General features: G+C 66.0%; 202 protein-coding genes, 3 tRNA genes and 5 pseudogenes (2 of these 210 only partly in view). 132 read left to right on the top strand and 78 right to left on the bottom strand.

Features of this window, described 5'->3' with window-relative positions; translation table 11 throughout:
- The 5 genes from HEQ16_04465 to HEQ16_04445 all read left to right on the top strand — a co-directional run.
- Positions 1 to 393, top strand: the end of a protein-coding gene (locus HEQ16_04465; protein ID MCO4053309.1) for an ISAs1 family transposase. 750 nt of this gene lie to the left of the window's left edge; 393 of the gene's 1143 nt are visible here — the last part of the coding sequence; the start codon falls outside the window, past its left edge; it ends in the stop codon at positions 391 to 393.
- 180 nt (positions 394 to 573) lie between these two features.
- The gene (locus HEQ16_04460; GenBank protein MCO4053308.1) at positions 574 to 1323 is read left to right on the top strand and encodes an ABC transporter permease; all 750 of its coding nucleotides are present in this window, start codon (positions 574 to 576) and stop codon (positions 1321 to 1323) included.
- Complete coding sequence (locus HEQ16_04455; GenBank protein ID MCO4053307.1) at positions 1313 to 2770, top strand: ABC transporter ATP-binding protein; 1458 nt, start codon at positions 1313 to 1315, stop codon at positions 2768 to 2770. Before HEQ16_04460 ends, HEQ16_04455 begins: the two co-directional genes overlap by 11 nt.
- Positions 2771 to 2998: 228 nt before the next feature.
- A complete protein-coding gene (locus HEQ16_04450) occupies positions 2999 to 4513 on the top strand; it encodes a glycosyltransferase (GenBank protein ID MCO4053306.1) in 1515 nt (504 codons plus the stop codon).
- Positions 4514 to 5458: 945 nt separating this feature from the next.
- Complete coding sequence (locus HEQ16_04445; protein ID MCO4053305.1) at positions 5459 to 6286, top strand: macrocin O-methyltransferase; 828 nt, start codon at positions 5459 to 5461, stop codon at positions 6284 to 6286.
- A 4-nt stretch (positions 6287 to 6290) separates the two neighbouring features.
- Here HEQ16_04445 and HEQ16_04440 read toward each other — a convergent pair whose 3' ends face one another.
- Genes HEQ16_04440 through HEQ16_04430 form a run of 3 tightly spaced genes read right to left on the bottom strand, consistent with a single transcriptional unit; the run spans position 6291 to position 8829 of the window.
- The gene (locus HEQ16_04440) at positions 6291 to 7178 is read right to left on the bottom strand and encodes a glycosyltransferase family 2 protein (protein MCO4053304.1); all 888 of its coding nucleotides are present in this window, start codon (positions 7176 to 7178) and stop codon (positions 6291 to 6293) included.
- Positions 7178 to 8593, bottom strand: coding sequence for a glycosyltransferase (locus tag HEQ16_04435; GenBank protein ID MCO4053303.1), 1416 nt, complete (start codon positions 8591 to 8593; stop codon positions 7178 to 7180). The genes HEQ16_04440 and HEQ16_04435 overlap by 1 nt, the downstream gene beginning before the upstream one ends.
- A complete protein-coding gene (locus HEQ16_04430; GenBank protein ID MCO4053302.1) occupies positions 8590 to 8829 on the bottom strand; it encodes a hypothetical protein in 240 nt (79 codons plus the stop codon). Before HEQ16_04430 ends, HEQ16_04435 begins: the two co-directional genes overlap by 4 nt.
- A 195-nt stretch (positions 8830 to 9024) precedes the next feature.
- On the opposite strand from HEQ16_04430, the gene HEQ16_04425 reads away from it, so the two are divergent.
- Both HEQ16_04425 and HEQ16_04420 read left to right on the top strand, forming a co-directional pair.
- A protein-coding gene (locus HEQ16_04425; protein ID MCO4053301.1) for an IS5 family transposase occupies positions 9025 to 9860 on the top strand; the annotation gives its coding sequence in 2 pieces (ribosomal slippage) (positions 9025 to 9595 and positions 9595 to 9860; 837 coding nt in all).
- Positions 9861 to 9944: 84 nt separating this feature from the next.
- Positions 9945 to 10769 (top strand): IS5 family transposase, encoded by an 825-nt coding sequence (locus tag HEQ16_04420; protein ID MCO4053300.1) that lies wholly within the window; start codon positions 9945 to 9947, stop codon positions 10767 to 10769.
- Positions 10770 to 10788: 19 nt separating this feature from the next.
- Here the strand turns inward: HEQ16_04420 and HEQ16_04415 are convergent, their stop codons facing one another.
- Positions 10789 to 11406 (bottom strand): hypothetical protein, encoded by a 618-nt coding sequence (locus HEQ16_04415; protein ID MCO4053299.1) that lies wholly within the window; start codon positions 11404 to 11406, stop codon positions 10789 to 10791.
- 171 nt (positions 11407 to 11577) lie between these two features.
- Here HEQ16_04415 and HEQ16_04410 point away from each other — a divergent pair, with 171 nt between their 5' ends.
- Positions 11578 to 12414 (top strand): IS5 family transposase, encoded by an 837-nt coding sequence (locus HEQ16_04410; protein ID MCO4053298.1) that lies wholly within the window; start codon positions 11578 to 11580, stop codon positions 12412 to 12414.
- A 24-nt stretch (positions 12415 to 12438) separates the two neighbouring features.
- Here HEQ16_04410 and HEQ16_04405 read toward each other — a convergent pair.
- Positions 12439 to 12528, bottom strand: a tRNA-Ser gene (locus tag HEQ16_04405).
- A gap of 92 nt (positions 12529 to 12620) precedes the next feature.
- On the opposite strand from HEQ16_04405, the gene HEQ16_04400 reads away from it, so the two are divergent.
- Together HEQ16_04400 and msrA are read left to right on the top strand one after the other, a co-directional pair.
- Positions 12621 to 13073 (top strand): hypothetical protein, encoded by a 453-nt coding sequence (locus HEQ16_04400; GenBank protein ID MCO4053297.1) that lies wholly within the window; start codon positions 12621 to 12623, stop codon positions 13071 to 13073.
- Positions 13074 to 13155: 82 nt separating this feature from the next.
- A complete protein-coding gene (gene msrA / locus HEQ16_04395; protein MCO4053296.1) occupies positions 13156 to 13812 on the top strand; it encodes a peptide-methionine (S)-S-oxide reductase MsrA in 657 nt (218 codons plus the stop codon).
- 23 nt (positions 13813 to 13835) lie between these two features.
- Here the strand turns inward: msrA and HEQ16_04390 are convergent, their stop codons facing one another.
- Complete coding sequence (locus tag HEQ16_04390; GenBank protein ID MCO4053295.1) at positions 13836 to 14762, bottom strand: LysR family transcriptional regulator; 927 nt, start codon at positions 14760 to 14762, stop codon at positions 13836 to 13838.
- 110 nt (positions 14763 to 14872) lie between these two features.
- Between HEQ16_04390 and HEQ16_04385 the strand changes: the two genes are divergently transcribed.
- Entirely contained in the window at positions 14873 to 15097 is a 225-nt protein-coding gene (locus HEQ16_04385; GenBank protein ID MCO4053294.1) for a DoxX family membrane protein, read from the top strand.
- A gap of 9 nt (positions 15098 to 15106) precedes the next feature.
- Here HEQ16_04385 and HEQ16_04380 read toward each other — a convergent pair whose 3' ends face one another.
- Positions 15107 to 16102, bottom strand: a complete 996-nt coding sequence (locus HEQ16_04380; GenBank protein MCO4053293.1) for a threonylcarbamoyl-AMP synthase — start codon at positions 16100 to 16102, stop codon at positions 15107 to 15109.
- Between the two features lie 166 nt (positions 16103 to 16268).
- Between HEQ16_04380 and HEQ16_04375 the strand changes: the two genes are divergently transcribed.
- From HEQ16_04375 to HEQ16_04355, 5 genes are all read left to right on the top strand, one after another.
- Positions 16269 to 18065: an acyl-CoA dehydrogenase gene (locus HEQ16_04375; GenBank protein MCO4053292.1), complete on the top strand. Its 1797-nt coding sequence runs from the start codon at positions 16269 to 16271 to the stop codon at positions 18063 to 18065.
- Positions 18066 to 18075: 10 nt separating this feature from the next.
- Positions 18076 to 18930 (top strand): SDR family NAD(P)-dependent oxidoreductase, encoded by an 855-nt coding sequence (locus HEQ16_04370; protein ID MCO4053291.1) that lies wholly within the window; start codon positions 18076 to 18078, stop codon positions 18928 to 18930.
- Positions 18927 to 19793 carry an NAD(P)-dependent oxidoreductase gene (locus HEQ16_04365; protein ID MCO4053290.1) on the top strand — a complete coding sequence of 289 codons (867 nt, stop codon included), beginning with the start codon at positions 18927 to 18929 and terminating at the stop codon, positions 19791 to 19793. The genes HEQ16_04370 and HEQ16_04365 overlap by 4 nt, the downstream gene beginning before the upstream one ends.
- Before the next feature lie 128 nt (positions 19794 to 19921).
- The gene (locus HEQ16_04360) at positions 19922 to 20833 is read left to right on the top strand and encodes a glycine--tRNA ligase subunit alpha (GenBank protein ID MCO4053289.1); all 912 of its coding nucleotides are present in this window, start codon (positions 19922 to 19924) and stop codon (positions 20831 to 20833) included.
- Positions 20830 to 21312, top strand: coding sequence for a DUF3828 domain-containing protein (locus HEQ16_04355; protein MCO4053288.1), 483 nt, complete (start codon positions 20830 to 20832; stop codon positions 21310 to 21312). The genes HEQ16_04360 and HEQ16_04355 overlap by 4 nt, the downstream gene beginning before the upstream one ends.
- A gap of 25 nt (positions 21313 to 21337) precedes the next feature.
- Here HEQ16_04355 and mutY read toward each other — a convergent pair whose 3' ends face one another.
- Complete coding sequence (gene mutY, locus HEQ16_04350; GenBank protein MCO4053287.1) at positions 21338 to 22414, bottom strand: A/G-specific adenine glycosylase; 1077 nt, start codon at positions 22412 to 22414, stop codon at positions 21338 to 21340.
- 79 nt (positions 22415 to 22493) lie between these two features.
- Between mutY and HEQ16_04345 the strand changes: the two genes are divergently transcribed.
- The 8 genes from HEQ16_04345 to HEQ16_04310 all read left to right on the top strand — a co-directional run bounded on the left by HEQ16_04345 (position 22494) and on the right by HEQ16_04310 (position 30052).
- Positions 22494 to 23030 carry a DUF721 domain-containing protein gene (locus HEQ16_04345; GenBank protein MCO4053286.1) on the top strand — a complete coding sequence of 179 codons (537 nt, stop codon included), beginning with the start codon at positions 22494 to 22496 and terminating at the stop codon, positions 23028 to 23030.
- A gap of 94 nt (positions 23031 to 23124) precedes the next feature.
- Positions 23125 to 23748, top strand: a complete 624-nt coding sequence (locus tag HEQ16_04340; GenBank protein ID MCO4053285.1) for a DsbA family protein — start codon at positions 23125 to 23127, stop codon at positions 23746 to 23748.
- 30 nt (positions 23749 to 23778) lie between these two features.
- Complete coding sequence (smc, locus tag HEQ16_04335; protein ID MCO4053284.1) at positions 23779 to 27237, top strand: chromosome segregation protein SMC; 3459 nt, start codon at positions 23779 to 23781, stop codon at positions 27235 to 27237.
- A gap of 198 nt (positions 27238 to 27435) precedes the next feature.
- On the top strand, positions 27436 to 27822 hold the full coding sequence (locus HEQ16_04330; GenBank protein ID MCO4053283.1) for an AtpZ/AtpI family protein: 387 nt from the start codon (positions 27436 to 27438) through the stop codon (positions 27820 to 27822).
- A 67-nt stretch (positions 27823 to 27889) separates the two neighbouring features.
- A complete protein-coding gene (locus tag HEQ16_04325) occupies positions 27890 to 28639 on the top strand; it encodes a F0F1 ATP synthase subunit A (GenBank protein ID MCO4053282.1) in 750 nt (249 codons plus the stop codon).
- 57 nt (positions 28640 to 28696) lie between these two features.
- Positions 28697 to 28921, top strand: coding sequence for a F0F1 ATP synthase subunit C (locus tag HEQ16_04320; protein MCO4053281.1), 225 nt, complete (start codon positions 28697 to 28699; stop codon positions 28919 to 28921).
- 89 nt (positions 28922 to 29010) lie between these two features.
- Positions 29011 to 29556, top strand: coding sequence for a F0F1 ATP synthase subunit B' (locus HEQ16_04315; GenBank protein MCO4053280.1), 546 nt, complete (start codon positions 29011 to 29013; stop codon positions 29554 to 29556).
- Positions 29557 to 29566: 10 nt separating this feature from the next.
- On the top strand, positions 29567 to 30052 hold the full coding sequence (locus tag HEQ16_04310) for an ATP F0F1 synthase subunit B (GenBank protein MCO4053279.1): 486 nt from the start codon (positions 29567 to 29569) through the stop codon (positions 30050 to 30052).
- Between the two features lie 108 nt (positions 30053 to 30160).
- On the opposite strand, the gene HEQ16_04305 is transcribed toward HEQ16_04310, so the two are convergent.
- Together HEQ16_04305 and tal are read right to left on the bottom strand one after the other, a co-directional pair.
- Complete coding sequence (locus HEQ16_04305; GenBank protein ID MCO4053278.1) at positions 30161 to 31129, bottom strand: tripartite tricarboxylate transporter substrate binding protein; 969 nt, start codon at positions 31127 to 31129, stop codon at positions 30161 to 30163.
- A 113-nt stretch (positions 31130 to 31242) separates the two neighbouring features.
- The gene (gene tal, locus HEQ16_04300; protein MCO4053277.1) at positions 31243 to 32202 is read right to left on the bottom strand and encodes a transaldolase; all 960 of its coding nucleotides are present in this window, start codon (positions 32200 to 32202) and stop codon (positions 31243 to 31245) included.
- A gap of 197 nt (positions 32203 to 32399) precedes the next feature.
- On the opposite strand from tal, the gene HEQ16_04295 reads away from it, so the two are divergent.
- Positions 32400 to 33386, top strand: coding sequence for an ABC transporter substrate-binding protein (locus HEQ16_04295; protein MCO4053276.1), 987 nt, complete (start codon positions 32400 to 32402; stop codon positions 33384 to 33386).
- Positions 33387 to 33449: 63 nt separating this feature from the next.
- Positions 33450 to 35117, top strand: a complete 1668-nt coding sequence (locus tag HEQ16_04290; GenBank protein MCO4053275.1) for an iron ABC transporter permease — start codon at positions 33450 to 33452, stop codon at positions 35115 to 35117.
- Positions 35118 to 35123: 6 nt separating this feature from the next.
- Here HEQ16_04290 and HEQ16_04285 read toward each other — a convergent pair whose 3' ends face one another.
- Positions 35124 to 36053: a LysR family transcriptional regulator gene (locus tag HEQ16_04285; GenBank protein ID MCO4053274.1), complete on the bottom strand. Its 930-nt coding sequence runs from the start codon at positions 36051 to 36053 to the stop codon at positions 35124 to 35126.
- A 119-nt stretch (positions 36054 to 36172) separates the two neighbouring features.
- On the opposite strand from HEQ16_04285, the gene HEQ16_04280 reads away from it, so the two are divergent.
- The 6 genes from HEQ16_04280 (at position 36173) to HEQ16_04255 (ending at position 43114) form a co-directional block, all read left to right on the top strand.
- The gene (locus HEQ16_04280) at positions 36173 to 37669 is read left to right on the top strand and encodes a CoA-acylating methylmalonate-semialdehyde dehydrogenase (GenBank protein MCO4053273.1); all 1497 of its coding nucleotides are present in this window, start codon (positions 36173 to 36175) and stop codon (positions 37667 to 37669) included.
- Between the two features lie 125 nt (positions 37670 to 37794).
- Positions 37795 to 40053, top strand: a complete 2259-nt coding sequence (locus tag HEQ16_04275) for a copper-translocating P-type ATPase (protein ID MCO4053272.1) — start codon at positions 37795 to 37797, stop codon at positions 40051 to 40053.
- A 35-nt stretch (positions 40054 to 40088) separates the two neighbouring features.
- Entirely contained in the window at positions 40089 to 40292 is a 204-nt protein-coding gene (locus tag HEQ16_04270) for a heavy-metal-associated domain-containing protein (protein ID MCO4053271.1), read from the top strand.
- A gap of 39 nt (positions 40293 to 40331) precedes the next feature.
- The gene (locus HEQ16_04265) at positions 40332 to 41384 is read left to right on the top strand and encodes a histone deacetylase family protein (GenBank protein MCO4053270.1); all 1053 of its coding nucleotides are present in this window, start codon (positions 40332 to 40334) and stop codon (positions 41382 to 41384) included.
- Between the two features lie 38 nt (positions 41385 to 41422).
- Positions 41423 to 42292: a bifunctional methylenetetrahydrofolate dehydrogenase/methenyltetrahydrofolate cyclohydrolase FolD gene (folD, locus tag HEQ16_04260; protein ID MCO4053269.1), complete on the top strand. Its 870-nt coding sequence runs from the start codon at positions 41423 to 41425 to the stop codon at positions 42290 to 42292.
- A gap of 270 nt (positions 42293 to 42562) precedes the next feature.
- Entirely contained in the window at positions 42563 to 43114 is a 552-nt protein-coding gene (locus HEQ16_04255; protein MCO4053268.1) for a GcrA cell cycle regulator, read from the top strand.
- Positions 43115 to 43182: 68 nt separating this feature from the next.
- Here HEQ16_04255 and phoB read toward each other — a convergent pair whose 3' ends face one another.
- From phoB to HEQ16_04220, 7 genes are all read right to left on the bottom strand, one after another.
- Positions 43183 to 43881, bottom strand: a complete 699-nt coding sequence (gene phoB, locus HEQ16_04250) for a phosphate regulon transcriptional regulatory protein PhoB (GenBank protein ID MCO4053267.1) — start codon at positions 43879 to 43881, stop codon at positions 43183 to 43185.
- Between the two features lie 10 nt (positions 43882 to 43891).
- Positions 43892 to 44593, bottom strand: coding sequence for a phosphate signaling complex protein PhoU (gene phoU, locus HEQ16_04245; protein ID MCO4053266.1), 702 nt, complete (start codon positions 44591 to 44593; stop codon positions 43892 to 43894).
- Positions 44594 to 44649: 56 nt separating this feature from the next.
- The gene (gene pstB / locus HEQ16_04240; GenBank protein ID MCO4053265.1) at positions 44650 to 45450 is read right to left on the bottom strand and encodes a phosphate ABC transporter ATP-binding protein PstB; all 801 of its coding nucleotides are present in this window, start codon (positions 45448 to 45450) and stop codon (positions 44650 to 44652) included.
- Between the two features lie 55 nt (positions 45451 to 45505).
- Complete coding sequence (gene pstA / locus HEQ16_04235) at positions 45506 to 46393, bottom strand: phosphate ABC transporter permease PstA (GenBank protein MCO4053264.1); 888 nt, start codon at positions 46391 to 46393, stop codon at positions 45506 to 45508.
- A 10-nt stretch (positions 46394 to 46403) separates the two neighbouring features.
- A complete protein-coding gene (pstC, locus tag HEQ16_04230) occupies positions 46404 to 47378 on the bottom strand; it encodes a phosphate ABC transporter permease subunit PstC (GenBank protein ID MCO4053263.1) in 975 nt (324 codons plus the stop codon).
- A gap of 82 nt (positions 47379 to 47460) precedes the next feature.
- Positions 47461 to 48489: a phosphate ABC transporter substrate-binding protein PstS gene (gene pstS / locus HEQ16_04225; GenBank protein ID MCO4053262.1), complete on the bottom strand. Its 1029-nt coding sequence runs from the start codon at positions 48487 to 48489 to the stop codon at positions 47461 to 47463.
- An 86-nt stretch (positions 48490 to 48575) separates the two neighbouring features.
- Entirely contained in the window at positions 48576 to 49772 is a 1197-nt protein-coding gene (locus tag HEQ16_04220) for a hypothetical protein (GenBank protein MCO4053261.1), read from the bottom strand.
- 246 nt (positions 49773 to 50018) lie between these two features.
- On the opposite strand from HEQ16_04220, the gene ppk2 reads away from it, so the two are divergent.
- Positions 50019 to 50993, top strand: a complete 975-nt coding sequence (gene ppk2 / locus HEQ16_04215) for a polyphosphate kinase 2 (protein ID MCO4053260.1) — start codon at positions 50019 to 50021, stop codon at positions 50991 to 50993.
- Here ppk2 and HEQ16_04210 read toward each other — a convergent pair.
- From HEQ16_04210 to HEQ16_04200, 3 genes are all read right to left on the bottom strand, one after another.
- Complete coding sequence (locus tag HEQ16_04210) at positions 50974 to 51924, bottom strand: UPF0104 family protein (GenBank protein MCO4053259.1); 951 nt, start codon at positions 51922 to 51924, stop codon at positions 50974 to 50976. The genes ppk2 and HEQ16_04210 overlap by 20 nt on opposite strands.
- Before the next feature lie 63 nt (positions 51925 to 51987).
- Entirely contained in the window at positions 51988 to 52554 is a 567-nt protein-coding gene (locus HEQ16_04205; protein MCO4053258.1) for a hypothetical protein, read from the bottom strand.
- A gap of 30 nt (positions 52555 to 52584) precedes the next feature.
- Complete coding sequence (locus tag HEQ16_04200; protein MCO4053257.1) at positions 52585 to 54468, bottom strand: ABC transporter ATP-binding protein/permease; 1884 nt, start codon at positions 54466 to 54468, stop codon at positions 52585 to 52587.
- A 298-nt stretch (positions 54469 to 54766) separates the two neighbouring features.
- Between HEQ16_04200 and HEQ16_04195 the strand changes: the two genes are divergently transcribed.
- The 3 genes from HEQ16_04195 to HEQ16_04185 all read left to right on the top strand — a co-directional run bounded on the left by HEQ16_04195 (position 54767) and on the right by HEQ16_04185 (position 57005).
- On the top strand, positions 54767 to 56296 hold the full coding sequence (locus tag HEQ16_04195; protein ID MCO4053256.1) for a YifB family Mg chelatase-like AAA ATPase: 1530 nt from the start codon (positions 54767 to 54769) through the stop codon (positions 56294 to 56296).
- A gap of 76 nt (positions 56297 to 56372) precedes the next feature.
- Positions 56373 to 56447, top strand: a tRNA-Gly gene (locus HEQ16_04190).
- A gap of 75 nt (positions 56448 to 56522) precedes the next feature.
- The gene (locus HEQ16_04185) at positions 56523 to 57005 is read left to right on the top strand and encodes a YaiI/YqxD family protein (protein ID MCO4053255.1); all 483 of its coding nucleotides are present in this window, start codon (positions 56523 to 56525) and stop codon (positions 57003 to 57005) included.
- 11 nt (positions 57006 to 57016) lie between these two features.
- Here HEQ16_04185 and HEQ16_04180 read toward each other — a convergent pair whose 3' ends face one another.
- On the bottom strand, positions 57017 to 57442 hold the full coding sequence (locus tag HEQ16_04180) for a transcriptional repressor (GenBank protein ID MCO4053254.1): 426 nt from the start codon (positions 57440 to 57442) through the stop codon (positions 57017 to 57019).
- 211 nt (positions 57443 to 57653) lie between these two features.
- Here HEQ16_04180 and HEQ16_04175 point away from each other — a divergent pair, with 211 nt between their 5' ends.
- The 4 genes from HEQ16_04175 to HEQ16_04160 are packed head-to-tail and all read left to right on the top strand — an operon-like array spanning position 57654 to position 61205.
- Complete coding sequence (locus HEQ16_04175; protein ID MCO4053253.1) at positions 57654 to 58592, top strand: metal ABC transporter substrate-binding protein; 939 nt, start codon at positions 57654 to 57656, stop codon at positions 58590 to 58592.
- An 8-nt stretch (positions 58593 to 58600) separates the two neighbouring features.
- Complete coding sequence (locus HEQ16_04170; protein ID MCO4053252.1) at positions 58601 to 59497, top strand: manganese/iron ABC transporter ATP-binding protein; 897 nt, start codon at positions 58601 to 58603, stop codon at positions 59495 to 59497.
- The gene (locus HEQ16_04165) at positions 59494 to 60363 is read left to right on the top strand and encodes a metal ABC transporter permease (protein MCO4053251.1); all 870 of its coding nucleotides are present in this window, start codon (positions 59494 to 59496) and stop codon (positions 60361 to 60363) included. The genes HEQ16_04170 and HEQ16_04165 overlap by 4 nt, the downstream gene beginning before the upstream one ends.
- On the top strand, positions 60360 to 61205 hold the full coding sequence (locus HEQ16_04160; GenBank protein MCO4053250.1) for a metal ABC transporter permease: 846 nt from the start codon (positions 60360 to 60362) through the stop codon (positions 61203 to 61205). Before HEQ16_04165 ends, HEQ16_04160 begins: the two co-directional genes overlap by 4 nt.
- Here HEQ16_04160 and HEQ16_04155 read toward each other — a convergent pair.
- From HEQ16_04155 to HEQ16_04120, 8 genes are all read right to left on the bottom strand, one after another.
- Entirely contained in the window at positions 61186 to 62088 is a 903-nt protein-coding gene (locus HEQ16_04155; GenBank protein MCO4053249.1) for an SMP-30/gluconolactonase/LRE family protein, read from the bottom strand. The genes HEQ16_04160 and HEQ16_04155 overlap by 20 nt on opposite strands.
- An 80-nt stretch (positions 62089 to 62168) precedes the next feature.
- The gene (locus HEQ16_04150; protein ID MCO4053248.1) at positions 62169 to 62966 is read right to left on the bottom strand and encodes a hypothetical protein; all 798 of its coding nucleotides are present in this window, start codon (positions 62964 to 62966) and stop codon (positions 62169 to 62171) included.
- A gap of 93 nt (positions 62967 to 63059) precedes the next feature.
- Positions 63060 to 63503, bottom strand: coding sequence for a RidA family protein (locus HEQ16_04145; GenBank protein MCO4053247.1), 444 nt, complete (start codon positions 63501 to 63503; stop codon positions 63060 to 63062).
- The gene (locus tag HEQ16_04140) at positions 63503 to 65140 is read right to left on the bottom strand and encodes an AMP-binding protein (protein MCO4053246.1); all 1638 of its coding nucleotides are present in this window, start codon (positions 65138 to 65140) and stop codon (positions 63503 to 63505) included. The genes HEQ16_04145 and HEQ16_04140 overlap by 1 nt, the downstream gene beginning before the upstream one ends.
- Positions 65141 to 65159: 19 nt before the next feature.
- On the bottom strand, positions 65160 to 66347 hold the full coding sequence (locus tag HEQ16_04135) for an acyl-CoA dehydrogenase (GenBank protein ID MCO4053245.1): 1188 nt from the start codon (positions 66345 to 66347) through the stop codon (positions 65160 to 65162).
- Between the two features lie 5 nt (positions 66348 to 66352).
- Positions 66353 to 67189, bottom strand: coding sequence for an enoyl-CoA hydratase family protein (locus HEQ16_04130; protein MCO4053244.1), 837 nt, complete (start codon positions 67187 to 67189; stop codon positions 66353 to 66355).
- Entirely contained in the window at positions 67186 to 67698 is a 513-nt protein-coding gene (locus tag HEQ16_04125) for a MarR family transcriptional regulator (GenBank protein MCO4053243.1), read from the bottom strand. The genes HEQ16_04130 and HEQ16_04125 overlap by 4 nt, the downstream gene beginning before the upstream one ends.
- Positions 67698 to 68459, bottom strand: a complete 762-nt coding sequence (locus tag HEQ16_04120) for an SDR family oxidoreductase (GenBank protein ID MCO4053242.1) — start codon at positions 68457 to 68459, stop codon at positions 67698 to 67700. Before HEQ16_04120 ends, HEQ16_04125 begins: the two co-directional genes overlap by 1 nt.
- Positions 68460 to 68720: 261 nt before the next feature.
- On the opposite strand from HEQ16_04120, the gene HEQ16_04115 reads away from it, so the two are divergent.
- Positions 68721 to 70313 carry a globin-coupled sensor protein gene (locus HEQ16_04115; GenBank protein ID MCO4053241.1) on the top strand — a complete coding sequence of 531 codons (1593 nt, stop codon included), beginning with the start codon at positions 68721 to 68723 and terminating at the stop codon, positions 70311 to 70313.
- A 74-nt stretch (positions 70314 to 70387) separates the two neighbouring features.
- On the opposite strand, the gene HEQ16_04110 is transcribed toward HEQ16_04115, so the two are convergent.
- The 3 genes and pseudogenes from HEQ16_04110 to HEQ16_04100 form a co-directional block, all read right to left on the bottom strand.
- Positions 70388 to 72184, bottom strand: a complete 1797-nt coding sequence (locus HEQ16_04110; GenBank protein ID MCO4053240.1) for an exopolysaccharide biosynthesis protein — start codon at positions 72182 to 72184, stop codon at positions 70388 to 70390.
- A 2-nt stretch (positions 72185 to 72186) separates the two neighbouring features.
- Positions 72187 to 74241, bottom strand: a complete 2055-nt coding sequence (locus HEQ16_04105; GenBank protein ID MCO4053239.1) for a glycosyltransferase family 4 protein — start codon at positions 74239 to 74241, stop codon at positions 72187 to 72189.
- Between the two features lie 97 nt (positions 74242 to 74338).
- A pseudogene (locus HEQ16_04100) lies at positions 74339 to 75709 on the bottom strand (hypothetical protein).
- Positions 75710 to 76499: 790 nt separating this feature from the next.
- Between HEQ16_04100 and HEQ16_04095 the strand changes: the two are divergent.
- Together HEQ16_04095 and HEQ16_04090 are read left to right on the top strand one after the other, a co-directional pair.
- Complete coding sequence (locus tag HEQ16_04095; GenBank protein ID MCO4053238.1) at positions 76500 to 77393, top strand: hypothetical protein; 894 nt, start codon at positions 76500 to 76502, stop codon at positions 77391 to 77393.
- A 187-nt stretch (positions 77394 to 77580) separates the two neighbouring features.
- Positions 77581 to 78798, top strand: a complete 1218-nt coding sequence (locus HEQ16_04090) for a glycosyltransferase family 4 protein (protein MCO4053237.1) — start codon at positions 77581 to 77583, stop codon at positions 78796 to 78798.
- A gap of 64 nt (positions 78799 to 78862) precedes the next feature.
- Here HEQ16_04090 and HEQ16_04085 read toward each other — a convergent pair whose 3' ends face one another.
- Positions 78863 to 79240: a hypothetical protein gene (locus HEQ16_04085; protein ID MCO4053236.1), complete on the bottom strand. Its 378-nt coding sequence runs from the start codon at positions 79238 to 79240 to the stop codon at positions 78863 to 78865.
- Between the two features lie 682 nt (positions 79241 to 79922).
- On the opposite strand from HEQ16_04085, the gene HEQ16_04080 reads away from it, so the two are divergent.
- Entirely contained in the window at positions 79923 to 80663 is a 741-nt protein-coding gene (locus HEQ16_04080; protein MCO4053235.1) for a sugar transferase, read from the top strand.
- 172 nt (positions 80664 to 80835) lie between these two features.
- Complete coding sequence (locus tag HEQ16_04075; protein ID MCO4053234.1) at positions 80836 to 81801, top strand: family 16 glycosylhydrolase; 966 nt, start codon at positions 80836 to 80838, stop codon at positions 81799 to 81801.
- A 47-nt stretch (positions 81802 to 81848) separates the two neighbouring features.
- Here the strand turns inward: HEQ16_04075 and HEQ16_04070 are convergent, their stop codons facing one another.
- On the bottom strand, positions 81849 to 82904 hold the full coding sequence (locus HEQ16_04070; protein MCO4053233.1) for a glycosyltransferase family 4 protein: 1056 nt from the start codon (positions 82902 to 82904) through the stop codon (positions 81849 to 81851).
- 416 nt (positions 82905 to 83320) lie between these two features.
- On the opposite strand from HEQ16_04070, the gene HEQ16_04065 reads away from it, so the two are divergent.
- Positions 83321 to 84760 carry a lipopolysaccharide biosynthesis protein gene (locus HEQ16_04065; protein ID MCO4053232.1) on the top strand — a complete coding sequence of 480 codons (1440 nt, stop codon included), beginning with the start codon at positions 83321 to 83323 and terminating at the stop codon, positions 84758 to 84760.
- A 22-nt stretch (positions 84761 to 84782) separates the two neighbouring features.
- Here the strand turns inward: HEQ16_04065 and HEQ16_04060 are convergent, their stop codons facing one another.
- The 4 genes from HEQ16_04060 to HEQ16_04045 form a co-directional block, all read right to left on the bottom strand.
- The gene (locus HEQ16_04060; GenBank protein ID MCO4053231.1) at positions 84783 to 86105 is read right to left on the bottom strand and encodes a sugar transporter; all 1323 of its coding nucleotides are present in this window, start codon (positions 86103 to 86105) and stop codon (positions 84783 to 84785) included.
- 113 nt (positions 86106 to 86218) lie between these two features.
- A complete protein-coding gene (locus HEQ16_04055; GenBank protein MCO4053230.1) occupies positions 86219 to 87283 on the bottom strand; it encodes a glycosyltransferase family 2 protein in 1065 nt (354 codons plus the stop codon).
- Between the two features lie 471 nt (positions 87284 to 87754).
- Complete coding sequence (locus tag HEQ16_04050) at positions 87755 to 88927, bottom strand: mandelate racemase/muconate lactonizing enzyme family protein (GenBank protein ID MCO4053229.1); 1173 nt, start codon at positions 88925 to 88927, stop codon at positions 87755 to 87757.
- Between the two features lie 11 nt (positions 88928 to 88938).
- Positions 88939 to 89682 (bottom strand): GntR family transcriptional regulator, encoded by a 744-nt coding sequence (locus HEQ16_04045; GenBank protein ID MCO4053228.1) that lies wholly within the window; start codon positions 89680 to 89682, stop codon positions 88939 to 88941.
- Between the two features lie 93 nt (positions 89683 to 89775).
- Between HEQ16_04045 and HEQ16_04040 the strand changes: the two genes are divergently transcribed.
- The 13 genes from HEQ16_04040 (at position 89776) to HEQ16_03980 (ending at position 102691) form a co-directional block, all read left to right on the top strand.
- Entirely contained in the window at positions 89776 to 90816 is a 1041-nt protein-coding gene (locus HEQ16_04040) for a peptidase M14 (protein ID MCO4053227.1), read from the top strand.
- Between the two features lie 12 nt (positions 90817 to 90828).
- Positions 90829 to 92328, top strand: coding sequence for a M81 family metallopeptidase (locus HEQ16_04035; protein MCO4053226.1), 1500 nt, complete (start codon positions 90829 to 90831; stop codon positions 92326 to 92328).
- Positions 92325 to 93500, top strand: coding sequence for a mandelate racemase/muconate lactonizing enzyme family protein (locus HEQ16_04030; GenBank protein MCO4053225.1), 1176 nt, complete (start codon positions 92325 to 92327; stop codon positions 93498 to 93500). Before HEQ16_04035 ends, HEQ16_04030 begins: the two co-directional genes overlap by 4 nt.
- Positions 93501 to 93526: 26 nt before the next feature.
- Positions 93527 to 94276, top strand: coding sequence for an aldolase (locus HEQ16_04025; GenBank protein ID MCO4053224.1), 750 nt, complete (start codon positions 93527 to 93529; stop codon positions 94274 to 94276).
- Between the two features lie 35 nt (positions 94277 to 94311).
- Positions 94312 to 95862, top strand: coding sequence for an ABC transporter substrate-binding protein (locus HEQ16_04020; protein MCO4053223.1), 1551 nt, complete (start codon positions 94312 to 94314; stop codon positions 95860 to 95862).
- 24 nt (positions 95863 to 95886) lie between these two features.
- Complete coding sequence (locus tag HEQ16_04015; protein ID MCO4053222.1) at positions 95887 to 96831, top strand: ABC transporter permease; 945 nt, start codon at positions 95887 to 95889, stop codon at positions 96829 to 96831.
- The gene (locus HEQ16_04010; GenBank protein ID MCO4053221.1) at positions 96824 to 97705 is read left to right on the top strand and encodes an ABC transporter permease; all 882 of its coding nucleotides are present in this window, start codon (positions 96824 to 96826) and stop codon (positions 97703 to 97705) included. Before HEQ16_04015 ends, HEQ16_04010 begins: the two co-directional genes overlap by 8 nt.
- Complete coding sequence (locus HEQ16_04005; protein ID MCO4053220.1) at positions 97705 to 98688, top strand: ABC transporter ATP-binding protein; 984 nt, start codon at positions 97705 to 97707, stop codon at positions 98686 to 98688. Before HEQ16_04010 ends, HEQ16_04005 begins: the two co-directional genes overlap by 1 nt.
- Positions 98685 to 99650, top strand: a complete 966-nt coding sequence (locus HEQ16_04000) for a dipeptide ABC transporter ATP-binding protein (protein ID MCO4053219.1) — start codon at positions 98685 to 98687, stop codon at positions 99648 to 99650. Before HEQ16_04005 ends, HEQ16_04000 begins: the two co-directional genes overlap by 4 nt.
- Positions 99651 to 99814: 164 nt before the next feature.
- On the top strand, positions 99815 to 100162 hold the full coding sequence (locus tag HEQ16_03995; GenBank protein ID MCO4053218.1) for a hypothetical protein: 348 nt from the start codon (positions 99815 to 99817) through the stop codon (positions 100160 to 100162).
- A 36-nt stretch (positions 100163 to 100198) separates the two neighbouring features.
- Complete coding sequence (locus HEQ16_03990; GenBank protein MCO4053217.1) at positions 100199 to 100582, top strand: transposase; 384 nt, start codon at positions 100199 to 100201, stop codon at positions 100580 to 100582.
- A complete protein-coding gene (gene tnpB / locus HEQ16_03985; protein ID MCO4053216.1) occupies positions 100579 to 100923 on the top strand; it encodes an IS66 family insertion sequence element accessory protein TnpB in 345 nt (114 codons plus the stop codon). Before HEQ16_03990 ends, tnpB (HEQ16_03985) begins: the two co-directional genes overlap by 4 nt.
- 76 nt (positions 100924 to 100999) lie before the next feature.
- Positions 101000 to 102691: an IS66 family transposase gene (locus HEQ16_03980; protein MCO4053215.1), complete on the top strand. Its 1692-nt coding sequence runs from the start codon at positions 101000 to 101002 to the stop codon at positions 102689 to 102691.
- A gap of 316 nt (positions 102692 to 103007) precedes the next feature.
- Here HEQ16_03980 and HEQ16_03975 read toward each other — a convergent pair.
- Positions 103008 to 104074 (bottom strand): IS630 family transposase gene (locus tag HEQ16_03975; GenBank protein ID MCO4053214.1). Its coding sequence is split into 2 segments (ribosomal slippage): positions 103008 to 103588 and positions 103588 to 104074, totalling 1068 coding nucleotides; the frame shifts between segments, so codons are not numbered across the junction.
- Between the two features lie 927 nt (positions 104075 to 105001).
- On the opposite strand from HEQ16_03975, the gene HEQ16_03970 reads away from it, so the two are divergent.
- Positions 105002 to 106342: an integrase arm-type DNA-binding domain-containing protein gene (locus HEQ16_03970; GenBank protein MCO4053213.1), complete on the top strand. Its 1341-nt coding sequence runs from the start codon at positions 105002 to 105004 to the stop codon at positions 106340 to 106342.
- Here the strand turns inward: HEQ16_03970 and HEQ16_03965 are convergent.
- From HEQ16_03965 to HEQ16_03950, 4 genes are all read right to left on the bottom strand, one after another.
- Positions 106333 to 107157 carry an IS5 family transposase gene (locus HEQ16_03965; protein ID MCO4053212.1) on the bottom strand — a complete coding sequence of 275 codons (825 nt, stop codon included), beginning with the start codon at positions 107155 to 107157 and terminating at the stop codon, positions 106333 to 106335. The two genes, HEQ16_03970 and HEQ16_03965, sit on opposite strands and share 10 nt — an antisense overlap.
- Positions 107144 to 107326 (bottom strand): hypothetical protein, encoded by a 183-nt coding sequence (locus HEQ16_03960; GenBank protein MCO4053211.1) that lies wholly within the window; start codon positions 107324 to 107326, stop codon positions 107144 to 107146. The genes HEQ16_03965 and HEQ16_03960 overlap by 14 nt, the downstream gene beginning before the upstream one ends.
- An 87-nt stretch (positions 107327 to 107413) precedes the next feature.
- The gene (locus HEQ16_03955; GenBank protein MCO4053210.1) at positions 107414 to 109279 is read right to left on the bottom strand and encodes a DUF1998 domain-containing protein; all 1866 of its coding nucleotides are present in this window, start codon (positions 109277 to 109279) and stop codon (positions 107414 to 107416) included.
- Positions 109276 to 110451, bottom strand: a complete 1176-nt coding sequence (locus HEQ16_03950; protein MCO4053209.1) for a hypothetical protein — start codon at positions 110449 to 110451, stop codon at positions 109276 to 109278. The genes HEQ16_03955 and HEQ16_03950 overlap by 4 nt, the downstream gene beginning before the upstream one ends.
- A gap of 58 nt (positions 110452 to 110509) precedes the next feature.
- On the opposite strand from HEQ16_03950, the gene HEQ16_03945 reads away from it, so the two are divergent.
- From HEQ16_03945 to HEQ16_03935, 3 genes are all read left to right on the top strand, one after another.
- Complete coding sequence (locus tag HEQ16_03945) at positions 110510 to 110923, top strand: transposase (GenBank protein ID MCO4053208.1); 414 nt, start codon at positions 110510 to 110512, stop codon at positions 110921 to 110923.
- Complete coding sequence (gene tnpB / locus HEQ16_03940) at positions 110920 to 111282, top strand: IS66 family insertion sequence element accessory protein TnpB (GenBank protein ID MCO4053207.1); 363 nt, start codon at positions 110920 to 110922, stop codon at positions 111280 to 111282. The genes HEQ16_03945 and tnpB (HEQ16_03940) overlap by 4 nt, the downstream gene beginning before the upstream one ends.
- Before the next feature lie 74 nt (positions 111283 to 111356).
- The gene (locus HEQ16_03935; GenBank protein MCO4053206.1) at positions 111357 to 112961 is read left to right on the top strand and encodes an IS66 family transposase; all 1605 of its coding nucleotides are present in this window, start codon (positions 111357 to 111359) and stop codon (positions 112959 to 112961) included.
- A 21-nt stretch (positions 112962 to 112982) separates the two neighbouring features.
- Here HEQ16_03935 and HEQ16_03930 read toward each other — a convergent pair.
- The 8 genes and pseudogenes from HEQ16_03930 to HEQ16_03895 form a co-directional block, all read right to left on the bottom strand.
- A pseudogene (locus HEQ16_03930) lies at positions 112983 to 115403 on the bottom strand (hypothetical protein).
- Positions 115400 to 115915, bottom strand: coding sequence for a hypothetical protein (locus tag HEQ16_03925; GenBank protein ID MCO4053205.1), 516 nt, complete (start codon positions 115913 to 115915; stop codon positions 115400 to 115402). Before HEQ16_03925 ends, HEQ16_03930 begins: the two are co-directional and overlap by 4 nt.
- Positions 115916 to 115921: 6 nt before the next feature.
- Complete coding sequence (locus tag HEQ16_03920) at positions 115922 to 117028, bottom strand: ImmA/IrrE family metallo-endopeptidase (GenBank protein MCO4053204.1); 1107 nt, start codon at positions 117026 to 117028, stop codon at positions 115922 to 115924.
- Between the two features lie 65 nt (positions 117029 to 117093).
- Positions 117094 to 117750 (bottom strand): hypothetical protein, encoded by a 657-nt coding sequence (locus HEQ16_03915; GenBank protein ID MCO4053203.1) that lies wholly within the window; start codon positions 117748 to 117750, stop codon positions 117094 to 117096.
- An 18-nt stretch (positions 117751 to 117768) separates the two neighbouring features.
- On the bottom strand, positions 117769 to 118182 hold the full coding sequence (locus HEQ16_03910; protein ID MCO4053202.1) for a hypothetical protein: 414 nt from the start codon (positions 118180 to 118182) through the stop codon (positions 117769 to 117771).
- Complete coding sequence (locus HEQ16_03905; protein ID MCO4053201.1) at positions 118179 to 122216, bottom strand: N-6 DNA methylase; 4038 nt, start codon at positions 122214 to 122216, stop codon at positions 118179 to 118181. The genes HEQ16_03910 and HEQ16_03905 overlap by 4 nt, the downstream gene beginning before the upstream one ends.
- A gap of 5 nt (positions 122217 to 122221) precedes the next feature.
- Complete coding sequence (locus HEQ16_03900; GenBank protein ID MCO4053200.1) at positions 122222 to 125452, bottom strand: DEAD/DEAH box helicase; 3231 nt, start codon at positions 125450 to 125452, stop codon at positions 122222 to 122224.
- 4 nt (positions 125453 to 125456) lie between these two features.
- Positions 125457 to 126677 carry an ATP-binding protein gene (locus HEQ16_03895; GenBank protein ID MCO4053199.1) on the bottom strand — a complete coding sequence of 407 codons (1221 nt, stop codon included), beginning with the start codon at positions 126675 to 126677 and terminating at the stop codon, positions 125457 to 125459.
- Between the two features lie 258 nt (positions 126678 to 126935).
- On the opposite strand from HEQ16_03895, the gene HEQ16_03890 reads away from it, so the two are divergent.
- The 7 genes from HEQ16_03890 (at position 126936) to HEQ16_03860 (ending at position 135078) form a co-directional block, all read left to right on the top strand.
- Entirely contained in the window at positions 126936 to 128132 is a 1197-nt protein-coding gene (locus tag HEQ16_03890; protein MCO4053198.1) for a DUF932 domain-containing protein, read from the top strand.
- Between the two features lie 69 nt (positions 128133 to 128201).
- Positions 128202 to 130382 carry a ParB N-terminal domain-containing protein gene (locus HEQ16_03885; GenBank protein ID MCO4053197.1) on the top strand — a complete coding sequence of 727 codons (2181 nt, stop codon included), beginning with the start codon at positions 128202 to 128204 and terminating at the stop codon, positions 130380 to 130382.
- 63 nt (positions 130383 to 130445) lie between these two features.
- Complete coding sequence (locus tag HEQ16_03880; GenBank protein ID MCO4053196.1) at positions 130446 to 130763, top strand: hypothetical protein; 318 nt, start codon at positions 130446 to 130448, stop codon at positions 130761 to 130763.
- Positions 130763 to 131815: a DNA primase gene (locus HEQ16_03875; protein MCO4053195.1), complete on the top strand. Its 1053-nt coding sequence runs from the start codon at positions 130763 to 130765 to the stop codon at positions 131813 to 131815. Before HEQ16_03880 ends, HEQ16_03875 begins: the two co-directional genes overlap by 1 nt.
- A gap of 80 nt (positions 131816 to 131895) precedes the next feature.
- On the top strand, positions 131896 to 133146 hold the full coding sequence (locus HEQ16_03870; protein MCO4053194.1) for a tyrosine-type recombinase/integrase: 1251 nt from the start codon (positions 131896 to 131898) through the stop codon (positions 133144 to 133146).
- A complete protein-coding gene (locus tag HEQ16_03865; GenBank protein MCO4053193.1) occupies positions 133143 to 134090 on the top strand; it encodes a tyrosine-type recombinase/integrase in 948 nt (315 codons plus the stop codon). Before HEQ16_03870 ends, HEQ16_03865 begins: the two co-directional genes overlap by 4 nt.
- Positions 134083 to 135078 carry a tyrosine-type recombinase/integrase gene (locus tag HEQ16_03860; protein ID MCO4053192.1) on the top strand — a complete coding sequence of 332 codons (996 nt, stop codon included), beginning with the start codon at positions 134083 to 134085 and terminating at the stop codon, positions 135076 to 135078. The genes HEQ16_03865 and HEQ16_03860 overlap by 8 nt, the downstream gene beginning before the upstream one ends.
- A gap of 37 nt (positions 135079 to 135115) precedes the next feature.
- On the opposite strand, the gene HEQ16_03855 is transcribed toward HEQ16_03860, so the two are convergent.
- Complete coding sequence (locus HEQ16_03855; protein MCO4053191.1) at positions 135116 to 136171, bottom strand: DNA primase; 1056 nt, start codon at positions 136169 to 136171, stop codon at positions 135116 to 135118.
- A gap of 171 nt (positions 136172 to 136342) precedes the next feature.
- Between HEQ16_03855 and HEQ16_03850 the strand changes: the two genes are divergently transcribed.
- The 5 genes and pseudogenes from HEQ16_03850 to HEQ16_03830 all read left to right on the top strand — a co-directional run bounded on the left by HEQ16_03850 (position 136343) and on the right by HEQ16_03830 (position 141658).
- Positions 136343 to 137131 (top strand): DNA primase, encoded by a 789-nt coding sequence (locus HEQ16_03850; GenBank protein ID MCO4053190.1) that lies wholly within the window; start codon positions 136343 to 136345, stop codon positions 137129 to 137131.
- A 132-nt stretch (positions 137132 to 137263) separates the two neighbouring features.
- Positions 137264 to 138205: a tyrosine-type recombinase/integrase gene (locus HEQ16_03845; protein MCO4053189.1), complete on the top strand. Its 942-nt coding sequence runs from the start codon at positions 137264 to 137266 to the stop codon at positions 138203 to 138205.
- Between the two features lie 4 nt (positions 138206 to 138209).
- A pseudogene (locus tag HEQ16_03840) lies at positions 138210 to 139142 on the top strand (IS91 family transposase).
- 192 nt (positions 139143 to 139334) lie between these two features.
- Positions 139335 to 140885, top strand: coding sequence for an IS21 family transposase (locus HEQ16_03835; GenBank protein MCO4053188.1), 1551 nt, complete (start codon positions 139335 to 139337; stop codon positions 140883 to 140885).
- Positions 140882 to 141658, top strand: coding sequence for an ATP-binding protein (locus tag HEQ16_03830; protein ID MCO4053187.1), 777 nt, complete (start codon positions 140882 to 140884; stop codon positions 141656 to 141658). The genes HEQ16_03835 and HEQ16_03830 overlap by 4 nt, the downstream gene beginning before the upstream one ends.
- A 1097-nt stretch (positions 141659 to 142755) precedes the next feature.
- On the opposite strand, the gene HEQ16_03825 is transcribed toward HEQ16_03830, so the two are convergent.
- Positions 142756 to 146766, bottom strand: coding sequence for an ATP-binding protein (locus HEQ16_03825; GenBank protein ID MCO4053186.1), 4011 nt, complete (start codon positions 146764 to 146766; stop codon positions 142756 to 142758).
- A 1373-nt stretch (positions 146767 to 148139) separates the two neighbouring features.
- Here HEQ16_03825 and HEQ16_03820 point away from each other — a divergent pair.
- The 3 genes from HEQ16_03820 (at position 148140) to HEQ16_03810 (ending at position 150613) form a co-directional block, all read left to right on the top strand.
- The gene (locus HEQ16_03820; protein MCO4053185.1) at positions 148140 to 149105 is read left to right on the top strand and encodes a DUF2493 domain-containing protein; all 966 of its coding nucleotides are present in this window, start codon (positions 148140 to 148142) and stop codon (positions 149103 to 149105) included.
- Between the two features lie 133 nt (positions 149106 to 149238).
- The gene (locus tag HEQ16_03815; GenBank protein ID MCO4053184.1) at positions 149239 to 149691 is read left to right on the top strand and encodes a hypothetical protein; all 453 of its coding nucleotides are present in this window, start codon (positions 149239 to 149241) and stop codon (positions 149689 to 149691) included.
- A 604-nt stretch (positions 149692 to 150295) separates the two neighbouring features.
- Positions 150296 to 150613 (top strand): DUF736 domain-containing protein, encoded by a 318-nt coding sequence (locus tag HEQ16_03810; protein ID MCO4053183.1) that lies wholly within the window; start codon positions 150296 to 150298, stop codon positions 150611 to 150613.
- A 79-nt stretch (positions 150614 to 150692) separates the two neighbouring features.
- On the opposite strand, the gene HEQ16_03805 is transcribed toward HEQ16_03810, so the two are convergent.
- A complete protein-coding gene (locus HEQ16_03805; protein MCO4053182.1) occupies positions 150693 to 150959 on the bottom strand; it encodes a helix-turn-helix transcriptional regulator in 267 nt (88 codons plus the stop codon).
- A 186-nt stretch (positions 150960 to 151145) separates the two neighbouring features.
- Here HEQ16_03805 and HEQ16_03800 point away from each other — a divergent pair, with 186 nt between their 5' ends.
- The 12 genes and pseudogenes from HEQ16_03800 (at position 151146) to HEQ16_03745 (ending at position 160128) form a co-directional block, all read left to right on the top strand.
- Positions 151146 to 151412: a DUF2285 domain-containing protein gene (locus tag HEQ16_03800; protein MCO4053181.1), complete on the top strand. Its 267-nt coding sequence runs from the start codon at positions 151146 to 151148 to the stop codon at positions 151410 to 151412.
- Between the two features lie 124 nt (positions 151413 to 151536).
- A pseudogene (locus HEQ16_03795) lies at positions 151537 to 151731 on the top strand (hypothetical protein).
- A 58-nt stretch (positions 151732 to 151789) separates the two neighbouring features.
- On the top strand, positions 151790 to 152296 hold the full coding sequence (locus HEQ16_03790) for a DUF2285 domain-containing protein (GenBank protein ID MCO4053180.1): 507 nt from the start codon (positions 151790 to 151792) through the stop codon (positions 152294 to 152296).
- A gap of 117 nt (positions 152297 to 152413) precedes the next feature.
- On the top strand, positions 152414 to 152698 hold the full coding sequence (locus tag HEQ16_03785; protein ID MCO4053179.1) for a helix-turn-helix domain-containing protein: 285 nt from the start codon (positions 152414 to 152416) through the stop codon (positions 152696 to 152698).
- Positions 152699 to 152708: 10 nt separating this feature from the next.
- On the top strand, positions 152709 to 153764 hold the full coding sequence (locus HEQ16_03780; GenBank protein ID MCO4053178.1) for a replication initiator protein A: 1056 nt from the start codon (positions 152709 to 152711) through the stop codon (positions 153762 to 153764).
- A complete protein-coding gene (locus HEQ16_03775) occupies positions 153761 to 154225 on the top strand; it encodes a DUF2840 domain-containing protein (protein MCO4053177.1) in 465 nt (154 codons plus the stop codon). The genes HEQ16_03780 and HEQ16_03775 overlap by 4 nt, the downstream gene beginning before the upstream one ends.
- Entirely contained in the window at positions 154222 to 154740 is a 519-nt protein-coding gene (locus HEQ16_03770; protein ID MCO4053176.1) for a S26 family signal peptidase, read from the top strand. The genes HEQ16_03775 and HEQ16_03770 overlap by 4 nt, the downstream gene beginning before the upstream one ends.
- Complete coding sequence (locus HEQ16_03765; protein ID MCO4053175.1) at positions 154737 to 155564, top strand: lytic transglycosylase domain-containing protein; 828 nt, start codon at positions 154737 to 154739, stop codon at positions 155562 to 155564. The genes HEQ16_03770 and HEQ16_03765 overlap by 4 nt, the downstream gene beginning before the upstream one ends.
- On the top strand, positions 155561 to 155860 hold the full coding sequence (locus HEQ16_03760) for a hypothetical protein (protein ID MCO4053174.1): 300 nt from the start codon (positions 155561 to 155563) through the stop codon (positions 155858 to 155860). The genes HEQ16_03765 and HEQ16_03760 overlap by 4 nt, the downstream gene beginning before the upstream one ends.
- Positions 155857 to 157626, top strand: a complete 1770-nt coding sequence (locus tag HEQ16_03755) for a DUF3363 domain-containing protein (GenBank protein ID MCO4053173.1) — start codon at positions 155857 to 155859, stop codon at positions 157624 to 157626. The genes HEQ16_03760 and HEQ16_03755 overlap by 4 nt, the downstream gene beginning before the upstream one ends.
- A 103-nt stretch (positions 157627 to 157729) precedes the next feature.
- Positions 157730 to 159706, top strand: coding sequence for a conjugal transfer protein TraG (locus HEQ16_03750; protein ID MCO4053172.1), 1977 nt, complete (start codon positions 157730 to 157732; stop codon positions 159704 to 159706).
- 20 nt (positions 159707 to 159726) lie between these two features.
- Positions 159727 to 160128 (top strand): ribbon-helix-helix domain-containing protein, encoded by a 402-nt coding sequence (locus HEQ16_03745; GenBank protein ID MCO4053171.1) that lies wholly within the window; start codon positions 159727 to 159729, stop codon positions 160126 to 160128.
- A gap of 217 nt (positions 160129 to 160345) precedes the next feature.
- Here HEQ16_03745 and HEQ16_03740 read toward each other — a convergent pair whose 3' ends face one another.
- A complete protein-coding gene (locus HEQ16_03740; protein ID MCO4053170.1) occupies positions 160346 to 161404 on the bottom strand; it encodes a LacI family transcriptional regulator in 1059 nt (352 codons plus the stop codon).
- Between the two features lie 78 nt (positions 161405 to 161482).
- Between HEQ16_03740 and HEQ16_03735 the strand changes: the two genes are divergently transcribed.
- The 5 genes from HEQ16_03735 to HEQ16_03715 are packed head-to-tail and all read left to right on the top strand — an operon-like array spanning position 161483 to position 167497.
- Positions 161483 to 162763, top strand: coding sequence for an extracellular solute-binding protein (locus HEQ16_03735; protein MCO4053169.1), 1281 nt, complete (start codon positions 161483 to 161485; stop codon positions 162761 to 162763).
- Positions 162764 to 162821: 58 nt separating this feature from the next.
- Entirely contained in the window at positions 162822 to 163718 is an 897-nt protein-coding gene (locus tag HEQ16_03730) for a sugar ABC transporter permease (GenBank protein MCO4053168.1), read from the top strand.
- The gene (locus HEQ16_03725) at positions 163715 to 164560 is read left to right on the top strand and encodes a carbohydrate ABC transporter permease (protein ID MCO4053167.1); all 846 of its coding nucleotides are present in this window, start codon (positions 163715 to 163717) and stop codon (positions 164558 to 164560) included. Before HEQ16_03730 ends, HEQ16_03725 begins: the two co-directional genes overlap by 4 nt.
- Positions 164561 to 164564: 4 nt before the next feature.
- Positions 164565 to 165731: a hypothetical protein gene (locus HEQ16_03720; protein ID MCO4053166.1), complete on the top strand. Its 1167-nt coding sequence runs from the start codon at positions 164565 to 164567 to the stop codon at positions 165729 to 165731.
- Positions 165728 to 167497 (top strand): glycoside hydrolase family 2, encoded by a 1770-nt coding sequence (locus HEQ16_03715; protein MCO4053165.1) that lies wholly within the window; start codon positions 165728 to 165730, stop codon positions 167495 to 167497. The genes HEQ16_03720 and HEQ16_03715 overlap by 4 nt, the downstream gene beginning before the upstream one ends.
- Positions 167498 to 168102: 605 nt before the next feature.
- Here the strand turns inward: HEQ16_03715 and HEQ16_03710 are convergent.
- Positions 168103 to 169311 carry an IS91 family transposase gene (locus HEQ16_03710; GenBank protein ID MCO4053164.1) on the bottom strand — a complete coding sequence of 403 codons (1209 nt, stop codon included), beginning with the start codon at positions 169309 to 169311 and terminating at the stop codon, positions 168103 to 168105.
- A 4-nt stretch (positions 169312 to 169315) separates the two neighbouring features.
- Positions 169316 to 170257, bottom strand: coding sequence for a tyrosine-type recombinase/integrase (locus HEQ16_03705; GenBank protein ID MCO4053163.1), 942 nt, complete (start codon positions 170255 to 170257; stop codon positions 169316 to 169318).
- 275 nt (positions 170258 to 170532) lie between these two features.
- Between HEQ16_03705 and trbB the strand changes: the two genes are divergently transcribed.
- The 13 genes from trbB (at position 170533) to HEQ16_03640 (ending at position 180828) form a co-directional block, all read left to right on the top strand.
- Entirely contained in the window at positions 170533 to 171516 is a 984-nt protein-coding gene (gene trbB, locus HEQ16_03700; GenBank protein ID MCO4053162.1) for a P-type conjugative transfer ATPase TrbB, read from the top strand.
- Positions 171513 to 171833: a conjugal transfer protein TrbC gene (locus tag HEQ16_03695; GenBank protein ID MCO4053161.1), complete on the top strand. Its 321-nt coding sequence runs from the start codon at positions 171513 to 171515 to the stop codon at positions 171831 to 171833. Before trbB ends, HEQ16_03695 begins: the two co-directional genes overlap by 4 nt.
- Positions 171834 to 171835: 2 nt before the next feature.
- Positions 171836 to 172105 (top strand): conjugal transfer protein, encoded by a 270-nt coding sequence (locus HEQ16_03690; protein ID MCO4053160.1) that lies wholly within the window; start codon positions 171836 to 171838, stop codon positions 172103 to 172105.
- Between the two features lie 13 nt (positions 172106 to 172118).
- Complete coding sequence (locus HEQ16_03685) at positions 172119 to 174572, top strand: conjugal transfer protein TrbE (GenBank protein ID MCO4053159.1); 2454 nt, start codon at positions 172119 to 172121, stop codon at positions 174570 to 174572.
- A complete protein-coding gene (gene trbJ / locus HEQ16_03680; GenBank protein MCO4053158.1) occupies positions 174569 to 175336 on the top strand; it encodes a P-type conjugative transfer protein TrbJ in 768 nt (255 codons plus the stop codon). Before HEQ16_03685 ends, trbJ begins: the two co-directional genes overlap by 4 nt.
- A 10-nt stretch (positions 175337 to 175346) precedes the next feature.
- Positions 175347 to 175628: a putative entry exclusion protein TrbK-alt gene (gene trbK-alt, locus HEQ16_03675; GenBank protein ID MCO4053157.1), complete on the top strand. Its 282-nt coding sequence runs from the start codon at positions 175347 to 175349 to the stop codon at positions 175626 to 175628.
- Positions 175625 to 176866, top strand: coding sequence for a P-type conjugative transfer protein TrbL (gene trbL / locus HEQ16_03670; protein MCO4053156.1), 1242 nt, complete (start codon positions 175625 to 175627; stop codon positions 176864 to 176866). Before trbK-alt ends, trbL begins: the two co-directional genes overlap by 4 nt.
- Positions 176866 to 177549: a conjugal transfer protein TrbF gene (locus HEQ16_03665; protein MCO4053155.1), complete on the top strand. Its 684-nt coding sequence runs from the start codon at positions 176866 to 176868 to the stop codon at positions 177547 to 177549. The genes trbL and HEQ16_03665 overlap by 1 nt, the downstream gene beginning before the upstream one ends.
- Positions 177546 to 178604: a P-type conjugative transfer protein TrbG gene (trbG, locus tag HEQ16_03660; protein MCO4053154.1), complete on the top strand. Its 1059-nt coding sequence runs from the start codon at positions 177546 to 177548 to the stop codon at positions 178602 to 178604. Before HEQ16_03665 ends, trbG begins: the two co-directional genes overlap by 4 nt.
- Positions 178604 to 179833 (top strand): TrbI/VirB10 family protein, encoded by a 1230-nt coding sequence (locus tag HEQ16_03655; GenBank protein MCO4053153.1) that lies wholly within the window; start codon positions 178604 to 178606, stop codon positions 179831 to 179833. Before trbG ends, HEQ16_03655 begins: the two co-directional genes overlap by 1 nt.
- A 3-nt stretch (positions 179834 to 179836) precedes the next feature.
- On the top strand, positions 179837 to 180064 hold the full coding sequence (locus HEQ16_03650; protein ID MCO4053152.1) for a DUF2274 domain-containing protein: 228 nt from the start codon (positions 179837 to 179839) through the stop codon (positions 180062 to 180064).
- A 92-nt stretch (positions 180065 to 180156) separates the two neighbouring features.
- Positions 180157 to 180396, top strand: coding sequence for a type II toxin-antitoxin system VapB family antitoxin (locus HEQ16_03645; GenBank protein MCO4053151.1), 240 nt, complete (start codon positions 180157 to 180159; stop codon positions 180394 to 180396).
- 6 nt (positions 180397 to 180402) lie between these two features.
- Positions 180403 to 180828, top strand: a complete 426-nt coding sequence (locus tag HEQ16_03640) for a type II toxin-antitoxin system VapC family toxin (GenBank protein MCO4053150.1) — start codon at positions 180403 to 180405, stop codon at positions 180826 to 180828.
- A gap of 6 nt (positions 180829 to 180834) precedes the next feature.
- On the opposite strand, the gene HEQ16_03635 is transcribed toward HEQ16_03640, so the two are convergent.
- From HEQ16_03635 to HEQ16_03600, 8 genes are all read right to left on the bottom strand, one after another.
- Positions 180835 to 181776 carry a LysR family transcriptional regulator gene (locus tag HEQ16_03635; GenBank protein MCO4053149.1) on the bottom strand — a complete coding sequence of 314 codons (942 nt, stop codon included), beginning with the start codon at positions 181774 to 181776 and terminating at the stop codon, positions 180835 to 180837.
- 239 nt (positions 181777 to 182015) lie between these two features.
- A tRNA-Arg gene (locus tag HEQ16_03630) sits at positions 182016 to 182092 on the bottom strand.
- Positions 182093 to 182593: 501 nt separating this feature from the next.
- Positions 182594 to 185746 (bottom strand): multidrug efflux RND transporter permease subunit, encoded by a 3153-nt coding sequence (locus HEQ16_03625; GenBank protein ID MCO4053148.1) that lies wholly within the window; start codon positions 185744 to 185746, stop codon positions 182594 to 182596.
- A 13-nt stretch (positions 185747 to 185759) separates the two neighbouring features.
- A complete protein-coding gene (locus tag HEQ16_03620; GenBank protein ID MCO4053147.1) occupies positions 185760 to 186929 on the bottom strand; it encodes an efflux RND transporter periplasmic adaptor subunit in 1170 nt (389 codons plus the stop codon).
- 257 nt (positions 186930 to 187186) lie between these two features.
- On the bottom strand, positions 187187 to 188728 hold the full coding sequence (locus HEQ16_03615) for a hypothetical protein (protein MCO4053146.1): 1542 nt from the start codon (positions 188726 to 188728) through the stop codon (positions 187187 to 187189).
- 2 nt (positions 188729 to 188730) lie between these two features.
- Complete coding sequence (locus tag HEQ16_03610) at positions 188731 to 189480, bottom strand: ABC transporter ATP-binding protein (GenBank protein MCO4053145.1); 750 nt, start codon at positions 189478 to 189480, stop codon at positions 188731 to 188733.
- 73 nt (positions 189481 to 189553) lie between these two features.
- Positions 189554 to 189871: a bacterioferritin gene (locus HEQ16_03605; GenBank protein ID MCO4053144.1), complete on the bottom strand. Its 318-nt coding sequence runs from the start codon at positions 189869 to 189871 to the stop codon at positions 189554 to 189556.
- Entirely contained in the window at positions 189871 to 190371 is a 501-nt protein-coding gene (locus HEQ16_03600; protein ID MCO4053143.1) for a transcriptional repressor, read from the bottom strand. Before HEQ16_03600 ends, HEQ16_03605 begins: the two co-directional genes overlap by 1 nt.
- 261 nt (positions 190372 to 190632) lie before the next feature.
- Here HEQ16_03600 and HEQ16_03595 point away from each other — a divergent pair, with 261 nt between their 5' ends.
- The 9 genes from HEQ16_03595 to HEQ16_03555 all read left to right on the top strand — a co-directional run bounded on the left by HEQ16_03595 (position 190633) and on the right by HEQ16_03555 (position 198453).
- On the top strand, positions 190633 to 191382 hold the full coding sequence (locus tag HEQ16_03595) for an SDR family oxidoreductase (protein MCO4053142.1): 750 nt from the start codon (positions 190633 to 190635) through the stop codon (positions 191380 to 191382).
- A gap of 9 nt (positions 191383 to 191391) precedes the next feature.
- Positions 191392 to 192606: an acyl-CoA dehydrogenase gene (locus HEQ16_03590; protein MCO4053141.1), complete on the top strand. Its 1215-nt coding sequence runs from the start codon at positions 191392 to 191394 to the stop codon at positions 192604 to 192606.
- A gap of 152 nt (positions 192607 to 192758) precedes the next feature.
- Positions 192759 to 193931, top strand: a complete 1173-nt coding sequence (locus tag HEQ16_03585) for an ABC transporter substrate-binding protein (GenBank protein ID MCO4053140.1) — start codon at positions 192759 to 192761, stop codon at positions 193929 to 193931.
- A 167-nt stretch (positions 193932 to 194098) separates the two neighbouring features.
- The gene (locus HEQ16_03580) at positions 194099 to 195019 is read left to right on the top strand and encodes a branched-chain amino acid ABC transporter permease (protein MCO4053139.1); all 921 of its coding nucleotides are present in this window, start codon (positions 194099 to 194101) and stop codon (positions 195017 to 195019) included.
- A complete protein-coding gene (locus HEQ16_03575) occupies positions 195016 to 196014 on the top strand; it encodes a branched-chain amino acid ABC transporter permease (protein ID MCO4053138.1) in 999 nt (332 codons plus the stop codon). Before HEQ16_03580 ends, HEQ16_03575 begins: the two co-directional genes overlap by 4 nt.
- Positions 196007 to 196783, top strand: a complete 777-nt coding sequence (locus HEQ16_03570; protein ID MCO4053137.1) for an ABC transporter ATP-binding protein — start codon at positions 196007 to 196009, stop codon at positions 196781 to 196783. Before HEQ16_03575 ends, HEQ16_03570 begins: the two co-directional genes overlap by 8 nt.
- The gene (locus HEQ16_03565) at positions 196777 to 197475 is read left to right on the top strand and encodes an ABC transporter ATP-binding protein (protein ID MCO4053136.1); all 699 of its coding nucleotides are present in this window, start codon (positions 196777 to 196779) and stop codon (positions 197473 to 197475) included. Before HEQ16_03570 ends, HEQ16_03565 begins: the two co-directional genes overlap by 7 nt.
- A gap of 48 nt (positions 197476 to 197523) precedes the next feature.
- The gene (locus HEQ16_03560) at positions 197524 to 197973 is read left to right on the top strand and encodes a cupin domain-containing protein (protein ID MCO4053135.1); all 450 of its coding nucleotides are present in this window, start codon (positions 197524 to 197526) and stop codon (positions 197971 to 197973) included.
- A 78-nt stretch (positions 197974 to 198051) separates the two neighbouring features.
- Positions 198052 to 198453, top strand: coding sequence for a hypothetical protein (locus HEQ16_03555; protein MCO4053134.1), 402 nt, complete (start codon positions 198052 to 198054; stop codon positions 198451 to 198453).
- A 7-nt stretch (positions 198454 to 198460) separates the two neighbouring features.
- On the opposite strand, the gene HEQ16_03550 is transcribed toward HEQ16_03555, so the two are convergent.
- Positions 198461 to 199744 (bottom strand): flavin-dependent oxidoreductase, encoded by a 1284-nt coding sequence (locus tag HEQ16_03550; GenBank protein MCO4053133.1) that lies wholly within the window; start codon positions 199742 to 199744, stop codon positions 198461 to 198463.
- A gap of 211 nt (positions 199745 to 199955) precedes the next feature.
- Between HEQ16_03550 and HEQ16_03545 the strand changes: the two genes are divergently transcribed.
- The 3 genes from HEQ16_03545 to HEQ16_03535 all read left to right on the top strand — a co-directional run bounded on the left by HEQ16_03545 (position 199956) and on the right by HEQ16_03535 (position 201922).
- On the top strand, positions 199956 to 200210 hold the full coding sequence (locus tag HEQ16_03545; GenBank protein ID MCO4053132.1) for a hypothetical protein: 255 nt from the start codon (positions 199956 to 199958) through the stop codon (positions 200208 to 200210).
- Between the two features lie 76 nt (positions 200211 to 200286).
- Positions 200287 to 200847 carry a LemA family protein gene (locus HEQ16_03540; GenBank protein ID MCO4053131.1) on the top strand — a complete coding sequence of 187 codons (561 nt, stop codon included), beginning with the start codon at positions 200287 to 200289 and terminating at the stop codon, positions 200845 to 200847.
- Positions 200848 to 200875: 28 nt separating this feature from the next.
- Positions 200876 to 201922, top strand: coding sequence for a M48 family metallopeptidase (locus tag HEQ16_03535; protein MCO4053130.1), 1047 nt, complete (start codon positions 200876 to 200878; stop codon positions 201920 to 201922).
- A gap of 19 nt (positions 201923 to 201941) precedes the next feature.
- Here the strand turns inward: HEQ16_03535 and HEQ16_03530 are convergent, their stop codons facing one another.
- Positions 201942 to 202715 (bottom strand): SOS response-associated peptidase, encoded by a 774-nt coding sequence (locus HEQ16_03530; protein MCO4053129.1) that lies wholly within the window; start codon positions 202713 to 202715, stop codon positions 201942 to 201944.
- 75 nt (positions 202716 to 202790) lie between these two features.
- Between HEQ16_03530 and HEQ16_03525 the strand changes: the two genes are divergently transcribed.
- Positions 202791 to 203315 (top strand): hypothetical protein, encoded by a 525-nt coding sequence (locus HEQ16_03525; protein MCO4053128.1) that lies wholly within the window; start codon positions 202791 to 202793, stop codon positions 203313 to 203315.
- On the opposite strand, the gene HEQ16_03520 is transcribed toward HEQ16_03525, so the two are convergent.
- The 3 genes from HEQ16_03520 to HEQ16_03510 all read right to left on the bottom strand — a co-directional run bounded on the left by HEQ16_03520 (position 203293) and on the right by HEQ16_03510 (position 206219).
- Complete coding sequence (locus HEQ16_03520; protein MCO4053127.1) at positions 203293 to 204276, bottom strand: magnesium transporter CorA family protein; 984 nt, start codon at positions 204274 to 204276, stop codon at positions 203293 to 203295. The two genes, HEQ16_03525 and HEQ16_03520, sit on opposite strands and share 23 nt — an antisense overlap.
- Before the next feature lie 97 nt (positions 204277 to 204373).
- Positions 204374 to 205288, bottom strand: coding sequence for a S49 family peptidase (locus tag HEQ16_03515; GenBank protein MCO4053126.1), 915 nt, complete (start codon positions 205286 to 205288; stop codon positions 204374 to 204376).
- Positions 205289 to 205343: 55 nt separating this feature from the next.
- Positions 205344 to 206219 (bottom strand): uracil-DNA glycosylase, encoded by an 876-nt coding sequence (locus tag HEQ16_03510; GenBank protein MCO4053125.1) that lies wholly within the window; start codon positions 206217 to 206219, stop codon positions 205344 to 205346.
- Positions 206220 to 206431: 212 nt separating this feature from the next.
- Here HEQ16_03510 and HEQ16_03505 point away from each other — a divergent pair, with 212 nt between their 5' ends.
- The gene (locus HEQ16_03505; protein MCO4053124.1) at positions 206432 to 208072 is read left to right on the top strand and encodes an electron transfer flavoprotein-ubiquinone oxidoreductase; all 1641 of its coding nucleotides are present in this window, start codon (positions 206432 to 206434) and stop codon (positions 208070 to 208072) included.
- 6 nt (positions 208073 to 208078) lie between these two features.
- Here the strand turns inward: HEQ16_03505 and HEQ16_03500 are convergent, their stop codons facing one another.
- The gene (locus tag HEQ16_03500) at positions 208079 to 210064 is read right to left on the bottom strand and encodes a HAMP domain-containing protein (GenBank protein MCO4053123.1); all 1986 of its coding nucleotides are present in this window, start codon (positions 210062 to 210064) and stop codon (positions 208079 to 208081) included.
- Between the two features lie 489 nt (positions 210065 to 210553).
- Between HEQ16_03500 and HEQ16_03495 the strand changes: the two genes are divergently transcribed.
- Positions 210554 to 212368, top strand: a complete 1815-nt coding sequence (locus HEQ16_03495; GenBank protein ID MCO4053122.1) for a tetratricopeptide repeat protein — start codon at positions 210554 to 210556, stop codon at positions 212366 to 212368.
- A gap of 39 nt (positions 212369 to 212407) precedes the next feature.
- Positions 212408 to 213286 (top strand): 4-(cytidine 5'-diphospho)-2-C-methyl-D-erythritol kinase, encoded by an 879-nt coding sequence (locus HEQ16_03490; protein MCO4053121.1) that lies wholly within the window; start codon positions 212408 to 212410, stop codon positions 213284 to 213286.
- Between the two features lie 18 nt (positions 213287 to 213304).
- On the opposite strand, the gene HEQ16_03485 is transcribed toward HEQ16_03490, so the two are convergent.
- Positions 213305 to 214408, bottom strand: a complete 1104-nt coding sequence (locus tag HEQ16_03485) for a polyprenyl synthetase family protein (GenBank protein ID MCO4053120.1) — start codon at positions 214406 to 214408, stop codon at positions 213305 to 213307.
- A 100-nt stretch (positions 214409 to 214508) separates the two neighbouring features.
- Between HEQ16_03485 and HEQ16_03480 the strand changes: the two genes are divergently transcribed.
- Both HEQ16_03480 and HEQ16_03475 read left to right on the top strand, forming a co-directional pair.
- Positions 214509 to 214742: a DUF2007 domain-containing protein gene (locus tag HEQ16_03480; GenBank protein ID MCO4053119.1), complete on the top strand. Its 234-nt coding sequence runs from the start codon at positions 214509 to 214511 to the stop codon at positions 214740 to 214742.
- An 82-nt stretch (positions 214743 to 214824) separates the two neighbouring features.
- Positions 214825 to 215541, top strand: a complete 717-nt coding sequence (locus tag HEQ16_03475; protein ID MCO4053118.1) for a methyltransferase — start codon at positions 214825 to 214827, stop codon at positions 215539 to 215541.
- Between the two features lie 40 nt (positions 215542 to 215581).
- Here the strand turns inward: HEQ16_03475 and HEQ16_03470 are convergent, their stop codons facing one another.
- Positions 215582 to 215959: a hypothetical protein gene (locus tag HEQ16_03470; GenBank protein MCO4053117.1), complete on the bottom strand. Its 378-nt coding sequence runs from the start codon at positions 215957 to 215959 to the stop codon at positions 215582 to 215584.
- 362 nt (positions 215960 to 216321) lie between these two features.
- Positions 216322 to 216612 (bottom strand): annotated as a pseudogene (locus HEQ16_03465) (hypothetical protein).
- A 212-nt stretch (positions 216613 to 216824) separates the two neighbouring features.
- On the opposite strand from HEQ16_03465, the gene HEQ16_03460 reads away from it, so the two are divergent.
- Positions 216825 to 217700, top strand: a complete 876-nt coding sequence (locus HEQ16_03460; GenBank protein ID MCO4053116.1) for a hypothetical protein — start codon at positions 216825 to 216827, stop codon at positions 217698 to 217700.
- A gap of 8 nt (positions 217701 to 217708) precedes the next feature.
- Positions 217709 to 218263 (top strand): molybdenum cofactor biosynthesis protein B, encoded by a 555-nt coding sequence (gene moaB / locus HEQ16_03455; protein ID MCO4053115.1) that lies wholly within the window; start codon positions 217709 to 217711, stop codon positions 218261 to 218263.
- Between the two features lie 6 nt (positions 218264 to 218269).
- On the opposite strand, the gene HEQ16_03450 is transcribed toward moaB, so the two are convergent.
- Entirely contained in the window at positions 218270 to 218761 is a 492-nt protein-coding gene (locus HEQ16_03450) for a hypothetical protein (protein ID MCO4053114.1), read from the bottom strand.
- A 145-nt stretch (positions 218762 to 218906) separates the two neighbouring features.
- On the opposite strand from HEQ16_03450, the gene HEQ16_03445 reads away from it, so the two are divergent.
- From HEQ16_03445 to HEQ16_03430, 4 genes are all read left to right on the top strand, one after another.
- Complete coding sequence (locus tag HEQ16_03445) at positions 218907 to 220079, top strand: PA0069 family radical SAM protein (protein MCO4053113.1); 1173 nt, start codon at positions 218907 to 218909, stop codon at positions 220077 to 220079.
- 93 nt (positions 220080 to 220172) lie between these two features.
- Positions 220173 to 220793, top strand: a complete 621-nt coding sequence (locus HEQ16_03440) for a ribonuclease HII (protein ID MCO4053112.1) — start codon at positions 220173 to 220175, stop codon at positions 220791 to 220793.
- Between the two features lie 158 nt (positions 220794 to 220951).
- Positions 220952 to 222136 carry a site-specific DNA-methyltransferase gene (locus tag HEQ16_03435; protein MCO4053111.1) on the top strand — a complete coding sequence of 395 codons (1185 nt, stop codon included), beginning with the start codon at positions 220952 to 220954 and terminating at the stop codon, positions 222134 to 222136.
- Positions 222137 to 222226: 90 nt separating this feature from the next.
- On the top strand, positions 222227 to 224854 hold the full coding sequence (locus HEQ16_03430; GenBank protein MCO4053110.1) for a glycine--tRNA ligase subunit beta: 2628 nt from the start codon (positions 222227 to 222229) through the stop codon (positions 224852 to 224854).
- 4 nt (positions 224855 to 224858) lie between these two features.
- Here the strand turns inward: HEQ16_03430 and HEQ16_03425 are convergent, their stop codons facing one another.
- On the bottom strand, positions 224859 to 226547 hold the full coding sequence (locus HEQ16_03425) for a thiamine pyrophosphate-binding protein (GenBank protein ID MCO4053109.1): 1689 nt from the start codon (positions 226545 to 226547) through the stop codon (positions 224859 to 224861).
- Positions 226544 to 227486: the 3' portion of a CoA transferase gene (locus HEQ16_03420; GenBank protein MCO4053108.1), read on the bottom strand. 230 nt of this gene lie beyond the right edge of the window; 943 of the gene's 1173 nt are visible here — the last part of the coding sequence; its start codon lies beyond the right edge, outside the window — the gene reads right to left on this strand; it ends in the stop codon at positions 226544 to 226546. The genes HEQ16_03425 and HEQ16_03420 overlap by 4 nt, the downstream gene beginning before the upstream one ends.

The raw sequence follows: 227486 nt of genomic DNA, 5'->3' as shown, positions 1-227486 counted from the left end.
CTGGAAGGCGGGCGACGCCATCCCGGCGAGCATCGCTTCCACCGTCTCAGAAGCATCGTGCGAGCCACCACACAAGTCGAACGGCAGGGCAAGACCTCCCGGGAGACGCGGTTCTTCATCTCCTCCGCCCTTCTCACACCCGAACGCGCTGCAACCGCCATTCGCAGCCATTGGGGCATCGAAAGCCTCCACTGGGTGCTCGATGTCGTCTTCAAGGAGGATCAATCACGCCTCAGGCGCGGTCATGGAGCGCAGAACATGGCCCTCGTGCGAAGGCTCGCCTTCAACCTCGTCCGCGCAGGAAAGGGAAACCGCTCCATCAAAACAGCCCGAAAAGCCGCTGGATGGAACACAAACACCCTCGCCCAGATCATCCATGCCTCACCGCGTTAACCTGGACTCGTTGCCCTGCCCGAGAGACAACGGCATTTACATCGCGCAATACAAGGTTATAAGCCGTTCGGCCGATGCGCTGAGGTGCGTTGGGCAGGGATCGGAGACTGGACTTTGCTCAATACGATGTTGGCTGGCATGCAGATGCGACAGACAGCTGAGCTAGCGTGGCGGCTCACCATGCGCGATTTTGCCGCCCGCTATCGCGGTGCGACATTGGGCATTGCCTGGGCGTTCTTGACCCCGCTCCTGACTGCGCTGATCTTCACCTTCGTGTTCTCCGCCGTGTTCCGGTTGCGTTGGGGTGCGGGCACCGATGGGGATCCGCCGAACACCAGCTTCACGCTCATCCTTCTGGTGGGCATTCTGCTGCATGCGATGTTGGCAGAGACGATGAACCGTGCGGCCAGTGCGATCGTCGCCAACGCCAGCTACGTTAAGAAGGTGGTCTTTCCCCTCGGCGTGCTACCGGTCGTGATCGTGGTCGGCGCGCTGATCAATACGCTGATCGGCTTTCTGATCGTTATCGCCGGCCATCTCATCCTCGATGGCAGGATCGCGCCGACGGCCCCGCTTGTCGTGCTTATCCTCACCCCTTACATTTGCCTGACGCTCGGCATCGCCTTTCTGCTGGCGGCCTTCGGGGTCTATCTGCGCGACATCGGCCAGATGACGAGCTTTCTGTCGACGGCGCTGATGTTTTTGAGTCCGATCATCTATCCGATATCGGCCGTGCCGGAACCGTTCCGGCCGATCATGTGGCTCAATCCGCTGACGATCGTCGTCGAGGAGTCACGCAACGTGCTGTTATTCGACCGAACGCCGGACTGGGGCACGCTTGGCCTGCTCTGGGTCGGTTCTATTGCCATGCTGGCGGTCGGCTGGTGGGTATTCAAGCGCCTGCGCGTCGGGTTTGCCGATGTCCTCTGATATCGCTATCGAAGCCTCGGACCTGTCGAAGGCATACAAGATCTATCGCCGCCCCTCTGACCGGCTGGCACAGGCCGTCATGCCGCGCCTGCGCCGTCTGGCCGCGCCGCTGGTGCGGCTGGGCGGGGGCACGCTGGCCGAGCGCAACCACTACACCAACCACTGGGCATTGCATGGGTTGAGCTTCCAGGTGCCGCGCGGCGACAGTATGGCGATCATCGGCCGCAACGGCTCGGGCAAATCGACGCTGCTGCAATTGATCTGCGGCACGCTGATGCCTACCAGCGGCACAGCGTGCGTCAATGGGAAAGTGGCGGCGCTGCTCGAACTCGGCTCGGGCTTCAACCCCGAATTCACCGGCCGCGAGAACGTCTTTCTCAACGCCTCGATTCTGGGTATGACCCGCGAGGAGACCGAGGCGCGCCTGCCGGATATCCTGACCTTCGCCGATATCGGCGACTTCGTTGAACAGCCGGTCAAGACCTACTCGACCGGCATGGCGATGCGTCTCGCCTTTGCGGTGATTGCGCATGTCGATGCCGAGATCCTGATCATCGACGAAGCGCTGGCGGTGGGCGATGCCTATTTCCAACAGAAATGCATGCGCTGGCTGCGCCAGTTCCGTGAGCGCGGCACTGTGCTGTTCTGCGGCCACGATATCGGCGCAGTGATGAGCCTGTGTGATACCGCCCTTTGGCTCGACAAGGGCCATATGGTCATGCAGGGCCCCGCCAAGGATGTGTGCGAAGCTTATTCCGCGTCCATCATGGCGCAGACACAGGGGCTAGTCGATGGCAGCATGCCAGCGCCGGCCCCCAAGGGCAGGGGTGACGGAGGAAAGGGCACTGCGGACAAGACCTCGGAAAACAAAATCGCGGAAGACAAGACTTCCGAAGACAAGACCGCCGCGGCCAGGCCGGCGGCGGTCCGGCTGGAAGATGTGCCCCCGCCCGAGCCCGGCCGCCCCGTCATCTTCGACGTCATGGCCGACAGCAAAGCCTTCGGTAGCGGCAAGGCGATTATCCGCAACGTGGCGCTGACGGCCGCGGACGGATCACCCTTCAGCTGGATCCGGGGCGGTGAGGAGGTCAGGGTTAGCATTGAGGTCGATGTCTTGCATGACATCGAGGCGCCGATCGTGGGCTTTCACTGCAAGGACCGTCTCGGCCAACCTATCCTGGGCGACAACACATTCCTGACGACTCTGCATGACCCGCTTTCGGTTGAAGCTGGGAAAAAGCTGCGTGCCACCTTCGTCTTCCAGCTGCCAGCGCTCGCTTCTGGCCGCTATTCCATCACGGCAGCGTGCGCATCGGGCACGCTGGATACCCATGTCCAGCATCACTGGCTGCACGATGCGCTGATATTCGACGTGCATTCCCAGTTCAAGAACGGCGTAATGATCGCGGTCGAGATGCAGCACATCCAACTGCAGACGCGAAGCTGATCCGGCTGGAAAGGGGATGGCAGATGACTGGCGCCCGTCAAGTCCAAGTGTTGGCATCGCAGTTACAGCCTGGGTGCGAGCGTCTGGCTGATGGTTTCGGCCGACTGGTGGCTGCATCGCACGACGTTACCGATACGCTTGCGCTGTTTTTAAGGTTGGATAGATAGACCCATGCCTTCCTCCCCCCGCATTTCGATCATCATTCCGGTCTACAATGGAACGAACTACATGCGGGATGCCATCGACTCGGCATTGGCGCAAACTTGGTCCAACAGCGAGGTCGTTGTTGTCAACGACGGCTCGCGCGACGACGGTGCCACGCTGGCGCTGGCCCAGTCCTACGGCGACCGCATTGTGCTGATCGACAAGCCCAACGGGGGCGTTGCGAGTGCGCTGAACGCAGGCATCGCGGCGATGACGGGTGATGTGTTTTGCTGGCTGAGCCATGATGACCGCCACCATCCGGATAAGGCGGCCGTGCAGGTGGAGGACTGGCTGGCCCACGGGCACCATAACGAGGTGCTCTACAGCAACTACCGGCTCATCGATGCCGGAGGCGAGACCTTGGCCGATGTCGAACTCGACCATGCCATGCTGACGGCCAAGCCGTTATATGCGCTGCTCCGCGGCTCGATCCACGGCTGCTCGGTCTTCGTGCCGAGAGCCATTCTCGATGATATCGGCGGGTTCGACGAGACATTGCCGACGACTCAGGATTACGATCTGTGGCGGCGCGTCATCGCCCGCTATCGCTTCCGCCACATGCCTCGCGTGCTGATCGACAGCCGCTGGCACGACGAGCAGGGCTCCAAGAAGATCGACCACGTCGTGGAGGCCACCCACTTCTGGACGACGACGATCGAGGCAGTGTCGGCGGCCGACAAGATCGCCTGCGAGGGAAGCCAGTTGCGTTTCGACCAGGAGATGGCCAGATTCCTGCGCAAGAACAACCTCGCCGATGCGGCGGCTCAGATCGAGGACCGGGCGCGGGAGGGCCTAAACCGCACGTTAATCTCGGTGATCATGCCGGTCTTCAACCGGGTCGACCTCGCCCTCGGGGCGCTCGACAGCCTGAAGCGCCAGACGCACCTGGAATGGGAACTGATCGTCGTCGATGACGGATCGACCCAGGACATGGGGCTGCTGATCAGGGCCGTCGATGCGCTGGGGCCGCGAGCCCGCTACATCCGGCAGGAGAACGGCGGGCCCGGCGCGGCGCGCAACCACGGCTGGCAGCTGGCCCGCGGCGCCTATGTCGCGTTTCTCGACAGCGACGATCTGTTTCTGCCGACCAAGCTTGCGGACCAACTGCGGGTCATGGAGGAGACGGGCACCGCATTCTCGCATACCAGCTATTACCGCCACTGGCAGGGCAGCCGGGACCTTACGCTGTTTTCCTCGGGCGCCGGCAACAAGTTCCCCGACATCATTCGGTCGTGCGGCATCGCTACGCCGACCGTCATGCTTCGGCGCACCCTGATCGACGAAGGCCTAAGCTTTCCGACTCATTTTCATCTTGGCGAGGATGTCAGCCTTTGGCTGTCGATCGCAGCCCGTCACGGCATCATCGGTTTGCCGTCTGCGCTCAGCATTGTACGCACCGGTGAGAATGCTGCAGCCTATGACCCTGTCAAGGCACGACAAGGTATCGACAACATCCTGTGTTTCATTGCATCCCACGCTGACCTTTCTGCGCATGAACTGGAGATCCATCGCTTGCAGAACATGCGCAACAGCATCTGAAGACAGAAGGATCATTTAGTGACGAGAATCGGCCTGAAAACTAGACTTCTGCAGCGCATCCCGGGAATCCGCAACTATTATGCCACGATCGCCCGGCTGGATGGCGACCGCATTACGTTTGCCCGTCAATTGGAGGCCGATGGCAACGCCCTCCGCGCAGAGGTGGCGGAGACGCAAGGCCGCCTCAGCGCCGCGCTGGAAATGGCGCAGGCACATGAAACTGAATGCAACGCCCTCCGCGCGGAGATGGCGGAGACGCAAGGCCGCCTCAGCGCCGCGCTGGAAATGGCGCAGGCACATGAAACTGAACGCAACGCCCTCCGCGCGGAGATGGCGGAGACGCAAGGCCGCCTCAGCGCCGCGCTGGAAATGGCGCAGGCACATGAAACTGAACGCAACGCCCTCCGCGCGGAGATGGCGGAGACGCAGGGCCGCCTCAGCGCCGCGCTGGCGCTGGCGCAGGCACATGAAACTGAACGCAACGCTCTCCGCGCGGAGATGGCGGAGACGCAGGGCCGCCTCAGCGCCGCGCTGGCGCTGGCGCAGGCACATGAAACTGAACGCAACGCTCTCCGCGCGGAGATGGCGGAGACGCAGGGCCGCCTCAGCGCCGCGCTGGCGCTGGCGCAGGCACATGAAACTGAACGCAACGCTCTCCGCGCGGAGATGGCGGAGACGCAGGGCCGCCTCAGCGCCGCGCTGGCGCTGGCGCAGGCACATGAAACTGAACGCAACGCTCTCCGCGCGGAGATGGCGGAGACGCAGGGCCGCCTCAGCGCCGCGCTGGCGCAGGCGCAGGCACATGAAACTGAACGCAACGCCCTCCGTGCCGAAGTGATGACTGGGCTCAACGTGCTTCGGTCGGATTTCACGGCGCATGCCGATTTGATTCTAAAGCGCCTGGCTGAAACTCAATCGGCCGCTGGCGTTTCCGCCTCGCACATCATGGCTAATGCTATCGGCGTTGGAGCCCGGCAGGAGGAGTTGATTGCTCGGCTGGTTCGTAGCCAGCGCGGCGAATCCTCGGCGAATGAGGCAGGCATTGAGCTTTACCTCGATCTTCTGGAAGCCTCATTAACCGGTGTGCTGATCGAGGATGATGCGCACTCGCCTTGGACGACAGGGGCCTATGATCCGACGCTGCGGGCGATCGGACGGGACTGGCCCCGCCAGGCCCTGACAATGATCGGGACATCGCGCATGCGCAACCTGCGCATGCTGACAATGCGCGTGGTGGCCGAGGGGATTGCGGGCGATTTCATCGAGACTGGGGTGTGGCGCGGCGGTGCATGCATCTACGCCAAGGGCATCTTCCAGGCGACGGGCGCCAGCGAACGCCGCGTGTTTGTGGCAGACAGCTTCTGCGGCCTGCCCAAGCCTGATGTCGCGGCAAACCCGGCCGATGCCGGAGATATGCACCACACCTATGGCGAGCTTGCCATTCCGCTGAGCGAGGTTGAGGCCGGCTTCCGCCGCTATGGCCTGCTGGACGACAACGTCATTTTCCTCGAAGGTTGGTTCAAGGATACGCTGCCGCGGGCGCCGATCGACCGTCTGGCCGTTCTCCGACTCGACGGCGACATGTATGAAAGCACGATGGACGCCTTGCAGGCGCTCTATCACAAGGTATCGCCCGGCGGCTTTGTCATCGTCGACGATTACATCCTCAAGCCCTGTGCTGCAGCGATCGAGGATTTCCGCCGTCAGAACCGCATCTCCGCCCCCATGATCCCGGTCGATGGCGCGGCTGTGTGGTGGCAGGTTCCGGTCTGAGCTCTCACGTTGAAGGCGGCAGAGTGCGGGCGAGATCGGCGAGCGCGGTAAGCGGATCGGCGGGCTCTTCGACCAATGCCGCCCGAAGAAGTCGACCGGCCGCGGCATCTCCACGGAGCATGGCGACCTCGGCATAGATCGTCAACAGCTCCGTCCTCAGCTCGGTCCAGAATGCAGGCGGCAGCCCGGGATCGCGGGCACGGGCTCGCGTCAGCAAGTCGTGTCGGCCCATCAGCCCTGAGGCATAAGCGAACTTCGCCTCTCGCCGGACATGGACTCCAACGAGCGGCACATTCACCGATCCGGCTGGCCCCTGCATCGCCAGCCGCGTCCATAGATCGATGTCCTCACAAAGGTGCATTGAAGGATTGAAGCCGCCTAACGCCTCCACCCGGTGCCGGGCCGCGACCACCGAGGGGCATGTGATGACGTTGGAGCGAACACGTAGCAGTTCGGGATAAATCTTGCTTTCGACAAGCTGATGCGATACATGGCGATCGCTAAGGTAGCCGGCATCTGAGAACTCGAAGAAATCAGTGAAGCAGAAGACATCTTCAGGATGGGCCGCAAGCCTGTTCATCTGCAGCCCCAGCTTTTCGGGCATCCAAACATCATCGCTGTCTTGAAAGGCGATCCACTTCCCGCGCGCCATCTCAATGCCGCGGTTGCGAGCCTGCGACACGCCAGCCTTCTCAAGCCGGGCGGAGTGAAAGCGCCCCGTGAGCTGCTGGGCAAAGTTCTCGACCAGCGCGGGCGTCTCATCGGTCGAACCGTCATCAATCAGGATCAGCTCCCAATCGGTGAATGTCTGGGCCAAAATCGAGCCCACGGCCCGCTTTAGGCAATAGGCGCGGTTGTGCGTTGGCAGCACGATTGAGACTGCGATTGACATCACATCGCCCCGCCGATGGCAAGATCCGCCCCGACGAAGGACAGGATGGCCATCGTCTCATTCAGATGGACGGCGGCCGGATCGAGCTGCCGGCCCTCATCGATCAGCAGCCGATGAATTGCCAAATCCTCAATCTGAACTTGCGCCGCGGGCTGGCCTATCAAGGCGTCCCGCATCCGAACACTCCCGCGCCTAGGCCCGGCAGCCATGGCGAGGGCGCCTTCATCCTGCAGCCAGCGCACCCGTGCGGGCCAATCCGCCGCAGCTGTCCGCTCTGCTGTCGCCCACCCGGCCCGCAGCGGAATGACATAAGGCCTTGTGGTGCGCATCAGCGCGGAGTTCAGCAACCCAATCGCATCGCAATCATCTGTTGCGCAAGAAACTGTAACCTTCCCGGAGACACGCAGCTGCGCCGCCTCAGTCGCGCTCCCGCAGGCAGCGCAGATCTCGACGTCCCCACCAAACCGCTCGCTGATGGTTGCGATCAACGATCCCGCAGCCGCACTGGCGCCCGGAGGAACCGCCAGCGCCACGCTGAACTTGCAGCCCGCGCGCGCCGCATCACGCTGCGCCTCTGCGAAGGCCTGCGCCTGCCGGTAGGGCGATGTCGCCAGATGGTCAGCCATCCACGCAAAGAACCGAAGCGTGCTGCCGGCCATGCCGACACGCTCAGCCTCTGACCGGTCGGACAACATGCGGGTCCATAGCGCATCGCCCTCGCGCGCGGCCTCGGGGTGGTTCGAGCCCTGCTCCGGATGCACGCGGTATTGGACAAGGATTTCCGGCTGGTGAAAAAAATCGTATCTTCCGATCATGCGGTTCCAGTAGTGATAATCCTGCGTGTAGCGGAATTCCGGCTGGAACGTCCCAACCTCAGCCATGACATGGGCAGGCGCAAATATGGTGCAGCCATTGACCGCCCCACGCAGCAGCGTGGAAAGCGGACTATGCACCAGCGCTTCATGATCGGCGCGCACGTGATCGACCACTGCGCCCGCCGGATCGATCAACGCATAATCACTGATCAAGACAGCGTCCTTGTGGCCTAGCCGCCGGAAGAAATCCGCCTGTCGCGCCGTCTTGAAGGGCAGAAACAAATCATCGTGGCTGAGCCAGCAGAAGACATCGCCACGCATCAGCCGAAGCCCAGCGTTCAGCGCCGCGGCGACGCCCTGATTTTCCTGCCAGTGAAAGCGCACCGAAGCCCCAGCAGCGGCCGCAACCCGTTCAGCATGCCCGCGATCGGCCGAGCCGTCGTCCACCACCACGATCTCGAACCGGTCGTAGACTTGCGCTCGAGCGCTCTCTAGCGCGCGCACGAAGTATTCGCCGCCGTTATAGACCGGCATGATAATGCTGACGAACGGATCACGCGAGTGGACGGGCGGTGCAGCCAGCGCCGGGGCTGTCATCAATCACCCGTTCCGTTTGCGACATCCCGCGCCGCCGCTGCCCGGGCTTGCAAGCGGTGTAACGTCGCTTTGAGACGATAGTTCTCCAGTTCGAGCTGTTCGATCCGCTCACGCTCGATACTCGTCATCCGCCGCTCGCCTGCAAGGCGTGCAGCCACCAGAGCAGCCATGTTGCGGAAGCGGCTGATCGCTCGACGCGTACTCCGAAACGACAGCAAGAATTTCTTGACTCTCGACATCATGGCATCCTTTGGCCGAAGGCTGAACCTCGGTATCGTCCGAGTATTCTGTGGCGACGCATCTGACAAGGGCCTAAGGCTGGGCAATCACTTCAGGTTGACTGTGCTGCGCAGTTAAGAGCCCGATTTAAAAGGAGTTGAGCGATATCAGTAGGTTGTGATTCCCTTTTGGTGCTGAACCAAATGGGGTTTCCGATGACCTGGACCGCTATCGCTCGTGCTGAGCATAACCGTGATCGTTTGCGGTTTCCAAGTGATTTGACCGACCGGGAATGGGCACTGATCGCGCCGATGGTTCCCGCCGCCAAGCGCGGCGGTCGGCCCAGAACCACGGACATGCGCGATGTGGTGGAAGCGATCCTGTTTATTGCTTCGAGCGGATGCCAATGGCGCATGCTGCCGGGTGATTTCCCACCTGTCTCGACCGTGCGCGGCTATTTCTATCGTTGGCGGGACAGTGGCCTTCTGGAAACCATGAACCAGCTTCTGGTGATGGCCGCACGCGAGATCGAGGGTAAGCAGGCTCAGCCCACCGCCGGCATCATCGACAGCCAGAGCGTCAAAACCACCGAAAGTGGCGGGATTTCGGGGTATGATGCAGGAAAGAAAATCAAAGGCCGCAAGCGCCACATCATCACCGACACGCTCGGCTTCCTGATCTTCGTGCTGGTCCACGGTGCCAACATTCAGGATCGTGATGGTGCTCCTGACCTGCTCAAGGCGATCCGCTTCCGCTGTCCCTGGCTGCGTCATATCTTCGCTGACGCGGCTATGCTGGGGGCAAACTGAAGGATGCCATGCGAGGCCATGGCCGCTGGACAATCGAAATCGTCAAGCGATCCGATGCCGCAAGGGGCTTCGTGGTCCTGCCCCGCCGATGGGTGGTCGAGCGAACATTCGCATGGCTCAATCGATGCCGCCGTCTTGCCAAGGATTGGGAGAAATCCATCGCAAGCTCCACAGCCTTCGCCCATATCGCCAGCATCCGCATGCTCACCAGACGCATCGCAAGACACTCAATCTGCACGTGAAATTTTGAATCGGGCTCTAAGAGACTGTTTGGAAAGTCGGCGATTGGTGTTTCGGTGGGCTGGCGAATGTGATTCACATTACGGATGTGGACACATGAGAACCGGGGCCGGATGGCCAAGATCGCCAAGAAGACGAAGCGCTATCCCTGCGACCTGACGGACGAGGAGTGGGCCCGGATCGCGCCCTTGATGCCCAAACCCGGACGGACGGGACGGCCTCGGGAGACGGACTTCCGCGAGGTGATCAACGCCGTGCGCTATCTGGTGCGCTCGGGCTGCGGCTGGCGGATGCTGCCTCATCATTTCGGCCATTGGCGAACGGTTTACGGCTGGTTCCGCGAACTGGCGCGGCGCTTCCTGTTCCAGACCATCCACGATGTCGAGCTGATGCTCGACCGGGAGCGGGTTGGTCGCGAGGCAAGCCCCACGGCGGCGGTGATCGACAGCCAGTCGGTCAAGGCTCCGCAAGCCAAAACAAGGGGTTACGACGCCAACAAGAAGATACGCGGCCGCAAGCGACATATCGCGGTCGATACCGACGGACGGCTCTTGATGGTCAATCTGACGACCGCCGACATCTCCGACAGCGCCGGTGCGCAAGCCATCCTCGATGCCATCCGCAAGCGCTGGCCCTGGGTGAAGCATCTCTTCGCCGACGCCGCCTACGACCGCCTGACCTTGATGGACAAGGCCGCCTATCTCAACTTCGTCATCGAGATCATCCGGCGCTCCGAGCAGCAGAAGGGCTTCCATGTTCTGCCCCGGCGCTGGGTCGTCGAGCGGACCTTCGGATGGATGATGCGCTGGCGCCGCCTCGTCCGCGACTATGAAAAACGCATCGACGTCTCAACCGCCATGATCCACGTCGCCATGGGCGGCCTTCTTATCCGAAGAAACGCTCATCCCTGACTTTCCAAACGGACTCTAACTACTTCAACGCTTCGGCAAAAACTTGAGATGCGCGTGCAGTAAGAATGTACAAATAGACAAACGCCTCCCTACAAATTTCGTCGCATTTGGTAGTATCACTGAGGGACTTCGATGCTGAATAGCCCCTGCGTCCTGCAGTAGTGTTGCCCATGTGCCTCTTGGACCCACTCGGATCAGCGTGTATCAATGCGTTGTAGTAGCGAGTAGCATCCTGCGCCATTTCTTTGCTATCGAAACCTACTTCAGATGGGCCCATTGCCGCTAGCATCTTCGAAAGTGATGGCCGCGATTTGTGAGGCCAACCAGCCTCCCACAAGGCCAAAGCACTCGGCGTCTCACACAGATAGCTGAGCACGGCTACCCGTTCTATAAGGGGGCGCAGTAGTATTTCGGCTGACAACAAATAACCCTGCCGAATTAATTCTCGAATACTGAGTGCGATCGAAAACCCATGCGGGACTATTTCCGTTGCAGCTAGTTGAAGTAAAGTCAAATCTCGATCATGCGTCCATGGTGCGATGAGGAAGTTCTTTTCCATTGCAACTTGGATCGTTTGGTCAAATTGAAAAACCATCTGACGGCCGCGATACGGTTCGTTATCCGGAGTATAAATCATGCCGGTCTCCATCACGCAGATATGACGCAATTCTACCTATAAATACTGAGCCTCGTGCGCAAGCACAAACGATCGCAAATGTGCGAAAACCTGAGAGCCCGATTTAAAAGGAGTTGAGCGATATCAGTAGTTTGTGATTCCCGTTTGGTGCTGAATCAAATGGGGTTTCCGATGACCTGGACTGCTATCGCTCGTGCTGAGCATAACCGTGATCGTTTGCGGTTTCCAAGTGATTTGACCGACCGGGAATGGGCACTGATCGCGCCGATGGTTCCCGCCGCCAAGCGCGGCGGTCGGCCCAGAACCACTGACATGCGCGATGTGGTGGAAGCGATCCTGTTTATTGCTTCGAGCGGATGCCAATGGCGCATGCTGCCGGATGATTTCCCACCTGTCTCGACCGTGCGCGGCTATTTCTATCGTTGGCGGGACAGTGGCCTTCTGGAAACCATGAACCAGCTTCTGGTGATGGCCGCACGCGAGATCGAGGGTAAGCAGGCTCAGCCCACCGCCGGCATCATCGACAGCCAGAGCGTCAAAACCACCGAAAGTGGCGGGATTTCGGGGTATGATGCAGGAAAGAAAATCAAAGGCCGCAAGCGCCATATCATCACCGACACGCTCGGCTTCCTGATCTTCGTGCTGGTCCACGGTGCCAACATTCAGGATCGTGATGGTGCTCCTGACCTGCTCAAGGCGATCCGCTTCCGCTGTCCCTGGCTGCGTCATATCTTTGCTGATGGCGGCTATGCTGGGGGCAAACTGAAGGATGCCATGCGAGGCCATGGCCGCTGGACAATCGAAATCGTCAAACGGTCCGATGCCGCAAAGGGCTTCGTCGTCCTGCCCCGCCGATGGGTGGTCGAGCGAACATTCGCATGGCTCAATCGATGCCGCCGTCTTGCCAAGGATTGGGAGAAATCCATCGCAAGCTCCACAGCCTTCGCCCATATCGCCAGCATCCGCATGCTCACCAGACGCATCGCAAGACACTCAATCTGCACGTGAACTTTTGAATCGGGCTCTGAGTAATGGCGGACAGGGCGGGATTCGAACCCGCGATAGAGTTGCCCCTATACACACTTTCCAGGCGTGCGCCTTCAACCACTCGGCCACCTGTCCGCGCGCATGGCCCGAGGGCGCATGACGGTTGATCGCGGATGGCTGAGCCATGCGATGCGATCGCATGGCGCTATGACCGGAGCGGGGCCAGAATGCAAGCGCCGTTCAGCCCCCGTCCCGGAAAATCGCCCATCGCGGCCGGCGAAGGCCTGACGCAGGGCCGGGGCGGCGTTGCCCTTGCGCGGCGGGCTGCGCCGGGGCACATCGGTGCAGGGAGTTTCGGTGTGATCAAGGCTATGTTCCGCATCTTCGCCTTCCTGACGCTGGCGGCCGGCTTCGTGGCGGCAGTGATGGATGGCGCGCGAACGCTGGCGAATGGCGTCCTCGCCTATGCCTCGCTCGCGGATGCCGGCTCACGCCTGCTGGGGGCGCGCTTTTCGGCGCTGCAGGCCTCGACCGAGGAGATCCATCCGCTGCTGTGGGATCCGCTGCTGGCGAGCCTCTTGATGACGCCCGCATCACTGGCGCTTTTGGCGGCAGGGCTGCTGTTCCATTTCATGGGCCGCAAGCAGGGCGGCGGCGTGGGCTACCTCACGCCGGGCTGAGCGATCACGCACAACTGACGTCGCTGCCCCTCGCAGCGCAGGGCACGGCGCATTACGTCCAAGCCTCAACGGGAGCCAAATCATGTTCTTCGCGCGCAAGAAGGCCGAAATGCCGGGTCCGGCCGACGCCCTGCCCGGGCGTCCCCACCCGATCGCGACCGCCCAGACTCATTTCGTCAATGGCAGGCCGCTGAAGGGGCCCTACCCCGAAGGCATTGAGACAGCCCTGTTCGGGCTCGGATGCTTCTGGGGAGCGGAGCGCAAGTTCTGGCAGATGGGCGAGGGCATCTGGGTGACAGCCGTGGGCTATGCTGGCGGGCACACGCCGAACCCGACCTATGAGGAGGCCTGCTCGGGCCTGACCGGCCACAATGAGGTGGTGCTTGTCGCGTTCGACCCCGCGCGTCTGCCCTATCGCGCACTGCTGCAGACGTTCTGGGAGAGCCATGACCCCACGCAAGGCATGCGGCAGGGCAATGATGTCGGCACGCAGTATCGCTCCGGCATCTACGGCGCGACGCCGGCGCAGATGGCGTTGGCGGAGACATCGCGCCGGGATTATGGCGCAGCGCTGGCGCGAAAGGGCTTCGGGCCCATCACGACAGAGACTGTGGAGGCGCCGCCCTTCTACTTCGCCGAAGCCTATCACCAGCAATACCTGGCCAGGAATCCGGGCGGCTACTGCGGGCTTGGCGGCACGGGCGTGGCCTGCCAGATCGGCGCCGGCGTTGATGCCTGAGGGGCCGTCGGGCGGGCGGCTGGTCAGACAGCGCCGGCCTTCCAGAGCGGCGATTCGCCCTCGATCAGCTTGCGGTGGCGGCCCAGTTCGGCAGCCAGCATGTCGAGCGCGGTGCGGATGCGCGGGCTCTGGCGGATGTCGGGGTGCGTGAGCAGCCAGAGAGCCGTGCCGAAATCCGGGTTCGGGGCCATGAGGCGCTTCAGGGCAGGCTTCTGGTCGCCGATGAAGCAGGGAAGCGGGCCGATGCCGATGCCGGCCTCGATGGATTCCGCGATGCCGAGCACCGCGGAGGTCTTCAGCACGATGCGCTCTGGCGCCACCCGGTCCCGGACATAGCGCGCCGCCTTCACATGGCCGAGCTGGTCGCCAAGGCAGATCCAGTCGCGATCGAACAGGGAGGCCGAATCGAAGGCCTCGGGCGTGACCAGCGCATCGTCGGCGCGACCGTAGACAGCCCAGGCCAGCGTGGCGAGGCGGCGGCCCACCAGCGTTTCGGGCGGTGAATCGCTCGCCCTGATCGCGATGTCGGCATCGCGCCTGGATAGGTTCAGCGCCTGGTTGCCGATGACGATGTCGATGCGGATGCCGGGATGCGCCTTCCGGAACGCCTCGATGATCGGGATCAGCAGATGCAGGAAGAGCGTGTCCGTCGTGGTGATCCTGACCTCGCCCGACGGCTCGATCTCGCGGCCGGCGATGCGCCGGGCGAAGGCGCTCACGTCGTCATCCATGCGCGAGGCCAGGGCGGCCATCTCCTCGCCGGCTGGGGTGGCGACATACCCGGTCTTGCGTCGCTCGAAGAGCGGCAGGCCGACCGCATCCTCGATCTGGCCCAGGCGGCGAAACACGGTGGAATGATTCACTTTGAGTGTGGCGGCGGCGCCGGTGAGCCCGCTCGAATCCGCAATGGCCTTGATCAGGCGGAAATCATCCCAGGACAGCGAGACCATCTTTATCCTTGCGAAAAAACAAGATTATATCTGGCATAACTGATATTTTCTTGCAAAAATGAAAATGTCAATGCTCCTGTCATCGCAGTTCCCTTCATAAGTCTCCCATCATGAGCGATATTCGCACGGCGGGCTATGGCCTTGCCGCCATCCGCATCGCCCTTGGCGTGATGTTCGCGGCCCATGCCGGGCGCAAGCTGTTTGCCTTCACCGTGCCGGGCTTTGCCGGCTTCCCCGGCCAGATCGGCCTGCCCGCAGCGCTGGCCTTGCCATTGCCATTGCCATTGCCATTGCCGTTGCCCGGCGCGCCGGCCGGTCCCGCCAGCGCCGGCTGAGCAGTCCGATCAGCGCGGCGCCGCGGCGCGGTCGAGGCGGTCACGGATCGCCTCGCCCAGCCCTTGCCGGGGAATGGGCGCGACGGCGATCACCGCCGCGCCGCTTGCATCGAGCTGGCGCAGGAGCGCAAAAAGGCGCGATGCCGCCTCGACGAGATCGCCCGAGGGGCTGAGGTTGGCACGCGAGCCGCCGCCATCCGCCACGGGATCAGGCCCGAATCCGAGCCAGGCCTCATCCTCGCGCGGGGCGGTGGCATTGAGCCTCAGCCGCGCGCGGGGCGCATAATGCGAGGCCAGTTGCCCCGGCGCCACGGGCGCTGAGGCATCATCCAGCCCCTCGGCCAGGCTGCAGCCCAGCACGCGCTCGGCCTCGGCGCGCGTCACGGCGCCGGGCCGCAGGAGACGCGGCGCACCGCCAAGGCAGGCAATGATGGTCGATTCCACGCCTACATCGCACGGGCCGGCATCGAGCACCGCATCGATGAGGCCATCGAGATCCGCCAGCACATGCGCGGCGCTGGTGGGGCTGACATGGCCCGAGCGGTTGGCCGAGGGCGCGGCCAGCGGCCTGCCAAGGGCGCGCAGCACCTGCAAGGTGACGGCATGGTCCGGCACGCGCAGGCCCACACTCGACAGTCCGGCCCGCGCCAGCTCGCACACCGTGCCGCCGGAGCTTGCCGGCACCACGAGCGTCAGGGGCCCCGGCCAGAAGACGCGGGCCAGGGCGAGGGCAGGCGCATCGAACACGCCTTCGCGCCGGGCCGCTGCGACATCGGGCAGATGCGCGATAAGCGGGTTGAAGGCGGGGCGGCCCTTGGCCGCATAGATCCGCGCCACGGCGGATGGGTCTGTCGCGTCCGCCGCGAGCCCGTAGACCGTTTCCGTCGGGACAGCCACGAGCCCGCCCTCGGCCAGGATCGCTGCCGCGCTCCCCACGCCCGCGGCGTCGGCCCCCAGACGGATGGTCGCCCGGCCGGGCGCGGCAGTTGACGACAATTCGTTCATATGTGAACTATCTGCGCTCGATCGGTGGCGGCGCGCTGCCGCCGGGCTGGACGCTTGGGTAGGCTTTAGCCCATCATGACGTCAATCGTCGTGATGGGCCGCGAAGGCCATCACCGCGTCCGCTCAACGAATGAGGATGCATGAGCATCCCGCAGGAGGTCATGCCATGCGCTATCGCCCGCCCGTCGACGAGATGCTGTTCACGCTGCGCCATGTGGCCGGTCTCGACCGGTCGATTGCCGAAGGCGTCTACCCCGATCTGTCGGTGGAGCTGGTCGGCTCCATCCTTGAAGAAGCAGGCAGGTTCGCCGCTGGCAGGATCGCGCCGCTCAACCGCGTGGGCGACCGTTTCGGCACGCCGCTCAAGGACGGGACCGTGACCATGCCGCCCGGATGGCGTGAGGTCTACGCCGCCTGGGCCGAGGGTGGCTGGAACGCGCTGCCCGCGAGGGAAGAGCATGGCGGCCAGGGCCTGCCGGCACTGGTCAACGCGCCATGCCTCGAAATGTGGAACGCCGCCAGCCTCGCCTTCGCACTGGGGCCGCTGCTGACTTGCGGCGCCATAGAGGCGCTCACCGTGCATGGCTCCGATGAGCTGAAGCAGCGCTATCTCGGCAAGCTCGTCTCCGGCGAATGGATGGGCACGATGAACCTCACCGAACCGCAGGCGGGCTCGGACCTCAGCGCGCTGCGCACGCGCGCCGAACGGCAGGCCGATGGCAGCTACCGCATCACGGGCCAGAAGATCTACATCACCTATGGCGAGCATGACCTGACCGACAACATCGTGCATCTGGTGCTGGCGCGCCTGCCGGATGCGCCGGCCGGCACGCGCGGCATATCGCTCTTCCTCGTTCCGAAGTTCATGGTCGGCGCGGGTGGTTCGCCCGGCGGGGCCAATGACGTGCGCTGCGCCGGCGTCGAGCACAAGCTTGGCATCCATGGCTCGCCCACCTGCACCATGGTGTTCGGCGACAAGGGCGGCGCTGTCGGCTACCTCATCGGCGAGGAGAATCGCGGCCTCGCCTGCATGTTCACGATGATGAACAACGCCCGGCTCGGGGTCGGCATCCAGGGCGTCGCCATCGCGGACCGTGCCTACCAGCAGGCGCTGGACTATGCGCAGGAGCGGCGCCAGGGACGCGCCGCAGGCCATGTCGGCGAAGGCATGAGCCCGATCATCGAGCATGCCGACGTGCGCCGCAACCTGATGACCATGCTCGCGCTCACCAATGCGTCGCGGGCGATCTGCTATCTCACCGCGGCGGAGCTCGACAGGGCGCACCATGTCGAGGACGCCGCCGCGCGCAAGGCCGCGGCCGAGATGGGCGCGCTTCTGACGCCGGTGGCCAAGGCGTTCTCGACCGACATCGGCGTCGAGGTGGCCTCGATCGGGGTGCAGGTCCATGGCGGCATGGGCTTCGTCGAGGAGACGGGCGCGGCCCAGCACATGCGCGATGCCCGCATCCTGACGATCTATGAAGGCACAAACGGCATCCAGGCCATCGACCTTGTCCAGCGCAAGCTGCCGCTTTCTGGGGGCGCCACGGTCCGCGCCGCGATCGCCCGCATGCGGAAGGTGCAGGGCGCCGTCGCCGCCAGCCGCAATCCGGCCTATGGGCAGGCTGCGGCCCGGCTGCGCGAGGGCATCGAGTGCCTCGATCGCGCCACGAGCTGGATCGAGGCCGCCGCGCGCGGCAACCGGCCCGAGGATGCGCTGGCGGGCGCCACGCCCTACCTGCGCCTCTTCGGCCTTGCCCAGGGCGCGGCCGGGCTTTGCCAGATCGCGCTGGCGGCGGAGGCGGCTTCTGCCTCCGGCGACACGAGCCCGGCCCATGCAGGGCGCATCGCCATCGCGCGCTTCTTCGCCGACAATATCCTGACCGGGGCGCAGGGCCTCGAGATCAGCGTGACCAGCGGCGCTGCGTCGGTGCACGACGCGCCGCTCGCGCTTGCCAGCTGACGCCGGGCTCGTGCCGGACCTCTCCAACCGCATCTGCCTGGTTGCCGGCGCCTCGCGCGGCGTCGGGCGCGGCGTGGCGCGGGCGCTGGGCGAGGCGGGCGCGACCGTGATCGTGACGGGGCGCTCGACCGAGACAGGCCAGCGCACTGAAGGACGCTCCGAAGTCATCGAGGACACAGCCCGCGAGATCGAGGCGGCAGGCGGGCGCGGGCACCATTACGTCTGCGACCACACCAGGGAACGCGAGGTGGACACGCTGGTGTCCTGGTGCCTGCGACGCTTCGGCCGCATCGATGTCCTGGTGAACGCCGTGTGGGGCGGCAATGAGGGCTTCGACGGGGAGCGCCATGCCGACGGCTCGCGCTTCGGCACGCCCTTCTGGCGGCGCGGGGCGGGCACGCTCGGCCATGCGCTTGAAACCGGCCTCTACGCCCAGTTCCTCACCTCCCGCGCGGTGGCGCCGGCCATGGTCTCGGCCCGCCAGGGGCTGATCGTGACGATCAGCTTCGACACGGGCGACGGCTATCTCGGCGATGTCGTCTATGACGGCGCGAAGGCCGCCATGAACCGGCTGTCGCTGGCCATGGGCCATGAGCTCAAGCCCTTCGGCGTGACGGCGCTGACGCTGTCTCCCGGCTTCGTGCGCACCGAGCGCGTGATCGAGGCGGGACAGGGTGCCGAAGCGACAGAGACGCCGCGCTATGCCGGACGCGCCATCGCGGCGCTCGCCGGCGACGAGGGCGTCATCCGCCATGCCGGGCAGGTTCTGCACGCCGCCGACCTCGCCCGGCGCTACCATTTCACAGATGATGACGGCTCCCAGCCCGAAAGGTTCCGCATCGACACCGAGGAGAGAACCCCATGACCGCCAAACCGCTTGCAGGCAAGACCGTCTTCATAACCGGGGGCTCGCGCGGGATCGGCCTCGCCATCGCGCTGCGCTGCGCGCGCGACGGAGCCAATGTCGCGATCGCGGCCAAGACCTCCGAGCCCCATGCCAAGCTGCCGGGCACGATCCACGAATCGGCCCGCCAGATCGAGGCGGCCGGGGGCCGGGCGCTCGCCATCCAGATGGATGTGCGCGAGGAGGACCAGGTGGCCGCAGCCATCGCCCGCACCGTGGAGACGTTCGGCGGCCTCGACATCCTCGTCAACAACGCCTCCGCCATCCAGCTCACCGACACGGCGAGCACCGACATGAAGCGCTATGATCTCATGCACGGGGTCAACACGCGCGGCGCCTTCGTGACGACCAAGCACGCGATGCCGCATCTGGCGAGGGGCTCCAACCCGCATGTGCTGATGCTCTCGCCGCCGCTCGACATGAAGGAGAAATGGTTCTCTCCCCATGTCGCCTACACCATGGCGAAATACGGGATGAGCATGTGCGTGCTCGGCTTTGCGGGCGAGTTCCGCCGCCATGGCATCGCTGTCAACGCGCTGTGGCCGCGCACCACCATCGCCACCAGCGCCATCAAGTATGTGGTGGGCGACCAGCTGATGCAGATGAGCCGCACGCCCGACATCATGGCGGATGCGGCCCATGCCATCTTCTGCAAGGATTCGCGCGCCTTCTCGGGCCATTTCCTGATCGACGACAGCTTCCTGGCCTCCGAAGGCGTCACCGACTTCCTGCCCTACCGCGTCGACCCCACCAGGCCGCTGGCGCCGGACTTCTTCGTGCCGGACGAGATGGCGCCGCCGCAGGGCGTGAAGGGCGGGATCTGAGGCGCACGCCCGGCGCCGTTCCGCAGCGGCGCGCCCCGAACGCGGCTTGCGGCATGAGCTTGACCAGGGCAGCCTGTGAAGCCAAAGAGATGGCCGCCACACAGGACATCGCCATGACCAACCCCGCCATGGACCCGACCCGGTCCTTCCAGGGCCTGCTGCTCACGCTTCAGCGCTTCTGGGCCGAACGCGGTTGCGTGATCCTGCAGCCCTATGACATGGAGGTCGGCGCCGGCACCTTCCATCCGGCCACGACGCTGCGCGCGCTGGGGCCGAAGCCGTGGAAGGCTGCCTATGTGCAGCCCTCGCGCCGGCCCAAGGATGGGCGCTATGGCGAGAACCCCAACCGGCTCCAGCACTATTACCAGTTCCAGGTGATCCTGAAGCCGAGCCCGCCTGATCTGCAGCAGCTCTATCTCGACAGCCTCGCCGCCATCGGCGTCGACCTCGCTCTGCACGATGTGCGCTTCGTCGAGGATGACTGGGAGAGCCCCACGCTGGGCGCATGGGGGCTGGGCTGGGAGTGCTGGTGCGACGGCATGGAGGTGTCGCAGTTCACCTACTTCCAGCAGGTGGCCGGCTTCGAATGCGCGCCGGTCGCGGGCGAGCTGACCTACGGGCTCGAGCGCCTCGCCATGTATGTGCAGGGCGTCGAGAACGTCTACGACCTTAACTTCAACGGGCTCGAAGGCGCGGCCAGGGTCACCTATGGCGATGTCTTCCTGCAGGCAGAGCAGGAGTATTCGCGGCATAACTTCGAGCATGCCGACACCGCCATGCTGTTCGAGCAGTTCCGCATGGTGGAGGCCGCCTGCCAGAAATACCTGGCCGCCGGCGAGCCCGAGGCCGGCTCCAACGACAATCACAGGCTTGCCCTGCCGGCCTATGACCAGTGCATCAAGGCATCGCACGTCTTCAACCTGCTCGACGCGCGCGGCGTGATTTCGGTCACCGAGCGCCAGGGCTACATATTGAGGGTGCGCGAGCTGGCCAAGGCCTGCGGCGCGGCCTACCTCAAGACAGAAGGCGGCGGCGCATGACGATCACAAGGCGCGCTGCGCTTCTGGCCCTTTCCGCCACGGCGGCGGCCCCTGCCCTCGCGCAGACCGCGCCGAAATCCGATCCGGCCGCGCCCATCCGCGCGCTCTATGCCAGGCCCGGCGCCGCCCGCAGCCGCGAGCCCTTCACGAAGCGTCTGCAGGCGCTGCGGGCTGCGGCGATCAAGCGTTCGCGCGAGCTCGAAGAACCCGTCTCGGGGCTGGATTTCGACTATTCCGTCAATGGACAGGACCATGAGGACGGCATGGCCCGCTCGGTCCGCATAGCGGTGCTGACGCAATCGGACTCAAGGGCCGAGGTGAAGGTCACCTTCCGCAATGGCGCGCCCCAGGAGCTGCGCTACGACATGGCGCTGGAGGGCGGCCGCTGGCTGGTGGACGATGTGCGCAGCCTGACCAACGACACGGCATGGGTGCTGTCCGAACTCTACCGCGAGGGCGCGGCGACGCCCAACTCCTGATCCGGCCTGTCCTGATCCGGCCTGTTCACGGCCGCGCCAGCCCCAGCGTGGCGAGGCCGGCCTCCACCACCTTCAGCATGAGCGAGGGCATGGGCTCGGCCTCTAGCGCCGCTAGCGGCGTGAAGCGCGCGCCGGGCGGGGCCGCGACATCGGCCGGCACCTCAGCCGCATACACCGCCAGCTCCAGCGGAAAATGGGTGAAGACATGGCGGACCGCGGCATTGCCCAGCCGCCACGAGGCCTCGAGCGGCGCGGCGCCAAGGGCCTGAGCAAGCTGGAACTCCGCGCTCCATGCTGATGTGGGCACCTCCGCCATCGAGCCCAGCAGGCCCCGGGGCGGCCTTGTCCTCAGCAGCAGGGCGCCATCGGCCCGGACGGCGACGAAGGCCGCGCCGCGCCGGAGCTTGCCCTCCTTCTTCGCCAGCTTGCGCGGGTGATTCTCGGGCTGGCCCGCCTGCCGCGCACGGCATGGCTCGCGCCAGGGGCACAGCGCGCAGGCAGGTTTTCGCGGCGTGCAGATGGTGGAGCCCAGGTCCATCAGAGCCTGCGCGAAATCGCCGGGGCGGTCCTGCGGCGCGAGCGCCAGCGTCGCTGCGTGAACCGCCCTGCGGCCGGCCGGCATCGGCGCCTCCAGCGCAAGCAGCCGCGAGATCACCCGCTCGACATTGCCATCCACGGCCGCGGCATGGCGGCTGAACGCGATCGCCGCCACGGCAGCAGCCGTGTAGGCGCCGATGCCCGGCAGCGCGCGCAGGCCTGCCTCGGTATCGGGGAAACGCCCGCCATGTTCGGCCACCACCGCCCTGGCGCAGGCATGCAGGTTGCGCGCGCGGCTGTAGTAGCCGAGCCCGGCCCAAGCGCTCATCACCGCTTCAGACGGCGCCTCGGACAGCGCGGTCACGGTCGGGAAGCGTTCCAGAAAGGCAGCGAAATAGGGCTTCACCGCCGTCACCGTGGTCTGTTGCAGCATGATTTCGGACAGCCACACCCGGTAGGGGTCTGGCCGCTCGCCGGGCAGGGCGCGCCAGGGCAGCGCGCGGCGGTGGCGGTCATACCAGGCCATGAGGCTGGCCGAAGCTTCGTGCGGAGCGATCTCACCCATGGGGCTGCTATAGCCGGCGGCGGTCCCGGGGCAAGCGGCGCGGTTGGACCTGCGCGCCGCGCCATGGCATCATGACCGCATGAACCCGCCATCCACAAGACGCCGCAGCGCGGCGAAGCCGCTGGCCGACATGATCGGGCAGGCCATGGCGCCGGCGCTCGCAGCCAAGGGCTTCGCGGGCCGCGAGATCATCGCAGGATGGGCCGGAATCGTTGGCGAGCGGCTGGCCGCGCGCTCGCGCCCGCTCAAGATCGACTGGCCCCGCATCCGCCCCGGCGCCGATGGCGACAGGGGCGAGCCGGCGACGCTGGTGGTGCTGGTGGAGAGCGCCTTCGCGCCCGAGCTTCAGCATGCGGCCCCGCTCCTGATGGCGCGGATCAACGCGCATCTGGGCTGGCCTGCGCTGGGCAAGGTCGCGCTCAGGCAGGGACCGGTCGCGCAAGGGGCGAGCCGGCGCCCCGCGCCGCCGGCGCTGGAGCCTGAGGCCGTGGCGCGGGTCGAACATGCGGCGCAGCCGATCGCCGGGCCGGAGCTGCGCGATGCCGTGACGCGGCTGGGGCTGGCGATCAGCCGCCGGGCAGCAGCCGGAACCCGCGGGACTGGCGAAAACGTGTAGGAACGGAATGCTTGCCTTGACGATCAGGCCGTTTATGGTCCGGCGTCACTGGCAGTGCTTGAGAGGATTGATGATGACGACTCGTCGCGAGGTGATGCTGGGTGGCGCTGCCATCGGCGCGATGCTGGCTTCGGGCACGACCCGGAGCCTTGCCCAGTCGAGCCTGAACATGGGCGAGGTGCTCGCCGCAACCAACCCGCTTCTGCCCGATCTCGTCTATGGCCCGGCTGATGCCAGGGTCACGATCATCGAGTATGCCTCGACGACCTGCTCGCACTGCGCACGCTTCCACAATGACGTGTTCCCCGATCTCAAGGCGAAATATGTCGACACCGGCAAGGTGCGGTTCATCTTCCGCAACTTCGTGCTGAACCCGCTCGACATGGCAGCGTCCATGCTGTCGTATTGCGGCCCGGCCGAGCGCCGCGGCGCCTTCGTGGAGTTTCTTTTCAAGCAGCAGGAGCGCTGGGCCTTCACCAGCACCCCGCTCGATGCCCTGCTCACGGCCGCGCGGCAGGCCGGTTTCACACAGGAAAGTTTCAACGCCTGCTTGCAACGCCAGGATTTGTATGACGCCCTGACCGCCGTCAAGGACAAGGCGGCGGACGGCTTCAAGGTCAGTTCGACGCCGACCCTGATCATCAACGGGCAGGTCCATCGCGGTGCTCTCACCATGCCTGAACTCGACAAGATCCTGCAACCCCTCATCGGGGCCTGATCTGGCACGCTCCCAGCAGGCGCGCGCGGCATGAAGCTGACGCGCCTCAAGCTGACAGGCTTCAAATCCTTCGTCGAGGCCACCGAGTTCCATATGGAGCCGGGCCTGTCGGGCATTGTCGGGCCCAATGGCTGCGGCAAGTCCAATCTCGTCGAGGCCCTGCGCTGGGTCATGGGCGAAAGCTCGTTCAAGAACATGCGCGCCTCGGGCATGGATGACGTGATCTTCGCCGGGTCCGGCGCGCGCCCGGCGCGCAATGTCGCGGAAGTCGGCCTCACCCTCGACAATGCCGACCGCAAGGCGCCGGCGCAGTTCAACGATGCCGATGTGCTCGAGATCACCCGCAGGATCGAGCGCGAGGAAGGCTCGACCTACCGCGTCAACGGCAAGGAGGTGCGCGCGCGCGACGTGCAGCTGCTCTTCGCCGACGCAGCCACAGGTTCGCGCTCCCCGGCGCTGGTCCGCCAGGGCCAGATCAGCGAGATCATCTCGGCGAAGCCCCAGTCGCGCCGCCGCATTCTCGAGGATGCCGCCGGAATCGCGGGCCTGCATTCGCGCCGGCACGAGGCCGAGCTGCGCCTGCGCGCAGCGGAGGACAATCTCGTCAGGCTCGAGGATGTGCTGCGCGAGATCGAGAGCCAGATCGAGGCCCTCAGGCGGCAGGCGCGGCAGGCCGGGCGCTACAAGTCGCTGGCGGCGGACATCCGCGCGGCGGAGGCCCTGCTGGCCGCGATCAGCTACCGGGAGGCGCGCGATCAGGCTGCGGCGGCGGAGCGCGCCGCGGAGGCAGCGCTGCGCGATGTCGCGGAGGCCACCCGCATCCAGGCGGAGACGGCCCGGCATCAGGCCGTGGCCGCCCATGCCCTTCCAGCACTGCGCGAGGCGGAAGCCGCAGCCGCGGCCGCGCAGACGCGGCTGAAGCGCGCGCTCGATGAGCTCGAGGCAGAGGACAGGCGCGCCCGGCAGCGCAGCGAGGAGCTGAAGCGCCGCATCGCCGAGCTCGAGGCGGATCTGGCGCGCGAGGCGGCGGTGGCGGCCGACGCCCAGGCCAGCCTTGGCCACCTCGGCGAGGAGGAGGCGAGACTCGAGCGCGAGCGCGAGGGCAGCGTGGACGCCCGCCTCGACGCGGTGGAGAGTCAGGGACAGGCCGACGCCGCGCTGGCGGAGGCCGAGGCCGCGCAGGGGCGGGCGCAGGCCGCGCTCTCGGACCTGACGGCCCGGCGCGGCGCGCTCGAACGCGGCCTGCGCGAGGCCGCAGACCGAGCGGGGCGGCACCGCATGGAGCGCGAGGGGCTCGAGCGCGCACTCCAGGCGCTCGATGCCCAGAGCGGGGCAGGCGCCGCCATGGAGACCTTGCAGGCCGCGCTCGCGGAGGCCGAGGCGCAGGCCGCTGCCGCCGAGACTGCGGCGCTGGCCGCACGAAGCGCGCTGTCGGCCGTGCGCGAAGCCGAAGCGCGGGCCCGCATGCCGCAGCTGGAGGCCGAGCGCACGGCGCAGCGGCTCGAAACGGAGGTGCGCACGCTGCAGAAACTGCTGTCGCGTTCCGCCGGGGATTTGTGGCCTCCTGTCGTGGAACAGATGGCGGCGCAAAAGGGCTTCGAGACGGCGCTGGGTGCCGCGCTCGGCGATGATCTCGACGCCTCTTCGAACCCGTCCGCGCCCGCTCACTGGCGCGAGGTTGAAGGAAGCGAAGCCGATCCGGCACTGCCGGGAGGCGCCGAGCCGCTTGCGGGCAAGGTCCGCGCGCCGGCCGCGCTCGCGCGGCGGCTTCATCAGATCGGGGTCGTGTCCCGCGCCGACGGGCCGCGGCTGATGCGTGAGCTCAGGGTCGGGCAGCGGCTGGTGTCAAAGGAAGGGGACCTCTGGCGCTGGGACGGGTTCGTCGCCGCCGCGGAAGCTCCGACGCCCGCAGCGCGGCGCCTCGCCGAGAAGAACCGCCTCGGCGACCTCGAACGGGAGGCGCAAGCCGCCCGCGAAGCCGCCGAGGCCGCGCGCGAGACGCTTGACGCTGCGCAGGGTGCCGTCAAGCGCGCCGCCAGCTCGGAAGCTGCCGCAGTCGAGGCGGCCCGCGAACAGCGCCGTCGCTTCGATGCAGCCCGCGACCAGATCAGCGCGGCCGAGCGCAGGATGTCCGAGACGGCATCGCGGCGCGCCAGCCTTGTCGAAGGCGTCGGGCGGCTGAGCGCCGCCGAGGCCGAAGCGGGTCTGGCACGTACGCAGGCGGAAAGCGAGCTGGGCGCGCTGAGGCCGCCGCCGGAAATGGAGGCGGCGCTTTCCGCCGCGCGCACGCTGGTGGCCGAGCGCCGAGGCCTCGCCGCCGAGGCGCGGGCGCTGAGCGACTCGCTGGTCCGCGAGGATGCAGGCCGCCGCGACAGAATCGCGGCCGTGAGGGTGGAGACCGGGCGCTGGAACGAGCGTCTGCAGCGCTCGGAAGCGGCTCGCGCCGAGGCTGCGCGCCGTCGGGACGCGGCCGCCAGCGAAGCCGCAGCCCTGGCCGACGCGCCCGATACGTTCCTGGTGCGCCGCCGCGAGCTTGTGGCGGCCATCGAGCAGGCGCAGGCGGCCCATCGCAGCGCCGCCGATGATCTCGCCCGCGGCGAAACGCTGCAGGCGCAGGCCGACCGCGCAGCGCGCCTGGCGCTCGACGCGATGGCCGGCACGCGGGAGGCGCGCGCCGCCGCCGATGCGCGCGTGGAGGCGGCGGCCGCCCGTCTCGATGGCGTGACGCGGCTCGTCACCGAAACGCTCGAGACGACGCCGGCAGGGCTTTTCGCGCTGGCGGGGCTCAAGCCGGGCGACACGCTGCCAGCCGCCGCCGAGACGGAGCGCCGGCTCGCCACGCTCAAGGGCGATCGCGAGAGGCTGGGCGCGGTCAACCTGCGGGCCGACGACGAACTCGCCGGGGTCGAGGCCAAGCACGCCGTGCTGACGCGGGAACGCGACGACCTCTCCGAAGCCATCCGCAGGCTGCGGCAGGCCATCGGCTCGCTCAACCGCGAAGGCCGCGAGCGGCTGCTGGCAGCGTTCGAGGTCGTCAACGGGCATTTCAAGCGCCTGTTCGGCGTCCTGTTCGGCGGCGGCGAAGCGGAGCTGACGCTGATCGATTCGGATGATCCGCTCGAAGCGGGGCTGGAGATCCTCGCAAGGCCGCCGGGCAAAAAGACGCAGGTGATGTCGCTGCTGTCAGGCGGCGAGCAGGCGCTGACAGCCACGGCGCTGATCTTCGCGGTGTTCCTGACGAACCCGTCCCCGATCTGCGTGCTCGACGAGGTGGACGCGCCGCTCGACGACGCCAATGTCGAGCGCTTCTGCGACCTGCTGCGCGACATGACCGCGCAGACCGAGACGCGCTTCATCGTCATCACCCACAATCCCATCACCATGGCGCGGATGGACCGGCTCTATGGGGTGACCATGGCGGAACGCGGCGTCTCGCAGCTTGTCTCGGTCGATCTCGAGACGGCGGAGCGCATACGCGAGGCCGTGTGAGGGCGTGGGGCGGCGCAGACTTGCGCAGAAAGCGCAGCCACCTACATTTCGCCATTTATTTTCAAAGACTTGGATGCAGCCTCGCGGTCCTTGACAGTGTCAGGTGGCGAAAATATGTTGCGCCCGGTTTCGGAAGGCGGGTTCCTGCCCTTCCCCTGAAGGATGCGGCGCAGCCGCTCCGGTTGTGAAGGTCTGACGATGTCGGAACAGAACAAGCAGGGGGATCGTGCTTCGGCAGGGTCTGACCCTTCGCCCGAGACCGAGCTTTCGGCGAAACTCCGCCAACTTGACGCCCGCCTGGCAGATCTGCGCAGCGGGCACATGGCCGATCAGGAGCCGAAGGGCCGCCTTGCGGGCGACCACTCGGCGCTGGCGCGTGGCCTCAGGCTTGTGTCGGAATTTGTCGCGGGCATAGCGGCAGGCGGCATTCTGGGGTGGCTGATCGATCGCTACGGGGGCGCTCAGCCGTTCGGACTGTTGATTGGACTTATGTTTGGGTTTGCAGCGGGCCTCAGAAACCTGTATCGCGCCACTCAAAGCAAATCTGGTCCGCCTCCGGGACCCTCAAAGGGGCCGCCGCGCTGACGAGATTTGTTTGGCGGTCTGCAAGACCGACGCCCGATTGTGATGCGAAGCAGAGACGAAGAGCGCCATGGCAAGCCCGCTTGACCAATTCGAAATCAAGCCGATCGTGTCTCTGGGCCGGATCGGGAACTCCGAGATCGCCTTCACCAATTCATCGCTGTTCATGATGCTGGTGGTCGGCGCCATCGGCCTGTTCTTCATGGCCGCCACCGCGCAGCGCGCCGTGGTGCCGGGCCGCATGCAGGCCCTCGCCGAAATGCTCTACGAGTTCGTGGCCAGCACGCTGAGAAGCGCCGCCGGCAAGGAAGGCATGCAGTTCTTCCCGCTTGTCTTCTCCCTTTTCCTGTTCGTGCTCACGGCCAACTTCGTCGGCATGATACCGGGCGCCTTCACCGTCACCAGCCACATCATCGTGACCTTCGCGCTGGCGATGGTGGTGATCTGCACGGTGATCGTGGTGGGCTTCATCAAGCATGGCACCCATTTCCTGGATCTTTTCGTGCCGAAGGGCGCGCCCGCGCTGCTGGTGCCTTTCCTGGTCGTGATCGAGGTGATCTCCTTCCTCTCCCGACCGATCTCGCTCGGCATGCGCCTTTTCGCGAACATGCTGGCCGGCCACATCGCGCTCAAGGTGTTCGCCGGCTTCGTCGTGTCGCTCGGCGCGATCGGCATCGGCGGCGTGCTCGGCGCCACCTTGCCGCTCGGCATGATCGTCGCGCTCACCGCCTTCGAATTCCTCGTTGCTTTCCTGCAGGCCTATGTCTTCACGATCCTGACCTGCGTGTATCTCAACGACGCCCTCCACCCCGGACACTGAGCGATCGGCGCCGGATCCTTCCCGCAGTCCAAACTTACGACGTCAAGGAGTCACCACATGGACGCTTCTGCTGCTGCGCTGATCGGCGCAGGTCTCGCCTGCCTCGGAATGGGCCTCGCCGCCATCGGCGTCGGCAACATCTTCGGCAACTTCCTCTCGGGCGCCCTGCGCAATCCGTCGGCTGCTGACAGCCAGTTCGGCCGCGCCTTCGTCGGCGCCGCGCTTGCGGAAGGGCTGGGCATCTTCGCGCTCGTCGTCGCGCTGCTTCTGCTGTTCCGCTGAGGCGCGGAACGGGTCCGGGCGGGTCGTGGCCGCGCCACATCCGCGCCGGACTCCGGAATTTTCCTTGCGACGTTTCGAGGTAGCTGACGATGGCGACACCGCAGACCGCGGGCACACAGGTTCCGGGCGGCGCTCCTGCCGGACCGGGCTTTCCCCCGTTCAAGACCGAAACCTTCGCCTCGCAGCTGCTGTGGCTGGCGATCTTCTTCGGCCTGCTCTACTGGCTGGTGTCGAAGGTGTTCGCTCCCCGGCTGAGCGAGGTCATCGAAGGCCGGGCCTCGCGCATCGCCCGTGACCTGGACGAGGCAGCGGCCGCGCGCACCCGCGCGCAAGAGGCTGGCGTCGCCTATGAAAAGGCGCTGGCCGAGGCCCGAAATCGTGCGCAGGCGATCGCACAGGACAAGCGCGCAGAGGTCAACGCGGCCGTCGAGGCCCGCCGCGCCGCGCTCGAACACGATCTGAGCGCCAAGCTCGGCGCCGCCGAAGCGCAGATCACAGCGAGCAAGGACAAGGCCATGGCCAGCGTCGCAGGCATCGCCGCGGAAGCGGCGGCCGCCATCGTGCAGCGGCTCGGCGGCTCGGCTCCTTCCTCCGGTGAAGTCGACGCGGCCCTCAAGTCCGTCATGAAGGCCTGAGGAGCGGCAGATGCTGAGCAACACCTATCTCTGGAGCGCCGTCGGCCTCGTCATCTTCTTCGCGCTGATGGTGCGCTTCGGCGTGCACCGCATGGTGCTGAAGGCGCTGGATTCGCGCGGGGAGGCCATTGCGGCCGAACTGGCCGAGGCCAAGAAGCTGCGTGATGACGCCCAGGCGCTGCTGGCCGAATACAAGGCCAAGCGCAACGCGGCCGAGGCGGAAGCCGCGGCCATCGTCGCGGCTGCTCAGGAAGATGCCGAGCGGCTGGCGAAGGAAGCGGAGGCCAAGCTGGCCGACTTCATCACGCGCCGCACCAGGAATGCGGAGCTCAAGATTGCCCAGGTCGAGGCGCAGGCGTCGGCAGATGTGCGCGCCGCAGCGGCGGATGCCGCCACGCGAGCCGCCGAGCAGGTGCTGCGGGGCCAGATGGCGGGGCCCGCAGGCGCCACCATGCTCAGCCGCAGCCTTGGCGACATCAAGGGCAAGCTGAACTGATTTCGGCGAAGCGTCCGTTCAATCAGGACCGAAGGCCGGCGCAGCGGTGCGCCGGCCTTCTTCATTTGCAGCATCCCATCCTGCGTGCTGCGGACCGGAGTCACGCGCTCAGCTGGCCTTGATCCCGGCTTCGGTGATGAGCTTGCCCCATTTGTCCATCTCGGCCTTGAGGAAGGCTGACAGCTGGTCCGGGCTGGAGGCGACCACCTCGGCCCCGAGCGTCGCCATGCGCTGCTGGACCTGAGGGTCGGCCATCACGGTGGATGTATCGGCGCTGAGCTTCGCCAGCACGCTGTCGGGCGTTCCCTTCGGCGCGAAGATGGCGAACCAGGACGAGACATCGAAGCCGGGCACGGTCTCGGCGATGGGTGCGAACTCCGGCGTGGTGGGAGAGCGCTTCGCCGTGGTGATGCCGAGTGCCCGGATGGAGCCGGCGCGGACATGGGTCACTGCCTGGGTGATGTTGTCGAAGATGAGATCGATGCGGCCGCCGATCAGATCCTGCGTGGCCTGGGCCGTGCCGCGATAGGGCAGATGCACCATGTCGGTGCCGGTCAGCTTGCGGAACAGCTCGCCCGAGAGATGAACCGAGGTGCCGACGCCCGACGAGCCATAGGTCAGCTTGCCGGGATTGGCCCTGGCGAAGGCGATCAGCTCGGGGACCGTGCGCGCGGCCACATGATTGCCCACCACGAGCAGGTTGGGCACCAGCGCCAGCAGGCTGACGGGGCGGAAATCAGCGACCGGATCATAGTTCAGCTTCGGATAGAGGAACTGGTTGGTCGCCATGCCGACGGAGACGATCAGCAGCTGGCTGCCATCCTGCTCGCCCCTGGCCACCTGCTCCGTGCCGATGTTGCCGCCCGCGCCCGGCTTGTTCTCGACGACGAGGTTCGTGCCCCAGAGCTGGCCGATGCGCTCGGCCCAGATGCGGGCGATGATGTCGGTGGCCCCGGCGGGCGGAAACGGCACGACGAGCTTGACAGTGCGCGAGCCGGGAAAGGCTCCCTGCGCGCGGACGATTGCGGGGCTGGCGAGCGGGCCGGCCAGCGCGCCGGCGCCGAGCGCGCAGAGCATCGCACGGCGGTCGATCATCTTGGTCATTGAACCTCCCTGTGCGCCTCGTGGCGGGCGCTGCGGGGGCATGATGCAAGGGCTGGCGGCCGGCGTCCAGTGGGGCGGCGCGCCGCTCAGGCGGCCAGCCGCGCGCCCACCAGCCTGCGCAGTTCGCGCATGTCCTTGACGAAGCCGCGAATGCCCTCGGACAGCTTCTCGGTCGCCATGGCGTCCTCGTTGAGCGCATGGCGAAACGCCTTTTCGTCGAGCTGCGCCATGGGCGCGGCGCGCTGGCCGGCCGGAGGCGCAAGCGCGCGCGGCAGATCGCCTTGCGCGGCGGCCAGCTCATCGAGCAGGGCAGGAGAGATGGTGAGCCTGTCGCAACCGGCCAGGGCCTCGATCTCGCCGATGTTGCGGAAGGACGCGCCCATCACCACCGTCGGCACGCCATGGGCCTTGTAATGGTCATAGATGGCGCGGACCGAGACGACGCCCGGATCGGTGTGCGCGGTGTAGGGCCCGCCGCCGGCCTTCACGTGCCAATCGAGGATGCGGCCCACGAAGGGCGATATCAGGAAAACCCCGGCATCGGCGCAGGCCTGCGCCTGGGCCATCGAGAACAGCAAGGTGAGATTGCAGTCGATGCCATCGCGCTGCAGCACGCGCGCTGCCTGGATGCCCTCCCAGGTGGCCGCGACCTTGATGAGGATGCGCGAGCGATCGACCCCGCGCGCCGCATAGTCGGCGATCAGCGCGCGGCCCTTGGCGATGCTGCCATCGGTGTCGAAGGAGAGATCGGCATCGACCTCGGTGGAGACGCGGCCCGGAACGAGCTTGCACAGCTCCGCGCCGAAGGTGACGGCCAGCCGATCGCAGACAGCCCCGGTGCGCGCCTCGATCGTGCCGCCCGCACCGTGCCCCCAGCGCACAGCCTCATCCACCAGCACGGCATAGGCCGGCATCGCGGCGGCCTTCAGGATCAGGGTCGGGTTGGTGGTGCAATCCACGGGCTTGAGCCGGCGCACGGCTTCGATGTCGCCGGTATCGGCGACGATCGTGGTCATGGCGGCGAGCTGGTCGAGCTTTGAGGTCATGAGGCGTTCCGAATGATCAGGGATGTGATCCGAGGCATAAAGCGCGACGAGCGGGCTGTCACGCCCGTTCAGCCCTGCTGCGCGCGTGAGCGGCCGCGCAGGCGGGACGGCCAAAGCGATCTCGAGTTTCATGCAACTGTCACAGCCTTTGCCTAGGCGGCTTCACAGGATATGAAGACAGCCGGGGAGAGACAGACATGAGACGTTATCCAATGCGCCTGCTGGCCGCGACACTTGCGGGATCGATTCTGGCAGGCGCCGCCTGCGCGCAGGAAGGCAAGCTGCTGCTCTACACCAGCCAGCCCAACACCGACGCGCAACAGACCATCGACGCCTTCCGGGCCAGGTTTCCCAAGGTCGAGGTCTCGTTCGTGCGCGATGGCACGCCGCGCATCATGGCCAAGCTGCAGGCAGAGTTCGCCGCCGGGCAGGCGCAGCCGGACGTGCTGCTGATCGCGGATTCCGTGACCATGGAAGCGCTCAAGCGCGACAATCGCCTGCTTGCCCACCCAGGCGCAGCCGTGGCGGCCTATGACGCCGCGCTCCACGACAAGGACCGCACCTGGTTCTCCACCAAGCTGATCACCACCGGCATCGTCTACAACGCCCGCGCCCCTATGGTCCCGACCTCCTGGGCGGACCTCGCGAAGCCTGAAGCCAGGGGCCAGCTCGCCATGCCCTCGCCGCTGGCCTCGGGCGCGGCCCTCATCCACACCGTGACGCTGGCGCGCAACCTGCCCAATGGCTGGGGCTATTACGAGGCGCTGCAGAAGAACGGCGCCCTCGCGGCCGGGGGCAATGGCGACATCCTGCGCCAGGTCGCGACCGGCGAGAAGCTTTACGGGATGATCGTCGATTTCATGCCGATCCGCGAGAAGGCCAAGGGCGCGCCCGTGAACTTCGTCGTGCCCTCCGAAGGACTTTCGGCCGTGACGGAGCCGGTGGCCATCCTGCGCACCGCCAGAAATCCCGAAGCCGCCAGAGCCTTCGTGGACTTCCTGCTTTCAAGGGAGGGCCAGGAACTCGCCCGCAAGCAGGGCTACATTCCGGCCCATCCGGAGGTGTCGCCTCCGGAGGGCTTCCCTGCCCGCTCCAGCATGAAGCTCATGGCCTTCGACCCCGCCGCCGCGCTGGCGGAGGAAGCGGCCAGCCGCAAGCGCTTCGCCGACATCTTCGGACAGTGACCCCAGGTCGTGACGCTGGCGTTCGGCAGGTCTGAAGCGCCGTCGAGGCTGGCGCGCGATGGCATGGCCGTGATGGCGCTGCTGGCGCTGGCGGTCGTGCTGTTCGGGCTGATGCCGCTCGGGCGCCTGCTGTTCACAGCGCTGGCGCCAGCGGGGGCGCTGTCCTTCGAGACCGTGGCGGCCCAGATCGGCAGCCGCGCCACGGGCCTCGCCACCTGGCGCACCATCGAGACGGCCGGCATTTCGGCCTTCGGCGCGGTGGCGCTGGGTTCGAGCTTCGCCCTGACGCTGGCGCTCACCGACATCCGGGCCAAGCGGGTCCTCGCCTTCCTGTTCGTGTTCTCGCTTATGGTGTCGCCGCAGGTCATCGCGCTCGCCTTCCTCAGCCTGGCCGGTCCTGCCTCGCCGCTGCTCGGCGTCATCGGCCTTGCGCCAGCCCCGGGCACGCCCAACCCGCTCCTTGGACGGGAGGGCGTGATCCTCGTGATGGCGCTGCATCATGCGCCGCTCGTGGCGATCACGGTCTGGGCCGGGCTGCGCTATGTGCCGCGTTCGGTGATCGAGGCAGCGCGTGTGGAGGGCGCGTCGGGCTGGCAGATCCTGCGCCATATCGTCGCCCCGCTCCTGCGCGGCAATTTCATCGCCGCCGGCCTGCTGGCCTTCGTCGCGGGAGTCGGGAACTTCGGCATACCGGCGCTGATGGGGATGCCGGTGAACTATCTTACCTTGCCGACCCTGATCTACCGCAGGCTGACAAGCTTCGGCCCGTCGGTCCTGTCGGACATGGCAGCGTTGGCGCTGATCGTCGCCCTCATGGCCGCGCTCGGCACGGTCATCGGCGCGATGCTGATGCGCCGCAGCGTCGGCAAGGTCGATGTCGAGGCGCGCATGGCGCCCTTCGTGGCGCTTGGCCGCATCCGGCTGCCAGTCGAGGCGCTGCTGTGGTGCCTTCTCGCCGTGAAGGTGGGGCTGCCCTTCCTGTCGCTGGCGCTCGATGCGCTGCGCCCTGCCCTCGGCGTGCCCCTGAGCCTTGCCACGGTCACTGTCGACAAGTTCGCCGAGGTTCTGGTGCGGCAGGACGTGACCACGCGGGCCTTCCGCAACTCCTTCCTGATGGCGGGCACGGCGGCGGCCCTGCTGTGCATCCTGTCGATCCTGTTCGCCTATGCGCTCGAGCGCCGGCTCAAGCGCGCGCGCCCCTTCATCGAGGCGGCGATCGAAGCGCCCTATGCGCTGCCTGGCGTGGTGCTGGCGATCGCCTGCATCCTGCTCTTCCTCAAGCCGCTGCCCTTGCTGGGCATCAGCATCTACGGCACGGTCTTCATCATCCTGTTCGCCTATCTGGCCCGTTTCCTCGCCCCTGCGCTCAAGCCTGCGCTGGCGGCGATGGGGCAGATCGAGGCCCATCACGAGGATGCGGCGCGGCTCGACGGCGCGACCTACTGGCAGCTGATGCGCTTCATCGTGGCGCCGATCCTGCTGCCCGCGGCAAGCGCCGGGGCGCTGCTGGTGTTCCTCGTCGCCTTCAACGAACTCACCGTTTCGGCGCTGCTATGGTCAGCCGGCACCGAGACGCTTGGTGTGGTGCTGTTCAGCCTGAAGGAAACCGGACTTGCCGGCGAGGCCGCAGCCGTCGCCATCAGCGCCAGCGCCGTGATCCTGGGCGTGATGCTGCTGCTCGACCGGCTGGCGGGCCGCCTCCCGGAAGGCGTCCTGCCCTGGCGGTTGTGATCGGCCTCAAGCTGCCGCCATCGCCGGAGCCATGGCGGCCTCGCCCTGGAAAAGCGCCCTCGCCGCCCTGGCCTCGCGCACGATGAAATCCACCGTGTTGCGCACCCGCGCCACGTCCTTCAGATCGGCATGGACCACGAGCCAGAAGGAGCGCTGGATCGACACCTTGTCGGCCAGGACCTGCACGAGGCCGGCATGGTGCTGGGCCATGAAGCTTGGCAGCACGCAAACGCCCCCGCCTGCCGCCGTCAGCGCCATCTGGGCGTTGAGGTTGGAGCTCTGGGTGCGGGCCCTGAGCCCCCTGGAGACCTCGTCGAGATAGTCGAGCTCTGGCGTGAAGATGAGATCGTCGATGTAGCCGATGACGGAATGGGCATGCAGGTCGTCAGGCTCCGCGATGGCGGGGGCGCTGGCCAGATAGGCCGGCGCCGCGTAGAGCCCGAGCCGGTAATCGACCAGCTTGCGCGCCACGATCTTGCCCTCCTTGGGCGGCGCGAGCGTGATCGCCACATCCGCCTCGCGCTTGGAGAGCGAGAGCAGGCGCGGCATGGCGACGAGTTGCAGCTCCAGCGCCGGCGAGGCGGCCATGAATTTTGCAAGGCGCGGAGCCAGGAAGCTGGTGCCGAAGCCATCGGGCGCGCCGACGCGCACCACGCCGGACAACGCCATGTCCGCGCCGCCGATCTCGCTCTGGATCGAGAGCGCGTCCGTCTCCATGCTTTCCGCCTTGGCAAGAAGCCGCTCGCCATGCGCGGTCAGGGCATAGCCTTGCGGGCGCCGTTCGAACAGCTTGGCCTTGAGGGATGTCTCCAGCGAGGAAATGCGCCGCGAGACCGTGGCGTGGTCGGCGCCCAGCCGCCGCGCCGCCGAGGTCAGGCGGCCCGAACGGGCCACGGCGAGGAAGAATCTGAGGTCGTCCCAGTCGAAGCGTTCCATCCCCCAGCTCCCGCTTTTTTGCACAGGTCAGCGTCACCAATACGTGTAGCCGTGCGGTAATGGCAATGCTAGAGCGCTCGCCAACAAGAATGATCCGCGGCGTTCGGGGAGGACCCAGCATGATCACCTATGGCCATTTCATCGGCGGCAAACACGTCGCAGGCACGTCAGGCCGCTTCGCGGATGTCTTCCAGCCCATGGATGGGAGCGTGCGCGGGCGCGTCGCGCTCGCCTCGACGGCCGAACTGACGGCGGCGGTGGCCGACGCCAAGGCGGCGCAGCCGGCCTGGGCGGCCACCAACCCGCAGCGCCGCGCGCGTGTGCTGATGAAGTTCGTCGATCTCGTGGCGCAGCACCATGACGAGCTGGCCGACATCCTCGCCCGCGAGCACGGCAAGACCATTCCCGACGCCAAGGGCGACATCCAGCGCGGCGTAGAGGTGATCGAGATGTGCATCGGCGCACCGCACCTGCTCAAGGGCGAGTACACCGACGGCGCCGGCCCCGGCATCGACATCTACTCCATGCGCCAGCCCCTCGGCGTGGTGGCGGGCATCACGCCGTTCAACTTCCCGGCGATGATCCCGATGTGGAAGCTCGGCCCTGCCATCGCCTGCGGCAACGCCTTCATCCTCAAGCCGTCGGAGCGTGATCCGGGCGTGCCGATGCGCCTTGCCGAACTGATGATCGAGGCCGGCCTGCCGCCGGGCATCCTGAACGTCGTCAACGGCGACAAGGAGAGCGTGGACGCGATCATCGACGATCCGGACATACAGGCCATCGGCTTCGTGGGCTCCACCCCGATCGGCCAATACATCTACGGGCGCGGCTGCGCCAACGGCAAGCGCGTGCAGGCCTTCGGCGGCGCCAAGAACCACATGGTCATCATGCCGGATGCCGACATGGATCAGGCGGTGGACGCGCTGATCGGCGCAGGCTACGGCGCGGCGGGCGAACGCTGCATGGCCATCTCGGTCGCGGTTCCCGTTGGCGAGGCCACGGCCACTGAGCTGGTGAAGCGGCTCATTCCGCGCGTCGAAAGCCTCAAGGTGGGCCCCTCGACCGATGGTTCGGCCGATTTCGGACCGCTGGTGACGAAGGCCCATCTGGAGCGCGTCAAGGGCTATGTCGATCTCGGGATCAAGGAAGGCGCCACGCTGGCGGTGGATGGCCGCGGCTTCACCATGCAGGGCTACGAGAACGGCTTTTACATGGGCGGGTGCCTGTTCGACCATGTCACGACCGACATGAAGATCTACAGGGAAGAGATCTTCGGGCCGGTGCTCTCGGTGGTCCGCGCGCCCGACTACGCCGCCGCGCTCAAGATGACCAACGATCACGAGTATGGCAACGGCACCGCCATCTTCACGCGCGATGGCGACGCCGCCCGCGATTTCGCCTCGAAGGTGCAGGTCGGCATGGTGGGCGTCAACGTTCCGATTCCCGTACCCTTGGCCTATCATACCTTCGGCGGCTGGAAGCGCTCGGCCTTCGGCGACCTCAACCAGCACGGCCCGGACGCATTCCGCTTCTACACCAAGACCAAGACCGTGACCGCCCGCTGGCCGAGCGGCGTCAAGGACGGCGCCAGCTTCGTCATCCCCACCATGGGCTGAGCGAGGCGGCACGCCCCGTTTGACCGATCTCGCCCGCGCTGCTCGCAATCGCCGTCATCACATATTACCTGCTGAATATGATGACGGATCTGACCCTGAGCGATGCGAACGCGGCCGGAACCCTGATGCGCTTTGCCGTGCGCGGCATGACATGCGCGTCCTGCGTGGCGCATGTGGAGCGCGCGGTGCGGGCTCTGCCTGGCGTGGCGCGGGTTTCGGTCAACCTGCCGCTCGAGCGGGCCGAGGTGACAGGCGCCGCCGACGCCGACGCCATCGTCGCGGCGATCGCCGGGGAGGGCTACGAGGCCCGGCTCGTGAGCGAAGGCGCAGGCGCCGACAGCGAGCAGGCCCGCGCCGCTGCCGAGCAGACGCGGGATGAGGCCGTGCTCAGGCGCGATGTCATCGCCTCTGCGCTACTGTCGCTTCCGGTCATCATGCTGGAGATGGGCGGGCACCTCTTCCCTGATTTTCATCACTGGCAAGCCGCGACGCTGGGCGAGGCCACGCCGCGCTGGATCGCGCTGCTGCTGACCACGCTGGTGCTGGCGGGCCCCGGCCGGCGCTTCTTCCAGGTCGGGCTGCCGGCCCTGCTGCGCCGCCACCCGGACATGAATGCGCTGGTGGCGCTGGGCGCGGGCGCGGCCTACCTCTACTCGAGCTTCGCGACGATGGCGCCGGGCCTGTTTCCCGATGGCGGCGCGCATGTCTATTTCGAAAGCGCGGCCGTCATCGTCACGCTTATCCTGCTCGGGCGGCTGATCGAGACGCGCAGCCGGGGCCGCACCGGCGCAGCCATCCGCGAACTGGTGGCCCTGCAACCGCAGATCGCCGTGCGCCTGCGCGATGCCCAACAGGTCGAGACGCCCGTGGCGGAGATCATGATCGGCGATCTCCTGCTGGTGCGTCCCGGCGCGGGCCTGCCGGTCGATGGCGAGGTGGTCGAAGGGTCATCCTTCGTCAATGAGGCCATGCTCACGGGCGAGCCCATGCCGGTGGACAAGCATGTGGGCTCGCTCGTGCATGGCGGCTCCGTCAACGGCTCGGGCGCACTGACCATCAAGGCGACGCGGGTCGGGGGCGACACGCTGCTGGCCGGCATCATCCGGCTCGTGGAGGAGGCGCAGGGCGCCAAGCTGCCGATTCAGGGCCGGATCGACGGCATCACCGCCGTGTTCGTGCCGGTGGTGCTCGTCATCGCCGCACTGACCTTCGGGCTCTGGCTCTGGTTCGGGCCTGAGCCCAGCCTGCCCTTCGCGCTCATCACGGCGGTGTCGGTGCTGATCATCGCATGCCCATGCGCTATGGGTCTGGCAACGCCGATCTCGGTCGTGGTCGCCACGGGCCGCGCGGCGCAGATGGGGGCGCTGTTCCGCAAGGGCGAGGCGCTGGAGCAACTCGGCAAGGCGAAGCTCGTCGCCTTCGACAAGACCGGCACCCTGACGCTCGGCCAGCCAGAACTCACCCATGTCGAGGCCGCTTCCGGCGTCCCGCCCGAGATGCTTCTCACTCTGGCGGCCTCCATCGAGAGCCGTTCCGAACACCCCATCGCCCGTGCAATCGCCCGCGCCGCCGAGGCACGGGGCCTTGCGCTGCTGCCGGTGACAGGCTTCGAGGCGGCGGTGGGCATGGGCGCCGCCGGCCTTGCCGGGGACCGGCGCGTGGCGGTGGGCGGCGCCCGCTTCATGGCGTCGCTCGGGCTGGACACAACCACGTGGACGCAGCCGGTCGAGGCGAGGGCCGCGCTGGGTGAAACGCCCTTCTTCGTGGCCGTGGACGGCGCGCTTGCCGGCCTTCTGACCGTGGCCGATCCCATCAAGCCCGGCGCTGCCGAGGTGGTCGCCTCCCTGAAGCGCGCCGGGATGACACCGGCCATGATCAGCGGCGACCACGAGGTCACCGCGCGGGCCGTGGCGTCGCGCCTCGGCATTGCCGAGGTTGCGGCCAATGTGCTCCCGGCCGGCAAGGTCGATGCGCTGGCCAGGCTGCGCGAACGCCATGGCCCGGTTGTCTTCGTGGGCGATGGCATCAACGACGCGCCAGCCCTGGCCGCAGCGGACATCGGCGTCGCGGTCGGGGATGGCACCACCGTCGCCATCGAGAGCGCCGACATCGTGCTGGTCGGCGGCCAGCTCAAGGCGCTGGCCGATGCGATCGCGCTTTCGCGGGCGGCGATGCGCAATATCGGCCAGAACCTCATCTGGGCCTTCGGCTACAACATCGCGCTGATCCCGGTGGCTGCGGGCGTGTTCCATCCGGCCTTTGGCTGGACGCTTTCGCCAATCCTCGCGGCAGGGGCCATGGCCTTCTCGAGCATTTTCGTGGTGCTGAACGCGCTGAGGTTGCGCAGCTTCGGCGCCGGGACCACATTGCGGGAGGCGGCCTGACGCCGCTGCGACACATTCAAGCCAAGGAGATCGCCATGATCATCACCCTCGATGTCGCGAACATCCATTGCGGCGCCTGCGCGGCGCGCGTCACCAAGGCCATCCAGAAGGTCGAACCGACGATCAGCCCGCTGGTCGATGTCGAGAAGGGCCGCGTCACGCTGGACGGCCCCAAGGACATGCCGGCCATCCTTGCCTCGCTCGACAAGGCGGGATATCCGGCCAGCCTTGCGCAATAAGCGCTTCACATCCGGCGTGGGCGCGGGCACAAACTGCGCATGAAGCTATTCTTCTCGCCGGATCAGCTGCTCCACCGGCCGCAGCAGTATTTCCGCTTCGGCAAGATCGGGGCGGCAGTCGAGAATCCCAGCCGCATGGAGACGCTGGCCGGCTCACTGGCCGGCCTCGGCCTTGACCGGGTGGAGCCGGAAGATCACGGGCGCGAGCCCATCCTGGCAGTGCATGACGCCGCCTATCTCGATTTCCTGGAGCGGATCTGGGGACTCTGGACGCAGTTGCCCGATGCAGGGCCGGAGGTGCTGCCGAACATCCACCCCTATCGCGGCGCAGGCCCCGACCTGTTCCGAGCGGACAGGCCGCGCAATACCGGCGCCATCGGGCTGGCGGGCTTCCATATAGGGGACATGTCCTGCGCCATGGGGCCGGGCACCTTCGCTTCGGCCTATGCCTCGGCGCAGGCGGCGATCAGTGGCGCGAAAGCGCTTCTGGCTGGCGACCGGCGCGCGCTGGCGCTGTGCCGGCCGCCCGGACATCACTGCTACCGCGACAGGGCCAATGGCTTCTGTTTCCTCAACAATGCCGCGATCGCGGCGGAATTGCTGCGCGAGCGCTTTGGCAAGGTGGCGATCCTCGATTTCGACACCCATCACGGGGACGGAACGCAGGCCATCTTCTATGCCCGCGGGGACGTCCTCGTCGCCTCCTGCCACACCGACCCGACCGATTACTATCCGTTCTTCGCCGGCCATGCCGATGAGCGCGGCCATGGCGCGGGCGAAGGCGCGAACCTCAACATTACGCTTTCGCCCGGCGTCGGCGACGCTGCATATCTCGAAGCGGCACAGGGCCTCGCCAAGGCCGTCCAGGCTTTCGGCGCCGAGGCGTTGATCGTCTCGGCAGGGTGGGACGCGCACCGCGATGATCCGCTGTCCAGGCTCACGGTGACATCGGAAGCCTATCCGCGGCTCGGCGCGATGATGGCCGGGCTTGGGCTGCCGACGCTGATCGTGCAGGAGGGCGGCTATTCGCTCGCCGCGATCGCGGACGCGGCGCCATCCTTCATCACGGCCTTTCTCGGCGGCCACCGCTGACAGGACGCCGAAGCGGAACCCCAGTCACAGGACTTGTCATGACCATGCTGCTCGACGGAAAGGCCCTCGCCGCCACCATGCGGCGCGAAATGGCGGGCAAGGTGACCGCCTTCGCCGCCGCCCATGGCCGCCCGCCCGGGCTTGCAGTGGTGCTGGTTGGCGATGACCCTGCCAGCCAGGTCTATGTCGGCTCCAAGGTGAAGCAGACCAGCGAGGTCGGCATGCGCTCCGTGGAGCATCGGCTCGGGGCGGGCGCCAGCGAAGCAGAATTGCTTGCCGTCGTCGACCAGCTCAACGCTGACGACAGCATCGATGGCATCCTCGTCCAGCTGCCGCTGCCGGCGCAGATCGACGCCATGCGCGTGCTGAACCGGATCGACCCGGACAAGGATGTGGACGGCTTCCATCCCGTCAATGCCGGGCGGCTGGCGGTGGGCGCGCCCGGGCTCGTGCCTTGCACGCCGCTGGGCGCGGTGGCGCTTGCCAGGCTGGCGCGGCCCGATCTTTCCGGCCTTCATGCGGTGGTGATCGGCCGGTCCAACATCGTGGGCAAGCCCGTGGCGCAACTGCTGCTGGCCGAGAACTGCACCGTGACAATCGCCCATTCGCGCACGCGGGACCTGCCAGCCCTGTGCCGCAGCGCGGACCTTTTGGTCGCGGCGATCGGCAGGCCGCACTTCGTCACGGCGGATTTTGTCAAACCGGGGGCCATCATCATCGATGTCGGCATCAACCGGCTGGCCGGCGAGGGCGGCAAGGGCAGGCTCGTGGGCGATGTCGACTATGAGGCCGTGGCGCCACTCGCCTGCGCCATCACGCCGGTTCCGGGCGGGGTCGGGCCGATGACCATCGCCTACCTGCTCTCCAACACGCTGCGCGCGGCGACGCTGCGGACGGTTGCGGGCTGAGGCGCGATTCCGTCCGAAAGAATCAATCCGAAACGCCTGTTGAAAAAACGACGTTCCCGATTCGGACTCTTGTCGGCGAGTCACGCCATCTTGTATGTCCGTCTGCGTAGGCCACGACATCTCGTGTGACGCTTCAAGACAGGTTCGGCTCCTCCGCCGACGCCGGCCATGCATATGGCAGGCGAACCCGAAGGGATTCCGATGTCTTGGCGCTGCGGTCGTGTCCCAAACCGGATACCCGGTTAAAGGCGGCAAAAGGATACTGAACGGATGTCAGATGTGGCAACATGGACTGAGGATCGCGTAGACCTGCTCAAGAAGCTCTGGACGGACGGGCTCAGCGCCAGTCAGATCGCAGGCGAACTGGGCGGGGTGACGCGCAATGCAGTCATCGGCAAGGTGCATCGGCTTGGTCTATCGGGTCGCGCCAAATCGCCGTCCAGCTCGGCGGTCGCCGTGGCGGCCCGCCCCCGCAAGTCCACGCCTTCGCGCGCGGCCAACGGCTTCAATGCCGCCAGCCATGCCCGCAGCGCGGTCGCGCTGTCGCCGCAGGCCCGCCAGCAGCCCGAGGCCCGCATCGAGCCCCGGGCCGAACTGGTCGACCCTGAAGTGGTGGTGCCCTTCTCCGAGCGCGTGACCATCATGGAACTGAAGGAGAACATGTGCCGCTGGCCCATGGGCGATCCGACGCATGCCGATTTCCGCTTCTGCGGCATGAAAACCGATACGGGCGTGCCCTATTGCAACCATCACTGCCGCATCGCCTACCAGCCCGCCGGCGAGCGCCGCCGCGAGCAGGAGCGCCGGCTGCAGCGCGGCTGACATCAGGCTGTTTCCTGTGGAATGCGAAAAGGGCGCAGAAAGCGCCCTTTTTCATGCCGCCCCCGGGATCAGGCCCGTGCGAAGGTCTCGTCGAGCGAATAGCCGGCGCCGCGCACGGTGCGGATGGGGTCGCGCCCATCCCCGCCTGAAAGCGCCTTGCGCAGGCGCCCGACATGCACATCCACCGTGCGCTCGTCGATCTCGGCATCGCGGCCCCAGACGGCGTCGAGCAACTGGCCGCGTGTGTAGACCCGGCCCGGCTTCTCCATGAAGAATTCAAGAAGCCTGAACTCCGTCGGCCCCAGATGCAGCTCGCCGCCGGAGCGCCAGACGCGGCGCGTGCCGCGGTCGAGCCGGATGTCGCCCGCGCCCAGCTCGTCGGCGATGCGCTCGGGGTTGACCCGGCGCAACAGGGCCCGCACCCGGGCCAGAAGCTCGGGCACAGAGAAAGGCTTGACCACATAATCATCAGCGCCGGTCGAGAGGCCGCGCACGCGCTCGGCTTCCTCGCCGCGCGCCGTGAGCATGATGACCGGCAGCGCCTCTGTTTCGCGACGCTGGCGCAGCCGTCGGCACAGCTCGATGCCAGAGAGGCCTGGCAGCATCCAGTCCAGCAAGATGAGGTCCGGCGTTTCCTCCCGAAGCCTCAGCTCGGCCTCATCGCCCCTGGCGCAGACCTGGACGGCATAGCCCTCCGCCTCGAGGTTGTAGCGCAGCAGCAGGCTCAACGGTTCCTCGTCCTCGACGATCAGGATGCGGGGCGCCATGGCCTGATCCTCACTGCGAGGGGTCGGACGGGGAATCGCCCTTGGGACGATCCGTCGGCAAGGCCTGGCCAGTCACGAGGTAGTGAACCGTCTCGGCGATGTTGGTGGTGTGATCGCCGAGACGCTCGATGTTCTTGGCGCAGAACAGAAGGTGCGTGCAGAAGGTGATGTTGCGCGGGTCTTCCATCATGTAGGTCAGCAATTCGCGGAACAGGGCGTTCTCGAGAGCGTCGATCTGGCCGTCGCGCGTCCAGACATCGATGGCGCCCTTGTCGTTGGACTGGGCATAGGCGTCGAGCACATCCTTGAGCTGGGCCTGGGCGAGGCGGCTGAGCGCCTCGACGCCGCCCATGGCCTTGCCCGAAAGCATGTGGCCCTGGACCTTGAGCGAGCGCTTGGCGATGTTCTTGGCCAGATCGCCGATGCGCTCGAGATCGTTGGCGATGCGAATCGACGCCATGACCTCGCGCAGGTCGTTGGCGACGGGCTGCCGGCGCATCAGCATCAGCACCGCATTGTCCTCGATCCTGCGCTGCAACTCGTCGAGCCGCGGATCGGTGGCGATGACGGACTGGGCGCGCTTGGCGTCCTCGCGCATCAGGGCGATGGTGGCGTCGGCCAGCATCCGCTCGCCGAGCCCGCCCATCTCGGCCACGAGCCGGCGCAGCTTGTCGAGCTCCTGGTCATAGGTCTTCGATATGTGGTCGCTCATCGTGCTGATCTTTCCGTCTTCTGCCGTCCGTCACGCCGCCGCACGTCCAGTCGCGATCAGCCGAAGCGGCCGGTCACGTAATCGAGCGTGCGCTTCTGCTCGGGGTTCATGAAGATCTTGGTGGTGGGACCGAACTCGATGACCTCGCCCAGATACATGAAGGCGGTGTACTGAGAGATGCGCGCCGCCTGCTGCATGTTGTGGGTGACGATGACGATGGTGAAATCGGCGCGCAGCTGCTCGATCAGCTCCTCGATCTTGCCGGTCGAGATGGGATCGAGAGCGGAGGTCGGCTCGTCGAAGAGGATAACCTCGGGCTGCTGGGCGATGGTGCGCGCAATGCACATGCGCTGCTGCTGGCCGCCCGACAGGCCCATGCCGGACTGCCTGAGCTTGTCCTTGACCTCGTCCCAGAGCGCCGCCTTGCGCAGGGCCTGCTCGACGCGGTCATCCAGCTCGGACTTGGACAGCTTCTCGTAAAGCCGCATGCCGAAGGCGCAATTGTCGTAGATCGACATGGGAAAGGGCGTCGGCTTCTGGAAGACCATGCCGATGCGGGCGCGCAGCTCGTTGATGTCGATGCCGGGGGAGAGCACGTTGCGCCCGTCCAGCATGACCTCGCCCGTGGCGCGCTGCTCGGGATACAGGCTGTAGATGCGGTTGAAGATGCGCAGCAGGGTGGACTTGCCGCAGCCGGAGGGGCCGATCAACGCCGTGACCTCGCGATCGCCGAAGTTCATGTTGATGTTCTTCAGCGCGTGATAGGCGCCGTAATGGAAATCAAGGTTGCGGACCGCGATCCGGACATGGGCGTCGCCATGGGGCGCGGCAGCGCCTGGCGCCTCCTGCACGGCCATCAAGGGTATCGTCATCGACATGGCGGCGACCTTTCGAAACGGGGCCCGGACTGATTCATTTGCGGTTGACCAGCGCGCGGGCAGCGATCGACAGCACGAGGATCGCGGCGGTGATGAGAAGCGCTCCGGCCCAGGCCAACTGCTGCCAGTTCTCGTAAGGGGCCGACGCGAAGGCATAGATCGTGACAGGCAGGTTGGAGACGCCGCCGGTGAGGTTCCAGTTGAACCAGAAGCTGTTGTTGAGCGCGGTGAAAAGCAGCGGAGCTGTCTCGCCCGAGATGCGTGCCAGCGCCAGCAGGATGCCCGTGACGATGCCGGCCTTGGCCGCGCGCCAGGATACCTGCCGGATGACGATGGAGGGCGGCGCGCCGAGCGCGGCCGCAGCCTCGCGCAGCCCGTTGGGCACGAGCCGCAGCATATCCTCGGTGGTGCGCACGATGACGGGCAACGCGATGATGGCGAGCGCCACCGAGCCCGCCCAGCCCGAATAGCCACGGAAGGGCATCACCAGGATGACATAGACGAACAGGCCGATGAGGATGGACGGGGCCGAGAGCAGGATGTCGTTGATGAAGCGAACGACCTCCGCAAGCTTCGAGCCGCGGCCATACTCCGCAAGGTATGTGCCGGCCATCACCCCGATCGGGGTGGCGATGGCGATGCCGAGGAAGGTCAGCACGATCGAGCCGACAATGGCGTTGAGCAGCCCTCCGCCCGCGGTGCCGGGGCCGGGCGTGATCCGCGTGAACAGGTCAAGGCTGATCCCCTGCCCGCCCTTCCAGATCAACATGCCAAGGATCCAGAACAGCACGAACACGGCCAGCGCGGTGGCGGCGGAACACGATATGCGCAGGATCTTGTCCTTGACGCGCCGGGACTGGCGGACGCGCCCCCATTTGACCTCGGGAGCGGCACTGCCGCGCATCGTGGCTGTGTCGGTCATGGCGCGCTCCTCAGTACTGGCGGACGCGGGAGACGAGCAGCCGCGCGATGACGAGCACGACGAAGGTGACGAAGAACAGCACGCAGCCCAGCGCGATCAGCGCGTTCATCTGCATGCCGAGCGCCTCGTTGAACTCGCTGGCGATGCGCGAGGCGATGGTGGAGCCCGGATCCATGATCGAGGCCGAAAGCCGGTTGGCGTTGCCGATCACGAAGGTCACCGCCATGGTTTCGCCCAGCGCACGGCCCAGCCCGAGCATGATCGCCCCGATGATGGAGACGCCGGCCTGCGGCAGGAGCACATGGCGCACCACCTCCCAGGTGGTGCAGCCGATGCCGTACGCGCTCTCGCGCAGAACGGTGGGGATCTGGTCGAGCATGTCGCGCGTCAGCGAGGCGATGAAAGGCACGATCATGAAGGCCAGGATGATGCCGGCCGAGAGGATGCCAAGGCCCGAGGGCGAGCGCGCGTAAAGGATGGTGCCGATGATCGGCATGCCCTCGACGACGCTGGAAACCGGCACCTGGAACCACGCCGCGAAGAGCGGCACGAACACGAACAGGCCCCACATGCCGTAGATTATGCTGGGCACCGCCGCGAGCAGCTCGACAGCCGTTCCCACTGGCCGCTTGAACCAGGCCGGGGCCAGCTGGGTCAGGTAGATGGCCGTGCCGATCGACAGCGGCACGCCGATCACCATGGCGATGAGCGCGGTGGAGAGCGTTCCGACGATGGCGGGCAGGCCGCCATAGACGTCGTTCATCGTGTCCCACTGCGTACCGGTGAGAAAACCAAGCCCGAAGGCCTGGAAGGCCGGCCAGCCGCCATAGACCATGGAGACCATGATGCCGGCGAGCAGCATCAGAACCGTGATCGCCGCAGCCTTGCTGGCCGCAGCGAAGAGCGGATCGAACCGGAACGGCTGCGCGCGCCGCGTCACCGCGACGGCGTTCTTGTAAGTCTGCTGTGACACGGCCACCATCATGCAACCCCGGTCCCCGGCTTGTCGACGCTCCAGCATCCCACGGCGCGGGAAACGCACGTCCCCCGCGCCGCGCGCATCATCATCAGAAGATGGGCTTGCCGGCGGTGTCGGTCATGCCTTTCCACGAGGCGCGGACCTTCTGCTTCACAGGCTCGGGCAGCGGCACGTATTCAAGATCGAGCGCCAGCTTGTCGCCATTGGTGAAGGCCCAATCGAAGAACTTGAGCGCAGCTTGCGAACGGGCCGGGTCGGCCGGCTTCGTATACATCAGGATGAAGGTGGCCGAGACGATCGGCCAGGCATCGGAGAAAGGCTGGTCGTTGAGGCTGATGCCGAAGCCGGGCATGGATTCCCACTTCGCCTCGGAGGCGGCGGCCTGGAACGACTTGTCGTCCGGCACGGGGAAGTTGCCCGCCTTGTTCTGCACAAGGGCGTAGGCAAGGTTGTTCTGCTTGGCATAGGCATATTCGACATAGCCGATGGAGTTGGCGATCTGGCGCACCGTGCCCGACACGCCCTCATTGCCGCGGCCGCCGACTCCCACGGGCCACTGGACCGAAGTGTTGGTGCCGATCTTGCCCTTCCAGTCCGGCGAGACCAAGCTGAGATACTCGGTCCAGACGAAGGTCGTGCCCGATCCGTCTGACCGGTACACGACGTTGATGGTCGCATCCGGCAACGTCACGCCGGGATTCAGCGCAACGATCTTCGGATCGTTCCACTTCTTGATGTTGCCGAGATAGATCTCCGCGAGGAGCGGGCCGGTAAGCTTGAGGCCGCGCTGGCCAATGCCCTGGACGTTCAGAGCCGGCACGAGGCCGCCCATCACCATCGGGAACTGGATCATGGCGTCGCGGGTCAGCTCTTCGCCCTTCACGGGGGCGTCGGTGGCGCCGAAGTCGACGGTCTTGGCGCGTATCTGGCGAATGCCGCCGCCGGAGCCGATGGACTGGTAGTTGAGGCCGATGCCCGTCGCCGCCTTGTAGGCTTCGGCCCACTTTGCGTAAATCGGGAAGGGGAAGGTTGCGCCCGCGCCGGTGATGTCGGCTGCCTGGGCGGGGGCGAAAGCCATCGCGGCAAAAGCCGCGGCCGTTATGGTGAACTTGCGCATCGGGAACTCCCTGCTGTCATGCGTGACGAGGACCATTCACACGAGTTGAATGACGGTTTTGTGACAAAACTGTCGTAATCGAGCGATCAACCCTCGGGCGGCGGAAAGACCACGCGGAATACCGCGCCTTCACCCAGCCTGCTCTCGATCTCAAGGCGTGCCCGGTGGCGCGCGACCAGATGCTTGACGATGGCGAGGCCAAGCCCCGTGCCTCCATTCTCGCGGCTGTGGGACAGATCGACGCGGTAGAAGCGCTCGGTCAGCCGCGGCAGGTGCTCGGGCGGAATGCCGGGCCCGTGGTCGCGCACCTCGAGAATCGGCCCGCCCTGCGGCGGGGCCGTGAGCGCGATCTCGACCACGCCGCCATCGCGGCCATAGCGGATGCCGTTCTCGACGAGGTTTTCCACCAGACGGAGCAGGTCGTCGCGATCTCCCCGGATCATGGCCGCCCCGGCCGGGAGCGCGGGCGCGAGCGCGACGCCGCGATCCCGGGCCGAAAGGCCGAGCGACTCCACGATCTCGCTCACGATCATCACCAGATCGATCATCCCCGTGGGCTGCTGGTGGGCGCGCAGCTCCGCGCGCGACAGCGACAGGAGATCATCGATGAGGCGGGCCATCCGCGCCGCCTGCTCGCGCATGATGCCCAGAAAGCGCTCGCGCGCTGGAGGATCAGCCCGTGCCGGGCCCTGCAGGGTCTCGATGAAGCCGAGCAGCGAGGCCAGCGGCGTGCGCAGCTCATGGCTGGCATTGGCGATGAAATCGACGCGCATGCGCTCGGTGGCGCGCTGCTCCGCGAGATCCTCGAAGACGCTCACGATCACCGGCGCGGCCATCCCGTCTTCGCTCACAGCGCCGATCCGCACCCGCATGACGCCGCCGGCGCCGTCATCCAGGACGATGCTGCGGGCGGTCGCATCCGTCGCCGCGAGGGCCAGAGCCGCGAGATAGTCAGGATCGCGGATGCCAAGGGACACCGGCCGACCTGCCGCAAGGCTGGGGAAGAGGCGGCGGGCCGTGGCCGAGCTGGCAAGGACGATCTCGTTGGGGCCTGTCAGGACCATCGGCAGCGCGAAGCTCTCGATGATCAGGCTGGACAGGCGCGCCAACCCGGCCTCCTGCGGCGGCGCAGCCTCCATGGCGACAGGGCGAGACTGTGAGGGCGAAGCGGCGCGAGCGGCCGCCCACCATCCGCCAAGCCCCGCCGCCAGCGCCGGCGCAAAGGCCCAGGCCAGCCCGCCCCCTGCCATGGCCAGCCCCGGCACAGCGGCAAGGCCCGCCATCGCCGCGCACCATGCGGCAGCACGAAGGCCACGCGCGCCGGAGGCCGGGGGGGCCGTACGGCCGGCCAGGGGGGAGGCGTCCGTGTCCATGGCGGCACCCTCGGCCGGAGATGGCCGTGCTCATCTAGGCAAGAGCGCGGCTGGGAGGCAAGGCCGGACTGATCTCGCGCTGTCCGGCCAACCCTTTTCAACTGGTCTTGTCTGACTTGCTGCCTCTGCTAGCGTTGCACGCTGAAGGGAAGCATCATGGCGACAGGCAAGACGGCGAAGGCCAAAAACCCGCGCAAGCGGGACGATACAGCCAAAAACCCGCGCAAGCGGGGCGAGGCGCCCAGGACCGACAGCGCAGCGCGCGCTGCGTTCGACATCGCGATGGCCAAGCTGCCTGAGGCCATCGACAAGGCCGCGTTCCGATCGGGCGACTATCCTTATGCCAAGAAGCTCAAGCGCAAGCCCTACGAGGCCGAGCTTCAGGCGCTGCAGATCGAGCTGCTCAAACTGCAGAACTGGGTGAAGGAAACCGGCGCGCGCGTGGTGATCGTGTTCGAAGGCCGCGACGGAGCCGGCAAGGGCGGGACGATCCACCGCTTCAACCAGCACATGAACCCGCGCAATGCGCGGATCGTGGCGCTGTCGAAACCCTCCGACACCGAAAAGGGGCAATGGTACTTCCAGCGCTACGCCGCGCAGATGCCGACCCGCGGCGAAATCGTGTTCTTCGACCGTTCCTGGTACAACAGGGCTGTGGTCGAGCCGGTTATGGGGTTCTGCACGCCAGCCGAGCACGAGGCCTTCCTGACCGAGGCGCCCGCCTTCGAGGGCATGCTCGCCCGCGACGGCATCCATCTGTTCAAGCTCTTCCTCACCATCGGGGCGGAGATGCAGATGAAGCGGCTGCATGCGCGCTTTCATGACCCGCTCAAGCGCTGGAAGCTCTCGCCGATCGATTTCGAGGCGATCACGCGCTTCGATGCCTATTCGGGCGCGTTCGAGACCATGCTGGAGCGGACCGACAGCCCGACCGCGCCCTGGACCGTGATCCGGGCCAATGACAAGCTGCGCGCGCGGCTCAACGCCATCCGCTTCGTGCTCAACGCCCTGCCCTATGCCGACAAGAACGAGGAGGCGGTGAAGGGCGTTGATCGCCGCATCGCGATGGGCTCGGACGCCTTCCTGCGCTGCGGCGGCGAGGAGGAGGCCATCAGTCAGGACGCGCCTTGAGCCGACGGGCGATCTCGTAAAGCCCCAGCAGCGTGAGCGCCAGAATGAAGGGCGCGATGTAGTAGATCAGTCTGAACAGCAGCAGAGCGCCGAGCAGAGGCTCGCGCGGGAGATGGGCGAGGCCGATCAGCATTGTGGCCTCGAAGGCGCCGACGCCGCCCGGCAGATGGCTGACGACGCCAACCACGCAGGCCAACACATAGATCGCGAGGAAGGCCTCGAAGGCGAGGCCATGGCCGGGTGGAAGCAGCACGTAGAGCACCGCCGCCGCCGCGCAGACATCGCCCGCGCCGAGCGCGATCTGCGCCAGGCTCACGCGCGCGCCAGGCAGTTCGAGACGCCAGCCCCGCAGCGCGATTCCGCGCCGGCCGCCGGCCACCCAGACCAGATAGCCCGCGACCATGGCCAGAATGGCCGCGCCTGCGCCCATGACGAGGCCGGGCCGGACCCTCACCAGCGCGGCGACCGCATCGGCCGAGTGGATGAGCGCGCCGCCCAGCACCACGGCCATGCCCAGCCAGAAGGTGAGCCCCACGATGACCGTGAGCTTGGCCACCTCGCTGGTGCGCACGCCCCGCTGCGAGTAGATCCAGTAGCGGATGGTGGTGGCCGTCACGAGCGGAAAGCCCAGCGTGAAGGACACCGAAAAGCTGGTGTAAGACGCCAGCACAGTGGTGCGGTAGGGGATGGAAAGCCCCAGCCGGCGCAGCGCCAGCGCATCATAGCCGGTCAGCAGGGCATAGCTCAGCACCGTGAAGCACAGGCCCAGCCAGAGCTGGTCGCGGCTGGTGGCGGCAAGGGCGGCCACCAGTTCCGCGCTGTCGATCTCCTGCAGGATGACATAGAGCACCGCGATCGAGGCGAGGAAGATCGTGGCGCTCGCCAAAGGGCCCAACCACCACCATCGGCCTCGTGGCTGGTCGCCTGACATGCGGGTTCCTGTGCTGGGACGCCGCAAGGGCGCCGGAATGGGGCTGGCAGCCGGGGCCCCGCCTCACCCCTTCTTACGGTAGACGAGCAGGGTCTTGAAGAGGCCGACGCGTTCAACCTCGCGTGTGCGCTCCAGTTCCGCGATCACGGGCCTGGCGGCATCGAAGGCGAAGGAGCCGGTGTAGAACAGCACATGCCCGCCGGGGGTGAGCTTGTCCACGAAGAGCTGCATGACCTCAAGATCGGTCTTGGCGCCATAGGCGTCGTTCTTCTCGCTGCGGAACTCGCAGGAATGGAACAACGTCACCACGTCGAAGGTGGGAAGCAGCCTGGGATTTGTGGTGTAGATGTCGCCGAAATAGCAGGTGTAGTGATGCAGCAGCGCCGGCTGGTCCTTCGCCAGCTTCATGAAGGCATCATAATCCGGCGTCGAGGCGTTGATCGACAGCACGGCATTGTCGAGCCCGGGCTCGGCGCAGCGTATGCCGACATAGTGGTGGCCGCCGGAGCCGAAATGGAAGATCGTCTTGCCGGTGATGGCGTTCTCCTCGAGCCACTGGACGAAGTGCACGTCGCAGGGGCATTCAGCCACCCTCAGGCCCCAGAAGCCGTCCCAGTCATTGAGTTTCATGGCGATCGGCTCCTTGCCGGGCTACGGTGCTCATTGCCGGCGTGCCTTGTGCAAGATTTGGGGTTGTTTGCGCGGACGGTGCGGCGGATGGATGGGTGCCGCCTCGGAGGCGGCCTGCGCTGCGCCGGCAGCGGCCATGTCGAGCGCGCAAGCTGCGGTGGGGCACCGCAGCGCAGACGCACCGGCCGTGATCAGGATCGCAGCCGGCAGAGCCGCGCGCAGGTTCGAGAGCATGGAAGCGGCCTCGTTCTCGCCGAGCGCGTCGAGCGCATCGTCGAACAGCACGATCTGCGGCGTCGCGACCAGCAGCCGCGCGATGCCGAGGCGCTGGCGCTCGGCCTCGGCCAGGGTCTTGTCCCAGTCCGCAACCTCGTCGAGGCGGTCGATCAGGCGATCCAGCCCGGCCCGGATCAGCGCCGCGCGCAGCAGCGCAGGCTCAGGCACGGCATCGTCCGCCGCAAGCACGTCGGCCAGCCTCGTCTCCGCCCAGCGCATCCGCCGGACCACCGAGCCGATGCGTGCCTCCGGCGCGACGGAGACCGCGCCCGAGCCCCAGTGCCACTGGTCGGCCACGGCCCGCAGCACGGCGCTGGCGACCTCCTGGCCGAGATCGCCCAGATGCAGCGTGCTGCCGGCGCGGACCTCGAAGGACAGAGGCGGGCCAAGCGGCCGCCCGTCGCGATCCTTCAGCACGAGGTCATGGGCAGCGACGACGCCCTCTGCTCCGGCAAGACGACGCGGGCGCTGCGCCGCGGCCGGGGGCTGATCCTCGAGCCTGTCAATGGCCTCGACAAGTTCGTTGACGCGCCGGGCGGAGGCCAGCCACTCGGCGATGCGCATGAAGTTCTCGACGATCCAGTTGAAGGCGATCTGCACCTGCACGAAGGCGGCGGCGATCTGCATGACGCTGCCGAGCGACAGCTCGCCAGAGAGATATTTGGGCGCCGCCAGCAGCAGCGGCACGACCGGGACGAGCACGCCGTTGCCGTTGGTGATCCAGGTCAGCTTGACGCGCTCGCGGATCACCGCCAGCCAGCGCAGCGCGAGGGTGCCATAGGTGTCCGCAATGGCGCGGCGCTCGGCGAACTGGCCGCCGCCCATGGCGATGGCGTCGGCCGAATCGCGCAGGCGCATCAGTCCGAAGCGGAAACGCGCCTCCGATTCATTGCGCTGGGCATAGCGCCGGGGCAGCCGGCGGCCCACCAGCAGCATCAGGGTCGAGATCAACACGCCGTAGAGAATGGCGGCCAGCACGAGATAGGCCGGGATGCGAACCGCGCCCTCGCCCTGTCCGATGGTCAAGGCCCCGCCGATAGACCACAGGATGCCCACGAAGGTGATGACGGTGATGACGGCCGAGAGCAGGCCGATGGCGAAGTCCACCAGTGGCTCGGTGGCCCAGCGCACGTCATCGGCGATCCGGTATTCGGGATTGGACGGCTCGAGGCCGGAGGGAGCCAGGCGCTGGAAGCGCCGGCGCGAGACCCACAATTCGACAAGCCGGTCTGAGAGCCACTGCCGCCAGTAGACCTGCAAGGTTTCGCGCGTCTTGAGAATGAGAACTCCGACGCCGGCCGCGACAAGCACGATGCCGGGGAAGGCCACCATCGCCATCCCGGCCACGGCGGCGTCCTTGCGCTCGAGCGCATTGAAGAACCAGCCATGCCAGGCGTTGACCCCGACATTGACCCCGACATTGACGACGACCATCGCCGCGAGCGACAGCGTCCAGAACCAGGCCTGCGCTGCGCCGCGTCCTCGCCACCAGCCGTGTGACAGCCTCAGGAACGAAGCCGCAGCCTCAAGGTCCGCCGCCAGACCGGCGCGCGGCTTCGCAGCCGGGGCGGCCGAGCCCTGTTCGGAGCCGGACAGCGTCGGCGATGCGGCGGAGGTCGGGAGAGTCGAGTCCGTCATCGCGCTATCAAACGGCCCCTTTGTGGCGGCAGTCGGACGCGCTGTGGACGCGACTTTCAGCAATTTCGTAAAACATGACGCAACCCCCTGACGCAGCCTTAATCACGCCATCGTGAACTGTCTCTGAACGGCGGGCCTGTCCAGAGCCAGCAATCATCGGGCCGCGCGACTTGCAGTCCGCGCGGTGTTCCGCACCTGTTCTTGTCGATTCCGGCAAAATGCCCTATGCGCAGAAGGGTCGCGGCGGGCGGCGGCGGCGGCGGCGCATGAGGGCCGCCGGATCGGGGGCTTCAGGCATATGGTCACGCGCGTCGCGACAGTCGCCTTCGAGGGCATCGAGGCCCGCGCGGTCGACGTGCAGGTCCAGCTCAGCGCAGGCGGCGTCGCCTTCGTCCTGGTCGGGCTTGGCGACAAGGCCGTTGCGGAGAGCAAGGAGCGGGTGCGCTCGGCGCTCATCGCCTCGGGGCTGGCGCTGCCCAACAAGCGCCTGACCGTGAACCTCGCACCGGCCGACATGCCCAAGGAGGGGAGCCATTACGATCTGCCCATCGCGCTCGGCATCATGGCCGCCATCGGCGCGATCCCGGCGGATGCTCTCGCTGGCTTCACCGTGCTGGGCGAGCTTGCGCTCGACGGCACCATTTCGCCCGTGACGGGCGTGCTCCCCGCCGCAATCGCGGCCAACATCAGGGGGCATGGGCTGATCTGCCCCGCGGCGTGCGGGCCGGAGGCGGCCTGGGCGTCCAGCGACCTCGATGTGCTGGCGCCGCAGACGCTGGTGCAGCTCGCCAACCACATGCGCGGCGTGCAGGTCATGGCCCGGCCCGTGGCCGCCATCGCCAAGCCGCCGCCGAACCTGCCGGATCTGCGCGACATCAAGGGCCAGGAAATGGCCAAGCGCGTGCTCGAGGTGGCCGCTGCCGGCGGCCACGCCCTCCTGATGAACGGACCGCCCGGCGCCGGCAAGTCGATGCTGGCGAGCCGGCTGCCTTCCATCCTGCCTCCGCTCAGCCCGCGCGAGCTGCTCGATGTCTCGATGGTGCATTCGGTGGCAGGGCTGATCGTCAATGGCGCGCTGACAGACCGGCGGCCCTTCCGGGCGCCGCATCATTCAGCGTCCATGGCGGCGCTGGTGGGCGGCGGGCTTCAGGCCAGGCCTGGCGAGGTCTCGCTGGCGCATCGGGGCGTGCTCTTTCTCGATGAGCTTCCCGAGTTCCAGCCGCAGGCGCTCGATGCGCTGCGGCAGCCGATCGAAACAGGCGAGGTGCTGATCAGCCGCGCGAACCACCGCGTGCTCTATCCAGCGCGCTTCCAGCTTGTGGCGGCGATGAACCCTTGCCGCTGCGGCCGCGCCACCGAGCCGGGCTTCGCGTGCAAGCGCCAGCCCAATGAACGGTGCATGGCGCAATATCTCTCGCGCATCTCCGGCCCGCTGATGGACCGCATCGACCTCGCCATCGATGTCCCTGCGGTCACCGCCGCCGATCTGATCCTGCCGGCGCCGGCGGAGGGGTCCGCCGAGGTCGCGGCCAGGGTGGCGGCGGCCCGCGAGCGGCAGCGCGCCCGCTTCGAGGCGCTGGACCAGCCCGATATCCTGACCAATGCCGCGGCGCCAGCGCCGGTGCTCGACGAGATCGTGAAGCCCGACGCCGCAGGCCAGAAGCTGCTGCGCGACGCGGCCGACGCGATGAAGCTCACGGCGCGCGGCTATCACCGCGTGCTCAAGGTGGCGCGCACGCTGGCGGACCTCGACGGCGAGGAGAAGGTCCAGCGCCTGCATCTGGCGGAGGCGCTGTCCTATCGCTCCCGGGTCGCGGACAGCGTCTGAGCGCTGGCTCCCGCTCGCGCAGGACATGCCGAAAGCGATTGCACGGGAGGGGCCGATCGCTTTATATCGACCTCGCGCGGGTGTAGTTCAGAGGTAGAACGTCAGCTTCCCAAGCTGAATGTCGTGGGTTCGATTCCCATCGCCCGCTCCAGATCCTCGCATCTGGCTCCAGACCCTTGCAACCTGCACTTGCGGCAGGATCTCCCGTCATCCGAGGCGAGGCGTCATGGACAGCGCGGCCCTTGCCCCCATCGAGATCCTGGTCGATGCCGATGCCTGCCCCGTCAAGGCCGAGATCTACAAGGTCGCGCAGCGCCATGGCGTGAAGACCTTCGTGGTCGCCAACAGCTTCATCAACGTGCCGCGCGAGCCGGACATCGAACGGGTCGTGGTCGCGGCAGGTCCGGATGTCGCCGATGACTGGATTGCCGAGCGGGCCAGGCGCGGGGCGGTGGTCGTCACGGCCGATGTGCCGCTGGCGGCGCGCTGCGTGAAGGCGGGCGCCGACGTGATCGCGCCCAATGGCCGCCCCTTCAGCGAACAATCCATCGGCATGGCGCTCGCCACCCGGAATCTGATGGACCAGCTGCGCTCGGCTGGGGAGGCCACGCGCGGGCCGCCGCCGTTCTCGCCGCGGGACCGGTCGGCCTTTCTCTCGGCGCTCGACCTTTCCCTCGTGCGACTCAAGCGCGCGGGCTTCTCAGGCTAGGCGCCGCCCTTTCAGCGACGTTTCCGGCCATAAAGCTCGAGGCGGTGGCGCACGATGTCGTAGCCCAGTTCGGCGGCGATGCGGGCCTGCAGCTTCTCGATCTCCTCGGATGAGAATTCGATCACCTGGCCTGTCTCCACATCGATGAGATGATCGTGATGCTGCTGGTCGGAGTGCTCATAGCGCGAAACGCCGTCATCGAAGGCGTGGCGCTCGATGGCGCCGCGTTCCTCCAGAAGCTTCATCGTGCGGTAGACCGTGGAGAGCGACAGGCTGGGGTCATGGGCGAAGAGGCGGTGGAAGATGGCCTTCGCATCGGGATGATCGGTGGCTTCGGCAAGCACGCGCAGGATCAGCCGGCGCTGCTGCGTCATGCGCAGGCCCGCATCCTTCAGCTCCGCCTCGAAGGCAGCTGCACGCTCGGCGACCGTGATCATCAGGCCAGATAGCCTTGTTGCGACGCAGGTGCAAAAAGAAAACATGGCTGGCACAGTCGCCTCTATTGCAAATGGATTGCAAGAGCACTTTATTGAAGGAGCGCGCAACGGCGTCGCCCTGCAAACTCGCCGCATAACGGAGCCTCGTCCCCCAATGCCGTCCGACCGACTGCCCGACCTCGGCCCTGATGCCGCCTTCGGACACCTGGCCATGCGACCGCATCGGCGCGCGGCGCTTCGCCTGGGCCTTGGCGTGGCCGCCGCCCTGATCGGAGCCCCCGCCCTCGCCCCCGCCCTCGCCCCCGCCCTCGCCCTCGCCCAGACGCCCGCGCGCAAGCTCAGGGTCGTGACCACCTTCACCGTGATCCAGGACATGGCCGCCAACATCGCCGGCGAGGCCGCCACGGTCGAGTCGATCACCCGCCCCGGCGCGGAGATCCACGATTACCAGCCGACCCCGCTGGATGTGGTGAAGGCCCAGCAGGCCGACCTCGTGCTGTGGAACGGCATGAATCTCGAACAGTGGTTCGAGCGCTTCTTCGCCGGCATGCGGTCTGTCCAGAGCGCGGTGGTGACCGAAAGCATCGTGCCGATCGGCATCAAGGACGGGCCCTATGAGGGCAAGCCCAATCCCCATGCCTGGATGTCGACCGCCAGCGCGCTGACCTATGTGGCCAACATCGAGAAGGCCATGGCGAAGGCCGATCCTGCCAATGCCGCCACCTATGCCGCCAATGCAAAGGCCTATGCCGATCGGATCAGGGCGATGGACGCGCCCTTGCGCGCGCGCCTCGCCACGGTGCCCGAGGCCACGCGCTGGCTCGTTTCGAGCGAAGGCGCCTTCAGCTACCTGACGCGCGAATATGGCTGGCGGGAAGCCTATCTGTGGCCGATCAACGCCGACCAGCAGGGCACGCCGCAGCAGGTGCGCCGGCTCATCGACCTCGTGCGCCAGAACCGAATCCCGGTGGTGTTCAGCGAGAGCACGATTTCGGATCGGCCGATCCGGCAGGTCGCGCGCGAAACTGGCGCGCGCTATGGCGGCGTGCTCCACGTTGATTCCCTGTCGGCGGCGGATGGGCCGGTTCCGACCTATCTGAAGCTTCTGGAGGCCACGGTCGAGACGATGGCCAAGGGGTTCGGCGCTTGAAAGCGAACATGCCAGCGCTGGCCGGCGGCGGCCCCGTGCTGGACGTTGCCGCCATCACGGTGAGCTATCCGAACGGCGTCGTGGCCATGCGCGACGCCTCCTTCCTGCTCGCGCCCGGCACGATCTGCGGGCTCGTGGGCATCAACGGCTCCGGCAAGTCGACGATCTTCAAGACGATCATGGGGCTGCTGCGTCCGGCCTCGGGCACCGTGCGCATCGCCGGGCTGCCCGTGCCGGAAGCGCTGCGGCGCGGGCTCGTCGCCTATGTGCCGCAGTCGGAGGAGGTGGACTGGAGCTTCCCCGTGCTGGTCGAGGATGTGGTCATGATGGGCCGCTACGGGCACATGGGCTTTCTCAGGATCGCGGGGCGGGCGGACCGGGCGGCCGTGGACGAGGCGCTGGCCCGGGTCGATCTCCTGCCCTTCCGAAAGCGCCAGATCGGCGAGCTTTCAGGCGGGCAGAAGAAGCGCGTTTTCCTGGCCCGGGCGCTCGCGCAGGCCGGACAGGTCATCCTGCTCGACGAGCCCTTCACCGGCGTCGACGTCGCTACCGAGGCGGCGATCGTGGCGCTGCTGCGCGCGCTGCGGGACGAGGGCCGCGTGATCCTCATCTCCACCCATAATCTGGGCTCCATCCCCGAGTTCTGCGATCAGGTCGTGCTGGTCAACCGCAGCGTGATCGCGGCAGGCCCGACGGCCGAGGCGTTCACGCCGGCCAATCTCGAGAAGGCCTTCGGCGGGGCGCTGCGGCATCTGAGGCTTGGCGGGGCCGACCTGCACGACGACGGCGACGAGCGCGGCGTCACGGTGATCACCGATGACGAGCGTGCGCTCGTGCTCTATGGCCAGAAGGAGATGCAGCGGCTCGTCACGGGCAAGGACACGGCGGAGGGGCCCGCGCCATGATCGCGCTCGCGCTCGAGCCGTTCACCTACCAGTACATGACCCGCGCGATCTGGGTCAGCGCGCTGATCGGCGGCGCCTGCGCCTTCCTGTCCTGCTTCCTCATCCTCAAGGGCTGGTCGCTGATGGGCGACGCACTGGCCCATGCGGTCGTCCCCGGCGTGGCGCTGGCCTATCTGGTCAAGCTGCCCTATGCGGCCGGCGCCTTCCTGGCAGGGCTGATCGCCAGCTTCGGCATGGCGGTGATCCGGCGGCAGGCCAGGCTGCGCGAGGATGTGGTGATCGGCATGGTCTTCACCAGCTTCTTCGCCATCGGCCTCGTCATCATCTCGCTCAATCCGACCTCGGTGAACGTGCAGACCATCGTGTTCGGCAACATCCTGGCCATTTCGGATGAGGATGTGCTCCAGGTCATCGTGATCGGGGCGGTGTCGCTGGGCATCCTCGCCGTGAAATGGCGCGATCTGATGCTGGTCTTCTTCGACGAGGTCTATGCCCGCAGCATCGGGCTCAGCCCCCTGAGGCTCCAGATCCTGTTCTTCGCCCTGCTCAGCGCCTGCACCGTCGCGGCGCTCCAGACCGTGGGCGCGATCCTGGTCATCGCAATGGTGATCACGCCGGGCGCAACCGCGTACCTGCTGACGGACCGCTTCGGGCGGATGATCATCCTGGCGGTCGGCATCGGCGCGGCCTCGTCGGCGGTCGGGGCCTATGCAAGCTATTTCCTCGATGGCTCGACCGGGGGGCTGATCGTGATGCTGCAGACGGGCCTGTTCCTCGCCGCTTTCGTCCTGGCCCCGCGCCATGGCCTGCTGGCGGGCCGGAGGGCGCAGCGGCAGGCGCCGGCGCCCCCGGCGGCGGGGGCTTGAGCATGCTGCAGGCCCTCATCATCGAGCCCTTCGGCCACAGCTTCATGCAGCGGGCGCTGGTGGCGGCGCTGCTGGTGGGGTCGGTCTGCGCCATGCTCTCTTGCTTCCTCGTGCTCAAGGGCTGGTCGCTGATGGGCGACGCCATCTCCCATGCCGTGCTGCCCGGCATCGTGCTCGCCAGCATGGCGGGCGCGCCGCTCGCGGCCGGGGCCTTCCTGTCCGGGCTCGGCTGCGCCCTGTCGATCGGCTACCTCAAGGAGAACAGCCGTCTCAAGGAAGACGCGGTGATGGGCATCGTGTTCTCAGGGCTCTTCGCCACCGGGCTCGTGTTGTTCACCAAGGCCGACACGGACCAGCACCTGCTGCACATCCTGTTCGGCAACGTGCTGGGGGTGAGCTGGCGCGACGTGGGCGAGATCGCCATCGTGGCCCTGCCGACGCTCGCCATCGCCTTCGCGCTGCGCCGCGACCTGATGCTCTACTGCTTCGACCCCGTGCATGCACGCGCCATCGGGCTGCCGGTCAGGCTGCTGCATTTCGGGCTGCTCGCCCTGCTTGCGCTGGCCATCGTGGCGTCGCTCAAGGCGGTGGGCATCATCCTCGTGGTGGCGATGCTGATCGGGCCAGGCGCTGTGGGCCTGTTGATGGCGCGCCGCTTCGACCGCGTGCTGCTGGTCGCCATGGCGACGGCGCTGGGCAGTTCGGTCGCGGGCACGCTGGCGAGCTTCCATCTCGACATCGCGACGGCGCCGCTCATCGTGGTGATGCAGTCGGCGCTCTTTGCCGCAGCGCTGGGGCTGAACCTGTGGCGCGCGCGGGCGCTCAGCGTCCGCTCACCTTGACGAACAGCGCATAAAGCGAGGTCTGTCCGCAGATGTAGAGCCGGTTTCGCTTGGGCCCGCCGAAACAGACATTGGCCACGAGTTCTCCTACCGGAATCGTGCCCAGATGGGCGCCATCCGGCGCGTAGACGAAGACCGACGTGCCGGCCGAGGTCCAGACATGGCCATGGTCATCGCAGCGGAAGCCGTCGAAGAGGCCATCAGGGCAGGTGGCGAAGGTGCGCGGAGCGGATACCGAAAGGCCATCGGGCGCGACATCATAGGCGGTGATCGTGGCGGGCAGGCCCGGCACATGCGAGCGCCCGGTGTCCGCGACATACAGAACGCGCTCGTCGGGCGAGAAGGCGAGCCCGTTGGGCCGGACCCGGTCCGCCACCACGAGGCTGACCGCGCCGGTGGCCGGATCGATCCGGTAGACATTGGACGCGCCGATCTCGCTCTGAGCGGCGTCGCCCTCATAATCGCTGTCGATGCCATAGGTCGGATCGGTGAACCAGATCGAGCCATCGGACCTGACCACGACATCATTGGGCGAGTTCAGGCGCTTGCCCTCGAAGCGGTCGGCCAGCACGGTGCGCGAGCCGTCATGCTCGATGCGCGAGACGCAGCGGCCACGATGCTCGCAGGAGACGAGCCGCCCCTGCAAGTCGCGGGTGTGGCCGTTGTGGTTGTTGCAAGGGCTCAAGAACACCGACACCGAGCCGTCGGTCTCGTCAAAGCGCATCACGCGGTCATTGGGGATGTCGGACCACAGCAGATAGCGTCCTGCCGGGAAATAGGCTGCACCTTCGGCCCAGCGGCAGCCCGTGTAAAGCTTTTCAAGCCGGGCGTGACCTATCATGAGGGGACGGAAGCGCGGATCGTGGACGATGAACTCGGACAAGGAACACCTGCAAGGGTTTGCGACGGGCCTCATCTAACGACTGAAATGCCCTTGCGCGCAAGATCGGTGCGCCTCCCGGCTCAGAACTGGCGCCAGATGCCCAGGCTGAAGCCGGTTTCGGCAGGAGCCTGCCGGCCATAGACCGTCGAGAAGCCGCCAAGCTGCACGGCCCATTGCTCCGAAAAGCGCCAGAGCAGGCTGAGGTTGGTCTTGACCCTCAGGGAAGCCGGCAAGAAGCCGTTCGGCATGCCATACGCGATGAAGACCTGGCTCATCACCTGCCAGCGCGGATGGGGATCGAAGCCCAAGCTGGCGTCGAGGCGCAACTCCTGCCGCTCGCCCGGCCTGCCCAGCCGGTAGCCAAGCTGGACATCGGCGAAGGCGGGCACGGACCAGAGCCGGAGATTATGGCCGACGAGGAGCCTTGCATCGGCGACCAGGCCGCTTCGCTCCAGAGCCCGCCCCGGCCCCGCCAGCACCTGGGCGGAGACAATGGTGTCGCCCTGCTCGTGCAGGCGCACCCGCAGCCCCGCGATGGCGGACCAGCTCGAGAGAGCAAGCGTCTGATTGACGAGTTGCACCGTTGCCTGATCGGAATTGAACTGGCCGATGAGGGTGATGTCACGGGTCAGGCCGCTGGCATAATGCGTGTCGAGGTTGTTTTTGGAGAAGACCATGCTGCGGCGCAGGCGCGGACCGGTCTGGAAATCCTGCGAGAAGCTGCTGACGCTGGTGGTCGAGATGAGCTGCGTGCTGCCCTCCGGCTGGAGAAAGCCGGCGCCAGCCGGCGCGCAGGCGAAGGCGCAGGCGCAGGCGAAGGCCAGGGCGGCGAACCCGACCCGCCTGCCCATGCCCACACGCGGCCAAAGCCGCGCCACGCCACGCCACATCCCCATCGGGCGACTTTGGGTCCAACCCGCCGCGGCGGCAAGGGCTGGCGCGGGCATTGCGATGGACGCGGCGCATTTTTTTCAGCGGATGACGGCGGTCGTCTCGATCTCGACCAGGGCCTTGCCTTCGACCAGCCGCACCACCTGCACCAGCGCCATGGCAGGATAGTGCCGCCCCATCGTCTCGCGATAGGCGGCGCCAATGGCCGGCAGCTGGGCGAGATAATCCTCGATGGAGCAGACATACCACGTCATCCGGGCGACATGCCCGGGTCCCGCCCCGGCCTCAGCGAGGACGGCGAGGGTGTTTTCCAGCGTCTTGCGGACCTGGGCGGCGAGGCCTTCGGGGAATTGCCCAGCCTCGTCCCATCCGATCTGGCCGCCGACGAAGACCATCCGCCCCTCGGCCAGGATGCCGTTGGCATAGCCCCTGGGCTTTGGCCAGCCCGCGGGCTGGAGAATGGCGAGAGGCGCGGCCTGTCCGTCCTCGGCGGCGCGGCGCAGGGCTTCGATGGCGCTGTTCATCACGAAGCCCTCCGGGCATGGGTCGAGGCGTCCCCGGTCGCGATGCGGCGCAGCGCGAAGCGCTGGAGCTTGCCCGTTTCGGTGCGCGGCAGCGAGGGCACGAAGGCGATCGCGCGCGGATACTTGTAGGGCGCGATGTCGGCCTTCACGTGATCCTGCAGGCGGCGCGCCATGGCGTCGTCGCCCATCTCGCCCGCGCGCAGCACCACATAGGCCTTCACGATCATGCCGCGCTCCTCGTCGGGCACGCCGACCACGCCGCATTCTGCCACCGCAGGATGGCTCAGCAGGGAGGCCTCGACCTCTGGCCCGGCTATGTTGTAGCCGGCCGAAATGATCATGTCGTCGGAGCGCGCCTGATACCAGAAATAGCCATCCTCATCCATGCGGTAGGTGTCTCCCGTGATGTTCCAGCCATTGCGCACGTAGACCGCCTGCCGCGCATCGGCCATGTAGCGGCAGCCCGTGGGCCCGCGCACGGCCAGCCGGCCGATCGAGCCGGGCGGCAATTCGCGGCCCTCATCATCGATGACGCGCGCCTCATAGCCCGGCACGGCCTTGCCTGTCGCGCCGGGACGCACCGCATCGACCGGCGCGGAAATGAAGATGTGCAGCATTTCGGTCGCGCCGATGCCATCCTGGATGGTGATGCCCGTGGCGGCCTGCCACGCATCAAAGGTGGCGCGCGGCAGGGCTTCCCCTGCCGAGACGCAGATGCGCAACGAGCGGGCCTGCGCTGGCTGCATCTTCGCCAGAATGGAGCGGTAGGCCGTGGGCGCGGTGAAGCAGACGGTGGGCTTCAGCGTCTCCATCGCCGCGAGCAGATCATCCGGCGAGGCCCGTTCGAGCAAGATCGTGGCCGCGCCGACCCGCAGCGGGAACAGCACCAGCCCGCCGAGGCCAAAGGTGAAGGCAAGAGGCGGCGAGCCGACGAAACGGTCATCCGCTTGCGCCTTCAGCACATGATGTCCATAGCTGTCGCAGACCGCAAGCAGGTCGCGCTGCATGTGCATCGTCGCCTTGGGCTCGCCGGTTGTGCCAGAGGTGAAGCCGATGAGGCAGACATCCTCGGCGGCCGTGTCGCAAGGGGCGAAGCTCTCCGCCTCGGCCGCCATCAGGGCCGACAGCTCAGCCCCCATGTCCACGATCCGGCCGAGCCCCGGCTCGAGTTCGGCTGCCTTGCGAAGGTCCTCCATCAGCGCAGGCGCGCAGAAGGCGAGGCCGATCCGCGCCTTGCCGATGATGAAGGCAAGCTCCCGCGCGCGCAGCATCGGCATGGTGGCCACCACCACGCCGCCAGCCTTGAGCACGGCGAGATAGACGGCGGCGAGCAGCGGCGAGTTGGGCGCGCGCAGCAGCACCCGCGCGCCGGGCATAAGCCCAAGCCCGCGCGTCAGGACATTGGCGATCCGGTTCACCTTCGCGGCGGTGTCGGCATAGGTCCAGATCGCGCCATCGCCCCCGATCAGGCAGGGGGCGTCGCCCCTCTGCGGCACATGGCGGTCCAGCAACTCGGCCACCGCGTTCAGCCGCTCAGGATATTGCAGTTCGGGCAGCGTGAAGCGCAGCTCCGGCCATTGGCTCCGCGGCGGAAGGTGGTCGGCGGTGAAGCTGTCCGTGTGGGCGCTGGCTGCCATCGCGTACTCCCCCCCCCCTTTACTGTGCTGCGCGCAGGGCGGCATGGCCGCCGAGCAAGGCCCGCGCGATGATGACCTTCTGAACCTCGGTGGCGCCCTCGTAGATCCTGAGCGCACGGACCTCGCGGTAAAGCTCCTCGACCTTGGAGCCGAGCCGCACGCCCTCCCCGCCGAATATCTGGATGGCACGGTCGATGACGCGCTGGGCCATCTCGGTGGCGAACATCTTGGCCATGGCCGCCTCGCGCGTGATCCGGGCGGCGCCCTGATCCTTCGCCCATCCGGCGCGGTAGATCAGAAGCGCCGCCGCATCGATCTCGGTGGCGCTGTCGGCCAGAGCCGCCTGGGTGAGCTGGAGATCGCCGAGCACACCGCCGAACATGGGCCGGCTGGCCGCGCGGCCCAGCGCCTCGTCGAGCGCGCGCCGCGCCAGCCCCAGCGCCGCCGCGCCGACGGTGGAGCGGAATACGTCGAGCGTCGCCATCGCGATCCGGAAACCCTCGCCGGGCTGGCCGATGCGATTCGAGACAGGAACGCGGCAGCCCTCGAACGACAGGCTCGCCAAGGGGTGGGGCGCGGTCACGTCGATCCGGCCGGCGATGCCGAGGCCGGGCGCATCGGCATCGACCACGAAGGCGCTGATGCCCTTCGTGCCAGGGCCGTCATCCTCGCGAGCGAACACGACATAATGATCGGCGATGCCGCCATTGGAGATCCAGGTCTTGGCGCCGTCGAGCCGCACATGGCCGGGGCCGTCAGCCCTCGCCCGGGTGCTCATGGCCGCCACATCGGAGCCGGCATCGGCCTCCGACAGCGCGAAGGCGGCGATGGAGCGGCCCTCGCGCACGGGCGGCAGGTAGCGCTCCTTCAGAGCGGGCGACCCGAACAGCGAAATCGGGCCGGCGCCGAGGCCCTGCATGGCGAAGGCGAAATCGGCGAGGCCGGAATGCCAGGCCAACGTCTCGCGCGCAATGCACAGCGACCGGACGTCAAGATTTTCCGAGGCACCGCCCTGCGCCGCCGGCACGACATGATCCAGCAAGCCCTCGGCGCCGAGGGCCGTCACGAGCCGGCGGCAGGAGCCGTCCACGTCATGATGGTCGACCAGCGCTTCGCCATGGGCGCCGGCCCAGACCTCGATGCGCTGGCGCAGCGCGCGGTGCCGATCATCGAGGAAGGGCCAGGACAGGAAGCTGACATCGCTCATCAGGCTCAATCCCCTGCGAAGACAGGCTTGCGCTTCTGGGCGAAAGCCTCGAAGGCGCGGCGGAAATCGCCGGTGGTCATGCACAGCGCCTGGGCCACCGCCTCGGCCTTGATGGCCTCCTCGATGCTCATGGCCCACTCCATCGCCAGCATCTTCTTGGTGATGTCATTGGCGAAGGTGGGGCCGGCGGCCAGCTCCGCCGCCAGAGAGAGCGCCTCGGGCAGCACCGCCCCGGGAGCGCACAGGCGCGTGAAGAAGCCCCAGCGCTCGGCCTCCTCGCCCTTCATCACCCTCCCGGTGAAGAGCAGCTCCGAGGCCCGGCCATAGCCGATGATCCGGGGCAGCATGGCGCATGCGCCCATGTCGCAGCCTGCAAGTCCGACCTTGTTGAACAGGAAGGCGACCCTGGCGCCCGCCGTCCCCAGCCGGATGTCGGAGGCCATGGCGATGATGGCGCCAGCGCCCACGCAGACCCCGTCTATGGCCGCTATGACAGGCTGGGGGCAGGCGCGCATGGCCTTGACGAGATCGCCCGTCATTTCGGTGAAGCGCAGCAGGCCCTTGGCATCCTTCGACAGCAGCGGCTCGATGATCTCGAAGACATCGCCGCCCGAGCAGAAATTGCCGCCGGCACCCGTGACCACCACGGCCTTGACCGCATCATCATATTGCAGCTGCCGGAAGAAGCCGAGCAGTTCGGCATAGCTCTCGAAGGTGAGCGGGTTCTTCCGGTCGGGCCGGTCGAGCGTGACGGTAGCCACCGGCCCCTCGACAGCCAGGTTGAAATGGCGCGCCGCGCGCAGCGGCGCCGGGCCTGGTCCGGGCGCTGTCCGGTCATTCATCGGCCTGTCTCCCGGTTCATGGCGGAACGGCTGGAGGCTTTCAGCTTTCCAAGCAACTGCATCATCTGTTCGATCTCCCCAGCTTCGAGCCCGGCGAAGAAGTCGGCGATCCAGCCTTCGTGCTCGCTCGCCATAGCCGCGAAGGCCGCCTCGCCGACTGGCGTCAGCGCCACGTTCACGACCCTCCTGTCGGCCTCGGAAATGCGCCGCTCGATCTGCCCCGCCTCGGCCAGCCGCTCGACAAGGGCGGTGAGGTTGCCGTTCGACACCATCATGCGGGTCGAGAGCTGGCTCATCGTCATGCCGTCGGGCGCCTTGTGAAGCTGCGCCATCAGGTCGAAGCGCGGCAATGTGACGTCAAAGCGGGCTCGCAGGCGCGAGCGGACCGCATCCTCCACCAGCGTCGTACAGGTGAGCAGGCGCAGCCAGAGCCTGAGTTCGGCCTTGTGGTCGCGCGGGCGCTCCTCGGCCACGGTCTCGGCATCGACAGGTGAATCGGGCGCAGCCATCAACCCGTTTCCCCGCCCGACAGGCTCAGCGCCACGCCGTTGACGCCGCGCGCCGCGCTGCCGGCCAGATAGATCACCGCTGCGGCCACTTCCTCGGGCGTGACCATGCGTCCTTGCGGGTTGGCCTTGACCAGTTCGGCCCTGATCTCGTCCTCGCTGCGGCCTGTCTTGTCCATGATGCGCTCGAGGGATTGACGGACGAGGTCGGTCTCGGTGTAGCCCGGACAGATGGCGTTCACGGTCACGCCGGTCCGGGCGAGCTCCTGGGCGAGCGAGCGCGTCAGCCCGATGACGCCATGCTTGGCGGCGGCATAGGCGCTGACATAGGCATAGCCCTTCAGCCCCGCCGTGCTGGCGATGTTGACAATCCGCCCCCGGCCGGCCTCGATCATGGCAGGCAGCACGAGGCGGGTCAGCGTGAAGACGCTTTCGAGGTTCAGCGCCAGCAGCCGGCGCACCAGCGCCGCATCGGTGCGGCTGATGGCGGCCGTCTCGACGCCGCCCGCATTGTTGACCAGCAAGGTCACCGCCCCATGCGCTGCCACGGCCGCCTCATGGGCCCGGACAAGGGCCGCCTCGTCCGTGACGTCGGCGGCGAGCTGCACCCGCCGCGCGCCGACCGGGCCGGCCTGATTCCAGCGCCGCGCCAGCAGGGTGACCTTCGCGCCCTGCGCCAGCAGATCGCGTGCGACCGCGGCGCCGATACCCCGGCTCGCGCCCGTGACCAAAGCATGATGATCTGACAGGGGACGCGCAGGCATGGCGTGGACCTTGGCTGAGAACCTCGTGAAAACCTAGGGTCGACCACGACGCCATACCGGCGCTTCGCAGAAGTGTTTTAGGCTTAAAATAAATCGCGCCGACTGCCAAGGGCTGCACGTCGTGGCGACGCCGCCGCGTCACGGCCTTCCTGAGGGTGTCCTAAAATGCGAATGTTAGCTGAATACAACCAATAATGTTAACTTTCGTCGCTGACAGTGGCCTCGGCTCCACCTGCTCCCTCGGAGCCTTGGATGCGTGCCATGTCGAACACCGAGAGCCTGGAAAGACGCCTTGACTTCATGAAGCTGGACGCCGCCGGCCGAAAACGGATCCAGGGCATCGAAAAGCTGATCAGCGACGCGCTTCCAGGAGCGCTCGACGCCTTCTACACCCAGCTCAAGACGTTCACCGAGACGAGCCACTTCTTCAAGAGCGACCGCCATGTCGACGGCGCCAAGGCGCGCCAGAACTCCCATTGGGACCGCATCGCCAAAGGCGTCTTCGACGCGAACTACGTCTCGGCGGTCACCACAGTGGGCCAGGTCCATGCCCGGATCGGGCTTGAGCCGCGCTGGTACATCGGCGGCTACGCGCTGATACTGGAAAAGTTGATCAGCGACGTGATCAAGGCCCAGTGGCCCAGGGCCCGCTTTGGCGGCACCATGCCGGGAGCTGATGACCGCGCAGCCGAGATTTCGGCCATGGTCAAGGCGGCGCTGCTCGACATGGACTACGCCATTTCTGTGTATCTGGAGGCGTCGGAGGCAGCACGGCTGAAGGTCGAGGCCGAGGCCAGGGAAATGGAAGCGGCAAAGATACATGAACGCGAGACCGCCATCGCCAACGTCAGCGCCGGGCTGGCGGCCCTCGCCGAGGGCAACCTCACCCACCGCATGGGCGACGACATGCCGGCCGAGTATGCGCTCCTGCGCGACCACTTCAACGGCGCCATGGACCGGCTCGAAGGCATGCTGGGAACCATCAAGGCCACCTCGATGATGATCCAGGCCTCTTCGGAAGAGATCAACAGCGGCGCGCGCAATCTGTCGACGCGCACCGAGCAGCAGGCGGCGGCGCTGGAGCAGACCGCCGCCACCACCGAGGAACTGGCCGCATCCGTCAAGATATCGGCCGACGCCTCGCATCAGTCCGTCAGCCTTGCCGGCCAGGCCGCGAGCGTGGCGCAGACGGGCGGCAAGATCATCCGCGACACGGTGGAGGCGATGAGCCGCATCGAGGAAGCCTCCAAGAAGATCTCGGAGATCACCACAGTGATCGACGGCATCGCCTTCCAGACCAACCTGCTCGCCCTCAATGCGGCGGTGGAGGCCGCGCGCGCCGGGGATGCGGGCCGGGGCTTTGCGGTTGTCGCGGCGGAAGTCCGCGCGCTGGCCCAGCGTTCGGCCGAGGCGGCGAAGGACATTGCCGGCGTCATCGCCACATCCGATGTGCAGGTCGCCGAAGGGGTGAAGCTGGTGCAGCTTGCCGGCGGCACGCTGCGCGAGATCGTGGTGGCGTCGGAGAAGGTCTCCAACACCGTGAGCGAAATCTCAACTGCGGCCGGGGAGCAATCCCACGGCATCGACGAGATGAGCCAGACCGTAAGCCACATGGACCAGATCACCCAGCAGAATGCGGCGCTGGCGGAAGAGAGCGCGGCCTCGGCCGCAGCGTTGAGCGGACAGATCCACCGTCTCAACGAACTGGTGTCCGGCTTTCGCACCCGTCACGACGGAGCAAACGCAGAAAGCCAGGCGCGTGCTCCTGTGCCGGCTCCGGAACGGCCTGCGCCGCGCGCCGCCGAGGCCATGCCGCAGCGCAAGGTGGCCGGCGGCGGCTGGACCAGCTTCTGACGGCGCCATCGGCTGCACGAGCAACTCCCGCGCTCGGGCCAGCAAACCACACGGGCCGTGGCGCGGGCCGCCGCTCAGAGCGCGTGATTGACCACGGCGCCGGCGATGCTGGCGCCGGCAAGGCGCAGGAGGCGGGCCGCTTCCGCGGCCTGCTCGAGGGTGCTGCGCTCGGCGGAGACGACCAGCACGACGGCATCCGCCTGTCGCGCGATCATCCGTGCATCGCTTCCCTCGAGAACAGGAGGCAGGTCGATGATGACGTCGCCCCGGGCGCGGGCCATCTCGAGAATCTGCGCGAAGCAGGGATCGGAGAAGTCCACCGCCATGTTCGCCAGCGGCTCGACCGAGCGGACCGGGACGAGCGCCACGCCGCCGACATTGATGACCACGAGCTGATCGAGCTTGGCGGCGCCCAGAAGGACATCGACGAGCGCGCTCTTGCCATAGGCGAAGCGGCTGGAGAGGCCGGCGGGGCGCTGGCGGAGCGTCTTGCGCGGGCCGCTCCCATGCCGGGCCTGCCCGCCCCGGACATCGGCATCGATCACGGTGGGCGTGCCGCCGCTGCGCTTGATGAGATGGGCGAGGTTCATCGCCACTGTGCTGCTACCGGCATCCCGGCCAGGGCTGGTGACGGCGATGATCCGGTAGCGATCCGCCCGCGCTGTCGGCACCACGAGGCGGATGGCGCTGCGAAGATCCTGCAGGGCCTCGGCGAAGGCGCCGTCCGGATCGGTCGTGACAAGCTGCTGCATCTCCTGGGGCGGGGGATTGGCGAGACCGCCCAGCGTCCGCACCTTTGGCAGGTTGGCCAGCGACGACAGCCCCGACTGCCGCACAAGCCGCTCGGGCGTGCGCACCTTTCGGTCCAGCGCGCCCGCGACCGCCGCAGCGAAGAGGGCGCTGAACAGCCCCATCATGCCGCCGAAGGCCACGATCAGCGACTTTTGCGGCGCGATGGGGGCAAGCGGCGCCAGCGCGGCGCCGATCACTCTCGCATCCGCATCGGGCATGGGCGCCTGCGGCACGAATCCGGCCAGCTTGGCCTTCTCCGCAGCCTCGACCTGACCGAGCAGCGCATCGACGCGGCCCTGGACGAACTCGCCCCCGCTCTTGGCGGCCTTGGCCTTGAAGGCGACCGACTGCTTCAGATAGGCGGAGACGGCGGCATTGGCCACACGGGCGGCCCGTTCGGGATCGCTCGAGGTATAGCTGACCTCTATCACATAGGACTGCCCCACCCGCCGCGCCGAAAGCCGGGAGACGAAGCTGAGGAAGGCGATCTGGCTCTGGCGGGTCAGCGCCGCCTCCGGCGGGCCGAACGACGCCCGTAGCGCCTCCTCGTCATTGTTCTGCGGCTCCGGCCATATCCGGCCAAAGAACGCAGGCCAGTAGCTGGCGAGCACGCCGAAGAACGGACGCCGCCGCGTCGCCTGCAGCTCCGGATCCTCCGCCAGCCCCAGGCTTGTGAACACCTCGGAAAGAAGCCTTTCGGAGCTCATCACCTGCAATTCGCTGTCGGCGCGATTGAGGTCGAGCGTGGGCGCGGCCTGGACGTCACGCGAGCTGACGCTGGCGGTGCGCCGCGGCTCAAGGAGCAGCTGCGCGGCGGTCCAGTAGCTCGGTGGCTGGGACCACGCATAAAGCACGGCCGCCACGATGCAGCCCGTCATCCAGACAGCCATCGCCGCCCTGTTGCGGCGCAGGACGGTCCTGATCGACACCATCATGGCGAGGGGGCCGTCATCGGCGGGCTTGTCCTCGGCCTCCACCAGCGGGGTGAAGCGGGCCGTGGCCACGCCGGATAGTGGTCCGTGCCTGTCGCACCCCAGAACCTCGGGCTGATGCACATCGTGCCGCAAGCCTTCACGCATCATCACGCCTCCGCCTTTGGTCTGATCGTCGCCGCACGCCCGGGGTCGATGCGCCCGCGCGCCATGTCGGCGAAACCTTTGAGATTGCCGCGCAGCCGGCCGCGGCGATCGATGAAGGGTTCTGGCCGAAGCCAGCGGCCGAGATTGCTGGCGATGTTGCGCAGCAGCTGGCCCACCACCTGGGTCGGCGTCATCGTGCCCTTGATGAGCATGTAGACCGGGTTGGCCACCTGACTGTAGCCGAGGCTGTCGCCGGCCTGACGACCCAGCTTGATGCCCATATGCACGCCAATCGCCTCGCTGCCCTTGACCAAAAGCCCGCCGCCGCGCGCCAGAACGGCGGCGAAATCGCGATCCTCGAGCCAGCCATAGAGAACGAGGCGCTCGTCAAAGCGGAGATCGCGCACCGCCGAGGCCCGAAAGGCCATGTTGCAGCCATAGGGGCTGAAGGGCCGCTGCCAGCCGGCGCGCGCGGGAGGGCCGCGGCCGTGCCGCCCCTCATCGGCGGCCTCGACCAGGCTGACCGCCTCCTCGAAGCCGATGCCCGGTCCGGTGACGCCATCGGCCAGCACCTCCCCGGTGAAGGCGACAAGGTCCGGCTCGTCGCCGAAGGCATTGGCGGCGGCTTCGAGCCAGCCCTTCCCCGGCACGAAATCGTCATCGAAGAACACCACCACGTCTGTGGCGGGATCGAGCGCCTTCAGCGCGCGGTTGCGCTGCGCCGACGAGCCGGGCGGGCCGATGAGCAGGCGCACCTCAGGCAGTTGCGCGAGATCGCCGGCATCGGCAGCGTCCGCGCAGGACACGAACACCATCTGCGGCTTCAGCGTCTGGGTGGCGATCAGCCGGCGCACCATGGCCGAGACAATGGCGGGGCGGCCGCGCGTGGCCACCGCCACGGCAACCCTCGCCCGTGGCGGGGCTGGCTCATGCCGGGCCTTCGGCAAGGATGCGGGCGAGACCATGAGATCGAGATAGCCCTGCGCGGCGGCCCGCCAGCTGAACAGCTTCGCGCGGTCCCGCCCACGCCCTGCCAGATCCGCCCGCAGCGCCGGAGAGACGGTCAAGGACTCGGCATGCCGGACCCAGGCGGCCGGATCGGCAGGCGAGGCAAGCAGGGCGGCATTCCGACACACTTCCGGCATGCTGGCGCGATCGGAGGAGATGACAGGACAGCCGCGCGCCATCGCCTCAAGGATCGGCAGGCCGAATCCTTCGGTCCACGACGGAAAGACCAGGAAGGCGGCCCGGTCGAACAGCCAGGCGAGGTCCTCATCCTCGACGCGGCCAAGCTGCCGGATGTTCGGCGCGGCGGCGATCCCGGAATCGGCGAATATCGCGCCGCCGCCGCCCGCCACCACGATGTCGAGGCCGAGCGCGTCGAAGGCAGGCGCGAGCTGGCCCAGAAGCCCCAGATTCTTGTGCCGGGCGCGTGAACCGAGAGCCAGCGCAAAACTGCGCCCGCGCTCAAGCACGCGGCTGATCTCCTGGGGCGCGAGAACGGCGCCTGACGGGTCCCAGGCCAGCGCGTGCTCATGGCCGTTGGGTAGAACCGCAATATCTTCGGCACGAACCGGCAGGTGACGGGCGAGCTGGCGGGCCGCGGCGTGCGAGACCGTGGCAAGACGGGCCGACCGCCGGGCAAGCAGCGGCTGCAACCGGGTGTAGAGCAGGCGGAAGGCCGGGCTGTAGCTGCCCGGCGCCGTCAGCACGTTGGCATCATGGATGCAGACCACCTGATCGGCCTTGGCGGCCGGAGCGGTGTTGCACAGATTGAGCAGCCGTCCCGGCCAGGCCAAGGGCAGCACTGCCTGCTCCCAGCCGTGGCCGCCGCCTGGCCCCCGGGTGACCATCGGCATGTGCACCAGGCGCAGATCCTCGGCGCCCGGCGGCGCCAGAACCGGCGCCATGCCCCCTTCCATAGCGAGTTCTGCATCCATCGCGGCCACAACATGGCGCGCATAGCGCTGCACGCCCGTGACGGGCTGCGTCAGGAAGCGGCCATTGACTGCGAAGGCCGCGGCGGGGGCTGACGCTTCGGGCACGGTGCTGGTCATGAGATCACCTGACGTGAGGGGCATGGCGCGGCGAAGACGGCACGGCACTCGCGGCCGGGGGCCCGACCAGCCCAAGCGGCAGCTCGACGGTGAAAGGCCGCACGGACCTCCGGGCAAGGTCGGGCGTGGAAGCGGCCAGCGCGGCGAGCGCATAAAAGTACAGGCCCTGATCGAGGAAGGCGCTCACCATGACATCGCCGATGAGCAGCCCCACGCAGCCATTGCGAGCGGCCAGACGCGCATCAGCATGAAAGCCGCGCGACTCGCCGCGCTTGCGCCCCAGCGCCGTGACCACGAAGGCGATGTACAGAATCGTGCCGACTAACCCGACATTCGCGGGAAGCGCCAGCACGAAGCTGGAGGCGCGATTGGTGCCGAGCCCGACGCCGAATCCGTAGGTGTCGAGGATGTTCTGCCACGCGACCGCGTTCCACATGCCGCGCTCGATCGCCGAAGCCGAAGCCGGCTTGTCGAACAGGACCAGATCAAGATAGTGCAGGACGGCGGCGGAGGCCGTGGGGGTGAGCGCCACCCCAAGGCCCACCGCGAGCACGCTCAGGGGTGCAGCCATGGCGATGAACGCCGCTATTCCCGCGCCGCCCGGCCGCAGGCTGCGCATGAGGGCGGCGCCATAGATCACGGCGAGCAGCACCGGCGTTCCCGCCAGCCCGGTCGAGGATGTCGACAGGATCAGCAGGATCACCAGCACCACCGACAGGGAGCCGGTCAATGCAGGCCGCATCCCGCAGATGAACAGGGTGAGCGTGAAGCCCAGCGCGCCGAGCGAGGAGCGCGCAAAGGACGACGCCTCGGTGAACGAGCCGACGATGCGCTTCATGCCGTCGACCTGGGTCTCGACATGCAGCGCGTAGCGGGCATTGCGCATGAAGGCGAGGAGGTCCTGCGTTCCGGTCGTGAAGGTCGCCATGTCCACGAGGGCCAGCGCGACATTCCCGAGGGCATAGGCCATCAAGCTGGCGAAGATGGCGCGAAAGCCCGCCGGCGACGCCGCGATGGCCGCGATGGTGACGAAGCAGACCAGATTGGCGATCATGTAGATGCTCTGCGTCAGGTTGCTCGACACCCGACCGAGCGGCACGACACCACCTTTGTCCTCGAAGGCGGAGGCGCCAAGCGGCACGATATCGGTCACGCCGGCCAGCAGGAGGGGAAAAACGTAGGCCGTGGCCACGCCGTAGATGACCAGGCAAGCCAGCCAGAAGCCGGGCCTGAAGGGTGAAAGAACCTGCATGGCGGCCCCGACCTCGCGGCTGCGCGTCAGCGTGGCGAACGCGGCGAAGCCGAGCGCCACATGACCCGGCTGGATATTGGCCGCGCCAATGAACATGGCTGCCGCCGAGCCGAACAGCGAAGCCAGCAGGAAGCCCATGGCGGCTGCATGCCGCCCCCAGGCCAGGCACAGAAACCCGATCACCAGCGTGGCGAAGCCGATGGGTTCGATCATCATGCCGCGCAGACCTCGTTCCCCGCGCGACAGGCGCGGGCGCATGATCTTTGTCTGCGAGCACGGCGATCTGCCTCGTTCCCGGCGCGACAGGCGCGGGCCAGCCGCTTTTCTTCCGGCCCCAGCATCGACCAATTCCTCCCGCCCTGGCGGCAAGCGCCGCGCGCCTCATCGGCGCCGGCGCAACAAGACGGGCGCCCCATCGGCGCAAGTCCCGTTACGTAAAGCCTGAGCGGCCGTTTCGTTCCATCAGGGTCTGATTTGTCATCGGGGCCTGATCTGCCGTCAGGGTCCGGTCGGGCCGACCTTCACCGGGACAGCGTCGCAATCGCGCATCGGCGTTGCGAGACGAAGGCGCCCGGCCAGCCCCCGCCCCTTGCGCGGCCGGCCATCAAGGCCGGTGAAGTGACATCTCAGGGCCGACTGCCGGAACGCTGGCTTGCCTGTGGCCCGCAGCGTGGCGGAGCCCTTGCTTCATCTTCGGGCAGAAGCGAGGGAACCAAAGCGTCGCGACAAGCGTTTCATTCCATAGTTCCAAATTCTGCATCGAATAATCAGCTGCCGCGATGAGTTTTCTTTAACTGTGACGCAGCCGGATTTGTTCATATCAGCGATAGGATACAATAGTTCTGATTAACTTGTATTCTAAAATGGAGTTTATTGAATAAGAATATAATCATTAATGTTATCAATGAAATTTATTACAATTTTCCATCATCCACAAACACCAAGATTGACGGCCATGCGAGAGCGCGCCTTTGGTTAACGTGTGGTTAAGTGACGGAGGTCTACTGTGGGCATCAACTGCGAGCCATGGGGAGCCGAGTTCGAGATCGACGGCTTCTGGAGGTTGTCTTCCAACTGGGATCTTGTTGCCGAGGATGAGCTCGTCTTTCTCAACCTGAGCCTGATGCGCCGCCTTGAGGGCGAACGGGGCGCGGCGGGCCGACGCTTCCTCGACAGCGTGATCGGGGAAGCCCGGCTTGACTGGACAGCCCGGGCGGGCTCAGGCTCCCATGCAGGCTCGGGTTCGGCCGTGACGTCTCAGCCCGCGAGGCCGCAGGGTCGTGGCTGGATGTGGACGGCGGCGCTTCACGGCGGCGGCGTCTTGCGCTCCTTGCTGCCGCAGGCTTCGCGTCTGCGTGAAAGCGGATCGCAGGCGGCACTGTTGGCCAGGCTCGGCGTTGCGGTGCTGGATCGGGCGATGCCTGTTCAGGCCCGTTCCGGCAAGGCTCCGGCGCAGGAGCCCTGGACCGCAAGCTTTGGGGCGCTTTTGTCTTTCCATTCGGGCGTGAACGCGGGCTACCTGATGCCCGACTACGCCTATCATGCCGACCTTTACGCCGCCTGCGCCTGGCTCGGGGTGCTGGCGCGCGGCCGGCCCGCACGGGCGCCGACGGCCATCTTCGACTTCATTCGCTGGTCGGAAAGCTCTGTTCTCGGCGGCCTTGGCGAGCAGGCAGCCGATGATCCTCACCATGTTCTGCGCCTCGCGCTGGACGCAGCCGGCCTCAGCAGCAGCTTGCGCCGCGATGCGGGGCCGCTGCCTGCGCTGGTCTGGCCCTCGCGGCCTGTGCAGCTATCGGCCGCGGCCGAAGCGACAGCCAGGCGGTTCGCCGCCCTGCTTGCTCCCGAGGCGGGTGAGGTTCTCAACTCCCGGGTGAAGGCTGCAGCCGCCGCTGGCTGATCCGGCCCCGGCAGCGCAGCGGCGGACGTGGCGTCACTTTTGTGACGCGAGCCGTGAACAAAGACCCGCCTGCTGCATTTATCTGGTCAGACACGAGGTGGCGCAGGATTCGCCGCCAGGGCTTGTGCGGATATCCGCAGCACTGGCCTGAGAGGGCAAGACGCGCATGAACCCGAGTTTGACCGGCATGACGCCGCAGGTGCCGAGGCAGGCGGGCGACCGCTCCATCGGCCTGATCGACGGCGAGGGCCGGGCCGCCCTGGCGCAGCTTTCCGGGCTCCGCGTCGCCATCGTGCACTACTGGCTCGTCGGCATGCGCGGCGGCGAGAAGGTCATCGAGGCCCTGTGCCGCATGTTCCCCGAGGCTGACCTGTTCACCCACGCCTATGCACCCGAAGCGGTCTCGGACGTGATCCGGCGGCACAAGGTCAGCACCACCTTCATCGGCAAGCTGCCGAAGCCGGCACGCTACTACAAGGCCTATCTGCCCCTGATGCCGATGGCGCTCGAACAGCTCGATCTGCGCGGCTATGATCTGGTCATCAGCAGCGAATCCGGGCCGGCCAAGGGCATCATCCCGCCGCCGACGGCGCGGCACGTCTGCTATTGCCATTCGCCCATGCGCTACATCTGGAACATGTATCACGATTACCGGGAGCGCGCCGGGCCAGTCAAGAAGGCGCTGATGGCGCCGATCGCGCATTACGTGCGCAACTGGGACGCGATCTCATCGGCGCGCATCGATCGCTACGTCGCCAATTCCGCGACGGTTGGCGCCCGCATCCAGCGCTACTATCGCCGCGACAGCACGGTGGTGCATCCGCCAGTGGCGGTGGACGATTTTCATCCCGTTCCGGCCTCCGAGCTGGGGGATTTCCACCTGATGGTTGGTGAACTGGTGGGCTACAAGCGGCCCGACATCGCCATCGAGGCCTTCAACCGCATGAAGCTTCCGCTCATCGTGATCGGCGGCGGCGAGCAGCTGGCCGCCATGCGCCAGCTGGCCGGCCCCACGGTGCGAGTGCTCGGACCCCAGCCCTTTTCAGTTCTCAAGGAGCATTACGCGCGCTGCAAGGCGCTCGTGTTCCCGGGCGAAGAGGATTTCGGCATCGTGCCGGTGGAGGCCATGGCCAGCGGCCGGCCCGTTCTGGCCTATGGGCGCGGCGGCGCGACCGAGACGGTGGTGGAAGGTCTGAGCGGGAGCCTGTTCCACGAACAAAGCTGGGAAGCGCTGGCCGAGGCCATCGAGCGCATGGAGCGTTTCGAGATCGATGGCGAGGCCATCGCCGCGCATGCGCGGCGCTTCTCCGAGCCCGTCTTCCGCGACGGCATGGCGCGGGTGCTGAGCGAGACCCTGTTCGGCGATGGGGTCACGACAAGGACGCCGTTCGAAAAGGCGGCCTGATGCGCCGCTCCTCGCCATGGCGACAAGCGCCTCGGGCGCCTTTGACAGCCAGCGGACGCCTCGCTCATACGGACCCTGTGTCGGTGGCCCCCGGCTTGGCGGCCTCGTCGGCGGCGCTGCGGGCATGCCGGGCGCGCAGGCTGGCATCAGCCTGCCTGCCATGCTCACCCCTCGCGGATGGGGCGCCGCGCGTGCCGGCTTTGCCCTGCGCGCCAGGCCAGCCCAGTGCGCGGATGCCGATGCCCATGCCGAAACCGATCTGAAGCGTGAACGCCGCCCACAGGACAGCGGGAATGACAGACAGGCCGGGAATGACGCCTGTGCCTGCGGCGATCCCCACAAGCGCCGCCGCCACCGCGCCAAACAGGCAGAACGCCAGCAACGGCATGAAGAATGCCGCTACGGCGCCAGCCATGAAAGCAAGCAAGGCGATGGACAGCATGGCCCTCTCCGATGGCGCAGATGATGGCTGCACTCAGGTGACTCCCGACGCAACGACGCCGACTTTCGCATCTCTAGCACAACGGCAGCGTGGACGTGAGGCCCTCGGCGACTTGAGCGCCGGTGCTGTCTGGGGACGGCTCCTCTGCCGCCCCGGACCATCTTCATAGAAATACGAAACGAGACACATAACGCAGGGAACCAAATCCCAGAGGCAGCGTTTATAAATATTTTGACTACATAAATATTGTTTTTCAAGTCTAAATTGTTCGATCTCGATCTCGCCTGGTTCCATCGGGTTTGACAAAAATTTGTCGCATAAACACGATTTCAGACCTATAAACCGCGTTTTTATCGCAAAAAAGATGAGAATTGGCTTGACACCAGGCCAAAATCCGGGCGAAATGTTAACTAAAGGTAAATGTCTATTCATGGCCCCATATGGAGCATGATACTTACGTCATTCGCCTTGAGTGATGATGATCGTCTATTGTCATTGAGACCGCAGCGCCTGTGCGATGCGGGAATAGCAGGTCGTCTCGCTGCGAACGAGAATGGGAATTCAGCAGTTCGCCTGCTGCATTCAAGGTCCTGGCTCCATCGGATGCCTCCCGGCCTTTCGATGGAGTCTGGCGGAAATATCGGGGGGCTTCCAAAGTTTTTTCCAACTTGGGTGCCTAATCATGCTGTCTCGAGACGATTCCAAAGTCGGGCTCGCGCGCCTGGCCATTCCGACCGGCCGTCAAAGAAACTGGACTGATGGGTCCGCGTCGCAACACACCTCGTATCCGCCGCGCCCGGAAACTGTGCCGGTAGGCGGCACGGGAAAGCGGCTTTTCGATCTTGCCATGTCCGTCGCCGCTCTTGTGGTGCTGGCGCCGCTGTTCATCTGCATCGCGTTGCTGATCGTGATCGGCGACGGTCGACCTGTGCTGATCAGCCATCGCCGTGTCGGCCACCGCGGCCAACCCTTCGAGTGCCTCAAGTTCCGCAGCATGGTGGTCAACGCGCCGGCAGTTCTGGACGCTCATCTGCGCGTCAACCCCGAGGCCGCGCGCGAGTGGCAAGACACGCACAAGCTCAAGGATGATCCACGGATCACGCGGCTCGGGCAGGTCATTCGCCGGCTCAGCGTTGATGAACTGCCGCAGTTCATCAACGTGCTGCGGGGCGACATGAGCATTGTCGGCCCACGCCCGGTGGTGGCGGCGGAACTGGAGCGGTATGGCGAAGAGGTCGAGGCCTACATGCGGGTCCGGCCCGGCCTGACCGGCGCCTGGCAGGTCAGCGGCCGCAGCGATGTCTCCTACGAGGCGCGGGTGGCGCTGGATGCCCAGTATGTCCGCAACTGGAGCATGGCCGAGGACCTCCGCATCATCGCCAGGACGGTGCCCGCGGTCCTCACTTCCAAGGGCAGCTACTGAGGCGAGGCTCGCTGCGGGCGCAAGCCGCGAGGGCGCAAACCGGCGCGCCGCAGCCGCGCCGGAGGCGCCCTCCCCGGCACAGATCAACCATCACGCGAGGGCCAGGGCAAAGTCGCCTGCCCCCGCGATGCATTCATTGGAGACAAGCATGTCCAGACCGGAGCAGACCGCCATGGCGGGGCCTGACAGGCTGCGGCGCGGGTTGCTGAAAGGCAGCGCCGCGCTGGCCGCCGCGCGTTCGCTCGGTGCGGGTTCGCCGGAAGCCATGGCCCGGGATGCGGCCCGGAACACGCCGCCGCCTGCGGCGCCGGACGATCCCACCGCTGGCCGGACCGTGATCTTCGATGAGCCGTTCGCACGGCTCGACACGAGCATCTGGCATGCGGGCCCCAAGGCGACCACCTTCGACCCCGGCTTTTACGGCCGCTCGGCCTTCGCGCGGATCGGGGGCGAGGAAGGCGTCAAGCCCTACGCCATCGTCGACGAGCCGGCTGCGGAGAACGGCAAGGCGCTGCGCCTGAGCGCTGTCCATATCGGACGGCGCATGCAGGTGCCGCATTACTTCGGCAATGAGAACGCCGATGCGCAGTGGATCTCCGGCAACATCCAGACGGCCCGTTCGGACGGGACGATCATGAAGGGCTGGCGCAGGGGATATTTCGAGGCGCGGATGAAGTTCCCGCGCCACCCGCTGACCTGGCCCGCATTCTGGATGATGAATGGCCGCAGCATCCTGTTTCCCAGGACGTCGGTGGAGCTCGACATCGTGGAGCACAAGGGCTGGGAGCTTCAGCTTTACGGAACCTATCTGCACGAGTGGGGCCAGCCTGGCGAACACCACGATGGCGCGGGTGTGCCGACCGACGTCGATCTCACGGAGGGCTTCAATCGCTACGGGATGCTGGTCGATGCCGATCGCTGCATCCCGTATTTCAACCGCCGCCCGGTTCTGGACCAGACGACCCGAAGGCCGCTGATCTGGACGATCGGACGCAGCGCCGAGCTTGACGCGCAGGGCGATGTGTTCTGGCCCCTGCTGACCCTCGCGCTGCGCGCCGACGTGCCGTATCCCTCGCCTTTGCGGGAAGAGCACCGGAGAGCGCATCTGCTGGTCGATTACATGCGCGTCTACGGCTGAGCGCCATGCCCGTGCTCACGGCGCGCGCACCGGTCCTGCCGCCGGCTTCAGCGGGCGCCCGCGGACTGATAGACCTCGAGCGTCTCGCGCGCCACGCGGGCGATTGTGAGCCGGTCGAGCCGCGTCTGGCTGCGGGCGCGCCACATCTCCAGGTCGTTCCGGTTGGCCAGCAGGCGGTCGATGGCGTCGGCCAGCGCCCCGACATCGCGCGCAGGCACAAGGATGCCGGCCTCGCCCTCCTCCAGAAGCTGCGGGATGCCGTCGACCCGGGTGCCGATGATCGCCGCGCCCGCTTCCCGCGCTTCCGACAGGACCAGCGGCGCGGGATCGGCATGGGATGGCAGGATGAAGATGTCGGCTGCCAGCATGTAGGGATACGGATCGTCCTTCGGGCCGTGGAAGATGATGGTCTCGGCAGACCCCATCTTCCGGGCGGCGGCGACATACTCGTCCATGGATGGGCCCCCGCCCACGATGTGCAGCCGCGCCGCCGGGTGCTTCCCTTGAATCTGCGCGAAGGCCGCAATCAGGTCGCTCACGCCTTTCCGGGCGTGCAGACCGCCGACGAAGACCACCGCCGGGCGCGCGATGTCGGCAGGCTGCACCGAACGGCCGCGCGAGCGGGCCGTGCCGATCGTGCCGTTGAGCACCACGGTGAGACGGGAAGCCGGCACGCCGCGCCCCCGCATGGAGGCCGCCACGGCCTCGCTAACCGCAATCACGCGTCGGCCCAGTCCCATGAGAACCGCGCTGCGCTCGAAAGCGTTGTGCACGGTGGTGATGAGGGGGACGCGCTGAAGGGCGCAGATGGGCGCAGCGATGACTGCGCTCGTCATCATGTGGGCATGGACGACATCAATGCGGCGCGTGGACAGGATTCGGCGCAGGCGCAGGGCGGTCGCGGAGAGGACGGGCAGACTGCGATGATGATTCAGAACCAGGGTTTCGACGCCGCACCGCGCCAGCAGAGCGTCGAAATCTCCGCCGCCGCTCGCGATCAGCACCTCGTGTCCCAGCTCCCGCTGGGCGCACGCCAGATCGATGGCGGCATGGACATGACCATTGAGCCGGCGCGTGTGGTTGAGAAGATGGAGAATACGCATGAAACCGCCTTTTGCTTTGTCGGCCCCCGCCCAACTCCCCAATGGTCCTGTTCGTTCACGCGGCCGAAGCCGGTCCTTCCGTTGCGCTCGCCGGACACGGCCCGACGGCATTCCGTCGCCTCGCGCGCGGCGCGCAGCGCGCCACGTCCTGGCGGTCATTTCGACATGAAAATGACCTTACGGAAAGGAACTGTTCCTGGGAAGTGCAATATGGCGCAAGCTGCCGGTCTCTCCGCATCGTGGGCGCAAGGGAGCGGTCTCACACGCGTTTCCCCGGCTGACGCGCACCTTGCTGAACGCTCCCGAAGCGATGCAGGCCGTCAGGGTCCTGTCCCCGGGGCTGCGGCGCCCTTGACGCGCCCGCCTGACGAAAGCGGGGACGCCACCCCAGGCATCACGGCCCTGCGAGGCGCGCCATGCTCGCGATGAAGACCATGAAAGGAGCCGCCTGGCTCATCGGTTCCCGCTTCCTGGGGCGGGGCGTCGATTTCTTCACGCTGCTGATCTTCGCAAGGCTGCTCTCGCCTGCGGATTTCGGGCTGACCGCGCTGGCGCTGACCGTGGTGCTGATCGTGGACACGGTGCTGGAGGTTCCTGTCACGCAGGCGCTCACCCGCCTGCCGGCCATCGACAAAAGCCATCTCGACACGGGCTTCACGCTCAACCTGCTGCGTGGGCTCCTGATCGGGCTGGTGGTGCTGGCTGCCGCCTGGCCGGTCGCGGCCTTCTATGACAATCCAGCGCTGGCGCCGATCATGGTGGCGCTGTCCGCAGGCCCGGTCATCCGCAGCCTCGCCAGCCCGCGAATGGTGCTGTTCGTGCGCGAAATGAGCTTCAGGCAGCTGTTCACGACCGAGATCATCGGCAAGATCGTGGCGGTGACCGCCGCCATATCAACAGTGCTGGCGGGCGGGGGCTACTGGGCGCTGGTGGTGAACTTCGCCACGGGCGGAGCGGTCGGCGCCGTGGTTTCCTATGCGCTTGCACCATACCGGCCCCGGCTATCGCTGGCGCGCCTCAGCGATTTCGCGGGCTTCGTTGGATGGTTCAGCCTGTCCCAGCTGGTTTCGGCGCTCAACTGGCAATCGGACAGGCTGCTGCTCGGCGCCTATATCGACAAGCCGGCGCTGGGGCGCTACGCCGTGGCCAATGACGTGGCGCTTTTGCCGAACCAGACCCTGATCCGCCCGGCAATGCAGCCCGTGATGGCGGCGTTCACGCGGATCTCGCATGATGCCGAACGCCAGCGCGGCGCGTTTCTGAAAGCCTCCCGCCTCGCCATGCTGCTGGCTGCGCCCATGGCGGTGGGACTTTCCCTGCTCGCAGACCTTGTCGTCGCACTTCTGCTCGGGCCGCAATGGCACGCGGCCGCGCCGTTCCTGGCCTCGCTCGCCCTTTCGGCGATGGCGGTCCCCTATTTCCAGACCATCTATGCCCTGGCGCTGGCGATCGACCGCCCGGCGTTGATCTTCCGGCTCAACACCGTCGAACTGGGCGTGCGCTCCGTGCTGCTGCCGCTCGGCCTGTTCACGCTGTCTGCGCCGGGGGTGGCGCTGGCCCGCATCGGCGTGGCGGCGATCATGTTCGGGGTCTATCTTCTGCAGGTCCGCGCGATGGCCGGGCTGGGGCTGCGGGCGCAGCTAGCCAATCTGTGGAAGATCGCGCTGGCCACCTGCGCGATGGCGCTGGCGGTGCTCTTGCTGCGGCGGGGCCTTGCGCCGCTGGAGCCGGCGCCGCTGATCGAGGCGATCGCGACGGTTGTCGGCGGGGTCGCGAGCTATGTCTCGGCGCTCCTGCTCTGCGGGCTCCGGCTCGGCATCGGGCCGGGCCGGCTGGAACTCGTCGACCGCTGGTGACGCGGCCGAGCCCGTTAGGGGCTCAGCGCGTCAGCGCCGCGGCGCGTCCGCGCGTTCCGGGCGTTCCGGGCGGCAGAAGAGGCAGCAGCACCTCGACGACATCCTCCGGCGCAAGCATCTCGGCATCGGTCACCATGCGCGTGATGCGGCCGGAGGCCTCGTTTCGGGTGAGCCTGAACCGCGGAACGATCTCCTCGACTTCCGCGCCAGAGCCCGGCGAGCGGCTCTCCGCATTGCGCAGCAGACGACGGGCGGTCTCGGTCTTCTCGGCATTCTGCGCCAGCAGGGCGCGGGTGGCGGCCGAGGCGTCCAGCGCCTCCTTGCGGTGGCGGGCCTTGAGATCGACGACATCGCGATTGGCGCGGGCAAGGGCCTGGTGCGCTCGCAACGACGCCACCTGCACATCCAGCCGGCTGCTCTCGACAGCCACTTGCGTGTTCTCCGCCGCCAGCTGGCGCGGCGAAACGCTCAGGCCACGGCTGACGAGATCGCTGACCAGACGAAGCTCGCGCTTGTTGGCTTCAATCTGACGATCAAGGGATTTACCCTTCTCATCGAGCGACGCCAGTTCGCGCTGAAGCAGAACCTTGGACTGCTCGATGGCTTCGAGCTCGCCCTGAAGCGCCGAGCGCCGGGCCCTGAAGCGCAGCGTCTCTTCGGCGATCGCCGTGGCCACGCGCGTATCGGAGGCCAGATTGGCCAGAGCGGGCACCGGGCCGATCGTCTCGCTCTCGGCGATCTCGGCGGCAAGCCGCGCCATGGCGGCCTCGAGCGCGATCTTCTCCGCTTCGAGCGTGCGCAAATCGCCGGAGGACAGGATCATCTCGCGCTCCAGCCCCGACAGGTCGGCCGCCCGGGCAAGGCCCTGGGCGGTGCTGAGCGCCTGCAGCACGGTGAGGCCGGGCTGGAACTCGAATTTGCCGGGCTGCTGCACGGCGCCGAGGATGTAGAACGGGCGATAGCGCAGGATCTCGACGGAGGCCGATGGCGTCTCGGCCAGATTGGCGCTCTCCTTCAGCGCCGAGCCGATCTGCTCCGCCAGCTTGTTGACCGTCTGGCCCGCTGCGCGGATCGGTCCGATGATCGGCATGGACAGCGTGCCGTCCGCGCCGACGGTGAACTCGCCGTTGAGGGGAGTCCACGCCATCGCCTCGCCCGTGTCGCGGCGAAAGGAGTTGATGCGGATCATCAGCCGGTCCAGGGGGCCGAGCGTATAGCGCTGGGGCTCCGCCTGGGCTGCCGACTGCGTCGGAGCGGCCGACAGGATGGGGGCTGCCAGCACGGCTGCGAGCAGGAGGCGCGGCAAGGCCTTGGGCGGCCTGGTCTGATATCCGGAAAACAGCATGCTATAACCTCCTTGGCCGTGCCCAGCGACGCGGCGATCCTCGATCAAAAGTCCGGCGGCGCGATGTTGTTCATCGGCGGGACGTGTTTATCTCGTGGCATGCCGGTAACTCGTCACGAACCGACCACGGCACGGATCAGGCCCGATGGCGAACGCTGGCCTGCATCAAGCCGCCAGGCCAGGGCGCGGCGGGCCCGCCTCGCCGGCAGCAGCGCCGCCATCGCGAAGAAGCCGGCCAGAGCCAGTTTCGCCTTCGTGCTGTGCGGCTCGGTGACGAGGCCCGCGATCAGGCGGGCGGCCTCGCCTATTCCGGGCCTGACGCCAAGCGTCATCGCCAGATAGAAGCTGCGCTCGCGGTGGAAGTAGGCATCCTCGGCCTTCACCAGCTGGCCAGCCAGGCCCTGCCCTTCAAGAAAGCGCCGCAGATGGGCGGTGCGGTCGGCGAAGCGCCTCAGATCGCGGGCGATGGAACGGGGGTCGGGCGGGCGGTTGATGCCGGAATCATTACGGTCATGAAGGCGGTAGCGCCCGAGCGGAGTGGCGAGGCTGACGACATCGCCCATGAAAGGGGCCGCGAACAGGATGACGCCATCCACGGCCGCGTCATAATCCGCCTCTCTCAGAAGGGCGCACAGATCCCTGCGGAAGACGTTTCCCGATGTCGGTGGCGAGGTGTAGGAGCCCGAGCGCAGCACGCGAGCCTTCAGGGTCTCTTTCTCGCGCGCCTCGCGCAGAGCAGGTCGCGGCTCTCCCAGCGGCCGCCCCTCGGCATCGATGCGCTCAAGCGGAAACTGGAGCTTGGCGACCTTGGCGTCAAGCCGGCCAAGGATGGTTTCGAGCGAGCCGGGCAGCAACTCATCGTCGGCATCGAGGAACAGGATGAATGGCGCAAGGCTGCGCTCGAAGCCATAAAGGCAGGCGCCGCGCTGGCCCTGGTTGGCGATGCGGTGGATGGCGAAGCGCTGGCCTTGCGCCTCGGCCCTGGCGGCGAAATCGGTGATGACGTCCCACGACCCGTCGGTGGAGCCGTCGTCGACGACGATGAGCTCGACGCGCGGATGCCGCTGCCCTGTCACGCTTGCGAGGGCGCGGCCGACGAAGGCTTCGTAATTATGGCAGGCCACGATCACCGAAAGCGCCGGCTGATCGGCGGCCCCGGGCGTTGGCGGCCCTGTCAGCTCTTCACTGGGTTCGGTCCGGTTGATCACTGGCGGCGCCCTTGTGCGCGGAAGCGGCGGAAACCTGCTTCGACAAGGTGCACCTACGCCGCATTCGCGGCCAAGATAGGGCAGGCTTACGCAAGGTCCGGACCCCGCGGACAGGAATTCCGGCAAGGCCGGAGCCGCGCGCGTTCGTCAGGCGAGGCGCCGGCACCCAGTTGCAGGCGGCGTGACGCTCGGGGCGCGCCGACATTGCGCTGCGATGGCTGCCCGGGCCGGCGAGAGCGAAGGGCGGCGTTGTGACGATGTCCGCCCGTCGCCACCCGCTCATCGCTGTGGCCTGGCGCCATATCCAGGTCTGATCAGCGCCCATTCCGGAGTTCGGGCCTTCGTGGTGGAAAGCGCTGCTATAGCCGAAAAGCCGACGTTCCCTTGTTTGCAGACACAACCTCGACAGGAGGAAACACCTTCCGACCGGCTGATGTCGCCCTAGCCCCAGAGGGCCGCCGCATCCGGCGTGTAGCGGGCGAGCTTATCCCGATCGATCTCGACGCCGAGTCCAGGCTTGTCCGGAATGGCCAGGTCACCATGCGTGTCGAGGACAAAGGGGTCCGCCAGAATGCCATCGACATAGGGACTGCCGCCGATGAACTCGACCAGATCGACATTGGGGAAAGCTGCGGCCATCTGGAGATCAGCCGCCACGCCCAGCGCCGTGTTCCACCCATGGCCGACATAGCGGACGCCGAAGTCCTCGGCCATGCGGACGATGCGCCGCTGCTCGCCTATGCCGCCCACCTTGGTCACGTCGGGCTGCACGATGTCGAACGCCCCATGCTGTAGCCAGGGCAGGAAGCTCTGGCGCCGCGTCAGCACCTCGCCTCCGGCAATTGGAACGGGACTGACGCGCCTGAGATGGCAGTAATCCTCGAGCGCATCAGGTTTCAGCGCCTCCTCGAACCAGCCGACATCGTAATCCTTCAGCATCTCGGCTGTACGAATCGCCCATTTGAGACCATGCGGCCACCAGGCGTCGCTCGCGCCCGCATCGACGAAGAGTTGCGAGTCCGGTCCGATGCCTTCACGCGCCGCCCTCACGATCGCGGCGTCGAGTTTGGCGTCCATGGCCCTGCCAAACGGACCCCAGCCGATCTTGAAGGCGCGGAAGCCCTTGGCGTGGTATTCGGCAACCACGTCTTTCATCCGCGAGGGTTCCTCCATGAGCAGCGAGCAGTAGGGCTTCACCTTCCGGCGGTGGATGCCGCCGAGAAGCTGGCCGACGGGAAGGCCTGTCGCCTTGCCGAGGATGTCCCACAGCGCAATGTCGATGCCGCTGATCGTATGGGTCAGCGTGCCGCCGCGCCCCATCCAGAACGTGTTCTGGTGAAGCTTCTCCGCCACCCGTTCCGGCTCCAGCGCATTCTCTCCGATGATCAGCGGCTTCAGGACCTCAAGCCCCGCCTGCGCCAGCCGGCCATCCGTGAAGACGCTGCCGAAGCCTGTCATGCCGCAATCGGTCTGCACCGCGATCAGCGCGTGAATGGAGTCCTCGGGCCGGATCTCGTTCGACCAGCCACCCTTCGGGCTTTCGCCGAAGAGCGGCGCGGCAACGATCTTCGTGATCTTGACGGCGGGCAGCCGCGCCGGGGCCTTGAACTGCATGCCTTCCCCCTTCATCCTCCAGCGCGCGCGCGTCGGCGCTGCTCCTGGATAGCCTCGTAGTCGACTGCGAGATTCATGATCGTGATGTGCTCATGGAGGATGCCCGTGATGGCGTCCTTGTCGCCGGTCATCAGCACCTTGAGCAGGTCGTGATGCTCCTCCGCGATGGACGGCATCGGCTTGCCGAGCGTGGCGAGCCCGAAGACGATCGTCAGCTGACGGGCAAGAGTCTCCCACAGGTCGAGGATCACGGTGTTGCCGCCAAGCCGGCAAAGCTCCCGGTGGAACACCGTATCGGCCGCCGCGAGACCATAGGCGTCGCCGCGCGAAGCCATCAGGTCCATCTCCGAGATGGCGCGTTCCAGAGGCGCGATCCAAGGCGGGCCATGATGGCCGGCGTCCACCGCGCGATGCGCCGCGCTGGTCTCCAGCGACGTCCGGGCCTCCACCAGATCCTTAACCCAGCGGTTGGTGAGCGGCCTCAGCCTGATGCCCTTGTAGGGCTCATTCACAACGATGCCGTGGCTCTCGAGGAGGCGCAGCGCCTCGCGCACCGGCACGCGGCTCACGCCAAGCTTTCGTCCGATATCGCTTTCACCGATGCGGTCGCCAGGCAGAAGGACCCCACGCGCGGCCTGGGCCATGATCGCCTCGACAACCCGATCCACAAGCGTCTGCGGCTGCAGCGGCCGCCACTCCGCATCGTCCGGCGATGGAGGCACGACGGAAAGGCTGCTGCGGCGATGGCGATCCATCTGGGTCCGGAAATCGGTTGGCGGCGACTGCCGACGAACTGTCTTGACAATGGTTAAAATCGTATACGATCATACGATATCGCTGACAAGGGGATTGTCATGGCCCAGGTTCAGAGCCGCGTCCGTTGCGATATCGACTTCGACAAGTCCGGACGGCAGGCATCTTATCTGCGTGCGCCGCTCTCTCGCGATGCGTCGGGTTGGGGCGCGGTCGAGATTCCGATCATCGTGCTCAAGAACGGCAAGGGGCCGACGCTGCTGTTCACTGGCGGCGTGCATGGCAATGAGTACGAGGGGCCGATCGCCATCTCGAAACTTGCCCGCACCCTCGACGTAAAGCGGATCGAAGGGCGCGTGATCCTGATGCCGGCCGTCAACATGCCCGCGGTGCTCGCCAATACCAGGCTTTCGCCGGCAGATGGGCGGGACATCAACCGCTGCTTCCCTGGCGATCCCCGCGGCACCTTCTCGTTCATGCTGGCCCATTTCATGGATGCGGTGCTGCTGCCGCACGTGGACGTGTCGGTTGATCTGCATACCGCCGGCCAGTCCGCCGATGCTGCGCTGTCGACCAACATGCATTACATCGACGATGCGAAGATCCGGGGTGAGACGATGCGCATCGCGAGCGCGTTCGGCGCGCCGTACAACGCCGTGTTCTGGGGCGTCGACGAGGGCGCCACCTTCACCTCTTCGGTCGAGCGACAGAAGAAGGTGTCCATTGGCACCGAGATCGGCGGCTGGGGCCGCGTCAACCCAGAAGGCGTTCGCATCGCGGAACGCGGCATCCTCAACGTCATGAAGGCGTGCGGTGTCATGGAGGGCGCGCCGGACACCACTCAGCGAGACGGCGCAAAGGCTACGCGCCAGATGATGGTCAAGGATCCCGCCAACTTCCTTTTCGCCCGTGCCACGGCAACCTACGAGCCCATGCATCTTGCCGGAGCCGCCGTGCAGAAGGGCGAACTCGCCGGACTGCTCCATTTTGTCGAGGACATCGACCGCGAACCCATCGAGGTTCGCTACGCGACCTCCGGCGTACTCTGGATGGGCGCCGGGCCGGGCCGGGTGCAGCGCGGCGATTGCGTCGGCGTCGTCATGCAGGACTATGACGCCAAGATCGCGGAAGGGTGAGGAGCGACGCCCATGCCACGCATCCTGATCGCCGAATGCATGCAGGAGATATCCTCTTTCAACCCGTTGCAGTCGGCCTATTCGGATTTTCGCATCCGGCACGGGGAGCAGCTCCTGGAGCAGCGCGGCCTCAACACCGCGATCGGCGGCGCGCTGTCGGTGTTCGATCGCCGTGCCGACGCAACCCTGCTGCCGACCATTTCGGCGACGGCGCCGAGCGCCGGCATTCTCGCCGCGGATGGCTGGAAGAAGCTCTCGCGCGACATGGTCGCTGCGATTGCCAAGATGGCGGAGCAGGCCGACGCCGTGTTCTTCTCGCTCCATGGCGCCATGGGCGCGGTCGGAGAACTCGATCCGGAGGGATGGCTCCTGCAGGAGACGCGCCGGCTCGTCGGGCCGGAGGTCCCGATCGTGATCTCCCTCGACCTGCACGGCATCCTCACGGAGCGCATGCTGGCGCAGATCGACGGCTTCGCCATCTACCACACCTATCCCCACGTCGATTTCGCGGACACCGGCGAGCGGGCGGCGACGCTGCTGATGCGGATCATCGACGAGAAACTGCGGCCGGCGATAGCCCGCGTAGTCATCCCTGCTCTGGTCCGCGGCGACGAGCTGGTCACCAAATCGGGCTGCTACGGCGACATCCTGCGCGAGGCCCGCAGGCTGGAGCACGAGGACCAGGCGCTGGGCGCGGGCGTCATGATCGGCAATCCCTTCACCGACGTGCCCGAACTCTGCACGCAGGCGCTGATCTGCGTCGAAAAGAAGAACGCCGCGACGGAGCGAGCCGTCGAGCAGCTGGCGCGCGATTTCTGGAGCCAGCGCCACCGCATGCAGGGCAAGCTCATCGAGCTGGACAAGGCGATCGCCCAGGCGCGCACCATGGCCGGGCCGGTGATCTTCACCGACGCCGCCGACGCCACCTCGTCGGGAGCGACCGGCGATTCCAATGCGATCCTCAAGGCGCTCATCAAGGCGAATTATACAGGGCGCGTGCTGCTCCAGATCGTCGACTCCGCCGCCGCGAAGGCCGCCGCCGCCGCCGGCATCGGCGCAAGGGTGACGCTGACGCTCGGCGGCGAGCGGGATCCCGGCCGCTTCACGCCGCTGAAGGTCACGGCCACGGTCGAAAGCCTGTCGAGCGGACGCACGCGGCTGGAGACCATGCGCGCGCCCCTCAACGCCGGCCTGACCGCCGTGCTCGCCATGGCCAACTTCACGATCGTGGTGATCAGCGAGCCCTGCTTCCTGTTCGACCGCGCGGTCTATTACGCGAACGGCTGCGATCCTCGTGACTACGACCTGACCGTCGTGAAGTCGCCGCATACGGAGCACCACATGTACGACGAGTGGGTTGTCAAGAACTTCAACATCGATGCGCCGGGATCGACCAGCGCCGATCTGCTGAGCCTCGGGCATGCCATCTGCAGACGGCCGGTCTATCCGCTCGATCCCGACATCGACTTCAGGCCCGTGGTGACGTGGCATGGCGGGGAGAGACGGGCATGAAGATCGAGGCCGTCGATTTCTTCTATGTCTCGATGCCGGAAGTCACGACCGAGGCCGACGGCAGCCAGGATGCGCTGCTGGTGCGCGTGTCCGGCGGCGGCCGCGAGGGCTGGGGCGAATGCGAGGCCGCGCCGCTGCCCTCGATCGCCGCCTTCGTCTGTCCCATGTCCCATGGCGTCTGCCGGCCGGTCGGAGCCTCGGTGCTCGGCGAGCGCCTAGACAGCCCAGCGGACATAGCCCGCATGTCCGCGCGGGTGGCCTACGACAGCATGGACCTCCTGCAGGCCGCGCACACGATGTCGGGAGTCGAGATGGCCATGTGGGATCTGCTCGGCCGCGCCAAAGGCGAGCCGGTCTGGTCCCTCCTCGGCTACAAGCGGAGTCATGCCAAGACGCCCTATGCCTCGCGGCTTTTCGGGGACACGCCCCAGCAGACGCTGGAGATCGGGCAGCTCTCGCGCAAGCAGGGATTCCGCGCCGCCAAGTTCGGTTGGGGGCCGATCGGACGCGGCTCGGCACATGACGACGCGGACCATTTCCATGCGGCGCGCGAAGGCCTCGGGCAAGACGGCATCTTGCTTGTCGATGTCGGCCAGATCTTCATCGAGGATGTCGACCGCGCGGCGGAACGCCTGCCTGCGCTTGCCGAGGCCGGCGCGGTCTGGCTGGAGGAGCCGTTCCAGGCCGCCGCATACGGCGCCTACGGTGCGCTCGCGGAGCGCAGCGGCCGGGTCAAGCTGGCCGGCGGAGAGGGCGCCCACGACACGCACATGGCGCGACATCTCATCGACTATGGCAAGGTCGGCTATATCCAGATCGACTGCGGCCGCATCGGTGGCATAGGTCCGGCGAAGTGGGTGGCGGACTATGCGGCCGAACGCGGCGTGACCTATGTGAATCACACCTTCACGTCGCATCTGGCCCTGTCGGCGTCACTGCAACCCTATGCGGGGCTGAAGGACCATGTAATCTGCGAGTATCCCGCCGCACCCAAGCCGGTCGTCGAGGCTTACATGGCGAGCCGCATCATGCGGGACAGCCAAGGGGACATCCGCGCCCCCGAATCGCCAGGGCTCGGCCTCGAGATCGAACCTGCAGGCGTGCGGAAGCATCTGCTCGACATCGAGATCAAGGTCAGCGGCAAGGTCCTCTACCGAACTCCCGCAATCTGAAGCGCATAGACCGGAGACATCAAGACATGGCCCAGGTCCACAAGTTCAGGCACAGCGAGGCGGCCGAGTGGGCGCTGCGTTGCGATCTCGCCGCCACATTCCGCCTGTCGGCCCGGGAGAGGTGGAACGAGGGGATCGGCAACCACAACAGCGCGATGATCCCCGGCACGGAGCTGATGATGATCAACCCGCGCGGCCTGCTCTTCAACGAGCTGAAGGCGAGCGACCTGATCGTCTGCGATCTCGAGGGCAATGTCCTTTCCGGCAAGGGCGAACTGCGCAAGGTCGCCCACTTCATCCACAGCCGCATCCATCTGATGCACCCGCAGGCGCAGGTGGTGCTGCATGTCCATCCTCCCTACGCGACGGCGCTCTCGCTCATCGAGGGCGGCAGGCTGGCCATGAGCCACAACAACGATCTGACCCTGAATGACCGCATCGCCTACGACGACGAAATGAACGGATCCGTGCTTGATGACAACGAGGGCGACCGGATCGCCCGCCTGCTCGGAAAAAAGACCACGCTGGTCATGGCGAGCCATGGGCTCACCACGGTTGGCCGCGATGTTGCAAGCGCCTTCTGCGAGCTCTCGGCGGTCGAGCGCTCGGCCATGTGGCAATGCCTGGCGCGCGGTTTCGGCGGACCGCTGAAGCAGCTGCCCGACACGATGCGGAAGCACCACTACGGAGACTTCAGGGACGTCTGGGACGCCGACCTGGAGTTCGCCGCCTACAAGCGTCTGCTCGACCGGGAGGAACCGGACTACGCGAGCTGATGTTGTCCAACCATACCACGGGGAGGAAATCCGACATGACCACACGCCGCACTCTCACTCTGGCGGGCGCGACGCTCGCGATCCTTGCCGCCGCACCATATGCCGTCAATGAGGCGCGCGCCCAGAAGAAGGGCGGGGACATCGTGATGGCGCAGCAGGCGCAGCCGCCCACCATGGACGGCATGACGACAACCGCGCAGGCCACCCGCAACATCGCCTTGCATGTCTGGGAGATGCTGATCACCCGCGACGAGAACGCCAATGTCGTCGGCGACCTCGCTACCGCCTGGACCGTTTCGCCCGATGGCCTCACCTACAGCTTCACGCTTCGTGAGGCGCGTTTCCACAACGGCAAGATGATGACGTCCGCCGACGCCAGGGCGTCTCTCGAGCGCTACGCCAAAGTGGGCGGCAGCCCCTTCATGAGGCCGGTGAAGGAAATGGCGACGCCCGATGCCCGGACGCTTGTCATCACGCTCAACAACCCCGTGCCCGGGTTCCTCGAGCAGCTCTCTTCGCCCCGCGCGCCAGCCGTCGTGATCCCTGCCGAAGAGGCCGGCAAGGAGGCCAACAAGATCGAGATCATCGGCACCGGTCCGTTCCAGTTCGTCGAATTCCGGCCGGACAGCCACGTGAAGCTGAAGCGGTTCGACGGCTATATGCAAAGCCCTGTCGGCAATCCGCGTGACGGTTTCGGCGGCAAGAAGACCGCCTATGTCGACAACATCACGATCCGCTTCGTGCCGGAGGGCGGGGCCCGCACGGCCGGGCTGCAGTCCGGCGAGTTTCATGTGCTGGAGCAGATCCCGACGCCGTCTGCCAAGCGGCTCGCAAACGACCGCACCGTCACGATGCACGAGATGGTGCCCTGGGCGTTCCAGATGTTCATCTTCAACGCTTCGCAGCCTCCGACCAACAACGCCAAGGTGCGCCAGGCGATCCAGGCCGCGATCGATTCCGAAGAGGTGATGGCAATCTCGACAGACGGGTCCTACCGGCTGCTGCACGGCTGGCAATACCCGAACACACCCTACTTCCAGGGCGATCTGGGCAAGGAAGCCTACAACCAGAAGAACCAGGCCCGGGCGAGGCAGCTGCTGCAAGAGGCAGGCTACAAGGGCGAGGAGCTGCTGATCCTGACAGACTCCAGCTTCAAGAACCACAACGACACCGCTGTCACCATCGGCGAGCAGCTCAAGGCGATCGGCATGAAGGTGAATGTTCGCGTCGTCGACTGGCCGACAGCTTTGTCGAGCACCACCAAGAAGGAAGGCTGGAACGCCTGGCCGCTGATGATGGGCATCGAACCCTACGAGGGGCCCTACAACGTCGTCAGCTTCTTCGCCGGCGCCAATGCGCGGATGCAGGTTCAGGATCCGGTCATCGACGCGGCCAACAGCACCCTGAACAGCGCACTCGATCTGAAGGAACGGCAGGCGGCTTTCGGCAAGTTCCAGAAGCAGATGATCGACCAGGCCTACGCCATCAAGGTCGGCGAGGTCGGCATCTTCCAGGCCTCCCGCGCGAACGTGAAGAACTACAAGCCCTACCGCATCCCGCGGATGTGGGACCTCTGGGTTGAGTGAGCGGACGGAAGGGCGGCGCAGACCATGCTTGGCTTCCTGCTGCACCGGATTGCGAGCGCCGCCCTGGTTCTCTTCTTCGTCAGCCTTGTCACCTTCGCGCTGATCTGGCTCGTGCCAGGCGATGTCGCGTCCCAGTTGGCCGATCCCGGCGCGTCGATCGAGGAGCTGCAGCGCATCCGAAAGCGGCTCAACCTGGACCAGCCCTGGCATCAGCAGATGCTGGCCTGGTACGGCAATCTGCTGCATGGCGATCTTGGCCAGTCGTTCCTGCTCAACAGGGGCGTTGCCGAAGCGATCCTGGAGCGGCTTCCGCTGACGCTTTCGCTCACCCTCCTGGCGCTCGTCATCGCGGTGACGCTGGGGGTGGCGGCCGGCGTCTTCGCCGCGGTCAAGCATGGGACCTGGGCCGACCAGTCGCTGATGGTGCTCGCGCTCGTCGGTCTGTCGATTCCCGACTTCTGGCTCGGCCTCGTCGGGATCTACATCTTCGCGGTCGCTCTCGGCTGGCTGCCCACAGGCGGGTTCGTGCCGATCACGGAGAGCGTCGCGGGCTGGGCCCGGTCCATGGCCCTGCCCGCCTTCACCCTCGGGGTGACGCAGATCGGCTTGATCGCCCGCATCACGCGGTCGAGCATGCTGGAAGTCCTCAGCCAGGATTACGTGCGCACCGCGCGCGCCAAGGGCGTGCCGGCGTGGAAGGTGGTGGGCAAGCATGCCTTCGCCAACGCGCTGATACCGGTCATCACCGTCACCGGCGTCATCATCGGCGTGCTGCTCGGCGGAGCAATCGTCATCGAGCAGGTGTTTTCGCTGCCAGGCGTCGGCCGGCTGATCATCGGCGCAGTTCTCAGGCGCGATTACCCGGTTATCCAGGGCGGGCTGCTGCTGCTCGCTTTCATTTATGTGACCGTCAACATCATCGTCGACCTGCTGTACGCCTGGGCGGATCCGCGGGTGCGCTATGGCTGACGGACGGGTGGTGATCGACGGACTGGAAGAGGCTCAGCGCTTCGCGCTCGCCCGGCGCTTTCTGGCAAACCGCTCCTTTCTGGTTGGGGGCCTGCTTTTCCTCTCCGTAGTCGCGGTCGCGCTCTCGGCCGACCTCATCGCGCCCTTCGACCCGCTCAAGAACAATTTCCGCTACCGGCTTGGCCAGCCGAACGCCGCGCATCTTTTCGGCACGGACAGCTTCGGCCGCGACATCCTCTCCCGCGTGCTGCATGGCAGCCGCGTCTCGCTGTTCATCGGCTTGCTTGTGGTCCTGCTGACCGGCGTTTTCGGAACGCTGATCGGCGCGGTATCGGGCTATGTCCGCAGTCTCGACAATCTGATCATGAGGATCATGGATGGCTTCATGGCGTTTCCGCCGATCCTTCTCGCCATCGCCGTGGGTGCGGTGCTCGGGCCATCGCTGCTGAACGCAGTGATTGCGCTCACCGTGGCCTACACGCCGCGCACCGCCCGCATCGTCCGCGCTTCGGTTCTGGTGGTGCGGGAGGCCGAGTATGTCGAGGCGGCGCGGGCCCTGGGGGCCGGCCATGTGCGCATCCTGTTCCGGCACATTCTGGCGAACTGCATGGCGCCGCTGCTGGTCCAGCTCACCTTCATCTTTGCGCTGTCGATCTTGGCCGAAGCCGTTCTGAGCTTCATCGGCGTTGGGCCGCCCCCTCCGACCCCGACCTTCGGAAACATTATCGCCGACGGGCGCAACTACATCGCGGAGGCGCCCTGGATCACGATCTGGCCGGGCATCGCGATCATGGCGACGGTGCTCGGCCTCAACCTGATGGGAGATGGACTTAGGGACGTTCTTGATCCGCGGCTGAAGCACGGAGCCCGGTGATGGACAAGCCCCTCCTGTCCGTACGGGATCTCACCGTCACCTTCCCGACCCGCGCGGGCCCTGCGTCCGCGGTCGATGGCGTCAGCTTCGACTTGGCGGCAGGCGAAGTGCTCGGCATCGTGGGTGAGAGCGGCAGCGGGAAATCCCTCACGGCGCTCTCCATCCTTCGCCTCATCGCAAGGCCAGGGCGTATCGCCGGCGGAGCCATCGTCTTTGAAGGGCGCGACCTGCTTGCCGAGTCCGAAAGCGCCATGGCCCGCCTGCGCGGCGCTTCGATCTCCATGATCTTCCAGGAGCCCATGTCGTCCTTGAACCCGGTCTTCCCGATCGGCGACCAGATCATGGAGCCGCTGCGCCAGCACCGCGGCTTGGACCGGAGGGCCGCTCGGCTGGCGGCGCTCGAGTTGCTGGACATGGTCGAGATCCCGGATGCGCGGCGACGCCTCGACGAATACCCTCACCAGCTCTCCGGAGGCATGCGCCAGCGCGTGATGATCGCCATGGCGCTGGCCTGCCGTCCGAAGCTTCTGATCGCCGATGAGCCGACGACGGCCCTCGACGTCACGATCCAGGCACAGATCCTCGATCTGCTTGGCGGGCTGCAGCACGAGCTCGGCATGGCCGTCCTCTTGATCACCCATGATCTCGGCGTCGTCGCACAGTTCGCCCGGCGTGCGCTGGTGATGTATGCCGGACGCGTGGTCGAGTCTGCGCCCGTGCGCGACCTGTTCCGTTCTCCGGCCCACCCCTACACCAGAGGGCTGGTGGCCTCGATGCCGGTGATGGATGGGCCACGCACGCCTTTGCAGGCAATTGCAGGCAGCGTCCCGCAGGCGGCCGCCATGCCGCCAGGCTGCCGCTTCGCGCCACGCTGCGCGGAGGCGCACCCGGCCTGCGCAGCCGGCATCCCGCCCGCCATCAGGCTGGGGGCGGAGCGGAACGTCGCCTGCCTTTTGCATGCCGCCGGGGCGGGCGCAGCATGAAGAGCGAGGGTCCACTGATCGAGGTGCGGAACCTGTGCAAGCATTTCCATGCGCGCCGCACGTTCGGATCTGGTCCCGTGTTGCGCGCCGTCGACGGCGTCTCGCTTTCGATCCGGAAAGGCGAGACCTTCGCACTGGTCGGCGAATCCGGCTGCGGAAAGTCGACCACCGGTCGATTGCTCCTCGGCCTCATCGAGCCGACCGCTGGCGAAGTGCTCCACCATGGCGACGATCTGGCGAAGCTCGCGCCTGCCGCAATGCGGATGAAGCGGCGCGAGATGCAGATCATCTTCCAGGATCCGTTCGGTTCGCTGAACCCCAGGATGTCAGTCGGCGCGATCATCGCGGAACCGCTCGTCATTCATGGCGTCGGCGACAGCGGCTCCCGACGCAGACGCGTCGGCGAGCTGCTCGAACTGGTCGGCCTGTCGCCCGACCATGCCAAGCGCTATCCGCATGAATTCTCAGGCGGGCAGCGCCAGCGCATCGGCATCGCGCGCGCGCTGGCGCTGGAGCCAGGGTTCATCGTCTGCGACGAGCCGGTTTCAGCCCTTGACGTGTCGATCCAGGCGCAGATCATAAACCTGATGCAAGACCTGCAGCGCAGGCTTGGCCTGACCTATCTGTTCATCTCGCACAACCTCGGAATCGTCTGGCAGATCGCCGATCGGGTGGCGGTGATGTATCTGGGCAAGATCGTCGAGATTGGCCAGGCCGAAGTCCTGTTCGCGGCGCCCCGCCATCCTTACACCAAGGCGTTGCTCTCAGCCGTGCCTCATCCAGATCCGGACCACAAGGTAAAGCGCCTCCGCCTGATGGGCGATCCGCCGAGCCCCTTCGATCCGCCGACGGGTTGCCGTTTCCACACTCGTTGCCCTGTCGCTCAGCCGCGCTGCAGCGCGGAAGAGCCTGTTCTGCGATCGTTCGGCTCCAGCCAGGCGACGGCTTGTCACCTCGCCTGAAGATCCGGCGCCTGCCGCAGTCGGCCCGCCGCCCCGCTGGCCGGAAATTGCACCGCCATTGACAAAATAATTGAACTCGGCTCCCTAGTCGCAAGTCTGCAAGAAATCTCCGGAATTGCCGACTGTATTGGTGCTAGAATAATACATCATCTCCAGAGGGCGACATGGGCGAATCGTTCAGCTCAACCGCTCCGGTCGGTTTCATAAACAAGGCCGAGGCCTATCGCGTCGGAGCGCAGGTGCTTGCACGTGAGCTGAAAGGCGTCGGTGGTTGGGCAGGCGATCCGATCCGCTATCTGTATTACCATTGTATCGAGCTCTACATGAAAGCAGCCCTGATCTCGGCGGGCCGGACGGGCTCCCAGTTGCGCGTTTTGAGCCATAGCTTCGTGAAGTTAGCCGAGGCGTGCAATGCGGCAGGACTCGGTTTGAGCGAGCAAGACGACCTTAATGTGCTGGCACTGATCGACTGTAAGCGTGTAGGCAACCCCACGTATCTTTTGGTGTTCTGATCGCTCATTTTCCCGGTGAATCATGTGGGGAATCCTATGAGCGAGAGTATGAATCAAGATCGAGTTTTTGAGGTTTTGACGGCAGCGCCGGTGCGGACGAGGCGCAGGCTACGTGATTGGTCGGTCGACGAGAAGGCACGACTGATTTCCCAGACGCTGTTGCCTGGTGCGAATGTTTCGGCGATTGCGCGTTCTGCCGGGGTTGACCCTTCGCAGCTTTATGGATGGCGGCGACAGGCCCGGGCATCCGGGGCGGTCAAAGCCATGCCCGTTGCGCACGATGAGGTGAAGTTTGCGCGCGTCGAGGCGGCTGGCAACTGGGCTGTGGAGATTGTCATTCGGGATACGGTTGTCCGTGTTGGCGGCGACATCGATGCGGATCATCTGACCGTGATACTGAGGGCGGTGCGCAAAGCATGATTGGCCTGGGTGTCGTCGTTTACGTGTCGTGCCAGCCCGTCGACTTTCGTAAAGGTGCCGCATCCCTGATGGTGCTTGTCCGGGATGGCGGCCTCGACCCGTTCAACGGCGCGCTTTACGTGTTTCGGTCGAAACGTGCGGACCGTGTTCGGATCGTGTGGTGGGATGGCAGCGGCGTTTGTCTCTATTCGAAGACGCTTGAGGAGCAAGGCTTTTGCTGGCCTGCCCTATCGGCGGCTCGCATTCGCCTGGACCATTCGCAGCTGATGGCTCTTCTGGCCGGGATGGACTGGAAGAAGATCCGTCCGACAAAGGTGCGGCGACCCTTGCTGACGGGATGATGTCGATCTGCGGCAAGATGAATCATGCTGCTGTAATCATTGGGAAAGTGAGCGGTTTTGTGCTCTATTTGCACCCATGGATTTACCCCTGAACACCTTGCCGGACGACGTGGATGCGCTCAAGGCGATGGTGCTCGCCCTGGCGCGTGCGCAGGCGCAAGGGGATGTTCGATTAAGAGCCGCGGAGGCTGAAATCGCCCGGCTGGAGGCGATCGAACAGAGCGCCAACGAGCGGATTGCCAACCTGACGCTGATCATGAAGGTCTTGCAGCGCGCGCAACATGGCAAGCGCTCTGAACGGCTCCGCGCCGGTGGTCCTGGGGTCCTCGACGACGAGCAGATTGCCTTTGCCTTCGAGGAGGTGGAGACCGGCCTTTCGAGCGTCCAGAGCGAACTCGACCGGGGCGCCAGGGACAAGCCGAAACGCGCTCCACGCCCGCGCAAAGGCTTTGCTGCGCATCTTGAGCGCATCGAGGAGGTCATCGAGCCGGAACTCCCCGCTGGATATGAGGGCCTGGAGAAGGTGCTGATCAGCGAAGACCGTTCCGAACGGCTCGATGTCATTCCGCCGAAGTTCAGGGTCATCGTGACGCGCCGTCCCAAATATGCCTTCCGTGGCCATGACGGCGTGATCCAGGCGCTCGCACCGGCACACATCATCGAAGCCGGATTGCCAACGGAACGGCTGCTCGCCTTTATCGCGGTCTCCAAATATGCCGACGGTCTTCCGCTTTACCGTCAGGAGGCGATCTACCTGCGCGACGGGGTCGAGATCAGCCGATCCCTGATGGCCCAATGGATGGGCCATCTTGGGTTTGAACTGCAGATACTGGCCGATTACATCCTCGAAAAGATCAAGGAGGGTGAGCGGATCTTTGCCGACGAAACGAGCTTGCCCACTCTGGCTCCCGGATCGGGGAAAGCAACCAAGGCCTGGTTATGGGCCTACGCGCGCGATGATCGCCCCTATGGCGGCACCAGTCCGCCAATGGTGGCCTATCGCTTCGAAGACGGCAGAGGCGCTGAATGTGTGGCCCGTCATCTGTCCGGGTACAACGGCATCCTGCAGGTCGATGGATACGTGGCCTATAGCAGCCTTGCCAAGAGCCAGGCCAAGAGCCAGGCCAAGAGCCAGGCCAAGAGCCAGGCCAAGAGCCACGCCAAAAGCCAGGCCAAAACCGGCAGCACAGAAACGATGAGGCTTGCCGGATGCTGGGCGCATCTCAGGCGCAGGTTCTACGATCTGCACATCAGCGGCGTCTCGCAGGCTGCCACGGACAGCGTCATGGCCATGACCGAGCTGTGGAGGGTCGAAGATGACGTGCGCGGCCGGAATGCAGACACCCGCGCGAAGCTCCGGCAGGAAAAGTCTGCGCCTGTCGTCGCGCGCCTCTTCGATCTTTGGGAACGGGAGCTCGGCAAGGTCTCCGGCAAGTCCAAGACGGCGGAAGCAATCCGCTATGCGCTCGCCCGCCGTGAAGCACTCGAACGGTTCCTCTCCGACGGTCGCATTGAAATCGACTCCAACATCGTCGAACGGGCCATCAGGCCCCAAACCATTACGCGAAAGAACAGCCTCTTTGCCGGAAGTGAAGGCGGTGGCAGGACCTGGGCTACACTGGGAACGCTTCTGCAAACCGCCAGGATGAACAATGTCGATCCTCTCGACTGGCTGTCGCAAACCCTCGCGCATATCGCCCAAGGATGGCCCGCATCCAAAATCGACGCCCTCATGCCCTGGAACTTCAGGTCAAACGCCCTCAGCTAACCGCTTACGATCGACTCCCAGAACAACTATATCAAGGCGCGCTACCACTATGTGGGCGGCTTCAAGGTTGCCACGGTCCAAGCCCTGGACTGCACGGCGCACGAACTGGCAGTGCTTGCGGTGCAAATGATCAGGCGGTCGGGGGTTCCAGTGCGCGAACCCAGACCAGCATTGCCCTTCGAAAACAGGTTTTTAATCGGCTAGAGGCAGCGGCACGAACAGACACTATGTCGCGGCCTGAACCTTCCTGAGCTTCTAGGATGGCTCCGCGCCCCATTCCAGACGTAGCGCGCTATTTGGATGATACTAACGGCCCTTACAACTGACCTGTTTGCGCCCAGTGGCGCATCCCGATTGATGTGATGACGTCGGGCCTTTCGGTGAGCCTGTTCCAGGCCTCGCAGGCTGCATTGATGATGTCGGCGTATGTCTCGAAGACGCGGTTCGAGAGGTAGTTGGCACGCAGATACTGCCAGATATTCTCCACGGGGTTCAGTTCCGGCGCGCGCGAGGGCAGCAGGATCGGCGTGATGTTCTTCGGCCAGTTCAGGTCGCCGGTGATGTGCCATCCGGCTCGATCCAGCAGCAGCACGGCATGAGCGCCTTTGGCGACGTGCAGGGATATCTCGTCGATATGCAGTTGCATCATGTCGGTGTCAGCATGGGGCAAAGCGAGGGCCGCGCCCACGCCTCTTTCGGGGCAGATGGCACCGAAGAGATAGGCGTTCTCATAGCGTTGGTCGGCAGGCTGGGTAGGTCTTGTGCCGCGCCTCGCCCATTGCCGGACGAGCCCGTTCTTCTGGCCGATGCGGGCCTCATCCTGAAACCAGATCTCGATCTTCGTCTTGCGCGTCACGCCCTTGATGTGCGCCGCGAGCGTGTTGGGCCAGTTTTTTTAAAAGCCGCGATGACCTCGCCATCTTGCCCGGGATGCCGTGGCCGGGCGCTGATGTGCGAGAAGCCCAGGTGCTTCAGCAGCTTGCCGATGCTGCGCTGGTGATACGCGATCTTGAACTTGTCCGCGATGACACGTTGCAGGTCGATCCGCCGCCAGCGCACCACGCCGTCTACAGCGCGGTTGGGGCCGGTCTCGACGATCTCGGACAGCTCCACCAGTTGCGCCTGCGACAGACGTCTTGGGTTCCCCCGGCGACGGTTGTCCTTCAACCCGGCAGGGCCTTGCTCATTAAACCGATGCGCCCAGTCCCGTAGCGTCTGGCGGTCCATGCCGCCGATCTTGGCGGCCTCCGCCCGGCTCATCCCGTCCAGCGCCGCAGCGATGGACAGCAATCGTCGACTTTGGTTCGCATCCTTGCCCGATGCCGCCAGGCGGCGCAGCTCGGCGGGAGTATGGCTCGGCTTGATCTCGACAACCTTCGGCATGGCGTGGGTCCTCCACGCACTTTGAATCACGCCGCAGTCAGTTTGGGAACCCTCGGTGAGTCAGGTCAAAGGGCCTTTGGTATGATTCCCGTAATGGGGGCCTTTTATCGTTGATCGATAGCCTAGAAATCGGACCTCGGGACGCTCAATGAGAGATTTGAAAACGGCAGGCGCAAAGCGACTGCGACATTGGATCGTATTCGGCGGGCTTGTGGTGATGCTGGCGGTCGCAGCCGTGTTTGCCAAAAGCGGATGCGGACGAGGCGAACCGATTTTCGCGGGAGGTGACGCTTGGGCTACTTACCTCGTGTCGCTCTTTTTTGTCCTTCTTGGCTGGGGCCCTTTGGGCTCCGATGCGCTTGGGCATCTCTTTCTTCGTTTGGGATGGGAGCCAGATTTCCGACCAGTTCGCATAACCACCGGAGAAGGTAGCGATTTGGAACTTACGCGAGGCGCGAAGAAATGGCCTCGCGCGCCCAGACCGCCTCGTAAGGCTCACTGGCTCCGGCGCCGGTCCAGCGTTCGTTGCGGGCGACAATGTGTGAATCGGCTTCGGAGATTTACCCCTTTAGGCGTCCAACGACGACTCAGGTGCTACCGCAAAACAGGGCAGCTACCCGCCGTGTTACCCCGGTGTTACCCCGAGTATTTTCGGCCTGCGCAAAACTTCTCTAAATTATTGAAATCATTGGCGCACCCGACAGGATTCGAACCTGTGACCTCTGCCTTCGGAGCGACTTCGGCTAATCTTCGCTAGACTTTCTCTTTATACGAAAATTCTCTCTAAAATACTACGTATATTGAGATTTACTGGCATTGCGCACCGAACCGTGTATCCCATGGCACGTCGCAATTTCCCTCCAGGTGCTGCCGTGGTGCTTCCGGAAACGGGCTCCATGGACCGCAACGCGAACCAGGAGAACCGACGTGGGAAAGCTTAGCAAGCGGACTGTCGATCAGGCAATGCCGCAGGGCACGGACTACTTCATCTGGGACGACGAACTCGTCGGATTTGGGCTTCGGGTCTTTAGCTCGGGCCGGCGTAGTTATCTCGTTCAGTATCGCGCGAAAGGGCGCACGCGTCGATTGACGATTGGCCCGCACGGCGTCTGGACGCCGGAAACGGCCCGGCGACAGGCACGCGCCTTGCTTGGCCGGATCGCCCAGGGCGACAATCCAGCCGAGGAACGGCAACTCGATATCCGCGCCATCACCATCAAGGAGTTGTGCGAACGCTATATCGAGGACGCGAAGGCTGGCCTGATCCTTGGCAAAAAGCGTCTGCCGAAGAAGGAATCGACCATCTACACCGACGAGGGCCGGATCCGGCGTCACATCATCCCGCTGCTTGGAACGCGGCGCGTGAAGGACATCGTCTCGGCTGACGTAATGCGCTTCATGCGCGACGTCGCTACCGGCCAGACACGCGCCGACGTCAAGACCCGCAAGCGCGGGCGCGCCATAGTGCGGGGTGGGGCGGGCACCGGTACTCGCACCGTTGGACTGCTGGGCGCACTCCTGACCTATGCGCGCCAGCACGCGATCATCGAAACCAATCCCGTGCATGGCATTCGCAAGATGGCCTACCAGAAGCGTACGCGCCGTCTCTCCGAAGATGAATACCGGGTGTTTGGCGAATTCCTCCGGAAAGCGGCCGACGATGACCAGTTCGGAACCGCCGCTGTCGTCGCGCGCTGCATCGCGCTCACGGGTTGCCGTCGCGGTGAAATCCTGAATCTGGCCTGGCGGGAGGTCGACGTCGGGTCGAGTTGCCTACGCCTCGTCGACACCAAGGAAGGTGCCTCGGTTCGACCCATCGGGTTGCCAGTCATCGAGATGCTGGAGGCACGCAAACCCCGCCTTGCCGCGGGCCCGGTGTTTCCGGGCACCTTGCCCGGCAAGCCGCTGATCGGGTTTCCGAAGCATTGGGACAAGATGATCGCCGGCACGCCGATCGCTGGCATCACGCCCCATGTGCTGCGCCATAGTTTCGCGAGCATCGCGAACGAGTTGGGGTTCACAGAATCCACTGTGGCTGCGCTTCTGGGCCACGCTCAAGGCACCATCACGAGCCGCTACATCCACAACGTCGACACGTCGCTCATCATGGCTGCGGACACGGTGGCCGGCTACATCGCCGCCTTGCTTGATGGCGTGGAGTTCAAGCGCCATTCTTACGCGGTAGATTATGAGTCCCGCCGCGCTGCGATGGCGAAGATTTTTTCGACGGTAACGGCTCTAAGAGTCCGTTTGGAAAGTCAGGGATGAGCGTTTCTTCGGATAAGAAGGCCGCCCATGGCGACGTGGATCATGGCGGTTGAGACGTCGATGCGTTTTTCATAGTCGCGGACGAGGCGGCGCCAGCGCATCATCCATCCGAAGGTCCGCTCGACGACCCAGCGCCGGGGCAGAACATGGAAGCCCTTCTGCTGCTCGGAGCGCCGGATGATCTCGATGACGAAGTTGAGATAGGCGGCCTTGTCCATCAAGGTCAGGCGGTCGTAGGCGGCGTCGGCGAAGAGATGCTTCACCCAGGGCCAGCGCTTGCGGATGGCATCGAGGATGGCTTGCGCACCGGCGCTGTCGGAGATGTCGGCGGTCGTCAGATTGACCATCAAGAGCCGTCCGTCGGTATCGACCGCGATATGTCGCTTGCGGCCGCGTATCTTCTTGTTGGCGTCGTAACCCCTTGTTTTGGCTTGCGGAGCCTTGACCGACTGGCTGTCGATCACCGCCGCCGTGGGGCTTGCCTCGCGACCAACCCGCTCCCGGTCGAGCATCAGCTCGACATCGTGGATGGTCTGGAACAGGAAGCGCCGCGCCAGTTCGCGGAACCAGCCGTAAACCGTTCGCCAATGGCCGAAATGATGAGGCAGCATCCGCCAGCCGCAGCCCGAGCGCACCAGATAGCGCACGGCGTTGATCACCTCGCGGAAGTCCGTCTCCCGAGGCCGTCCCGTCCGTCCGGGTTTGGGCATCAAGGGCGCGATCCGGGCCCACTCCTCGTCCGTCAGGTCGCAGGGATAGCGCTTCGTCTTCTTGGCGATCTTGGCCATCCGGCCCCGGTTCTCATGTGTCCACATCCGTAATGTGAATCACATTCGCCAGCCCACCGAAACACCAATCGCCGACTTTCCAAACAGTCTCTAAATGACATGAACTCCGCCCTGCAGTTTCCCCTTGCGCCCATGCAAAATGCATGGTCGGCCCAGCCAAAAGAAACAGACCATTCGCGCGGCTGATCAGTTTCATGTTTCTTTCCCGTGTACAGGCAATAGGCAGAGATGCTGCTTTTGCTTAAGTGAAGCCGGATGCCACCCCAAAGCAGGAGGCAAAGGCTCACTTAAAGAAGGAGGATAGACTATCCGCCATCGTCGGCACCAACAGGCTACGATCAAGAAAGAGGTTTCTCATCTCACAGCTCGTTTCAGCGATCAGCAGGCAACCATGGCAAGCGGCACCGTGGGTTGCCCGATCGCCGCTTCTGTCGTCAGGTTCGTGGTCTGCACAAACAGGATCGTTTGAACATATTCGTAGGCGGTCCAACGCGCTTTTGAGAATGTACGCAAACCGTGGAGCCGTGGCGACCAGACCTCCGAGAGTGCCCTGAGCACCAGCGCTTGCTGTGTAGATAAGGATACCGCAGCGGTCGATGTCGCCACCACTTCGCGTGCCCGATAGTGCGTATACGCGTTCCTTCAAAGAGCTTGCCGGATATCCGCAATCGAGAGCTATTTCGGCCATCAATGCATGAGATATGCTGTGAAGAAGCACGTACGCTGTCCCAGGATAGGCGGGTGCTTTCCCAGAAAAGCGCTGTTTCCAATGTCCATAGCCAGCCAATAGCTTTCGATTTCGTGCTGCCGGAGCCTCATTTCGAAGCCATTCTGCAATTGCTGCGGCATCAAAATGGATGAAGATACCTTCTCCAAGTTGTTCGATTGCCGGTAACCAGTCGGCATCACGCGAGATGGGGGCACCGCGAACAGTCAATTGAATATCTTCAACATCGCCATCCGATCCGGTCGGCGCTGCTTCAAACCTTGTGAATCCATAGAGGCATGACACCTCCCTCAAGCGATGCACAGCGACAAGGCTAGTGATGCCCGATAGGTCGATGCCGGCAGCTGGATCGGCCCAGGCATCTCGCATGAGGGTTTGCGCAAAGAGTTTGGCTGTCGGATGGTTCACTCCGATTTCGGAGCGACCGCAAGCGAACGTGTCGAATTCCGCCAGCTTTGGGGAACGAGTCGCGTCTGCTTTCGCACCGTCGCGAATGCGTTGCAGGGCATCAAAGATGTCAGCACCAGAGAATGCACCAAGAGACGCCGATATCTTAGGATTGAACTTTTTGGCTTGAGCGACATCCTGTACCGATTGTACACTAGCCAAGTCACCCGAAAGCTCATCGACGAGCTGAGTCAGTTCATCCTGCTCCGTGGGCAATGAAATGATAGTCAGCACCTGCGGAAAATATGTATTTGTCGCAGTTCGAGTCAGGAGCTTTAAATTATCCCCACACCCTTCAGGGTCGCGGTCCAACAGCCACGGTCGCTCCCCACGACACTTGCCAAGCCTTCCTGGCTGGAACGTGTCTTGAAGGGAAAGACGACTACCGCATCCGCATACGACGCTGGTATCTGCGGGGTCAGCGCTAGTTCCCTTTTCCTCCACCCACATCGGCTCGTGGCATCCACTCGATCCGTGAACGACCCAGCGCCAGTCGATGTCCTGCAGATGCCCCTTATCACATGCACACACGAAGCGGATCGGCGTCACATCACTCTTGCGGCCATCATCGTACTGGAATCTTCTCCGGCCCTTGCTGTCGAGGTCCTGCCAGCGAACTAACCGTCGCCGCCTGATGGTCTTCGTTCCCAAGGAATTAGCTTCGATCTGTTCACAGATGAACCACGTGGGGAACACCGGTGCTGCAACGCCACGCGGGACGCCTTCCCTTGAGTCTATCGAAGTCGGTGGTGTTCGCAATGTCAGGTTGGCTGCCGGATCCAGGCGTCCTTGCGCTTTCAGAATTTGTTCCAGGCGCAACGTAAGGCGTGGCTCTGGAAGCGTCTTGAAGGCGTTCCCCTTCATGTCCCATTGTTCCAGGCCTCCGACCACAACCGATCGAGTTGGTAAGTCGATCATCGCCCCGGGACCAAAGGTGGAAATTAGCTGACTGAGCCGCTGAGCATTCTTCGTCACACGAGATCCTCCGCATTTGCAATTGTGTTTCCGAAAGGATCCCTGACCTTCAAAGTCACGTTGGGCTCTACGTCGCGCATGGAACGGCCGGCCACAAATCTACGATGAGGCTCAGGCAAGCCAGCGATCTCAGGCTCAAGCGGCATATGTAACAAACGATGCGGACTCTTCTTCTTGGCGTAGGCAAACGCGTTCCCTCCCGCAGCCTGCTCGTCGGAGGTTTCGATCCAAGCATCTAATATGTCATCGATCAGCTTTGACAGTACTACGCGGCCACCAGCGATCATCCGCTCCGGCGCGCGCTCAACGATCGAATCTCGCACCAGGTTACGGATCCCGACATTGTTCTTCAGCTCGTTGACAGCAGCATCGGGCGTGAGCGCCCCATCCACATGACGCGCAGCGGCCACTACAACTGCGGCCAAGGCGCGATCCAATGCCCGAGCAGCCCAGGGCGTTACGCTCGTTGCTTCGACAGCCCGATAGAAAGTACGGTGGAATTGCCCGAATTGTTCGAAATGCAAGCGGTCGCGTGGCTTATGCAGGTTAAGCACCGCGAGCACGATCCCGGGCCGGGTGTGGTCTCGACCGACGCGGCTGGTCGCCTGAATATATTCCGCAGCGGTCTTCGGCTGGCCTTGCACGACCATTAGTCCGAGACGGGTGATATCGAGGCCAACCGATATCATGTTGGTCGCGAGGGCGATGTCGACCGTCTCTGCGTCCCGACCGAAGACAGCCTCGAGGCGCTGCTTCGCCTTTGCAACCTCGTCAGTTGAAACGCGAGAGGTAAGCTCCATCGGTTCCTTGATGCGGCGGTCAGCAAAAGGGCTATCGGACGGGTCCACCCTTCGGCGTTGGGAGCCGTAGCGAGCTGCGCGATCACGCACTTCATCCTCAACAATTCGGCGCGCGCCGCCCAGTTCACGCAACGCGTTGAAATAGCAAAGAGCTGTCATGAACGGGTCAGCCGGATTTCTGCTCTTTGGATCAGCTGGCACATTGGCGTCGTATGCCGCCTGTGCTGCCGCGACGAGGGTCGTCAAGGAACGCAGAAACACGAGTTTTGGCCCGCGCCCTTGGGCAGCGATACCAAGATAGAGCCTAGCTGCATTGGTCCTGGATGGTAAGCGTTCTGCCATGGCTGCCTTGCGCGGGGGCGGGTCCGGCATCGTATGAGCATGGTCTGGACGGTTGTTGTCGTCCTTAAGCCTATGCGCAAGGACGGCTATGGACACCCGGACGGAGATTATCAGCCAGGTTGAGCGCCGTCGTCGCTGGAGCGTCGAGGAGAAGGTGCGGCTTCTGGAGGCGACGATGCAGCCGGGCGCTTCTGTGGCGGCGGTTGCGGATCGGCATGGGGTGAGCCGGAGCCTGCTGTTTTACTGGCGCAAGCAGGCGAAGGCGGGGCTGATGCCGGGCGTGACGCCGCTGGCCTCGCTGGAGGCTCCGGTCTTCGCGCCTGTTGTCATCGCAGCCGAAGCGCAGCCGGGACAGAAGCCTTCACCAAAGCCCCCGCGCAAGATGGCTCCGCGTGCCGACTGCACGGTGGAGGTCAGCTTGAGCAACGGCCGGGTGCTGAAGGCGGATGAGGGTATCGCGCCTGAGCGGCTTTCGGCTCTTGTCGCAGCGCTCGACCGATGACGCCACAAACCCTGACCTCGCCTTTGGCGGGCGCGCGCATCTACATGGCGCTGGCACCTGTGGATATGAGGAAGGGCTTCGACGGGCTGTCGATGGTGGTGCAGGATCTTTTGAAGAAGGATCCGTTCCGCGGCCACCTGTTCATTTTCCGGGGCAAGCGCGCTGATCTGGTGAAGATTCTGATGTGGGACGGCACGGGGCTTTGCCTGTTCGCCAAGCGGCTGGAGCGTGGCCGCTTCGTCTGGGCAGTGACGCAGGATGGCGAGGTTGTACTGACGCCCGCACAGCTGTCGATGCTGCTCGAAGGCATCGACTGGCGCTCGCCGTTACGCACGGATCAGCCACGACGTGCGGGGTGAAGTGCTTCGCGCAAAAGGTCAAGATCGACATTGATTCAATAGCTTGACCCCATCTGCCCTGGTATCTTCACCTCATGATCGAAGCAGCGGGACAAGATAGTGACGAGGTGGCGCGGCTTCGCGCGCTCGTCGCTGCGCAGGCTGCAGCGCTGAAGACGGCGCAGGCCGAAGCTGCCGCCGCCAAGGCCGGTCTTCTTGTCAAGAGCCTGGAGATCGAGAAGCTCAAGATCCAGATCGCGCGGCTCAGGCGCATGCAATTTGGCCGCTCCTCGGAGAAGCTCTCCCATGAGATCGAGCAACTGGAACTGCGGCTCGAGGAACTGGAGATGGTCGAGGCGGCGAACAATGCAGCCATCGACGAGATAGCTCCTGCCGCTGATGCAGCAACAGCCAAGCCGAAGGCCACGCGCCGCCCTTTGCCTGAGCATCTGCCGCGCATCGAGATCGTACACACGCCTGCCATCGTGAACGACCCTGCCTGTGCTTGTCCATCCTGCGGAACGGCAGGCAAGTGGCGCAAGGTGGATGAGGATGTCCGTGAAGTCCTGGAGTATGTGCCGGGCCGCTTCGAGGTTATCCGCCATGTGCGTCCCGCCTTCTCGTGCCGCACCTGCGAGAGCATGGCGCAAGCTCCGATGCCGAGCATGCCGATCGAGCGCGGCATGGCCGGACCGGGCCTGATCGCCCAGGTTCTGGTTGGCAAATACTGTGATCATCTCCCGCTTTATCGCCAGGCAGAGATCTTTGCCCGCGAGGGCGTCGAGATCGAGCGCTCGGTGATGGCCGGCTGGGTTGCCAAGGCCGCAGAGCTTGTCGCGCCACTGGTCGAGGCGGTCGGTGCCCATGTGATGCGGGCTGAGCGGCTGCATGCCGACGACACGCCCGTGCCAGTGCTGGCGCCGGGCCTCGGGCGCACGAAGACAGGGCGGCTCTGGGTGTATCTGCGCGATGAGCGACCCCGTGGCGGTCAAGACCCGCCCGCCGCGCTGTATCGCTACACGCCCGACCGCAAGGGAGAGCGACCGCGCGAGCACCTCAAGGCCTTTGCAGGATTCCTGCAGGCGGATGCCTATGCCGGATTCAACGAACTCTATGCGACGAGTGCCACGCGTTCAGCCGCCGCAACCGAGGTTGCCTGCTGGGCGCACGTCAGGCGCAACTTCCACGACGTTCACGCCGGGACAGGCTCGCCCCTGGCACTGGAGGCGATGACCCGCATTGGCAAGCTGTTCGAGGTTGAGCGCCTCATTCACGGCCAGCAGCCCGAGGATCGGCGCAAGGCTCGTCAGGATCTGGCGCTGCCCGTCATGACCGAACTCGCCAGCTTCCTCGACCATTCCCTCGCCCAGATCTCCGGCAAGAGCGACCTGGCCAAGGCCATTCGCTATGCCCGATCGCGCTGGGCAGCACTCACCCGCTATCTCGACGACGGCACCCTCGATATCTCCAACAACGCCGCAGAACGCGCCATCAGGCCTCTCAAGCTCGGCGCCAAGAACTGGTTGTTCGCAGGGTCCGACGCAGGCGGCGAGCGCGCCGCCGCCATCTACACGCTCACCGAAACCGCAAAGCTCAACGGGCGAGACCCAGCGGGATATCTGCGAGCAGTCATCACCAGGATCGCCGATCACCCCATCAACAAAATCGCCGACCTGTTGCCGTGGAACCTTATGCCGTAGCCGTCAGAGGACGCTTACCCTGGATGATACCGTCCGTGCAAAGAAGCTGTCTGTTCGATCAATTCCGGGCGGTGGAAAAATGCTCGTGCTGCTGCGGTCGAACAACGCAGAGATCTGATCGGCTGCGCGTCTGACCGTGGCGGTTGATGCGACAATCTTGGGACGTATGCGCATCTTCCCGGTACCACGAGATGCGAGTTGATCTATGGCCGCCTCGTAAAGGCCAGCAACGGTCCCAAGTGGCCCCGCAATAAGGTGCAACTCGTCCTGAATGATGAGATCGGGCGGATCCAGCGACCACCCATTGCCGAGAGGGCTTCCAAGCCCTGGCTCGGCAGCGCCGTAGAAGCCTACGTCAGGCCGGAACCTGTCGACGTGCCCGAAGAAGGCACCGGTTTCCCCGACCCATGGCAGTGCCGCAAACTTGTCGACTGTGGCGATCAGAAACGCAGGAAGACGGCGATAGATCGGCTCATCGACTGTTAGAATTGGCAGCGGCCGATTTCGGCTGAAGTCACAAGTGGTGTTGACGCAGCGGATTTCGAGATTGGTTGGCGCATGCATGTTCGGCGTGCAGGAAAACGAGGATGCCTTGAACTCCGTTCCGCACCACGGGCACTCTTTCAGTGGAGCGGGCGCGCGCTTGTCGCGTCCGCTCTGGTAACGCCGCACCCGACCCACGGCAGTCGTTTCATCGCTATTGCCTTTGCCGCCGAGTTTATTCGGCGAGGCGTCGGAACCAACCCACAAGCCGATCTCGATCGGCCAGTCACCAAGCATACGTTGGCCCTTACTATCGAGATTCTTGGCGTCAGTGCGCATGAGCTCGAGCGCGCAAACAACACCAGCCGCACGGGCAAGCTGGTCAAGGGTAAGAAGGCGAAGGGTGTAGCGCATGATCACCGCAACACCCGCGCCAAGCACGCCGGACCCACCAAGCCGCCGATGGGCGATGACGAGCGCCGCGAGGCCAAGATAGGCTTCTGTCTTGCCGCCGCCGGTGGGGAAGAACAGAAGGTCCGCAGTTTCGCGGTCAGCGTGGCGACGATCCACCAAACCCGCCAAATTTAGCAGCACGAAGGCCAGCTGGAATGGTCGCCACTGGGGTTCGGGAAGTGCCGCAGGGTCGCCCGTCGCGCCCGCAACCCGGCGTCGTGCCGCCATCGCCACGGCGAGATTCATGAAGCAGAAGGCCGTGCGGGCTTTGGTGTCAGTAGCAAGCAACTCGATGCCGGTGGCGATCCGGACTTGCGCCTTTTCCATATCGGCAATCAGGCGCTCGCCGGTCTCTTTGCGCCGTTGTGGTAGCCCGCCTAGCTTTACGCGCTCAGAATCGATCCATGACCCGTAGAGACCCGGCAGATCGGCAAGTGCCGATCTCAGGCCTACCCCATCGCCTTCAGCCAATTGCGCCAGCGCTTCCATCCCGAACGAGACACGCGCCTTCAAATCGGCATCTTCATTGGGCGCGACACGTTCGACCTCGGCCGATGGCAGAGGGTCCGTCCAAACCCGTTTAACAAGTTGGCCGATGCCTTCCGCCGCCTCCCAACCCGCAGCGGCGTTGCGACCCACGGCCCATTCATTGAGATCGCGATAGTGCAGATCGGCGACCCGCAAATCCCAATCCGGGGCGCGATAGCCAGACAAATCACGACGAGGCCGGAAGCCGCTTTCCGAAACCAGTTCGAGGCGCGCTTGGAAGGCGTAGCTCACATCGGAATAGAAGCGATGCACCGTGGCGCGGCGATTGACGAGAAACACTGTCAGCGCGCGCACACACTCAATTTGCCCATCAGGCGTCTCATAACTGAACAGGCGTGAATGCGTTTCGAGGACCAGGCCCCCGCCACGCCTTTGCTCTGCTGCGCTTTCCGGTACGACAATCGGGGAGCCCCGTCCCTCCGTCACGGGCAAAGCAATGACGCGCTCCTTTGGGCTACGGACCCAATCGACCATTGGCCGCTCTACGCGCTTCTTCTTTCCATCTCCGTCGACCTCCTCGGCTTTCGGCTCGGGAAGAAGCACTTCCTCGGGCAATCGCGGTTCGGTGCGGTAGTCGCCCCAGGACACACGCGCCTCGATCTCGGTGACATTGGGATCAAGCAGCACCGTCAATCCGATCGACGATGGCAGGAAGCGCCTTCGCGTTACGGGCGCTTCCGGTTCTTCATTGTCGGCAGCCGCGCCATTCGAGCCGTCCGCATCGGGCTCCTCGACATCGAGTTCCATCTCCTCCTGCGCCGAGGGATCGACATCATCGTCGTCACCTTCAAGCCCCAGCGGGTCTTCCGCAGGCGCGATGAAGCCGGCAAGATACCAACGCGCAGGATTCTCGTTCAGGCGTTCGGTCGCGAGATCAGCATCCTGCGGGCCGGGACCGATCAGGTCGCGGCGGAAGACATTGACGATCTGGGCGCGCACTTCCTCTGACGTTTTCATGACCGCCCAAATCCTTCCGACATGAAAAGTTCGCCCAGCAGCTTATCAAGCCATTTGGCGGTGTAGGCGGGCTTGAGAGCCTCCTTCGGGCGATGGCCGGCGTCCGACAGCAAGGTTTCCAACGCTATCAGCCTATCCTTCAATCCCAGCCGCACGCCGAAGCGCATGCTGGCCTTGTCCGGGCCGCACAGAACCCACGCATCGCTGCGCGTGAGCGCATGCGCCCACAGGGATCGCTCGCCCACGTCCAGCGCGATATCAGTCGCACGCACCGCGACGACGGCACGCTGGGCGTCGATCACCGGATGGATCGCCTTGAGGCTTGCCCGAAGCTCCGCGGCATCGATCTGCATTTCAGGGCTGCGGCGCTGATAGCCGGTCTGCGTCTCGATGATGCAATCCTCAACGGTCTCCACGGCATAGCCTCCGCTGAGCGCACGCCACGATCCCACCCGGAAACTTTCCAGCATGGCGTTGGTATCGACCAGAACAGGGCCGCGATGGCGCGCCATATCCCCTCACAATTCGAGCGGGGAAGGAACCCCGTGCGTTGCAAAGAGGTCGCCAAGGTCATCCACCGTGAGATCGACCAGACCCGCTGCTCGCCTTGCCGAAACGCGGCCCTGATCGACTGCGAGCGCGATTACTTCCATGAACGGTTTCGAGAATAGCGGCGGCGTCACCGCTTGCGCCGCATCACGCCCATTGTTTCGCAATGTCGCGTCGGGCACCGCGCGCGCCGCTGCCGGCTTCAGGCGGTCGAGCGCCACGAGACGCCACTTCAGTGCGGAAGCTGTCACTAGCAGCGCAGCGGCTGCCGCGTTCAGCCGGGCCGGAAGCTCGCCTTCCGGAATCGCGGCCCAATCGCCAAAACGGTCCAGAACGGCGACGGGCATCAACACAGCCGAGGCGAAGTTGTTCGCCAGCTGCTCGACGCGATTGCCGCCGGTCTCGCGCGCCTCTTCCGAATGTTCGGGCGGCATCGCATCCCAAGTGAGGATATGGAACAGCTCATGCGCCAGGTCGAAGTGACGGCGACCGATCACCTCGTGGCGATTGATCAGCACCACATCGAGTTCCGGCAAGCGGCAGGCCGCGCCGGAAATCCCGTCGAAGGCATCGACGTGCAAGACGAGGATGCCAAGCTCGCGCTCCATCATGTCGGCGAGGCGCGCGGCGGGCACATCGCCGAGCTTGAATTCTGCAACGAAGCGCTCGCCCGCCTCCATCGCGTCCTCGAAGCGAGAGCCCTTGTGCAGGCCAAGCGCACGGCGCAGCAGCGGCGAGGCGCGGCCCACCTGCGGGGCGATGGAGCGGAACGCCGCGATCCAGCGCCCGGCGTTGCGCTCATAGGCGCTGAGGCGCTGAGGCCCGACGTTGGTCTGCCGCCATGAAAATCGGCCTTCGCCCACCAGCAGGAAGGGATCGGTGAAATAGTCTAGTGACGCGCCGAGCTTCTCGACCGCGATCACCAGCTCCTCGGCGGTGACGCGGCGTTCGCCGGTCTCGATGGCCGAAACCGTCTGGCGGTCCTTGAAGCCGAACAGGCGCGCGAGATCGTCCTGGCTGAGCTTTCGCTCTTCGCGCAGCGCCTTGATCCGCGGTCCGATGAAACTGGCCGACATGGGAACCTCCGGACGCCGATATAATCTTGCGATTGGATATTTGCAAGAAAATCTTGCGAAAGGTTCTACGCTGCCGACGCGGCCTCCTGGAGCCGGGCCGTTCCCGCTTCGTCCTCAAAGTACCGGTTACCGCCACTCAGAGACTGACAGAAAAGGTCTGCAAGCTCGCTCCCAAGTCGCCGCATGTCATCGTGATAGAGGGCAAGCTCCAGTTTCCGAGCAGAGCCGTAACGCTCCTCGAACCTGAATCGAAACCCTGCCAGAAGAGGCATGCCGGTGCGACGGGAGACCTTATGAATTGGCCGGATGGTGCGCGCATCCCCGTGAGCAACCGCGTTGCGGAGCCATTCGAAGAACGCCTCCGCACTCATGTTCTCAAAGTCGGAATTGATCCTGGCTCCGCGAGGCACTTGCTCCGGTTCGCCACCGAGGACGGCGATTTGCGGATCGATTGTCGACAACCGCCATGGTTCAGCAGTGATCAGGGCTCGGCCGAGTGCCTTGCGCGCCTTATGTGCCCGATTGTCGTCTTCATCCGCGTCCGGCCCCAGTACTGGCTGCCTGCCGGCCACCCATGCACGATTCTTGCTCCACAACAGGACGCTGCTGAACAGTGCAAATGTCTGTGTAACGTTGAACGAAGTTTGCGGCGGCTCATCGAGCATCGCTTTCAAACGGTTCACGATCGCCCATTCAACGTGTTTGTCAGTAATCCCACCCATGGCCCAACCCTTCAAAACTCACGCAGAGACCCCGTCTGAAGACACCCTCGGAAGATGGCTTGCACCTACTCTCCAAGCCTCGGGACTGAGAACAGCCCGACGGCGCGGGGCGGCCTCATATTCATTCATGAACTGCGGATCGAGATTCATCTTCGGACCAACTGCAGCATCAAAATCCGCAAGAGTTTCCCAAATCCCGACGTTCACGAAGGAAACACAGCTCTCTGATTTCCAGAAGGACTTGTCTCCCTCATTCTGGCTTGGCTCGATCTGCCATGTGACCTTCTTATAGAAGTCCGTTCCCTCTACCTTACTCAGGAACTCTCCAACGAGGCCCGTTGCATTTTCAAGCTTCAACGTCGAACGCCAGAACTCCAAGAATTCCGGCACTTTCTCAGGAATTACACGCCAGTTTATCAAAACGATAATCATTCAATTTCTCCCTCGGTTTCTGTCTCCTCATCATCCCCTTCAACCGTCGCCACCAGCCCGGCGGCGCGTTCTTCGGCGGCGCGGGTGGCGTTGAGGGCGAGGAGGCGGGCGAGGACTTCGTCCTTGAAGTCGGATGGCCAGTCGAGGCGGGTCTTGGGTGTCTTGCCCTCGTCTGCTTCCTGCTCGATGAACTCAGGCGCGGCTTGGGTTGCCAGATCGTCCCAGCCATAGGCGCGCAGAACGGCGAAATCCATCTCGTGATGGAGTGCGCGCAGGCGAGCGATGTCGGCGCCGTTTTCGCCACGCGCATGGAAGCGGTTGTAGGTCTTGGTCAGGCCCTCATTCCGGGCGATCATCAGTTTGGCGCGGAAGCTGTGATAGGCTTCGCCTACCGCTTCAAGGGCCGGATCGGCTTCGAAATTGGCGGGGAATGGGAAGGTACGAAAGCAGTCGGTTGCCGCATAACGCAACCGATCTTCGAGTGTGCTTGAAAAGTAGCGCGCCCAAGTCTCGTGTGTTCGTGTTTGGAGCGTTGCAAGTGGACCAAAATTAGGAAACGGGAAAACTATGCAATCCAGAGAATACACCATATTGCTCGGCAATCGAGTTATACCAAGTTGACTTGACACGCGACTGAGCGCCAAGACGTGCTCATTTTTTTCAGCGCTTCTGTATAAGCGATCACGTCTTCTCAAGAAGCGCCACCAGATCGTTTGGCCGATCTTGTCATTTTGAGCCAAGCGTTTTGGCTTCACGCGTTGTTCGACTATCTCCAGCAAATCAGGCCAATCATCTGCCACAGGTCCCGGGTAGTCGGAAGGAACGATGCCCCGGCGCAGAGCTTCGTCACGTTCGCCATGGTTCATCGAAACCCAAGACTCCCCTAAGTCCTCACGCTTTAGAGGAAAATCGGCGAAGTCGATAACGGATCGTTGAAATGCATGACGGGGGTTTGTGTTGATTTCCTCCCCGCCAATAAATGGAAAAATCCGCTCTGCATTCTTCGGGTCGTTGACGATCAAGATCTGCATCGTCTCAAGGCTCTCAGCCTCACCCTTCACGGCAGCAACATCATCAAACGTGAAGCCCATGCCGAGCACGATGGAGCCTTGGAAAGCCTTTCTAGAATTGGCCGCCAGTGCAACCGGCGAGGTATCGAGATCGCCCTCGACCAGATAGGCCGAGATGCGGCGAACCGCCTTCGTATCGAGTACAGGCGAGGCTGCTTCACCCTTTACAATATGAACAACAGAAACCACCACCGCCGCTTCGCCCGGCCATTTCAGCCGCCGCGTGGCGCGCGAGATCGCGCCGCCATCGGCGATAATCTTCGTGAGACCCGACGCGCGCGTATCGCCCTGGCCGATGGTGTTGGTGGCGATCAAACCGAACACGCCGCCTTGCCGCAACAGGCCGAAGGCGCGGCGGAAGAAGTGGGCCACAAGATCAGCATTTCCATGCGCGCCGTCATGCAGGGTTTGCAGCCACGGGAGGTAGTTCTTCGCGCTCCCGGCGATAATCGTGTTCTTGCCTGCGAAAGGCGGATTGCCGACGATGGCGTCGAACCCGCCATTTTCGCGCGCGAACACCTCCGGAAACTCAACCTGCCAATGAAACGGCGTGATGCCGTGCTCGCCCGCGCGCAGGGAGACCGAAAATACCTCTGCGGCCTCAATCCACCGCGCCGATCCCAAATTGCTTTGAACGGCTTTCTGAAACTCAACCAACTTCTCGATGCGCTTCTTCGGCTTGGCACCGATGAAGAATGCCGCGACGATTCCATCGCCAATGCGCCTAGCTACATCTAGTCGCGTATCCACGGCACGCAACTGCGGTCTCAATTCGGCTTCGGTCGCAGAATCATCGGCATTGCGAATGCGGGCACGCCCAGCCTCGGCTTCGCGTAGATGATCGCTGACCAGCTTCCCTACAAAGGTCGGCAGCTTAGACTCGTCCCAATGCGTGGCAGAAATCTGATCTTTCGTCAGCCCCACCAGGCTGTCGCCGCATTTCAAGGCATGATCGAGGAAGGTGAATTCATGGTCGCGCGCCAGCGTGGCCAGCCATAGCGACAGCCGCGCCAGATCGACCGCGCGCGGGTTCTTGTCCACGCCATAGAGGCAGCGCTGGGCTACCAGACGCCGGGCATGCAGTTCCTCATCCTCATCAGCTGGAATCTTCGGCCGACTGGAAGGCCAGCGCGCCCAGGCGGCGACCAGACGCTCGCCAAGCGCGCGGCAAGCCTCGACCAGAAACGCGCCCGATCCCATGGCCGGATCGCAGACCTTCAGTTCCAGCACCTGCTCCGGCGTCGCATCCGGGCCGAGCCGCGCGAAGGCCGGCTCGAGCGCATACTTGACGATCGGGGCCGTCAAGGAGCGGGGCGTGTAGTGGCTGCCGGTGCGCCGTCGCTCGCCGGTCGGCTGCAGGATCGGCGTTCCGACCGGTGCAATGCGCTTCTTGGGTGAGCCGCGTTCATCGACAATGTTGTCGAGCGCGACGCTGAGATCCTCGACGGTTCTCGCCTCTTCGATCGGCTTCGCCTGCGCCGCCGTGAGCGTCCGACCGGAATCCTCCTTCAGCGACTTGATCCGGTCCTTGCCCTTTTTTGCCAGCAGATCATCGAGCGCGACAAACACCGGCGTCTTGTTGTTCTTGCCCGCCTTGATGGCCAGCACGCGGGAGGTGGCGGCCTCGACCGTGAAGCCCATCACGGTTTCATAGACCGAGCCGATCTGTTCGACATCGAGCGTCCGGTAGCTCAGCCGTTCGCGGTTAGCCCCGCGCAGCTTGATGGTCATCAGCCCTTCGAGAATGCGCAGCAGGCAGCCATCGGAAACATGCAGGATGCGCGGTGCGTCGTCCTTTGCGGCGCGGCCCTCGAGGAAGGGGAATTCGTCGGGATCGAACAGCTTTCCGCCGCGCGCCTGGACGAAGCCGGTGCGGTGGCCCTTGTGGATCATGCGGAACAAGGCGAGCAGCCCACCCCAGCCGCCGCGCCGCTCGTCCATCGTATCGGGGTTGAGCGTCGCATCCTCGGTGAGCTTCGCGTAGAGCCCGCGCACGGAATAGCTGGTCTCGTAAACCTCCCGCGCCCGCGCGCCCGACAGCGAGGGCAAGAGATCGCGATCCTCGGCGTAGAGCACGAAGACCAGGCGCATCAGGACTGTGAGAAGGCCCTCGTAGAGATGTTCCGGGCGGGTGGTGCTGAGCTCCCGCACCAGCGACGGTTCGGCGGCATCGAGACCGCGGAGCAGTTCATGCAGCGCGCCGAGGACCTGCTCGGCCAGCGCCGTCGAGACAAGCGCCTGAGCATCCCGGCTGCGTTTCAACAAGGCCGGCAAGCGCCGGTCATCGCCTGCTGTGAACAGACGAACGCTGTCTAGCAGCAGCTTCAACCCGCCGAGCATCGGTCGGCCGGAAACCAGAGCCATCGGCCGGATCGGGAAACTCTGATGGCCCGAGGTTTCGCCACGCGGAGCATAGATCAGGCGGAATTCGGGATAGGTGCGAACCTGGCCGTCCTTGCGCTCCTCGCGCTCGGAAATCAGCAGCCCGGCAAAGACGCCGGTATCGCGCAACAGCCGTTCGAAACGCTGGTGAGGCGTGGCCTCCCAGCCATCGAGCGCATTGCGGCCATCGGGATCGACGCCGCGTGCTTCAATGCGCACCAGAAGCTGCCACCGGCGCTCGCCCTCGCCAAGCTCGGCGACCGCCCAAGTCGGCGCGAGCGTGGTGCCGTGTTCCGGCAAGGCCACAAGCAGTTCATCCGGGATCGGCGGACCGCCGGGGCTACCTGCAACGTGGCGCGCTTCCCAGCCAAGCACCTTTTCGACAAAGGCCCAGGGATCGGACAAGGCGTGCGTCGCCAGATCATCGCCGATGATCTCGGCAACCTCGCCTGTCTCGATCGCCGATTGCCGGGACGGGATCAGGCCAAGTTCCTTGAGCAGCGTGGGCGCCACGACAAGCCCGACAGGCGGGACATGGTCGAGCCACTCGAGGTCCGGATCGCGATTGATGTCGAATGCCATCGCGCTCACCCCGAAACCGGCCAGAGATAGACCATGCCGACCGGTTCCAGGCGATGCGCCCTGACCTCATAGGAACTGCGCAAGCGTTCCGGTTCGTCGCGCAACTCTCGTTCGAGGCGTGTCAGTCGGCCTTCCCAATGGCGCCGGTCAGCTTCGCGTTCGCGCCGCTCTTCCGGAACGAGATCGAGCGTGAGCTGATTGGGGTCGAAGTCCTTGGCCGACTTGGCGATGCGCGAGCGCTGCTGGTCGAGCAAGTCGGACAGCGAGCGCGCCTCCTCCTCGCCGCGCTTCTTCAATTGAGCCGTTACGGCGGTCAATCGCTCGGCCGCCATCTTCTCCAGAGTCGGGACCAGATCCTCTATGTCCTTCTCGATCAGCGCCTGAATTCGGGCAACTGTCACCCCCGGCGCCTCGCGAGCATCGCGCAAGGCCTCCTCGAGCTGATTGAGCGTCTTCTCCTCGCCGCTTTCACCTAACGGCCGAAGGGGCTTGCGATCACGCTCTGATTCCGACCAGATCGCCGTGATCGGGATGATTTCCTCGTGCAGACGGGCCGCGCCAGCGCCGAACACCGCAAGCCGCCCCATCAACACCACACGCGGCTGGGCTCCCGGACCGTAGATCACGGAGAGGCGTGACAACTTGGACTGGAACCCTTGGCTGATGAACCGCGAGAGGAGCCGCCGCACTAACCGGTGCTCGAGGTGCACCTGCACCACGTCGGACGCGTCGCGGCCGTCGCTCAGGATAGGCGGCTGAAAGGCGATCGAGCGAATGGGTGCATTGCGCCGCCAATCGGCAAGTCGCTCGCCCCGCTTGCGCGGCCGAACACGCAGGTCGTCGAAGGCATCGTCCCACCCGGCATCCTTGGTGAAGGCAGGATTGCCGGGATCGAGCTTGAAGGTTTCCACCTTGCCTGCCAACGGCCCGCGCGCGTCATCGAGGACGTAGCCGGCACGCAACAACGCTGCGGCTGCCACGCGTTGCAGGTCCGAGGGGTCAACACCGACTCGTTCGCGCGATCGTTCAAGCGCGCTTTGCAGATCGGTTTGCTCCTTCAGCAACCGCTCGTGCCGGATACGCTCATCATCATCCATTTCGGCGCGGGCGCGCCGCAGGCGCTCGGCGTCATTTTCCGCATGGATCGCACGCGCAATGATGGCCCCTTGACCGCGCGCGATGCCGCCTTCGGCAAGCCGCTTGGTAATCCGGTCCTCGATGACCTGACCGACGGAGCCGAGTTGTTCGCGGATCGTCTCGGTTTTTCGAACCAGCGCCTCAAGCACGATGTCGGCCTCTCGCTGCTCATACAGGAAATACCGGCAAAAGACCTGCGGCGCTGGCTGGAGTTTTCGATCGATACGCCCGTTCCGCTGCTCAAGCCGCGATGGGTTCCAGGGCAAATCGAAGTGGATCAGGTCAGAGCAATAGGCTTGAAGGTTGATGCCTTCGCGTGCGGCATCGGTGCAAATCAGAATGCGCAGGGGTTCGGCATCGGGGTCGGTGTTGAAGGCGCGCTTGACCTCTTCACGGCGATCTGACCCTGTCGCGCCGGTGAAAATCCCAATTCGGTCATCGGCGCGCTCTGTGGCCTCGATGGCCTCACGGAGCCGTCTCTCCAGCCAGCGCCGCGTGTCTTCATATTCCGTGAAGATGATAAGGCGCCGGCGGTTCCAGCTCTGGCCTGTCAGCAGATTGGCCTTGATCCAATCGGTCAGCCAGCGCACGCGGGCATCCGGCCGGGCTGCGGCTCGCTCCGCAATCGGCAGCATGGCGTCGACGGCCGCAAGTTCGGCGCGCAAATCGCTTTGGGCGGCGTCAGCGGCACCCAGGGCCGAGGCAGCTTCAGCGGTAGCGTCCTCTTCAGCGTCAATGGATTTCTCGGCACGATCATCATCCAGGCCCAGTTCTGTGTTGTCCTCGTTTAAGGGCCGCGCGACGAATGCCAGCGCCACCGCTGCAACAGTGCCCGCTGCTTCCCCGTCCACCATACGCAGCAGGGTCGCCCGGTGGACTTTCAAGGTTCGCGTGAAGGCTGCGATCGACGACAGAAGTCGCTGTTGAAGCCCGACAAAGGCAAGCTTGGCTAGCGCTGCTTTCTGCGTTGGCAAGCTGGCGATGCGCTTCATTCTTAACTCGCCATAGGCCGCTAGCTGGCGCGCCAAGTCGAGTTCGGGTGTGTCTTCGGCCAAACCGCCGATACGTATGGCTTCGATGATGCGTTCGGGGAACGCTTCACCCAAGCGCCTCAGGTCTGCCTTCAGGCGTCGAACCATGACCGGCTCGAGGTCCCTCGGCCGCACTTCAACGCCACGGGTGAAGCGTTGTGGGTCAAGCATCTCGAGCAATGCCGAGAAGCTATTGGAATGCCCGTTGTGCGGAGTAGCGGTCAGGAAGAGCCGATGCTCAAAACGCTCGCCAAGCTCGCGAACCGCCTTCGTCAACTGGCTTGATATGGCATAACGCATCCCGGCCGCAGGAGCGGCGTGATGGGCCTCATCGAGGATGAAGAGCGCTCGCGCGCGGAATTCTCCAAGGGCATCGCGAAGACCGGCGGCATAAACCTCGTCAGTGAGCAAGCGGTGGGAAACAATGAACCGAGAACCAGTTGACCACGGATTGACTGAATAGCCACGCAGCCGCCGCATTTCACCAATGCGCTCTCGATCAATGATTTCGAACGAAAGGCCGAACTTCGCTTCGAGTTCGTCCTTCCACTGGATCGTCATCGCCGGCGGGGCGGCAATAACGATGAAATCGATCCGGCGGCGCAGCAGCAGTTCTCGTGCGACCAAACCTGCTTCAACGGTCTTGCCCAGGCCAACATCATCCGCGATCAAAAGGTTCACGCGCGGAAGCCGCAATGCTTTGCGTAGTGGCAATAACTGGTAAGCATCCAGACGAATGCCTGCACGAAACGGCGCTTGCAACAGATCGCGATCAGCCGCGGTGGCGGATCGCCATCTTATTGCCCGCAGATATGCGGCCAACACCTCTGCATGATCAGGTAGTCCGGCCCCGACATGCTGCCATCCGTCCTTATCGAGCAAGACAGCACCGATTTCAGCATCCCAGAGAATTTCAAGCCGCTCACCCTGAGCGTCATCAGCGATGCAGGAGAGATTGAGGGTCTGTAGATCGGTCAGTTCGCCTTGAACTTCCTCGACCAACCAGGGACGGCCCCTCAGCTCGACGAAACTTCCTGGTTCGATGGTCGCTCCAATAGCTCGCTGCATTACTTCAACCCCACAAACAAGATATTGGCGCCGCTGCCAGCTTGCTACCAAAAGGCACGACGTCCGTGCTGTCGTAGAGGACCACGCCAAACGCGAATCGGTCCCCGCAGGCTTCCGCCAATGCTCGCAGGCCCGAGAAGTCGCTGGCCTTGACCGTTGCGCTCGCCTTCACCTCGATGGCGGCAATCATGCCGTCATCGCGCTCGAGCACGATGTCGACCTCGCGCATGTCCCGATCGCGGAAATGATGTGGTGTCAGACGCAGGTCTGAGGCCGTCATCAGCTTCAGCACTTCAGAAAATACGAAGCTCTCGAGCAGCGCGCCAAACGCCCCCCGATCCGCCTTGATCCGATCAAAAGTCAGCCCGCGCGCGGCGGCCAGCAGGCCGGAATCAAGGAAATGCAGCTTGGGCGTCTTGACGATGCGCTTGAGCGCATTGGTGAACCAAGGCTGCAGGGTCGCGATCAGGAACACCTGTTCGAGCAGACCGACATAGCGCTGACCGGTCCTGTGGTTGACGTTGATGCCGCTGGCAAGCTGGGAATAGTTGACGAGCTGCCCGGAATGTTCGGCCAGAAGTCGCACGAATTTCGGGAGTTCGGTGAGCTTTTCCACCTCGGCGATGTCGCGAAGATCACGGGTCAGGATCGAGGTGAGATAAGAGCGCGCCCAGTCTTGTCGCCGCCGTTCGCTGTCACGGCTGATCGCTTCCGGAAAGCCGCCGCGCAGTGCTAGTTGGACCAACTCGTCGCCGACAATGGCGTCCCTTTGACTCTGCAAATTTCCCTCAAACAGACGTTCGAGAAAGGTCGGCGCTCGGTTCTCGATTTCCGCCCGAGCCAAGGGCAGCATCCGGATGGTTTCCATCCGGCCAGCGAGGCTGTCAGCGACGCGCGGCAAGGTAAGCACATTGGCCGAGCCGGTCAGCAGGAAACGGCCAGGACGATAATCTTCGTCGACCGTCTTCTTGATCGCCAGCAACAGATTGGGCGCGCGCTGGATCTCGTCGATGATGGCGCGATCCAGACCTCGGATGAAGCCGGCCGGGTCGGACTGGGCGGCCTCAAGGACGGTCTGGTCGTCGAGCGTGCTGTAGGTCCAGCCTGTTTCTGCGATCTTTCGGACCAGCGTCGTCTTGCCGGCCCTGCGTGGTCCAACGATCAGGACGACAGGAGTATCGCTGAGGGCGTCTTGCGCCCGACGCTCAACGAATCTGTGGAACATGACATCTCCGATTACCGGCTGATCGGCACTATTAGTCTCGGCAGATTTGTAGTCAATGGCCCGCTGATTGGTATCATTACGTCCTTGTCAGGGAGCTAAGGGGAAAGCCTTACCCTACAGACAAGCCACATCTCAGCCGCCCCTTCTGCAGGGAGCGATACCCGGAACGCCCCAAGAGTAAGAGTGCAGACCGGGTGTTCCGTGACGAGTTGAGTGTCGAGAGAGAGGCTCTCGGCCAGCACGTCATGGAGATGAGTCATGACCGAAGTGGAGATCCTGGGTACCTCGCCTGCGCGCAGCGGCGGCTACAAGGTGGATGTGTCGAAGGGGGAGCGCGTTGGGCGCGTCTCCTCCGAATGGTTCTCACGGCCCGACGACGAGCGCTTCTTGTCGCTCGACGAACTGATGGCGTCTGTGCGCGGCCGGGCCGAACGCAGCACGACGCGCACCGTGGATAGCGCAGTTGTGCGAGTCGAGGCGAGCCGGGAGGATCCCGAGCGTCTCGCGCTGATACTGCCGGGGGCAGACGCGCCGGTAGCGCCCACCCACTGGAGCTTCGGCCAGCTCGCCAGCCTCGTCGGCGCGCCGGCCTCCTATCTGCGCCAGCTTCCGGCGGCGCTGGCCGGCATCAATCTGCAGTACGGTCTTTCGTCGCACCGTGCCGAGCAGATCAAGACGCTGGAGGCACGAAACGGGCGGACCGAACTGCGCGCCGTTACCGGCCCGGACTACGGCCGCATTTACGACCATGAACTCGTCTCGGCCGTGCAGCGCATAGCCGGCAACGGCACGGGCGACACGCGCTGGAAGGTGCCGGGCGTGCTCGACTGGCGCACAGGAGTCTACAACCCGCATGTGGATGTGAGCCGAGACACCACCACCCTCTACGCCTCCGACCGCGACGTCTTCCTCTTCCTGGTCGACGACCTCAACCCCATCGAGGCTGGCCGGCTGCCCGATGGCTCGCCGGACCTCTATTTCCGGGGCTTCTACTGCTGGAACTCGGAGGTCGGCGCCAAGACGCTCGGCATCGCCAGCTTCTATCTCCGGGCGGTGTGCCAGAACCGCAATCTCTGGGGCGTCGAGGACTTCGAGGAGATCACCATCCGGCACTCGAAATATGCCGCGGGCCGCTTCGCCCATGAGGCGGCGCCGGCGCTGCTGCGCTTCGCCGACTCTTCGCCCATGCCTTTCGTCAACGGCATCCGGCAAGCGCGCGAGCGGATCGTCGCGCGCACGGATGAAGACCGCACCGAGTTCCTCAGGAAGCGCGGCTTCAGCAAGGGCGAGACTGCGAAGATCATCGAAACGGTTCTCACCGAGGAAGGCCATCCGCCGTCCTCGGTATTCGACTTCGTGCAGGGCATCACGGCGGTCGCGCGCACCAAGCCCCATCAGGACGCGAGGCTCGAGCTCGAGGGCCGGGCGAAGAAACTCTTGGATCGTGCGGCGTAGCCGTTGCCCATGGACAAGTCTGTCCCCCGCGGTCCGTCCCTTCCGAGGAAGAGGCGGGCCGCGGGCTTCATGACGGGTTCAGGGTCGAGAGAGAGGCTCTTGGCCGGCCCGTCATGGAGAACGGCCATGTTGACCAAGACCAAGTCCCCCAAGGGTTCGAGCCCGAAGATCGCGCTGAGCGCCTCGCGAGATATTCCCTTCGACCGGCTGGTGCTGAGCCAGTCCAACGTTCGCCGCATCAAGGCGGGCGTCGCCATCGAGGAGCTCGCCGAGGACATCGCCCGGCGCACGTTGTTGCAAAGCCTGACCGTGCGCCCCGTGCTCGACGAGAACGGCGCGGAGACGGGCATGTTCGAGGTGCCCTCGGGCGGTCGGCGCTACCGGGCGCTGGAGCTGCTGGTGAAGAGCAAGCGCCTTGCCCGCACTGCGCCCATCCCCTGCGTTATCCGCACCGAGGGGATCGCGGAGGAGGACTCGCTCGCCGAGAACGTCCAGCGTGCGCCGCTTCACCCGCTCGACCAGTTCCGCGCCTTCCAGACCCTGCGCGAGAAAGGGCAGAGCGAAGAGGAGATCGCGGCGGCCTTCTTCATCTCGGTGGCGGTGGTCAAGCAGCGCCTCCGGCTCGCCGCTGTCAGCCCGCGCCTCCTCGACGTCTATGCTGAGGACGGCGTCACGCTGGAGCAACTGATGGCCTTCACGGTCAGTCCGGACCATCAGCGCCAAGAGCAGGTCTGGGAGGCCGTGCAGCGCTCCTACTCAAAAGAGCCCTACACGATCCGGCGTATGCTCACGGAAGGGGCGGTGCGCGCCTCCGACAAGCGGGCGCAGTTTGTCGGCGCCGAGGCCTATCAAGAGGCGGGCGGCGTGATCCTCCGGGACCTCTTCCAGTCGGACGAGGGCGGCTGGTGGCAAGACGTCGCCCTGCTCGACCGATTGGTGGCCGAAAAGCTTGCCCGCGAGGCCGAAGCGATCCGCACTGAGGGCTGGCGCTGGGTCGAGGCGCTTCCCGAATTCCCCTACGGCCACAGCTACGGCCTGCGCCGCCTCCAGGGCGAGGCCGAGCCGTTCACCGAAGCGGAGATGGCCACCCGCCAGGCGCTGCAGACCGAGTACGACGGGCTCGAAGCGAGCTGCGAGGGCCTCGACGAGATCCCGGATCAAACCGACCAGCGCCTCGCCGAGATCGAGACGGCTTTAGCCGCCTTCGACCATCGGCCGCTTGTCTATGGCACGGAAGAGATCACCCGCGCCGGCGCATTTGTCTCGATCGACGGCTCGGGCAGCTTGCGCGTCGAGCGCGGCTTCGTGCGGCCGGAGGACGAGCCGCCGGTGGAGGCCCCCGAACCGGAGACAGGAGAGACTGTCGCCGAGGCTGATGATGTTCGCAATGTTTCCGTCGCCGCCCGCATGGACGGTCCTGCCGACATCGTCGCAGCGGAGCCTGAGGAGGACGAAGGCGTCCGACCGCTCTCGGATCGGCTCGTGATGGAGCTCACCGCGCATCGCACCGTTGCGTTACGCGAGGCGCTGGCGAATGACACGGACATCGCCTTCGTCGCGGCGCTGCACGCGCTGACACTTCGGCTTTTCTACCGCTACAACCTCGACAGCTGCGTCGAGATCGAACCCAAGAGCGCGGCCTTCACCGCGCAGGCGGCAGGCCTCGGTGACACCGCTTCGGCGCAGGCGATCGAAGCGCGCCATGCAAGGTGGGCGGAAACGCTGCCGAAGGAACCGGGCGAGCTCTGGGATGTCTTGACCGGCTTCGACGGCGACAGCCGCCAAGTCCTCTTCGCCCATTGCGTCGCGCTCACGCTCAACGCGGTTGCCGAGCCCTACAATCGGCGACCCAAGGCGCTGGCGCACGCCGACCGGCTGGCCGAAGCGCTCGACCTCGACATGGCGGCCGCCGGCTGGAAGCCCACGATCGAGAGCTATCTCGGGCGCGTCACCAAGGGCCGAATTCTTGAAGCCGTGCGGGAAGCCAAGGGCGTGCGTGCGGCCGACCGCATCGCGCATATGAAGAAAGCCGAAATGTCGGAGGCGGCCGAAGCGCTGCTCGCCGATACAGGCTGGGTGCCCGAGCCACTGCGCACGCCTGGGCAGACGTTCGACATTGGGACGCAGACTGAGGGCGAAAGCGAAGTGCAATCAGCGGGGATCGGCGATGAATCGGCTATCGACGCTGCGGCCGACGACGACGAGACTGAGCCTGCGCCTCCTCCCCAGGTCGCTATCGCCGCAGAATAACAAGGCCCCACGCAGCCTCGCGGGTCCGCCTCACGGCGGGCCCGTTTTCTTTGGAGGTCGGCCATGGGCCATGATCGATCATCGTCTGCCGGGGAACTCGCCCGGGCGCTTGCGCGGAATGCCGAGGCTGTCTGTCGACGTTACCTGTCCAACGGCCGTCGGCAGGGCCGCTATTGGCTCGTTGGTGACGCCCAGAATAGGCCGGGGCGCAGCCTGTTTGTGCGCCTCACCGGGCCTGACAGCGGCAAAGGCGCAGCCGGCAAGTGGACAGATTATGTTGCTGCGCGGGTTATGTTGCGCTCCGGCGAACAGGCCGTATTTTTCGGGGGATCGGCAGCTTCTCCGCAACATAATCCCAGCCTGCCTGGGAGGATCGCGTGATGTCCCGCGATGCTTCCGAGCTGGCGCGTCGGCTCGCCCGCGACGCCGAGGCGGTGTGCCGCCACTACCTCTCGAGGGGGCGACGTCAAGGCCGTTACTGGATGGTCGGCGACGTGCGCAACACGCCGGGGAGGTCGATGTTCGTCCGGCTCACCGGGCCAGATGCCGGACCTGGCGCAGCTGGTCGATGGACCGACGCCGCCGAAGCCACCTATGGCGATCTGCTCGACGTCATCCGCGAGAGCTGCGGGTTCGCCGAGTTCCGGGATGCCACCGAGGAGGCGCGTCGCTTCCTCGGCCTGCCTCGGGCTGACCCGCGGCCCATCACGACGCCCGTTCACGCTGACGTTCCCGCAGGATCGCCCGAAGCGGCGCGTCGGCTGATCGCCATGTCGCAGCCGATCAGCGGGACGCCCGTGGAGACGTATTTGCGCAGGCGCTGCATCAGGGCCGTCCACGACGCGGGCGCGCTCCGCTTCCATCCATGCTGCTACTACCGTCCAGACGACCACTCACCGACCGAGATCTGGCCAGCGATGATCGCGATCGTCACCGATCTCAAGGGCCGCACCACCGGCGTGCATCGCACCTGGCTGGCGCCGGACGGCTCCGGCAAGGCGCCGATCGACACGCCGCGACGAGCCATGGGCGGTCTCCTCGGTCATGCCGTACGCTTCGGCGCGGTCGGCGACGTCCTCGCCGTCGGCGAAGGCATCGAGACGATGCTGTCCCTGCGCTACGCCCTGCCAACCTTGCCGATGGCCGCCGCGCTGTCCGCCAACCACCTCGCCGCCCTGCTGCTCCCAGCGACGCTGCGTCGGCTCTACGTCGCCCACGACGCCGATGCCGCAGGCGGCGTCGCGCTCAGGACCCTGAGTGCGCGCGCCGAAGCAGAAGGCGTCCAGGTGCTCGTGCTGTCCCCGCGGTTGGGCGACTTCAACGATGACCTCCGCGCCTTCGGCCTCGGTGCGCTGCGGGCGGCGCTGCGAAGCCAACTCATGCCGCAGGACGTCATCCGCTTCGCACGCCGCCGACCGGCCGGGACGAGCTGATCGCCAGAAGAGCCCGAACCGTTCCGAACAACGTGCGTCCTGCAGCATGATGGCGCCTCCCGCAACAAGGAGGCTCTATGATGTTTTCCGAACTGTTCGTCATTCCCGCTTTGCTCAAGCGTTACGATACGGCGCCCCTGCCCGAGCAGCGCGCGCATTATTTGCGTCACCTGCAGCAGCTCGGCTATCGTCGCTCGACGCTGCGCAAAAGCGCCAACCACCAGCTCGCGCTGATCCGGCTCCTTGATCTGAGAGAAGGCGATCAAGTCAGCCTGTCTCGCATCAAGCACGCGGGCGCACTCTGGGCGCGGCCACGCGGACGTCGATGCAAGCAGGCCGCCACAGCCAAGGCGAGAGAGCGGTTCGTCAGCTTCGGGATCGGATGGCTCCGTTTCCTCGGCTGGTTCGACGAGACTGGAGGTATGCATCGGCGTCGCCACCCCGAGGTTCAGCGCTTCGAGGCCTGGATGCGCGACGAGCGCGGCCTGTCAGAGGCCACGATCCGCGACTACTGCATCGTCGCCAACCGCTTCCTCACATGGCTCGCCGTGCAACGCGTCGCACTCGACAAGGCGAGTATCGCCGATATCGACGCTGCCCTCACTGAGCGACGGCAATCCGGCTCCTTGAGCCGCCGGGCGATGCACGACCATGCGCAGAGGCTTAGGGCGTTCATCCTCTTCGCTGAAGCATGTGGTTGGATCGCGCCGGGGCTGGCCGCCGGGATCATGCCGCCACGCTTCATGGCGGATGACGGCGTGCCAAAGGGGCTGAGACGGGACGACGTTCTTCGCTTACTCGCTTCGGTCGAAGGCGACCGCCCCGTCGACAAGCGCGACCGTGCGGTCCTGATGCTGCTGGCCATCTATGGGCTGCGAGCAGGAGAGGTCGGTGGCCTCCGGCTGGATGATGTCGATTGGGAGCGGGGCTTGCTCCACGTTCGATGCCCGAAGCCCGGGCGGATCAACGTGTTGCCGCTACCGCAGAGCATTGGCAACGCGATCGTGCGCTATCTGCGGGAGGCGCGGCCGCGGAGCTTCGGGCGCAGCTTGTTCCTCACGATGCACGCACCTATCCAACCGCTCAGAAGCTCTGCCTTGGGCGCGATGGTGCGCCATCGTCTGGCCGCCATCGGCGTCGTATCTGGCCGGCGCGGCACGCACGCCCTGCGGCACGCCGCGGCCCAGCACCTTCTCGATCATGGCATGCCGATGAAGGTGATCGGCGACCTCCTCGGCCACCGCGACCCGTCCTCGACGGCGATCTACGCCAAGGTTGATCTCGCAGCGCTCCGCGAGGTGGCGGCGCTCGGTCTGGAGGGTTTGGCATGACCCTCGGCGACGCGATCGAACTCTATATTCAATGGCGGCGGTCTCATGGTGCGAAGTTCGTCACGGGTGCGCGCCTCGTGCGCGGCTTGCTCCGCTACGCCGATGGCGCTGCATCCTGCGATGCCGTCACAACGGACCAGGCGATCACCTATATGGCTGGCGCAGGACCGCTGACCCGCCACCGCGAGAACAAGTGCTACGCACTTGCAGGCTTCTGGCGGCATGCAATCAGCCGAGGCCATGCCAGCCGTTCGCCGTTGCCGGTTGACGAGCCAAGGCCTCCCAGAAGGGCACCGCCGTACATCTATTCGCAGGACGAACTGCGGCGGCTATTTGATCCCGCGACGGTAGCACTCAGCCGCTGCGGTGCGGTGCAGCTCGACGCGGCAACCTTCCGGGTCTTGCTGCTTCTCTTGTACGGCGCCGGCCTGCGCTACGGCGAAGCGACGCGACTGGAACTGGCGGACGTGGATCTCGTGGAGGCCGTCCTAACCATCCGCGCCACGAAGTTCTTCAAGAGCCGTCTGGTCCCGATAGGGCCGCAGCTTGCGGCAGTGCTCGGCTGTCACATGGCCTTGCACGGTGGAGGCGGACAACCGGGCTCCCAACCCACATTCTTGCTCGCGAACCCGGATGGGACCGTGCTCGCCACCAGCACCGTGCAGGATGCGTTCGACAAGCTGCGGCGCATCACCGGCTTGGCTGCCTCGCCCGGTACCAGGACCCCGCGCATGCATGACCTACGCCACAGCTTTGCGGTCCACAGCCTGACCAGCTGGTATCGCCGAGGCGCGGATGTCCAGCGGCTTCTGCCGGCGCTCTCGACCTATCTCGGTCATGCGGATCTCGAAGGCACCAAGGTCTACCTGACGATGACGCCTGAGCTTCTGCAACAGGCATCGCTGCGCTTCAGCTCCTATGCCGCAGGAGGTCGCGATGCGTGAACTCCTCACCCTCGGACCCTGGCTCCGCCGCTTTCTGTGCGAGCACATCGTCACTGAGCGCAATCTGGCGCGCAACACGCAGGCGAGCTACCGCGATACGTTCAGCCTTCTGTTGCCGTTCGTCAGCCGGAAGCTGCGCAAGCCTGTGGATCGGCTCGCAGTCTGCGATCTCACATCGCGACTCGTTCTTCAGTTCCTCGCCCATCTCGAGACGGAACGGGGCTGCTCCGCCCGCACCCGCAACCAGCGGCTCGCCGCCATCCGGTCCTTCGCACGCTTCGTCGCGAGCCGGGACCCGGGCTATGTGGAGTGGAGCGGCCACATGCGAGCGATCGCCATCAAGAAGTCCATGCCGATAGCCGTCGGTTGGCTGACAAGGGCGGAGATGGAGTCCCTGCTAGCCGTTCCCGACCACCGGTCACGGCGAGGGCGTCACGAGCATGCGATGCTGCTCTTCCTCTACAACACAGGGGCGAGGGTATCGGAAGCGTCGCAGCTTAAAGTGCGCGATCTCCAGATGCGGCGCGGCAACGGCGGACACGACATCGCCATTCTGCATGGCAAGGGCGGCAAGACGCGACAGTGTCCTCTCTGGCCAGAGACGGCTCGCATCCTCAAGGGGATGACCGCCGACCTCACCGCCGATGACGCGGTGTTCGTCAGCCGGCTTGGTACGGCATTCACCCGTTTCGGCGTTCATCGCCTCGTCGCGCGGTGTGCCGCCAGCGTTCCGACGCTGGCGGCTCGCAACGTGACCCCGCATGTCATTCGCCACACGACCGCATGTCATCTCGTTTTGGCGGGCGTCGACATCAACACCGTGCGAGCTTGGCTCGGCCACGTGTCGATCGCCACCACCAACATCTACGCTGAGATCGATCTCACGCTGAAGGCGAGCGCTGTTGCGCTGTGCGAGGTCAGCGGACCGTCGGCGGGTCGGATCTGGAAGCAGGACAAGGATCTCATGGCGTTCTTGAGGTCGTTGTGAAGCACGTTGTTCGGAACGGTTCGGGCTCTTCTGGCGATCAGCTCGTCCCGGCCGGTCGGCGGCGTGCGAAGCGGATGACGTCCTGCGGCATGAGTTGGCTTCGCAGCGCCGCCCGCAGCGCACCGAGGCCGAAGGCGCGGAGGTCATCGTTGAAGTCGCCCAACCGCGGGGACAGCACGAGCACCTGGACGCCTTCTGCTTCGGCGCGCGCACTCAGGGTCCTGAGCGCGACGCCGCCTGCGGCATCGGCGTCGTGGGCGACGTAGAGCCGACGCAGCGTCGCTGGGAGCAGCAGGGCGGCGAGGTGGTTGGCGGACAGCGCGGCGGCCATCGGCAAGGTTGGCAGGGCGTAGCGCAGGGACAGCATCGTCTCGATGCCTTCGCCGACGGCGAGGACGTCGCCGACCGCGCCGAAGCGTACGGCATGACCGAGGAGACCGCCCATGGCTCGTCGCGGCGTGTCGATCGGCGCCTTGCCGGAGCCGTCCGGCGCCAGCCAGGTGCGATGCACGCCGGTGGTGCGGCCCTTGAGATCGGTGACGATCGCGATCATCGCTGGCCAGATCTCGGTCGGTGAGTGGTCGTCTGGACGGTAGTAGCAGCATGGATGGAAGCGGAGCGCGCCCGCGTCGTGGACGGCCCTGATGCAGCGCCTGCGCAAATACGTCTCCACGGGCGTCCCGCTGATCGGCTGCGACATGGCGATCAGCCGACGCGCCGCTTCGGGCGATCCTGCGGGAACGTCAGCGTGAACGGGCGTCGTGATGGGCCGCGGGTCAGCCCGAGGCAGGCCGAGGAAGCGACGCGCCTCCTCGGTGGCATCCCGGAACTCGGCGAACCCGCAGCTCTCGCGGATGACGTCGAGCAGATCGCCATAGGTGGCTTCGGCGGCGTCGGTCCATCGACCAGCTGCGCCAGGTCCGGCATCTGGCCCGGTGAGCCGGACGAACATCGACCTCCCCGGCGTGTTGCGCACGTCGCCGACCATCCAGTAACGGCCTTGACGTCGCCCCCTCGAGAGGTAGTGGCGGCACACCGCCTCGGCGTCGCGGGCGAGCCGACGCGCCAGCTCGGAAGCATCGCGGGACATCACGCGATCCTCCCAGGCAGGCTGGGATTATGTTGCGGAGAAGCTGCCGATCCCCCGAAAAATACGGCCTGTTCGCCGGAGCGCAACATAACCCGCGCAGCAACATAATCAGTCTTATGTTGAGTTGCACATAAGACGGACGCTGCGACCGGCGAACATGGCGATCTCCTCGACATCATCGCACGCGCCGAGCGCCTTGAGAGCCTCCGAGACATCCTTGCAGAAGCTCGCCGTTTTCTGAGCTTGCCGCAAACAGATCCCGCAACGCGGCGGATCCCTGTGGCGACAGGCTCGTCAGATGCTGCCCGTCGTTTGTTTCACGCCGGAACTCCGATCGCCGGTACATTGGCTGAGCGCTACCTGGTCAGCCGCGGCATTTCGGATTTGGGTGCGCTTCCAGCTCTGCGTTTTCATCCATCTTGTTTCTACCGCGAGCATCCGAAAGCGCCGCGTCAGGCCTGGCCGGCGATGCTCGCTGCCGTCACCACCCTTGATGGAACGATCAGCGGCGTGCACCGCACCTGGCTCGCGCGTGACGGATCGGCGAAGGCCCCGATCGCCAACCCGCGGCGCGCCATGGGAAGCCTTCTCGGCAATGGCGTTCGCTTTGGGGTTGCCGCCGACGTCATGGCCGCAGGCGAAGGCATCGAGACCATGCTGTCGCTTCGGTGCCTGTTGCCGAGCATGCCAATGGTCGCTGCACTCTCGGCTGCCCATCTCGCCGCGCTCGTGCTGCCGCTTGGTCTGCGTCGCCTCTACATCGCGCAGGACAAGGACGACGCAGGCGCGAACGCAGCGCGGGCCCTTGCTGCACGCGCGATGAGTTCGGGCATTGATGCGCTTATGCTGAATTCGAGTCTTGGCGATTTCAACGATGACCTACGCGTGACCGGCCTCAGCGAGACGCAATCCGCAGTTTGCAACCAGCTGATTTCTTTGGACAAGAACCACATCAAGGTCTGATGTGCGCCCCCATGCACGAACCCGCTTCGCGGGATGGGCACTCGTGTGGACGTTCTGTGCTGCTTGTTGAGGTTTTGGCGCTCTGATTCTGCCGCGTGATCATGGGGTTCCTTCAACAATGAGGAACTTGCCATGGACAGGATCTCGAACGACACACCGGTCAGCCCGCTTCGGCAGCGCATGCAGGACGACATGCTGATGCGAGGCCTGGGTTCGCATACCCGCCAGGATTACATCCGCCACGTCCGTGCCTTCGCGGCTTTCATCCGGCGCTCGCCGGATACGGCAACGGTGGACGATGTCCGCCGTTTCCAGCTTCAGCAGCATGAGAGCAGCATCGGCGTCGCCACCATCAACTCCGCGGTCTCGGCCTTGCGGTTCCTGTTTTCTGTCACGCTCGGCCGGCGCGATCTCGCGCGCAGCCTTGTGGTGACCCGCTTTCACCGCAAGCTCCCCGACGTCCTCAGCGTTGAAGAGGTTGCCCGGCTGCTCGAAGCCGCGCCGGGCCTCAAGTACAAGGCTGCCCTGAGCGTGGCCTATGGCGCGGGCTTGCGGGTCTCGGAGGTCGCGCATCTCAAGATCGACGATATCGACAGCACCCGCATGCTGATCCGCATCGAGCAGGGCAAGGGCCGCAAGGATCGCAATGCGATGCTCTCGCCGCATCTTCTGGACCTGCTTCGCCTGTGGTGGCGCGAGGGCAAGCGACGCGGCGTGATGTTGCCCCATGGCTGGCTGTTCCCCGGGCAAGGCCGCACGGAGCCGATCTCGACCCGGCAACTCCATCGCGCGGTTCAGGAAGCGGCCGAGCGAGCCGGGATCCGCAAGCGCGTCAGTCCGCACACCTTGCGGCACAGCTTTGCAACGCATCTTCTGGAACAGGATGTCGATATCCGCGTCATCCAGGTGCTGCTCGGCCATACCAAGCTCGAGACGACCGCGCTTTACACCAAGGTCTCGACCCGGACGCTCCAGGCCGTGGCGAGCCCGCTCGAGCATCTCATGGCGCTGATGGAGGGCAAGCGGATCGAGGAAGGCAGAGCCCCGATGAGACTGGGGAAGCCCGACGGCTGAGGCCATGTCGGCCTCGCTCGAGGTCGCCGATATCTTCCGCACCGCTGGCCCTGCCTATCGGGCAGACCATGCCGGGCATCTCGGCCTCGACCAGCTCAAGGTGATGTCGGCGATCGAGACCTGCCGCACCGCCGCGCTCGGAGGCCATGTCGAGGCCTGCGATGATTGCGGGCATCGGCGCATCGCCTACAACTCCTGCCGCAACCGACACTGCCCCAAGTGTCAGGGGGCGGCCGCACGCACCTGGCTTGCCGAGCGTGAAGCCGACCTGCTGCCCGTCGGCTACTTCCATGTCGTCTTCACCCTGCCGGCCGAGATCGGCGAGATCGCCTTCCACAACAAGGCGCCGGTCTATGACCTGCTGTTCCGGGCCGCCTCGGAGACGATGCTGACGATTGCCGCCGACCCGAAGCATCTCGGCGCCAGGATCGGCATCACGGCGGTGCTTCACACATGGGGCTCGGCCATGACCCATCACCCGCATCTGCACATGATCGTGCCGGGTGGCGGCGTCAGCCCGGATCGAACACGCTGGATCTCCTCGCGCCCGGCCTTCCTCCTGCCGGTGCGCGTCCTCGGCATGCTGTTCCGGCGTCTCTTCCTCGATGGCCTGCTGGCCCTGCATCGCACAGGCAAGCTCAGGTTCTATGGCGCGCTGGCGAACCTCAATGACCCGCGCTTGTTCCAGCGTCATCTCGCGCCGATCGGCAAGAAGCGCTGGGTCGTCTACGCCAAGCCGCCCTTCGCCGGCCCGGAGGCCGTGCTCGCCTATCTCGCCCGCTATACCCACCGCGTCGCGATCTCGAACCGCCGCCTCATCGCCCATGACGGGAATGGCGTCACCTTCCGCTACAAGGATTACCGCCGTGACGGTGCTGCCCGCCAGCAGGTGATGACGCTTCACCCGCACGAGTTCATCCGCCGCTTCCTACTGCACACTGCGGCGCGTCAATCAAGGTGAGACACGCGTCGATCTGGATGAGACTTTGCCGTTCATGGCCTGTCGGAAGGAGGGCGGAGCCCGACTGAGGGCAGGCCATGAACGGCGGCGTTTTTTGAAGCCGCTTTTGGCGGTCGGGTAGGTCTGGGGCAATGGTCCGGTTCGTCTCCATACGAGAGGGATCAGAACTTGCCCGGCCTCCACATCACCGATCACCAGATGAGGCTATACATGAGCATTCGCAGAACCCAGGACACGACCGTTGCGGCCGCCAGGAGTGGCATCAGCCGGGCCAGCGGCTTCCGCATTGATGCAGATCCCCGGCTCCCATCACAGAAGCAGAAGCCCCGCGGGCGGCGGCGACCAGACCCGTTGGCTGCGATCTGGGATGTCGATGTCGTGCCGATCCTGCAGGCGGCCCCAGCTATCCGCACCGTCAGCGTCATGGCTGAGTTGCGGCGTCGGCATCCGGAGCTGAACCCGAACATCCGCCGCACCCTGGAGCGGCGGATCACGCACTGGCGTGCAGAGCATGGCCCGGAGCGGGATGTGATCTTCCGTCAGGAACACGAGCCTGGCCGCATGGGCCTGTCCGACTTCACCGATACGCGTGCGTTGGGCATAACGGTGGCTGGCATCGCCCTTGAGCACCGGCTGTATCACTTCCGGCTGGCGTTCTCGGGGTTCGCGCATGCCCATGTTGTGCTTGGCGGCGAAAGCTTCGTGGCCTTGGCCGAGGGGCTGCAGAACGCCCTGTGGGCACTTGGCGGCGTTCCCACCGAGCACCGCAGCGACAGTCTGTCGGCAGCCTTCCGCAATCTCGACAAGACAGCCGGGGACGACCTGACACAGCGCTACGAGGGCCTGATGACCCATTACGGCATGACACCGTCGCGCAACAATCCCGGCGTTGCCCACGAGAACGGATCGATCGAGGGCCCGCACGGCCATCTCAAGAACGCATTGAAAGACGAACTGCTGCTGCGCGGGTCCAGAGACTTTGATGATCTTGATGCCTACCGCCGGTTCGTCGACCTGATTGTGGGTCGGCAGAACGCGCACAACCGCAAACGGATCGCACTGGAGATGCCGAGCCTTGGCAAGTTACCCAGGCGGCGGACAGCAGACTTCGAGGACAAGACTGTCACCGTCACCAAAAGCGGCGGCTTTATGCTGAACCGCGTGTTCTACACAGCACCCTCGCGCCTTATCGGCCATCGCCTGCGGGTGCGGCTGTATGATGACCGGCTGGAGTGCTTGCTTGGATCGACACTCATGATGACGGTGCGACGCGGGCAGCCTGTCTCCGAACACAAGGGCGGTCACGTTGTTGACTACCGGCATGTGATCCACGCGTTGCGCAAGAAGCCGATGGCGCTGCTCAATCTGGTCTATCGTGATCAACTGTTCCCACGCCCTGCCTATGCGCGTGCATTCGAGGCTCTGCTGGCCGTTGCCGGTGACCGGCGCGCCTGCAAGATCATCGTCGAGTTGCTGGCACTGGCCCATGATCGGGCCTGTGAAGCCGAACTCGCAGAGGCTATCGATGCCGACGTCGGTGCAGGCCGATTGCCTGACTTGGCGTTCTTGCGCGCTTACTTTGGCCCGGGTGCAGCATCGGTACCACTGATCGAGGTCGAGGTGGTGCCGCTCTCGGTCTACGACGAACTGGTGGCGGTCGTCGCTGTTGCAGCAACGGCAGCCTTGCAGGCAACACCAACCTCGCAGGTGACGGCATGAGCGTGTCCACCACAATCGACACCGCGCGCGTTGAACTGCTGCTTGGTGAACTGCGTCTTCCTGGCGTCAAACTCATGTGGGCCAAGCTCGCCGCACAATCCGACAAGGAGGGCTGGCCAGCAGCCCGCTTCCTGGCGGTGCTGGCCGAACTTGAAGTTGCCGACCGCATCCGCCGCCGCACCGAGCGGCACATGGCCGAGGCCAGGCTGCCGCCCGGAAAGACCATCGCCGCCTTCGACTTCATGCATGTACCCATGATCTCGAAAGCGCAGGTGATGGCGCTGGCTGCTGGTGACGCGTGGCTTGAAAAGGGTGCCAACGTCCTGCTGTTCGGGCCGCCCGGCGGGGGCAAGAGCCATCTGGCGGCAGCCCTCGGCGTGGCCCTGGTCGAAAACGGTTGGCGTGTGCTGTTCACGCGAACCACCGACCTCGTGCAACGGCTGCAGGTGGCCCGGCGCGAGTTGGCACTGGAAGCTGCCATCACAAAGCTCGAACGCTATGATCTGCTCATCCTCGATGACATCGCCTACGTCACCAAGGACCAGGCCGAAACCAGCGTTCTGTTCGAGTTGATCGCCGCGCGTTACGAGCGGCGTTCAATGCTGATCACGGCAAACCAGCCCTTCGGCGAATGGGGAAAGATATTCCCCGATCCAGCCATGACACTCGCCTCCATCGATCGCCTCGTCCACCATGCAACGATCCTCGAAATGAACGTCGAAAGCTACCGACGCCGAGCCGCGCTTGATCGAAAGCGGACAAAGAACCCGTAGCCTCCACAAACAACCCCGAAACCTGATTGACGCGCAGCGACAATCAAAACGCTTGCTACTTCTGCCGCGCGCGACAATGATCAAATCACTCGGCTGCCTCGTCTCATCCAGATTGACGCACGGTCGCATCCAGATTGACGCGCTATAGCACACCCTGCCACGCGGGTTCCACCGCATCCGCCACTACGGGCTACTGGCGAGTTCAGCGCGCAAGGAATGCCTCGCACGCGCCCGGGAACTTCTCGCCGTGGCGCCGAAGCCGGAACCGACCATCAAGGCCGAGCACATCGAACCCGACCCGCCCGATCACCGCCCACCTTGCCCCTGCTGCGGTGGCCGCATGAGCATCATCGAGATCATCACCCGTGCCTACCGATCGCGAGGACCGCCGGCATCAGAACCATCCACCCGGGAGTGCTCGCCATGACCCGGCATGGACAACGAGAAAGCCGCGCCACAGCACCAGCGCTTTGGCCGATGGAACCTCTTGTCGTTCACACGACCCACGATGCCGATGACATGCAAATGCCCGCCAGTCCGGGCCCCGGCGGGGACGCCTGGGAGCGAAAGGTCCGACCGGCCCCGTCATCCACAGGTTGCGGCGCAGCTCGCAAATCCACCAAAGCCCAGGCCGAAATCATCAAATCCCCATAAAGCTCAGCTGCGGACCGCGGGTTCCTGCATGAGAGGCTTTCGTACGCCTAAGGCACCCGAAACCCTTCACCGTCGATGGAACCTCTTGTCGTTCACACGACCCACGATGCCGATGACATGCAAATGCCCGCCAGTCCGGGCCCCGGCGGGGACGCCTGGGAGCGAAAGGTCCGACCGGCCCCGTCATCCACAGGTTGCGGCGCAGCTCGCAAATCCACCAAAGCCCAGGCCGAAATCATCAAATCCCCATAAAGCTCAGCTGCGGACCGCGGGTTCCTGCATGAGAGGCTTTCGTACGCCTAAGGCACCCGAAACCCTTCACCGTTCCAGTCGCCGGATGCATGAGAATGCATCCCAGAAAGCGGCCCTTCGCTACCACTGCAATCTTCCCACGTTCCGGCAGGTTGGCTTGGCCTCGAGTGATCGCGTGGATCAGATTATCGTCACCGAAGCAGGTCAGGCAGGTCGTAGAGCAGCTTAAGCGCGTCTGACCACCCCACGTCAGAGAACAGACGAAGGATTTCGACGAGCCCGGCTCGGCGCGTGTCGTCCTCGAAAATCGAGCGGTGGTCAGCGATGTATCGCGTGATCATCCGCACGATGACCGGTGCGGCCAGGCCTTCATGATGATAGCCCTCGCGCGCGGCCGGCCCTGTCAGTAGCGCATGAAGCGCGTCGAACACGCCGGCCGGATGGCCGGGGATCAGGAACTCATAGAGTTGGACGAGATGATGGTGCGTCGAAGGTTCATGCGACGTCGCAAGCAGCGCAAGCATCGGGCGATAGTCCATAAGGAATCGACGCATCGCATCGGGTGATTTGAGCCCTGCGGGGGCCTCGTTATTGCCGGTGTACGCGCCCGAGCCGAAATAGAACTGGTTCATGAGGTGACCGATCACCGACTCCGAAGCCTGATAGGCGGCGACCGCTCCTTCGCGCTCAGCGTCCCTGACTTTTCCGCCCGTCACCGCAGCATGGCTGGCTTCTGCGACCACCAAACATGCTTCCAGGATGATCATCGCCGCTTGCTGCGAGCGATCAGCAAGCCCAACGTCGCGCTCTTTACCATCCGCATAGCGGGCGAAAAAGGCGCTGCGCAGCATCGAGAGGAAAGAGGTGAAGAATTCGCGATGCACGGCTGGTTCTTCGGCCCACGCCTTGAGCCAGTCGAGTGCCAGCGTATCTTCCTGCCAACACCAGAGTTGCGCGGTCAGGCTGCCAAGTTGCTCTGCCACTTCGTCGCAACCGGGCTGACCGACGCGCTCAACCGACTCGCGGCGGGCGCGGACGATCTCGATGATCGCCTTGCATTTCTCGACGTCCTGCCAGGTGACGCGCGGCACGACATAGTGGAGGAAAGACGCCAGCACTTCGGTGTGCGGCTCGTCACGCGCTACCTGCTCGGCGAGGTCCCACATCTTATCCCGTGCGACATGCCATAGCACCAACAAGCGTTGCGCGGCTTGGAGGCGGACCTGGGGCGCGGGATCGGCGAGCATCACATCGAACTTGCCTACAAGTTCGCCATGCGTTTGGCCAAAGCGCCGGGCGAGTTCGACATAAGCCTGGGCTGCATAGACGCGGACTTCCCAATTGCCCCAGCTAAGGTTTGAACCCTCGTCCTTCTCCCTGGGTTCGGGAAAGCGGCTGGCCCACAATCGCTCGAGAATGCCCAGCAACTCATCGAGCGACGGCATGTCCTCGGTGCCGGGCACATAAGCGTCGGCTTCGACGATGCGTTCGACGGCATTGCTGATATGTCCCCAGACAGGCTGCTCGACTTTCTCGTGAAGCGCGGCCGCATTGTCGTCGTACATGTGGATCGTCGCGAGCGTCGCCTTCCACAAGGCGACAAGCGCAGCCATGTCGCTGGCTGGGGGCGTTGTCTGAACTAGGCCATAAAGCGCTTCGGACTGCGACAGCATCTGAGCGTCCACGCCTTCCTCGGTATCGACGCCTTCGCCAGCGAGTAGGCTTCGGGTAACGCCGTCTGAGGACTCCCAGTTGATCATCATCGAGCGTGTCGGTGGATTGCCAGTCAGCTCGCCAGCGGTCACTAGTTCCACGCGCAGATCCCTCATTGAGTCGGTCACGATCGCGTCTTCTGCTAATGACGACAGGAAGCGGCTGAGGACACGGCGCCACCAGCGCTGCTGGGCGTCTTCCGCGAAAAGATTAGGCTGCAATGCTTCAGCCTCGAACGCGGTCCGTTCGGCAATCGACCGTAATGGGTAGGACGCCGTTAGAAAGCGAACCGCATCGCGGACGATGTCGCCATGCGTCAGAACCGTGATGTTGCACGCAAACGGCCACAGAATGTCGGCAACCTCACCGACACGCTCGGCACCAACTCCTAGTATCCGTGTCCACACGGCCGGTCCGACATAGACAGTCGCCGCTGCCTCAACCGTCTCGGAAAAGTCTCCAAGCGAGCAGCTGCGCAAATGCGTAACGAGCTGCGCGAGCACACCGTCGTCCTGCGTACCGTGGCGTTCTTCGGTGTCGTCCCAGGCTTTGTATTCACGATCGCGGCCGAGCAGGTCAAAAGGCGCACGGCTCGACACTACAACCTGTTTTCGAGAGTCCCCCAAGCCCATCACGCGATCGGTATCGCCGAGTGATGCTTCTACTATTGCGCGCGTCCCGAGCCGCACCGACAACTCAAGGAGGCCCGTGACCTGACGGCCCAATTCGTAACGACAGTGACGGTAATCCTGGCTGCGGCTGGAAGTGAACGGCATGATCCGCCCACCACCCATGAGCGAGGTGCTGTTGTCGGTGATGTCGCGCGAATAGAGTGTACGGTATATCTCGATCACGAAATCGGCGTCGGCCCGTGCGATCGGCATGATCTGCTCCGACAGCCAGGTCGCTTCCTTGTCGGCAAGAGCGGAGAAATGCGGCTCTCGGAGCATCCGGTCGAGTAATGCTCGCGATGCGGCGGGATCGGCCGAGAAGCTTTTGCCAACGAAGCGGATCGCGTTGGTCGCCGTCTGCTGCATCGGCGGATCAGCGGCCCAGGCTAAGGCGAGCAGCGCACGCGCGGCGCGGTTGAACACGCCGAGCAGTGCGGGTGCGGCAAGGTCGCCCTTGTCGAACAGAGTGAGGAGAAGGAAGCGCGTGGCGTCGGAAAGGTCGCGTGAGCCCGCTGCGATCGCGGCGTCGGCGACCATCGCCCAGGCTAGAGCTTCGTCCGGCACTATGCTCCCTGCCGCCTCAACCGCCAGGCCGACGAAGCGTGCGAGCCGCGAGAGCATCGTCGCCAGAGCGTCGTTACTCGGGCGCACCGCTATCAGCGCGACTAGGCCCGCGATATCGGCTGACTTGCCCACGCGCTCGATCGCTGTGCGCAGAGCGACATTGGCGAGGACTGGATCGACCGCCGGATCAGCATAGATGTCTGCGACCAAGCGCCAAACCTGCGCTTTGCCGTCAGCATCCTGGCGCCACAACCGCTCGATCGCGAAGCGCAGCGACGGCGCGAGCATGAGCGCGATCGAGCTGTCGCCGCCGAGTTGTGGGATCAGCCGCGCGGGATCATCCCATTCGAGGAAGAAGCGTCCGGCGACATGGTCAAACAGTACATGATGAGCGAAGCTGACGAGATCACCAGACTCGGCGAGTACGCCGGTCTGGATAACGGCGTCGACCTGATCGTGACCAATAACCACCTTGCGCACCGCGAGACGCCGGCGCGCGACCATCGCCGCGACCGTGGCGGACGCAGCCTGACGCGCCGGTGTGCCTATGAGCCGGCGGTCCTCATAAGCGTCGATCAGGTCGGACTGCGTGGCGACGGTACGGATGCTGTCGGGGCTTGCGCCATCGGCGAGCAGTTGCGCGGCGAGCGAGAGGTTGAAGACGTTGCGCAGTAGGTCGCGCAGCTTGTCGGGTGCGGCGGCAAACAGTGCGCCGAGATAAGAGTCAGCGATGCCGACGGCGTCGAGATCTTCGTCCGCGAGCCGCGGCACCCGGAAATGCCGCACTTTGGCAAGACCCGTCTCCGCATAGGCCGGTTCGGGCGGGGTGCCAGGCATTGCGTCGCGAAACCGCCGACCGTTGCGCAAGTCGAACGTGCGGATCGAGGCGATGACAGTCCAATCCGGAGCCGAGGCTCCAAGCACCTCGATCAGTTGGGCGAAGACGTCTTCCGCCGGACCGCCACGCGCCGCGTCAAGCGCATCGATGATGAGCAGCTTGCGCCCAGCGCCGGGCGCCGCGGCGAGCACCTCGGTTAGCGGGTGCGCCAAACCCAGCTCCGACTGGAGATCGGCGGCGATGGCGACGCCAGGGAAGCGGTCGACCGAGAGGAACACCACTGTGTCACCCGCCGCACGGCGTGTCTGCGCCAGCGCGACTAACGCGCCGGTCTTGCCAGCGCCGGGCTCACCGATGACGATCAGGGAGCCGGTGTTGACCGCGCTGCCCAGCGGCCCGTCGCTGGCCCGCGCGATCGGGATGCCGCCAGCGATCGGCAGGCGCGTATGTCCCAAGAGACGGGTGAGTTCGGCCGAGGTTGTGGCCGACAGGCGCTCAAGATCGGCGGTATAGTCGGCGGCACTGACGTCGTTATGGCCTAGCCGGCGAAGCTCGCGCAGCAGGCCGGCGCGATCCCCAGGCGCGCCGCTGGCGATCATGCCGCGGATGATGCCCTTCAATTCGCGCAAGGTCGCGTCCCCGGCAGCTTCGGCACCAAAGAGCCGCGCGCCGAGGAGGCGCGAGGCCTCGCGCCAATTGTCCTCGCCCTCGCTCATCGAGAAGCGAACGATGCGGAACATCCGCGCCAACGTCACCAGTTCGTCGTCGGTCGGCGCCATGCTGGAATGCGTCGTCCATGCGGTCCGCACATGGGTCTCGAACAGATCGAGTGCGTCGCGCTCTGCCGACGACCGCCCGGCCTTGGTGGTTGCCCAGCTGCCGCCTAAATCGAATGCGCGGCACCCGCGCTCCAGCGCATCGAGTGTCCGCGGTGCACCAGCGGCAACTGCCAATATGGCGCGCCCCTTCGCCGGATCGACCGCGACGCCGGTAGCTCGGGCGTTGATAATGACGCGAACGAGCTGGCTGATGGTCTTACCGAGCGGGCTCTTAGAACTGGTGGCAAGCCCGGCGCTGGTCTTGCTCTGCAGGTCGATGCGGCTCGCGTCGTCTTGGACCAAACGGATGTCATCGAGCCCATCTCCGGTTTCGAGATGGATCGCGACCGGCAAGGCGGTGTTTGCGAGGCCGAAGCGTCCGCCAACCGGCATCCGCGCCAGCAAATGAGCGGCAAGCCACGTCCCGACCTCGGCCTGGAAAGCCATCCCCGCTTCCGTAGCCTGCCCACCTGCGTGCCTTCTCGATGTAGGCGGATTTTCGCTAGTCAATTGCCCCCCCGTTCACGATATAGCTTTGTCCAAGAAGTTACTGGCACTAGTCGAATCTGCAACAAAGCTGTCAGCGTCAGCTTCGGCTGCCATCTTCGCACGCGATGGGCAAGAACCCGAAATCAGCTATTGCTTGCTCGGCTTTGTCGGTACTCCGATCTGACTGCTTCTCGTCCGCAAACGGCCCCATAGTTGCCGGGAGTCCCGTGGCGCTTGTCGCACCAACCGAGCGCCACGGGCCTTCAAGAGGGCGATCAAGCCGGAGACGGCCCGGTCCCGCAACGGCTGCACGCGACTTTCTTCCCCTGACGGGCGACGCGTGCCGACTTCGGGCCAAACGGTCGTGCCCGTCATTCCTCGCGCAACAAGAAAGCCGCGCTCCGCCGTCCTCCGCTGACGCTGCGGCCCTGAGGGTGCCGGCCCGCGCCCCTTCCGGCGTGGAGATCGCCTGAAGGCCGCGCATGTCGCGCGGTCCGCCAAGCGAGGATGCCGCCATGAACGACTGTTTCGCCACCGATCACTCCCATGACGCCCGCGCCGTCTTGAGCACGGCAAGCCTGCTCGACGAACTCCAACTCTATGGTCATCGACCCTTCGACGACGAACCCGATCCGCGACCGCTGCCCGATGCCGACAGGCTCGGCGGCGCGATCGCCGACATCTTCGACGCGCTTGCCGCCACGCTCTCCGACACACGACTGGAGCCGGACCTCTCCGATCTCCTTTGGTCAGTGGTCAACCTCTTCCATCGCGGGGTCGACCGCATTGGCCGCGCGCTTGACGCCAACGAAGACGAGCAGAAGCACAAGCAACGCGAGCAGGACGGCTCGGAAGTCCGCTCGGTCGAACTTGAGCGACTGATCGCGCAAGGCCTGAGCCTGATCGAGCGCAGGAACAGCTTCGAGTTCATGCGCGATGCCGCCGCCGACCTGCACGAGGTCCACACTGGCCAGACCTGGCGACCACGCTCGGGCTCCCTGACCAGCCGCCGCACCATGACGGCGGCCCTGATCGACAGCCGCGACTTCATCGCCGCCAAGCGCCGCGTCGATCTCGAACCGCTGATGCCGAAGGGCACGAAGATAGCCTTCGCCGGCGGCGTCGAGTTCAACGATCACCGCCGCATCTGGGACGCGCTCGACCGCGTCCACGCCAAGCACGCCGACATGGTCCTGCTGCATGGCGGCACGCCACGCGGCGCCGAGAAGATCGCCGCCTGCTGGGCCGACGCCCGCAAGGTCGCGCAGATCGTTTTCAGGCCTGACTGGGCCATTCATGCCAAGGCCGCCCCGTTCAAGCGCAACGATGCGCTCCTCGACACGCTGCCGCTCGGCCTCGTCGTCTTCCCGGGCTCCGGGGTCACCGACAATCTCGTCGACAAGGCGAAGAAGCTCGGCATCCCGCTTATGGACTTCCGGGCGCGATGAGCGCCCGTTCTCTTCACGCCGAGGCGGCGATGTCGCCTCGGTTCATCGACAGGCGATTCCGCCTGGGTCGCCTGTCGGCCATGATCAGCGCCGTGCGGGGTCGATCGACACCACTGGAACGTGGGAGGCTGCCATGAGCGTCGTCCTGGGCATTATCGGCATCGTCGTCGCGGTGGTCGTGCTGTTCAAGCTCGCCGTCGTCGCCGCGCCGGTCTTCGTCGGCATGCAGACATTCATATGGGCGATGGACACCGGCGCGGGACCAATCGGCGCTATCCTCGCCGGCGGTGCCGCTGGCGTCACCACGCTGATGCTCGCTCGGATACTCTTCGCCAATATCCGCCTGCCGTCGGTGCGCATGACGCTCGCGCTCGGCTTCGGGATTCCGGCGGCTATCGCTAGATATCATGTCATGCTCGGTGTTGCGTCGCTCAGCGTGCCGTCCGAAGCCTGGCGGATCATCTTCGCATCGATCGGCGGGCTGGCGGCGGGCGTTTCCGCCGTGCTGCAGCTCTTCGCGCTGGGTGAAGCGCCCATGCCGGATACGGGCGCTAGGGGTCGTGCGCCCACAGACAGCGGACGGTAGCGCGCACAACTGGGACCAGAAGCGTCTTCCTGCGCCACCGCCATTAGTCGCGCTTCTGCCTCCGCCGGAGCACGAGCGATCGCCACGGCTGACCTGAACTCGGGCGGTGTGGGAGAGGTCACTTCCACGGCGACATTGCGGGCCTGATCACACAACTCGCATGGACCAGCCTTGTCGCCGGTCTTGTCGATTCGGAACGCCTCATCCCTTGTCCGCGCCAGGGCCGCCGAAACCACGACCGGTGGCGCTCGCCTCTTGATCGCTGGTTCCGACAGTCGCCATCTGTGCCCCGGGTCGGCGCCCCTGGGCGCTCCCACGCCGCCTCGGATGGCCTGATCTGGCCGAAGGACGGCTGACGCCTCGATCGCCTCGGCCGCAACGGCGGACCGGAACTTTCTTCCCCTGGCGGGGACCACCCCACGCGACAGGTCGCGCAGGGACCCCGGATCGCCGCCATTCCTCGCGATGGCCAAGAAAGTTCCGCCTTCGCCGTCCTCCGCTGCGCTGCGGCTCCAATGGAGTGCGTCGGCGCTCGCCTCCGGCCTGCCGATCGCCATCGAGGCCGCGATGGGCGCGGCCCGAGAGACAGACAGGAGACACTACCATGGCGACCATCGGCACCTTCACCAAGACCGGCGACGGCTTCACCGGCACGGTATCGACCCTCACCCTCGACGCCAAGGTTCAGGTCCGGCCCACCGACAAGACCAGCGACAAGGCCCCCGCCTACCGCATCTTCTCCGGCCGGGCCGAAATCGGCGCCGCCTGGAAGAAGACCTCCAACGAAGGCCGCGAGTATCTCTCGGTCAAGCTGGATGACCCCTCGCTCCCGGCGCCGATCCTCGCCAACCTCTTCGAAATGGAGGGCGGCGAATACGAGTTGATCTGGTCCCGCCAGAACCGTTCCCGCAACGGCGATTGAGGAGTTCCGCCTCCAAGCGCCCCGCCTCACCAGCGGGGCGCTTTCGCACGCTCCGCGCTGCCGCGCGTCTGACGCCCGATCAGCCCGCCTTGCGGCGTCCGCCATGGCGCAGCGGCTTCGCCGCCTCGTCGCTCTCGCCGTCCGGCTCGACAAGCCGCACATGCGACACGCCCAGGGCGGTCGCGAGCTCGAAGATCGTCACGATTGTCGGATTGCGCACGCCCCGCTCGATGCCGCTCAGATATTGCTGGCTGAAGCCGGTCTTCTCGGCGAACGCCTCCTGCGTCAGGCCCATCTCGAGCCTGATTCGTCGCACGTTCCTTCCGACCAGTCGCCGCATATCCATTGCGGCACCGTCGGCGCTCTACACACTATGAGTTTATCTTCTATAGTATGTATCCGCGTTCTGCGTTGGCGTTTCCGCGAGCATTCCCGGCGCAACCGCAACAGGACGCAAGCAACTGTGTGAACCGCGGCCTTGTGAGATCGTTTCGTAGCAAAGTTCGTTGTAGGCTTCGCAATGGAGGGCTTCATGACATCGCCTGCGCTTCAGGACGAGCCGCCCAGGGCGCCGACCGTCACCGACTATGACCGTGCGCATGCGGTCATCTATCTGCGTCTGCTCGATGCGGCAGCCGAGGGCGCCGATTGGCGTGAGGTGGCGCGCATCGTGCTCGGTCTCGATCCAGCCACGCACAGCGAGCGCGCCAAGCGCGTGCATGACAGCCATTTGGCGAGAGCGCGCTGGATGACCGAATCGGGCTATCGTGACCTTCTCGCCAAATCGCCCCTGCATTGAATGCGTGTTGCTTGCAAAGCAACGCCTGTTGCTAAAAGGGGGACTCCCAAGCCTCTCAAGCAAATCGAATCTTCTTGAATTGATCCGCGAGGCTGTGGCTTCGCGCTAAGATCCGGAGCACGCCATGTCGACACGCGACTGGCGGTCCGCGGCCGCTTATGCGGACCTCGAAACCGCCCAATTAAGGGACCTTGCCTGGGAGTTCTTGCGACGAAACCCTGCCTATCAGCAGGACTGGATTGAGGCCGGTTTGACCGGCGACGACGCGGGCAGCGAAGAGATCGCCGCGCGCTGGGGGTTGCGATTTCCTGAGCGACCCAACGAGCGACGCATCACATTCGACCCTGTGGCTCCCGGTGCTGAGCGTCGACACGCTGATCTCATCGGATTTACCGCCATCCTTGTCGCCTCGATCGCCGGTTGCGCCACCGGCTGCGACTTCAGTTCGCTTCGCCAATGATGGTTGGCACGGTCTGACCACGACGGCGGCGCGCCAGATCTGGCGGCCGGACAGCCGGGAGCGAGCGCCCATCGCAGCCGTGCTCGTGCCGCTCGACGCGTTGACGCCGCAGCGGCTGGCGACTGTGCTCCTGTTCTGGGCCCATGCGCTGGGCCGACCCATCAGCGCGCCGCCAGTCCTGTCGCGGGAGCGCCGCCGGCGTCTCATCCTGGGTCTGCGCGCGCTCGACGGCCGCGCGACCGGCGCAAGCCATCGCGTCCTCGCCCAAGGGCTGTTCGGAGCCGACCGCGTGCCGAGCGGCCCGTCCTGGAAGACCCATGACCTCCGCAGCCGCACCCTGCGTCTCCTCGTTGATGCCGGACGGCTTCGCGACGGCGGATATCGGGACCTCCTGACCGCCGGTCCGGCCCTTCGCCTTCGATAGGGGACCGCTTTCCCGCTCCCGGTCTTCGAACTCCCTCCAGCCCACCGCTCTCCGCCAGCCTTGGACCTGACCGCCGCGCACGGTGCGCGGCGCGACAGTCCAAGCCGGAGAGCTCCAATGCCCGATCCCAACGCTGGTCTTCCGCCGCGCTATCTGCGCACGCCGGAAGCCGCCCGCTTTCTCGGCCTCAGTGGCCGCACGCTTGAGAAACACCGCACCTACGGCACCGGGCCGCGCTATTCGAAGATCGGCGGGCGCGTCGTCTATGCGCTCACCGATCTGCAGGCCTGGGTCGGTCGCGGCGGCAAGACATCAACCAGCGACACGACGGGCGACGCCGTGTTGCCCGCCAAGCGGCATGCCGCGCTCTCGCCGGCCTATGCCGGCGGCGCACGCCGCTGAGTCCGCGCCGATGGCCGCCTCACGCCCCCGCTTCGCAGCGAACGAACGCGCAACGCTCGACCCCTTCGAGGCGCTATCCGGCGACATCGCGCCGCGCGACCAGCGCGACCTGATGGAGCGGCCGTTCTTCTCCCTCGCCAAGGCCCGGCGCGCCGCCCCGATCCGCTACCGCGCCGGCGACGTCGAGGTCGAGGTCCACGCCGTCCCTGAGCACGGCATGGCGACCATCTGGGACGCAGACGTGCTGATCTGGGCGGCCTCCCAGATCGTCGAGGCTCTGGACCGCGGCCTGCCGACCTCTCGCTTCTTCCGCTTCACGCCCTACCAATTGCTCGGCGCCATCGGCCGGGCACGCGGCAAGCGCGAGTATGGGCTGCTCAAGGGTGCGCTGGCCCGGCTGCAGTCGACCGTCATCCGCACCACGATCCGCCAGGGCGAGCACTGGCGCCGCCAGCAGTTCAGCTGGATCAACGAGTGGGAGGAGTTGACGACGCGCGCCGGCCGCGTGGAAGGCATGGAGTTCGTGCTCCCGGACTGGTTCTACCAGGGGGTCATCGACCGCCGCTTCGTCCTCACCATCGACCGGGAGTATTTCGCGCTGACAGGCGGCATCGAGCGCTGGCTCTATCGCGTCGCTCGCAAGCATGCAGGCCGCCAGCCAGGCGGCTGGCGCTTCGATCTGCGCCACCTTCACGTCAAGAGCGCAAGCCTTGCACGCTTCTCCGACTTCGCTCTCGACATCCGCAGGATCGTCGCACGACAGCCATTGCCAGGATACGAGCTGACGCTCGAGACCGGCGCCCGCGCCGTCGTCACGCTGCACATGCAGCCTGTGGACAGTGTTTGGATAAGTCCGCCGACCCACGGGACTTCAGGCGCATGCCGTATCGGGATGTCAGGCGCAGCCGGCACGGGACATCAGGCGCGCCAGGGCGAGCTTTTCCCAATCGGCTCAACGGCCAATACGTCGCCTAACGTCTCTAACCCGGATTCTAACATCTTGGTTGTTGGAGGCGGCGCGCGCTGTGGATCGCGGGCCGGAGCCAAACACGGCGGGCGGTCATGAGTGCGCTCACCCGCGTCGAACTCCTCTGGCTCGAGAAGCGCGTCGAGCGCTGGATCCGCTTCGGCCGCATTGCCGAAGAGACGATCCTCGACCGCCGCCGGCGTGTCGTCAGCTTTGCGCCTGGCGCCGTGTTCGCCTTCGTGCGCTGGGCCGCGGGCGAGCATGGCACGATCGTCAGCCGCATCGACATCCTGCGCGCAGTCGCGCCAGGCGAGGCCTGCTCGACGATCCCGTTCGTGACGCCCGGCGGCGAACTCCTGCTGCGCCTGTCCGGCTGGCCAAAGGTTGAGGCTGCCCTCACCGCCATCGACGCCGTCGAGCGGGCCGGCGTCGATCCTGCCGACGCCTGTCCCGATCACTGGCGACACGTGATGAACCGGCTCAGCGCAGGCGAGACGCCGCGCGCCTACAGGCCCGACCGCCATCGGGCCTGGCTCAAGCGTCGGAGGCTCGAGGCATGAGCCGCACGATCCTTGCGGCGTTCATGGCGGGCGGCGTCGGCCTCATCGCCGCTCCGGCCGCATTCGATCCGTCCCCGCATCTTGTCTGGAACGCCTCGGCCAGCGCGCCGCTCGGCCTCTATCGGATCGAGCCTGCCGACAATCTCACCGTCGGTGATCTTGTGCTTGTCACACCGCCGGGCCCCGTCGCGGTGCTGCTTGCTGAAAGAGGCTATCTGGCGCCCGGCGTGCCGCTCCTGAAGCGCCTTGCAGCGCTTGCCGGACAGACAGTCTGCCGCGCAGGCGACCGCATCCTGATCGACGGCAGGATTGTCGCAACGGCCCGCGAGATGGATCGCGCCGACCGTCCCTTGCCGCGCTGGCAAGGCTGCCAGCGACTCGGTCCCGACCTCGTCTTCCTCCTGAACCAGGATGCGCCGGACAGCCTCGACGGCCGCTATTTCGGGCCGACGCCCGCCAGCGCCCTGCGGGGCCGCGCCGTCCTGCTCCACACATCCAGGGAGCGCCGATCATGACCGACACCGCATCGCCGAGCGCGCGGCGCAAGCATCTTCCATCCCGGGTCATCTTGCTCGCAGCTACGCTGGCTCTGCTCGCGCTCGCTGCGCCGGCGCACGCCGGGTCTCGTGATCCCTATGCCCGCTATATCGCGGAAGCCGCCCAGCGCTTCGCCCTTCCAGAGCGCTGGATCCGCGAGGTGATGCGGGTCGAAAGCGCCGGTCGGCCGCGCGCCGTCTCGCATGCCGGCGCCATGGGCCTGATGCAAATCATGCCTGGCACCTGGGCGGAGTTGCGCCGCGCTCACGGTCTCGGCGCCGACCCGTTCCAGCCGCGCGACAACATCCTCGCAGGTGCCGCCTATCTGCGCCAGATGCACGACCGCTACCGCTCGGTGCACCTCATGCTCGCCGCCTACAATGCCGGCCCCGGGCGTACGGATCAGCATGTCCGTGCCGGCCGACGGCTTCCGGCGGAAACGCGCGCTTACATCGCCGTGCTCGTCCCCGCGCTCAACGGCACGCCATCGAGTGAGACTGGACCGATCGTGAAGCTGGCCCAGGCCGACCCGGCAACAGGCCCACTGTTCGCGCCAGTGACGCCGCCAAGCGGTCTCTCGGATGCGGCACCTACGCCGTCCGAGCGCCTGTCGCCCGATGAGAGCCGGCTGCTGACGTTGCATCGCCGGCTCGAGGCCGAGGCCCGTCAAGCGCCTGCGGCGGCGGTGGATCCGCGCGGTCGATCGCCCGTCATGGCGAGGAATGCAGTCACCAAGCCTGCGACGCCGTCGCCGACGCGCGTGCTGTTTGCTGTATCGCGGCCTGCGGGATCGACGCCATGAACCTGCTGCCATCGATACATGGCGCTATGCCGCCACCGCTCAGGCGTCACCCGTTCTTGGAAGCAAAGGTCGTCGATTTTGAAGGTCACATGCGTGGGTCAGCGATCGTGCTGAAGGGAGACGTCCACGGATTGCGAGATAAAAGCAGCGATGGCGCTTGGTCGTATGGCGTTGAGAACCATAGCATTTTCGATCCACTTGCCGCAGGCATGCGCGGCGCATTTCGCCGAAAGCGCAATGACATCAACGCACAAAGCGCCATCACGCTCGCTTACACCCAGGATGCAGCGCCGTGAGCGAGCATGACGCCGACCTGACGATCCGGCCGGGCCGCATCCGCGACAAAGGCCCTGGGGCCAGGCGGGCGCAAAGCCTCGTCGGTCAGGTCATGCGCGCCGCACGTCAGGCGGGTCACACCGGGCGCGGCTTCGGCAAGACGAGCATCGGCCGCTCGCGATCACGCTTCGGGCGCGGCCGTGCGGCGACGGTCATCGCCTCGCTGCGCTCGCCCTCGCGGCGCGTCGTCATCAAGGCCCGCGTCGTCCGCCATCACGGTGCGAAGTTCCGCGCCGCGTCTCTCGCCACGCACGTCGCTTATCTCAAGCGCGAGGGGGTGACCCGGGATGGAGGCGAGGCGCGGCTCTTCAATGAGGTCGGCGACGAGGCCGATGGCCGCGCCTTTGCCGAGCGTTGTGGCCAGGAAGGACCAAACGCCGACCGGCATCATTTCCGCTTCATCGTCAGCCCGGAGGACGCGGACCGCATGGCCGACCTCAGGGGCTTCACCCGCGACCTGATGAGCCAGGCCGAGCGCGACCTTGGCACGAAGCTCGACTGGGTCGCCGTCGATCACTGGAACACCGACAACCCGCACGTCCATGTGCTGGTGCGTGGCGTAGCCGACGATGGCCGCGATCTCGTCATCGCCCGCAACTACATCGCCAAGGGCTTCCGCGCCCGTGCGGAGGAGCTGGTCGATCTCGAGCTTGGCCCGCGATCCGAGCAGGAGATCCGAACGGGGTTGGAGAAAGATGTCGCTGCCGAGCGCTGGACTGGCCTCGACCGCGCACTTCAGGCGGCAAGTGACGAGGGTGGGGGAATCCTCGACCTGCGGCCGCCGCGCGGCGGCGCTGACACTGACCTGCGCCGCCTGATGATCGGTCGTGCCCAGACGCTCGAACGGCTGGGCCTTGCTGAAAAGCTTGGGCCGGCGTCCTGGAGCCTCAAGCCCGGGGCCGAGGCGACGCTGCGCGACCTCGGCCTGCGTGGCGACATCATCAAGACCATGCATCGCGCCATAGCCGACCTCAACGCCGAGCGTGCGCCAGCCGACTTCGCCATCCACGGCGAAAGGCCAGAACCGATCATCGGCCGCCTGGCGGCGCGCGGCCTGGACGACGAGCTGAAGGGCACGGCCTTCGCCGTGATCGACGGCGTGGACGGCCGCGTCCACCACATCCGCTTCCCGAGCTTCGAAGCGACGACCGACGTCCCGCCCGGCGGCATCGTCGAATTGCGCCGATACATGGATGCAGACGGCCGCGAGCGCACCGCGCTCGCCCCACGCTCGGACCTGTCGATCAAGGCGCAGGTGTCGGCCACCGGCGCGACCTGGCTCGACCATCGCCTCGTCGAGCGCGACAAAGTGCTGGTGGCGGGTTCCGGTTTCGGAGCAGAGGTGACCGCCGCGCTCACGCGCCGCGGCGAGCATCTCCTTGCCGAAGGCCTCGCGCAACGGCAGGGTCAGCGCATCGTCTTCACTGCCGACCTGATCGGCACGCTGCGCGAGCGCGAACTCGCCAGCATAGGCGCGAGACTCTCGGCAGAGATAGGCCGCAGCTACCGTCCGGTGACTGACGGTGATCCGGTCAACGGCGTCTACGCCCGCCGCGTCGACCTCGCCTCCGGCCGCTTCGCGATGCTCGATGACGGTCTTGGTTTCCAGCTCGTCCCGTGGAAGCCGGCACTCGACGTGCGTCTCGGCGACAAGATCTCCGGCGTCATGCTGCCAGGCGGCGGCGTCGAGTGGAGCCTTAGCCGAAAACGAAGCCCCAGCATCTGAACCGCCGTTGTGCACGCCATCGCCGCCTGAGATGCGACGTCAGGCTGGGGGCTATTGCATCTTGAGCTAGCGCCTCTGAACGCTGCGGCTCATGTCAACCGGTATGTCCGCTACCAAGATCCTCTGGGGTCAACTCATCGTCGTCTTACTCATCGTGCTCGCCGCGGTGTGGGGGGCAACGCAGTGGGTCGCGTGGCGTTTGGGGTTCCAGGCTCAACTCGGCCCGCCCATGAACGTGATCTGGGGCGTGCCGGTCTATCCGCCGCCTGCCTTCTTCCTGTGGTGGTACTGGTACGACGCCTACGCGCCGTACATCTTCTACGAAGGCGCGCTCATCGCAGGCTCCGGCGGGTTCGCCGCGATCGGCATCGCCATCGGCATGTCGGTCTGGCGGGCGCGGGAAGCACGAGACGTGACGACCTATGGCTCGGCGCGATGGGCCAACGAGGACGAGGTGGTCCGCGCCGGGCTGCTGGCGCCCGATGGCGTGGTGCTCGGCCGGTTCGAACGGCGCTATCTGCGTCATGACGGGCCGGAACATGTGCTGTGTTTTGCACCGACGCGCTCAGGCAAGGGCGTTGGCCTTGTCGTGCCGACGCTGCTCACCTGGCCGGGCAGCGCGATCATCCACGACATCAAGGGCGAGAACTGGCAGCTGACTGCTGGCTGGCGCGCGCGCTTCGGTCGCGTGCTGCTGTTCGACCCGACGAATCCGGCAAGTGCGGCCTACAACCCGCTGCTCGAGGTGCGGCGCGGCCCGAGCGAGGTGCGCGACGTCCAGAACATCGCCGACATCCTGGTCGATCCCGAAGGCGCACTGGAGCGCCGTAACCATTGGGAGAAGACCAGCCATTCGCTGCTCGTCGGCGCGATCCTGCACGTGCTCTACGCCGAGGCCGACAAGACGCTCGCTGGCGTCGCCAATTTCCTGTCGGACCCGCGCCGGCCGATCGAGGCGACGCTCGCCGCCATGATGGCGACGCCGCATCTCGGCAAAGTGCCGCACCCTGTCGTGGCGAGCGCGGCGCGCGAGCTTCTCAACAAATCCGATAACGAGCGCTCCGGCGTTCTTTCGACCGCCATGAGCTTTCTCGGCCTATACCGCGATCCCGTGGTGGCGGAAGTGATCAGCCGCTGCGACTGGCGCATCGCCGATCTGGTCGAGGGCCACGCGCCGGTGTCACTCTACCTCGTCGTGCCGCCCTCCGACATCGTGCGCACCAAGCCCCTGGTGCGCCTCGTGCTCAACCAGATCGGGCGGCGGTTGACCGAGACGCTGGAGAACGACCGGAGGCGCCATCGCCTGCTGTTGATGCTCGACGAGTTTCCCGCGCTCGGCCGGCTCGACTTCTTCGAGAGCCAACTCGCCTTCATGGCGGGTTACGGCATTCGCTCCTTCCTGATCGCCCAGTCGCTGAACCAGATCGAGCGCGCCTATGGGCCGAACAACGCCATCCTCGACAACTGCCATATCCGCGTCGCCTTCGCGACCAACGACGAGCGCACCGCCAAGCGCGTATCCGACGCGCTCGGCACCGCGACCGAAATGCGGGCGATGAAGAACTATGCTGGCCACCGGCTCTCGCCCTGGCTCGGGCATCTGATGGTCAGCCGGCAGGAAACAGCGCGCCCGCTTTTGACGCCGGGCGAGATCATGCAGTTGCCGGCGGGCGACGAGATCGTGCTCGTCTCCGGCTCCCCGCCCGCGCGCGTGAAGAAGGCGCGTTACTACGAGGATGCGCAGCTGAAGGCGCGGGTGCTGGCGCCGCCGATACCGGACAACTCAGCCCGCATGCCGCCGGCGACCGACGACTGGAGTGCCTTGCCGGTGATCGCCCCGCCCAAGCCCACGAAGGCCGCACGTGGATCAGAAGACGACGACGGCGGCATCCGCCGCGAGCCCGCCTTGCCAGAGCACGAGCAGGTCGCGCCCGAGCCTGGCCCGCATCCAGAGAAGGAGTTTGCCTTCCTCGACGAGGAGGCCGACGACGACGCAGCCCAGACCCGGGCGATGACCGCCCGCATGCGCGGCCTCGCGCGTCAGGCCGCGCTCGACCCCGACGACGGCATCGCCCTCTGACGTGGAACGGAAGATAATCGATGCGCACCAAGACCACGATCCGCATTCCGCCAGCGTTGAGCGCCCGGCTCGCCGACTACGCCGCGCGCAAACGGGTGAGCCAGTCGGCCGTGGTCGAGGCGGCACTCGACAGCTTCCTCTCGCCTGACGGATCCGAGCGCCTGGAGGCCGCGCTCGCACGTCGCCTCGACCGGCTGACCCGCAGCGCGGAGCGGCTCGAGCGACACGTGACGATCGGCAACGAGGCCGTCGCCCTCTTCGTACGTTTCTGGCTAACCGCCACCCCGCCGCTGCCCGACACGCTGCAGGCCGCAGCCCAGGCCAAGGGCAAGGAGCGGTACGAGGCCTTCGTCGAAGCGCTGGGACGGCGGCTGGCGAAGGGCCAGATGCTGGCGGAGGAGGTGGTTACTGACAGGACTTGAGATTTGCCAAACTCCGGCAGCAACGGGGCCGGAAGCAGACTGGCAGATTTCGCCGCCCAGACAGCTAATGCGGACGTTCAGATCGATAGGCGTAAGGTCTCGACCTGACCTAAACAAGAAGTTCTACGTGACCGCAGAGCGCCACAATGCGGACCTTCATCGTCAAGCGCCGTTCACATCAGGGCCAGCTCCCTTCCGGCAAGCCAAAACGCTCTTACTAGCTTCTAGCCAGCGAAGCCTTCATGCCCCGTTCGATGATCTGGTGCGGCAGAACAATCTGAGCGTGTTTGTTCGGCCCATCAAGCGCGGCAACGATGGCGCGACCGAATGCATCGTAGGGAATGCGGATCGAGCTTAGATCCGGCGCGAGCCACTCGTTCATGGGTGAGTCGTCGAACCCGATCATGCGCGGGGCAGGCGCGGCCGACTCCGCCTCGCGCCAGGCGCGCGCAGCGCCATAGGCGATGAGGTCGCTGGTGCAGATCACCAGATCCGGCCTGAGCCCTGTGGCGATGTGCTGAAGCGCGGCCTCCCTGCCGATTGCGAGATGGTCGCCGGCGCTGGGGGACAGAACCATGTTCTTGGGCAGCGCCGCGCCGGCTCTTTCGAAGCCCGCTAGGATGCCGGACACCCGGTCGCGCGTCGCCGAGGATGATGTCGGCGCGTGGATCAGCGCGACCCTGCGCAGGCTCCGTGCGACCGCCCACTGCGCCACGTCCACCCCAGCCCTGTAGTTGTCGATTCCGACGAAGGCGCTCGCGGCACCGGCCGGGTCGCGCCGGTTGACAAAAATCAGCGGTGTCGGCAGCGCTTGAACCCTCGTAAGCATCGGGCTTTCCACTGCGGCGAGCAGGACGATGGCGCGCGCCTGCTGAGCCAACATCTCGCGCAGGTATTCGTCCTGCAACTCGGGCCGGTCGTGCGTGTCACATAGCACCATGGTGAGCCCGCTTTCCCGCAATGCGACCTCGGCCGAAGCCGCAATCGCTGCCATGGCAGGGTTGGCGAGATTCGCGGCAAGCACGGCCACAAGACGGCTCGTCTTCTGCCGCAGGGCCCGACCGGCGCTTGTCGGCCGGTAATCCAGTGCGGCGACCGCCTGGCGGACGCGCTCGATGGTGTCGGCTGATGCTTTGTTGGCAACGCCGTTCACCACGCGCGATACGGTCGCGATCGAGACACCGGCGCGTTCGGCGACATCCTTGATGGAACTCGATGCTGAGGTGCGTCTGACCACTGGACTTGAACTTTTGCGCGGCGATGATAAGGTTGGCATAGGGAAAACGTTTTCCTTTGTTTTCCCTCAAAGTCAAGCTCGCGAAATGCAGCAGGTCACCAGCCTAGGGAGGAACAGATGGGCATCCTACGTACACTCGCATGTGCCGCTTTTGCGGCCGTCGTCTCGACTCTGCCGGCGAAGGCGCAGCAACTGACTGTTTGGCACGATCTCGGCGACAATGGGATCAAGTGGTTTGAGGCGCTGTCGGCGGAGTTCGCCAAGACGAAGCCTGGCGTTACCGTGCGTTCGCAGAGCTTCCCGACCGACCAATGGTTTGGCCGAGTCATTGGCGCGTTGAACACGGATACCGCGCCGGATCTGATCTTCAATAACTATGAGCGTGTCATCCGCATCCAGAACCAGACCAACAAGGTGATGGATCTGAAGGCAGTTACTGCTTCGATTGGCGACAAGGCCTTCCTGTCCGAGGACGACATGCGGGTCGCGACTTTCAAGGGCCGCCAGATCATCATCCCTGTCCAGCGCGTGCAAATGGCGTTGGGCGTCCGCAAGAGTTGGCTCGACAAGAACGGCGGCAAGTTTCCGGACACCTGGGAAGAAGTGAAGACACTCGCCGCTGCCTTCCGCGACAAGGACCCGGACGGTAACGGTCAGTCCGACACGTTCGGCATGGCGCTGCAGGCCGCAAAGCCCCGCGACCTCATTCACATGCTCGATCTTTTTGTCTTCGGCTCAGGGCTGCGCCACACGCTGATCGATCCTGAAGGCAAGATCACCATCGACCAGCCAGCGCATGCGCAGGTGCTGGAAGAGTTCCTGAAGGCATACTCGACCTACAAGTTCGTCTCGCCAGACACGATCAACCACTCTTTCACGGAGATGTATCAAATCATCGAAGGTGGCCGCGGCGGCATGTTCCGCGTCGGTGACTGGAACGTGCGCAAGTGGGACGGCCCACAGGTGCTGAATGGCGACTTCGTTTCTGGTCCCTGGCCGAAGTTCGCGCCAGATCGCCCGAACGCCGTGGTGATCGGTGGCATGCGCGGTGTTGCGGTGCCAGAAAACTCCCCGAACAAGGCTTTGGCCCAGGAGTTCGCGGCCTTCATGCTGACGAAGGCTGCGCAGCAGGCCTCGCTTGAAAACATTGGTGCAGGCGTACGAAAGGACCTCGACGTCTCGAAACTCTCGGAGCGTTCGCAGTACTTTGCCAAGGCCGAGCACCGGCTGGTCGCCTACGACTTCCCAGAGTCGATCCACACCTTCTACCCGGAGCTTGAGGCCGCTTTCCATCGCAAGCTGCTCTCCGGCATCACCAACCCGCCTGCCGACTGGAAGGCCTTCATCGCCGAGACAGCGAAAGAGATGCGCGACCTCGCGGCCAAGTTGAAAGGCTGATGTTTCCAGAAGGCGATCCGCCGGCAGTTGACTGCCGGCGGCAATCACGAGCGGACGCATGTCGATGATGGATGCTCTTGGAAGCCTGTCGCGCGACAGGATCTTCTACCTCTTTGTCGCCCCCTTCGCCGCCCTGACGATTCTGTTCGGCGTTTGGCCGATTGTTCTCTCGATCCAGGTATCGTTCACTGCGTCGGCGACAGCGTTGCGGCCGAATCCAACCTATGTCGGGTTTGCCAACTATGTCGCCGTCCTCGCAGACCCGATCTTCCTCGCGTCGCTATCACGGACGCTGCTCTACACAGTGCTGTCAGTCTTCGCGAATCTCGCTTTCGCGCTTGGCTTTGCCATCCTGCTCGATTCAACATTGCTGAAGCGCGGCAATCTGTTTTTTCGCTTGGCGATCTTCCTACCCGTCGTAACACCTGATGTAGCTGGCTATGTTGTTTGGCGCTGGCTCTTTGACAGGTCCTTCGGAGCAATCAATGCCGCTTTGAAGATGCTAGGGCTTCCGGCCTTCGGCGGCCTCTCCAGCGTGGACACCGCCATGCTGTCGATCCTTATCGCGGAACTCTGGCATCACGCCGGCTTCTACATGATCATCTTCCTGGCCAATCTCTCGATCCGCGACCGGGCGCTCGAGGAAGCTGCACATATCGACGGTGCCACCACGTGGCAGCGGTGGTGGTACGTGATCCTGCCGCAGCTTCGACCGGCGCTCGTCATCAACACCGTCTATGCACTGATCCAGTTCCTCAAGACCTTTACCGTCGTTGTCGTCATGACCAAGGGCGGTCCGAATGATCAGACGAACTTCGTCAGCTACTACGCCTACCAGCTCTTCGATCAGGCGCGATACGGCGAGGCAACGGCAATGGCCACCATACTCTTCGCCATCGTGATCGGACTTTCGCTGACGGCCTATCGGATAGGTGACAGGGAGCCAGGCAAGTGAACGACGACATTCGCCCCAACCGCCTGTTACAGATCGTGGCCTACGCCGTCGCGATCCTCACAAGTCTGTTGTTCCTCTATCCATACTGGTGGATGCTTGTATCGGCTTTCCGGCCGACGCGGGCGATCATGTCCGCGCCGCTGCGCCCCTGGCCGGAGACGCTGAACTTTCAGATCTTCTCCGAGATCGGACGGATCGGTGGGGTGAACCTATCGACATATGCGGTCAATTCACTGGCAATCACAACACTTTCGACGATCCTGGGCGTCATCGTTACCGCGCTCGGTGCCTATGCTCTCGTACGGAGGCCGAAGGCGCCCGGCTTCACACTCGTGCGCTACGGGTTTCTCATCACCATCATGTACCCCTACATGCTGCTCGTGATTCCGGTGTATCTCGTGATGTTCAAGCTGGGACTGCTCGGCAGCTATGCCGGGATCATCCTGTTCCTCGCGCTGGGGCCTTTGCAGTTCTTCCTGTTCGAACAGTTCTTCCGAAAAATCCCGAGCGAGGTGATCGAGGCCGCGGTGATAGATGGAGCAAGTGAATGGCAGATCCTGACGCGCGTGGTCCTGCCGATGGCGATGCCGATCACCGCAACGGTTGCGCTCATCACATTCCTGCTCAACTGGGCGCAGTGGTTCCCGATCATGGTGATCTCGCGGTCCCCCGATACCTACACCCTGCCAGTTGCGTTGCTGTCCATGAACAGCGAACTCGGCTCCAATTTTCAGGGGATCATGGCGCTGGCCGTGTTGACCACGCTGCCCGTGGCGGCGCTGTTTCTGCTCGCGCAAAAGCGGGTGATGGAAGGTATGGCGGCGGGCGCGGTGAAAGGATGACGCGATGCTGAAGACGATCGGTAGCCGCGAGAAGCTCGCAATCGGGATTGACAACGCCCGCGCAGCCACACTCGACTGGCTCAAGGCGATGCAGGCCGCCGGCAAGCCGAAGGGCTGCATGCGCATCAGCGCGATGCATGATGCCGACCGTTGGCCGGGCGTCCTGCTGCCTGGAACATTTAACGGGATCATGTGTCTCGACCTGCTGGGCGGCCTCGCGGACTGGTCTGCGGCCGAACGTGCTGCGCTCGTGAAATGGCTTGAATCGAGCCGTCTCACGGACGGGCGCTTCCGGATCGAGGGCATGCTCGAGGCTGACGTCTTCAAGAAGCCAGATATTGACGAAACCTGGCGCTACATCGATTTCCACGTCACCAACTACACGCTGGGCGCGATCGAAACGCTCGCCCCAGACCGTCGGCCGATTCTTGAGTTCGCCAAGGACTACCTGGACGAAAAGACGCTGGGCCATTGGCTAAGTCTGCGCGATCTGCGCGACCCTTGGCAGGAAGGAAATAACATCGTCAATCTGGCCAGCTTTCTCCTCCTGCTGCGCCAGCACGGTGATGGGCGCGCGAGCGGCTGCGCGTGGCAACCTAAAGTGGATCGCGCGCTGGAGCAGCTTTTCGCCTGGCATGACCGTCTGCGGGAGCCGACAACCGGCTTCTGGGGCGTGGGTCAGCTCAGCGACAGGACGCAGCTGCTCCACGCCTTTGCGGGTTCGATGCACAACTTCCACATCTGGTATCACGAGGGTCGTGCGCTGGAGGGACAGGATCGTGCTGTAGATTATTGCCTGTCGCTGCCGCCGCGCATTGACAGTGCCTGCATCGATGTCGACGCCGTCGACGTGCTCGTGCACGGGTGGCGACTGCTCGATCATCGCCGCAATGACATTGAGGATTGGCTCGCGGCGCTTCTGCCAAAGCTGCTGGCATTCCAGAGAGCCGATGGCGGTTTTTGCGATGTGCTGAGTGGTGTCCGCCGGCAGGACGGCTGGGTGAAGGGCTACGAGGAGCCCCAAGGGATTTCGAACGCCTTCGCCACCTGGTTCCGCTGGATCGCCATTGCCATGATCGCCGATGTGCTCTGGCCGGGGCGCTGGAACTGGAAGTTTCGTCGCATGATTGGCATCGGTTACCGTGTCATGGCTTGGAATCGCAGGCCATGACGGCGGAGAAGGATCCGTTCCATCATCTCCACGACGAGGGCTATGCGCGAGCCTATGCCGGGCAGCACGCGACAGCCGAGACCATGGTCACACTGGCCGGCCGCCGGACGGAGAGCCTCGACGGCGAATGGCGGATGACGCTGGACCTCTTTGACGAGGGGCTGCGCCAGAAATGGTACGCGCTAGACGAGACGCCGCCCTCCCAATGGGCGACGCCCCGTGACTACGAGATCGAGGCCGGCGACCTCGTCCCCGTCCCATCTTGCTGGAATGTGCTCAAGCCGGAATGGACGCATTTCGAAGGCGGCGCCTGGTATACGCGCTGGTTCGACTGGCTGCCCGGCGGCGAAAGTGAGCGGACGATTCTATCCTTCGGGGCCGCAAACTATGCGGCGCTGGTGTTCGTCAACGGCGAGCATTTGGGCGGACATCGCGGCGGCTCGACGCCGTTCTGCATCGAGGTCACGGCGCAACTGAAGCCCGGCCGCAACCGCCTGCAGGTGTATGTTGAGAATCGCCGCCATGCTGACCGCGTGCCGATGCACCACATCGATTGGTTCAACTACGGCGGACTCTACCGTGAGGTGGCGCTGGTGAGGCTGCCGCCAGTTTTCATCCGCCGCGCCAGCGCAGCGCTCACGGCCGATGGTAGCCACATCCGCTTCGAGATTCAGCTGTCGGACGCGGCCACCGGCATCGCCGAGGTTGCGATTGCAGAACTCGGCCTCAAGGCGAGCATTCCGGTTGTCGCCGGACGTGGGGAAATGCTCATCGAGACATCGGTCGAGCGCTGGTCACCGGAAGCGCCACGCCTCTACGATACGAGCTTCACCTTCGTTGACGACGCCGTCTTCGAACGAATCGGGTTCCGCACCATCGCGACGCGAGGGACCGAAATCCTGCTCAACGGCCGGCCGGTCTGGCTGAAGGGCGTCTGCGTGCATGAAGACGATCTTGCGCTCGGCAAGGTCTCCTCCGAGGCGGACATCCGCCGCCGGTTCCGGCATGCGAAGGAGCTTGGCTGCAATTTTCTCAGGCTTGCGCACTATCCCCACCACGAGACGGTCGCCCGCATCGCCGACGAGGAAGGCTTCCTGCTCTGGGCCGAAGTGCCGGTCTACTGGGCCATCGACTTCGCCAATCCCGACACGCTGGCGGACGCACGCAACCAGCTTTCCGAACTCATCTTGCGGGACATCAACCGCGCAAGTGTCATCATTTGGGGCGTGGGAAATGAAAACGCCGACGCAGATGCACGGCTTGCCTTCATGGCCGATCTGGCCGAGACGGCGAAACGCCTCGACCCGTCGCGCCTCACCTCAGCGGCCTGCCTGATCAACCGGGAGTCCTTCACGATTGAGGACCGGCTCGCGGACCATCTCGACGTCATCGGCCTCAACGAATACTTCGGCTGGTACGAGCCGGATTTCTCTGGCCTCGACAGGCTGCTGGCGAATTCCGCTCCGGCAAAGCCGGTCATCATCAGCGAGACCGGCGCGGATGCGGCGCTCAGCCATCGCGGCGCTGGTCGCGTGCTGTTCACCGAGGACTGGCAGGCGGAATTCCACCGCCAGCAGTTCCGGCGACTCATCGCCTCGCCCTATGTGGTGGGGCTTGCAGCTTGGCTCCTGTATGACTTCCGCACTGAGCGGAGGCAAACCGCCTTCCAGCGCGGCTTCAACCGCAAAGGATTGATAGGTGCTGATAAGACGACACGGAAACTGGCCTTCGAGGCGCTCGCGGAGTGCTATAAGCGGATAGCCTGACTACGCCCGGCCTTGCTTCGCCAGATGCTCGGCGCCGCGCCTGATGGTGTCATAGGTGCGAACCCCGAGGATGACCAATGAAGCAACATTTATCACCCGAAATGCCGTCAGCTAGATTTCCGCAATCGCCGCTCTGCGCCTGCGACCGGAATGGCGGCAGTTGCATTCGGCTTGGGTTCCCAATGTCCGCAGCAGCAGCGTTCTGCCCGTAACCGGAACGGAGAGTTATGGCGCAACAAAGAACTGCCACACGGCACTCGGAATGTCCGCTTTCAGGAAACAGCAAAGTCGCCTCAGTGGCCGAGATGGTGAAGGGTTTCGGGTGCCGTAGGCGTACGAAAGCCCCCCATGCAGGAACCCGCGGTCCGCAGCTGAGCTTTATGGGGATTTGATGATTTCGGCTTGGGCTTTGGTGGGTGTGCGTGCGGCGCGGCAACCCGTGGATGCCGAGGCCGGTTGCGCATTTCGCCACCAGGCGTTGTTGCCGAGGCCCGGATAGGCGGGCATTTGCATGTCATCGGCATCGTGGGTCGTGTGAACGACAAGAGGTTCCATCGGCCAAAGCGCTGGTGCTGTGGCGCGGCTTTCTCGTTGTCCATGCCGGGTCATGGCGAGCACTCCCGGGTGGATGGTTCTGATGCCGGCGGCCCTCGCGATCGGTAGGCACGGGTGATGATCTCGATGATGCTCATGCGGCCACCGCAGCAGGGGCAAGGCGGGCGGTGATCGGACGGGTCGGCGTTGATGGTCTCCGCCGTCATGGTCGGCTCGGCGCGTGGCGCGACCTCCAGAAGAGCACGGGCGCGGACGAGGCTCTCCTTCCTTGTTGTGCTTGCGAGCAGGCCATAATGGCGGATGCGATGGAAGCCACGCGGCAGGGTATGCAGCAGGAAGCGGCGGATGAACTCGTCGGTGGCGAGCGTCATGACCTGTTGACGGGCCGCGCCATCACGACGGTAATCCTTGTAGCGGAAGGTGACGCCGTTCCCGTCATGGGTGATGAGGCGGCGGTTCGAGATCGCGACGCGGTGGGTATAGCGGGCGAGATAGGCGAGCACGGCTTCGGGCCCGGCAAAAGGCGGCTTGGCATAGACGACCCAGCGCTTCTTGCCGATCGGCGCGAGATGACGCTGGAACAAGCGCGGGTCATTGAGGTTCGCCAGCGCGCCATAGAACCTGAGCTTGCCTGTGCGATGCAGGGCCAGCAGGCCATCGAGGAAGAGACGCCGGAACAGCATGCCGAGGACGCGCACCGGCAGGAGGAAGGCCGGGCGCGAGGAGATCCAGCGTGTTCGATCCGGGCTGACGCCGCCACCCGGCACGATCATGTGCAGATGCGGGTGATGGGTCATGGCCGAGCCCCATGTGTGAAGCACCGCCGTGATGCCGATCCTGGCGCCGAGATGCTTCGGGTCGGCGGCAATCGTCAGCATCGTCTCCGAGGCGGCCCGGAACAGCAGGTCATAGACCGGCGCCTTGTTGTGGAAGGCGATCTCGCCGATCTCGGCCGGCAGGGTGAAGACGACATGGAAGTAGCCGACGGGCAGCAGGTCGGCTTCACGCTCGGCAAGCCAGGTGCGTGCGGCCGCCCCCTGACACTTGGGGCAGTGTCGGTTGCGGCAGGAGTTGTAGGCGATGCGCCGATGCCCGCAATCATCGCAGGCCTCGACATGGCCTCCGAGCGCGGCGGTGCGGCAGGTCTCGATCGCCGACATCACCTTGAGCTGGTCGAGGCCGAGATGCCCGGCATGGTCTGCCCGATAGGCAGGGCCAGCGCTGCGGAAGATATCGGCGACCTCGAGCGAGGCCGACATGGCCTCAGCCGTCGGGCTTCCCCAGTCTCATCGGGGCTCTGCCTTCCTCGATCCGCTTGCCCTCCATCAGCGCCATGAGATGCTCGAGCGGGCTCGCCACGGCCTGGATCGTCCGGGTCGAGACCTTGGTGTAAAGCGCGGTCGTCTCGAGCTTGGTATGGCCGAGCAGCACCTGGATGACGCGGATATCGACATCCTGTTCCAGAAGATGCGTTGCAAAGCTGTGCCGCAAGGTGTGCGGACTGACGCGCTTGCGGATCCCGGCTCGCTCGGCCGCTTCCTGAACCGCGCGATGGAGTTGCCGGGTCGAGATCGGCTCCGTGCGGCCTTGCCCGGGGAACAGCCAGCCATGGGGCAACATCACGCCGCGTCGCTTGCCCTCGCGCCACCACAGGCGAAGCAGGTCCAGAAGATGCGGCGAGAGCATCGCATTGCGATCCTTGCGGCCCTTGCCCTGCTCGATGCGGATCAGCATGCGGGTGCTGTCGATATCGTCGATCTTGAGATGCGCGACCTCCGAGACCCGCAAGCCCGCGCCATAGGCCACGCTCAGCGCAGCCTTGTACTTGAGGCCCGGCGCGGCTTCGAGCAGCCGGGCAACCTCTTCAACGCTGAGGACGTCGGGGAGCTTGCGGTGAAAGCGGGTCACCACAAGGCTGCGCGCGAGATCGCGCCGGCCGAGCGTGACAGCAAACAGGAACCGCAAGGCCGAGACCGCGGAGTTGATGGTGGCGACGCCGATGCCGCTCTCATGCTGCTGAAGCTGGAAACGGCGAACATCGTCCACCGTTGCCGTATCCGGCGAGCGCCGGATGAAAGCCGCGAAGGCACGGACGTGGCGGATGTAATCCTGGCGGGTATGCGAACCCAGGCCTCGCATCAGCATGTCGTCCTGCATGCGCTGCCGAAGCGGGCTGACCGGTGTGTCGTTCGAGATCCTGTCCATGGCAAGTTCCTCATTGTTGAAGGAACCCCATGATCACGCGGCAGAATCAGAGCGCCAAAACCTCAACAAGCAGCACAGAACGCCCACACGAGTGCCCATCCCGCGAAGCGGGTTCGTGCATGGCGGCGCGAAGCGGACCCACCCCTCCGCCTGCCTTTCTTCGCCAGATCCCTACGCCTCTTGATCCCTTGTTGATCCGCTTCGGTCCAGCCGCTCATTGATCGTCCCCGCCCGCGTTCGCGATTTCCGCGATGCGGCCCTCGCGAGGGACGGTCATGTCGCTTCATCCGCTGAAAGAGCTCACCAGTGCGCGCGGCGCGCGGATGCTGCGCACCGCGTTCGGGCCGGCGATCGCGGCGTGGCTCGAGGAGCCGGCGGTCGTCGAGGTGATGCTGAACCCGGACGGGCGGCTCTGGATTGACCGGTTGACCACGGGCCTCACCGAGACCGGGCATCGCCTGTCCCGTGCCGACGGCGAACGGATCATCCGGCTGATCGCGCACCATGTCGGCGTCGAGGTCCATGCCGAGCGGCCTTGCGTCTCCGCCGAACTGCCCGAGACGGGGGAGCGGTTCGAAGGCCTCCTGCCGCCCGTCGTGGCCGGACCGGCCTTCGCCATCCGCAAACCCGCCGTTGCGGTGTTCACGCTCGACGACTACGTCGCGGGCGGCGTCATGCACGCCGATCAGGCCTCCGTGCTGCGCGCGGCCGTCGCGGCCCGCAAGAACATCCTTGTCGCCGGCGGCACCTCGACCGGCAAAACGACGCTGACGAATGCGCTTCTCGCCGAGATCGCCCATGAGGGCGGCCGGGTGGTGCTGATCGAAGACACGCGCGAACTCCAGTGCCGCGCGCCGAACCTCGTCGCGCTGCGCACCAAGGACGGCGTCGCCTCGCTCTCCGAACTCGTGCGCCGCGCACTGCGCCTGCGGCCGGACCGCATCCCGATCGGGGAAGTGCGCGGGGCCGAGGCGCTCGACCTTCTGAAGGCCTGGGGCACCGGCCATCCCGGCGGCGTCGGCACCATCCACGCCGGCTCGGCGCTCGGCGCGCTCCGCCGGATGGAGCAGCTGATCCAGGAGACTGTGGTCACCGTGCCGCGCGCGCTGATTGCGGAGACGATTCAACTCATCGCCGTGCTGGCGGGCCGTGGGGCCGACCGCCGCCTCGCGGAACTCGCCGCGGTGAGCGGCCTTAACGCCGCCGGTGATTACGCCCTCGAAGACCCCGTTTTCGTTTCAACCGGAGACCGTCCATGACCTTGTCCCTTCGTGCGCGGCTGTCGGCCGTGACCGCCTGCATCACCTGCCTCGTGCTCGCCGCGCCCGCCCACGCGGCAGGCTCCAACATGCCGTGGGAGCAGCCGCTCCAGCAGGTGCTGGAATCTGTCGAGGGACCGGTCGCCAAGATCATCGCGGTGATCATCATCATCATCACCGGCCTGACGCTCGCCTTCGGCGACACCTCGGGCGGGGCGCGCCGGCTCGTCCAGATCGTGTTCGGTCTGTCGATCGCCTTCGCGGCGTCGAGCTTCTTTCTGTCCTTCTTCTCCTTCGGCGGCGGAGCGCTGGTCTGATGCTGCGGCCTGACGATCCCGTGCCTGGCTTCTCTGCGCCCGTCCATCGCGCGCTGATCGAGCCGATCCTGCTGGCTGGCGCGCCGCGCGCGGTCGCCATCGCCAACGGCACGCTCGCCGCCGCGATCGGGCTTGGCCTGCGTCTCTGGATCGCCGGGCTGGTCATCGGTCTCCTTGGCCACCTTGCAGCCGTCTGGGCCGCAAAGCGCGACGCCCAGTTCGTCGAGGTCGTACGTCGCCATCTGCGCTACCCGGCGCATTTCCGGACGTGAGGGAGGCGCCTCGATGCTGAACCTCGCCGAGTATCGGAAGACGCCGCAGACGCTGGCCGACTTTCTGCCATGGGCAGCGCTCGTCGCGCCCGGCATTGTGCTCAACAAGGACGGCTCGTTCCAGCGCAGCGCCCGGTTCCGCGGCCCCGATCTCGATTCGGCGACGCCGGCCGAACTCGCCGCCACCGCGGCGCGCCTAAACAACGCGCTGCGCCGTCTCGGCTCCGGCTGGACGATCTTCGCCGAAGCGCAGCGCGTGCCGGCCCGGGGCTATCCGTCAAGCCGGTTTCCCGATCCGGTCTCCGAGCTTGTTGATGCGGAACGCCGCGCGCAGTTCGAAGAGGCTGGCTCACATTTCGAGAGCCGGTATGTGTTGACCTTCGTCTGGTTGCCGCCCGCCGACGACGTGCAGCGCGCGGAAAGCTGGCTCTACGAGGGCCAGGCCGACGACGGCGGCGCGGATGGACGCGAGGCGCTGCGCGGCTTCATCGACCGCACGAGCCGCGTGCTTGACCTGATCGAGGCCTTCGTGCCGGAGGCCGAGTGGCTCACCGACACCGAGACGCTGACCTATCTGCACTCGACCGTCTCGACGCGCCGCCACGCGGTGCGGGTGCCCGAAACGCCAATGCATCTCGACGCGCTGCTCGCGGACGAGCCGCTGATCGGGGGGCTCGGCCCGCGGCTCGGCTACCAGCATCTGCGGGTGCTGACCGTGCTCGGCTTTCCGAGCGCGACCTATCCGGGCGTGCTCGATGATCTGAATTCGCTCGCCTTTGAATATCGCTGGTCGACGCGGGCTATCTGCCTCGACAAAACCGACGCCGGCCGCCTGATCGGGCGGGTGCGCCGGCAGTGGTTCGCCAAGCGCAAGTCGATCGCCGCGATCCTCAAGGAGATCATGACCAACGAGTCGAGCGTGCTGCTCGACTCAGACGCCGCCAACAAGGCCGCAGACGCTGACGAGGCGTTGCAAGAACTGGGCGCCGATATCGCTGGCTGGGCTTATGTTACTGCGACCGTCTGCGTGTTCGACGAGGATGCGCGCGCGGCCGACGAGAAGCTGCGGCTGGTCGAAAAGGTCATCCAGGCGCGCGACTTCACGGTGATCCGGGAAGGAGTGAATGCGATCGAGGCCTGGCTCGGCGGCGTGCCCGGTCATCTCTACGCCAACGTCCGCCAGCCGCCGATCTCGACGCTGAACCTTGCACACATCGCGCCGATCTCCGCGCTGTGGGCAGGACCTGAGCGGAACGACCATCTGAACGGCCCGCCGCTCTTTTTCGCCAAGACCGAAGGCGCGACCCCGTTCCGCTTCTCGCTGCATGTCGGCGACGTCGGCCACACGCTCATCGTCGGTCCGACTGGCGCAGGCAAGTCCGTGCTGCTTGCGCTCTTGGCGCTGCAGTTCCGCCGCTACGATGCGGCTCAGGTCTTCGCATTCGACTTCGGCGGCTCGATCCGCGCGGCTGCCTTGGCCATGGGCGGCGACTGGCACGATCTCGGCGGCGCGCTGGCCGATGCCGCAGCCGAACCCGTGGCGTTGCAGCCGCTCTCCCGCATCGACGAGCCCGACGAGCGCGCCTGGGCGGCCGAGTGGATCGCGGGTGTCCTGACCCGCGAAGGCGTCACCGTCGATCCGGTCGCGAAGGATCTCGTCTGGTCGGCGCTGTCGAGCCTCGCCTCGGCACCCGTGCATGAGCGCACGCTGACCGGCCTTGCCGTGCTTTTGCAGAGCCAGGCGCTGAAGCGTGCGCTCGAGCCCTACACCCTCGCCGGGCCATGGGGCCGGCTGATGGACGCGGAGGTCGAGCGGCTGGGCGAAGCAGACGTTCAGGCGTTCGAGACGGAAGGCCTGATCGGAACGGCCGCCGCGCCCGCCGTGCTGGCCTATCTCTTCCACGCTATCGGCCGGCGGCTCGACGGGCGGCCGACCTTGCTCATTGTCGATGAAGGCTGGCTCGCGCTCGACGACGCAACCTTCGGCGCACAGTTGAAGGAATGGCTGAAGACGCTGCGCAAGAAGAACGCTTCGGTCATTTTTGCCACCCAGTCGCTGTCCGACATCGAGGGCTCGGCCATTGCGCCCGCGATCGTCGAGAGCTGCCCAACCCGGGTGTTCCTGCCGAACGAGCGCGCACTTGAACCTCAGATCGCCGCCATCTACCGGCGCTTCGGGCTGAACGACCGTCAGATCGAGATCGTCAGCCGTGCAACCCCGAAGCGCGAGTACTACGCGCAGTCCCGCCGCGGAAACCGTCTGTTCGAACTCGGCCTGTCGGAGGTCGCGCTCGCCTTCTGCGCAGCGTCCTCGAAGACCGATCAGACGGCCATCGCCGAAACCCTCATGCGCCATGGCCGCTCCGGCTTCGCGCGCGCCTGGCTCGAGCGGCGCGGCCTGACCTGGGCCGCCGAGATGCTGCCCATCCCCGCCCCAATCCAGACCTTGGAGGAGACACCCCCATGATCCCGCGACCCTTCGCCCGCCCGCTACGCGCCGCGCTTCTCGGCTGCGCAACCCTCGCCGGCATGGCCACGCCGACGCTGATCGTTACGTCGCCCGCTCACGCGCGCGTCGTCTACGACCCGTGGAACCATGCCGAGAATCTTCTCTCGGCCGCCAGGGCGCTCGACCAGATCAACAACCAGATCCAGTCGTTGCAGAACCAGGCGCAGATGCTGATCAATCAGGCCCGCAATCTTGCAAGCCTGCCATACTCGTCGATCCAGCGGCTCCAGCAATCGCTCCAGCGCACCCAGCAGTTGCTCGGCCAGGCCCAGCGCCTTGCCTATCAGGTGACCGATATCGAGCGCGCCTTCCAGTCCGGATATGGCGCAGGCGCAGGTGCGGGATCGGCCGCGCAGATGATCGATGGAGCGCGCGAACGCTGGCGCACGTCGATGGCAGGCTTCGAGGATGCTCTCAAGACGCAAGCGACCGTGGTCGGCAATCTCTCGACCATGCGGGGTGAGATGGATGCGCTCGTCGCCCGCAGCCAGGGCGCAACCGGTGCGCTTCAGGCCACCCAAGCCGGCAACCAGTTGGTCGCACTCCAGACCCAGCAACTCGCCGACCTCACGGCGCTGATGGCGGCGCAGGGCCGGGCGCAGGCGCTCGAAGCCGCGCGGATCGCCAGCGGCGAGGAACAGGCGCGCGAGCAACTCCGCCGCTTCCTCGCACCCGGCGGCGGCCATCAGGCCGGTTCCGCCCGCATGTTCTACGGCAACTGAGGCGGCACCGATGCGGATCGGCGGTCAGACCCTTCTGCGTATCGTCGCCGGCGCATTCGCCGCGGCGGTGATCGTGCTGGCCGCGATCCAAGCGACCCGCGGGCCGGACGAGGCCGAGCAGTCCGTCAGGTCCTCCACCTTGCCATCGACCGATCCGCTGACCGCCGAGGTCGCGCGCTGCGCCGCCATGGGCGAGGCAGCGCTGCAGGATGACGCCTGCCGCCGCGCCTGGACCGAACATCGCCGCCGCTTCCTCGGCCTCGATCCGGGACAATCGGAGGCGCGGCCATGAACGGCACCGGCGTCATCGAACGCTTTCTCGAGGTCTTCACCCGCTACATCGACTCAGGGTTCGGTCTGCTTGGCGGTGAGGTGGCTTTTCTGGCCGCGACCCTCATCGTCATCGACGTGACGCTGGCAGCGCTGTTCTGGGCCTGGGGCGCGGATGACGACATCATCGCGCGGCTCATCAAGAAGACGCTCTTTGTCGGCGTCTTCGCCTACATCATCGGCAACTGGAACTTCCTCGCGCAGATCATCTTCGATTCCTTCTCCGGTTTGGGCCTTCAGGCCTCGGGGTCGTCCATCACCGCGCAGCAATTGCTGCAGCCCGGCCGCGTCGCGCAGGTCGGCATCGAGGCCGGACGGCCGCTGCTCGAATCCATCTCCGGTCTGATGGGCTACATCTCCTTTTTCCAGAACTTCATCCAGATCGCGATCCTGATGTTCGCCTGGGCGATCGTCCTGCTCTCCTTCTTCGTGCTCGCGATCCAGCTCTTCGTCACGCTGATCGAGTTCAAGCTGACGACCCTTGCGGGCTTCGTGCTCGTGCCCTTTGGGCTCTTCGGCAAGACCGCCTTCCTCGCCGAGCGCGTGCTTGGCAATGTCGTGGCCTCGGGCGTCAAGGTGCTGGTGCTCGCCGTTATTGTCGGCATCGGCTCGACGCTGTTTTCCGAGTTCACGCGCGGCTTCAACGGGGCGCAACCGACGATCGAAGACGCCATGGCCATCGTGCTGGCCGCGCTCGCGCTGCTCGGCCTCGGCATCTTCGGGCCCGGCATCGCCAACGGTCTGATCTCTGGCGGCCCGCAGCTTGGGGCAGGCGCCGCTGTCGGAACCGGCCTCGCTGCAGGCGGCGCCGTGGTCGCAGGTGGAGCCGCGGCAGCCGGCGCAGCCCGACTTGGCGCCGGCGCCATCAGTGGCGCTGCGCGTGGCGGGGCCTATCTCGCCGGCGGAGCGACCGTCGGTGGCAGCGTCGGAGTTGCGCAGGCCGCCGGTTCTGCGGTCGCCAGCCCCTTGCGCGCTGCAGGACGCAGCCTGGGCGACAGCTATGCCGCCGGCCGTGCAGCCGCGATGGGCGGTACGTCATCGGCATCCGCGTCTTCTGCTTCAGACGGTCCGCCCGCCTGGGCGAAGCGGATGAAGCGAGCGCAGAGCATGAGCCATGGCGTCTCGACGGTCGCCCACGCGGTGCGCTCCGGCGACGGTGGCGGATCCGGCACATCCATTCGCGTATCGGAGGAGCGGTGATGTTCAAGAGACCCAGCGTCCGCTACGGTCGCACGCCCGAACCGGAGACGCCCTACCAGAGAGCGGCTCAGGCCTGGGATGAGCGCATTGGCTCCGCCCGCGTGCAGGCCAGGAACTGGCGGCTGATGGCGCTCGGCGAACTGGGGCTGATCGCCGGCCTGGCCGGCGCGCTGGTCTGGCAGTCAGCGCGCGGCACGGTCGTGCCCTGGGTCGTGCAGGTCGACCGGCTCGGTCAGGCGCAGGCGGTCGCGCCGGCCGTCGCGGACTTCCGACCCACCGATCCCCAGATCGCCTGGCATCTTGCCCGCTTCATCGAGCAGGTCCGCTCCATCCCGGCCGACCCCGTCATCGTGCGGCAGCACTGGCTGCGGGCCTACGACTTCACGACCGACCGCGGCGCTCTCGCGCTCAACGACTATGCCCGCGCCAATGATCCGTTCGCCAAGGTCGGGCAGCGCCAAGTCTCGGTCGAGGTCTCAAGCGTCATCCGCGCCTCTGACGACAGTTTCCGCGTCGCCTGGGTCGAGCGAACCTTCGAGAACGGCCAACTCGCCAAGACCGAACGCTGGACCGCGATCCTGACGCTTGTCGTCCAGCCGCCGCGCGACGCCGAGCGCCTCCGCAAGAACCCGCTCGGCATCTTTGTCCACGCCATCAACTGGTCACGGGAGCTCGGCCAATGACCCCAGCACGTCCCGCTTCGCTTGCACTCTCACTCCTCGCCGCGACTGCGCTCGCCGGTTGCGCCACCTGGACGCCGCCCGAGATCGCCTACGACAACGATCCTGTTCCGGCAACGCTGGTCCCGGAGCCGCCGCGCCCGGTGCAGGTGGTCGAGGTTCCACGGCCCTTGCCGTTGCCGGGGCAACTTCAGAGGGTCGAGGCACGGCGCGCAACGCCAGAATCGCCGGAACCGACCACCCGCGTCAAGGAGGCCAACGCCTCGGCCCGCGTGCAGCCCGTCCGTGCGGGCTTCCTCAACGCCGTGCAGGTCTATCCCTTCTCGGCCGGCGCGCTCTATCAGGTCTACACCGCGCCGGGCCAAGTCACCTCGATCATGCTGCAAGAGGGCGAGAGCCTCGTCGGCACGGGGCCTGTCGCGGCAGGCGACACGGTGCGCTGGATCATCGGCGACACCGAGAGCGGAACGGGCGCGAGCCGCCGCGTGCACATCATCGTCAAGCCGACCCGGGCGGACCTGATGACCAACATGATCATCAACACCGACAGGCGCACCTATCATCTCGAACTGCGCTCGACCGAGCGGACCTACATGGCGTCGGTCTCCTGGCAGTATCCGCAGGACGCGCTGATCGCGCTGCGCCGCCAGAACACCGCTGCGGAAGCTGCCGCGCCGGTCGCACAAACCTTGGACGTCTCGCGGCTGCGCTTCCGCTATGTGATCGAGGGCGACACCCCACCCTGGCGGCCACTACGTGCCTTCGATGACGGGCGGCAGGTGTTCATCGAGTTCCCGCGCGGCATCGGACAGGGCGAGCTGCCGCCGCTCTTCGTCATCGGGCCGGAGGGCCAGGGCCAGCTCGTCAACTACCGCGTCCGGCAGAACTACATGATCGTCGACCGGCTCTTCGCCGCCGCCGAACTCCGTCTTGGCCAGCGCCAGCAGACGGTGCGGATCGTGCGCACCGATGGCGTCCGGCGCGGCCTGTTCGGCAGCCATCAGGATGCAGCCATCCCGGTCGATCCAGTTGGACGCGGTGAAGGTGGAGGCTCGTGATGAGCGGGGCCGACACTGGCTCCCACCCCGCGGGCGGTGCGGGCTCGGAGCGCGAGATCGCTCAGGCGCTGCGCCTGCGGCCCGATCCGCCACGCGTGATGCGTCTGTCGCGCAAGGTGCTGATCGGGCTTGGCGTCGTGGCTGGCCTCGGCGTCGGTGGCGCGCTGATCCTCGCCCTCCAGGGACGCTCCGGGCGCGCTGCGCCGTCTGAGCTCTACTCGACTGACCGCAACCCGCAGGCCGATGGGCTCGCCAACCTGCCGCGCGACTATACGGGCATCCCCCAACTCGGCCCGCCGCTGCCCGGCGATCTTGGCCGGCCGATCCTGCGCGCGCAGGAGCGTGGCCAGCCCGTGGCGCCGCCGCCTATCGCGGCAGCGCCGGGCCCCGACCCGGCCGAACAGCGCCGGTTGCAGGAGATCGAGGCAGCGCGCCTTGCCCGTGTGTTCTTCGAGACCGAAGGGCGCACCCGCACACCTGGCGATGGAATGGCGCCGCCGCCGACCGCGATGCCCGGCAGCATCCCGGCGCCTGCACCGAATCCGTTCGGGTTCGATGCCGGAATCGGACCGCCGCGCGCGCCGGACGCGGCCGAACGGCAACTCGCCTTCGTCAATGCGCCTGTCGACCGGCGCACGGCGTCGCCCGACCGCCTGCAGGCCCCGCCAAGCCCCTTCGTCATCCAGGCAGGCGCGGTCATCCCGGCCGCACTCGTTACAGGCCTTCGTTCTGATCTCCCCGGTCAGATCACCGCGCAGGTGACAGAGAATGTCTTCGACAGCCCTACGGGACGCCATCTCCTGATCCCGCAGGGCGCGCGCCTGATTGGCACCTACGACAACCGGGTCAGCTTCGGCCAAAGCCGGGTGCTGCTCGTCTGGACCCGCATGATCTTGCCGAATGGCCGCTCGATCGTGCTCGAACGCATGTCAGGCGCCGACGAGCAGGGCTTCTCCGGCCTCGAAGATGGCGTCGACTATCACTGGGGCCGGCTCTTCCTTGCGGCCGGCCTCTCGACCCTGCTCGGCGTCGGGCTCGAACTCGGGAGCAGCAACGAAAGCGACATCGCCCGCGCAATCCGCGAGAGCGGCCAGGACACGGTCGGGCGCACCGGCGAGGAAATCGTGCGCCGTCAACTCAGCGTCCAGCCGACTCTCACCGTCCGGCCCGGCTTCCCGGTTCGGGTCATCGTCAACCGCGACCTGATCCTCGAACCATACAGGAGCTGACCGATGAGCAAGCTCAAGCTCGGGCCGATCCCTGACGACAAGCCGGTGAAGATCGCGCTGGAACTCCCGGCCGCACTTCACCGTGACCTCGTCGCCTATGCCGAAGCGCTCTCGCGCCAGTCCGGCCAACCGGTCGATCCGGCCCGCCTGATCGCGCCGATGCTGGAGCACTTCATGCGCAACGATCGCGGGTTTCGCCAGGGCGCGGCCAAGCCCAAGACTGACCCGTAAAGGCAGGATCGACGCATTTGCATTTACGAAAGGGTGGAAGACGTGTATACGGAGCGCGATCATCGACAGGCAAAAAATACGAGCAATTGCCCATGCCGCTCAACATCCGCGACCCCCGCGCCGCAGAACTCGCCCGCGATCTTGCCCGGCGGCGCGGCACGACCATGACGCAGGCGATCATCGGCGCGCTCGAGGCCGAGATCGAACGTGAACGCGCAGCAAAGCCGCTCGCCGAGCGGTTGCTCGCCATCGCCAACCATCTGCATGCCAAAGCGCGGCCCGGCGGGCGGCGCATGACCCGCGATGAGATCGATGATCTCTGGGGGCAATGAACAGGAATGTTCATCGATAGCTCCGCCTTGATCACGCTTTTGGCGAAAGAACCGGACGGCCGCCGGGTCACTGAAGCGATCAGGCGCGCTGAACAACGTCTGACGCTGCCCATCGTCAGGCTGGAAACCGCGATGGTCCTTTCGACCCTGCTCAGGGTCGAACCAGACGATGCGAATGCGGCGATCACAGATGTGTTCGAGGAATGCGGCGTGTCGGTCGTTCCCGTCACTGATGAAATGGCAAACGAAGCCGTTTCCGCCTTCGCCCGATTTGGGAAGGGCCGCGGACACCCGGCCCGGCTGAACTTCGCGGACTGCCTGGTCTATGCGGCAGCCAAAACCTTTGATTTGCCGCTGCTGTTCATCGGCGACGACTTCACCCGCACGGACATCGTGAGCGTGCTCGACGATCCGCGCCCGATGACGCTTTGAATTGATCTACTGAGCCGGCTTCGGAAATCGCTTCTTCAAGAGCGACACGAAGCGGCGCAACGCAGGATTGTCGTTCGACGGTAGCCATACGGCATAAAGCGGGATCGCGGCTCCCGGCTCCCCGATCGGCACGAAAGCGAACCCCGGGGTGTTCGCGAACCCGGACGAGGCCGGGGCGACCGTGACGCCCGCACCGGAGGCGATCAGGCTCAGAATGCCTTCGCGCGAGCACTTGTGGATCGCGAACTGCGGCACCTGTCCGGTCTGGGCGGTCAGATGATCCTTGAGCGAGACCCAGTCATCCTGATCGCCAACCAGAATCGGGTGAGCCAGCAGGTCCGGCCATGAGGCCTCGGTCATGCCCTCGGCCTTCTCGGCAGGGAGAACCAGCATCATCTGCTCGGTCCAGACGCGCCATTGATCCAGCCCTTCCAACGGCTGACGCCCGGCGAGAAACCCTATGTCGATCTCCCGGTCGAACACCGCCGCCGCGATCCACGCCGACCCGCCTTCGCGAACGCCCAGGCTGACATCAGGAGCAGCCGCCTTGAAGGCTTTCATGGTCGCTTGCGCCTGGCCGTTCGCGATCGTCCAGATCAGCCCGATCTGCAGCATGCCTTCTTTGCCGGCGCCGGCTGCCCCAGCCCTCATGACCGCCGCGTCAAGTTCGCCCAGCACGCGGTCCACAGTGTCGAGGAAAGCCGTCGCCGCGTTGGTCGGCCTCGCCCCGTTCGCCATGCGATGGAAGAGCGAAACGCCGAGATGATCTTCGAGGGCCCGCACCCGGCGGCTCAGGATCGAAGGCTGCAGATCGAGGATCGCCGCTGCGCTGCGGAAACTCCCCGCTTCCCGGACAACAAGGCAAGCACGCAGCCCTCCGAGATCGAGAGGGTCGCCTCTCGATCGGCGTCGATGCCTGACCTTCGCGCCTTCACGGCCTTGCGCCATGGGTGTCGAGCTCCAACACCCCCCGAACGGTCATCATAAGGTCGGACAATCGAGAAGACCAAATCAGGAGGAATGCGGGCGATGAAGTGCCCTTTGAGCGCGCCCGAATCGACCCTCCCCAGGGCTCCGGAACGCTCCGGAATTTCCTTCCAACTGCTTCCGTGGTGCTTCCGTGCGCAGAAATCGAGGCCGAGGCCTCAAGGGGCCTCTTGCCAAGTCATTCAAAAAATGAGAGAAAATGGCGCACCCGACAGGATTCGAACCTGTGACCTCTGCCTTCGGAGGGCAGCGCTCTATCCAGCTGAGCTACGGGTGCGTGACGTCGGCTGTAGGTCACCGATAGCGGATCGGGGCGCAGGCGGCAACATCGAAAGAACAAGGCCCGGAAGGGCGGGGATCACAGGTTCGAATCCTGTCAGGCGCCTGCGCCTTGCCGGGTGGACGGGCGCTGGGTGTCGCCCCTGGTGGTGGTGGAGCTGGATGGAGCCATCATCCCGGCTGCGCGCCGAACATGCAGCCAACTCCGGCAGCTTCCGGTGAGCCAGGGATTGCCGGAAGTTTTTCGGGCAGCCCCGGCGGCGCAAGACGGAATGGACCGATTGCGGATTCCTGAACTGCTGGTGAGCGGCGCATGAGAGAAGCGGGTCACCCGGCACCCGGCCCGGCAATTGACCCGGCACCCGGCCCGGCAATTGACCCGGCACCCGGCCCGGCAATTGACCTGGCAATTGACCTGGCAATTGACCTGGCAACGAGCGGCCGGGACATGGCGGCGCCAACCACGTTGATGACATCGGGCAGCGGACCCGGCAGCCGCCTAGCCCGCCTGGCTGTCGACCGGCCGGGTCCGTTCGGATGGCATCCAGCGGCGCACGATTCCGCGCACCGTGACGTAGAAGACAGGCGTCAGGATAAGCCCCAGCACCGTCACGCCCGCCATGCCGAAGGCCACGGCAGTGCCTATGGCCTGGCGAAGCTCCGCACCGGGGCCGGTCGCGATGGCCAGCGGGATCACGCCGAGGATGAAGGCGAGCGATGTCATCAGGATGGGCCGCAGCCGCAGCCGGCAGGCCTCAACCACGGCATGGGCCGGCTCGTCCCCGTCATCCTCGCGCTGGCGCGCGAACTCGACGATCAGGATCGCGTTCTTCGCCGCGAGCCCGATCAGGACCACGAACGCGACCTGGGTCAGGATGTTGTTGTCCATGCCCCGGAAGACCACCCCGCCCAGCGCCGCCAGGATCGAGAGCGGCACGATCAGAATGATGGCGAGCGGCAGGCTCCAGCTCTCGTATTGCGCGGCCAGGAACAGAAAGACGAAGAGCACCGCAATGGCGAACACGTAGATCGCCGTGTTGCCGGCATTGCGCTCCTGGAAGGCGATTTCGGTCCATTCGAAGCCGGCTCCTTCGCCGAGAGTCCCGGCCGCGACGCCCTCCATCAGGCGAAGGGCAGCGGCCGAGGACACGCCCGGCCCGCCCGCGCCCTGCACAGAGATCGCCGGATAGATGTTGTGGCGGGTGACCGTGGCCGGCCCGGTCGCCTCCCGGAAGCTGACCAGCGTGCCGAGCGGGACAAGCGCGCCCGTGGCCGAGCGGACCTTGAGGTTGATGAGATCGCTGGCGTCGACACGGTAGGGCGCGTCCGCCTGAGCGGTCACCTGGAAGGCGCGGCCGAGATAGGAGAAGTCGTTGACATAGGCAGATCCGACATAGACCTGCAGCGCCTGGAAGATGTTCTGCACCGGCACGTTCAGGATCTGCGCCTTGGTGCGGTCGATGTCGACGAAGAGCTGGGGCGCGCGCGTCGAGAAGGTCGTGAACACGCCCACAAGTCCCGGCGTCTGGTTGGCGCGGGCCAAGAGCGCCTGCGTGCGCCTTTCGAGTTCCTCGAGGCCGATCGAACCGCGGTCCTGCACCTGCATGCGGAAGCCGCCGCCTTGTCCAAGGCCCTGCACGGTCGGCGGCTTGAGCACGATGACGAAGCCATCCTGGATGGCGAAAAGACGGCGCTGCAGGTCCGCGACCACAGCCTCTGCGCTCCTGCCCGACTTGATGCGTTCATCAAACGGCGCCAGCGGCACGAAGATCGCGGCGGCGTTCGAGGCGGCCGTGAATGTGGCGCCCGAGAACCCGGAGATTGCGACGGTATGGGCGACGCCGGGGGTCTCGCGGATGATCTCGACGGCACGCTTCACCACCTGGTCGGTGCGCTCCAGCGAGGCGCCGTCCGGCAGTTGCGCGGCGACGATGGCGTAGCCCTGGTCGGAGGCCGGAACGAAGCCGGTGGGCACGCGGCCGACGAGCCAGAAGGTCGCCGCGATCAGGCCCGCATAGATGGCGAGGAAGACAACACGGTGAGCGGCCGCGAAGCCGGCCGTACGGGCATAGCCGCCCGAAAGCCGGTCGAAGCTCCGGTTGAAGCCGTCCGACAGGCGCTGGCCGAGGCCGCGCCGCCCGCCATGCTGATGAGGCTTGAGCAGGATGGCGGCAAGCGCTGGCGACAGGGTCAGTGAATTCAGGCCGGAGATGACCGTCGCAGCCGCAATCGTGACGGCGAACTGCTGGTAAAAACTGCCAGACAGGCCGGGAATGAACGCGGTCGGCACAAACACCGCGCACAGCACGAGCGTGATCGCGACGACAGCCGTGCCGACCTCGTCCATGGTCTTGTGCGCGGCCTGGCGCGGCGACAGCCCCTCGCGGATGTTGCGCTCGACATTCTCGACCACGACGATCGCGTCGTCGACGACGATGCCGATGGCCAGGATCAGCCCGAACAGGGTCAGCATGTTGATCGAGAAGCCCAGCAGCGCCATCACTGCGAAGGTGGCGACCAGCGACACGGGAATGGCCAGAATCGGGATGATCGCGGCCCTGAACGACTGCAGGAAGATGAACACGACCAGGATAACGAGAATGATCGCCTCGATGAAGGTCGAGCGGACGGCCTCGATGGAGGCAGAGACGAACTCGGTCGGATTGTACACGATGGAATAGCGCAGCCCGGCCGGGAAGCTGCGCTCGAGCTCGGCCATCTTGGCCTTGACATTGTCAGCCGCCGTCAGCGCGTTCGTGCCCGGGCGTTGCTGGACGGCGATGCCGACAGAGGGCAGCCCATCAAGATAGGAATTGGTGGAGTAGCTGCGCGCCCCGATCTCGACCCGCGCCACATCCCTCAGCCGGAGGATCCGGCCATTGCTGCTGCGCACGATCACGTCGCGGAACTGATCGGCCGTCTGGAAGCGGCCTTGCGTGGTGACCGTGACCTCGAAGGCAAGCCCCTGCGGCGCTGGCGGAGCGCCGAGCGTCCCGCCGGAGACCTGGACGTTCTGCTGCTGCAGCGCGGAGTAGACGTCGCCGGCCGTCAGCCCGAAGGCGGCAAGCCGGTTCGGGTCGAGCCAGACGCGCAAGGAGGGCTCCCTTACGCCGAACAGGAAGGTCGAGCCCACGCCACCGACGCGCCCCAGCGTGTCGTTGATGTTGACCAGCGCGTAATTCGACAGCTCGTACTCGGTGAGGCTGCCATCGGGCGATGTGAGGTTGACGATCAGCAGAAAGTCGGACGACGCCTTGTTCACTGTCACGCCGAGCTGGCGCACCTCGGCGGGCAGGCGTGGTTCGGCGGTGGAGACGCGGTTCTGCACCTGCACCTGCGCGACATCGAGGTTGACGCCCGGACTGAACGTCACGGTCAGCGAGAGCGTGCCATCGCCCGTGGCCTGCGACGTCTGGTAGATCATGCCTTCGACGCCGTTGATCGCCTGCTCCAGCGGCGTGGCGACGGTCTCGGCGATGGTCTGGGCATTGGCGCCCGGATAGGCCGCGCGCACCGTGATGGTGGGCGGCGCAATCTGCGGATACTGCGCGACGGGCAGCGACAGCAGCGAGACCGAGCCGATGACGACCAGCACGATCGAGACGACCGCCGCGAAGATCGGGCGGTCAACGAAGAAATGTCCGAATTTCATCGCACCCGCTCCGTCAGCGCTTGGCTGCGGAGGGCCACCCGAGATCGGGCGGCACGGTCAGTTCGGTCGGCTGCGGCAGCACCTTGCCTCCCGGCCTCGCCCGCATGAGTCCGCTGACTATCACCCGATCCTCTGCGGTCAGACCGCCGCGGATGGCACGGAAAGCGCCCAGGCGCGGTCCCGCCTGCACCGGCTTGGGGGCCACGACGCCCTCGGCATTCACCGTCATGACGTAAGTGCCGGCAGCGGAGGTGCTGACTGCGGCATCCGGCACGATGAGAGCATCAAAGGGAAGCCCGACCGGCAGGCGGACGCGTCCGAACAGCCCGGGCGTAAGCCTGCCGTCGGGATTGGGCAGCACCGCGCGCACGGCCACGGTGCCTGTCGCGGCATCCACCTGCGCATCGACATAATTGACAACGCCGCGATAGCGGAACTCGGTTTCGTCCGGCAGCGCGACCGAGACCGGGATCTGCGGGGTCCCCCCAGGCCCTCCCACGACAAGCCGGCGGTAGTTCAGGTAGGTCGTCTCGTCCACGTCGAAGAAGAAGTAGATCGGATCAATCGAGAGGATCGTGGTCAGCAGGCTGCCCTGCCCCTGGGTGCCCGGGGCGACCAGGTTGCCTTCCGTGATCAGCTTTCGGCTTATGCGACCATCGATCGGGGCGCGGATCGTCGAGAATTCGAGGTCAAGCCTGGCGCTGGCGAGCGCAGCGCGGGCGGAGGCCAGGCTCGCCTGGGCCTCGAGGAAGGCCTGCTGGCTCGCCTGGAAGGTGGCATCGGTGATGTTGCCGGTGCGCTGAAGGGCGCGCGAGCGGTCGAAATTCGACTGCGCCAGATCAAGGCGGGTCTGTTGAGCGTCAAGCTGCGCCTGGGCCTGCGCGGCCGCCGCCTCGAAGGGCCGCGCGTCGATGACGAACAGCACGTCGCCGGCCTTGACGTTGCCGCCTTCGGTGAAAGGGGCTTTCTCGAGGAGGCCCGAGACGCGCGAGACCACCTGAACGGTTGCGGAGGCCTGGAAACGGCCCGTGAACTCGACCGTCTCCGTGACGTTGCGCATCACGGGCTTGGCGACCGTGACCGGCAGCGCCTGCGGGGGCCCTTGCTGGGCTGAGGCGGCGGCCGCATGTCCGATGGCTGCAGAAACGAGAAGAGCCCCTATTGCCCAGGATAGCCTCATCATCTTTTCCTCCGCACGATCACTCGATACGGCATCTAGAGTAGTTCCTGCTTGATACTCAATGGCAAACATCAATACGTTTTGGCCGTGCCGGAAAAACAGGGCCTCGGGCCGCCCTTCCTCTCCGTCTGCTTCAGCTGCGGGATGCCGCCTCGTGGTCCGGCCGGATGGGCGTCGCCAGCACGACCCGCGCCCCGCCGCGTTCGCCTGAGCGGGGTGAGCCCCCGGCCTGATCCGTCGCGGCGATCAGCGTGACCTTGTCAGGCCAGTTCGCGGCGGCGGGCGGCAAAGAGCGCGCCCATGGTGATCGCGACCAGCACGAGGCCGACGCCGCCGGCGAGGTATTCGCCCATCAGCAGGGGCCAGCAAGCCACCGCGACCAGGGTGAGGGTGGCCAGTTCCATGAGCGTGACCGTCACCGGGCTCTTCATGCGCCGACGGATCATGCCCGTGCGCGCCAGCCGCGACTGATGCCACAGGTTGACGAACATGGCGCAGAGAATGGCGAGGGCGGCCCCGGCGAAGCTGACCAGCCCGGTCCAGGCGTCGAACAGCATCACCAGCATCAGCGGCGGCGCGGCGAGGGCCGCCGCCAGCCAGGCGACGGCGGCGAGGCGCGCGCGCTGGCGCAGGCGGCCGTTGAGCGGAGCGGTCAGGGAAAGCTCGGACGCGTCGTCGCCCGACACCGCGATCCACGTCAGCCCGCCGGCGATCTGACCCGTGAGAACGATGAGGATGGGGGCGAGCGCGCTCGTGTCATTCGCCCCGGTCACCACGCGAAAGACGGTCACGATCACGATAGGCAGCAGGAAGATGCACTGCATCAGGATCTGTGACATCAGCCACGGATCGCGCAGTATGATGCGGCGCTCCTTGAGCATCAGCACCGCAAACGGCGAGCGGCCGAAGCTCGCCTTGCTGCGGTGCGACTTCATGGGGCCGGACGTGGCGGAGCCGGCCGCCAGCACCGCGTTGCGCACGAAGCTTTCGGCAAGGGCAATGAACATGAGGGCAGCGAACAGCCCCGCCAGCGCCAGCATGGCCGCAAGGGCTGCCGGATCGGTCGTCATCGCCCGCGCCGGCAGCGTGACGAGGCGCCAAAGCGGCGCCGCCTGGTCGGCGGCATAGGCCTTGATGAGCGCATCCCTGGGCCCGGGGCCGAAGATCGCGTCCCACTTCACCATGACGAGGACGAGGAGGCCCGCCAGCGCCGCCACGACCTGCGCCACCACCCGCATGCTGCGGACCCCGATGAGGCGCACCAACCCCATGGCAAGGCCGATGGCGAGGGCTGTCGCCATCAGCGCCAGCGCCAGCATGAGCGGCAGGCCGGCGAGCCAGTGCGCGCCGCGCTCCCAGGCCAGCAGGAGGATGAGCGGCGCGCCATAAAGGCCGGCCTTCGCCACGGTGAAGCCGAGCACGTTGAGCGCCCTGACCAGGAGCACCGTGCGGGGAGACAAAGGCGCCGAGAAGAGCAGATCATAGTCGCCGCGCGCATAGAGCGCATGGGCCGCCGAATCGAGCGCGGCCGAGACCATCAGCACGAAGATGAAGGCGAGGTTGATGGTGAGCATGATGCGCACGCCGGGATCTGCGGGATCGAGCGCGCCAGCGTCGAGCAGCAGCATCTGCGCCACGCCCGTGATGATGAGGAGGATGACGGCGATGACGCCGCCGATGCGCCAGGGGCGCGACGGACTGGCAGGGCCGGCCATATCCATCAACCCGCGAAGGGCAAGCCGTCCCTCATGGGCGAGGACCACGCGGGTCGGCCCGCTCATGGACGGGAGAAGGCCTGGCATGATCAGGCGGCCTCGTCGCGGTCGACGATATCGAGGAAGACATCCTCGAGGGTGGATTCCGGGGCGGCGCCGGCGCCCCGCAACTCCGCCATGGTGCCTTCGCGGACCAGTCGGCCGTTTCGGATGATGCCGATGCGGTCGCTGAGCCGTTCGGCGACCTCGAGGATGTGGGTGGTCAGGATCACGGTGACGCCACGGCGCACGCGCTCCTGCAACAGGCCCTTGACATGCCGCGCCATCGAGGCGTCGAGGCCGGTCAGGGGCTCGTCGAGGATAAGAAGCTCGGGCTCGTGGATCAGCGCGCCTGCGAGCGCCACCTTCTGGCGCATGCCCTTGGAGAAGCCCTCGCAGCGCTGGTCAGCAACCCGCACGAGATCCAGCGTGGCCATAAGCTCGTCGCGCCGGCGAACCGCCAGCGCCGGCGCGACCTGCCAGAGCCCTGCGACCAGTTCGAGATACTCGACCGGCGTCAGCTTGTCATAGACCATGGGCTCGTCAGGCAGCCAGGCAACCACGCGCTTGGCGCCCACGGGATCGCGAAGGCGGTCGACGCCGCATATGGCGATGTCGCCGGCATCGGGGGCCAGAAGCCCGGCCACGATGCGCAGCGACGTGGTCTTGCCAGCGCCATTGGGACCCAGAAGAGCGTAAAGCTCGCCGCGACGCACGGTCAGATCAAGCCCGTTCACCGCCGTGAAGCCGCCGAAACGCTTCACCAGCCCCCGCACAACCAGAGCATCTAATCCGTGCATCCTGCCGATCCCGCCTTGACGGGCCCTTATACGGCATGAAGGGTGACGAGCCGGTTAAATGCAGATGCCGGATTCAGCTGGCCTGCACGCCGGCTCCGCCGAACGCAACGCGCCCCTGCCGCGATGGCGCGCCCAAGGACGCCAACCCGCCCTCGTCATTGGCCACATCGGCGCCGCCCTCGCCAGGACAGGCGGCACAGCCCACCGTGCAGCCGGTGAAGCCAGCCTCGACCAGGATTTCGCGGACAGCGCTGGCGCAGCAGCCGCATTGCGGCGCGCAGCCCAGGCAGCGCTGCACCTGCGCCGGCGTGCGGGGCATGACGACATGCTCGCGCGCAAAGACCGACAGCACATCGGCCCTGGTCAGGACATTGCACTGGCACACGATCATCAGCCGCGCTCCGCGTCGGGCTCGATGCGCGCGAGGCGCACGACGACATCGACGCCCACGATGCGGAAGCCCGGCGGCGCCTCGGGAACCGGGCCGATGGCGATCCCCCCATCGGGCACGTCGAAGACAAGATCCTCATCCTCGACGACGAAATGGTGATGCGAGCCGGTGCAGGTGTCGAAATAGGCCTTGCCCGAACCGACATGGACCTGCCGGAGAAGGCCGGCTTCGGAGAACTGCCGCAGCGTGTTGTAGACGGTGGCGAGCGACAGCGCCGCCCGAGCCCGCGTGGCCTCGCCGTAGAGATCCTCGGCCGAGACGTGGCGGTGGCCCCTGGCGAACAGAAGCCAACCCAGAAGGATGCGCTGGCGCGTCGGGCGCAGGCCCGCCACCCTCAGCCGTTCGCGCACGGCGCTGACTGGGCAGCCGCCTGCCCCGGCGCGGCCGCCGGGCTGGTGAGCCGCGCTTGCCTTCACCCAGGATGCCAGATGCGCGTCCATATCGACCTCGCAGATTAGAATGAATAAAAACTGATATCTTTCAGTACTTTAAGCGCTAGCGTGCTGCACCGTCAACCCCAGGCCCGCATCCTGCCTGTGACAAGCACGCGCGGGTTTGACCCCGATCAACCCTCTGGCCGGCGCGTCGTCAGGCTGGCGCCCCGGCGCGAAGCGGCGCTTCCCACCGCGCCCGAGCCAAGGCATGCTGCGTGACAGCTTAACCGTCAGCGCCCATGGGCAAGACGGCGCAGGGGAGCCAACATGACGTTCAGCCTCAAGGGACGGACCGTGCTGATCACTGGCGCGTCTTCGGGGCTTGGAACCCATCTCGCGCAGGTGGCGACCAGCGCCGGCGCGCAGGTGGTGCTGGCGGCGCGGCGGCTGGACCGGCTAGAGGCTCTGGCCGGGGCGCTGGCGGCGCAGGGGCACAAGGCAAGGGCATTGTCCCTCGACGTGACCGACGAGGCTTCCATCGCCGCCTGCATCGCGGCGGCCGGGCCGCTCGACGTGGTCGTGAACAATGCCGGCATCGCCGGGCCACAGGCTGCGGTCGATGTCAGCGCCGCCGCCTTTGACCGCATCGTCGACACCAATCTGCGCGGCTGCTTCCTCGTCGCCGCAGCGGCCGCGCGCAGCCTGATCGCGGCGGACCGCGGCGGCAGCATCATCAACATCGCCTCGATCCTCGGGATGCGCGTGGCGGGGGCGGTGGCGCCCTACGCCATGTCGAAGGCGGGCGTGATCCAGATGACCCGCGCGCTCGCGCTCGAATGGGCGCGCCACCGCATAAGGGTCAATGCAATCGCGCCGGGGTACATGCGAACCGCCATAAACGATGATTTCTTCGCATCGGCCGCCGGCGAGGCGCTGGTCAAGCGCGTGCCGATGCGCCGCCTCGGCGAACTCGAAGAGCTTGACGGGCCTTTTCTCCTGCTTGCATCGCAGGCATCTTCCTTCATGACGGGCTCCGTCATCGCGGTCGATGGCGGCCATCTCGTCTCCTCCCTGTGAGCGCTGGCCATGGATTTCACGCTTCCCCCCGAGATCGACGCCGTCCGGCGGCGCACGCGCGCCTTCGTCGAGACCGAGATCATGCCGATCGAGGCTGACCGCACAAACTGGGATAGCCATGACAACATCGCGCTGCCCGCGCTGGAGCGCCTGCGCGCGAAGGCGCGGGTGGCGGGGCTGTGGTCGCCCCAGGCGCCGCAGTCTGCTGGGGGCATGGGACTTGCCGTTGTGGGCTGGGCGGCGATGTACGAGGAGGCAAACCGCTCGATCTTCGGGCCCGTGGTCTTCAACTGCGCGGCGCCGGACGATGGCAACATGAACATCCTCGCCAAGGTCGGCACTGCGGCGCAGAAGGAGCGCTGGCTCAGGCCCATCGTCGAGGGCCGCGTACGTTCGGCCTTCGCAATGACCGAGCCGCATCCGGGCGGGGGGTCGGACCCCGCCATGATCCGCACCCTTGCGGAGAAGACCAGTGCCGGCTGGGTGATCCGCGGCCGCAAATGGTACATCACCGGCGCGGCCGAGGCGGCGCATTTCATCGTGATGGCACGGACCTCGGACGATCCGCGCAAGGGCCTGAGCGCCTTCCTCTTCCACCGGGACCAGCCCGGCTGGCGTATCGAGCGGCGCATTCCGATCATGGGGCCCGAGGAGCATGGCGGGCACTGCGAACTCTCCTTCGACGGGCTGGAGGTGGCCGATGAGGACGTGCTCATGGGGATCGGCGACGGGCTGAAGGTCACGCAGATCCGGCTGGGCCCGGCGCGCCTGACCCATTGCATGCGCTGGCTCGGCCTCGCCAAGCGCTCCATGGAGATCGCGCAGGCCTATGTCTCGGTGCGCGAAGGCTTCGGCGTGAAGCTCAAGGACCGCGAAAGCGTGCAGATCAAGCTGGGCGAGGCGGCCTCCGACATTCAGATCGGGCGGCTGCTGGTGATGCACGCCGCCTGGAAGCTCGATCAGGGCGCGAAGGCGCGCAAGGAGATCTCCATGGCCAAGGTTCATGTGGCGAACGCGCTGCACCGCTGCGTGGACATGGCCATCCAGCTCAATGGCGCGCGGGGCTACTCGCGCGACACGGTGCTGGAATGGATCTACCGCTATGCCCGCCAGGCCCGGCTCGTCGATGGTGCCGACGAGGTGCACCGCATGGTGCTGGCCGGCCGCTATGGCGAGGAAGGCGGCGATTTCTGGCACTGGGGCGCAGGCGATCTCGCGCCTTGATGGCCAGCATCGCACGGCGGGGCTTCACAGCCTCGATATTTCAAGCTTAAAATACTTCCGTGGGACATTGTCGGGCGCAGAGGGACGCGACATAACGAAGCGCGGGCGCGGCGCCGGTTACCAGGAAAACAGGTTCGCAAGGGAGATTGTCGATGGTTCTCAACTGGAAGACGCTGGCGACAGCGGGGGCGCTCGCGGCCATGATCGGTGCCGCGCAGGCCCAGGAAAAGCTCAAGGTCGGCATCATGGTGACGCTGTCGGGCCCCTCGGCGGTGCTCGGCCAGCAGGCGCGTGACGGCTTCCAGCTGGCCGTGCGGCAGATGGGCGGCAAGCTCGGCGGCCTCGACACGGAACTGGTGGTCGTCGATGACGAGCTCAAGCCCGATGTGGCGGTGACCAAGGTGCGCGGCCTCATCGAGCGCGACCAGGTCAATTTCGTCGTAGGCCCGATTTTCTCCAACGTGCTTCAGGCCATCCACAAGCCCGTGGTCGAGAGCAACGCCTTCCTGATCAGCCCCAATGCCGGCACGTCGAACTTCGCGGGCGCGCAGTGCCATCCGAATTTCTTCGTGACCTCCTACCAGAACGACCAGAACCATGAGGTTCTGGGCAAGCATGCGCAGGACAAGGGCTTCAAGCGCGTCTTCCTGATGACGCCGAACTACCAGGCGGGCCGGGACTCGATGGCCGGCTTCAAGCGCCACTTCAAGGGCGAGGTCGTCGCCGAGCTCTACACGCCGCTCGGCCAGCTCGACTTCTCGGCCGAGCTCGCGCAGATCGCCGCGGCCCGCCCGGACGCCGTCTTCACCTTCATGCCCGGGGGCATGGGCGTGAACCTCGTGCGCCAGTATCGCCAGGCGGGCCTCGCCAACATCCCGTTCCTCAGCGCCTTCACGGTGGACGAGTCCACGCTGCCCGCGCAGCAGGATGCGGCTGTCGGCTTCTTCGGCGGCGCCAACTGGGCGCCGAACATGGACAACCCGCAGTCCAAGGCCTTTGTGGCCGCCTATGAGGCTGCCTTCAATGCCGTGCCCGGCACCTACGCCATGCAGGCCTATGACGCGGCGCTGATGATCGACGCCGCGATCAAGGCGGCGGGCGGCAAGGTCTCGGACCGGAACGCCGTGCGCGCCGGCCTGCGCAAGGCCGACTTCAAGTCGCTTCGCGGCGACTTCAGGATCGGCGTCAACGGATTCCCGATCCAGGACTTCTACCTCGTGCAGGCCGCCAAGCGCCCGGACGGCAAGTTCCAGACTGAAATCCGCGAAAAGGTGTTCGACGATTACGTCGACGTCTACGCCAAGGACTGCAAGCCCGCCGGCTGATGGCCTTCGCGCCAGACGTCGCGCCCCGCGATGGCATCCGGAGGCGGCCCGGGCGGCTGCGGATGGACCTTGCTTCGCGGGGGCGACGGATGGACCCGTTCCGCCGCCGATGGCGCGCCGGGGATGGCGCCTCAGACATATCCGCAGACTGAGGACACGTGGCGGCGATGACCTTTTCGCTTTTCCTGATCCAGATGCTGAACGGGATGCAGTTCGGCATCTTGCTGTTCTTCATCGCCGCAGGGCTGACGCTCGTGTTCGGGGTGATGGACTTCATCAACCTCGCCCACGGCGTGCAGTACATGATCGGCGCCTATCTGGCGGCGATGTTCACGGCGCTGACGGGCAACTTCTTCCTCGGGCTGATGCTGGCCCTGCCCTCGGCGCTGCTGTTCGGGCTGCTGCTGGAGTTCCTGGTGTTCCGGCATCTTTACGCCCGCGACCACCTCGATCAGGTGCTTGCCACCTTCGGCATCATCATCTTCCTCAACCAGGCGGTGAAGGTAGTGTGGGGGGCGGCGCCGCTCTCGGTGCCGGTGCCTGACATCCTGTCGGGCACGGTCGTGCTGCTCGACGGGGTGCTCTACCCGGTCTACCGGCTCGCGCTGATCGGCTCGGGTCTCGCCATCGCGCTCCTGCTCTACATCCTCGTCACCTATACACGCATCGGCATGCTGGTCAGGGCCGGAGCCGCCAATGCGCCCATGGTGTCCGCGCTCGGCGTCGACATCTCGAAGCTGTTCATGGTCGTGTTCGGCTTCGGGGCCATGCTGGCGGGCTTCGCCGGCGCGATGGTGGCGCCGATTCTTTCGGTGGAGCCCGGCATGGGCGACAACCTGCTCATCCTCACCTTCGTCGTCATCGTGATCGGCGGCATCGGCTCGATCCGCGGGGCCTTCATCGCCGCGCTGCTGGTCGGGCTCGTGGACACGCTGGGGCGCATCTTCGGCCCCTTCCTGCTGCGCATGATCATGGACGGCTCGGCCGCGAGCCAGACCGGCCGCGCGCTGGCGCCCATGCTGATCTACATCCTCATGGCGGCGGTGCTGTTCTTCAGGCCGGCGGGCCTCTTCCCGGTCCGCAAATGAGCGCGCCGGTGCAGGACCGCCCAAGCCTTGCCGCAGCCACGCCAGCCCATGGGGCAGGCTTCCTGCGGCGCGAGCGGCTGCCGATCGTACTGTTCTCGCTGCTGGCGCTGGCGCCGCTGGCCGCGACGCTCGGACCGGAAAGCTACACGCTCAGCCTCGTAACGCGCGTGATGATCTTCGCGCTGGCGGCGCTCTCGCTCGACCTGATCCTCGGCTATGGCGCGCTGGTCAGCCTTGGCCATGCGGCCTTCCTCGGCATCGGGGGCTATGCGGTCGGCATCCTGGCCTCCCATGGCCTCAACGACGCCAGCGTGCAGCTGCCTGCCGCGCTTCTCGCCTCCGCGCTGTTCGCGCTTGCCACGGGCGCCATCTCGCTTCGCACCAAGGGCGTGTACTTCATCATGATCACGCTCGCCTTCGGGCAGATGGCCTTCTTCTTCGCAGTGTCGCTCTCGGCCTATGGCGGGGATGACGGGCTTACGCTCAGTGCGCGCAGCCGGCTCTTCGGCTTTTCCTGGCTGGCCAGCGACCGGGCGTTCTACTTCGTGGTGCTGGGGCTCCTGCTGGGCTGCTATGTGCTGGCCCGCGCCATCGTGGCCTCGCGCTTCGGCCGGGTCATCCGCGGCGCCAGGGAGAACCCCGTGCGCATGGAGGCGATAGGCTTCTCGCCCTTCCGCTACCAGCTTGCCGCCTATGTCATCGCCGGCATGATGTGCGGGCTCGCCGGCTTCCTGCTGGCCAACCAGGCGGAGTTCGTCGCCCCCGCCTACATGTCGTGGCAGCGCTCGGGCGAGATCCTTGTGATGGTCATCCTCGGCGGGCTGGCTTCGCTCCACGGCGCGATCATCGGCGCGGCCGCCTTCCTTCTGCTGGAGGAGATCCTGTCGGGCTACACCGAGCACTGGAAGCTGATCTTCGGCCCGTTCCTCGTGCTGGTGGTGCTGTTCGCGCGCGGGGGCCTGCTCGGGATCATCAAGGGGACGCGCCGTGGCTGACGCTCCCGCGATCGAGCTCATCGACCTGAACAAGGCCTATGGGGCGCTGAAGGTCACGGACCATGTCTCGCTGCGCGTGCCGCATGGCGAGCTTCACGCCATCATCGGCCCCAACGGCGCGGGCAAGACCACGCTGATCCACCAGATGTCAGGCCTTGCGCCCTCCGATTCAGGCCAGGTTCGCCTGGCGGGCGAGGATATCTCGGCCCTGCCCATGGCGGCGCGGGTGCGCAGGGGCCTCGCCCGGTCCTTCCAGATCACCTCGATCATCCCGGGCTTCTCCGTGCTCGAGAATGTCGCCCTGGCCGTGCAGGCGCGGATCGGCACCTCCTTCCGCTTCTTCGGCGACGCTTCGGCGGAGGCGCAGCTCAACCGCCCCGCGCTGGAGATCCTCGCAACGGTGGGCCTGTCGCCGCGCGTGGCGCTGCCCGCTGGCCTGCTCTCGCATGGAGAGAAGCGCCAGCTCGAACTCGCCATCGCCATCGCCACCGACCCCAAGGTGCTGCTGCTGGACGAGCCGCTGGCCGGCACGGGCCCCGAGGAGAGCGAGGCCGTGATCGCCCTGCTGAAGCGGCTCAAGGGGCGCTACACCATCATCCTGATCGAGCATGACATGGAGGCGGTGTTCGCCCTGGCCGATGCCGTGTCCGTGCTGGTCTATGGCCGGATCATCGCCAGCGGCCCGCCGGCGGCCGTGCGCGCCGACCCGGCCGTCCGCGAGGCCTATCTCGGCGAGGAACAGATCGGCGGAGACGCTCCGCCATGCTGACGGTCGAGGGGCTGCAGAGCGCCTATGGCGAAAGCCAGGTGCTGTTCGGGGTCGATCTGGCGGTCGGCGCGGGCGAGGTCGTCACCCTGCTCGGACGCAACGGCATGGGCAAGACCACCACGATCAAATCCATCATGGGCCTGCTCAAGCCCAGGGCCGGGCGCGTGACGCTGGCAGGAGCCGATGTCACCGGGGCGCCCCCCTACCGCGTGGCGCAGCTCGGCATCGGGCTGGTGCCGGAGGGACGGCAGGTCTTTCCAACCCTGACCGTGGAGGAGAACCTCATCGCCACCGCCGCCGCCCGCCATGGCCCCGCGCGCTGGACCTTGCCCGGCATCTACGCGCTCTTTCCCCGGCTGAAGGAGCGGCGCGGCAACATGGGCAACCAGCTTTCCGGCGGCGAGCAGCAGATGCTGGCCATCGGGCGGGCGCTGATGACCAATCCGCGGCTCATCATCCTGGACGAGGCGACCGAGGGCCTGGCCCCTCTCATCCGGCAGGAGATCTGGGCCTGCCTCGCCATGCTCAAGAGCGAGGGCGAATCCATCCTCGTGATCGACAAGAACGTGGACGCGCTGGCGCAGCTCGCCGACCGCCATGCCGTCATCGAGAAGGGCCGCATCGTCTGGACCGGCACATCGGCCGACCTGATGGCCAATCCCGAACTGAAGGACCGCTACCTGCACGTCTGAGATCTGCAAGGCAGGCATCTGCATCGTTGCAAGCAAAGGAAGCCCATCATGAAGCTCAACCCCGGGATCACCCGCGCCGGCGACGGCATCGACGGCATCGCATGGAACATTCTGGGCCAGACCTACGTGCCCAAGGAAGTGTCCGAGCACTCCTTCGCCTGGCACGCCACTTTTCCGGCCGGGACCTTCGTGCCCCCGCACATCCATCCCACACAGGACGAGTTCATCTACATGCTCGAAGGCGAGCTGGAACTCGTCATGGACGGGCGCGAGATGAAGGCGGGGCCGGGCGATCTCGTGAAGATGCCCATGGGCATCCCCCACGGCATCTTCAACAAGAGCGGCGAGACGGTGAAATGCCTGTTCTGGGTGGCGCCGACCCGCCGCCTCTATGACCTGTTCTGGGCCATCCATTCCATGACCGAGCAGAACCCGGCCGAGGTGGTGGCGCTGTCGGCGCGCCACGAGGTCGATTTCCTGCCGCCGCCCGAGGCGTGATCGACGCCAACGCGTCCCTATGGTTTCCAAAACAACCCTTTGGGATACCTCGCCATAGGGAATGCGGAGGGGCGAATCTTGACTGTTCTCCGAATTCACGACCTTGTTGAAGGCCGCCATGTCTTGGCTGTCGATCTGCATCATTTGCTCGACCTTCTTGGAACCCGCGCTCTTCATTCGATGTGGGAGGTGGATCCGGTCGATGACGAGCTAATGATTGCGGGCGAAGAAGCCGCCGATGAACTCGAAGAGATTGCGGCATGGAAAGGACGGGTTTCCGGGGTTTTGTTGTCGAGACTTGCCCATGCTGTGCACCAGGTTATCTGGGGAGAGTTTCGAGGCCTTGAGGAGCAGAGCGCCCAGACTTGGGTGATCATTCGAGCCATCGACAGCACCTGCTACGAGGTCGAAACGGAGGATGTGAGCATCCTCACTCTCGTTAGAGAGACGTTCAAGGATGTTCGCGAGGCCAGTCAGTGACTTCGCTTCAGCTCGCCTTGCGGTTCACCTGGGTCAGCGCGAAGCCGGCCGTGCCGGCATAGCCGCGCACGATCGCCTTGCGCTCGTCATGGGAGAGCACGCGGTCGATGTCGGCGAAGCCGGCCGGGGCCAGCTTCTCCACCTCGTCGATCACGCGCTCGGGCCCGCCCTTGCGGTTCAGCGCCACGATCTCGGCCGTCTTCGGCAGCCGGTCGGCCTCATAGGCCGCGAGCGCCTGATAGGGGTGCTCGGCGCGCGCCAGATGATCGGCGAGCGAGCGCGCATCGAGGATGGCCTGGCTGGCCCCGTTTGACCCTACCGGATACATCGGATGGGCCGCGTCGCCCAGGAGCGTGACGCGGCCATGGCTCCAGCGCGGCAATGGATCGCGGTCGCACATCGGGTATTCATAGAAGGCCTCGGTCGAGCGGATCAGCTTGACCAGATCGAAGCCGGGAATCTCGTAGCGGCGCGCATAGGGCAGGACCTCATCAAGCCGCCCACGCCGCGACCAGCTTTCCTTGCCGGGCGGATGCTCGGTGTCGCTGACGCGGGCGGTGACGACCCAGTTGGTGAGCCTCGTCCCGGGCGTCTTGCCATTGCCGATCGGGTAGAGCACCAGCTTGGCGCCCATGCCGCCGGCGATGATCATGGACCGCCCCGACAGGAAGGTGGGGAAATCGGCCGCGCCGCGCCACATCATCACGCCGTTCCAGCGCGGCAGGCCCTGCTTCGGCGCGTAATGGCCGCGCACCACGGAATGGATGCCATCCGCGCCCACCAGAACCTCGGCGCGCACCGTCTCGCTGCCCGCCCCGTCGAGGCTGTCGACGAACTGGGCCGTGACGCCGCCATCATCCTGGATGAAGCCGGCGAGCTTGCGTCCGGTGCGGATCGCGCCCGCGCCAAGCCGCTCGACCACCGCATCGTGGATCAGCTTCTGCAGCCGGCCCCGATGGATCGAGAATTGCGGCACATCGAAGCCGGCGGCGAGGCCGCGCGGCTCGCGCCAGACGGTCTGGCCGGAGCGGTTCATGTAGAGCAGCTCATGGGTGCGGATGCCGGCTGCATCCAGCGCCGGCAGCAGGCCGAGATCGGCCAGTTCCTTGATGGCATGGGGCAGCGTGTTGATGCCCACACCAACCTCCCGCACCTCGCTGGCCTGCTCGTAGATGGCGCAGGAGATGCCACGGCGGTGGAGCATGAGCGCCAGCGTGAGCCCGCCTATGCCCGCGCCCGCGATGATGACCTTGACTCTCGATGGCGCAAGCCCCGGAGGCGCCGCCGGCATTGCGGCCACGACGAGAGCGATGGCCTTGCCATTGCCATTGCCGTTGCTCTTGCTCTTGCTCTTGCTCTCGCTCTTGCCGGCCTTCTTGTCCTTGCCCACGGATTTGCCCATCGTCCTGCCCTCTGATCCCGGATGGCGCCGAGGCTGCACTGTGCCGGTTCCCGGGCTGGCAAAGCAAGCGCTGCTTCGCAACAGGCTTTCCGCAGTATCTTTGGCCCATTCATCCGAGCGCGCGGATCGCATCCGCGATGACGGCGCCGGGGCCGTGATCCCGGGCGGGGCGGGACTGATCGGGATAGCGGCCATGATCCAGCCCCGGCTCGACATGGCTGTGATCTGCTCCAACGCCGCCGGCTTCCGGGCCGCCGCCGGCAGGCGCAGCGACATGACCACCGACGCGGTGGAAAGCGCAGGGCTCTCGCCCGGCCTGACGCACATGCCGGCGCAGGGCCGCGCCCAACCTTGAGCGCCTTGTGGCCCCGCCCTTGCGCTTGGGGGCCATCAAGGGCATGTTCCGACCCCGTTGAACAGAAGGGGCATCCATGTCTGGCTGGATCATTCTGGCGATCATCGCCGCGGTCGGCGGCTATCTGGTGATGGCCTATAACGGCATGGTGGCCTTGCGCCGCAGGGCTGATCAGGCCTTCGCGGACATCGACGTGCAGCTCAAGCAGCGGCACGACCTCATTCCCAATCTTGTCGAGACCGTCAAGGGCTATGCCGCGCACGAGAAGGAAACCTTCGACGCTGTGATCAAGGCGCGCAACGGCGCGACCGCAGCTAGCGGACCCCAGGCCCAGGCCGCCGCCGAGCAGCAGCTTTCAGGCACCGTGGGCCGGCTCCTCGCCCTGGCCGAGGCCTATCCGGACCTCAAGGCCAATACCAACTTCCTGAAGCTGCAGGAGGATCTGGGCTCCGTCGAGGACAAGCTCTCGGCGGCGCGGCGGTTCTTCAACAATGCGGTGGGCGAATACAACGCCCAGATCGAATCCGTGCCATCCGTGTTCTTCGCAGCGAAGTTCGGCTTCCTGCCGCGCGAGTTCTTCGATGTGGGCGCGGATAAGCGCACCCAGCTCGAGGCCGCGCCGACGGTGAAGTTCTGACAGGGCCGCAACCCGCCCGGGGGCTGCCATGATCGGCGAGGCGTTCGGTCTGTACACCCATATCCGCAACAATCGCATCCGCTCGCGGCTGCTGCTGGGCGGGCTGTTCCTGCTCACCTACCTCGCCGGCTTTGGCGGCATCCTGGCGGCGACCGGCTTCATGCACATCGAGCGCGGAGCCAACCCTTTCGACATCGCGCTCGGCCTCTTCTTCGCGGCCTTTCCCTTCCTCACGCTTGGCGTCGTGGCCTGGATCTTCATCGGCTACCAGGCCAACGTGGCCCTGATCGGCACGGTGACGGGCGCGAAGGGGCTGGAGCGCAGCCAGGCGCCACAGCTCTACGGGATGCTGGAGAAACTTTGCATCTCGCGCGGGATGACCATGCCAAGGCTGATGATCATCGAGGACGGCGCGCTCAACGCCTTCGCCTCCGGGGTCAATGAGCGCCAATTCACGGTGACGGTCACGCGCGGCCTCATCGACACGCTCGACAAAGCGGAAATCGAGGCGGTGCTGGCGCATGAGCTGACCCATATTCGCAACGGTGACGTAAAGCTGATGGTCATCGCCGTGGTGATCGCGGGCGTGCTCTCCTTCCTCAGCGAGATCGTCTTTCGCAGCGTGCGCTTTTCGGGCTCGTCGTCGCGCCGCTCCTCGGGCGGCAAGGGTGCGGGCGCGGCCATCATCATCGGCCTGCTGATCATGGCGCTGGCCGGAATCCTGGCCGCAGTGATCCGCTTCTCGCTGTCGCGCTCGCGCGAATATCTTGCCGATGCCGGGGCGGTGGAACTGACCAAGAACCCCGATGCGATGATCTCGGCCCTGCTCAAGATCTCGGGGCGCGCCGACATCGCTGGCGTGCCGTCGGGCGTGATGGACATGTGCATCGAGAACGATCCTGACGACATGTCGGACCTGTTCTCAACCCATCCCTCGATCTCCAAGCGCGTTCAGGCGCTGGTCAAGACCGCAGGCGGACGCCTGCCCCCGCAACTCGCGGCCATGGGCGAGCGGCCGGACCTGCCCTCGATCATCGAGGCGCGCGGCCCCTGGGGTCCACGCCCGCAGGCGTGACGCGACCCTCCCGCAGCCTTCAGAACAGCGAACCCTGCCCGCCTTCGCCGTCGGCTCCGCCAGCGCGGCGACGCGCAGGGCGCGGCGAAGGTTCTGCAGCAGGCGCAATCCGAGCGGCCACCATAGCGGCGGGCGCCCAGGGTTCCTGCAGTGCGGGGCCGTCATTGGCGACCTTGTTCACGGCCGGGCCGACGCGCAGCATCTCAAGGCTGTCGTCATCGGGCGGCTGCAGGAGCCGATGCGCGGCGTCGGGCGTCGTCTCGGGATCGAGCCAGGCATCATGCCGGTCCGGCTCGAGGATCACCGGGCAGCGATGGTGGATGGCGGACATCAGGCCATTGGCATGGGTGTTGAGCAGCGCCACGGTGTCGATCTCCCCGCCATCGGGCTCGATCCAGGTTTCCCAGATGGCCGCGAAGGCGAACAACCCGCGATCGGGCCTGCGGAAGAGATAGGCGCGGTTCTCAGGGCCGACCTTGCACCACTCGTAGAAGCCATCGGCCGGCATGAGGCAGCGCCGGCGCATGAAGGCCGCCCGGAAGGAGGGCTTCTCCCGCGCGGTCTCGGAGCGCACATTGATGACGAGGGGAAAATCCTTCGGGTCCTTGACCCAGGACGGCCTGAAGCCCCAGCGCATCAGGGTGAAGGAGCGCTGGCCGTGCCCGGAGCGAAGCACCGGAACGGGCTGGGTCGGCGCAATATTGTAGCGCGGCGGGAAGTTCGGCTGTTCGGCATGACGAAAGAAGGCCCGAACGGCCTCAGGCGGCAGGATCAGGGCGTAGCGCCCGCACATGGTCAGGTTCCTCCGGCCTGTCGATCAACGATGGCGTGAAAGCATTTGTTTCAGGGTTTGTGATTTCTGTCCTGCATGAGTTCCAAAGCCGGCGATACGGAGCTGCCCAGCCCGAACCTCCACGAGCCCGACCGGTTCGTCGAGGCGGCGGCGCTCTCCACCGACTACCTCAACCATTTCGCCGAGGCTCTGATGCTCATGGAGATGGCGGCGGACCATCCCTTGCTGGTCCATGAACTCGCGAACTGGACGCCGACGACCTATCTCGCGCATTTCGACGATTCCGGCCTGCGCTGCGCCGATGTGGCGCTGGCGGCCTATCACGAACTCGACGCGGCCTCGCGCAGGGCTTTCGAGGCGCTGTGCAGCGCCATGGACCGGCTTGTCGCCACCGTCGTCCTGACGCTCGACGAGATCAAGGACCCGGCCGAAGCGCTGCCCATCGTCATGATCGCGGCCGCGGCCTTCCGCAATCTCCTCGCCCGGGCCACCGGATTCATCAACTCGGGCGGCGACATGGCCTGCGCGGCCTATGACAAGGTCGAGCTTCAGGACGTGATCGACCGCATCATGAGCGTCAGAGCCAGCGCTTGTGCTTGAAGAAGGTGTAGGTGCCCACGGCCGAGGCCACCATCATCCCCAGCGCCATCGGATAGCCATATGACCATTCGAGTTCCGGCATATTCTTGAAGTTCATGCCGTAGGATGAGGCGATCAGCGTGGGCGGCAGGAAGATCACCGCCGCCACCGAGAAGATCTTGATGATCTTGTTCTGCTCGAGGCTGACCAGACCCAGCGTGGCGTTGAGGATGAACTGCACCTTGCTGCTCACGAAGCTGGCGTGGTCCTCGATCGACTGCACGTCGCGGATGGCGCTGCGCCACTCGGCCTGAAAACCCGTGCGCCTGGAAGGCCGCTCGTAATTGGCCTGCATGAAGATCAGGATGCGCTCAAGCGACACCATGCTTTCGCGCACGTTGGAGATCAGCGCCGCCTGCCGGCCCAGCTTGCGGATGACGCCCTGATAGCCGCCCGTGCGCTCGAGCTTGCGGCTCTCGCGCTCGAACACGGAGCGCGAGAGCTCCTCGGTCTGGTCGCCGGCCCGGCCCAGGATTTCCGCCGCCCTGTCGATCACCGCCTCGACGATGCCGTCCAGCACGGCCTCGGGCTGGCGGCCGCAACCTGCCGGCTTGACGGCGCGCTGGGCGAACATGGCGAGGGAGCGCGGCTCATCATAGCGCACCGTGACGAGGGCGGTGGCGGTGAGGATGAAGCTGAGCGGCACCAGCCGGGGCTGCTCGCTCTCCGACTGGCAGAGCACCCGCGCTGTCATGTAGCGGGCATCATCCTCGGCATAGATGATTTCCGAAGGTTCCAGATCCTGCATCTCCTCACGCGTGGGGATGGAGATCTTCAGGAAGGATTCGACGAGTTCGTCCTCGGCGCGCGTCGGCTCGAGCATGTCGATCCACAGCGCATCGGGCGGAAGCGCCATGCCCGGCGCAAGCACCACCCGGTCGAGGCCGAGGGTGTCGCGGGAGGGGGAATGGACGATGATCATGGCAGGCTCCGGGCACGCTGCGCCTTCACGGCGCTCGCACCATCATCGCGTGACAGCGCGATGACAAGCGCCAAATGCACACCGACGGGCAGAAGCTTCAGAGGCCGAAGCGGCTCCAGAGCGCCTTGGCTTCCAGCGCCCCGATGACATGTCCGGGATCGACGAGGCCCTGCGGCGCGTCGCCATGCGCGCCCGCCCCGGCAGCCAGCGAAGGCAGCAGGCGGCGCAGCAGGCCGCCGCGGCTGGGGTCGGGCACGAGCCTGAGATCGACCTCCTCGCCAAAGCGCGCGCGCATCACCGAGCGCATGTCGTCCAGCCCGTCGATGAGGCCAAGCTCCCGCGCCCGGCGTCCGGTCCAGTAGGCGCCGGTGAACAGGTCCTCGGCTGTCTCGACCAGCCGCGCGCCGCGCCGCTCGCGCACCAGCGCGATGAAGCTGTCATGCACATCGGCCTGCAATGCCTTGAGCCGGGCGATGTCATCCTCGCGCTCGGGCAGGAAGGGATCGAGCATGGCCTTGGACGAGCCGGCCGTGTAGACGCGCCGCTCCACACCGATCTTCTCGATGAGGCCGGCGAGGCCGAAGCCAGAGGAAACGACGCCGATCGAGCCCACCATGGAGGCTGGATCAGCGAAGATCTCGTCTGCCGCGCAGGCCAGCATGTAGCCCCCCGAGGCCCCCACATCCTCGATGAAGGCGAAGACAGGGCGCCTGGTCTCCTCGGCCAGCGTCCGGATGCGCCGGAAGATCAGGTGCGACTGCGCCGCGGCGCCGCCGGGCGACTTGACCAGAAGGGCGACGGCGCAGGCATCCTCCGCCTCGAAGGCGGCCTCGATCTGGCCGGCGAGCCCCGCCAGCGTCAGCGCGCCCCGGGTGGGGAACGACATGCCGATCGGCCCGTAAAGCCGCAGGACAGGCACGAGGGGCCTCGTCTTGCGCAGCTTCTCCGGCAGGAAGCGGGGCGGGATGAAGGAGAGCGGCGACTTGCGCCGCGACAGGATCTTGGTGGGCATCACCCGATGATGGGGACCGCGGCCCCGGCCCGCAAGGCCGCGCCGGCTCATGACCTCAGCGCGGCAGCGCCTCGCGCGGCGGCAGCGCGTCCAGCGCCCGGCGCAACGCCCGCAGATCCGCCCAGGCCTGACGCTTGGCGATGGGATTGCGCAGCAGGTAGGCGGGATGCAGCGTCGGCAGCGCGGGGATCGTCCGCCCATCCAGCTCAAGGCTGCGCCACTTGCCGCGCGACGCCATGATCCCGGTCAGGCCAAGCAGCGCCTGCGCCGCCGGGCCGCCGAGCGTGACGAGGATGTCAGGGGCCGAGAGCGCGATCTGGCGCAGGACGAAGGGCCTGCACACCATCATCTCCTGCGTGGTCGGCGTCCGGTTGCCGGGGGGGCGCCAAGGCACGATGTTGGCGATGTAGACATGCTGGCCGCGATCGAGCCCGATCGCGGCCAGCATCTGGTCCAGCAACTGGCCCGACACGCCCACGAAGGGCAGGCCCTGCCGGTCCTCGTCCGCGCCGGGCGCCTCGCCCACCAGCATGATGCGCGCGCCGGGCTGGCCATCGGCGAAGCACAGGTTTTTGGCCGTCGCCTTCAGGGCGCAGCCCTCGAATGCCACCATCGCGGCCCTGAGCTCATCGAGAGTGCGGGCGCGGTCCGCCAGCATGGCCGCGCTGCCGGCCGCCTCGTCCGCACTCATGGCGGCGCCGGCGAGAGCCAGGCGCGATGGCTCCGGCGGCGCAGGCGCGCCGCGCTGCAGGCCGGGCCTTGAAGGCGGCGTGCCGGCGCTTGCGCCGATGACGACAGCCGGCGCCGCAGCGGCTGCGGCCGTGAAGCGGTCGATGGCCTTCTCCTCAAGCGCGCAGTCCACGCCGGCATCGGCGAAGAAGGCGAGGATGTCGGCGAGCGTCGCTGGCTCGATGCGGTCGGTGGCGGCCATGCGCCATCTTAACGCCTTGGCGACCCCATGTGAACCGCCGCAAGGCCGGTGCGACGCGGGCAGGGCTTGCGCGGCTTTCGCTCATCGCCCAAACACAAGGCCAAGAAAGACATGGAAATCGAAATGGTTCATATATAAACCATCAGGGCTGCGTTGCGCGGCGAGATGGTCCGGGAGTGGACGAGATGAACGATTTGCCCGAACGCGAAGCCATGGACTACGATGTCGTCATCGTCGGCGCCGGCCCCGCCGGCCTTGCCGCGGCGATCCGGCTCAAGCAGCTTGACCCGGATGTTTCGGTCGTCGTGGTCGAGAAAGGCTCGGAAGTCGGAGCGCACATCCTCTCCGGCGCGGTGATCGATCCCATCGGGCTCGACCGGCTGCTGCCCGACTGGCGCAGTGCGCCCGACCGGCCGCTGACCACCGAGGTCAGCGAGGACAGGTTCTATTTCCTCGGTCCCGCCGGCGGCATCCGCCTGCCCAATTTCGCCATGCCGAAGCTGATGGACAACCACGGCAACTTCGTGGGCTCGCTGGGCATGGTTGCGCGCTGGCTGGCGCGGCAGGCCGAGGCGCTGGGCGTCGAGATCTATCCCGGATTCGCGGCCGCCGAGATCCTGCATGACGACAAGGGCGCCGTGATCGGCGTGGCCACGGGCGACATGGGCATCGCGAGGGATGGCAGCCTCAGCGAGCGCTTCACGCGCGGCATGGAGCTGCGCGGCAAGTACACGCTGTTCGGCGAGGGCGTGCGCGGCAACCTCTCCAGGCAGCTGATCCGCCGCTTCGATCTGCAGAGGGATCGCGACCACCAGAAGTACGGCATCGGCCTCAAGGAACTCTGGCAAGTCGATCCGTCGCGGTTCCGGAAGGGGCTGGTGCAGCATTCCTTCGGCTGGCCGCTGGACCAGCGCACGGGCGGCGGCTCCTTCCTCTATCACTTTGACGATAATCTCGTTTCGGTGGGCTTCGTGGTCCATCTCAACTATGAGAATCCGACCCTTTCGCCCTTTGACGAGTTCCAGCGCTTCAAGACCCATCCGATGGTCCGCGACGTGTTCGAGGGCGGCAAGCGGCTGTCCTATGGCGCGCGCGCCATCGCGGAAGGGGGCTGGCAGTCGGTGCCGCGGCTGACCTTCCCGGGCGGGGCGCTGCTCGGCTGCTCGGCCGGGCTCGTCAACGTGCCGCGCATCAAGGGCAGCCACAACGCCATCATCTCTGGCATGCTTGCGGCCGAGCATGTCGTCGCGGCGCTGGCGCAGGGCCGCGCCCATGACGAGGTCAGCGGCTATGAGGAGGCCTGGCGCTCTTCCGACATCGGGCGCGACCTCAAGCCGGTGCGCAACGTCAAGCCGCTCTGGTCACGCTTCGGCACCGTGGGCGGGGTGATGCTCGGCAGCATCGACATGTGGATGAATGCGCTGACCGGTTTGTCGCCCTTCGGAACGATGAAGCACGGCAAGGCCGACCATGAGAGCCTCAAGCCGATCGACCAGGTGAAGCACCTGACCTACCCCAAGCCGGATGGTGTCGTGAGCTTCGACAAGCTGTCCTCGGTGTTCATGTCCTCGACCAACCATGAGGAGGACCAGCCGGCGCATCTCAAGTTGATCGACCCGTCCGTGCCGATCACCCAGAACCTGCCGCGCTATGGCGAGCCGGCGCGGCTTTACTGCCCTGCGGGTGTCTATGAGGTGGTCTATGGCGATCCGGCGGCGAAGACCGATCCCCGCTTCGTGATCAACGCGCAGAACTGCGTGCACTGCAAGACCTGCGACATCAAGGACCCGGCGCAGAACATCGTCTGGGTCACGCCCGAGGGCGGCGGCGGGCCCAACTACGCCACGATGTGAGGCGCGTCAGGAGGCGCGCACCGCGTCATTGCGCACCCGGTCCACAAAGACGGCGACATCGTCCGCCAGCCTTGCGGCGATGGCGCGCATGTCGTCGGCGGTCTGTCTGACCTCGCGCGCCACCTCGTCGGCTGCCTGGGCGGCATGGGCGGTGTCGCGCACGGAGCTGAGATTGAGGCTGGCATCCTCGGCGAGCATCGCCATGGTCGAGGCGATCTCGATCACGGTGGCGTCCTGCTGGCGGATCGCGGCGGACATCTCCACGGCGATCTCGCGCATATCGAGCACGACGCGGCTCATGTCGTGGATCGATCCTGACATGTTGTTCGCGCCGCTCTGGATCGCCTCGATCTTGCGGCCGATCTCCTCGGTGGCGGACTGGGTCTGGGCGGCGAGCGTCTTCACTTCGGCCGCCACGATAGCGAAGCCGCGGCCCGACTCGCCCGCCCGCGCCGCCTCGATCGTGGCGTTCAGCGCGAGCAGATTGGTCTGGCTGGCGATCTGGCGGATCAGGGTCACGACGTCGCCGATCTGGCTCGAAGTCGCCAGAAGGTCGCGCATGCGCTGCTCGGTCTGGTCGACCTGCAGGATTGCGCCATCGGCGGCGCTGGCCGCTCGGCCGGTCCCCTGAGCGATCGCCGCGATGGTCGAGCTCAGCTCTTCCGTGGCCGAGGCAACTGTCGTGATGCGGCTCGTCATGGTCTCGGTCGCATCCTGCGCCATCCGCGTGCGCTCGGTGACAACCTGGGATGCACGGTCCAGGTGTTCCGATGAGGCGCCGAGATTGGCGCCGGCCTCGCCCAGGCCCGAGAGCACGGCGCTCACCGCCTTGTCGAACTGGCCGACCGCAGCCGCGACCGAAGCGGCGCTGCGGCCACGCTGCTCGGCCTGATGAACCACAGTCTCGCTCATGCGCTGGCGCGCCAGCATCGCATCGCGGAAGATCGCGGCGGCCCGCGTCATCGCGCCGATTTCGTCGTGCGCGTCCTGGCCATGCAGCTTCGCCTCGGCTTCGCCGCGCGCGATCCGCTCCATGGCGAGGCGCAGCTGCTCGAGAGGCTCGCTGATCGAGCGGATCACCAGCAGCGCCAGCAGCAGGCAGCCCAGAAGAAGAACCAGCGCGCCGAAGGCTGCCGCCGATTCATCGCGCGCCAATTGCGCCGCGCTCTGCTTGCGGTGGCTGGAGATGATGGTCTCAGCGCCGTCGCGGATCGTGTTCAGCGGCTCGTGCAGAAGCGTCAGGGCGTTCTCGACCTTCAGCATCTCGCCATCGAGCGCGCGCACTGCCGCTGTCCAGGCCGACAGCCCCTCGGCATGGCGGCGCAGCGCCGGGGCGAGGCGCGAGCCAACCACTGGCGCTGCCTGGATCGCTTCGACGAGGCGCAGCATGCGGTCGCTCTCGCGCGTCAGCTCCGCCTCGACGGCCACGTCGCGCTCGACCATGAGCTGATGCATGCCGCGGATCATCGCCTGAACCCCGGTCGCCAGGGGCTGCATCTCGGGCATCCCGGTCGCCAGCGCCGCGCGTACTGCGCTTTCGAGCTCAAGCGTCGCCGCCGCAAGCTCGCCGCGGAGCCCCGTATTGCGGGTCGAGCCCACCACAGCCTGGACATGCTGCACGCTGTCGATTTCAGCCCGGATGTTCTCAAGGCTTATCTGCAAGTCGAAGAGCTGCGGAACCAGCGCACCCTCGGCCTGCGCGCGGGCGCGCTCGACGATGACGATCACGGCGGCAAGCGAGGACTTGAAGCGCTCGCCAAGATGCTCCATCGGCAGATGCGCGAATTCAAGGAAGCGGGCCTCGCTGCGCGCCAGCTCCGCCCCGAGCTCGAGAATTGAACGGCGCATTTCCTCAAGCCGCATGGTCCGGGCATCATGATGCAGCCACATGCCGCGCGCGTGCAAGGCGAAGGCGGAGACCGTGACCACGGCGGCAAGGCCGATGGCCGCAAGCAGCGCGATTCGCGCAAAGACAGAAATATGCCGCAACATCTTGCACGTCACCCGGATATCTGCCGGCTGGGCCGCCGCATGGTCGCCAAGGCGTAAACAGGATTGCTTAACCGTCGGTTATCGGCGCTCTGGTCCGCCCCAGCGACCGGCCAGGCGAGCCTGAATCCATGGCGCCGTCAGCACGGAACTGTGACACTCGCGGCGACTTGTGCAAAACGCAGGTTGACGCCATCCTGCCATCGGTCGCGCCCTGCCGCTGATTTGCTCTCGCGCTCGCCTCGCCGGGCCGCTATGGCTTTGAAGCGGCTTGTCGGCATGGCCTGCGGTTTCTCTCGGCCGCATGCTTGCTTGGCCACATGTTTCGTTCGTCCGGTTCGAGGCTGGGGTCTCGACATCGGATCATCCGGCAACGCCGCCAAGCGGCCGATGCCGGCGCATTCAAACCCGCAAGAGGCGCGCCGCGTGACATTGATTTCCAAGACCGGACAGGCGGGGCCGTCCAGCCTGAGCCGGCCAATCACCGGGGTCATGACGCTGGGTGCGAAGCTGCGCCGGGTCAGGGCCGGGCTTGTCGCAGCGGCCGCGCTCTGCGCATTCCTCGCCGCGCCCGCCCTTGCCAACACGCCGCTGCGGCTCAGGCCGGCCGAGCGCGTCGAGCCGGCCGAGAGCATCGAAGGCAACTATCTCGCTGCCCTCATCGCAGCCTCGGTGCGCGACAGCTCGGCCGCCGCCACATTCCTGCGCGAGGCGCTGCGGGCCGATCCGCGCAATCAGGAACTGATCGAGCGGGCCTTCATCGCCTTTCTCAGCGACGGCGCGATGCCCGACGCCTTCCGGCTCGCCGAGCGCATTGTCCAGCGCGACCCGAGCAACGGCCTTGCTCAGATGACGCTGGCCGTGCGCGCCATCAAGAACCGGCAATTCCAGGCCGCCAGGGAGCGGCTGCGCGGCAACACGCGCGGACGGGCGGCCGACATCACCTCCACCTTGCTCACCGCCTGGGCCTTTGCCGGCGCGGGCGAGCAGACGCGGGCCATCGAGACTCTGGACCGGCTGCGCGGGGACGGCTCGCTCACCACCTTCCGCGACTACCATGCCGGCCTTGTCCACGAGATGCTGGGCAACATCCCCGAGGCCCAGAGACGGCTCAAGGCCACCTATGACGGTGATCCGGCGACCTTGCGCGTCGTCGATGCCTGGGGGCGCTTCCAGTCGCGCCGCGGCGACTTCGCAGGCGCGCGCGAGACCTATGAGCGGTTCAACCGCCTCCTGCCGAACCACCCGATCGTGCGCAACGCGCTCGCCAACCTCGCTCCTGAGGGCAAGGCCGCACCACGGCCGCTGTCGCGCACCATCTCGACAGCCCAGCAGGGCGCTGCCGAGGCGCTCTACGGGCTGGGCAGCGCCGGCAACCGCGAAGACAACGAGACCGCGATCGTCATGATCTATCTCAGGCTCGCGCTCTACCTCGACCCTGGGCACGAGCTCGCCATCCTGACGCTCGGCGACACACTGGAGCGCGCCAAGCAGCCGGATGAGGCTATCGCGGTGTTCGACCGGATGCCCACCACATCGCCGCTGCGCAACAATGCCGAGATCCAGATCGGCCTCGCGTTCGAGGCGCTGGGCCGCAAGGACGAGGCGGTGCAGCACCTCGAAGCGGCGATCAAGGAGGACCCGGACGATCTCGACGCCCTTTCGGCACTGGGCGGGCTTTACCGCAGCCGCAAGGATTTCGCGCGTGCCGCAACCTATTACGAGCGGGCCGTCGCCACGATCAAGGCGCCCGAACGGCACCACTGGAGCCTGTTCTATTCGCGCGGCATCGCCTATGAGCGGACCAAGCGCTGGCCCCTGGCGGAAGCGGACCTCAAGAAGGCGCTCGAACTCATCCCGCCCAACATGGGCGCGAGCCGCGCGCTGGTGCTCAACTATCTGGGCTATTCCTGGGTGGACCAGGGCATCAATCTCGACGAAGCCTTCGAGATGCTGCGCAAGGCGGTCGAACTCAAGCCGCGCGACGGCTACATCATCGACAGCCTCGGCTGGGCGCATTTCCGCCTGGGCCGCTATGAGGAGGCGGTGCGGGAACTGGAGCGGGCGATCGAACTCAAGCCGGCCGACCCGGTGATCAACGATCATCTGGGCGACGCCTACTGGCGCGTGGGGCGGAAGCTCGAAGCCCGCTTCCAGTGGAACCATGCGCGCGACCTCAACCCCGAGCCGGAAGAGCTGCCGAAGATACTCGAGAAGATCGAGAAGGGCCTACCCGATCTTGCCAGGCCCGCCTCGGCCGTAACCGAACCGGCGGCGCTGGAGAGCCCTGCCCGCAATGGCGGCTGAGCCGACTTCGCCGCATGCCCGGCCGGCTCCTGCCGCGCGATGCTGAGCACGCGCGCGCCCGCGAAGGTCAACCTCAACCTCGCCGTCCATGGCAGGCGGCTGGACGGCTACCATGAGCTGGTCAGCCTCGTGGCCTTCGCAGGCGTGGGCGACGGCCTGACGCTGGAGCCGGGGCCCGCCCCCAGCCTCGTCATCGCCGGGCCGTTCAGAAGGGCCCTCGCCGCCGATGGCGCCAATCTGGTTCTGAAAGCCGTCGGGCACCTGCATGCCCTTCTGCCCGGCCTCGTGGCGGGGTGCTTCACCCTCGTCAAGCGGTTGCCCGTGGCTTCCGGCATTGGCGGCGGCTCGGCCGATGCCGCTGCGGCGCTGAGGCTTCTGGCACGGCTGAACGGCCTGCCCATGACCGAGCCTGCGCTCATCGAAGCCGCATGGCGGACCGGGGCGGATGTGCCTGTATGCCTCGCTTCGAAGGCTTGCGTGATGTCGGGCGCAGGCGAAAGTCTCGGGCAACGCCTGCGCCTCGCCCCGCTGAATGCCGTGCTGGTGAATCCCGGCGTCGCGGTGTCGACAGCGGCGGTGTTCGCCGCGCTGGGGCTGGCGCCGGGCGAAAGCCTCGGCAGCGCCAGCCCTTCGCATGAGCCGGCCGGCCCTGAAGGGCTCGATGCCGCTGGCCTGGCCGCATGGCTGCGGGACGGTCCGGGCAATGATCTTGAAGCGGCGGCTTGCCGGGCCGCGCCCGCGATCGCCGATGCGTTGGCTGCGCTCGCGGAAGCCGGCGATTGCCGCCTCGCCCGCATGTCCGGGTCGGGCGCGACCTGCCTTGGCGTTTACGCTGATTGCCGGGCAAGCGCCGCCGCCGCGCGCCGCATCGCCGCGCGGCATCCGGGCTGGTGGGTCAAGGCCACCGTCCTGCGCTAGATGTCCGCGGCTGCGCGTTCAGTGGGCGCGGGCGATGCAGAACTCGACGGTGGCGTGCATCGCCGTCTTCAGGTCGCTCGCGGGGAAGAGCGCCAGCGCGTCATGGGCCATGGCGCCGTAATGGCGCGCCCGCTCGATGGTGTCGTCGATAGCGCGATGCTTCCTCATGATGGCAATGGCGTTCTCGAGGTCGCCCTCGCGCACGTCGCCCTCCTGCAGGGTCCGACGCCAGAAGGCGCGCTCGCTCTCATTGCCACGCCGGAAGGAGAGCACGACCGGCAAGGTGATCTTGCCCTCCCGGAAATCATCTCCGACATTCTTGCCGAGCTTGGCCGCGACACCGCCATAATCCAGCGCATCATCGATAAGCTGAAAAGCGATGCCGAGGTTGAGCCCGAAGCCCCGGCAGGCGGCATGCTCGGCCTTGGGCCGGTCGGCGAGCACGGGGCCGACCTCGCAGGCAGCGGCGAACAGCTCCGCCGTCTTGCCGCGGATGACGGCGAGATACTCGTCCTCGGTCGTCTCGGTGTTCTTGGCGGCGGCCAGCTGCATGACTTCGCCCTCGGCGATGACCGAGGCGGCCGTGGACAGGATGTCGAGCGCCCGCAGGGATCCGACTTCGACCATCATGCGGAAGGCCTGGCCGAGCAGGAAGTCGCCCACCAGCACGCTGACCTCGTTGCCCCAGAGCATGCGCGCGGCCATCTTGCCGCGGCGCATGTCGCTTTCGTCGACGACGTCATCATGCAGAAGCGTGGCGGTGTGCATGAACTCGACCGACGCGGCGAGTTTGACATGGCCCTCGCCGCGATAGCCGCACAGATTGGCGGTGGCCAGGGTGAGCATCGGCCGCAGCCGCTTGCCGCCCGAGGAAATGAGATGGTTGGCGACCTCGGGTATCATCGTCACCTGCGAGCCGGTGCGCGACAGGATCATCGCGTTGACGCGCTCCATGTCGGGCCTGGTCAGGCCCACGAGCGCTGCAATCCCGTCGCGGGCGGCGTCCTTGTCTTCAAACGGCAAAACCAGTCCCAAGACCCACTCCCATGGTCCCGCGCTGCGGCCGAAGCCCGCAGCCTCCGGAGCAACGATATGGCGCGCCGGCTGCGCTCCACCTTGCATCCATAGCGTCCATGCGACAATTGGCTGGCTGCCGCAAGACACCGATGGCAAGACTCTGCAAGGCGACGCTTGCGGCAAACGGCCGCCCGGAGACATCACCATGGTCGAGATCATGCGCACGAATGACCTCGTGGTCATCAGCGCGGTGGAGGCGCTGCTCGCCTCCGCGGACCTGCATGCGCTCGTTCTCGACGGCTACATCAGCGCGCTTGAGGGCGGGATCGGAGCCTTCCAGCGCCGCATCATGGTGATCGACGAGGAAGAGGACGAGGCGCGGGCGATCATCATCGCCGCAGGCCTGGGGGCCGAACTGCGCGAGAAGCGGCGTGGCTGAGGCCGGGCCTTCGCCTGCGGCCGAGGGCAAGGGCACGGACGAGCCCGGCCTGACGCTGGACAGGCTCCTGGAGGGCCGGCTCATGCTCGTGCAGCCTGCGCGCGGGCACCGCGCCGGCACGGATGCGCTGCTGGTGGCGGCGGCGGCAGGTTCGGCCCGGCATGTGGTCGATCTGGGCAGCGGGGTCGGCGCCATAGGCCTTGCCCTGCTCGCGCTGGGGCGCGCCGAGCGCGCCACGCTCGTCGAGCGCGAGCCGGATCTGGCGGCGCTGGCGCGCCGCAACGTGGCCCTCAACGCCATGGACAGGCGCTGCGCCGTCGTCGAGGCGGATGTGACGGCACGGGCGAGCCTGCTCGCGGCGGCAGGGCTGGAGCCCGGCCTAGCCAACCTCGTGGTGTGCAACCCGCCCTATAACGAACCGGGCCGGCACCGCTCCTCGCCGGATGCGCGCCGGCTGGCCGCCCACGCGATGGCCCCGGAAAGCTTCGAGGCCTGGGCAAGGGCCGCAGCCCGCTCACTACGGGGCGACGGACGGCTGGTGCTGATCCACCGGCCCGAGGCGCTGGCCTGGCTCCTGCCGCTGCTAGCCCGGCGCTTCGGCGCGCTGGAGATCATCCCGGTGCATGGCCGTGCGGATCAGGCGGCGATGCGCGTGCTGATCAGGGGACGGCTCAACAGCAGAGCGCCGGCAAGGGTCCTGCCGGCGCTCGTGCTGCATGGTTTGGACGGAAGCGTCACCGGGCCGGGTCACGCCATCTCCACCGGAGAACTCAGGCTGGAGGAGCAGCGCGGTCCGTGATGCCCGGCCGGGGCCGGCGCGATCAGACGCCGGCCTTCGATCAGCCGCAGACCTGGCGGTGGCCCACGACCCAGCTCCATCCATCCCAGTAGCGCACCTTTCGGACGTGGCAGCGCGGCCGGAACCCGCCGTAGCCGCCGCCATAGACCGGGCGTCCGCGCCAGCCATGGCCGTTGCCGCCGTGCCAGCCGCGATCCCAGCCGCGTTCACGGCCCCAATCGCGGCCGCCATGCCAGCGGCCATGGCCATAGCCGCCATGTCCGCCCCAGCCATCGCGCACAGGCGAGGCATAGCCGCCGCCATGGCCGGTTTCGATGGACAGCGACCAGGACTGCGCCTGCGCAGCGGGGGCAGTCATGAGTGAGGCGGCGCCGAGAGCAGCCGCGCCGACGATTCCGAGAGAAAGCTGACGCATCATGACGGTGATCCTGTCATCCCGGCGATGGCTGACGGACACTGCGTCCCATCTCTTCGCCACCATTGACAGGATCATCGCATGGGCTGGCTGAACGGGGCTTGAGGGCGCCATTCAGCCAGTATTCAACCTGGGCCTCAGTAGCGGCAGATGCGGGTGGGCTTATGCTTGATGCCCTGCAGGGTATAGACCGTGCGCACCTTGATGTAGCAGCGCGGGCCATAGTCATAGCCGCCATAGTAAACGGGGGCGGCATGGACCGGGCGGTAGCGCACCGGACGATACCGGACGGGGTGGTAATGGACCGGACGATACCGGACGGGGCGGTAATGGACCGGGGCGTAATAGGGCCGGTAGGCGCGTGGACGATAGCCGTACCGGTGATGATAGCCGTACCGGTGATGATGGCCGTACCGGTGATGATGGCCGTACCGGTGATGATAGGCATGGCGGCGATGAACCCGCCAATGATGCTGGACATGCCGGACGTGGTGGAGCCTGTGATCGCGGACTTCGGTGAGCAGCTCGCGCGATGCCTCGCGCGTGGCCTTGTCCATGCCTGAGGCACCCGCAAGAGCCGGCGCGGCATGGGCCGCTCCGGCCGCAGCCAGCGAAAGCCCGGCTGCCATGATCCAACCCATAATGCGCTTCATCATGATGTCTCCCCATGCCGGAACCGCGGCAGGCCATCTGCGCGATTCCTCTCCTCACGCCATAATGCTTCATCCCTGAACAGAGGCTGCACGAGCGCGTTGAACTTGCGTTAACCGGATTATCAGCATCCGAATTCCGCCATTTTGTTTTGGGCGGGGGCCGGGGCCGCGCTAAGACTATCCGATGTCCATGGCCTCAGGCTTGCGGGTGACGCATGAAGTGGGATGATTACCGGCAATCCGACAATCTGGAGGACCGGCGCAGCGGCGGCGGCTTCGGCGGCGGCACGGGCGGACGCTCCGGCCTCGGGCTGGGCGCCGTGGTCGCGCTCGGCCTGCTGGGCTATGCGCTGGGCATCGATCCGCGCATCCTTATCGGCGGCGCCGAGATGCTGCAGGGCGCACGCGCGCCGACGCAGCAGACATCGACCCAGACCATACGGCCCGATGACGAGATGGGCCGCTTCATCTCGGTGGTGCTGGCGCAGAACGAGGATGTCTGGGAGCGCGTGATGCCTCGCGACACGGGCAAGGCCTACGAACCGCCGCGGCTGGTGCTGTTCCGGGGCGTGGACCGCTCTGGCTGCGGCACCGCGCAGGCTGCGATGGGGCCATTCTATTGCCCGCCGGACCGCAGGGTTTATCTCGACGCCTCCTTCTTCGACGAGATTCGGCGCAAGCTCGGCGGCGGCGGGGATTTCGCCTATGCCTACGTGATCGCGCACGAAGTCGGCCACCATATCCAGAACCTGCTGGGCGTGCTGCCGCGCGTGGAACAGGCCAAGCGCCGCGCCTCCGAGCGCGAGGCCAACGCGCTATCGGTGCGTGTGGAGCTACAGGCGGACTGCATCGCCGGCGTCTGGGCTTTCCACGTCCAGCAGATGGGGCGGCTCGAACAGGGCGACATCGAGGAGGCCATGCGCACGGCAAGCGCCATCGGCGACGACAAGCTGCAGAAGGCGGCGCAAGGCTACGTCGTGCCTGACAGCTTCACCCACGGCACGGCCGAGCAGCGCAGCCGCTGGTTCATGACAGGGTTCCGGACCGGCGCCTTGCGCTCCTGCGACACCTTCGCTACCCGCAACCTCTGAGCGCGCCCATGTCCCGCATCGACGAGAGCAGACCCTTCATCCCGATCGGCATAGCCGTGCTGACCGTCTCGGACACGCGCACGCTCAGCGATGACCGCTCCGGCGACACGCTTGTCCAGCGCATCGCCGATTCGGGCCACAGGCTGGCTGCGCGCGACATCGTGCCCGATGACCGCGACGCCATCCAGGCTCGCGTCAGGCAATGGGTGGCCGACCCGGCCGTGGATGCCGTCATCACCACGGGCGGCACCGGCTTCACGGGGCGTGACGTGACGCCGGATGCGCTGGAGCCGCTCTTCGACAAGCGGATGGACGGGTTTTCCTGGGTTTTCCACCAGATCTCCGCCGCCAAGATCGGCACCTCCACCATCCAGTCGCGCGCCACGGCGGGGCTGATCGGCACGACTTACGTCTTCTGCGTGCCCGGCTCTCCGGGCGCATGCAAGGATGCGTGGGACGGAATCCTGGCGCTCCAGCTCGATTTCCGCCACCGGCCCTGCAATTTCGTCGAGATCATGCCGAGGCTCGACGAACACCTCAAGCGCGGCGCCGGCAAGGCCTGATCGGCGTCAGGCCACGAGCCGCGCCCGCCCGACCGGCAGCCGGACCGGCGCGCCGCCTCTCCTGCCCGCCGAGACAGGCTCGCGCGGCGCAATGAGGCCCGCATGCGGCGCGGACGCGGCAACCGCCCAGAGCAGGCGCTCGCGCCATCCCGCAGCGCCCTCCAGCGGCAGCATGGCGGGCCTGCGGCTTTGCGCCGTCTGCTGCAGCAGATGGCGCTCGATGGCGCCGATCCAGCCATGCTGCGGCACCTCGCCGGCTTCAAGCAGCAGCAGCCAGGCGCCGCGCGCGATGCGCGCCGCAGCGGGCCAATGACCGCCGGACTGGATCAGCACCTGAGCGCCCATGGCGTCGGCGATGCGCTCGGATGCCGCCTCGGCCTGCGGGAGCACGACCACGGCATGGCTGATCAATCCATCGGCCACCGCCGGAACCAGCGCGGATAAAGTGGCTGCGAGGGCGCCGGGCGTGGCGTTGGCATGAACGAGAGCGGTCAGCATCGCTGACCTTCTAGACGCGCAGGGGCAGGCTTGAAAGCAAAGTTTTAGGCAGAACGGCCCCCGGCCTGCCGCACCGGGGAGGCGAGAGGGCTTTGACATTGTTCCTGCTTTGTATGCATAAACAAATCAGGAACGGGAGATTCGCATGACCCTCCGCCCGCAGCCTACGGTCGAGAAGCGCATGGAGCCCGACCCGGTGCGGGCCTCGGCGCCCTTTCGGCCCGCTGATCCCGTTGCCATGGCCGGGCACAGGCTGGACGTGGACCGCCGACGCGGGCGCGGGGCCACCATCAACCCGCATGGGCGCTTCGAGGCGCTGGCCCGCGTCGAGGAGGATGATGGCTGGGGATCGCTGGGCGAGCTGCCGGCTTTCAGGACCGAGGTGGCGATCGAGAAGCCGCGCACCATCATCACGCGGAACAATTCGCCAGACATCTCCTTCGATCGCTCGATCAACCCGTATCGCGGCTGCGAGCATGGCTGCGTCTATTGCTTCGCGCGGCCAGGCCACGCCTATCTCGGCCTCTCGCCAGGGCTCGATTTCGAAGCGCGGCTGACCGCCAAGCCGGATGCCGCCGCGCTGCTCGAGAAGGAACTGGCGGCGCAAGGCTACGCGCCGCGCATGCTCGCCATCGGCACCAACACCGATGGCTACCAGCCCATCGAGAAGAAGCTGCGCATCATGCGCGGCCTCCTCGAGGTGCTGTCGCGCTTCGACCATCCGGTGGGCATCGTCACCAAGTCGGCGCTGGTGCAGCGCGACATCGACATCCTCGCGCCGATGGCTGAGAAGGGCCTCGCCAAGGTTGCGATCTCGATCACCACGCTCGACCCCAAGCTGGCGCGCACCATGGAGCCGCGCGCGGCGAGCCCGGCCAGGCGGCTCGATACGATCAAGCGCCTCTCGGAGGCCGGCATTCCCGTCAGCGTGCTCGTCGCGCCCATCATCCCGGCCGTGAACGATTCCGAGATCGAGCGCATCCTCGATGCCGCCTTTGCCAATGGCGCGCGCGAGGCGGGCTATGTGCTGCTGCGCCTGCCGCTCGAGCTGAAGGACCTGATGCGCGACTGGCTGCTTACCCATTATCCCGACAAGCTCAGGCATGTGATGTCGCTGGTGCAATCCACCCGCGGCGGCAAGGATTACGACGCCGGCTGGGGGCAGCGGCAGGTCGGCTCCGGGCCGTATGCGTGGATGATCGGGCGGCGTTTCGAGCTGGCGGCGGAGCGAATCGGCTTCAACAAGGCACGCCAGCGCCTGCGCACCGACCTGTTCCACCGTCCGCAAGGCGGGCCCGAGCAGCTCCAGCTCTTCTAGGCGCGCTGTGCCGATGGGAACGCCGATGCGTCGCGCTTGACGGCAGCGCCCGATTCGGGCGCTTGTCGGCCGATGGACAGGGTTCTCGACAGGATGAGGCCAGAAGCGCTCGATGCGGCGCGCGATCCTGTGCGCCTCGCCAGCCCTTGCCGCATCGCCGGCGTGGACGAGGTCGGTCGCGGGCCGCTGGCCGGGCCGGTGGTGGTGGCGGCCGTGATCCTGGACCCGGCGAACATGCCTCAGGGGCTCGCCGATTCGAAGACTCTGACCCCGGCCCGGCGCGAAGCCATCGCCGCCGACATCCTGAACCTTGCCCTTTCGGTGACCATCGCCTCATCCAGCGCCGCAACGATCGACCGGATCAACATCCGGGCCGCGACGCTCGCGGCGATGGCAAGGGCAGTGCGCGCGCTGGAACTGCCGCCCATGCGCGTGCTGGTCGACGGGCGCGACGTCTTCCCCTGCGATTGCCCCTGCGAGGCGATCATCAAGGGCGATTCCAGCGAGCCGGCCATCGCAGCCGCCTCGATCGTGGCCAAGGTGGCGCGCGACCGGCTGATGGCCCGGCTGGGGACGGCCCTGCCCGCCTATGGCTTCGAGGACCACGCCGGCTATGGCACGCGGCGGCATCTCGACGCCATCGAAACGCATGGCCCCAGCCTGCATCACCGCTTCAGCTTCGCGCCGATCAAGGCCCGCTGGCCGCGCCCCTGAGCCATCGGGGAAACGGCTCCGTGCAGCCGCTGCACGTGGCGCACCCGGCAAATTCTGCAGCCCCAAAACGACACGCTTCCTTTTCGTGCGGGTGCACGGGGCTTTTACGCTGTTGAGGCATCTTCCTCCCCGTTGAGTTGCGTAACCGGTGCAGCACCATGGGTACTTCGCGTACCGGGGCGACCGATGCTTCTGTCCGGATTGGGGTACAGCGTACCGGACGGATCGCATCGGCGCCTCGGATGGGGCCTTCGAGCCTCGCTAACGGGCCGTTGCCCCTGAACCGCATCCTGGCGGGCGATTGCATCGCCGAGCTTGAGAAGCTGCCGGCCGCTTCGGTGGATCTGATCTTCGCCGATCCGCCGTACAACCTGCAACTCGGCGGGGATCTGCGCCGTCCCGATGACAGCCTCGTCGATGCGGTCGACGATGACTGGGACAAGTTCGCGTCCTTCTCCGATTACGACGCCTTCACCAGGGCCTGGCTGCTGGCGAGCCGCCGCGCGCTCAAGCCCGATGGCGCGCTGTGGGTGATCGGCTCCTATCACAACATCTTCCGCGTCGGATCGATCCTGCAGGATCTCGGCTACTGGGTGCTGAACGACATCGTCTGGCGCAAGGCCAATCCGATGCCGAACTTCCGCGGCCGGCGCTTCACCAATGCGCACGAGACCATGATCTGGGCCGCGCGCGAGGAGAAATCCAGGTACACCTTCCATTACGAGGCGCTGAAAGGGGGCAATGAGGACCTCCAGATGCGTTCGGACTGGCATATCCCGCTATGCACCGGCGAGGAACGGCTCAAGGGCGCGGATGGGGCCAAGCTGCACCCGACGCAGAAGCCCGAGGCGCTGCTGGCGCGCGTGCTGCTCTCCTCGACCAATCCCGGCGACGTCGTGCTCGACCCCTTCTTCGGCACGGGCACCACCGGCGCCGTGGCCAAGGCGCTGGGGCGCAACTTCATCGGCATCGAGCGGGATGCGGGCTACATCGCTGGCGCTGCGGCGCGGATCGCGGCGGTGACGCCGCTGCCGCCCGAGGCCTTCAGCACCGCTCCCTCCAAGCGCACCGAGGCGCGCGTGCCCTTCCTCAGCCTGATCGAGGCCGGGCTGGTGAAGCCGGGCGAAAGCGTGAGCGACGAAAAGAAGCGCTTCACGGCCACGGTGCGGGCCGATGGCACGCTGGCGCTCGGCCCGGCGGTCGGCTCGATCCACAAAGTCGGCGCGCTGGCCCAGGGCCTGCCCGCCTGCAATGGCTGGACCTTCTGGCATGTGGAGCGCGAGGGCCGGGCCGTGCTGATCGATGTTCTGCGCGGCGAGGTCAGGGCCCTCATGGCCGCCTGATTTTCGCGTCACGATGACCGCGACCCCGCATACGGGGTTGCGTTTCGGGCCAAGACGGGTTTTCACGGGGGCCTACAGGATGCGCTCCCCATGCCCGATCTTCTGCTCGAACTGTTCTCCGAGGAAATTCCCGCGCGCATGCAGCGCAAGGCCGCGGAAGACCTGCAAAAGCTGGTCGCCGACGCGCTGGTGGAGCGCGGCTTCCATTATGAGGGCGCGCGCGCCTTCGCCACGCCACGGCGCCTGGCCCTGCACATCGCCGGCCTGCCCGTGAAGGGCGCGGACGTGCGCGAGGAGCGCAAGGGGCCGCGCGTCGGCGCGCCGGACGCCGCCATCCAGGGCTTCCTGAAAGCCGCCGGCCTCACCTCCATCGATCAGGCCACGATCCAGAGCGACCCCAAGAAGGGCGACAGCTATGTCGCGCTGATCGAGCGGCCGGGCCGGCCCACCGGCGAGGCCATCGCCGAGATCGTGCCGCAGGTGGTGCGCGCCTTTCCCTGGCCGAAATCCATGCGCTGGGGCGCCGCCTCGGCTGCGGGGGCCAGCCTGCGCTGGGTGCGCCCGCTCCATTCCATCCTGTGCAGCTTCGGGCCGGAAACCGGGGAGCCGGAGGTCATCCCCTTCGAGGTGGACGGCATCCGCTCCGGCGATGTCACCTTCGGCCATCGCTTCCTGTCGGACGGGCAGCCCATCCGCGTGCGCCGGCTGGATGATTATGTCGCCAGGCTCGAAGCCGCCCATGTCGTGCTCGATGCCGAGCGGCGCAAGGCGCTGATCGCCAACGAGGCCCGCAACCTCGCCTTCGCCCAGGGGCTGGAGCTGATCGAGGATGAGGGCCTGCTCAATGAGGTGGCCGGGCTTGTGGAATGGCCCACCGTGCTGATGGGCTCCTTCGACGCGGCCTTCCTCGCCATTCCGGGCGAGGTGATCCGCGCCACGATCCGCGCCAACCAGAAGTGCTTCGTGCTGCGCGATGGCGACGGCAATCTCTCGAACCGCTTCCTTCTGGTGACCAACCAGATCGCGCCCGATGGCGGCAAGGCCATCGTGGCCGGCAATGAGCGGGTGGTGCGCGCGCGCCTCTCGGACGCACTGCATTTCTGGAAGACAGACCAGAGGCCGCTGCCCGATGTCGACAGGCTGAGGTACAGCGCCGAAAAGCTCGGCCTTGATCTTTCCAGGCCGCTGGACCAGCGCATGGCCCGGCTCGACCATCTCGGCGTGGTGTTCCACGAGAAGCTCGGCACGCAAGGCGCACGCGTGCAGCGCATCGCAGCCCTGGCGCGTGAACTGGCCAAGGTGACCGGTGCTGACCCGGATCTCTGCGCCCGCGCCGCTGTGCTGGCCAAGGCCGACCTGCAGACCGAGGTGGTGGGCGAATTCCCCGAACTGCAAGGCTTCATGGGCCGCCGCTATGCCGAACTGCAGGGCGAGCCCCCATCGGTCTGCGCCGCCATCGAGGATCACTACAAGCCGCTGGGCCCATCAGACCGCGTGCCCACCGACAAGGTGGCCTTGACCGTCGCGCTGGCTGACAAGCTCGACACGCTGGTCGGCTTCTGGGCCATCGACGAGAAGCCCACCGGCAGCAAGGACCCCTATGCGCTAAGGCGCGCGGCGCTGGGTGTGATCCGGCTGGTGGTTGAGAACGGGATGCGGTTGGGGTTGGCCTATGCACTTATCTCCGCTTACATGGGTCATCTGAAGACTATGTGGCATTCGGACAAGCTGCTCGAGGAGCGAAAAGAACGAATTGTCCACTGGTCCACTCAGAAAGCAGGCCAAGAAGAGAATGAATTAAACGAAAGTGATCTGAGATTTGGCTTCCCTATTCTCAATCGTGCATCACGCTACGGCGTATATTACAAAAGTGATGATGAGTTTTTTACCGTTCTAGAAACGCTTAACTCCGGCACTTACTGGTACATGAATGATGTTAATTGGATGCTGCCTTTGGACCACGTCCACTCCGACCTCCTCTCATTCTTCCACGAGCGCCTCAAGGGCAACCTGCGCGATGCCGGGGCGCGGCATGATCTGGTTGATGCGGTGATTGGCGCAGGAGCGCAACTGCTCGCCGCCCCCTCTCCCCTTGCGGGAGAGGGTGAGGGAGAGGGGTCGAGCCGCTCTTCCCACGTTTCGCACGACCCCTGTCCGTACCTCTCCCGCAAGGGGAGAGGGGACTTTGACACCGCGCCTGGTTCTTCGGGTCTGTCGCCAAGCCCGAGCGGCTCCAAGCCCTCTCCCGTCCCTTCGGGCCACCCTCTCCCGCAAGGGGAGAGGGGACATAACGACGACCTGTTGCTGATCACTCGCCGCGTCGAAGCGCTGACGGCGTTCCTTGCCACCGAGGACGGCGCAAACCTGCTGGCTGGTACAAAGCGTGCCGCCAACATCCTCAAGGCCGAGGAAAAGAAGGATGGCGAGGGAGCCTTCGCGGGCCAGCCTGACGCGGCGCTGCTCAGCGAGCCAACCGAAAAGGCACTGCATGCGGCGCTGTTGACAGCGCTGCCTGCTGCCGCGAAAGCTGCCGAGGCCGAGGACTTTGCCGGCGCGATGGCTGCGCTTGCCGCGCTGCGCGGGCCGGTCGATGCGTTCTTCGAAGCGGTGATGGTCAATGCGCCCGAACCCGCCATCCGCGCCAACCGGCTGAAGCTGCTCAACTCCTTACGCGCCGCGACGCAGAGTGTGGCGGATTTCGGCAAGATCGCGGGCTGAAGGCTTACCTCTTCGCCAGCGCTTCCGCCCTGATGCCGGCCAGCGTCTTGGCGGGCGTGATGGCTTCCGGATCGATCATGCAATGCAGGATCGCGGGCTTGCCGCTGGCGAGGGCGCGCTCGAAGGCGGGGGCGAACTCGGCGGTGGTTTCAACCCGCTCGCCATGTCCGCCGAAGGCCCGCGCATAGGCCGCGAAATCCGGGTTCTTCAGCGCGGTGGCGGAGATGCGGCCGGGATAATGCAACTCCTGGTGCATGCGGATGGTGCCATACATGGCGTTGTCGACGATCACCACGATGATGGGCAGCTCATACTGCACGGCGGTGGCGAACTCCTGCCCGTTCATCAGGAAGCAGCCATCCCCGGCGAAGCAGACCACCGTGCGCTCCGGGAAGATGCGCTTGAGCCCGACCGCGGCGGGAAGGCCATAGCCCATCGAGCCAGAGGTCGGCGCGGCCTGCGTGCCGAACTGGCGGAAGCGGTGGAAGCGATGCACCCAGGTGGCGTAGTTGCCCGCGCCATTGCACAGGATGGCGTCGTGCGGCAGCCGATCGCGCAGCCAGACCATGGCCTCACCCGGGTGGAAGGCGCCGGGGATCGGCGCGGGCTTGTCGGTCCAGCCATGGAAGGCTGAATGGGCCTCCGCCGCCGCGCCGGCCCAGGCAAGCATCTGCGGCGGATGCACAGTCTGCAGCGCGGCGCCGAAGGCCGTTGGGGAGGCGTTGATAGCGAGCGCCGGGTGATAGACGCGGCCGAGTTCGCCCGCATCGGGATGGACATGCACCAGCGTGCGGCCCGGCTCGGGAATGCCGAACAGCGAATAGCTCTGGCTCGGCATCTCGGACAGTCGCCCGCCAACGAGCAGCACGAGATCGGCTTCCCTGATGCGGGCCAGCAGCTTGGGGTTTGGTCCGATGCCGAGATCGCCGGCAAAGCACGGGTGATCGGCGGAAAAAAGCATCTGCCGGCGGAAGGTGACGGCGACGGGCAGTTCAAAGCGCTCGGCAAAACGCTGGAAACGATCCACCGCCTGTGGGTCCCAGCGCGAGCCACCAAGCAGCGCAATCGGTGCTTTCGCCGCCCAGAGCATCTTCTGAAGCTCGATCATCTGGGTGAGCGAAGGGTGCGTCTCGATGGGTGTGCAGGGCGCGGCGTCCATCACGGCGGCAGCCTCGGTCAGCACATCCTCGGGCAGTGCAATCACCACCGGGCCGGGGCGGCCGCTGGTGGCGACATGGAAGGCGCGGGAGATGATCTCGGGGATACGGGCGGGATCATCGATCTCGGTGGCCCATTTCGCCATGGGGCCGAAGACGGCGCGGTAGTCGAGCTCCTGGAAGGCTTCGCGCTCGCGCATGCCGCGCTCGATCTGGCCGACGAAGAGGATCATCGGGGTCGAATCCTGCCTGGCGATGTGAATGCCGGGCGAGGCATTGGTGGCGCCCGGCCCGCGCGTGACCATGCAGATGCCTGGCCTGCCCGTGATCTTGCCGGCGGCCTCGGCCATCATGGCCGCTCCGCCTTCCTGCCGGCAGACGGTGACGCGGATCGCGGCGTCATGCAGCGCGTCGAGCACCGCCAGATAGCTCTCGCCCGGCACGCAGAACACGTCCTGCACGCCCTGCAGAATGAGCTGGTCGACGAGGACCTGCCCGCCGGTGCGGGCCTTCGCGTCAGACGGCGCCCGGGTCACGGCTGGCCTCCCCAGTTCGGGTCTTTCATGATGTCGGCCTCATGCTCGCCAAGGCGCGGGCTCGGGCGCTCCGAGACCTGGCGCACGCCATCGATGACAATGGGCGAGGCCACGGTGGGAATGCTGCCGGCGCTGGCCGCCGGCGCCGCAAGATCGCGGCGGACGGCGCGCGCCACCACCTGCGGATCGGCGAAGACCTCGTCGGTGGTGTTGATGGGGCCGGCCGGCACGCCTGCCGCCTCGAGCCTGGCGAGGATGTCGGCCCTGGCAAAGCGGCTGGTGAGCCGGCCAAGATGCGGGATCAGCACCCTGCGGTTCGCCACGCGGTCCTTGTTGGTGAGATAGACGGGCTGGTCCGCCAGCTCCGGCTCGCCCAGCACAGCGACGAGCTTGCGCCACTGGCCATCATTGCCGCTGGCGATGATGATGTAGCCATCGGCCACGGGAAAGACCTCGTATGGCACGATATTGGGGTGGGCGTTGCCCAGCCGGCCCGGCGCCTTGCCGGTGACGAGGTAGTTCATGGCCTGGTTGGCCATCACCGCCACCTGCGCATCCATCAAGGCCAGGTCCAGCGTCGCGCCCTCGCCGGTTAGGTCGCGGCGGCGCAGGGCGGCCAGGATGCCGACGGCGCCGTACATGCCGGTGAAGATGTCGGCGGTGGCGTAACCCGTCTTGGTGGGCTGGCCGGCCGGGTCGCCCGTGATCGACATGGCGCCGGCCATGCCCTGGATCAGGAAATCATAGCCGGCGCGGGCTGCATACGGACCATCCTGCCCGAAGCCGCTGATCGAGGCGTAGACGAGGCGCGGAAAGGCCGCCCGCAGCGAGGCGGCATCGAGGCCGAACTTCGCCAGCCCGCCGACCTTGAAGTTCTCGACCACCACATCGGCATGGGCGGCAAGCTTCAGCACCAGCGCCCGGCCCTCATCGGTGCGG

Source organism: Bosea sp. (in: a-proteobacteria), from assembly GCA_023910605.1.
In the GTDB taxonomy this organism is placed as follows: Bacteria; Pseudomonadota; Alphaproteobacteria; order Rhizobiales; family Beijerinckiaceae; genus Allobosea.
The sequence above is the reverse complement of the archived record's forward strand: the minus strand, read 5'-3'. Positions and strand labels throughout refer to the sequence as shown.

What these genes read in the sequence shown, in the direction of transcription:
- HEQ16_04460 (MCO4053308.1), top strand. Translation starts at nt 574, where the DNA reads ATGCGCGATTTTGCCGCCCGCTATCGCGGTGCGACATTGGGCATTGCC.
- HEQ16_04455 (MCO4053307.1), top strand. Translation starts at nt 1,313, where the DNA reads ATGTCCTCTGATATCGCTATCGAAGCCTCGGACCTGTCGAAGGCATAC.
- HEQ16_04450 (MCO4053306.1), top strand. Translation starts at nt 2,999, where the DNA reads ATGCGGGATGCCATCGACTCGGCATTGGCGCAAACTTGGTCCAACAGC.
- HEQ16_04445 (MCO4053305.1), top strand. Translation starts at nt 5,459, where the DNA reads ATGGCTAATGCTATCGGCGTTGGAGCCCGGCAGGAGGAGTTGATTGCT.
- HEQ16_04440 (MCO4053304.1), bottom strand. Translation starts at nt 7,178, where the DNA reads ATGTCAATCGCAGTCTCAATCGTGCTGCCAACGCACAACCGCGCCTAT.
- HEQ16_04430 (MCO4053302.1), bottom strand. Translation starts at nt 8,829, where the DNA reads ATGTCGAGAGTCAAGAAATTCTTGCTGTCGTTTCGGAGTACGCGTCGA.
- HEQ16_04420 (MCO4053300.1), top strand. Translation starts at nt 9,945, where the DNA reads ATGTGGACACATGAGAACCGGGGCCGGATGGCCAAGATCGCCAAGAAG.
- HEQ16_04415 (MCO4053299.1), bottom strand. Translation starts at nt 11,406, where the DNA reads ATGATTTATACTCCGGATAACGAACCGTATCGCGGCCGTCAGATGGTT.
- HEQ16_04410 (MCO4053298.1), top strand. Translation starts at nt 11,578, where the DNA reads ATGACCTGGACTGCTATCGCTCGTGCTGAGCATAACCGTGATCGTTTG.
- HEQ16_04400 (MCO4053297.1), top strand. Translation starts at nt 12,621, where the DNA reads ATGCAAGCGCCGTTCAGCCCCCGTCCCGGAAAATCGCCCATCGCGGCC.
- msrA (MCO4053296.1), top strand. Translation starts at nt 13,156, where the DNA reads ATGTTCTTCGCGCGCAAGAAGGCCGAAATGCCGGGTCCGGCCGACGCC.
- HEQ16_04390 (MCO4053295.1), bottom strand. Translation starts at nt 14,762, where the DNA reads ATGGTCTCGCTGTCCTGGGATGATTTCCGCCTGATCAAGGCCATTGCG.
- HEQ16_04385 (MCO4053294.1), top strand. Translation starts at nt 14,873, where the DNA reads ATGAGCGATATTCGCACGGCGGGCTATGGCCTTGCCGCCATCCGCATC.
- HEQ16_04380 (MCO4053293.1), bottom strand. Translation starts at nt 16,102, where the DNA reads ATGAACGAATTGTCGTCAACTGCCGCGCCCGGCCGGGCGACCATCCGT.
- HEQ16_04375 (MCO4053292.1), top strand. Translation starts at nt 16,269, where the DNA reads ATGCGCTATCGCCCGCCCGTCGACGAGATGCTGTTCACGCTGCGCCAT.
- HEQ16_04365 (MCO4053290.1), top strand. Translation starts at nt 18,927, where the DNA reads ATGACCGCCAAACCGCTTGCAGGCAAGACCGTCTTCATAACCGGGGGC.
- HEQ16_04360 (MCO4053289.1), top strand. Translation starts at nt 19,922, where the DNA reads ATGGACCCGACCCGGTCCTTCCAGGGCCTGCTGCTCACGCTTCAGCGC.
- HEQ16_04355 (MCO4053288.1), top strand. Translation starts at nt 20,830, where the DNA reads ATGACGATCACAAGGCGCGCTGCGCTTCTGGCCCTTTCCGCCACGGCG.
- mutY (MCO4053287.1), bottom strand. Translation starts at nt 22,414, where the DNA reads ATGGGTGAGATCGCTCCGCACGAAGCTTCGGCCAGCCTCATGGCCTGG.
- HEQ16_04345 (MCO4053286.1), top strand. Translation starts at nt 22,494, where the DNA reads ATGAACCCGCCATCCACAAGACGCCGCAGCGCGGCGAAGCCGCTGGCC.
- HEQ16_04340 (MCO4053285.1), top strand. Translation starts at nt 23,125, where the DNA reads ATGCTGGGTGGCGCTGCCATCGGCGCGATGCTGGCTTCGGGCACGACC.
- smc (MCO4053284.1), top strand. Translation starts at nt 23,779, where the DNA reads ATGAAGCTGACGCGCCTCAAGCTGACAGGCTTCAAATCCTTCGTCGAG.
- HEQ16_04330 (MCO4053283.1), top strand. Translation starts at nt 27,436, where the DNA reads ATGTCGGAACAGAACAAGCAGGGGGATCGTGCTTCGGCAGGGTCTGAC.
- HEQ16_04325 (MCO4053282.1), top strand. Translation starts at nt 27,890, where the DNA reads ATGGCAAGCCCGCTTGACCAATTCGAAATCAAGCCGATCGTGTCTCTG.
- HEQ16_04320 (MCO4053281.1), top strand. Translation starts at nt 28,697, where the DNA reads ATGGACGCTTCTGCTGCTGCGCTGATCGGCGCAGGTCTCGCCTGCCTC.
- HEQ16_04315 (MCO4053280.1), top strand. Translation starts at nt 29,011, where the DNA reads ATGGCGACACCGCAGACCGCGGGCACACAGGTTCCGGGCGGCGCTCCT.
- HEQ16_04310 (MCO4053279.1), top strand. Translation starts at nt 29,567, where the DNA reads ATGCTGAGCAACACCTATCTCTGGAGCGCCGTCGGCCTCGTCATCTTC.
- HEQ16_04305 (MCO4053278.1), bottom strand. Translation starts at nt 31,129, where the DNA reads ATGCTCTGCGCGCTCGGCGCCGGCGCGCTGGCCGGCCCGCTCGCCAGC.
- tal (MCO4053277.1), bottom strand. Translation starts at nt 32,202, where the DNA reads ATGACCTCAAAGCTCGACCAGCTCGCCGCCATGACCACGATCGTCGCC.
- HEQ16_04295 (MCO4053276.1), top strand. Translation starts at nt 32,400, where the DNA reads ATGAGACGTTATCCAATGCGCCTGCTGGCCGCGACACTTGCGGGATCG.
- HEQ16_04290 (MCO4053275.1), top strand. Translation starts at nt 33,450, where the DNA reads ATGGCCGTGATGGCGCTGCTGGCGCTGGCGGTCGTGCTGTTCGGGCTG.
- HEQ16_04285 (MCO4053274.1), bottom strand. Translation starts at nt 36,053, where the DNA reads ATGGAACGCTTCGACTGGGACGACCTCAGATTCTTCCTCGCCGTGGCC.
- HEQ16_04280 (MCO4053273.1), top strand. Translation starts at nt 36,173, where the DNA reads ATGATCACCTATGGCCATTTCATCGGCGGCAAACACGTCGCAGGCACG.
- HEQ16_04275 (MCO4053272.1), top strand. Translation starts at nt 37,795, where the DNA reads ATGCGCTTTGCCGTGCGCGGCATGACATGCGCGTCCTGCGTGGCGCAT.
- HEQ16_04270 (MCO4053271.1), top strand. Translation starts at nt 40,089, where the DNA reads ATGATCATCACCCTCGATGTCGCGAACATCCATTGCGGCGCCTGCGCG.
- HEQ16_04265 (MCO4053270.1), top strand. Translation starts at nt 40,332, where the DNA reads ATGAAGCTATTCTTCTCGCCGGATCAGCTGCTCCACCGGCCGCAGCAG.
- folD (MCO4053269.1), top strand. Translation starts at nt 41,423, where the DNA reads ATGACCATGCTGCTCGACGGAAAGGCCCTCGCCGCCACCATGCGGCGC.
- HEQ16_04255 (MCO4053268.1), top strand. Translation starts at nt 42,563, where the DNA reads ATGTCAGATGTGGCAACATGGACTGAGGATCGCGTAGACCTGCTCAAG.
- phoB (MCO4053267.1), bottom strand. Translation starts at nt 43,881, where the DNA reads ATGGCGCCCCGCATCCTGATCGTCGAGGACGAGGAACCGTTGAGCCTG.
- phoU (MCO4053266.1), bottom strand. Translation starts at nt 44,593, where the DNA reads ATGAGCGACCACATATCGAAGACCTATGACCAGGAGCTCGACAAGCTG.
- pstB (MCO4053265.1), bottom strand. Translation starts at nt 45,450, where the DNA reads ATGGCCGTGCAGGAGGCGCCAGGCGCTGCCGCGCCCCATGGCGACGCC.
- pstA (MCO4053264.1), bottom strand. Translation starts at nt 46,393, where the DNA reads ATGACCGACACAGCCACGATGCGCGGCAGTGCCGCTCCCGAGGTCAAA.
- pstC (MCO4053263.1), bottom strand. Translation starts at nt 47,378, where the DNA reads ATGATGGTGGCCGTGTCACAGCAGACTTACAAGAACGCCGTCGCGGTG.
- pstS (MCO4053262.1), bottom strand. Translation starts at nt 48,489, where the DNA reads ATGCGCAAGTTCACCATAACGGCCGCGGCTTTTGCCGCGATGGCTTTC.
- HEQ16_04220 (MCO4053261.1), bottom strand. Translation starts at nt 49,772, where the DNA reads ATGGCGGGCCTTGCCGCTGTGCCGGGGCTGGCCATGGCAGGGGGCGGG.
- ppk2 (MCO4053260.1), top strand. Translation starts at nt 50,019, where the DNA reads ATGGCGACAGGCAAGACGGCGAAGGCCAAAAACCCGCGCAAGCGGGAC.
- HEQ16_04210 (MCO4053259.1), bottom strand. Translation starts at nt 51,924, where the DNA reads ATGTCAGGCGACCAGCCACGAGGCCGATGGTGGTGGTTGGGCCCTTTG.
- HEQ16_04205 (MCO4053258.1), bottom strand. Translation starts at nt 52,554, where the DNA reads ATGAAACTCAATGACTGGGACGGCTTCTGGGGCCTGAGGGTGGCTGAA.
- HEQ16_04200 (MCO4053257.1), bottom strand. Translation starts at nt 54,468, where the DNA reads ATGACGGACTCGACTCTCCCGACCTCCGCCGCATCGCCGACGCTGTCC.
- HEQ16_04195 (MCO4053256.1), top strand. Translation starts at nt 54,767, where the DNA reads ATGGTCACGCGCGTCGCGACAGTCGCCTTCGAGGGCATCGAGGCCCGC.
- HEQ16_04185 (MCO4053255.1), top strand. Translation starts at nt 56,523, where the DNA reads ATGGACAGCGCGGCCCTTGCCCCCATCGAGATCCTGGTCGATGCCGAT.
- HEQ16_04180 (MCO4053254.1), bottom strand. Translation starts at nt 57,442, where the DNA reads ATGATCACGGTCGCCGAGCGTGCAGCTGCCTTCGAGGCGGAGCTGAAG.
- HEQ16_04175 (MCO4053253.1), top strand. Translation starts at nt 57,654, where the DNA reads ATGCGACCGCATCGGCGCGCGGCGCTTCGCCTGGGCCTTGGCGTGGCC.
- HEQ16_04170 (MCO4053252.1), top strand. Translation starts at nt 58,601, where the DNA reads ATGCCAGCGCTGGCCGGCGGCGGCCCCGTGCTGGACGTTGCCGCCATC.
- HEQ16_04165 (MCO4053251.1), top strand. Translation starts at nt 59,494, where the DNA reads ATGATCGCGCTCGCGCTCGAGCCGTTCACCTACCAGTACATGACCCGC.
- HEQ16_04145 (MCO4053247.1), bottom strand. Translation starts at nt 63,503, where the DNA reads ATGAACAGCGCCATCGAAGCCCTGCGCCGCGCCGCCGAGGACGGACAG.
- HEQ16_04140 (MCO4053246.1), bottom strand. Translation starts at nt 65,140, where the DNA reads ATGGCAGCCAGCGCCCACACGGACAGCTTCACCGCCGACCACCTTCCG.
- HEQ16_04135 (MCO4053245.1), bottom strand. Translation starts at nt 66,347, where the DNA reads ATGAGCGATGTCAGCTTCCTGTCCTGGCCCTTCCTCGATGATCGGCAC.
- HEQ16_04130 (MCO4053244.1), bottom strand. Translation starts at nt 67,189, where the DNA reads ATGAATGACCGGACAGCGCCCGGACCAGGCCCGGCGCCGCTGCGCGCG.
- HEQ16_04125 (MCO4053243.1), bottom strand. Translation starts at nt 67,698, where the DNA reads ATGGCTGCGCCCGATTCACCTGTCGATGCCGAGACCGTGGCCGAGGAG.
- HEQ16_04120 (MCO4053242.1), bottom strand. Translation starts at nt 68,459, where the DNA reads ATGCCTGCGCGTCCCCTGTCAGATCATCATGCTTTGGTCACGGGCGCG.
- HEQ16_04115 (MCO4053241.1), top strand. Translation starts at nt 68,721, where the DNA reads ATGTCGAACACCGAGAGCCTGGAAAGACGCCTTGACTTCATGAAGCTG.
- HEQ16_04110 (MCO4053240.1), bottom strand. Translation starts at nt 72,184, where the DNA reads ATGCGTGAAGGCTTGCGGCACGATGTGCATCAGCCCGAGGTTCTGGGG.
- HEQ16_04105 (MCO4053239.1), bottom strand. Translation starts at nt 74,241, where the DNA reads ATGACCAGCACCGTGCCCGAAGCGTCAGCCCCCGCCGCGGCCTTCGCA.
- HEQ16_04090 (MCO4053237.1), top strand. Translation starts at nt 77,581, where the DNA reads ATGACGCCGCAGGTGCCGAGGCAGGCGGGCGACCGCTCCATCGGCCTG.
- HEQ16_04085 (MCO4053236.1), bottom strand. Translation starts at nt 79,240, where the DNA reads ATGCTGTCCATCGCCTTGCTTGCTTTCATGGCTGGCGCCGTAGCGGCA.
- HEQ16_04080 (MCO4053235.1), top strand. Translation starts at nt 79,923, where the DNA reads ATGCTGTCTCGAGACGATTCCAAAGTCGGGCTCGCGCGCCTGGCCATT.
- HEQ16_04075 (MCO4053234.1), top strand. Translation starts at nt 80,836, where the DNA reads ATGGCGGGGCCTGACAGGCTGCGGCGCGGGTTGCTGAAAGGCAGCGCC.
- HEQ16_04070 (MCO4053233.1), bottom strand. Translation starts at nt 82,904, where the DNA reads ATGCGTATTCTCCATCTTCTCAACCACACGCGCCGGCTCAATGGTCAT.
- HEQ16_04065 (MCO4053232.1), top strand. Translation starts at nt 83,321, where the DNA reads ATGCTCGCGATGAAGACCATGAAAGGAGCCGCCTGGCTCATCGGTTCC.
- HEQ16_04060 (MCO4053231.1), bottom strand. Translation starts at nt 86,105, where the DNA reads ATGCTGTTTTCCGGATATCAGACCAGGCCGCCCAAGGCCTTGCCGCGC.
- HEQ16_04050 (MCO4053229.1), bottom strand. Translation starts at nt 88,927, where the DNA reads ATGCAGTTCAAGGCCCCGGCGCGGCTGCCCGCCGTCAAGATCACGAAG.
- HEQ16_04045 (MCO4053228.1), bottom strand. Translation starts at nt 89,682, where the DNA reads ATGGATCGCCATCGCCGCAGCAGCCTTTCCGTCGTGCCTCCATCGCCG.
- HEQ16_04035 (MCO4053226.1), top strand. Translation starts at nt 90,829, where the DNA reads ATGCCACGCATCCTGATCGCCGAATGCATGCAGGAGATATCCTCTTTC.
- HEQ16_04030 (MCO4053225.1), top strand. Translation starts at nt 92,325, where the DNA reads ATGAAGATCGAGGCCGTCGATTTCTTCTATGTCTCGATGCCGGAAGTC.
- HEQ16_04025 (MCO4053224.1), top strand. Translation starts at nt 93,527, where the DNA reads ATGGCCCAGGTCCACAAGTTCAGGCACAGCGAGGCGGCCGAGTGGGCG.
- HEQ16_04020 (MCO4053223.1), top strand. Translation starts at nt 94,312, where the DNA reads ATGACCACACGCCGCACTCTCACTCTGGCGGGCGCGACGCTCGCGATC.
- HEQ16_04015 (MCO4053222.1), top strand. Translation starts at nt 95,887, where the DNA reads ATGCTTGGCTTCCTGCTGCACCGGATTGCGAGCGCCGCCCTGGTTCTC.
- HEQ16_04010 (MCO4053221.1), top strand. Translation starts at nt 96,824, where the DNA reads ATGGCTGACGGACGGGTGGTGATCGACGGACTGGAAGAGGCTCAGCGC.
- HEQ16_04005 (MCO4053220.1), top strand. Translation starts at nt 97,705, where the DNA reads ATGGACAAGCCCCTCCTGTCCGTACGGGATCTCACCGTCACCTTCCCG.
- HEQ16_04000 (MCO4053219.1), top strand. Translation starts at nt 98,685, where the DNA reads ATGAAGAGCGAGGGTCCACTGATCGAGGTGCGGAACCTGTGCAAGCAT.
- HEQ16_03995 (MCO4053218.1), top strand. Translation starts at nt 99,815, where the DNA reads ATGGGCGAATCGTTCAGCTCAACCGCTCCGGTCGGTTTCATAAACAAG.
- HEQ16_03990 (MCO4053217.1), top strand. Translation starts at nt 100,199, where the DNA reads ATGAGCGAGAGTATGAATCAAGATCGAGTTTTTGAGGTTTTGACGGCA.
- tnpB (MCO4053216.1), top strand. Translation starts at nt 100,579, where the DNA reads ATGATTGGCCTGGGTGTCGTCGTTTACGTGTCGTGCCAGCCCGTCGAC.
- HEQ16_03980 (MCO4053215.1), top strand. Translation starts at nt 101,000, where the DNA reads ATGGATTTACCCCTGAACACCTTGCCGGACGACGTGGATGCGCTCAAG.
- HEQ16_03965 (MCO4053212.1), bottom strand. Translation starts at nt 107,157, where the DNA reads ATGTGGACACATGAGAACCGGGGCCGGATGGCCAAGATCGCCAAGAAG.
- HEQ16_03960 (MCO4053211.1), bottom strand. Translation starts at nt 107,326, where the DNA reads ATGAAACTGATCAGCCGCGCGAATGGTCTGTTTCTTTTGGCTGGGCCG.
- HEQ16_03950 (MCO4053209.1), bottom strand. Translation starts at nt 110,451, where the DNA reads ATGCCGGACCCGCCCCCGCGCAAGGCAGCCATGGCAGAACGCTTACCA.
- HEQ16_03945 (MCO4053208.1), top strand. Translation starts at nt 110,510, where the DNA reads ATGGACACCCGGACGGAGATTATCAGCCAGGTTGAGCGCCGTCGTCGC.
- tnpB (MCO4053207.1), top strand. Translation starts at nt 110,920, where the DNA reads ATGACGCCACAAACCCTGACCTCGCCTTTGGCGGGCGCGCGCATCTAC.
- HEQ16_03935 (MCO4053206.1), top strand. Translation starts at nt 111,357, where the DNA reads ATGATCGAAGCAGCGGGACAAGATAGTGACGAGGTGGCGCGGCTTCGC.
- HEQ16_03925 (MCO4053205.1), bottom strand. Translation starts at nt 115,915, where the DNA reads ATGGCGCGCCATCGCGGCCCTGTTCTGGTCGATACCAACGCCATGCTG.
- HEQ16_03920 (MCO4053204.1), bottom strand. Translation starts at nt 117,028, where the DNA reads ATGTCGGCCAGTTTCATCGGACCGCGGATCAAGGCGCTGCGCGAAGAG.
- HEQ16_03915 (MCO4053203.1), bottom strand. Translation starts at nt 117,750, where the DNA reads ATGGGTGGGATTACTGACAAACACGTTGAATGGGCGATCGTGAACCGT.
- HEQ16_03910 (MCO4053202.1), bottom strand. Translation starts at nt 118,182, where the DNA reads ATGATTATCGTTTTGATAAACTGGCGTGTAATTCCTGAGAAAGTGCCG.
- HEQ16_03905 (MCO4053201.1), bottom strand. Translation starts at nt 122,216, where the DNA reads ATGGCATTCGACATCAATCGCGATCCGGACCTCGAGTGGCTCGACCAT.
- HEQ16_03900 (MCO4053200.1), bottom strand. Translation starts at nt 125,452, where the DNA reads ATGCAGCGAGCTATTGGAGCGACCATCGAACCAGGAAGTTTCGTCGAG.
- HEQ16_03895 (MCO4053199.1), bottom strand. Translation starts at nt 126,677, where the DNA reads ATGTTCCACAGATTCGTTGAGCGTCGGGCGCAAGACGCCCTCAGCGAT.
- HEQ16_03890 (MCO4053198.1), top strand. Translation starts at nt 126,936, where the DNA reads ATGACCGAAGTGGAGATCCTGGGTACCTCGCCTGCGCGCAGCGGCGGC.
- HEQ16_03885 (MCO4053197.1), top strand. Translation starts at nt 128,202, where the DNA reads ATGACGGGTTCAGGGTCGAGAGAGAGGCTCTTGGCCGGCCCGTCATGG.
- HEQ16_03880 (MCO4053196.1), top strand. Translation starts at nt 130,446, where the DNA reads ATGGGCCATGATCGATCATCGTCTGCCGGGGAACTCGCCCGGGCGCTT.
- HEQ16_03875 (MCO4053195.1), top strand. Translation starts at nt 130,763, where the DNA reads ATGTCCCGCGATGCTTCCGAGCTGGCGCGTCGGCTCGCCCGCGACGCC.
- HEQ16_03870 (MCO4053194.1), top strand. Translation starts at nt 131,896, where the DNA reads ATGTTTTCCGAACTGTTCGTCATTCCCGCTTTGCTCAAGCGTTACGAT.
- HEQ16_03865 (MCO4053193.1), top strand. Translation starts at nt 133,143, where the DNA reads ATGACCCTCGGCGACGCGATCGAACTCTATATTCAATGGCGGCGGTCT.
- HEQ16_03860 (MCO4053192.1), top strand. Translation starts at nt 134,083, where the DNA reads ATGCGTGAACTCCTCACCCTCGGACCCTGGCTCCGCCGCTTTCTGTGC.
- HEQ16_03845 (MCO4053189.1), top strand. Translation starts at nt 137,264, where the DNA reads ATGGACAGGATCTCGAACGACACACCGGTCAGCCCGCTTCGGCAGCGC.
- HEQ16_03830 (MCO4053187.1), top strand. Translation starts at nt 140,882, where the DNA reads ATGAGCGTGTCCACCACAATCGACACCGCGCGCGTTGAACTGCTGCTT.
- HEQ16_03820 (MCO4053185.1), top strand. Translation starts at nt 148,140, where the DNA reads ATGTCGCGCGGTCCGCCAAGCGAGGATGCCGCCATGAACGACTGTTTC.
- HEQ16_03815 (MCO4053184.1), top strand. Translation starts at nt 149,239, where the DNA reads ATGAGCGTCGTCCTGGGCATTATCGGCATCGTCGTCGCGGTGGTCGTG.
- HEQ16_03810 (MCO4053183.1), top strand. Translation starts at nt 150,296, where the DNA reads ATGGCGACCATCGGCACCTTCACCAAGACCGGCGACGGCTTCACCGGC.
- HEQ16_03805 (MCO4053182.1), bottom strand. Translation starts at nt 150,959, where the DNA reads ATGGATATGCGGCGACTGGTCGGAAGGAACGTGCGACGAATCAGGCTC.
- HEQ16_03800 (MCO4053181.1), top strand. Translation starts at nt 151,146, where the DNA reads ATGACATCGCCTGCGCTTCAGGACGAGCCGCCCAGGGCGCCGACCGTC.
- HEQ16_03785 (MCO4053179.1), top strand. Translation starts at nt 152,414, where the DNA reads ATGCCCGATCCCAACGCTGGTCTTCCGCCGCGCTATCTGCGCACGCCG.
- HEQ16_03780 (MCO4053178.1), top strand. Translation starts at nt 152,709, where the DNA reads ATGGCCGCCTCACGCCCCCGCTTCGCAGCGAACGAACGCGCAACGCTC.
- HEQ16_03775 (MCO4053177.1), top strand. Translation starts at nt 153,761, where the DNA reads ATGAGTGCGCTCACCCGCGTCGAACTCCTCTGGCTCGAGAAGCGCGTC.
- HEQ16_03770 (MCO4053176.1), top strand. Translation starts at nt 154,222, where the DNA reads ATGAGCCGCACGATCCTTGCGGCGTTCATGGCGGGCGGCGTCGGCCTC.
- HEQ16_03765 (MCO4053175.1), top strand. Translation starts at nt 154,737, where the DNA reads ATGACCGACACCGCATCGCCGAGCGCGCGGCGCAAGCATCTTCCATCC.
- HEQ16_03760 (MCO4053174.1), top strand. Translation starts at nt 155,561, where the DNA reads ATGAACCTGCTGCCATCGATACATGGCGCTATGCCGCCACCGCTCAGG.
- HEQ16_03750 (MCO4053172.1), top strand. Translation starts at nt 157,730, where the DNA reads ATGTCCGCTACCAAGATCCTCTGGGGTCAACTCATCGTCGTCTTACTC.
- HEQ16_03745 (MCO4053171.1), top strand. Translation starts at nt 159,727, where the DNA reads ATGCGCACCAAGACCACGATCCGCATTCCGCCAGCGTTGAGCGCCCGG.
- HEQ16_03740 (MCO4053170.1), bottom strand. Translation starts at nt 161,404, where the DNA reads ATGCCAACCTTATCATCGCCGCGCAAAAGTTCAAGTCCAGTGGTCAGA.
- HEQ16_03735 (MCO4053169.1), top strand. Translation starts at nt 161,483, where the DNA reads ATGGGCATCCTACGTACACTCGCATGTGCCGCTTTTGCGGCCGTCGTC.
- HEQ16_03730 (MCO4053168.1), top strand. Translation starts at nt 162,822, where the DNA reads ATGTCGATGATGGATGCTCTTGGAAGCCTGTCGCGCGACAGGATCTTC.
- HEQ16_03720 (MCO4053166.1), top strand. Translation starts at nt 164,565, where the DNA reads ATGCTGAAGACGATCGGTAGCCGCGAGAAGCTCGCAATCGGGATTGAC.
- HEQ16_03715 (MCO4053165.1), top strand. Translation starts at nt 165,728, where the DNA reads ATGACGGCGGAGAAGGATCCGTTCCATCATCTCCACGACGAGGGCTAT.
- HEQ16_03710 (MCO4053164.1), bottom strand. Translation starts at nt 169,311, where the DNA reads ATGTCGGCCTCGCTCGAGGTCGCCGATATCTTCCGCAGCGCTGGCCCT.
- HEQ16_03705 (MCO4053163.1), bottom strand. Translation starts at nt 170,257, where the DNA reads ATGGACAGGATCTCGAACGACACACCGGTCAGCCCGCTTCGGCAGCGC.
- trbB (MCO4053162.1), top strand. Translation starts at nt 170,533, where the DNA reads ATGTCGCTTCATCCGCTGAAAGAGCTCACCAGTGCGCGCGGCGCGCGG.
- HEQ16_03695 (MCO4053161.1), top strand. Translation starts at nt 171,513, where the DNA reads ATGACCTTGTCCCTTCGTGCGCGGCTGTCGGCCGTGACCGCCTGCATC.
- HEQ16_03685 (MCO4053159.1), top strand. Translation starts at nt 172,119, where the DNA reads ATGCTGAACCTCGCCGAGTATCGGAAGACGCCGCAGACGCTGGCCGAC.
- trbJ (MCO4053158.1), top strand. Translation starts at nt 174,569, where the DNA reads ATGATCCCGCGACCCTTCGCCCGCCCGCTACGCGCCGCGCTTCTCGGC.
- trbK-alt (MCO4053157.1), top strand. Translation starts at nt 175,347, where the DNA reads ATGCGGATCGGCGGTCAGACCCTTCTGCGTATCGTCGCCGGCGCATTC.
- trbL (MCO4053156.1), top strand. Translation starts at nt 175,625, where the DNA reads ATGAACGGCACCGGCGTCATCGAACGCTTTCTCGAGGTCTTCACCCGC.
- HEQ16_03665 (MCO4053155.1), top strand. Translation starts at nt 176,866, where the DNA reads ATGTTCAAGAGACCCAGCGTCCGCTACGGTCGCACGCCCGAACCGGAG.
- trbG (MCO4053154.1), top strand. Translation starts at nt 177,546, where the DNA reads ATGACCCCAGCACGTCCCGCTTCGCTTGCACTCTCACTCCTCGCCGCG.
- HEQ16_03655 (MCO4053153.1), top strand. Translation starts at nt 178,604, where the DNA reads ATGAGCGGGGCCGACACTGGCTCCCACCCCGCGGGCGGTGCGGGCTCG.
- HEQ16_03650 (MCO4053152.1), top strand. Translation starts at nt 179,837, where the DNA reads ATGAGCAAGCTCAAGCTCGGGCCGATCCCTGACGACAAGCCGGTGAAG.
- HEQ16_03645 (MCO4053151.1), top strand. Translation starts at nt 180,157, where the DNA reads ATGCCGCTCAACATCCGCGACCCCCGCGCCGCAGAACTCGCCCGCGAT.
- HEQ16_03640 (MCO4053150.1), top strand. Translation starts at nt 180,403, where the DNA reads ATGTTCATCGATAGCTCCGCCTTGATCACGCTTTTGGCGAAAGAACCG.
- HEQ16_03635 (MCO4053149.1), bottom strand. Translation starts at nt 181,776, where the DNA reads ATGGCGCAAGGCCGTGAAGGCGCGAAGGTCAGGCATCGACGCCGATCG.
- HEQ16_03625 (MCO4053148.1), bottom strand. Translation starts at nt 185,746, where the DNA reads ATGAAATTCGGACATTTCTTCGTTGACCGCCCGATCTTCGCGGCGGTC.
- HEQ16_03620 (MCO4053147.1), bottom strand. Translation starts at nt 186,929, where the DNA reads ATGATGAGGCTATCCTGGGCAATAGGGGCTCTTCTCGTTTCTGCAGCC.
- HEQ16_03615 (MCO4053146.1), bottom strand. Translation starts at nt 188,728, where the DNA reads ATGCCAGGCCTTCTCCCGTCCATGAGCGGGCCGACCCGCGTGGTCCTC.
- HEQ16_03610 (MCO4053145.1), bottom strand. Translation starts at nt 189,480, where the DNA reads ATGCACGGATTAGATGCTCTGGTTGTGCGGGGGCTGGTGAAGCGTTTC.
- HEQ16_03605 (MCO4053144.1), bottom strand. Translation starts at nt 189,871, where the DNA reads ATGATCGTGTGCCAGTGCAATGTCCTGACCAGGGCCGATGTGCTGTCG.
- HEQ16_03600 (MCO4053143.1), bottom strand. Translation starts at nt 190,371, where the DNA reads ATGGACGCGCATCTGGCATCCTGGGTGAAGGCAAGCGCGGCTCACCAG.
- HEQ16_03595 (MCO4053142.1), top strand. Translation starts at nt 190,633, where the DNA reads ATGACGTTCAGCCTCAAGGGACGGACCGTGCTGATCACTGGCGCGTCT.
- HEQ16_03590 (MCO4053141.1), top strand. Translation starts at nt 191,392, where the DNA reads ATGGATTTCACGCTTCCCCCCGAGATCGACGCCGTCCGGCGGCGCACG.
- HEQ16_03585 (MCO4053140.1), top strand. Translation starts at nt 192,759, where the DNA reads ATGGTTCTCAACTGGAAGACGCTGGCGACAGCGGGGGCGCTCGCGGCC.
- HEQ16_03580 (MCO4053139.1), top strand. Translation starts at nt 194,099, where the DNA reads ATGACCTTTTCGCTTTTCCTGATCCAGATGCTGAACGGGATGCAGTTC.
- HEQ16_03575 (MCO4053138.1), top strand. Translation starts at nt 195,016, where the DNA reads ATGAGCGCGCCGGTGCAGGACCGCCCAAGCCTTGCCGCAGCCACGCCA.
- HEQ16_03565 (MCO4053136.1), top strand. Translation starts at nt 196,777, where the DNA reads ATGCTGACGGTCGAGGGGCTGCAGAGCGCCTATGGCGAAAGCCAGGTG.
- HEQ16_03560 (MCO4053135.1), top strand. Translation starts at nt 197,524, where the DNA reads ATGAAGCTCAACCCCGGGATCACCCGCGCCGGCGACGGCATCGACGGC.
- HEQ16_03550 (MCO4053133.1), bottom strand. Translation starts at nt 199,744, where the DNA reads ATGCCGGCGGCGCCTCCGGGGCTTGCGCCATCGAGAGTCAAGGTCATC.
- HEQ16_03540 (MCO4053131.1), top strand. Translation starts at nt 200,287, where the DNA reads ATGTCTGGCTGGATCATTCTGGCGATCATCGCCGCGGTCGGCGGCTAT.
- HEQ16_03535 (MCO4053130.1), top strand. Translation starts at nt 200,876, where the DNA reads ATGATCGGCGAGGCGTTCGGTCTGTACACCCATATCCGCAACAATCGC.
- HEQ16_03530 (MCO4053129.1), bottom strand. Translation starts at nt 202,715, where the DNA reads ATGTGCGGGCGCTACGCCCTGATCCTGCCGCCTGAGGCCGTTCGGGCC.
- HEQ16_03525 (MCO4053128.1), top strand. Translation starts at nt 202,791, where the DNA reads ATGAGTTCCAAAGCCGGCGATACGGAGCTGCCCAGCCCGAACCTCCAC.
- HEQ16_03520 (MCO4053127.1), bottom strand. Translation starts at nt 204,276, where the DNA reads ATGATCATCGTCCATTCCCCCTCCCGCGACACCCTCGGCCTCGACCGG.
- HEQ16_03515 (MCO4053126.1), bottom strand. Translation starts at nt 205,288, where the DNA reads ATGCCCACCAAGATCCTGTCGCGGCGCAAGTCGCCGCTCTCCTTCATC.
- HEQ16_03510 (MCO4053125.1), bottom strand. Translation starts at nt 206,219, where the DNA reads ATGGCCGCCACCGACCGCATCGAGCCAGCGACGCTCGCCGACATCCTC.
- HEQ16_03505 (MCO4053124.1), top strand. Translation starts at nt 206,432, where the DNA reads ATGGACTACGATGTCGTCATCGTCGGCGCCGGCCCCGCCGGCCTTGCC.
- HEQ16_03500 (MCO4053123.1), bottom strand. Translation starts at nt 210,064, where the DNA reads ATGTTGCGGCATATTTCTGTCTTTGCGCGAATCGCGCTGCTTGCGGCC.
- HEQ16_03495 (MCO4053122.1), top strand. Translation starts at nt 210,554, where the DNA reads ATGACGCTGGGTGCGAAGCTGCGCCGGGTCAGGGCCGGGCTTGTCGCA.
- HEQ16_03490 (MCO4053121.1), top strand. Translation starts at nt 212,408, where the DNA reads ATGCTGAGCACGCGCGCGCCCGCGAAGGTCAACCTCAACCTCGCCGTC.
- HEQ16_03485 (MCO4053120.1), bottom strand. Translation starts at nt 214,408, where the DNA reads ATGCAAGGTGGAGCGCAGCCGGCGCGCCATATCGTTGCTCCGGAGGCT.
- HEQ16_03480 (MCO4053119.1), top strand. Translation starts at nt 214,509, where the DNA reads ATGGTCGAGATCATGCGCACGAATGACCTCGTGGTCATCAGCGCGGTG.
- HEQ16_03475 (MCO4053118.1), top strand. Translation starts at nt 214,825, where the DNA reads ATGCTCGTGCAGCCTGCGCGCGGGCACCGCGCCGGCACGGATGCGCTG.
- HEQ16_03470 (MCO4053117.1), bottom strand. Translation starts at nt 215,959, where the DNA reads ATGATGCGTCAGCTTTCTCTCGGAATCGTCGGCGCGGCTGCTCTCGGC.
- HEQ16_03460 (MCO4053116.1), top strand. Translation starts at nt 216,825, where the DNA reads ATGAAGTGGGATGATTACCGGCAATCCGACAATCTGGAGGACCGGCGC.
- moaB (MCO4053115.1), top strand. Translation starts at nt 217,709, where the DNA reads ATGTCCCGCATCGACGAGAGCAGACCCTTCATCCCGATCGGCATAGCC.
- HEQ16_03450 (MCO4053114.1), bottom strand. Translation starts at nt 218,761, where the DNA reads ATGCTGACCGCTCTCGTTCATGCCAACGCCACGCCCGGCGCCCTCGCA.
- HEQ16_03445 (MCO4053113.1), top strand. Translation starts at nt 218,907, where the DNA reads ATGACCCTCCGCCCGCAGCCTACGGTCGAGAAGCGCATGGAGCCCGAC.
- HEQ16_03440 (MCO4053112.1), top strand. Translation starts at nt 220,173, where the DNA reads ATGAGGCCAGAAGCGCTCGATGCGGCGCGCGATCCTGTGCGCCTCGCC.
- HEQ16_03435 (MCO4053111.1), top strand. Translation starts at nt 220,952, where the DNA reads ATGGGTACTTCGCGTACCGGGGCGACCGATGCTTCTGTCCGGATTGGG.
- HEQ16_03430 (MCO4053110.1), top strand. Translation starts at nt 222,227, where the DNA reads ATGCCCGATCTTCTGCTCGAACTGTTCTCCGAGGAAATTCCCGCGCGC.